This window comes from Mycobacterium sp. Root135 (assembly GCF_001426545.1).
Classification (GTDB): Bacteria; Actinomycetota; Actinomycetes; order Mycobacteriales; family Mycobacteriaceae; genus Mycobacterium.
Genome location: NZ_LMEZ01000005.1, coordinates 800,329 through 1,026,427 on the forward strand (window position 1 = coordinate 800,329; position 226,099 = coordinate 1,026,427).

Sequence of the window (226,099 nt, forward strand, 5' to 3'; positions counted from 1 at the left end):
CCCGATTCGCCGCCGAGCGCGACGCCGCCGACGGCTCAACCGTCCCCGGGAATTCCGACGACGCCGGGTTCCAAGCCGCGGCCGGAGTCTCAGGACGCCAGCTGCGCGGATGTGATGGTGCTGTCCATTCCCGGGACCTGGGAGTCGTCGCCGCAGCTCGATCCGGCCAACCCGACACAGTTCCCTATCGCGCTGCTGCTCAACGTCACCAACCCCATTCGGGAGGCGTTCGGCGCGGATCGGGTGGAGACGTACACGGTTCCGTACACCGCCCAGTTCCACAATCCGTTCGCGGCCGACAAGCAGATGTCCTACAACGACAGCCGTGCCGAGGGCACGAAGGCCGCGATCAAGGCGCTGACGGACATGAACAACCGGTGCCCTCTGACGAGTTACGTCATCGTCGGATTCTCGCAGGGTGCGGTGATCGCCGGTGACCTCGCCAGCGACATTGGCAACGGCCGCGGCCCGGTCGACGCCGATCTGGTGCTCGGCGTGACGCTGATCGCGGACGGGCGCCGGGAGCCGGGAGTCGGGCAGGACATCGGCCCCAACCCGCCCGGCCAGGGCGCGGAGATCACGCTGCAGGAAGTGCCGACCCTGTCGGCCCTCGGTCTGACGATGTCGGGTCCGCGGCCAGGCGGATTCGGATCCCTGAACGATCGCACGAACCAGATCTGCGGCACCGGCGACCTGATCTGCTCGGCTCCCGAGGGCGCGTTCTCGATCGTCAACCTGCCCAAGACGCTCGAGGTCCTCAGCGGTGGGGCCGCCGGCCCAGTCCACGCGATGTACAACACGCCGGACTTCTGGGTGCTGGACGGGCAAACCGCGACGCAGTGGACTCAGTCGTGGGCGCGGGGTCTGGTCGACAGCGCACCCCACCCGAAACACGGGTGAGCTGCGCAGGGGGATTTGGCCTCCGCCGCAAGCTCACCTAACATTAAGAGAAAAGTAAGACCACCCGTCCCCTGAAACCCGGCGGGTCGGCTTCAGAGTGGGTCCCAAGGCAAACGCCTACCCACCGATATGATCTTGAGGTTTGGCCTCGGCCGGTTCGCTTCGGCAGGGCAGCGTCGACAGAGGAGTGACATGGGATTCCACAACCCGTTCTTGAAGAACGGCCTGATCAGGTTTCCCGACAGCGGCAACCTGGTCAAGCACGTCGAGAAGTGGGCCAAGGTGCGTGGCGACAACCTCGCCTACCAGTTCATCGACTTCTCCACCGAGCGCGACGGGGTGGCACGCAACCTGGGCTGGCGCGACTTCAGCGCCCGCAACAAGGCGGTCGGGGCCCGGCTTCAGCAGGTAACCCAGCCCGGTGACCGCGTCGCCATCCTCTGCCCGCAGAACCTGGACTACCTCGTCGGCTTCTTCGGCGTCCTCTACGCCGGCCGCATCGCCGTCCCCCTGTTCGACCCGTCCGAGCCCGGCCACGTCGGCCGCTTGCATGCCGTCCTCGACGACTGCCAACCCACCGCGATCCTCACCACCACCGACTCGGCCGAGGGCGTGCGCAAGTTCTTCCGCACCCGGCCCGCCAAGGAGCGGCCCCGCGTCATCGCCGTGGACGCCGTGCCCGACGAGGTCGGCGCCACCTGGGTGCAAGAGGACGTCACCCACGACACCATCGCCTACCTGCAGTACACGTCTGGATCGACCCGCATCCCGACCGGCGTACAGATCACCCACCTCAACCTGGCGACCAACATCGTCCAGGTCATCGAGGGCATCGGCGGCGACGAAGGTGACCGCGGCGTCACCTGGCTGCCGTTCTTCCACGACATGGGTCTGATCACCGCGATGATCCCGCCCGTCGTCGGTCACTACATCACCTTCATGACGCCGGCCGCGTTCGTCCGCAGGCCCGGTCGCTGGATCCGCGAGATGGCCCGCAAGGACGACGACACCGGCAGCGTCATCTCGGTCGCGCCGAACTTCGCCTTCGATCACGCGGCCGCCCGTGGAGTCCCCAAGGACGGCGAACCGCCCCTGGACCTGTCCAACGTCAAGGCGGTCCTCAACGGAAGCGAACCGATCTCCGCGGCCACCGTGCACCGGTTCAACGAGGCGTTCGCGCCGTACGGCTTCAACCCGAAGGCGCTCAAGCCTTCCTACGGGCTGGCCGAGGCCACGCTGTTCGTGTCGACCACCGCCACCGACGAGCCGCCGAAGATCGTCTACGTCGACCGTGAGCAGCTCAACTCCTACCGCTTCGTCGAGGTCGCCGAGGACGCTCCGTCGGCCGTCGCGCAGGCATCCGCCGGCAAGGTGGGCGTGTCCGAGTGGGCCGTCATCGTCGACGCCGAGAGCGCCACCGAACTGCCCGACGGGCAGATCGGCGAGATCTGGATCAGCGGTCAGAACATGGGCACGGGTTACTGGAACAAGCCGGAGGAGACGGCCGCGACGTTCCAGAACACGCTCAAGTCCAGGACCAGCCCCTCGCATGCCGAGGGCGCGGCCGACGACGCCACCTGGGTGCGCACCGGCGACTACGGCGCCTTCTACGAGGGCGACCTCTACATCACCGGTCGCGTCAAGGACCTGGTAATCGTGGACGGACGCAACCACTACCCGCAGGATCTCGAGTACTCGGCGCAGGAGGCCAGCAAGGCGCTGCGCACCGGTTTCGTCGCGGCGTTCTCGGTGCCCGCCAACCAACTGCCCGACGTCGTGTTCGAAAACGCGCACGCCGGCCTGAAGCGCGATCCCAGCGACTCCTCCGAGCAACTCGTCATCGTCGCCGAGCGCGCCGCAGGCGCCAACAAGATGGACTTGGAGCCGGTCGCCGACGAGATCCGGGCCGCCATCGCGGTCCGGCACGGCGTGACGGTGCGTGACGTGCTGCTGACGCCCGCCGGTGCGATTCCCCGTACCTCGAGCGGCAAGATCGGGCGGCGGGCCTGCCGGGCCGGCTACCTCGACGGCAGCCTGCGCAACGGCAAGATCGCCAACGACTTCCCCGATCAGACGGATTAACGCGCTCCGTCGGTCAACCCAGGCCGCACCTCGGCGAAAGTGACTGTGAATATGACTGAATCCGAAGACAATTCGCCATCGCCCGCCGGGGACGGTTCGTCGGCGAAGCCGGCTCGTACCGACAAGACGGTCGCCGAACTGCGCGAGTTCCTGCGCAACTGGATCGCCGACGCCACCGGGCAGTCCGCCGACGGCATCGACGAGGCCGCGCCGATGGTCGAACTGGGCCTGTCGTCGCGCGACGCGGTGTCGCTGGCCAGTGACATCGAAGACCTGACCGGTGTGACGTTGACGGCTACCGTGCTGTTCCGGAACCCCACGATCGAGTCGCTGGCTACGGTCATCGTCGAGGGTGATCCCGAGGACGAAGCTCTCGTCGACGAGGACTACGACTGGTCGCGGACCAAAGAGCTGGACGACATTGCGATCGTCGGCATCGGCACCCGGTTCCCCGGTGACCTGAACACCCCCGACGAGATGTGGTCGGCGCTGCTCGAGGGCAAGGATTCCAGCTCCGAACTGCCTGCTGGCCGGTGGGAGGAGTTCCTCTCCGAACCGAGGATCGCCGAGCGTGTCGCCAAGGCGCACACCCGCGGTGGCTACCTGTCCGACATCAAGGGCTTCGACTCCGAATTCTTCGCGCTGTCGAAGATGGAGGCCGACAACATCGATCCGCAGCAGCGGATGGCCCTCGAGCTCACCTGGGAAGCGTTGGAGCACGCCAGGATTCCGGCGTCCAGCCTGCGCGGTGAGAGCGTCGGCGTCTACGTCGGCAGCTCGAACAACGACTACACGTTCCTGAGCATCGCCGATCCCACCGCCGCTCACCCGTACGCCATCACCGGTACCGCCAGCTCGATCGTCGCGAACCGGGTGTCGTACTTCTACGACTTCCGTGGTCCGTCGATGTCCATCGACACCGCGTGCTCGTCGTCGTTGGTCGCCGTGCACGAGGGTGTCAAGGCCCTGCGCGCCGGTGACGTCGACGTGGTGGTCGCAGGTGGCGTCAACGCGATGATCACCCCGATGGTCACCCTCGGCTTCGACGAGGTCGGCGGTGTGCTCGCGCCGGACGGTCGATGCAAGTCGTTCTCGCAGGACGCCAACGGTTACGCCCGCTCCGAGGGCGGCGGCATGCTGGTGCTCAAGCGCGTCGCCGACGCCCGCCGCGACGGTGACGACATCATCGCGGTGATCGCCGGCAGCGCGGTCAACCACGACGGCCGGTCCAACGGACTGTTGGCGCCGAACCCGGACGCCCAGGCCGACGTGCTGCGCAAGGCTTACAAGGACGCGGGCATCGACCCCCGCACGGTCGACTACGTCGAAGCGCACGGGACGGGCACCATCCTCGGTGACCCAATCGAGGCGGACGCGCTGGGCCGCGTGGTCGGCAAGGGCCGCGTCGCCGACAAGCCCGCCCTGCTGGGTGCGGTGAAATCGAATCTGGGACACCTGGAGTCGGCCGCGGGCGCAGCGAGCCTGGCCAAGGTGGCGCTGTCGCTGCGCAATGACAAGCTGCCGCCGTCGATCAACTACGCCGGCCCCAACCCGTACATCGACTTCGACAAGATCAACATCAAGGTCAACGACACCGTGACCGACTGGCCGCGGTACAGCGGTCACGCGATCGCCGGCGTCTCGGGCTTCGGCTTCGGTGGCGCCAACGCGCACCTGGTGCTGCGCGAAGTGCTGCCGTCCGACCTCGTCGAGCCCGAGCCCGCGGCGGAACCCGTTGCGGCGCAGCCGAAGGCAGACGCCAACGCGGTGTTCGTCGGCGGTGTGCGGGTCGACGAGTACGGCGACATCCTGGACGACGACGACGACGGACTCGACGTTCCTGCTGCCGCCGCTGATGCCGAGCCAGAACTCCCCGGCCTCACCGACGAGGCGCTTCGGTTGATCGAAGCCGCCCGCGAGGAGCTCGACGCCGCTGAACCAACGGCACCGATCGTGCCGCTTGCGGTTTCGGGATTCCTGACGTCACGCAAGCGGTCCACCGCCGCCGAGCTGGCCGACTGGATTGACGGTGCGGAAGGTCGCGCGTCGTCGCTCGAATCGATCGGCCGGTCGCTGTCGCGCCGCAACCACGGGCGTTCGCGCGCAGTGGTTCTCGCCCACGACCACGATGAGGCAGTCAAGGGACTGCGCGCGCTGGCCGAGGGCAAGCAATCGCCGCTGGTGCTCGCCGCCGACGGCCCCGCCACCAGCGGGCCCGTCTGGGTGCTCGCCGGATTCGGCGCTCAGCACCGCAAGATGGGCAAGAGCCTCTACCTCCGCGACGAGATCTTCGCCGAGTGGATCAACAAGGTCGACGCGCTGATCCAGGACGAGCGCGGCTACTCGATCGTCGAGCTAATCCTCGACGACGCGATCGATTACACCGACGAGACCTGCGATTACCCCATCGAAGTGGTTCAGACGGTCATCTTCGCCATCCAGGTCGCTCTGGGCGAGCTGCTGAAGGCGCACGGCGCGAAACCCGGTGCGCTGGTGGGGCAGTCGCTCGGTGAGGCGGCCGCGGCCTACTTCTCCGGTGGTCTGTCGCTGCAGGACGCCACCCGCACCATCTGCTCGCGCGCCCACCTGATGGGCGAGGGCGAGTCGATGCTGTTCGGCGAGTACATCCGCCTGATGGCGCTCGTCGAGTACTCCGCCGACGAGATCAAGACGGTGTTCTCCGATTACCCCGACCTCGAGGTGTGCGTGTACGCGGCGCCGACGCAGACCGTGATCGGCGGACCGCCCGAGCAGATCGACGCGATCATTGCCAGGGCGGAGTCCGAGGGCAAGTTCGCCCGAAAGTTCCAGACCAAGGGCGCCAGCCACACCCAACAGATGGACCCGCTGCTTGGTGAGCTCTCGGCGGAGATCACGGGCATCGAGCCGCATCCGCTGGAGACGGCGTACTACTCCACCGTCCACGAGGGTCAGCTGATCCGTGCCGGTGCAGAGCCCATCCACGACGTCGACTACTGGAAGAAGGGGCTGCGGCACAGCGTCTACTTCACCCACGGCATCCGCAACGCCGTCGACAACGGGCACACCACGTTCCTCGAGCTAGCGCCAAACCCGGTGGCGCTCATGCAGGTTGGGCTGACGACGGCGTCGGCCGGCCTGCATGACGGGCAGCTGATCGCGACGCTCGCCCGCAAGCAGGACGAGGTCGACTCCATGACCTCGGCCATGGCGCAGCTGTTTACCTACGGCCATGATCTGGACTTCCGCACTTTGTTCTCTCGGGGTTCCACCCCGGCCGACTATGCCGACATCCCGCCGACGCGGTTCAAGCGCAAGCCGCATTGGCTCGACGTCCGGTTCACCGGCGACAGCTCCAACCTGATGCCGGGCAACCACGTCGCCATGCCCGACGGTCGCCACGTGTGGGAGTACTCCCCGCGGGCGACTACCGACCTTGCTGCATTGGTGAAATCTGCTGCAGCGCAGGTGCTTCCGGATGCCAAGCTGACGGCCTACGAGCAGCGCGCGGTACCCGCGGATGACGCGCGGCTGGTGACGACCCTGACCCGTCATCCCGGTGGTGCGACCGTGCAGGTGCACGCTCGCTTCGACAACGGGACCGAGTCGTCGTTCGCCCTCGTCTACGACGCGATCGTGACGCGCGCCGGTCAGGCGACCGCGTTGCCGACCGCCGTCGGCGCCGCGGTGTCCGAGGTGGCCGTGTCCGCGCAAGTCCCGGTCGAGGACGAGCCCGAGGACGACGCCGCGATCCTGCAGGACAACCTCACTGCCGGAGCAGGTTTGGCGGCCGGCTTCGCCAAGTGGTCACCCGAGTCGGGGGAGTCGATCTCCGAGCGGTTGGGCACCATCGTCGGCAGCGCCATGGGCTACGAGCCCGAGGACCTGCCGTGGGAGGTCCCGCTCATCGAGCTGGGTCTCGACTCGTTGATGGCGGTTCGGATCAAGAACCGCGTCGAGTATGACTTCGACCTGCCGCCAATCCAGTTGACCGCGGTGCGCGACGCCAACCTGTATGCCGTCGAGAAGCTCATCGAATACGCGATCGAGCACCGGGACGAGGTGGGTCAGCTCGCCGAAGTGCAGAAGACTCAGACCGACGAGGAGATCGCCGCCGCGCAGGCCGAGCTGATGGGTGGAGCCACCACGGTGGCCGAGCTGGAGGAGATGCTCACCAAGAAGGCCGCCGAGGCCGAAGCGGTGACCGTCACTCCCGAGGCGCCCATCGAAACCGCTGGCATCGTCCCGCCCCCGCCGCCACCACCGACCAATCCGGCCGGACCGGAAAAGTCGCCAAACCTGGCAGGTGCGGCGCAGGTGCTCAACCAGCAGGCGATCTCGGAGGCGTTGAACTCCGACGTGCCACCGCGTGACGCCGCCGAGCGCGTGACGTTCGCGACGTGGGCGATCGTCACCGGCAAGTCGCCCGGCGGCATCTTCAACTCGCTGCGCGACCTGACCGACGAGGAAGCGCAGAAGATGGCGCAACGTCTTTCGGAGCGGGCCGAGGGAACGATCACCGCTGAAGACGTCAAGAAGGCGCAGACCATCGAGGAGTTGTCGTCCACGGTGCGGGAGTTCCTCGAAGCCGGTGAGTTGGACGGTTTCGTCAGGACCATCCGCAAGGCCGAGCACGAGAGCGACGTTCCGGTCTTCGTGTTCCACGCGGCCGGTGGCTCGACGGTGGTCTACGAGCCGCTGCTGAAGCGGCTGCCCGCGGGCGTACCGATGATTGGGCTGGAACGGGTCGAGGGCACCATCGAGGAGCGGGCCGCCCAGTACGTTCCAAAGCTGTTGGAGCTCAACGGCTGGACCGACGGAAAGACCGGCAAGCCGTTCATCCTGGCGGGCTGGTCGCTGGGCGGGGCACTGTCCTACGCCTGCGCGATCGGGCTGAAGGAAGCCGGCGCCGACGTACGGTTCGTCGGCCTGATTGACTGCGTGCGACCGGGTGAACCGATCGACACCTCGACCGAAGGGACCAGGGCCCGCTGGGACCGCTACGCGAAGTTCGCCGAGAAGACGTTCAACGTGCAGATTCCGGCGATCCCCTACGAGGAGCTCGAGAAGCTTGACGACGCCGGTCAGGTGGAGTTCATCCTCAACGCGGTTAAGGACTCCGGCGTGCAGATTCCCGGGGGCATCATCGAGCACCAGCGGACGTCGTACCTGGATCAGCGTGCGCTGGACGTCGCCGACGTCAAGTCGTACGACGGTCACGTCACGCTGTACATGGCCGACCGCTATCACGACGACGCCATCACCTTCGAGCCCGCGTACTCCACGCGCCAGCCCGACGGCGGGTGGGGTGAGTTTGCTTCCGATCTGGAGGTCGTGCACATCGGGGGCGAGCACATTCAGGCGATCGACGAGCCGTACATTGCGAAGGTCGGCGCGCACATGAGTGAGGCGATCAACCGCATCGAGAGCGAGCAGAAGTGACCCAGGAAGCGGCCCCCGTCGCCAGCAGAGCCCACACCACTGCCGAGAAGTTGGCCGAGCTCCGTGAGCGGTTGGAGCTCGCCAAGGATCCGGGTGACGAGAAGGCGAAGGCCCGTCGCGACAAGAAGGGCATTCCAAGCGCCCGCGCGCGGATCTACGAACTGCTCGACCCGGGAAGCTTCCTGGAGATCGGCGCGTTGGCTCGTACCCCCGGTGATCCCAACGCCTTCTACGGCGACGGCGTGGTGACCGGCCACGGCACCATCGACGGTCGCCCGGTTGGAGTGTTCAGCCACGACCAGACGGTGTTCCAGGGCTCGGTCGGTGAGATGTTCGGCCGCAAGGTGGCCAGGCTGATGGAGTGGGTGGCCATGGTCGGCTGCCCGATCATCGGCATCAACGACTCCGGTGGCGCCCGCATCCAGGACGCCGCGACGTCGTTGGCGTGGTACGCCGAGCTGGGCCGGCGGCACGAGATGCTGCGTGGCCTGGTTCCCGAGATTTCGCTCATCTTCGGCAAATGTGCTGGCGGAGCGGTCTATTCGCCGATTCAGACCGATTTGATCGTCGCCGTCCGCGACCAGGGCTACATGTTCATCACCGGGCCCGACGTGATCAAGGACGTCACCGGTGAGGACGTCACCTTCGACGAGCTGGGTGGCGCCGACGTCCAGGCGCAGCGCGGCAACATCCACAAGGTGGTCGAGTCCGAGAGCGCGGCGTACCAGTACGTGCGCGACTACCTCAGCTTCCTGCCGCCCAACCACTTCGACAACGTGCCGATCGTGAACCCCGGGCTGGAGCCCGAGATCACGCCGTCGGACCTGGAACTCGACACGATCGTCCCCGATTCGGACAACCAGGCCTACGACATGCACGAGATCCTGCTGCGAATCTTCGACGACGGCGACGTCTTCGAGATCGCCGAGCAGCGAAGCCCGTCCATGATCACGGCGTTCGCGCGAGTCGACGGCCACCCGGTCGGGGTCATCGCCAACCAGCCGATGGTCAACGCCGGCGCCGTCGGCAACGAAGCCTCCGACAAGGCCGCAGGCTTCATCCGGTTCTGCGACTCGTTCAACCTGCCGCTGGTCTTCGTCGTCGACACCCCGGGCGCCATGCCTGGGCTCGAGGAGGAGAAGGGCGGCATCATCAAGCGCGGTGGCCGGTTCTTCAACGCCATCGTGGAAGCCGACGTGCCGAAGGTGACGTTCGTCATCCGCAAGGCCTACGGCGGCGGGTATGCGGTGATGGGCTCCAAGCAGTTGTCCGCCGACCTGAACTTCGCCTGGCCCACCGCGCGCATTGCGGTGATCGGTGCCGAGGGTGCGGCGCAGTTGCTGGTGAAGCGCTTCCCCGATCCGACCTCGCCCGAGGTGCAGAAGATCCGCGCGGACTTCATCGAGGGTTACAACCTCAACCTCGCGACGCCGTGGATCGCCGCCGAGCGTGGCTACATCGACGGTGTCATCGAGCCGCACGAGACGCGGTTGCTGCTGCGCAAGTCGATGAAGTTGTTGCGGGACAAGCAGAACCGCAACAAGACGCTGCGCAAGCATGGGCTGACGCCGCTCTAATCCGTCGGATTAGCCTGCGCCACTGACGCTTTCAGAGTTATCCACAGGCTGTTCGTTGGGTCTGTTGCGGGTCGGTGTACCCGAGTAGATTCGAATGCATGTTCGAGTCATTGGCCACCATCGCCGCCGGTACTTCGGGTGCCGGTGGGGTGGAGTCGTGGTTGCGGGTGGAGTCCGCTGCCTGCGCCCGTCGTGTCGCGGCGATGGCCGCCATGTTCCAGGTCGCCCATGCCGCCGACGACTCCGCCGAGCGGGATCTGTGGTGCACCGACACCTGGGACGCCGTCGCCGCGCACATCGGTGCCGCCCAGCGCATCACTCATGGCGCCGCGTCCAACCAACTCCTCATCGCCGTCGCGCTGCATGAACGGTTCCCACTGGTCGCCGCGGTATTCGCCGAGGGACTGATCACCTACCAACTGGTCCGGATCGTGGTGCAGCGCGGCGCCCTGGTCGTCGACCCCGACGCCTTGCACGAACTCGACCGCCTGCTGGCCGAGGCGCTGAGCACCCGCGAACCCATGTCGACGGCAACACTCGAGAAGACCGTCGACGCGTTCGTCGCTCAGGTCGACCCGCAGGCTGTGCACCGCACCGAGACTCAGGCGCGGGGGCGGTCGGTGGACGTCGGGGAGGACGACGGGAGCGGAATGGCCACGGTGTTTGCGACTTTGTTCGCCACTGATGCCACGGCCTTCGACGCCCGCGTGGACGCACTGGCCCGCACCGTCTGCCCCGCCGACCCACGCACACTGGACCAACGTCGCGCCGACGCCATCGGAGCACTGGCCCACGGCGCGGATCGGCTGGCCTGCCTCTGCGAGACCGGCGACTGCCCCGCCGGTGAGAACCCACCCTCCACCGGGGTGGTGGTCTACGTGATCGCGAGCGCGGACACCCTCCGCGAGCCCTTGGCACAAGCGCCATCCCCGCCGCCGCCTGCGCCCGCCGACGACGACTCTGCGCCAGACAGCGCCGACCGCTCGAGCGATGAGGCGCCACGGGCGGAGTCGCGCGATGGCATCCCCGCCGGCCCCGCCGACGAGCGCGCGTCCCTCGACGGCGAACCGCCGGCCATGTTCACAAAGCCTTTGCGCGAACTGACCCTGACCGAAGCCCTCACCCCCACCCCGGGACGCCTGGCCCAGCTGCGGCCCGCCGCGATGATGGGTGGACAGTTCCTGCCCGGCGCCATCGCCTGCCGCGCCACCGTCGGGGCCACGATCACCTCAATCGTGCACCCCGGACAGGCACCACCGGAACCCCGATACCGACCCTCCAAGAAGCTGGCCGACTTCGTCCGCTGCCGCGACATGACCTGCCGCTTCCCCGGCTGCAAAGTGCCGGCCACCCATTGCGACGTCGACCACAGCGTCCCGTGGCCCTACGGGCCGACGGCCGCATCCAACCTGAAATGTCTATGCCGTAGACATCATTTGCTGAAAACGTTCTGGGGTGGCCAAAGTGGTTGGCGCGACGAGCAACTCGACGACGGCACCATAGTGTGGACCGCACCCGACGGCCGGCAGCACATCACGACACCGGGCAGCCGCCTGCTGTTCCCCGAACTCAGCGAGCCCACCGCATCGGTGGTCGTCAACGGCGTGCCCACGGCGCATACCGGCGGGCTGACCATGCCACGCCGCAAGACCACCCGCGCCCAAGACCGCGCCAACCGAATCCGACGCGAACGTGAGTATCCCTAAATGCCCGGCAGTTCCAGCCAGTCGTCAACCTCGAACCGGTCGCCGCGGGCCACCAGCGTCGCACCGCCGTGGCCCGGGTAGTGCGCGGGAATCACGGCCGCCCGCGAACGCGAGGCCTCGGTGAAGACCCGCTTGCGCGTCACCGCCGCGGCGGCTGCGTCCACGTCGAACCCGCACGGGTCGTCGGGCCGGGCGATCTGGATCGGGCAGTGCGTCATGTCGCCGACGAACACCGCAGGCTGGCCCGCGTCGAGCCACAGCACCGACGAGCCGGGGGTGTGCCCGGCGGCGGGGCGCAGTCGCAGCGACTCGCTGATCTGGAGGTCGTCACTCCACAGCTCCATCTGGTCGGCCACTGGAAAGACGCTGTCCTGGAACACGATTTGCGAGCCGTCGGAGGCCCCGGGTCCGTCCGGAGCGAAGAAGCGGTAGTCCGCCTCGGGCATCAGATAGCGGGCGTTGGGAAACGTCGACACCCACTCGCCGTCGAGCAGTCGGGTGTTCCAGCCGACGTGATCGGTGTGCAGATGCGTGTTGACCACCACGTCGACCTCGTCGGCAGCCACCTCGGCCCGCTCCAGCGCGCCGAGGTAGTCGGTGTCGAGTCCCGACAGGGCCGGAATGTGCGGACGATCGCGGTGGTTGCCAACACCGGTGTCGACCACGACGGTCAGTCCGTCGACCTCGAGCACCCAACTTTGCAACGCCACGCGCCAGCGCCCGGTCTGGGGGTTGTAGAACGTCGGCACCAAGAGTTCGGCCTCGTCCATCCATGCCTGCGCGGGCGTATCGGCGAATAGCCCGGTCCCCACGTCGAATTCCCACTCGGGCACGCGGATGATCGTCGCCTTGCCAAGCGTGGTGCGGTCGTTCATGCGTCGACCCTACGCAGGTCTTAGGGCTTGATCCGGATCTTGCCCGGCGAGTACAACCCGCTGTGGGTCGCGGAGCCCAGCTCGACCTGAGCCGGCTGTGCTTCCACGACGGTGTCGAACTTGCGCAGCGATCCCCAGTCCCGACCCCAGTCGTGGTTCAGGTAGGTCGACATCAGGTTCTGCCGCAACAGCAGGTCGGTGATTCCGAGCAGGCCACCGTTGAGGCCGTCCTGCCAGGTGTCGGTGTCCTTGCGTTTGGCGTTGTAGTCCGGCGTGATGCGGAACTTCGGGATCTCGGTGACCCCGTTGGCGTGCAGCATCGGCTGCTGGCACGGGAACGCCAAGCCGACGGCCCAGTCCATCAGCACCGGCTGGGTCGAACCGACGTATTGCTGCACGGTCTTCAGCTCCGGAACACGCGGCGGGGTGACGGCAATCCAGTCACCGGGCGTCAGCGACAGGTCCTCGGCCACGATCCGCACCGACGTCGCGTCGGCCGGGATCTGCGAGCGGTCGAAGCGCAGGTTGCGCCACGACGGGATGGGGCCGATGTCGTACGGAGTCACGCGACCCGCGGCCTGCGGTGCGCCGTCGGAACCCGTTCTGGCGTACTCCAATTCGATGCGCTGACCCTCGGTGCGACCGTTGAAGATGCTGTTGCCGGTGATGCTGCCCGCGGCCGTGACCACGACCAGCGGGTGCGCGTCGTCCACGGCCGGCAACTGGTACCACGCCGACGTCAGCCGACTCTGTTGTTGCGCAGGCCCGTTGACGTACGTGCCAGCCAGCGGGACGCGCCGGGGGTCAAGACCGTACGGCAGCGGAACCGTCGACCCGTTCACCCCTGGGCTCGACAGCTTGACCGGTGCGTCCCAGTCGTAGTCGGTACCCGGGGTCGGCAGGTCGTTGCGGATCGCCTCGGCGACGATGTGCTGGGGCACGCCATTTGGGGTGAACCCCACGGCGCCAACACCACCCAGCGGGCCGAGGGGGCCGTAACTGCCCGGCAGGGCCGCCAGGAAACCGGCGTTGGAGTCCGGCTCGACTAGCACGTCGTCGGCCAGGCCACAGCCCCCGGTCAGGGCCTTGAGGTTCGAGGACGCATTCGAATACGTCGGGTACTGCCGCACCACGCCGACCAGCATCGAGCCGACGAACACGACGACCATCAGCCCCGCCGTGACCGGAATCGGTGCCGCGGTCACGACCCGCACCAGCTTGCTCTCGGTGCGATCGCGCGCCAGGTGCAACCAGAAGGCCCACAGTGCGGCAATTCCGAAGAGCGCGAAGAAGATCGAGCTGACCGTCACCCCGCCGATCTTCGGCAGCGCGTTGTTGAACGGCACGCCGTAGCTGGAGACGTACCACCAGCCGTTGGTGCTGGAGAAGGTCAATGCGATGAGGAACAGCACCGCGGCGGTGAACGCCATCCGGTTGCGTGCCGAGCGCAGCACCGCGCGGGACACCAGCACCGTCGCGACCGCTGCCATGGCCGCGCCGACGGCGGCGAACAGGCCGAAGTGGTGCACCCACTTGGTGGGGGTGAACATCAGGAAGAACATGGTGCCGAAGATGATGCCGACGAGCCGCCACACGGGACCGCGCGCGACACCGGGGACCCGGCCGCGGCGCAGCATGATGAACAGCGAGGCGAACAAGCTCAGCGCGGTGATGAAGAACCCGAACCGGCGCGACAGCGACCCGTCGACCGTCGGCAAGAACAGGTAGTAGTAGCGCAGGTTTTCGGTGTACCACGCCTGGCTTGGGCCGATTGCCGTGCGAATCTTGGTGGCCTCCAACACGGTTGCCAACGTCTGGTCGGCGAAGACGACCGCGAGGATGACGGTGCCGGCGGCCAGCAGTGGCAACACCAGCGGCCACGTGCCGACGACGCGGTGACGGCGCACCAGGATGCGCAGCAGTGGGCGACCACCTGCCAAGAGCGCGGCGACGGCGATCAGGCCGGTCGGCTGGATGCCGAGGGTGAACGCGGCCGACACGATGGCCAGCGCGGCAGGGGTGAGCCGGCCGGAGATGATGGCTCGCTCGATCAGCACGTAGGTGATCAGCGCGCCGGTGGCGATCTGTCCCTCGGGCCGCAGCCCGTTGTTGAACGGCATCCACGCGGCCATCAGCACCAGGCCTGCGGCCCACGTCGCCGAACGGCTCGAGGCCACCGACGGGCCGAGCCGGGGCAGTACCTCGCGGGACAACAGCAGCCAGCACAGCAGCGCACAGATCAAGTCGGGCAAGCGCATCCAGATGCTGGCGTCGCTGACGTGCGTCATCAACGCGAGCACGTTGTAGAACCACCCGAAGGGATCCTCGGGGCTGCCGAACCACCGGAAGTAGTTGGACATGTAGCCGGCCCGGTCGGCGACGCGGGCCATCTGCAGGATGTAGCCGTCGTCGGAGGAGTTGGCGCCGATGACGTGCCACATCAGGAATCCGAGTACCACCGCGACGTCGGTCGCCGTGAAGGTGCGCCACCGCGACGGGATGATGCGTTGCATGCGGCGGCCGTCGAGCTGGTCGAGACGCCACAGGGCGACGAGTGAGACGACGGTGGCCACGATGGCGAGCAGCATCGCCGCGAGCTTCACGGCGGTCGGCTTGGTGGTGAACCGGGTGTCGACCGTCGCCGTCACCGAGAGTCCTTGCGGCGCAGGTCCGGTGAGGTCGGTGAAGATGCCGACGAAGTTGGGCCGCAGGTTGGGGTCGACGAATCCGGAGCGGAACTCCTTCTGCGGGTCGGTCGGATCGGTCATCCCGGGGAACGTGGCGAACGTGCCCGCCTCCGACGAGGTGATCTCCATGCGGGTGCATTCGCGGCCGAGGGCCCGGTACATCGGCATGGTCGCGACGACGACGTTGCGGTCGGTGACGGTGATGCGCTGGCCGTTGATCTTGCTGCTGACGTTGACGAACAGCGAGTTGAGCGCGGCGTCCTTGGTGTTGGGCGGGGCGGTGCCGAGCACTGTGCCGCCGCCGCGATTCGCCATGTCGCGGAACACGTCACACGGCACGGTGGCCGTCAGGGTGACCGGTGTGAGCGTGATGAGCGGGGCGGTCACGTTGCCGACCTGCCCGCCCTGCGGCCAGTTCACCGTCGCGGTGGTCTGCACCACCGGCAGCAGGGGGGTCAGCACTGACAGCACGAAGCCGATCAGCCCCGAGATCATCGCCACCCAGCGGGTAGTCCTCACTTGTCCGTCTCCAGTGGCAGGGCTCTGATGGGTCCGCGGCGGGTCCAGCCCAGAACGGTTTCGGCACCCTGGTCGACGGTCACGTCGGGAGCGGTCTGCGCGGGCACGATCCGGTCGTAGCGCTCGATCGTCCCCCAGTCGCGGTACCAGTCGCCGCTGAGGTAGGTCGGAACCGTCGACGTGCGCAGCAGCGCCTGGATGTAGAGGAAGGGTCCGCCGTCGTCGGCGGACTGCCACTGGTTGGACGACACCACGACCTGCTTGGCGTTGGGCAGGATTCGGTAGTCCGGCAGCTCGGCGATGCCGAGGTGCTGCGACGCCGGTCGCTGGCACGGGAAGTTGGCTGCGGTGGCGATGTCCATCAGCACCGGCGTCGTCGACCCGAGGAACCGTTGCGCGGACTCCAGGGTCGGGACGCGCGGCGGGGTGAACGCGAACCACTGGTCGGTGGACAGGTTCGGGTCGTCGGCGACGATGCGGGCGACGTTGGCCTCCGGTGGCGCCGACGCCAACGGGAAGCGCAGGTTGCGCCACGCCCGCTGCGGCACCAACGGGTCGATCGGCTCGACGGCGGCGAGCGCACGGAAGCTGCCGTCCGGATTGCGAACCCCCCATTGGAGTTTCAGCGACTGGCCGTAGTTGAAGTCGCCCTCTTCGTCGACCGACCAGATCGCGCCTGCGGCGGCGACGGTGACCAGCGGCCGGTCGGGCGTGCGGGGCGGCAGCTCGTACCAGGCCGACGTCGCCTTGGCGGCCGCGGTGTTCTCGTCGTAGCTGCCCATCACGGGGGTGCGTGCGGGGTCGAGCCCGAAGGGCAGGAACACGCGGGAGCCGTTGACGCCCTCGGGTCCGTAGCCACCACCGGTGCCCGCGGAGAATCCGATGCCGACGTTGGGCTTGTCGGCCGACCCCGGTGAGTTGACGGTGCCGGGGTTGGCGGTGACGGGCTCGGGCGGCAACAGGCTGTCGCCGACGCCGTTCGGCGTGAAGCCCTGGGGGTCGGTGCCGCCGAGAGGGCCGTCTGGGCCGAACTGCTGACCCGAAACGGGTTGCAGCAGGCCGGCGTTGGGGTCGGTCTCGACCAACACGGCGTCGGCCATCGCGCAGCTGGTTGCGCTGAGGCCGGAGGCCAACGCGTCGACGTCCGCCTTGGCGGTGGTGTAGTTCGGGTAGCGGGCCGCGGCGCCCTTGACCATCGAGCCGACCTCGAGCAGCACCATCAGCGTCGCGACCACCAGCAGCGGGGTGGAGGCCAGCACTCGGTTGCGCCGGGTGTTCTCGACCTCGACGTGCCCGGTGTAGTCCATGCGGAAGTGCAGCCAGCCGGCCAGCAGACCGGTCAGGATCGCCAACCCGAGGAACATCGACGTCACGGGCTGACCCACGATCACCGGCTGCTTGTCGAACCACGGCACGCCGTAGTTGCCGACGTAGAACCAGCCGTTGATGCCCGAGGTGGCCCACGCCAGGACGAACAGCAGGGCCGTCACGTAGAGCGCGAGGTTGCGGCGACTGTGCAGCCCGACGCGGGAGAAGGTGAAGGCGGTGACGGCGCCCAACGCGCCGGCCAGCCCGGCGAACGCGCCGAACTGGACGGCCCACTTCGTCGGGGTGAACGTCAGCAGCAGCAGGCCGACCGCCGTGGTGCCGAGCAGTCGCCAGACCGGTGCGGTCGCCATGCCGGGCAGGGTGCCGCGGCGCAGGATGACCGCCAGCAGGCCGAAGAGGCACAGCAGCAGAATCAGCACCGAGAAACGGCGGGTCAGCGAGCCGTCCACGCTGTCCTCGACGGTGAGGAAGTAGTAGCGCAGGAACTCCTGGTACCAGGAGATGGTGGGGCCGACGGTGTACTTGATCCTCGCGGACTCGGCGACGGTGGCCAACGTCTGGTCGCGGAACACGATGACGAAGACCACCGACAGGGATGCGGCGAAGGCGGCGATCGGGGCGAGCGCTCCGGTGCGCCTGGCGCGGACGTTCCTGGCGATGGCGCGGGAGCCGACCAACAGCGGGGCGATCGCGATCAGGCCCTGCGGGGCCAGCGTGACGCTGAACATCGCGACGACGATCGCGACTGCCGCGGGCCAGGACCGGCGGACGCCAATCGCGTATTCGACGAGGACCCACGTCAGCAGCGCGCCGAAGGCGATCAACGGTTCGGGTCGCAGGCCGTTGTTGAACGGCAGCCACGCGGCGAGGAACACCGCGGCGCCGGTCCAGACGGCCACCCGGTTGTCGGCCAGTCGCCTGCCGAGCCGGGGCAGTACCCAGCGGCTCAGCAGCATCCAGGTGGCGAGTGCGGCCAGCGTGGCTGGCAGTCGCATCCACACCCCGGCGGTGCTGATCGTCGCGAGGTGCGCGAGGACGGACTGATACCAGTCGAACGGCGCCTCGGTAGCGCCGAAGTATCGGTAGTAGTTGGCGACGTAGCCGGCGTCGCCGGACACCCGCGCCATGGTCAGGTTGTAGCCGTCGTCCGACGAGATCGCCCCGACGACGTGCCAGAGCAGCAGGGTGCCGACGACGGCAGCATCGGCGAGCCAGGTGGCCACGCCTGCGCGCCAGAACCGGCGCCAGGCGCCCGTGGCGCGACGGCTGACGCCAATGTCGCCGCCAGCGCGGCTCCGGAAATCCAGCAGGGCCAGCGCCACGATCGAGGCGATGGTGGCCAGCACGCCGAGGACCATCAGCGCGGTCTTCAGTGCGGTCGGTGAGGTGATGAAGCGGGTGTCGACGTCGACCCGGGCGGACAGGCCGGGCTGGGGAGCGGCCTTCAGGTCGGTGAAGACGCCGGCCACCTGAGGCTTCTTCTCCGGTGCGAGGGTGCCGGTCGCACCGGGGATGCCGACGAAGTCCGCGCCGACGCCGCCGACGTTGGCCCAGACGTGCAGCGAGCTGCAGGCGCCGGAGGTGACGGCCTGCCGTGGCGCGACGGCGGCCACCGAGTCACGGAACGCGACGATGACGCTGTCGGCGGTGGCCCTGACGAACAGGCCGTTGCGGCCTGCGTCGATGCCCCCGTCGGGGATGGTCGACAGGACGATGCCGCCCGCGGCGGGCAGCGTGGAAATCGCCTGGCAGGGGATGGTCGCGTCGAGCGCCAGCGGGGCGCCGGAGACCAACGGAGCGGTGACGTCGGTGATCAAACCGTCGGCTCCGACGCCTTGCGGCCACAGGATCGCGGCCGTCGTCTGCTTGACGGGAAGGAGGGGAGTCAGAGCGCACAGCAGGAGTCCCAGGGCCCCCGCGATGATCGCGATGAGTCGTAGGGTCCTGGCGGGCACGAGGTTCGATGCTAGGCGACGTACTCGTGTGCGCTGCGTCGCCATGCGGGCCTCAGCTCAAACGAAGAGGCCCGGGGCTCCACAATCCGCTGCGTGTGGCGGTGCCAAGATCCAGCCGCGCGGGCTGGGCGTTGGGGTACCACGGGGTCAACTTCTGCAGGGCGCCCCAGTCGCGGAACCAGTCGTCCTTCAGATACGTCGGGACGGGCACGGCACGCACCAGGAGTTCGGTGATGCCCAACGGGCCGCCGCCGAGGTAGTCCATGACGGGCGAGTTCGCCTCGGCGCCGAAGCGGTCCGGCAAGATGCGCCACTTGGGTACTTCGGTGACGCCGTTCTGGTGCCCGAACGGTCGCTGACACGGGAACGCCAGCCCGACGAGCCAGTCGAGCAGCACCGGGTCGGTGGAGCCGACGACCTCTTGAAGCGTCTTCAGTAGCGGGATCCGCGGCGGGGTCACCGCGATCCAGTGCTGGGGTGCGAGGTCCTGGTCGGAGGCAACGAGCCGGACCTGGGTGGCCTGCGACGGGATCGCGCTCAGCGGGACGCGAAGGTTGCGCCACGCCGGGACGGCGCCGACGTCGCCGAAGCCGACGCTGCCGCCGGGCTGGCCGCTGGCCGCCTGCTCGTCGGTCGCCCACTGGACCGTCACCTCGCCCGGGTCGAACCGGCCGGCGGCCGCGACCACCAACACTGGGCCCGCCTGATCGCGCGGCGGCAAGCGGTACCAAGCCGACCGCAGTTGGGCCGGCTGCTGCGTGCCCGAGCGCCAGCTGCCCATCACCGGCGTCGTGGCGGGGTTGAGGTTGTAGGGGAGTCGCGCCCGCGAGCCGTTGACGCCCGCGGCGGCCGTGGTGCCGCCCTCGGTGCCCGGCTCGCTTCCGCTGGCGCCCGATCCGTCGGAGTCGGCGAAGTTGTCGCTGCCCTCTGGTTCGGAGACGGGGTCGGCCGAGAGGTCAGCAGGAATTCCGTTGGGGCCGAAGCCTTGTGACGACGGACCGAGAGCGACGCCCACCGGCGAGCTGACCGGCGTCAGCATGCCCGCGTTGGGGTCCTGCTCGACGAGGACGTCGGTGGCCAGCCCGCAGGTCTTGCCCGTGAGCGCCTCGAGGTTGGACCGGCCGACGGTCCAGGCGGGGTACTGCTCGACCATCGCGACGGTCAGCGACATCACCTCGAAGACCACCAGCGCCCACACCACGATGGTCAGCGGCACCCCGGCCACCCCGGACCAGCGCCGTGGCTTGCTCGGCGGCGACGCGTCGCGGCCGGTGAAGTGCAGCCACGCCGCCACCAGAAGGGCGACGACGGACAGGCCAAGCAGGATGGTGGTGAAGCCGAACTTGTACTGCGGGAACTGATTCGACCACGGAACGCCGAAGTTCGACACGTACCACCAGCCGTTGACACTGGCGAACGAGAACGCCGTCATGAACAGGACGATGGCGGCGAAGATGGTGCGGTTGCGGCGCGACCTCATCGCCGTGGCGGCGACCGCGACGGCCGCCAGCGCCCCGAGTGACCCGGCGAGTCCGGCGAAGACACCGAAGTGGTGGGTCCACTTCGTCGGCGTGAACATCATCATGAGGAACGAGATGATCGTGATGCCGATGATGCGTCTGGCCGGTCCCGCGGCGGTCCCGGGAATTCGGCCCTTGCGCAACGACATTGCGACCGACACGGCCAGTGCGAGCAGCAGCGCGAGGACGGCGAAGCGGCGGGCCACCGAGCCGTCGGGGCTGGCCATGAACAGGCGTTCGTATCGGATGTGCTCGTCGAACCAGGCGAGGCTGGGGCCGACGTCCGACTTGAAGCTGCTGGCCTGGAGTTCGGCGACAAGGGTCTGGTCGCGGAAGATCAGGAAGATGGTGACGGTGCCCGCCGCGGCGATCGGCGCCAGCAGCGCCCAGTAACCGAACCGTGACACATGAGCGGCCACAATGGTTTTCAGCGGACCGATGGCGACGAGCAGCGCGCCGACCGCGGCGATGCCGGTGGGCCCGGAGAACAGGGTGAGCGCACCGATGATGATAGCGATCGCGACCGGGAGAAGCCTGCTGGTGGCGACGCCACGTTCCACCGAACACCAGGTGAGCAAGATTCCCAGGGCGATGATCGGTTCGGGTCGCAGGCCGTTGTTGAGCGGCAACCAGAACGCCAGGAACATGCCTGCCGCGGTCCACGCCGCCGCGCGGCTGGTCTTGACCGCGTGACCAAGGCGCGGGATGACCTCGCGGCTGATCACCCACCAGCTCGCCAGGGCCATCAGCAGCGTGGGCAGCCGCACCCACACGCTCGCGGTGCTGACGTGCGCCCACAGCGCGAGCAGGTCGTAGTACCACCCGAACGGCGCTTCCGGCGTACCGAACCAGCGGTAGTAGTTGGCCATGTAGCCGGCGTGCTCCGACACCCGCGCCATCGTCAGGATGTAGCCGTCGTCGGAGGTGTTGGCGCCGACGAAGTGCCACCACAGCAGGACCGCGGTGACGAGGCCGTCCAGCGGCGTCAGAGACCACCAGCGGGGCGGGAGGAACCTGCGGTGCCGCACACCGTCGGCGCTGTCGAGGACGTGCAGGGCGCCGAGGGAGACGACGGTCATCGCGATGCCGACGATCATCGCCAGCAGCTTGAGCAGCGTGGGGGAGGTGCTGTAGCGGGAGTCGACGGTGGCCGAGAACTGAAGGCCTGGCGGAGCGGGCCCGGTGAGGTCGGTGAAGACGCCGACGACCTGGGGTCGGAAGTCGTACCCGCTGCGTTCGCCTCGAAGCGGGTCGCCGGGCTTGGCCTGGCCGTCGGCGTCCGGTCCCTCGACGAGTCCGACGAACTCGGCGGTGACCTTGTCGGCGTGGGCGGTGAACGTCAACTGCTGGCAGGCGGGGCTGAGCACCTCGGTCAGCGGCGCGCTGACCACGGGAGTGTTGCGCACGATGACGAGCAGGTCACCCCCGACCCGCTCGACAAGCAGGCCGCGGTCGACGGCCTTGGGCGCCTGCTTCGGGACGGTGGACAGCAGTACGGTCCGATTGGCGTTCTCGGCGCCCATCAGACCCGCCACGGCGCGGCAGGGGATGGTCACGTTCATGTCGGTCGGCACGTAACCGATCAGCGGAGCGTCGACGCTCTGCATCACGCCGTTCTGCGGCCAGTTGATCGTGGCGGTGGTCTGGGTGACCGGCAGGAATGGCGTCGCGATCGCCAGCAGTGACCCCAGCAAACCGGCGACGATGGCGACGAGGCGGGCGGTTCTGTGGTTGGCCCCGGCACCTGTCACGGGGCTAGATGATAGTTCCCCGTTCGCGGGGACCTCACCGGTCATGATCATTTACCGCCGGATCGCCAGGACGAACGGCCCGATGTCGGACACGGCCCACCGCGGATCGTCGAAGAGCGCGGCGTCGAGTGCCACCTGGTAGCGGCGCACGTTGGGCTGATTCGGGTAGACGTCGCTGGCCAGCCGCAGCGTGTAGGTGTCGTTGGCCCCGTGCCGCATCAGGAAGACGGTCGGCGCCTGCCAGGGCAGGGTGTCGAGGGCGGTGACGAACTTGTCGGGCGAGGTGATCGTCGCCCAGTTCTCGATGGCCGCCGACCGCTCCTTGAACTGGGCGAGGGGGTTGGCGTAGTGCGACGTCAGGCCCTGGAAGCCGTAGTACGGGTAGTAGGCCAGGAAGCTGTAGTCGGCGGTCAGCACCACGGTTTCGTTGCGGGGTCTACCGGTGACTTCGGCGATCTTCGCGTCGACCGCGCGGTAGTACTGTTCGGCGCCCGGGGGGCGACGGTCGGCGCGTTGACCGCTGCCGTCGGTGTCGGTGTAGGCCACGACGATGTCGGGTCGCAGCACGTCGGGGATGTCCTGAGTGAACGTGATGGCACCGAGCGCGCCGACCGCCGCGCCGGCGGCGACGACCCGTTGCCGGGTTCGTGGGGTGTACCGAGAGGCGATGGCGACGGTGGCTTCGACGAACCCGAACGCGCCCGCCGCCGTCAGCAGCACCGTCAGGGTGGGCTGCAGCCGGAAGGACAGCAGCGTGGTGCCCAGCAGCGTGGTGACCATCGACAACAGCGACCACGCGTAGACGGCGAGGACGCCGACGGCGAGTGCGCCCGCACGCGTTGAGCTGCGCGCATAGACCACCATCCACAGCGTGCCGACCATGCACAGCGCGCCCAACAGGGTGAAGTCGAGCATCGGGAACGTCAGCTGGGCGCCGTCGGCGGGCAGGTAGTGCAGGGCGGTGCCGGTGTCGGCGGGCACGCCCTTGGACGCGGCCAGGAAGTACGGCGCCCAGTGGATCAGCGCGATGACGCCCGCGATGACGGCGATGACGGCGAGCCGCAGCACGGGCCCCCAGCTGCGCCGGGTGACGGCGGCGAGCAGAGCCATGATCGTCACGGTGAACGCGGCGTATCCGAGGAGAAGCGTGTAGAACAGCGCCGCCAGCCCGAGGAAGAGCCCGACGCCGACGACGGCCGCCCAGCCGTTGCCCTTGTCGCGGTCGGCCCGCAACCCCGACCACGCCAGCACGAACACCGGCGGCAACAGCACGGTGATGATGGCGGCGTACGGCTCGGCGGTGGCGTAGGCGAGCGTGGCCGCGGCGGTCGCCGTCGAGACCACCAGGGCGAGCTCGAAGCGGATCATCGCCGTCCACAGCACCAGCGCGACGGCGATCGCCGCGGTGATCGACACGATCGACCACGGCTTGAACATCTCCCAGGCGGGTGTGCCGGTCAGGTCGGCGAGCCGGCCGCCCAGCCAGAACCAGCCGCTCGGGTAGTACGGCGGCAGACCGATGTAGGTCATGTCGTGCGGCGCCGCGGTGTCGGTGAAGCGGGTCAGGTACTCGGTGCGGAACTGCTGGTCGACGGAGACGCCGAAGAGGTACAGCTTGGTGGCGCCCAACGGCATTGCCAGCGTGACTGCCGACAACGCGGAGAGGAACACCACCGAGACGGCCCTGGCGATCAGCCGTCGGTTGGCGCGCCACAGCCAGCCCGCGGCGAAAATCCCTGCCAGGCAAGTGAACTGACCAACGGTGGTGAGTGCGTGCAGCTGGTTCGACGAGTTGAACGCGGGCCACTCGACCCGGGCGATCGCCACCAGCGAGATGCCGGCGACGACGACTGCCACGACGACGGCGGCCGCCATGTGGGCGGCCGTCCGCAGCGCCTGAGACACGAGGATCAGATCGGCAGCTTGCGGAAGATCGGCCGCGGCACGTGCCGCAGCACCATCATCACGTACCGGAACGCGCCCGGCGCCCACACCAGGTCCTTGCCCTTGGCGGATGCGGTGACGGCCAGTTCGGCGACGTACTCCTTGTCAACGGTCATCGGGGCTTCCTTCGCGCCGGTGGCCGCCAGGTAGTCGACTGTGGTCTTGGTACGAACCTGTCCCGGCCGGATGACGAGCACGCGAACGCCGAACTCGCGCAGCGCTTCTCCCAGTCCGAGGTAGAAGCCGTCGAGCCCGGCCTTGGTGCTGCCGTAGACGAAGTTGGAGCGTCGTACCCGTTCGCCTGCCGCGCTGCTCATGGCGATGATGCGACCGGAACCCTGGGCGCGCATCTTCTCGCCGAGCAGGACGCCGACGGAAACGGCTGCGGTGTAGTTGATTCCGGCGATCTGGACGGCCTTGCGCTGGTTCTGCCACAGCTCCTCGGCGTCACCGAGCAAGCCGAAGGCCACGACGGCGACATCGACGTCACCGTTCGCCCAGGCCTGGTCGATCACGGCCGGGTGGCCGTCGGTGTCGACGCCGTCGAAGTCGACCCACTCGACCGACTTGGCTCCCGCGGAGGTCATCGCGGCGATGGCGTCGGCCTTGCGGGGGTGGTCGGGCAGGTCGGCGAGGATCACGCGTGCCGAGGCGTCGCGCAGGAAGCGTTCGGCGATGGCCAGCCCGATCTCGGACGTGCCGCCGAGGACGAGGATGGCCTGGGGGTTGCCCACGGCGTCAAACACCATTTAGAGAAGCTCCAAACGTCGGGCCATGTCGGAGGCGAAGACTCCGGCGGGGTCGACCCTGCGGCGGACCTCGATCCATTCGTCGATTCGCGGATACATGGCGTGGAAGGTCTCCGCGGTGGTCCGCGAGTCCTTGGCGGTGTAGAGGCGGCCGCCGAATTCGAGCACCCGCCTGTCGAGTTCGGTGACGAATTCGTTGAGTCCGGCCTTGATGGGGAAGTCGACGCAGACGTTCCAACCCGGAATCGGAAAGCTCAGTGGCGCTTGGTTTCCCGCGCCGAACAGCTTGAAGACGTTGAGGAACGAGTAGTGCCCCGAGCGCTGGACGTCGACGATGATGCGCTTGAACTCCTCGACGGCTTCGGTTGGCACCACGAACTGATACTGCAGGAAGCCGGCCGAACCGTAGCCCCGGTTCCACTCGCCGAACATGTCGAGTGGGTGGTAGAACTGCGTCAGGTTTTGCACCTTGCCGCGGTAGGTACCGGACTTGCGGTACCAGAGTTCGCCGATCGGGCCGAACGTGTACTTGTTGGCCAACCCGTTCGGGAACACGTCCGGGAACGTAAGCAGTTGCGGCGCATCGAATTTCAGCGGGTTCTTCTGCAGCTTGTCGGGCAGCTGGTCAAGCCTCGCCAGCGAGCCGCGCGAGATGGCCGCCCGGCCCAGCTTCGGGGGCGCGCTGATGGCGTCGAACCAGGCGCTGGAGTACGTGTAGTCGTCCTCGCTGCCGTCGCTGTGGAAGGCGATGGTGTCGTCGAGAGTGGGCGTCACGTCACCGTCGGCGATGAAGTAGGCGGTCTCCGTCGGAGTCATCGCGATGGTGGCCCGCAGGATGATGCCCGTCAGGCCGTTGCCGCCGACCGTCGCCCAGAAGAGCGCGGCGTCCTCGCCGTCCGGGGTGAGGCGACGCACCTGGCCGTCGGCGGTCAGCAGGTCCATCGAGCGGACGTGGTTGCCGAAGCTGCCCGCGCTGTGGTGGTTCTTGCCGTGGATGTCACAGGCGATCGCGCCGCCGATGGTGACCTGGCGCGTGCCGGGCAGGACCGGTACCCACAGCCCGAGCGGGAGCGCCGCGCGCATCAGTTGGTCGAGGTTCACCCCGCCGTCCACGTCGACGAGGTGGGTGTCGCGGTCCATCGAGTGGATCTGGTGCAACGCCGACATGTCGACGACCAAGCCGCCGCCGTTCTGGGCGTTGTCGCCGTAGGAGCGTCCCAGCCCGCGCGCGATGATGCCTCGCCCGTCGGCACTGGTGACGGCTTCGACGATGGTCTCGGCATCTGGCGTCGACAGCACCCGGGCGACGGTAGGCGCAGTGCGCCCCCAGCCCATCAGCTGCTTGGTGGTCGTTTCGAACATCGTGACGAGGGTACCGCTCTCACTTCAGCTTGAAGATAACCGCGCGCTGCACCACGAAGTTGATCACCGTCGCGGTGCCCTGCGCGACGACGAACGCCAGCGGCACGCCCCACCACTGGTTGGCCCACACCGTGTACAGGACGTGGTTGATGCCGACCTGAACGGCGAATGTGACGGCGTACAGCGCGACGACCGCGATGAAACGGGCTCGGCTGGGCGGCGCCTGGAACGTCCACCTGCGGTTGATCAGGTAGGCGGTGGTGGTGCCTGCGATGAAGCTGAGCACCTTTGCCAGGTCGCGTTGCAGTCCCAGCGCGTGCAATCCCACGTAGAGCCCGTAGTCGACGACGGCCGACAGCCCGCCGGTGACGACGAAGCGCCAGGCCTGGGTCGCCAGGGACAGATTCGGCGACATCGGGGGCTCGGCCACGGGGGCAGCTTAGTCAGCGCGGCTGCGAGTGGTGACCGCGGCAACGGCGCCTGAGATCGCGACCAGCGCGGCCGCGATTACGACCGGTATGAGCGCTCCAATCGAGAACTGGGCGTCCACCAGCGGGAGCAGGACGATCGCCACCAGTACGACGGGCATGACGATGCGTAGCCACCAGGTCACCACGCTGTCCCCTGGGATGCGGGCGAATGCTGTGAGCACGATGGCGTAGAGGGTGACGAGCAACAGCCCGCCGACGTAGCCGAATTGCACGCGGAGTTGGGTGACGGCAACGGTCAGTATCACCATCGCCGCCAGCACGCCGGCGTAGACGGTTTCAGGTGAGAACGCGGTGCCCAGCCGGCCGACGATCTGGATGATGCCCCAGAGCAGGGCCAGCATGCCTGCCACGACGATCATCGTCGACGCGGCGGTGATCAGATTCGTGCCCGTCGACCCGTACAACTGCTCGGCGATCAGCGAGGTGTCGCCACGATCGAAGGGGCCAAGACCGTTGGCACCCAGCTGGCCGGCCCACGACACGATGGCTGCGCACACCGCGACGATCCCGAGTGCCAGCCCCATGGACCAACCCGACGAGGTGCCCCGCCGGCGGCGGGTGGTGATGACCTCGAAACCGGCGATCCCGACGGCGAGTACGACCAGCGCAGTGGCGGCGTCAACGCCCGTGGTCGGGGGTGCCGCGTTGTGGGGCTCGTCCGGGGCGCCGCCCGACAGGATGGTCGCAACGATGGCCAGCCCGAGATAGAAGTGGATGAGCAGTCCGCCCGCCGCGAGGGCAGTGGCGAGCCCGATGGTCACCCGCTCGGGCAGGGCGAACACCAGAACCCCGGCGATGACGAGTGCCGTCACCGCGTACAGCGACCACAGCGAGTTGCTGAACACCAGCTCGCCGAACGGATCGCTCGGCGCCTCGACCGGCAGCCACACCAGGGCGATCCCCTGTGCGGAGGTGACGACCAGTGCCGAGTACGCCAGGATCTGCACTCCACCGGCCAATGCCGCAGCCCGGCGGCCGAGTGTCGAGCCGACCAGACCTGCCGTGGACACGGCGGCGGGCGCATGTCTGCGCAGGCGGACCAGGGCGTAGATCACCGGGGCGAAGAGCACGGCCCCAAGCAACCCCCCGAGGCCGCCCGAGGCACCCGTCAAGGCGACGGCGGCGACGCACAAGCCCGTGGCCTGCCAGCCGGCGAGGCTCGGGGTCGGGGCTGATTCGTCGAGGGCGAGGGAGTCCGTCAGCTGCTTCTTGGGCACGTGAGCCGATTTTGCCAGCAACCGAAGGCCCCTGCGCGCACCAATTTCTTGGCTACTTCTAGGCCGGGTTGGCATCCTCGGTGTCGCTCGGGTCGGGCCCGGCGGCCGGCTCATCCGCTTCCGGCTCCGCCTTCGGTGTCGGGTCAACTGTCGGCGCCGGGGCGTCGTTCCCGGGCTTCTCGTCCTTCTGGTGCTTGACCTCGTGGGTGGCGTCGGACGCCTGCACGTTTCGGCGCGGCTTCTTCGGCTCGTCCTCGGACTTGCTATCTTTCGCAACGGTATTCGTGACGGCCAAGGGTGTCGGTTGGACGTCGTTGCGCGAGTACCCGGCGTCCACCATCGGCTTCAGGACGGCCTCGAGACCGTTGACGTTGATGCCGAGGTTCCGCAGCGGCTGCAACATGGGGAGGTGGGCGGTCGGGATCAGCACGTCGGTCACCTTGCCGCCCGCGCCGTTGACCGTCGTCGTGACGTTCTCCTCGGGGAGGTTGGCGGGTAGCTTGCCGTAATACGGGTGCACGTAGATGATTCCGGCCGCCGCGTTGGCAATCGCAAGGACGTTGAACCGGTCGGGTAGATCGGCGAAGCCGTCGTATTCGCGGGTGAAGTAGACGGTGTCGTACGGGGTGTCTTCGGTCCGGTAGCCCGTCTGAGCCAACGCACCGTGACCGGGACGCGTCGGGTCGCCGATGGCGACGAACGTCAGGGTGCCGGGGGCCGGCCGCTGATCGTCGGGCAGCGCCATCAGGCGACGTTTGGCCTCGGAGACGGCGATGGCTCCCTGGCTCATGCCAAGGGCGCGCTTCTCCCCTGGGGTCGACTGAATAAGTGCGACAAGGCGATCCGCCCCAATGGCGACGGACTTGTCCATGTCGACGACGGTCGCCGGGAACGGCACCGGGACGGCGGGGCCGTCGTCGTACTTGCCGCCGAGGACGCCGGACAGGCCGACGGGCGGGATGGGTTGACCGCTGTCGATCAACTGTGCCGTTCCCCCGAGGGTGAACGTGGTGGGTGCCGCGATCGCGACACCTGGGACGGCGACGATCGCCGCCACCGCAACGGAACTGACCAACTGTCGTAGCATGACGACTGCCCTTCTTTGCGAACCGCAGGTGATGGGTAGGCGGAAGCGGATGACTGTTTGGCGACGGAAGTCCGCTTCCGTTCTCAGGTCAAAGCTAAGAGGATTCGACGCCGGCGAAAATGACCGCAACTAGCGACGTCAGTGACCGAAATGCGCACGCCTGCGGTGGTAATTTCACACTGTGGCGGCCCGCACTGTCGCAATCCAGCTCATCCGTGCGGCGATCGCCCCGGCGTCGGCCCGGGGCCTCGACGTCGATGGCGTTCTGCGCGAAGCGGGAATCCCGGCGGGTTTGATCGGCGAGGACGCCGCCAGGGTGACCGAGGCCCAGGCCGCGCGCCTGATCCAGGTTCTATGGGTCGTGACCGGTGACGAGATGGTCGGGCTGGGCGCAATGGCCATCCCGCGCGGAACGTTCCGCATGGTCACGTTGGGCCTGATCCATACCCCCGATCTCCGGACGGCATTGCGGCGTTTGATCGAATTCGTCGGTATCGGAATCGGTTTCGAGGTGACGGAGCTCGCGGGCGACGCCAAGACCACCCGGATGGTCATCGCTCCGGGGGCCAGGACCCGGGCCAGTCAGGTCGTCGGGGCCATTGGGATCGTGGTGGGCCACCGGTTCGCCAGCTGGCTTATCGGTCAAGCGATCCCGTTGACGTCTGTTGAACTACCAGAACCCCCGCCGCCCCACGCGGACTACCCGCCGATCTTCGGCGTCGTCCCGAACTTCGACGCACCCGCGGCGGCGTTCACCTTCGACAGCGGATTTCTCAACGCGCCGGTGGTGCGCGACGAGGACGAGTTGACGGAATTCCTGCGAAACCTACCGGACGCCTTGCTGTTCCGGCAGGACTACCACCCGACCGTGTCCAGTCGCGTGCGCAGGATGGTGGAGCGCCGCCACGCCCCCGATCTGCTCACAGTGGAGGAGATCGCCAAGCCGTTGAACGTCAGCGCCCAGCATCTGCGGCGCTTGCTCCGCGACGAGGGCACGACGTTCCGTGGGATCAAGGAGGACGTCATGAGGGACGCGGCGATCGCCGCCCTGGCGAGCGGGCGCGAGTCGACCGAGGAGCTGTCCGATCGGCTCGGATTCTCGGAGCCAAGCGCGTTCCGGCGCGCGTTCCGCCGGTGGACGGGAAGCCCGCCTGGCGCGTACCGAATTGCCAGGGGTCAGTGACGGAGGCTGGCCAACACCCCGCAGAGGGCGTCGACTGCCGCGGCGAACGCACTCTCCGCGGGGGTGCCGAAGCTGATCACCACGCCGTCGGGGGCGGGAACGTCCGGGCTTGCGTCCGGGTGTCGCAGCAGGCTCAGCCCGGAGAGCGCGATGCCAGCCTCACCCGCTCGCCTGATGACCTCGGGCTCCGTCCCGGCGGGCAGTGTCAGCAGCAGGTGCAGGCCCGCCGACAGGCCGCTGATGCCGACGTCGAACGGGCGCAATGCCTCGACGAGGCGGTCGCGGCGGTGTCGGTAATTTAGCCGCATTCGTCGAATGTGCTTGTCGTAGCTGCCGTTCGAGATGAAGTCGGCCATCGTCAGCTGGGTGATGGCGTTGACGTAGAACTGTTGACCGCCCGAGGCGGCCACCACCCGGTCGACCAAGCGGTCGGGCAGCGCCATCCATCCCAGCCGCAGGGCAGGTGAGAGGCTCTTGCTCGCCGATCCGAGGTAGACGACGCGATCCGGGTCGAGCCCCTGGACGGCCCCGACGGGCTGGCGGTCGTAGCGGAACTCGCCGTCGTAGTCGTCCTCCAGCAGATAGCCGCCGCTTTGGTCGGCCCACTCGACGACTGCCTTGCGTCGTGCCGGATGCAGCGGGCCGCCGTGCGGAAAGTGGTGCGCGGGGGTCAGCAGTACCGCGGTCGCGGCGGTCGCGGCCAGGTCGTCGACCACCGCCCCGTGCTCGTCGACGCCGATCGGGGTGGACGGCACCCCCATCCCGGCGAGCGCCTCCCGAAACAGGTACAGCCCGTATGCCTCGACCGCGATGGGTCCGCCGAGTGCCCTGGCGAGGATCTCGACGCCGTGCCGGGTGCCCGCGCAGATCACTATCGACTCCGGTGAGGTGCGGACGCCGCGAACCCGGCCGAGGTACTCCGCGAGGGCTTCTCGCAGTTCCACCCGGCCGCGGGGGTCGCCCATCCGCAGTGCCTCGTGGGGCGCGGCTGACAGTGCGCGACGAGTGGAGGCCAGCCACGCAGTGCGGGGAAAGGCGCTGACGTCGGGCGAGCCGGGCATGAAGTTGTGAGTGGGCACGACGGGTGTGCCGCGCGAGCGGGTTGGCAGGGGCGTGGCCGCTGCGTCGACCACCCAGGTGCCCGCGCCTTGCCGTGAGTCCAGCCAACCCTCGGCGACCAGTTCGGCGTAGGCCTCGGCGACGGTGTTGCGGGCCAGTCCGAGATCGGATGCGAGCGTGCGCGACGGCGGAAGCGTCGTCCCCGAGGTGAGCCGGCCGGACCGTACGGCGTCTCGCAACGCGGTGGTCAGGAGTTCGCGCGCGCCGCGGGCGCCGGGAACGATGGCCTGGCGGAGGTCGAGGTGGAGGTCCCTCGAACCCGAATTGGCCCATGAAGTCACTCACGAATTGAACCATGCGGATGGTTCTTTCGCCGCTAGCGTGGTGGTCATGACACAGACACTGGAACACCCCACCGCCATGGACCGCCTCTCGATTTACCAGGTCTCGCCCGAGCTGTACGACGCGATGATGCGGCTCTCGACCGCGTCGGCCAAGGACGTCGACCCGACCATCGGCGAGCTGATCAAGATTCGCGCCAGCCAGATCAACCACTGCGCGTTCTGCCTCGACATGCACGTCGCCGATGCCCGCAAGCGCGGGGAGACCGAGCAGCGGCTGGCGCTCGTCGCGGCGTGGGACGAGGCGGGCACGTTGTTCACCGATCGAGAGCGGGCGGCGCTGGAGCTGACCGAGGCGATCACCGAGCTACACCACGGGCACGTCTCCGACGACGTCTACGCCAAGGCTGCCGCGGTGTTCACCGACAAGGAGCTGGCCCAGGTGATCGCGATGGCCGTCACCATCAACGCGTGGAACCGCTTCAACGTCGCGACCCGACTGAAGGCCCCGCGCCGCTGAGGTCTCACCCCCGTCGATTTGTGGAGTTTTGGCGGTGCTCACCGCCGCCCAGACTCCACAAATCGCGCGGGTTACACCCAGTACGGCACGCGGGAGCGGTACTGCCGCATGGCGAAGGCCGTGATGGTCCAGCCGACGATGGTCAGCACGATGACCACCACCCAGTGCCGCGGCTCCTGGTCGGCGCCCAGCAGCGGCGCACGCACGATGTCGACGTAGTGCAACAGCGGGTTGAACTCGATGACCTTGGCCCACGTGCCTGCACCCTGCTGGCGCAGCGTCTCGTCGTTCCAGATGATCGGCGTGACGTAGAAGAGCAGCTGCACCAGGCTGAACAGCAGCGGGCTGATGTCGCGGTAACGGGTGGCCAGGATGCCGAAGCACAGCGCCACCCACACGCAGTTCAGCGCGATCAGCATCAGCGCGGGGATGAACGACAGATCCGTCCACTTCCACGGCTGCGGGAAGATGATCGCGATGATCACGAAGATGATGATGTTGTGCCCGAACAGGATGATCTGGCGCCACACCAGCCGGTAGACGTGCACTGACAGCGGCGTCGGAAGTTGTTTGATGAGGCCCTCGTTGGCGACGAAGACGTCGGCGCCTTCGAGGATCGAGGCGTTGATCAGGTTCCAGATGATCAGCCCGAGCGTGACGTAGGGCAGATGCTCGGCCAGCGGCAGATGGAACAGCGTCGAGTACAACCCGCCAAGGGCGACGGCCATGGTGCCGGTGGCGATGGTGATCCAGATCGGTCCGAGTACCGAGCGGCGGTAGCGCTGCTTGATGTCCTGCCACCCGAGGTGCAACCACAGCTCACGCTTGCCGAAGCCGTCCGTCAGATCGCCCCAGGCCCGGCCGAAGGTCTTCGACTGCACAGCCGCGTCGATGAAGGTCATTGCTTGCTGAACCTCTCTCGTCTGCCCAACCGCCGCAACCGAATCCACTCCCGCAACCCGGCCGGATCGCGCTTGGTCACCAGGAAGAACCAGCCGAACCGCACCCACTCCTGGGGGATCAGCCGACGCATGCCGGGTTGGGACTGGACGTAACCGCGGTTGCGATAGGTGAAGTAGCGCTTGGTGGCGTCGTCCGGATATTGGGTGTGCATCCGGCCGCCGAGGATCGGCTTGAACTCGTCGGAACCCTGCGGGTGCAGATAAATCGCTTCGAGGCAGGTTCCGAACGGCAGCCCGGAGCGCACCAGTCGACGGTGAACCTCGACCTCGTCGCCGCGGATGAACAACCGAATGTCCGGCACGCCAACGGCTTCCAGCGTGGTCGCGCGAAAGAGCGCACCGTTGAACAGCGAGGCGATGCCAGGCAGCAGGTCTCCGGCAGGGTCAGATTGTCGGCTCGCCGACGCGTCGACGCGCAGTTCCTCGACCCACCTTCGCCACACCAACCCGCGGCGCAACGGGAACGCGAGCCGGGTCGGATCGGCGAGATCGCACACCATGGGCGAGACTTCGGCCAGCGAGTGTCTGGTTGCACAGTCGAGCAGCGTGCCGAGGACGTCGGCGTCCGCGGGCCGTCCGTCGTCGTCGGCCAGCCAGACCCAGTCGGCGCCAAGCGACAGTGCCTTGAGCACCCCGAGCGCGAAGCCGCCCGCCCCGCCGAGGTTGCGACGAGACCCGACGTAGGTGGTCGGAATGGGTTGGGCCGCAACCAGTTCCCTGACGCGGTCGTCGTCGTCGTTGTCGACGACGATCAGGTGGTCGGGGGCCCGGGTCTGCCCGGACACGACATCCAATGACAGGGTCAGCTCCGTCACGCGCCGGTGGGTGACCACGACGGCGATTACCACATCACTCACGCCGGACGTCCGAGCGCTTGTTCTCCTCGATGACTTCGCGGACGTGATGGGCTGCGTCGTCGCCCTCGTAGGCGCGCACGACGTCCTCGATGCCGCCGGTCAACCTGATGGTGCCGTGGTCCACCCACATTGCGGTGTCACAGAGCTGGGCCAGGAATTCGTTGGAATGGCTTGCGAACACCAAGATCCCAGACCGGGCCACCAGATCCTGCAGCCGCGTGCGGGCCTTCTTCATGAATTCGGCGTCCACCGCGCCGATGCCCTCGTCGAGCAGCAGGATCTCCGGGTCGATGCTGGTGACGACGCCCATCGCCAGGCGCACCCGCATGCCCGTCGAGTACGTGCGCAGCGGCATCGACAGATAGTCGCCGAGTTCGGTGAATTCGGCGATCTCGTCGACCTTGGCAGCCATTTGTTTGCGGGTTTGCCCCAGAAACATGCCGCGGATGACGATGTTCTCGAATCCGGATATCTCCGGGTCCATGCCGACGCCGAGGTCGAACACCGGGGCCACCCGGCCCCGGACGGTTGCCGAGCCGCGGGTCGGCTCGTAGATGCCCGACAGCAAGCGCAGCAGCGTGGATTTGCCTGCGCCGTTGTGGCCGACGAGGCCGACGCGGTCGCCCATCTTCAGCGAGAGGGTGATGTCGCGGAGGGCCTCGATGACGACGACGTTGGACTCGTTGCGGCCGATCGTGCCGCCCGCCTTGCCGAGGAACGCCTTCTTCAGCGATCGCGACTTGGCGTCGAAGATCGGAAACTCGACCCACGCGTTCTGGGTCTCGATGTGAGGATCGACCACTGCTAGAGGTACTGCCCGGTTCCCGAGCTGCCCGGTCCACGCGGACCTGCAGCGCCCCCGGCGCCCGGCGGTAGCTGGCGCATCTGCTCGAGCTGCGCGCGCGCCGCCATCTGCTGGGCGAACAGCGCCGTCTGGATGCCGTGGAACAGTCCCTCGAGCCAGCCCACGAGCTGGGCCTGCGCGATTCGCAGCTCGGCGTCCGAGGGCAGGGTGTCTTCACCGAAGGGCAGGGCGAGCCGCTCGAGTTCTTCGCGGAGTTCGGGTGCGAGACCCTCTTCGAGCTCGCGGACGCTGCGGGAGTGGATGTCGCGGAGCCGGCTCCGGCTGGCGTCGTCGAGCGGTGCCGCCCGGACTTCCTCGAGCAGCTGCTTGATCATGGTGCCGATCCGCATGACCTTGGCCGGTTGTTCGACCAGATCGCTCAGGGACTTGCCGTCGGCGTCGTCGCCCATCGCGGAGACGTCTCCGATGATCTCGATGTCGTTCTCGTCGGCGTTACTCGTCACGTCTGACACTCCCTTGGATCTAACGTCCCTGCCACTCATAGATGTGGTCCTCGCCGTTGTCGTAGATCAGCCTCCACGACTTCGACTTGCCTAGCGAGACTAGTCCGTCGGGCATGACGAACCCGCGTACCACCGGTGTGCTCGTGATGACGTACCTGATGTCGAGTGCGCGCACGGCCTTGGCGACCCTTGGATCGGTGTCGGCGTCGTCGGCGTAGGCCCAGAAGATGAAGCGGTTGTACCCCGGGCCCTGCTGCTGCGGGTAGTCGTAGTGCGTCCACAGTGGGTGGAGCCCGGCGACGGCGTACATCCAGGCCGTGCCGTCGGTGTTGGCGTTTCCGATGAGGGTGTCGCGGGCCCCTGGGAGGGTCGAGAGGTAGGCGAAGGCCTCGATGTCCTTGTCGTCGATGATCACCTGGTCGTACTTCTCCCCGATCAGGTGCCGGTGCCGGGGGAAGTAGTGCCAGGCCAGGCCGACGGGGACGGCGACGAGGACGACCGCGGTGACGGCGTGGACGACGCGGGTGTTCAGCCGGGGGACGACTCGGCGCAGCCCGGCCAGTGCCGCCGAGGTGATCGTGAACAGCGCGATGCCCGCCATGGGCGCGAGCAGCATCGTCACCACCGCCGAGAGCCGACGCGGATCGCTGTAGAAGAGGTCGGTGAACAGCGCGGTGACCTTGCCGACCGCACCGCCGAACGGCGCCGACGAGTGGATGATCGAGTACACCAGCACCAGCCAGATCGCGGCAGGCCACCAGATGCGCCGGATCAGCAGGATGACGAAGCCGATCGCCGCCAGCGCGATGAGCGCGTTCTGGATCGGATAGTCGTTGAGGTGTCTGGTGTGCTGGACGACGGCGTCGAACAACGCCTTCTTCTTGCCCTCGTGGGTGTCGAACTCGTGTCCGGCGATGATCTCGGCCTGCTGAAGTACGCCGACGAATTGGGGCAGTAGGAGCACGACGGCCGGCGCGGCGACCGCGACCAGCGTGCCGAAGTCGGCGAGCCGACCACGGACCGGCCGCCAGAGCCCCTCGGCCAGCCACCACCCCGTGATGAAGAGCACCGTCACCACGCCGCCGGTGATGTGCACCGAGAACACGCCGAGCAGCGCCAGCACGGCCAGCGGTATCCGGTCGCGGTGTCGCAACGCCGAGATGGTCAGCAGTGCGGTCGGTACGGCCAACCCGTACGCCGCCAGGTTGGGCATCGACGCGGTGTCGAACTCGACGTAGGGGACCGCGGTGAACGAGGCGGCCAACGCAGCGGCTGCAGCCGCCGAGCCCGCCGCTTGCCACTGCCCGAGGTCGCGGCTGCGCAGCAGGTGCCACGTCAGCGCCGCAGCACTGGCCGGGAACAACCACACCGCGACGGCCAGCGAGTTCAACGTGTACGCGGTCGTTGCGGCGGCCCCGGTGAGCTGGCACTGGATGGCGGCCAGGGCATGGAACGTCGACGGGTAGTAGAGCGCGTCGTGGGTTTCGACGTTGCGCAGCTCGCCCATGTGGGTGGGTGACGCCTGCCCGGTCTCGAGGATGAAGCGGACCGTGTTGGCGTGCCAGACCGAATCCCAGGTGCTGGGGATCGATTGCCAGTTCGGCATGCCGCGGATAGCTGCAAGTGTGATCAACGTCGCACCGAGGACGACGCCTGCGGCGACGACGAGCGCGGGGCCGACGGCGATCGGCTCGCCGTCGGACGTGGTGTCGCGCCACCGCAATCGCGCAGCCTGCAAACCCGCGACGATGGCCACGACGAGGAGTAGGGCGAGAAGTGCGGTCCAAAGATCCCACGGGACGCCGACCGCGCCCATGGGAAGAATCGCCAGCGCCACGGTGCCGTAGGTCAGCGCCGGCGCCACCGCGACAGCGGTCGGCCACGTTAGCTGCGCGGCCCGGGCGACGGTTGCTCCTGGGACGATGAGCAACGTCCACGCGACTAGCACTCCGGACGCCAAGCTCACTGCACTAGTATGACCACGCAGGTGAAGTTGGTCCGTCACGGCGTACTCGGCGGGCACCATCGGCAATCTGTTCGGTCAGGTATTCACAGGGCTCGAAGGTGGCAGGCATGGCATACGACGTCGCCCGGGTGCGTGGTTTGCACCCGTCTCTGGGCGACGGCTGGGTGCACTTCGACGCGCAGAACGGCATGCTGCTGCCCGACTCGGTGGCGACCACCGTCTCGACGGCCTTCCGCGGCTCGATGACCACTGGGCAGGGCCCCCATCCCGCTGCGCTGCGCAGCGCCGCGGTGCTGCAGGCCGCCCGGCAGGCGGTGGCCGACCTCGTCGGAGCCGACCCGCGCGGAGTCGTGCTCGGCGCCGACCGAGCCATCCTTCTCACGTCGCTCGCCGACGCCTCGGCGTCGCGGGTCGGGCTGGGCCACGAACTGGTCGTCACGCGTCTCGACGACGAGGCCAACATCGCACCCTGGTTGCGTGCCGCGAATCGCTATGGCGCCAAGGTCAAGTGGGCCGAAGTCGACATCGAGACGGGTGAGCTGCCGGCCTATCAGTGGGAATCGCTGATCGACAAGCCGACCAAGTTGGTCGCCATCACGTCGGCCTCCTCGGCCATCGGAGCGGTCACCGATCTGCGTCCGGTCACCAAGCTGCTCCACGAGAACGGCGGCACGATGGTCGTCGACCACTCGGCGGCGGCGCCGTACCGGTTGGTCGACGTCAACGAGATCGAGGCCGACATCCTCGCGCTGAACACCGTGGCGTGGGGTGGCCCGCCCATCGGGGCGCTGGTGTTCCGCGACCCGTCGACGATCGAATCGTTCAGCTCGGTGTCGCTGGACCCGCTGGCGGCCGGCGTCGAGCGGCTCGAGATGGGCACTCACCAGTTCGGCATGCTCGCCGGTGTGGTCGCCAGCGTCGAATACCTGGCGAACCTCGACGAGTCGGCGACCGGTACCCGGCGCGAAAGACTCACGGTTTCAATGCAATCGGCGGCGGCCTACATGGACCGGCTGTTCGAGTACCTGCTGACGTCGTTGCGGTCGCTGCCGCTGGTGATGGTGATCGGCCAGCCCGAGGAGCGCATCCCCGTGCTGAGCTTCGCCCTCCACGGGGTGCCCGCCGCACGGGTCGTGCAAAGGCTCGCCGACAACGGGGTGCTGGCGTCGCTGAACACCACGTCCAGAGTTCTCGACCTGATCGGGGTCAATGACATCGGCGGCGCCGTCACGATCGGTCTGGCGCACTACACGACGCTGGCGGAGGTCGACCAGTTGGTCCGCGCGCTCGCCTCGCTCGGCTAGCTCAATCCCGCACGCGCAGAAGCACTTTGCCGTGGGCGTCACCGGACTCCAGTAGCCGGTGAGCGTCGGACGCCTGCTCGACGGGAAGCTCGGCGCCGATGATGGGCCGCACCCGACCGTCGGCCACCATCGGCCACACGTTCTCCACCACCGAGGCGACAATGGCGCTCTTGCCGGAAGGCCCGTCGAGGGGACGCGAGCGCAGTGCCGTGGAGATGACGCCTGCCCGCTTGGCCATCAGCTTGCCGAAGTTCAGCTCCGCCTTCAGGCCGCCCTGGAATCCGATGACGATGATTCGGCCGTCCGGTGCCACGGCGTCGATGTTGCGGTCCAGGTATGACGCGCCGAGGAGGTCGAGGATGACGTCGGCGCCCACGCCGTCCGTCTCCGCCTTGATGCGCTCGACGAAGTCCTCGTCGCGGTAGTTGACGGTGATGTCGGCACCGAGGGCGCGGCACACCTCCAGCTTCTTGGCCGAGCCCGCCGTGACGGCGACGCGGCATCCGAGCGCGTGCGCCACCTGGATGCCGTGGGTGCCGATACCGCTTGCGCCGCCGTGGAAGAGGACCGTCTGCCCGGCGGTCAGATGCGCCGTCATGCCAAGGTTGGACCACACCGTGCACGCGACCTCGGGCAGCGCGGCGGCTTCGTGGAGTCCCACGCCGTCGGGGATCGGCATCACCTGACCGGCTGGCACCGCGACGCGTTCGGCGTAGCCGCCACCGGCGAGCAGGGCGCACACGGGCTGACCGACCGTCCACGCGGCGACCCCGGCGCCCATCTCCGAGATTCGGCCGGAGACTTCGAGGCCGATCGTCGTGCTGGCCCCGGGTGGGGGTGAGTAGTGCCCTGCGGCCTGCAGCAGGTCGGCGCGGTTGACCCCCGCGGTGACGACGTCGATGACGACTTCGCCGTCGGCCGCGGTGACGTCCGGGACTTCCCGCCAGTCGAGGTCCTTGCCCGGTTCGGCGACGATGGCACGCATGGCCTCAACGCTACTACCGCGCGCGTCGCCTAGAGTTGTCGGCGGTGGCGTGGCAGAGCGGCCTAATGCACTCGCCTTGAAAGCGAGAGACGGCTAACACCGTCCGGGGGTTCAAATCCCTCCGCCACCGCTCTTGGGAGCGCTTCGCCTTGGCGAAGGTGAGGACCCCGATCGCGCCCGCGCCGCGGTGAGTCCTCCGGCTCCGGCCCGGCTCGAACGGGCAGCCACCCTCACCGATCGCGGGTAGGCCGCGCCCTTACCGGGTAGACGCGGCTTGGGCGGAGTCGAGGCTGGACGCTACCCATGCGGGTGGGGTAGGGCAATGGGATTGTCGGGCCCTACTCGCCGGTGAACTCCGGCGGCCGCTTGGCGAACATGGCTGTGATGCCCTCGGTCAGGTCCTTCGAGGCCAGGAACGCCGAGTTCCACGCCGCGACGTAGCGCAGGCTCGCCGACACCTGTGCGGTGCGCTGCTCGTCGAGGACGTCCTTGATGCCCCGGACCACCAGCGGCGGGTTGGCGGCGATTTCCCGGGCGGTCTCGTGCGCGGCGGCCAGCGAGGCCTCGGCGTCGGGGAACACGTCGTTGACCAAGCCGATCTTCTCGGCGCGCGCGGCGTCGACGTCCTTGCCCGTCAACGCGAGTTCACGAAGATGGCCGTCGGACAGGATCAGCGGCAGCCGGGCCAGGCTGCCAACGTCGGCGACCATCGCGAGCTTGACCTCGCGCACGGAGAACTTGGCGTCGGCGCTGGCGTAGCGGATGTCGACCGCCGAGATCAGGTCGACGCCGCCACCGATGCACCAGCCGTGGATCGACGCGATCACCGGTGTGCGGCAGTCCGCGACCGCCGTGATGGTGCCCTGCATGGCCTTCAGCTCGGTGTGGAACTCGGTGCGGGGCTTGGCCATCGCGCCCTCGGCCAGGACTGGCGCCAGGGTGCCTCCCATGCTGGCCAGGTCCAGGCCGTAGCTGAAGTTCTTGCCCGACCCGGTGAGCACGATCGCGCGGACGTCCGGATCGGCGTCGAGCTTGGTGAACGCCACGGGGAGTTCGGCCCAGAACGCCGGACCCATCGAGTTGCCCTTGCCGGGACCCGTCAGCGTGACCGTGGCGACGTGATCGTCGACGTCGACTGTGAGGGATTCGTATGCATCGCCCATGGCACGAAGGCTACGTCCAGGCGGAGCAGGTCTCAGGGCGGGGTCTCGCCGAGCAGGATCTGGGCCACCGTGCTGTCGGGCAGAAAGGTACACACGGCGTCGGCGAGGGTCTTCGCGATCTCGGAGTCACCGGGGCTGAGAACCGCCGTCTCGTCCTTGAGGATCTCGTCGACCACGGCGGTCCGGTTCGCCTCGTCGAGGTCGACGTACTCCTGGCACGTCACTGCGAGCGGGTCGCCCGGTGGCGGAGTGTTGGACGACGTCCGCGGAGTCGAGGTTCGCGGTGAGGAGGGGGTGGGTCGCGCCGAGGTCGAGCTGCGCAGCGGGGGACCGGCCTCGGTGGTCATCGCCACCGTGCCCTCGGTGGTGCGATCACAGCCGGCAAGTGCAGCTGCGACTGCGAACACCGCGGCGGCGCCCAGAACGCGCGTCCTCATCTGACTGACGATAGGGGCTAGACGCGTTCCAGGTAGAAGTACAGGTGTCGCGGTGAGCCGGCGCTGTCGTCCAGCGCGCCCTTGCCGTTCATGATGCCCACGACGGCATTGTCGTCGACCTTCTTGAAGTGGTCGTGGACCGGCGCACCGTCGTAGACCATGGACGCCGTCACCTCGCCGCGGAACTCCTCGAGCCACAGGCTCGCCTCGCCCTTCATGGCCTCGGTGTTGGAGAACTTGTTGCCCTCGGCGTCCAGGCACACCAACGGCTTGGCGTCGGAGGCGGAGACGAAGGTCTTGCCGAACCAGTTGAGCCGCTTCATGAATCCGTTGGCGCGGTGGCCGGTGTCGAATTCTCCGCCCTTCCACTCCCCGATCATGAAGTCGATGGTGGCAGGTTGCAGGGTGTCCCAGAACGCGTCCAACTCGGCGTCGGGAATCTGGTCGGCGCGTTCGGTCAACGCGGCGAACGTCTTTCGCGCGGTACTCATCTGTGTCCCATCCAGGCGGTGGCGAACTCGAGGAAGGCGTCGTTCTCGTGCGGCGCGGCGACGGTGACGCGCACACCGTCTTGACCATAGGGCCGCACCAGAATCCGGTTGTCGGCGGCACCGTTGACGAAGGCGTTGGTGTCCTCCGCCAGTGGCAGCCAGACGAAGTTGGCCTGCGACGGCGGCACGGTGAATCCGGCGTCGCGCAGCGTCGCGGTGACGCGAGCCCGCTCCTCGACGACGGCGTCGGTGCGGGCGAGGAGTTCGTCGGCGGCGTCGATGGAGGCGATGGCGGCGGCCTGGGAGACGCTGGTCGCCGTGAACGGCACGTAGACCTTGCTCAGCGCCGAGATGACGTCCGGGTCGCCGACGGCGTAGCCGATGCGCAGGCCGGCCAGTCCGTAGGCCTTCGAAAACGTCCGCAGGACAACGACGTTGCGGTGGTTGCGGACCAGGCCGAAGCTGTCGGGCAGCATGCCGTCGCGGATGTACTCGACGTACGCCTCGTCGAGGACGATGAGGATGTCGCTGGGCACTGCGGCGACGAAGCGGGCGAGCGCGTCGGGGTCGACGACGGTCGACGTCGGGTTGTTGGGGTTGCAGATGAAGATCAGCCGGGTGCGATCGGTGATCGCGGCGAGCATGGCGTCCAGGTCGAAGGTGTGGTCGGTCAGCGGAACTTGAACCGGAGTGGCGCCCGCAGTGCGGACCTGCAGCGGGTAGATCTCGAAGCTGCGCCAGCCGTAGAGCACCTCGTCGCCGACGGTCGAGGTGATTTGGATGAGCTGCTGGCACAGGCTCACCGATCCGCAGCCCACCGAGATGTGTTCGGGGGCGAACGCGCCGCCGTCCAGATGCTTGGCGAGGCGTTCCTTGAGCTCGACGTACCCGTTGTCCGGGTAGCGGTTGATGCCGTCGGTCGCGGCCAGGATCGCGGCCCGCACGCTGGGCAGCGGCCCGTCGACGGTCTCGTTGCTGGCGATCTTGATTGCACCGGGCACCGTCTTGCCGGGCGTGTAGGCGGGAAGGTCGGCCAGTTCGGGGCGGAGACGGGCGGTCACGCGATCAGTCTAGGGGTGTCCGAGTGGGCGCTTTGCCTTCCACCGTCACCCCTGTGTACGCTTCCTCCTCGGCGGTTCTGGGGATTGCTTTTACGTCCGGTACCCTCGGGATCGGTCAGGAGGCGTGCCAGAGCGGCCGAATGGGACTCACTGCTAATGAGTTGTCCGTCTTAAAGCGGACCGGAGGTTCAAATCCTCTCGCCTCCGCCGCGGCTGACTCGCGTCAGCCGTACAACTGAATAGCACGCGCCCGTAGCTCAACGGATAGAGCACCTGACTACGGATCAGGAGGTTGGGGGTTCGAGTCCCTTCGGGCGCACATTTAGCAACACGAGCAACTCCCGTGGCACGAGCAACACGCCGCGGGAGTTGTTTCTTTTGGCCCGCCGCCATCCCTGCCGGTGCACCCGTCGAAGCGGAGGCAGCTTCTCAGCGCCGGTGCCGACGCAGGTGCGGGAACACCCTCATCCGCAGCAGCCAGAACGCGGCCAGGACCACCGGGTTGGCGAGCCAGAAGCCGAAAAGTAGCCACGCGTCCCCGAGGACTATGGCCACGACCACCGCAATGGCCCAGTAGGCCACCGTGAACGGCAGCCAGTGGAACCTGAGGTCGACAGTCGATTCGTCCTCGGTCGACAGGCCCATCCGTAACTCCCCGCCCTTGTCGAACCAATTCACCTTGCTGGTAAAACTTCAGGTGGGCGACATTACAGCAAATTTTGGACGTGGCCCAGTGTGTATGGGTCGTCCGCCAGGCCGGGCGCCCATGTGCATGGGTCAGTACGGTCGGGGTGGCTTCGGGTGGTGGAGGGGTGTGGGCATGCGGTTGGTGTTCATTGCGGTGGCGGCTCTCGTCGTCGTCTGGCCGAGCCCTCGGCTCGCACACGCAGACCCCGGCCCCCCTCCTTTCGACGTCGCCGACCCGGCAATTGGCCGCCTTGACCCGGCCTTGCTGAGTGCGATCCAGAGCGCCGCGGTCGCCGCTGCGGCCGACGGTGTGACCATGACGATCACCTCCGGTTGGCGTTCGCCCGAGTTCCAGCAACAGCTCCTCGACGACGCCATCCAGACCTACGGCAGCCTCGCGGCGGCCCGGCGATTCGTGCAGACCCCTGAGCTGTCCAAGCACGTCGTCGGGCAGGCCGTCGACGTCGGGGGCGTGGGGGCGGATCAGTGGCTCGCCGCCAACGGGTCTCGCTATGGGCTGTGTCGCATCTACGCCAACGAGGTCTGGCACTTCGAGCTCGCCGCCGACGCTCTTGGCGTGTGTCCGCCGTTGCTGCCCGACGCCGCCAGCCCGCCTGCGAAGATGGCGCCATGACGCCGTCTGTGATCGAGCGCTGGCACCAGTTCATCGGCGGCGGCCACGACCCCGCCCTGCTCGACGCCCTTCTCGACGACGCCGCGGTGTTCTACTCACCGGCGGTGTTCACCCCGCAGGAGGGCCGCCAGAAGACGACGGCCTACCTGATGGCGGCGGCAAAGATGTTCGGTGGCACGGACTTCCACTACGTGGAGGAGTGGGTGGGCGACCGTTCGGCGGTTCTCGAGTTCGCCGCCACGGTCGACGGCGTCTACGTCAACGGCATCGACCTGATCACGTGGAACGACGACGGCCGCATCGTGTCGTTCAAGGTGATGATGCGGCCGTTCAAGGGTCTTCAGGCGATCATGCCCAAGATGGCCGAGCTGCTTCAGCAGAACTGAGGGTCACGTCGGTGGGCGCACAGCAGTGCCTGATGGACTCTGCGGTCACGGCCTTGCTGAAGTAATGGCCCTGGGCGAGTTCGCAGCCGTAGGTCTTCAGCAAGTCCGCGGTGGCCTTGTCTTCGACGCCCTCCGCTACGCAGGTCAGTCCGAACTCGTTCGCCAGGTTGACCACCGAGAGAACGATGGAGGCGGCGCGCTCGTCGCGCACGATCGGACCGATGAACTGCCGGTCGAGTTTCAGTTCGTCGACCGGGAACTCGTGCAGGTACGTCATTGCGGCGTAACCACTTCCGAAGTCGTCGATGGCCACGCGCACGCCGGAGGACCGTAGCTCGTCGAGCACGGACCTGGCGCGTTCGACGCTGGAAATCAACACGTCTTCGGTGATCTCGACGGTGAGGATGGCCGGTGGCAGGCCGTGTTTGGCGAGCGCCGCCAGCACCATGGTGGGCAGCGCCTCATCGTTCAGCGAGGGCGCCGAGAGGTTGATCGCGACCGGCATGTCGAAACCCGCAGCACGCCAACTGGCGGCGTCTTGCAGGGCGCGATCGAGAACGAAGTCGGTGAGCGCCTCCATCAGCCCGTTCTCGCGGGCAAGTGAGAGGAAGTCGGCGGGTTCGAGCAGCCCGAATTGTGGGTGCGGCCAACGGATCAGCGCTTCGACCCCGACGGCCTTCGACGTTCGCAGGCTCACCTTCGGCTGGTAGACCAAATCGAGCTCGTGTTCGTCGATGGCCCGTCGCAGATCGCCGAGGAATTCGATGCGCGCGACACCGCCGCGGTCGCCCGTTCGGTCCTGCTGACTGGACAGGTTCAGTTCCGTGGCATTTCGCCGCATTTCGGGGGTGAAGCTGCGAGAGCCGGCATGCGCCCGCTTGGCCGAGTACATCGCCAGGTCCGCGCGTGTGAACAGCTCCTCGGCCGAGACCTCCGCATCGCCGACGGCGGTCGCCAACCCGATGCTCAGCCGCACGTCGACCGAGCGGCCGTCGACGGTGAACGGTTCTTCGAAGGCCTGGACCACGCGGTCGGCGATCTGCTCGGCGATCTCGGGCGCGTCCTCGACGAGGATGGCGAACTCGTCCCCGCCGAGCCGGGCAACGGTGTCACCGGGGCGCATGGCGGACTTGATGCGGTCGCCCACGCTGCGCAGCAGTTCGTCGCCGATCGGGTGGCCGAGGCTGTCGTTGACGAGCTTGAAGTCGTCGAGGTCGGCGACGAGCACGCCGACCGGGGCCCCCGTGCGGGCCCGCAATTCGATTGCGTGGGCCAGTCTGTCGTTGAACAGTGCCCGGTTGGCGAGATCGGTCAACGGGTCGCGCAGGGCCATGTCGGCGACGGCGGCGAGCAGTCGTCGATTCTCGTCGAGCAGCACGAACTGGCGGGCAAGGGCGACGAAGATCAGGATGAGTCCGGCGGTCAGAATCGGGGCGCTCTCCCCGGCGTAGAGCTCGCGCGCGCCGAGGACCAGTGCGAAGGGCAGCGGTACGTAGGGCACCCAGAAGATTGCGCGGGGCGTCGCACGGATCGACATGGCGGGTACGCGCCGGACGGTGAGGCCGCCCAGCCCGATCACGTAAAGGCCTGTGATCCAACCTATTGCGATGGTGCTGCTCGGCGCGGAGCCGTGGGCAGCGCTGAACACGTAGGCGCTGTCGGAGATCGCCAAGAGCGTTGCTCCAACGGTCAGCAGGGCCGGCGACAGTCGGAGGCCCGGCGGGGTTTGCGCGACGACCACCAGTCCGAAGGTCATCATCGCGACGTCGCCGACCGGATAGGCGACCGACACGGTGGACGCTACGCTCGAGACGTTTCCGAGTTCGAAGAGTTCACGCAGGAACAAGGTCCAGGCGATGGCGAACAGCGCGGTGGCGACGAGCGCGCCGTCGAGGACGATGCGAATGGACGAGCGCAGGCCGCCGAACGGGACGAAGAGAGCCGCTACGCACGCGCTGACGGGAAGCAGCAGGTAGCCGAGGTCGACAAGGCCAGGCGACGGCGGCGCATGGTCGACGACGTGGTTGAAGTAGGACCACAGGACGTTGCTGGTCACCCAGCCGAACAGGCCCACCGACAGGCAAATCCACGCCAACCGTTGGCGCCCTCGAGTAACGCGGGCGGCGACGACGGCGCAACACGCGGCGAATGCGCTGGCCACGATGGAGCCCAGCTCGCCGACCATCATCACGAGTGCCGGCCTACCCCAACCTGAGGCGAGCCAGCTGGCAAAGGCGGCGAGGACCACTGTCGCGGCCACGATCGTTCCGTTGCGAGCCCGTGCCGTCATCGACCCCCCCGAGGTCGCCGATATGAGGCGGCAAGTGTCTTCTGGGCCACCTCTTGGGCCAGCCTACGTCGTCAGGTAAACGAAATCCCAGCAACGGAGTGGATGCGCCCGCCGTATTGCGGCTACCGTGGACGGCGTGGACCTGCTGTTGATGGCCGACACCCACCTGCCGAAGCGCGCCAAGGACCTACCGGGGTCGGTGTGGGATCACGTGAGCAGTGCAGACGTCGTGTTCCACGCCGGCGACTGGGTCGTGCCGGGCCTTCTAGACGAGCTGGAGGCCAAGGCCAATCGCATGGTGGGCTGCTGGGGCAACAACGACGGTGACGAGTTGCGGCAACGGTTGCCGGAGCGGGCCGACGTCGAACTCGAGGGCGTCCGCTTCGCCGTGGTGCACGAGACGGGCGCGTCGACCGGTCGGGAGGAACGCATGTCGAAGCTCTATCCCGACGTCGACGTGCTGGTGTTTGGACACAGTCACATCCCGTGGGACACCACCACCAAAACCGGCCTTCGGCTGCTCAATCCCGGCTCGCCGACGGATCGGCGCAGACAGCCCTTCTGCACGTACATGACCGCAACCGTTCACGATTCCGTGCTGTCGAACGTCACCCTGCACCGCGTGTGACATTTCGCCCCCGCCGCCATTCGGTGATGGCAGGGTCAAGGGAATGGATCAGAAGCCGCCCACAGCCGTCATCGAATCAGCCCATGCCGAGCATCTGAGCGGTCTTCCGTTCGAGGACACCCGCGACTTCGACGACGCCGACCGCGGCTTCATCGCCGCGCTCGAACCGTGCGTCGTCAAGGCCGCCGACGGACGCGTGGTGTGGGACAACGACGTCTACGCCTTCCTCACCGGTGATGCGCCGACCTCCGTGCATCCCAGCCTGTGGCGTCAGTCGACGCTGTCCGCCAAGCAGGGGCTCTACGAGGTGGTTCAGGGCGTCTACCAGGTCCGCGGTCTCGACCTGTCCAACATCAGCTTCATCGAGGGCGACGCCGGCGTCATCGTGATCGACCCACTGGTCTCCACCGAGACGGCCGCCGCCGCGCTGGGTCTCTACCGCGCGCACCGGGGTGATCGGCCGGTCACCGCCGTCATCTACACCCACAGCCACGTCGACCACTTCGGCGGCGTCCTCGGGGTTACGACCCAAGCCGACGTCGACGCGGGTCGGGTGGTGGTCATCGCGCCGGAGGGATTCATCGAGCACGCGGTGCAGGAGAACGTCTACGCGGGCACGGCGATGACGCGCCGAGCGTCGTACATGTACGGCACCGTGCTGGCCAGGGGGCCGCAGGGTCAGGTCGGGTGCGGGCTCGGACAGACGCCGTCCACCGGCGAGGTGGCGATCATCGTGCCGACGGTCGACGTCAGCTCCACGGGGGAGACGCTCGTCATCGACGGTCTGGAGATCGAATTCCAGATGGCGCCAGGCACCGAGGCGCCGGCCGAGATGCACTTCTACTTTCCGCGCTACCGCGCGTTGTGCATGGCCGAGAACGCAACTCACAACCTCCACAACCTGCTGACGTTGCGCGGGGCCCTGGTGCGCGACCCCCACGCGTGGTCGGGCTACCTGACCGAGGCGATCGACGCGTTCGCCGGTCGAACCGACGTCGTGTTCGCCTCGCATCACTGGCCGACCTGGGGGGAGGAGCGGATCGTCGAATTCCTGTCATTGCAAAGGGATTTGTACGCCTACCTCCACGATCAGACGTTGCGGCTGATCAACCAGGGTTACACGGGAATCGAGATCGCCGAGACCTTCCAGATGCCACCCGCGTTGCACGAGGCGTGGCACACCCACGGCTATTACGGGTCGGTGAGCCACAACGTGAAGGCGGTCTACCAGCGCTACATGGGCTGGTTCGACGGCAACCCGGCGCGGCTGTGGCAGCACCCGCCCGAGTCGATCGCGCCGCGGTACGTGGCGGCGATGGGTGGCGTCGACCGGGTGGTGGAGATCGCCAGAACCGCGTTCGACGATGGTGACTTCCGTTGGGCGGCAACGCTGCTCGACCACGCGATCTTCACCGACGAGAACCACGAGGCAGCAAGGGCGTTGTACGCCGACACGCTGGAGCAGCTGGCCTACGGTGCCGAGAACGCGACGTGGCGCAACTTCTTCCTGGCCGGCGCCACCGAGCTGCGGGACGGCAACTTCGGCACGCCGACGCAGACGACGTCGTTGTCACTGGTGTCGCAGCTGACGCCGGAGCAGATGTTCGACAGCTTCGCGATCAGCGTCAACGGGCCGAAGGCGTGGGGGCTGAACCTTGCACTCGACGTGACCTTCGAGGATCTGGCGGCCAACTACCGCTTGACGCTGCGCAACGGGGTGCTGGTGTACCGCAAGGCATCCGCCGATCCGCAGACCGCCACGGCGACGGTCACGGTGGCAAACAAGCTGCGGCTGTTGACCTTCGCCACCGGTGACACCGCCTCGCCCGGGGTGCAGATGACGGGTGACGCGGGCGCGTTGGCTTCGCTCCTCGGCGTGCTGGACCGGCCGGATCCGAACTTCGCGATCGTCACGCCCTAGTCTGCGTGATTTGTGGAGTCTTTTCGGCGGTGGGGCGCCGCTAAAACTCCACAAGCGCCGGGGTGGGTCAGGCGAGGCCGCCGTCGACCCGCAGAATCGACCCGGTCGTGAAGCTCGACGCGTCAGAGGCGAGAAACAAAGCGGCGCCGACGATCTCGCTTGGCTGACCGGCGCGCCGCAGAGCGTCGGGATCCCAGGCCTTGCTCACGTCGGTGAGGAACGGCCCCGCCATCAACGTGTTGACGCGCACGGTCGGACCGAAGGCCTTCGCGAGCCCCTCGGTCATGGCGTTCAAGCCCGCCTTGGCCGCGGCGTAGGGAATCAGGTCGGGCGTCGGTCGGATGGAGGCCACCGAGCTGACGTTGACGATCGAGCCTCCGCCCGCGGCGACCATCCGCTCGCCGATCAACGCAGAGAGTCGAAACGGGCCCTTGAGGTTCAGGTTGAGCACCGCGTCGAACAGCTTCTCGCTCACCGACGTCAGCGAGTCGTAGAGCGGCGACATGCCCGCGTTGTTGACCAGGACGTCGACCTTCCCGAATCGGTCGTAGACGGCGTCGACCAGTCCGTCGAGCTGATCCCACCGCCCGACGTGCACCTGGTACGGGAAGGCGGTCCGGCCGGTCGACGCCGAAATCTCCTCGGCCGTCACGACGCACGATTCGAGGTTCCGGCTGGCGATGACGACGTCGGCGCCGCATTGGGCTGCGCCGAAGGCCATCTCGCGTCCTAGTCCGCGGCTGCCTCCGGTGACGAGCACCACCTTGTCGGTCAGGTCGAACAACTCGTCGGCATACCCCATGGCGCGTCTCCCCCCGTTCGGCAGCCATATGGTGTCACGGTGCAACTGCTACTGGTCCGACATGCGCTCCCCCTCCGCAGCGAAGCCGGTCAGGGTTCGGACCCCGACCTGTCCCCGGAGGGCGTCGAACAGGCCAAGCGGCTGCCCGACGCGCTTAAGCGGTTCCCCATCACCCGGCTGGTGAGCAGCCCGCAGCGGCGCGCCCTGCAGACCGGCCAACCGGTGGCCGACGCGTTGGGTCTTCCGATCGAGGTGGACGAGCGCCTCGCCGAATACGACTACGGCTTGTCGCACTACACGCCGATCGAGCAGGCCTCCGAGGAGGATCTCAAGCGCCTGATGAGCGGGCAGTTGCCCGGTGACGTCGACCAAGATGCGTTCATCGCCAGGGTCAGAGCCGGGATCGAGGACGTCGTCGCAGGCGCCGGGCACGACGAGACGGTGGCGGTGTTCAGCCACGGCGGCGTGGTCAACGCGATGGTGCACACCGTCATGAAGACCGAGCGGCTGCTGTGCGTCCAGGTGGACTACGCGGGCGTGACGCGACTGCTGTCGTCACGCACCGCCGGCCTGAACGTCGCGTCGATCAACGGGACCGAACACGTCTGGGACCTGCTGCCTCGAAACCTTCGGTGGTGAGTGCTCGCGCACATCGCCCAACCGGTCGGATGGTAGACAAGTCCGGTGACAACGGATGCTTCCCCACTGGACGGCCTCGACCTCGGCGCGCTCGACGTGCACCTGCGCGAGATCGGCGTCCCGCGCCACGGTGAGCTGCGCGGCGAGCTCATCGCCGGCGGCCGGTCGAACCTGACCTTCCTGGTGTTCGACGACGCCGCCAAGTGGGTGCTGAGACGCCCGCCGCTGCACGGGCTGACGCCGTCGGCGCACGACATGGCGCGCGAATACAAGGTGGTGGCCGCGCTGGAGAACACCGCGGTGCCCGTCGCCCACGCCGTCACGATGCGCAACGACGACTCGGTGCTCGGGGCGCCCTTCCAGATGGTCGACTTCGTTCCCGGACGGGTGGTGCGCTACTCCGAGGAGCTGACCGCACTCGGCGATCAGAGTGCCATCGACGCCTGCGTCGACGCGCTGATCAAGGTGCTGGCCGATCTGCACGCCCTCGACCCGGACGCCGTCGGCCTCGGCGACTTCGGAAAGCCCACCGGCTACCTGGAGCGCCAGGTGCGGCGCTGGGGTGGGCAGTGGGACCTGGTGCGAGTCGACGACGATCCGCGCGACGCCGACGTGAAGCGTCTGCACGCCGCGCTCGGCGAGGCGCTGCCGCCGCAGACCAGAAGCTCGATCGTGCACGGGGACTACCGCATCGACAACACGATGCTCGACGCCGAGGACGCCACGAAGGTGCGCGCCGTGCTCGACTGGGAGATGTCGACGCTCGGCGATCCCCTCAGCGATGCCGCGCTGATGTGCGTGTACCGCCATCCGATGTTCGACATGGTGCACGCGAACGCGGCGTGGTCGTCACCGCAGATTCCCTCGGCAGATCAACTGGCGCAGAAGTATTCGGTCGCGGCCGGCCTGCCGTTGGACCACTGGGAGTTCTACATGGCGCTGGCGTACTTCAAGCTGGCGATCATCGCCGCGGGCATTCAATTTCGCGATCGGATGGGTGGCGGCACCGAATACGGGGACAAGGTGGGGGAGGCCGTCGCACCGTTGGTGGCGGCCGGTCTCTCAGAGCTCGCCGCTACCTGAGCGCGGCCTTGTAGTTCTTCTTCGCCGCACGTCGTAGCTGCACGATGCGGACGATCCCGGCCAGGGTCGTCACCAGGCCGCCGAGCACGGCTGCGGCCAGCAGGGCGACGCCCAACGGCAGGCTCCACGACCATCCGAGGAAGTGGAACGTCCCGGGATCGGTGTTCTGCGCGATGAAGATCAGCAGCACGATCAGGACGAGGAAGCCCACGATCAGCGCCGACCACAGCGCGGCGGCCCTGGTGAAGTGGACCGCGTTCTCCGGCACGGGCCGGTGCGCCGTGGTGTCGACCGGTTCGGGCTCGACCGGATCCAGCGGGCCGGGGCGGCTCGAATCGGCGGGCTGAAACTGCGGGTCGATGCTCATGGCCCCATCTTTGCCCCTTTCCGGCGAGTTGGAAACCGGCGGTACTGGGTAATCCCCAGATCGTCACCAGCGATTCGTGCCGAGCCAAACCCGAGCAACATGCTCGTCGGGTCGTTATGGTCGCTCCAGGCAGGTGACGCCGAAAGGACTTCTCACGTGAACCCCGTACGACGATCCACGCGCAGACGCACTCTCGCCGTCCTGGCGGCGACGCTCGCTTTGGTAACCGCCGCGTGCGGTAGCTCGAACCCCTTGGGCGGGGGTGAGATATCGGGTGACCTGAAGTCGATCGCGGTGGGATCTGCCGACTTCACGGAGTCCAAGATCATCGCCGAAATCTACGCACAATCGTTGGAGGCCAACGGTTTCGACATCCGGCGCCAGTTCGGCATCGGCAGCCGCGAAACCTATGTGCCCGCGGTCAAGGACCACTCGATCGACCTGATTCCGGAGTACACGGGCAACCTGCTGCAGTACTTCGACAAGAACACCAAGGCCACCGATCCGCAGTCGGTCGAGCTGGCGCTGTACCGCGCTCTGCCTGGCGATCTCTCCATCCTGACGCCGTCGCCGGCCAACGATCAGGACACCGTCGCGGTCACCGCGGCCACCGCGCAGAAGTGGAATCTGAAGACCATCGGCGATCTGGCCGCCCACTCCGCGGAGGTGAAATTCGGTGGGCCGTCGGAGTTCCAGACCCGCGCCGAGGGGTTGCCGGGGCTCAAGGCCAAGTACGGGCTCGACGTCGCGCCCGCCAACTTCGTGTCGATCAGCGACGGCGGCGGTCCTGCGACGGTGCGGGCGCTGGTCGACGGCACCGTGACCGCGGCGGACATCTTCAGTACGTCGCAGGCGATCCCGCAGAACAATCTGGTGGTCCTCGAGGATCAGAAGAACAACTTCCTGGCCGCCAACGTCGTCCCGCTGGTGGCGTCGCAGAAGATGTCCGACCAGCTCAAGTCGGTGTTGGACGCCGTGTCGGCGAAGCTGACGACCAAGGCCCTCATCGAGATGAACACCGCAACGTCGGGCAACGGCGGCATCGATCCGGACGAAGCGGCGCGCAAGTGGGTACAGGACAACGGGTTCGACAAGCCGGTTACCGGATAGACAGCGAGGACTCGAATGATCACCTTTGACGGCGTCACCAAGAGGTACCCGGACGGCACGGTTGCCGTCGACGATCTGACACTCGACGTCCCCGACGGCACGCTCGCGGTGTTCGTCGGACCGTCCGGCTGTGGCAAGACCACCTCGATGCGCATGATCAACCGGATGATCGATCCGACGTCGGGAACCTTGACCGTCGACGGCAAGGACGTCACCAAGGTCGACGCGGTGAAACTGCGGTTGGGCATCGGCTACGTCATCCAGAGTGCCGGTCTCATGCCACATCTGAAGGTGGTCGACAACGTCGCGACCGTGCCCGTGTTGATGGGGGAGTCGCGGCGGTCCGCGCGCAAGGCGGCCCTCGGAGTTCTCGAGCGCGTCGGACTCGACCCGAAACTCGCCGATCGGTATCCGGCGCAGCTGTCAGGTGGTCAGCAGCAGCGCGTCGGGGTGGCCCGCGCCCTTGCGGCGGACCCGCCAATCCTGCTGATGGACGAGCCGTTCAGCGCCGTCGACCCGGTCGTACGAGAAGAGTTGCAGGTCGAAATCCTGCGCCTGCAAAGCGAATTGCGCAAGACCATCGTCTTCGTGACCCACGACATCGACGAGGCGCTCAAGCTCGGCGAGAAGGTCGCGGTGTTCGGCCGCGGCGGGGTCCTCGAACAGTACGACGCGCCGCGACGGCTGCTGTCCAACCCGGCCAACGACTTCGTCGCCGGGTTCATCGGCGCCGACCGGGGTTACCGAGGGTTGCAGTTCACGCCGGGAACCGGACTGCCGCTGCACGATCTGAGAACGGTCAGTGAATCCGGCGTCGGCGCGCTCGACCTCGGTCCGGACGAGTGGGCGCTGGTCACCAGGGCCGACGGTTCGCCGTATGCCTGGATCGACGTCAACGGGGTGGGGCTTCACCGGCAAGGAAAGTCGTTGTACGACAGCACCATTGCCGGCGGGTCACTGCTCGTCCCGGACGGCACGATGCGCCTGGCGCTCGACGCCGCACTGTCGTCCCCGTCCGGCCTAGGAGTCGTGGTCGACGACCGGCAGCAGGTCATCGGCGGGGTCAAGGCCGACGACGTCATCGCGGCGATCAAGGGCAAGAAGGGATTCGGCTAAGTGCGGTATCTCTTCACACACCTCGACGACGCCTGGGATCTGACGCTGATCCACCTGTGGCTGTCGTTGTTGCCATTGGTGCTCGGATTGATCATCGCGGTGCCGTTGGGCGCGCTGGTGCAGCGGACGCGGTTGCTTCGGCGGCTCACGACGGTGGTGGCCAGCATCATCTTCACGATCCCGTCGCTCGCGCTGTTCGTGGTCCTCCCGTTGGTCATCCCGACCCGGATCCTGGACGAGGCCAACGTGATCGTCGCCCTGACGCTGTACACGGTGGCGTTGTTGGTGCGTGCCGTCCCCGAGGCGCTCGACGCCGTCCCGCCCGCGGTGCTGGACGCCGCGACGGCCGTCGGCTACAAACCGCTCACCCGCATTCTGAAAGTGGAACTGCCGCTTGCCATCCCGGTCCTCGTTGCCAGCCTGCGCGTCGTCGCCGTCACGAACATCTCGATGGTGTCAGTGGGCTCGGTGATCGGCATCGGCGGTCTCGGCACGTGGTTCACCGAGGGGTATCAGGCTGACAAGAGCGACCAGATCATCGCCGGCATCATCGCGATCTTCGTCCTGGCGATCGTCGTCGACACGCTCATCATGTTCGCGGGAAAGTTCGCGACGCCGTGGGTGCGTTCGGCCAAGAAGACGAAGGCGGGCGCCCGATGAACTTCCTCCAGCAGGCCCTGTCCTTCATCTTCACCGCCGCCAACTGGGGTGGACCCGCGGGCCTGACGGTCCGCATCCTGGAACATCTTCAGTACACCGCGGTGGCGCTGCTCTTCTCGGCGCTCATCGCGATCCCGCTCGGCATGCTCATCGGGCACACCGGCCGCGGCACCTTCGTCGTCGTGGGTGGCGTGAACGCACTTCGGGCCCTTCCGACGCTCGGCGTGCTGCTGCTGGGCGTGCTGCTGTGGGGTCTCGGCCTCATCCCGCCGACGGTGGCACTGATGCTGCTCGGCATCCCGCCGATGCTGGCCGGCACCTACTCGGGCATCGCCAACGTCGACCGGGCGGTGGTGGACGCCGCGCGCTCGATGGGGATGACCGAGTCGAGGGTGTTGCTTCGGGTGGAGGTGCCCAACGCCTTGCCCTTGATTCTCGGCGGAGTTCGTACCGCGACGCTGCAGATCGTCGCCACCGCCACCGTCGCCGCCTACGCCAGCCTCGGCGGGCTGGGTCGCTACCTGATCGACGGCATCAAGGTCCGCGAGTTCTACCTGGCCCTGGTGGGTGCTCTCGTCGTCACCGCCCTGGCGCTGATCCTCGACGCCGCGCTGGCGTTCGCGGTCTGGCTGTCGGAGCCGGGAACCGACCGATTCCGGAAGATGCCGCAGCCGTTCCTCGGTGACGAGGTCGCGCTGGAAAGCGCGTCGACGTCACGATCTGGGGGGCTTTCGTCAGGAAACCACGAAGCACGGGGACCGTCGCCTACGGTGTAGGCATGAGTGAAGTAGTCCGCTCTGAGTCAGAGGACAATTGGCCGGCAGTACTGACGTGGCGTGCCCACGACGTGCCCCGAATGGAATCCGTTCGGGTGCAGCTGTCGGGCAATCGCATCAAGGCATACGGCCGCATCGTGGCCGCCGCGACGGAGGTGCACCCGGCCTTCAGCGCGTCCTATGACCTGGTCACCGACGACAGCGGCGCCACCAAGCGACTGTCGCTGACGGTGACGATGGCCGAGCGCGAGCGTCAGCTGAACATCGCCCGCGACGAAGAGAACATGTGGCTGGTGCAGGACAAGCAGAACCAAGCCACGCGTGAGCCGCACGACGGCGCCCTCGACGTCGACGTGGTCTACAGCCCGTTCTTCAACGCGCTGCCGATCCGCCGCACCGGCATCCACCAGCGGGCCGAGTCCCTCTCCCTGCCGGTGGTCTACGTCCGCATCCCGGAACTGACCGTGGAGACGGTGGTCGTCGACTATGCGAGCGAAGGGCCGAACGCCGGCATCAAGCTGAAGTCACCCGTCGCCGAGACCACGATCACCGTGGACGACGAGGGATTCATCCGCGACTACCCAGGACTGGCAGAGCGGATCTGATCACGCCGCCGGCGCGACCGGCGGCGGCGAGTTCGTCACGCCAACCGTCCCCGCCGACGGAGATCCCCGAGATCTGAGGGCGGTCGAAGGCGTCGTATCGCGTCCTTGCCGCGTGCCCCGACTCGACCAGTTCGGCGACCGAGCCGTGCTCGGCCAATTGGGCGCGGGCGCGGGTCAACAGGTCGACGGCGCGGTCCAGTGCCGAGAGCAGCGGACCGGAGTTCGCCTCGCACATGGCGCGCACCAGATCGGGGGCGGTGGCGGCGACCCTGGTGCCGTCCCGGAACGAGCCCGCGGCCAGCGAGAAGGCCAGGGGGACGTCGGCTGCCGTGGCGGCGAGCGCCTCGGCCAGCAGGTGCGGCAGGTGTGAGATGGCCGCGGCCGCCGCGTCGTGCTGGTCGGATTTGGCCGGGACGACGACGCTTCCGCAGTCCAGCGCCAGGTGCATGACCTCGGCCCAGACCTGTGGGTCGACGTGGTCGTCGACGGTGACGACCCACGGTGCGCCCGTGAAGAGGCCGACGTCGCCTGCCGTCCAGCCGGAGTGGGCGGTGCCGGTCATCGGGTGTCCGCCGACGAAGCGGTCGATTAGTCCGTGCTCTCGAACTGCTTGCAGGACGGGAACTTTCACGCTGGTGACGTCGGTGAGTGGGCAGTCGGGGGCCGTCGTGCGGACGTGGTCGAGCATGCTGGGCAAGGCGGGCATCGGAACGGCGAGGACGACGAGGGCGTGGGCTGCCGCGGCCCGCTCCAGCGTCTCGACGACACTGGTGGAGGCGTCGAAACCGTCCGCTTGAGCGGCCCGAACGCCGTCGGCGGAGCGGTTGTATCCGAACACTTCGCGGCCGGCGGCGGTGGCTGCCCGCATCAGCGATCCGCCGATCAGTCCGAGGCCCAACACGCACACCGCAGGTCTGCTCACCTTGCAAGGTTGACATTGATCGTGATGGCTGGTCAAAAAGCCTGAGCTGGGACTAGCGTTGCCTTCCATGGGAGTCCAGCGAGCGCAGGCGCAGAACCAAGCCGCAGATCTCCCGGACGGATTCGGCGTCGCGGTGGTCCGCGAGGACGGCAAGTGGCGTTGTTCGGCGTTGCGCAGCAGTGCGCTGACGAGCCTGACCGACGCCGAAACCGAACTGCGGGAACTGCGATGCGCGGGGGCGGTCTTCGGGCTGCTCGACGTGGACGACGAGTTCTTCGTCATCGTGCGACCCGCACCGGGTGGTGCTCGGTTGTTCCTGTCCGACGCCACCGCGGCGGTGGACTACGACATCGCCAGGCAGGTGCTCGAGAAGCTCGATTCGGAGACCGACCCCGACGATCTCGAGGACGAGGATCCCTTCGAAGAGGGTGACCTCGGGGTGCTCTCCGACATCGGCTTGTCCGAGGGCGTGCTGAGCATCATCATCTCCGACGACGACTACGCCGACGAACAGCTCTCGCGGATCGCCCAGGAAATGGGCTTCGGCGACGAAATGTCGGCATTCCTGGACAAACTCGATCGCTGAACCGTTGACCGATGCCGATCTGATCAGGGCGGCGCTCGACGCCGCATCGGCCGTCGGCCCCCGCGACGTTCCGATTGGTGCGGTGGTGTTCGGCCCCGACGGAGTCGAGCTGGCTCGAGCGGCGAACGCCCGCGAAGCGCTGGGTGACCCCACGGCGCACGCCGAGATCCTGGCGCTGCGTGCGGCGGCTTCAGCGCTCGGTGACGGCTGGCGGTTGGAGGGTGCGACGCTCGCGGTCACGGTCGAGCCGTGCACGATGTGCGCTGGTGCGCTGGTGATGGCGCGCGTCGCACGGGTGGTGTTCGGGGCGTGGGAGCCGAAGACGGGTGCCGTCGGTTCCCTGTGGGACGTGGTCCGCGACCGGCGGTTGACGCACCGGCCCGAGGTGCGGGGCGGCGTGCTCGCCGAGGAGTGCGCGGCGCCGCTGACGGCGTTCTTCGCCAGGCAGCGGTGAGCTTCGGCGCTGCTCGCCGAGTGTGAGTCCCATGGCGGAAGTCGGCCCGAAATTCGCCAAGAGGCCCACGCTCGGCGGCGATTAGGGGCCGCGCCGCCTTCCCGGTAAGCTGCCCCACGGTGGCGTGTCCGAGCGGCCTAAGGAGCACGCCTCGAAAGCGTGTGACGGGTAACCCCCGTCCGAGGGTTCAAATCCCTCCGCCACCGCCATGAACCGCCCTCCTGTTCACGCAGGTAAGGGCGGTTTTTGCGTTGGCGGTGCCGCCAGGCTGCGGGCCACGCTCTTGGCAACGTCGGCGGAGAACTCGGCGACGGGGACGTCGCGCGCGGTGGAGAACAGCATCATCGCCGTGCCTCGCAACTGCCCGATCAGAGTCACGGCGGCGAACTGCGGGTCGACGTGCGGACCGATGGACCCGTCGTCCAGTCCCTCCCGGATCTGCTGTGCCAGGAAGTCCCGGAACCACGCGTCGCGTTCGGCGAACAGCGGGGCGAGTGTCGGTTCGGCACCGGCAGATTCGGCCCACAGCTTCAGGAACGCCTCCGAGCGGGCCGGCCGCTGGTGCATCCCGTTCAGGTACGCCTCGACGAACTGAGTGAGGCGGCCCAGTCCGGTGGGGGCGTCGGTCGGCACGTCGAACTGCTGGGTGTGCTTGATGAGCTCCTCGAGGAGGCGTGCCTTGCTGCCGAAGTGGTGGTTGACGATGCCTCGGCTGTAGCCCGCGGCCTCGCCGACGGCGGCCAACGACACGGCCCGTGATCCGTGCGTGGCTACCAGGGACGTCGCGGCGTCGAGGACTCGGCGCATGGTCTCCGTGCGTCGTTCGGCTTGCGTGCGCCGAACGGAGCGCGCTTCGGTCATCGGGTCATCATCCCCTGTGCGTGTCGCGGTTGTCGGAGGACGCATGTATGTTGCGTGATGTATAGCAAGTATCTACGAAGGGACTCCCGCATGTCCGTATTGGATGCATCCGCTCTCGACGAATTCCTGGCCGCCGACCCGAACGGCCCCGTCGTCATGCTGAACCTGATCCGGTTCGCGCCGGGCGGGCACGAGAAGTACATGCAGTACATCGAGCGGTTCAGCAGCTCCGGGGTGAACGAGCGCTACGGGGTGACCATCGTCTACGCGGGGGTGGGGCATCCGTCCCTGGCCGCGGACGGCGGCGACTGGGACATGGTCGCCCTGGTGAGTTATCCCAGCCGGCAGCACTTCGTCGACATGGTCAACGATCCTGACTACCTGGAGTTCGAACACCTCCGCTCCGAGGCCGTCGCGACCGCCGTCCTGCAGCCGACCACCGCCGCGTTGTGACGGCCACGTCGCCAAATTGACGTTCTCGCACAAAAGGCGCGGCGTACATGCTTGGCTGGTGCGATGAGCGAATTTGCCACTCGGTATCAGACGGTGACGATTGACGGGGTGGAGGTGTTCTACCGGGAGGCCGGCGATCCGGCGAAGCCGACATTACTTCTGCTGCATGGCTTTCCGTCCAGTTCGCACATGTTTCGCAACCTGATCAACTCGTTGGCCGACGAGTACCACCTGGTCGCCCCCGATCACATCGGGTTCGGCCGCTCGGCGATGCCCACCACCACGCAGTTCACCTACAGCTTCGACCGTTTGACCGAGATCACCGAAGGCCTGATCGAGCACCTCGGGCTGGAGCGGTTCGCGCTCTACATCCACGACTACGGTGCCCCGATCGGGTTGCGGATCGCCAGCCGCCGCCCCGAGCGGGTCACCGCGCTGATCTCCCAGAGCGGCAATGCGTACCTGGAGGGGTTCACCCCGTTCTGGGACATCCTGTTCGCCCACGCCAAGGACCGCGCCGCCAACGAGGAAGGGGTCCGGGAGAAGTTCACCCTGGAGACCACGAAGTGGCAGTACACCCACGGGGTGCCCGAAGACCGGCTGGACCGCATCGCCCCGGAGGCGTGGCTGTTGGATCAGTTCGGCCTGGACCGCAAGGACAACGACGCGATTCAGTTGCAGTTGTTCTGGGATTACCAGTTCAACTTGGACGGGTATCCAGGGTTTCAGGAGTACTTCCGGACCCATCAGCCGCCGTTGTTGGTGACGTGGGGCAAGAACGACGAGATCTTCGGTGTTGCCGGGGCGGAGGCGTTTCGCCGGGACTTCCCCGACGGCGAGTTCCATCTCCTCGACACCGGCCACTTCGCGTTGGAGACCCACGGCGAGGAGATCAGCGGCTACATCCGCGACTTCATGCCCCGCGCACTGGGCACGGCCTGACGGTCACCGCCACGGGCGAATCGTCATGCGCCGCAACAACCCGTCGCGCAGGCCGACGGTGTGGAACGCGACCGCACAGATGTGCGCGGTGAACGACGCGAACAGCAGGTACGCCAGCACGGTGTGCGCGGTACGCAGCACGGCGTAGACGGCGATGCCGTGCGGCGCGATGCCGGGCAGGTGCAGCGGGCCCACCAGGGTGACGGGCGCGTCCGACGCCGAGACCAGCGCCCAGCCAACCAGCGGTTGAAGCACCAGCAGGGCGTACATCATGCGTTCCGACCACGTCGCCACCTTCCGTTCCAGCGGACCCATCGTCGTCAGGAACGCCGGCGGGTGGTGGCGTAGCCGGTTGACCAACCGCACGACCGCGAAGACCAGGATGAGGATGCCGAGCACCCGGTGAATCGCGAGCAGCAGCGGGTAGTAGGCCAGCGCGGCGACCATCGTGGCGCCGAGGAAGAACTGACCGATCACCATCGCGGCCATCGACCAGTGCAGCAGCCGGGACGTCAGCGTGAACTTCGGTGGCGCGGCGGCGGGAGCCTCAGTGGTCACTGTTTACCTTTTCGACGTCGACTTCGCTGGGGGACTTGGGTTCTCGGGTGCGCCGTTCGAACGAGCGGGCGTAGACGGCCGACCGCGCCGGCGGCAGCGGGTCGTCCGACGGGCTCAGTCCTTCTGGCAGCACCATGGGGTCGAAGTTGACGTCGCGGGCGTTGCCTGCGGCCTCGGTGAGGACGGCGTCGACGGTGATCACCCCGGCGTCGACGGTGCGTCGTCCAGGCGGCCACGGAAGCGTGGCGTCGTGCGTGGGGTCGCCAGGGTCGGCCACCGTCAGCACCAGGCGCCAGCTCACCGGGCGGCGGTGCATGCGATCGACGAGGCCGTCGAACAGGTAGTCGTGTCCACCGGGGGAGGGCACCCCGGACGCATCCATCGGCACGGCGGACCACCGGATGGGCACCGACGTCCCGGCACTGTTGGTCGCGATGAAGGCGTTGAGTCCGTGAAAGGTGCTGTCCGCGAGCCCAGAACTGGGCGGAGACGCCTTGATGATCTTCATCGCCGCGGCGGTCTCGGGATGCTCCGCCAGGAAGGCCTTCATCACGCTGGGGACGGGCTGGCCGGTGGCGGGGTCGGGCTTGCCGGCCAGCAGGCGGTCGAAGAAGCCCTGCGGCGTGCTGTCCGGGAAGACCGGGAGGTTGATCATCGCGGTGCGCCACTGCTCGCCGCTCGGCAGCTGGAACATCAGCCCGAGGCCGCGCACCGCTCCCGGTTGGTCGGCGGCGTCGGGCACGGTTCCGCCGAGGGAGAAGCGCGCGGTCACGGGGAAGTTTCCCGGGGCGAAGACCGACGCCGACGACACCGCGGCACCCGCCCCACTGCTGGTGAAGGTGCCGGTCGCGGCGAGCCCCTTGGCGTGGTTACGCCGAAAACCGTTGTGCCGCCCGTAGACCTGTTCGAACCGGTCGGCGAATCGCGACGAGGTCAACCGCCGCGTGTTGAACCAGCCCGACGCCTCCGCCAGGCCGCCCGCGCCGACCGCCAGCACGGTGCCTGCGGCGGCGAGTCCGACGAGGGCGTCGCGACGGTTGAGTCGTGGAGTACCCATCAGAACGGCAGGTCGAGCGAACCGTCGGTGGTGTCGATCTCGTCGTGGTTCGAAATCTGCAGGTTCAGCGACGTCTTCACCTGCGGGGTGGTTCCGAAGGGCAGCAGCGGGCTGGTGTCGGCGCCGGCGACCGGCGCCAGGGCCATCGCGGCGGCGATGACGCCCACGGCCAGTCCGGGAACGATGCGCTTGGCGGTGATTCTCATGTCGGCTCGCTTCGTGAGTGGGCCCGGTCTCGCCGGGATGTCTCCACCCTCGGGCACCCAGACGACGGTTCCCTGGTTCCATTCTGAAGATTCGTTAACGATCGCGGTCCGCCCATTTCGCGCGGTGCATCATGGAGACGTGAACGACCCCACCGGAGCACCGACTCGTCGCGCCTTGATCGTCGACGACGAGGTGGCCCTCACCGAGGTGGTCGGCAGCTATCTCAAACGCGAGGGCTTCGAGGTGCACGCCGCCCATGACGGCGGCCAGGCGCTGTCCCTGGCGCGCAGCGTCGACCCCGACGTGGTGGTCCTCGACGTCGGGCTCCCCGGCATCGACGGTTTCGAGGTGTGCCGCCGCCTGCGGATCTTCTCCGACGCCTACGTCCTCATGCTGACGGCCCGCGATACCGAGGTCGACACGGTCGTCGGGCTGTCCGTCGGCGCCGACGACTACATCACCAAGCCCTTCAGCCCGCGAGAGTTGGTGGCCCGCATCCAGGCGATGCTGCGACGGCCCCGCCGAACCGCCCGCGAGGGTTCGGAATTCGCCGAGGCGGGCCAGCCGCCCCGCCAGATCGGTGACCTGAGCATCGACGTCGAGGGTCGGGAAGTGCGCATCGACGACGCCGAGATCGTCTTGACGCGAACTGAATTCGATCTCCTCGAGGCGCTCTCGTCGCGACCGGGGAAGGTTCTCGGCAGACGGCAGCTCATCGAAATCGTCTGGGGTGACACCTGGGTGGGCAGCGACAACATCGTGGACGTCCACGTCGGACATCTGCGTCGCAAACTTGGTGACGACCCGACCCGGTACGTCACGACGGTGCGCGGAGTGGGCTATCGAATGGGCAGGGGCTGACCATGGCGCCAGAGTCGTTTCCGCACAACGCGTCCCGCTTCGGCATCAGGACGCGGCTGCTGGCGGTCAACTCGGTGGTGATCGTGGCGAGCTTCGTCACCGCCACGCTGGTCGCCGCCCTGGTCGGCCCGCCAATGTTCCGGCGTCTGATGGATCAGGCGGTCCGACCGGGCGCCTCGGGTGACCACCCCTACCAGCGGGCCTTCGAGAAGGCGACCGCCGCGTCGCTGGGGATGGCGCTGCTGGTGTCGGTCGTCGCAGCCCTCGCGCTGAGCTGGTACCTCAGTCGACGGGTCTACCACTCCGCCACCGAGCTTGCGCACGCCGCCACCGTCATCGCTCAGGGCCACTACGACTTTCGGGTCAGCGCACCGCGATTGGGTAGGGAGTTCGACGAAATCGCCCTCGCCTTCAACACCATGGCGGACAGTCTCGGGCGCGTCGAGCACAGCCGCCGTCAGATGCTCGCGGACCTGGCCCACGAGATGCGAACTCCGGTCGCGATCGTCGAGGCCTATCTGGAGGCACTCGAAGACGGCGTGAAGCTGCTCGACGACGACGCCATCGCGGTTCTGCGTGACCAGTCGCGGCGACTGACGCGGCTCAGCAAGGACGTCGCCGCGCTGTCCGACGCCGAGCACCGGGCCCGCACGATCGACGCGCGATGGACCTCGATTGCGCAGCTCGTCGCCACGGCGACGACGGTGTGGGAACCGCGCTACCGCGCCAAGGGCGTCACCCTCACGTCGACGGCGGCAGCCGACCTTCCCGACGTGTGGGCGGACCCGGAACGCCTCGGGCAGGTGCTAGCCAACCTGCTGGAGAACGGTCTTCGACACACGCCCGGCGGGGGCTCAGTCGTGATCGGCGCCCGGGCGACCCACGACGGGGTGACGGTCGTGGTGTCAGACACCGGCGACGGCGTCTCATCCGAGCACCTGCCCCACCTCTTCGACCGCTTCTACCGGGTGGACGCCGCACGCGACCGGGTGCACGGGGGCGCGGGCATCGGCCTGGCCATCGCCAAGGCACTCGTCGACGGTCACGGCGGCAGCATCAAGGCCGACAGCCAGGGGTTGGGCCAGGGGACCACCTTCACCGTGTCCCTGCCGCGGGGCGTCGAGTCCGGGCCGTCACCCGTTGCCTCACTGCAGGATTCGACGTACCTCGTCGGCTAACGCGGCGCCAAGGTCGCGGTTGTTTTCCTCGGTGAAGTGCACGCCGTCGCTGCCGTCGGTACTGATCACCGAACCCGCGTCGAAGAACGGGATCTTCATGAACGCGCACAGCGCGCGGTAGGCCTCGGCCAACTGTGCTGACTTCTCGTGCCCGCCCTCGAAGGTCATCTGGAACCACGGGTCGGGTATTGGGCCCAGCGGCGGCGGAGCGACGACCAGGACCTTCGGCGCCGGGTAGACGGTGCCGACCCCGCCCGCGGAGCCGAGCACCTGCGCGGCGAGCACCGACATGCCGGTCGCGATGTCGAACGGCGTGCGGTGGAAGTACGCCTTGGTGTCGTTGGTGCCGAGCATCAGGATGACCAGATCCAGCGGCAGGTGGCTGGCGAGCGTAATGGGAAGGTGCGCAGCGCCGTTGAGTCGCGGGTCGGTCGGGTCGTCGACGTTGGTGGTGCGCGCACTGAGGCCCTCCTCGATCACCGCGTAGTCGTCGCCGAGGATCTCGGCGAGCACGCCCGTCCAGCGCACGTCGCGGGGGAACCGCGTGGTGGGCGCGGTCTCGTCCGCGGGCACCCAGCCCCATGTCAGAGAATCGCCGAAACACAACACCGTCTTGACCGTCATACTTCGAACCTAGCGACCGAACTCCTCGCGGATGGCGGTAACGAACCCGTCGACGTCGGCCTCGGTGGTGTCCCAGGCGCACATCCACCGCACCTGCCCGGCCGCGCGATCCCAGTCGTAGAACCGCACGCGCTCACGGATGCGGTCGGCGGTGTCGTTGGGCAACACCGCGAAGACGGCGTTCGCCTCGGTCGGCTGGCTGAAGGACAGGCCGGCGACGGGCTGGTCGTCGAGCGCCCGTCGCAGCCGGTTCGCCATGGCGTTGGCATGCGCAGCCGACCGCAGCCCAAGCTCGTCGTCGAACAGTGCGAGTAACTGCGCACTGGTGAAACGCATCTTGCTGGCCAACTGCATGCTGAGCTTGCGCAGATACGGCATGCCCTCGACGCGGGCCGGGTCGACGACGACGATCGCCTCCGCTCCGAGCAGTCCGTTCTTGGTGCCCCCGAAGCTGACGACGTCGACGCCGGCGTCGGTGGTGAACTCCCGGAACGGCAAGCCGAGCGCGGCCGCCGCATTCCAGATGCGGGCCCCGTCCACGTGCAGGGCCATGCCGTGCTCGTGCGCGAATTCGGCGATGGCGTGCACCTCGTCAGGCGTGTACAGCGTTCCCAGCTCGGTGGTTTGGGTGATGCTGACGGTCAGTGGTTGGGCGCGATGTTCGTCGCCCCAGCCCCAGGCTTGGGTGGCGATCAGGTCGGGCGTCAGCTTGCCGTCGGGCGTCGGGACGGTGAGCAGCTTGAGGCCGCTGACGCGTTCTGGTGCGCCGCCCTCGTCGGTGTTGATGTGCGCGGTGGCGCTCGAGATGACGGCACCCCAGCGCGGCATCATGGCCGTGAGTCCGACGACGTTTGCGCCGGTGCCGTTGAAGACGGGGAAGACTTCGGCGGCGTCGCCGAACTCCGCTCGCACCACCTCTTGCAAACGCTGCGTGTACGCGTCCCCGCCGTAGGCGACCTGATGGCCGCCGTTGGCCTTGGTGAGGGCGTCGAGTACCTCGGGATGAACGCCGGCGTAGTTGTCGCTTGCGAAGCCCCGGTAGCCGGTGTCGTGAAGGGTGTCGACCATTGCCTCAGTCTCCCAGTCCGTGGTCGCGGCCGGCGATCAGGAGGAGCGACGACCACAGCCCGGTGTTGCGGAGTCCGACCAACTGCCAGGCCCGGGAGATTCCATAGGCGAGGTCGCCGATGACGACGTAGTTGAGGGTCTGCACTGCATTGAGGTCGAGGCCGGTGACGAGTCGGGTGCCGGCGTAGACCTCGAACCCTCCGATCACCAGCAGCCCGAGGACGAGCCAGATCGCGTCGCCGCGAGCCTCCCGCCGTCGCGCCGCCGCCGCGACGGACCGCGCGGTGCCGAGCGCGAACAGGATCACGGTGCCACCGGCGATCACGGCCCACCAGCCCAGGCTGACCCCGGGTACCAACGCGGCGAGCGAGATGACGAGGGCGTTGGTGAAGACCAGCAGCGCCGCCGAGGCCCTGGAGTGGAACTGCACCCGTGTCGTGGCCCGCCGCGCGTGCTCGGGGAACACCGACACCGCCACGAACAGCAGGCCGATCAGCGCGCCGGCCGCTCCTGTCGCCGCGACGAAGAACTCGCGGTACTCCTCGGGCATCACCGGCCCAGGCTAGAGCGTGAGTCTGGGCGTTCGCCGCCAACGCCGAACGGGAGGACGATGGACCGATGTGGAGGCAACGATGACCGCGGTGTCGGTCAACGGCAAGCTCGAGCACGTCACGACCGAGCCCGACACCGCGCTGCTCTACGTCCTGCGGAACCACTTGGGATTGAAGGGAACCCGATTCGGCTGCGGTCTGGCGCTGTGCGGGTCGTGCATGGTCCTCGTCGACGGCCGGCCCAGCTACTCGTGTGACGTCCCCGTCGGGAGCCTCGAGGGTCGCGAGATCACCACCGTCGAGGGACTGAGCACACCCGAGCATCCGCACCCGGTGGTCACGGCGATGATCGACGGACAGGCCGCGCAGTGCGGCTATTGCATCTCCGGGATCGTGATCTCCGCCGTCGCCCTCCTCGAGGGCAACGCCGACCCGACGGTCGACGAGGTGCGCCGAGCGCTGGACGGCAACCTGTGCCGGTGCGGCGCCCACAACCGGATCGTGCGCGCGGTGCTGTCCGCCGCCGCCGAACTGCGCCGCCGGGACGGAAACCGATGACGACGGTCGACGTCGACGGCCTCCCGGCGTCGATCCTGGCCAACCCCATGGTCGACGACTGGGTGCGCCTTCTGCCCGACGAAATCGTCGAGGTGCGTTCCGGCAAGGTCGAACTGGGGCAGGGAGTGCTGACCGCGCTGGCGCAGATCGTGGCCGAGGAGTTGGACGTCGACGTCGCGCGGGTGCGCATGACGGCGGCGGCGACGGGGGTCAGCCCCAACGAGGGGTACACCGCAGGCAGCCTGTCCATCCAGCACTCGGGTGCCGCGCTGAGGATGGCCGCCGCCGAGGCCAGAGCCGTCCATCTCGACGCGGCGGCGCAGCGGTGGCAGGTGTCCGCCGATCTGCTGACGGTGACCGACGGCGTCGTCATCGCCCCCGACGGTCGGACGGCCACCTACTGGGAGCTCACGCACGAGGGCTTGCTGCACCGCCGCGTGACCGGCGCGGCGCCGACCAAGGCGGCGGCCGACCGCCGGATCGTCGGGACTCGGGTCTCCCGGCTCGACCTGCCCGACAAGCTGGCCGGGCAACCGCGGTTTGCCCACGACCTCTCGCTGTCGGGCATGGTCTACGGCCGCGTCGTCAGACCGCCCTCACGGGACGCCGAGCTTCGATCGGTCGACGCCGCAAGGACGTTGGCGTTGCCGGGCGTGGTGACCGTCGTCCGTGACGGCGACTTCCTCGGTGTGGTCGCCGAACGGGAGGAGGTCGCGCTGGCGGCGGCGGACCGGCTCCGCGCCGCCGCGACGTGGGAGGAACGGGCGACGCTGCCCGACGAATCGGATCTGCCCACGTTCCTGACGGCGGCCCCCGCGGTCAGCACGGTCGTCGCCGACACCGGCGGAGCAGAGCCGGACCCGTGTCGGGGCACCGGCTTTCACGAAGCCCGCTACGACCGGCCCTACCTGGCCCATGCGTCGATGGGGCCGTCCACCGCCACCGCACGGGTCTCCGCCGACGGTGACGAGCAGATCCTCGAGGTGTGGACGCACAGTCAGGGTGTCTACCTTTTGCGGCGGGAACTCGCCAGGGCGCTGGGCCTGGCGGAGGAGCAGGTCCGGGTGCAGCACGTCGCGGGGTCGGGGTGTTACGGGCACAACGGCGCCGACGACGTCGCGCTGGACGCGGCACTGCTGGCGCTCGCCGTGCCCGGTCGTCCCGTCCAGGTGGTGTGGTCGCGTCCCGACGAACTCGGATGGGCGCCCTTCGGGCCGGCCGCGGTGGTGCGGATCGCCGCCGAGGTCGACGCCGACGGGGCCGTGCGGACGTGGCGCCACGACGTCTGGGGCAACGGTCACGTCACCCGGCCGGGCTTCGTTCGAACCGTCGGTCTGCTCGCGGCGAGTCATCGCCAGGGTGGTGAGCCGATTGGACCAGCCGGCGAACCGCCGCTGGAGAACGGCGGTGGCGCTGCCCGAAACGCCGTGCCCGGCTACGACTTTCCTGATCAGCGGGTGGTGAACCATCTGCTGTCGGTGATGCCGTTGCGCACCTCGGCGCTGCGCTCGCTGGGCGCGTTCGTGAACGTCTTCGCGATCGAGTCGTTCATGGACGAGCTGGCCATGGCCGCCGGGCGCGACCCCGTCGAATACCGGCTGGCCCAGCTGGCCGATCCGCGCGGCCGCGCGGTGATCGAGGCGGTCGTCCGACGGTCGGGCTGGGCAGACTGGACACCTACGGAGTCGCTCGGTCACGGCATCGCCTATGCCCGGTACAAGAACACCAGCGCCTACTGCGCGGTGGTCGCCGAGGTGGAGGCCACCAGCGAGGTGCGGGTCCGTCGACTGACGTTGGCCGTGGACGCGGGGCTGGTGGTCAACCCCGACGGGGCGGAGAACCAGATCGAGGGCGGCGCGATCCAGGCGACCAGTTGGGCGTTGCGGGAGCGGGTCCGCTTCGACGACCGGTCCGTCACCAGCGACACATGGGATACCTACCCGATCCTGACGTTCTCGGAGGTTCCCGCGGTCGACGTGGAGTTGTTGCCCGACAACGGCAATCCGTCGTTGGGGGTCGGCGAGACCGCGCAGGGTCCCACCGGAGCCGCCATCGCCAATGCGATCCATGACGCGATCGGTGTTCGGGTGCGCAGCATGCCGTTCACCGTGGAGCGGATCGTCGCGGCCATGCCGGACTAACGGCGGTTCACTCGCTGCTTCGCAGTTTGTCGAGGAGCTCGCGGGCGTCGTCGATCCGAGACCGGTCGTCGCCGAGTGCGGCGGCGAGCAAGCCCGCCCGCCGGGATCGGATGACGTCGATGTTGCGTTTGGCGAGGGCCGTGACGGCGAGGTTGGCGGTGCGGCCGTCGGACGGGTCGTCGCTCCGCTCGACGAACTTCTGTTTCTCCAGGACGCGCAGCGCCGCGCTGAAGTTGCTGGTGCGCATCCGGAGTTCACGAGCCACGTCGCTGGGTCGGCAGCCGGGATGGCGGTCGACGTACTCGAGGACCGCCGCTTCGACGGTCGACAACGGGACGACGGTCTCGGCGGACTGATCCCAGGACCGGATGAGGCGGGCCGCGTGCATGATCGCGTCGGCGAGATCGGCCAGGGCCGACTCGTGCTCGACGGTGCGGCTCATGTGGCCGACTTTACCGGAATTGGCTATGTATGTATAGTTACCAAAACATAGCTACCTGAGGACGTGGGATGAGCACCAAGGCTGACGACGCCGAAACGATGGAACGACTGCACGCACCCGAGAAGTCCCGCCCGATACCCGGACGGCTTCTCCTCGTGCTGGCGTTGCTGTCGGCGGTGGCCCCGTTCGCCACCGACCTTTACCTCTCGGCGTTTCCGACGATGACGACCGACCTGGGCACCACCGCGACGTCGGTCCAGTTGACCCTGACCGCATTCCTCACCGGAATTGCCCTGGGCCAGTTGATCTTCGGTCCCCTGTCGGACCGATTCGGCCGGATGACGCCCCTCGTCGTCGGGTCGCTGCTGTGCCTCGCTGCCAGTGCCGCGACGGCGTTGGCGCCGACCGTGGAGGCGCTGGTGGCGGCCAGGTTCGCCCAAGGCATCACCGGCGCGGCAGGCATGGTGATCGGCAGGGCCATCATCTCCGACCTCGCCGTCGGGGCGGCCGCCGCGAGGGCCTTCAGCCTGATGATGCTCGTCGGGGGCATCGCGCCCGTGGTGGCGCCGGTGCTGGGCAGCGTCCTCGTCGACCCCCTCGGATGGCGAGGGGTGCTGTGGGTGGTCTTCGCCATCGTCGCGGCCATGTTCGTCGGCGTCGTCGCCGTGGTCAGGGAAACCCACACCGCCGAGCGTCGCGCCGAGGTCCGGGCCGACCGTGTCGGATCGCCTTCGGCACTGCGCGCGTTGGGCTCTCGCGTCTACCTCGGCAACGCCGTGGCCTTCGCCTTTGCCTTCGCGACCATGATGGCTTACATCTCGGCGTCGCCGTTCGTCTACCAGGTGATGATCGGCTTCAGTGAAGTGCAGTACGGAATCGCCTTCGGCACCAACGCGATCGGCCTCGCGGCGGTCAGCGCCGTGTCGGCGCGACTGGTCGCGACCCGCCCCGTCCGCGGACTGGCCGGAACCGGTCTCGGCCTGTGCCTGGCCGCCGTGATCGCCATCGTCGTCATCGTGGCCAGTGGAGCGCCGGCGTGGTTGCTGGTCTTCCCGCTGTGGGTTGCGGTGGCGAGCCTCGGCCTGGTGTTCGGCAATGCCACCGCGCTGGCCCTTGGTGGAGTCAGCGGCGTCGCCGGATCGGCCTCCGCGGTGCTGGGGGCGCTGCAATTCGGCCTCGGCGCGCTGGTGTCGCCGTTGGTCGGGATCGGCGGTGAACACACCGCAGCGCCGTTGGCCGCGGTGATGCTGGTGTCCGTCTCGATCGCGTGCGTCGCATTCCTGTTGGGGCGGGAACGGCGTCGGCCAGACGCGGTTGGCGGATCCCAGGGCACCGCACTGCCGCGGTGACTAGATTGGTGGAGTTACTCACGACCAAGGGAGTTCCCACCATGACCGCGACAGTTTCGACTCAACCCACCTACCGGGTGGTCAATCCCGCCACCGGCGACGTCGGTGAGTCGTTCGACTTCGCCTCCGACGCCGAGATCGAGTCGGCACTCGCCGCCTCCGATGCGGCCTTCCGCTCCTGGCGCGAGCTGCCGATTAGCGAGCGGGCCCGCATCGTGACCCGGGTTGCAGAGCTGTTCAAGGAGCACTCCGCACGCCTCGGCGCCATCGCGACCGAGGAGATGGGCAAGCCACTGCAGGAATCGGTCGACGAGGCCGACTTCTGCGGCGACATCTTCGAGTACTTCGCCTCCGAGGGCCCGCGGCTGGCCGCCGATCAGGAGATCAAGACCTTCGCCAAGGGCAAGGCATTCGTCCAGCGGTTGCCCATCGGGCCGTTGCTCGGCATCATGCCGTGGAACTACCCGTTCTATCAGATCGCCCGCTTTGCGGCCCCAAATCTGATGCTGGGCAACACGATCATCCTCAAGCACGCCGAGTCGGTGCCCAAGTCGGCGCTCGCCGTGCAGGAGCTCATGGATGAAGCTGGCATCCCGAAGGGCGTGTACACCAACATCTTCGCGTCCTACGACCAGATCGAGAAGATCATCGGCGACCGTCGCGTCGTCGGCGTCTCACTCACCGGGTCGGAGCGCGCCGGCTCGGTCGTCGCGGCGATCGCCGGCAAGAACCTGAAGAAGTGCGTCCTCGAGCTCGGTGGCTCCGACGCCTACGTCGTGCTGGACTCCGACGACGTCAAGGCGTCGGCAGACCTGGCATGGGACACCAGGATTGGCAACACCGGTCAGGCCTGCAACTCCAACAAGCGAATGATCGTCACCGAGGACATCTTCGAGCCCTTCGTCGCGCAACTCGTCGAGCGGGCGAAGGACCTGAAGCCAGGCGATCCGGCCGAGTCGGCAGAGGGCACGTTCGCACCACTGTCCTCGCGCAAGGCCGCCGAGATCCTCGACGAGCAGGTGCAGGACGCCGTCTCCAAGGGTGCGACGCTGCATGCCGGTGGCGTGCTCGGCGACGGACCCGCGGCCTACTACTCGCCTGCGGTGCTGACGGGCATCACCAAGGAGATGCGCGCCTACCGCGAGGAACTGTTCGGCCCCGTGGCCGTCGTCTACGCGGTTTCTAGTGACGAAGAGGCGCTGGAGCTGGCCAACGATTCCGACTACGGACTCGGCGGCGCGGTGTTCAGCACCGACACCAAGCGTGCGGAGAAGATCGCCCAGCGTCTCGAGTCGGGGATGTCCAACGTCAACACACCCGCCAACGAGGGCCAAGAGGTTCCGTTCGGTGGGGTGAAGCGCAGTGGTTTCGGGCGTGAGCTCGGCCCGCTCGGCATGGACGAGTTCGTCAACAAGCGGATGTACTTCGTAGCGGAATGACGGTGCGCGTGCCCAGGCACGCGTAGTCGCCCCCGCCAATCGAGTAGTCCACCACTCTAGTAAGCGGTCGGTGCCCGTTCGACGATCGTCGTGACCCAATCACGGCGATCGTCGAACAGAGGCAGTGACATGAGCATTCGGCACCAGAGCACCCACGGTGGCAAGGTCACCCGGCGTCACCTAGAGGCCCGTGGCCACGACGGGAAACACGCCGCCGCCCCCTCGAAGACGATGCGAACCCTGCTGGCGGCCGCGGTCGCCGCGAGCGCGATCATCGCCAGTGCGGCAGGCGGCACCGGGATCGAGACCGAAATCGTCGGTGAACGAGACTCGGTCGCGTTCGACGGCGTGCCCCCGGCTCTGGTTTCCAAGGCCGTCGCGGACCGCGGTACCGTCCTGACCGCCGTGGTGTCGCCATTGCCGGGTCGTCGGAATCCGCCCGCGCCGGGGATGCGAGGTTCGATCGCACCGTCCCGGGTTCCCGTCGGCTCCACGCGCACCCAGATCACGGTCGTCCGCACGGCATCCGGTCGCATCGGCACGGTCTCCAAGACGGTGGGCGACGAGGGCGCCGCGTCAGTGCCGCGGTCGAGGTCGCTCGTCGGACCCGCCGTGGCGGCGATGCCAGCCGGCCTGTCCCCATTCGACCCGATCCTGTCCATCATCGGCATCTTCATCAGCAACGGCGCCGACGCGGCGGCCGATTGCCTCGGTGAGGCGTGCAACGGCGGCAACGGCGGCATCCTCTTCGGCAGCGGTGGCGACGGTGCGAACGGCGGCCGCGGCGGCCACGCAGGCCTGTGGGGTGACGGCGGAAGGGGCGGTGACTCAACCACTTTGGGGGTCGTCGGCGGTAACGGCGGGAATGCGGGCCTGTTCTTCGGCACCGGTGGTGCGGGTGGTACCGGCGGCGCGGGCGCCAACGGAGGCGACGGCGGAACCGCGGGGACGTTCGCGTTGGTCGGCAACGGTGGCGCGGGTGGCAACGGCGGCAACGGGATCCGCGGCGTGGACGGCGACGACGGCACGGACGGCGTGCAGGGGCCGGACGGCGTGGGAGGAACCGACGGCCAGAACGGGCCGAGCGGCAACGCCGGCCGCAACGGCGACGACGGCGGTCGGGGTGGTCCCGGCGGCAACGGTCCCGATGGTCCCAACGGCGTGAACGAGGGCGGGGATTCGGGCTGGGACGGCCTACCCGGCTTCCCGACGCCGCCGGGCGTCGTGATTTCCGGGCACCTCAACGGGCAGGACGGCTTCGACGGAAACCCCGGCGGCGACGGCGGTGACGGGTTCCTCGACATCAGCTTCGGCAACGGAAACGCCCACGGCGGCAATGGTGGTCGCGGTGGCATCGGTACCGGTGGCGGCAACGGGGGAAATGGCGGTGACGGCGGTGACGCCACGGCGCCAGGGGTCGCGTTCCGCGCCACCGGAGGTGACGGCGGTGACGGCGGTCGCGGTAGCACCGGTGCGTCGGGTGGGCCTGGCGGTGCCGGGCTCGCGGGTGGCCCCGGCGGGAGGGGCGGCGACGGAAGGGCCGCGACGCCCGCAGGTTCGGGCACCGACGGCACGCCGGGGACCGCGGGACAGGCGGGCACCGCGGGTACGGCCGGCGTCGCGGGCACGCCCGCGATCGCCGCGGGAGCAGGCGGACGGGGCGGCGCGGCCAGCTGGCTGGGCTTCGGGGTCGGAGGGCTCGGCGGCAGCGGCGGAGTGGGTGCCAACGGAGGTACCGGCGGAAACGGCGGCGTCGGTGGGGCCGGCGGGACCGGCGGCGCTGGTGGCAACGCTGGTAATGGCGGCAACGGAGCCAACGGTGGAGACGCAGGCGACGGCGGCGCAGGCGGGGCGGGTGGCAACGGCGGTATGGGCGGTACCGGGGCCGCCGGCGGCAATGGCGGAAACGGTGGCGCGGGAGGTGACGGCCGTGACCTCGCCATCACCGACGGCCACGGCGGCCACGGCGGAGCGGCCGGGCTGGCGGGTGCAGGAGGTGCAGGTGGATCCGGCGGACTGGCCGGGCCGGGCGGGTCCGGTGGTGCGGCGGGCAACGCAGGCGTCGGCAGCCACGGCGGGGCGGCGGGCCAACCGGGCGGTGGCGGTGCAGGTGGCGCTGGCGGCCAGGGTGGGGCGGCCGGTAGTGGCGGTGCGGCGGGCGACGGTGGCGCGGCAGGCGCCGGAGGAGCCGGCGGACTGTTGAGCGTCCCTGGTCACACGGGAACCCATGGGACCAACGGCACTGTCGGCGACAACGGTTCGGCGGGCGCCGACGGGAAGACCGGCGCCAACGGGACGACGGGGAACGCCGGTTCGGCGGGCGCGAACGGATCGAACGGCAAGACCGGAACGCGGGGTCTCGACGGGCCCTCTGGCAACCCGGGTCAGACGGGCGACGCCGGAGCGGCCGGTCAGCCCGGTGCCACGGGTGCCAACGGCAAGGGGCTGTAGGCGGCGCGGTCGACTCCTAGTCGTCCGCGGTGCGGCGGGCCTTCGCGCGGCGTTTGCCCTCGTGCATGGCGGCGACCCGCGCGACGGGGATGGTTCGACCCTGCTCGACGAGATCGGTTGGAAGTCGTTGCGGCGCAGGCATCGAATCGGCCCACGGGTCGTGGCCGTCGAGGGCGGCCAGCGCGGTGTGGACCGTGAAGTCGGCCGGGGAGACGCGGTCCAGATCGGACCAGGCCAGCGGGAACGACACCGGCGTCCCCGGCCGCAGTCGCGGACTGTAGGCCGCCGCGACGGTCGCGCCGCCGGCCCGCGTCGAGTCGACGAACACCTTGCCTGCACGGTCCTCGACGATGAACGCCGTGGTGGCGATGGCCGGGTCGAGGGCCTCGGCACGGGCGGCCAGGGCGCGGGTCGCGGCGGCGACGTCCTCGACCGGGGCGGTGTCGTCGACCGGGACGAAGACGTGAATGCCCTTGGCGCCGCTGGTCTTCACCGATCCGGAGAGCCCGCTGTCGGCCAGCGCCTGGCGAACCAGATGCGCCACCGCGACGACCGCCGAGAAGTCGTCGTCACCCGGCGGATCGAGGTCGAGGATCAAATGCGTTGGGCGGTAGATGTTCTCGGCCAGGCCCAGGGTGGGGTGATACTCCACGGCGCGTTGGTTGGCCAGCCACAACAGGGTTCGGCGGTCGTTGCACAAGGCGTAGTGCACCTCGCGGTGGGACGCCTCCGCCCAGATCGACGTGGTGCGGACCCAGTCCGGGGTGTACTTGGGCACGTTCTTCTGCATGAACGGTGCGCGGCCGCGGAGCACCCGCAACACGGTGAGCGGCCGGTCGACCAGCCCGGGCAGCAGCCGGTCGGCGACCGCGTCGAGGTAGTCGACCAGGTCGCGCTTGGTGGCGTTGGCCTCGGGGGTCAGCGGCTGGTCGAGGTTGGTCAGGTCGACGCCGTCGCGCTGCTCGCTGGTTCCCACCTCTCCCATGCTGCCCGACGGTTAGCGTCGGTGTCGTGGAGTTCATCGAGAGCGTCGAACTGGTCGGCAAGGTCATCGACGGTGTCGGGGTGGCGATCATCGCCGTCGGCGCGGTGGTGGCGGGCGGCATCGCCGTCGGCCGGCTTGTCCGCAGGTCGCCGGACACCTACCGCTTCTTCCGCGAGACGCTGGGGCGGACGATCCTGCTTGGCCTTGAATTCCTGGTGGCCGCCGACATCATCCGCACGGTCGCGGTCACGCCCGACGCGCAGAGCGTCGCCGTGCTCGCGGGCATCGTGGCGATTCGGACGTTCCTCAGCTTCTCGCTGGAACTCGAGATCACCGGTCGGTGGCCGTGGCAGAAGAAGCCGCGCGACTCGTCGACTGCACGCATGTCGAACACGAATCGCGAGTAACCCCGCAAACAAGCGGGCAGTCGGCGAAGAAGTGTCTAGGCCGTCGTCGCGATTCCGCCGTCGACCGGGATGACCGCCCCCGTCAGATACGACCCGGCCCGGCTGGCCAGGAACACCGCGACGCCGGCCATGTCGTCGGCCCGGCCGATGCGGCGCAGTGGGGCCGACGCCGCGATCGCGTCGCCGAACGCGTCGAGCGTGGCCGCCATCATCTTGGACGGAAACGGCCCTGGCGCCACGGCGTTGACGGTGACGTGTTGCGGCCCGAGTTCGCGGGCGAGCACGCGGGTCAGCTGGTGCAGCGCGGCCTTGCTGCTGGCGTAGGAGTACACGGGCAGTGGGCTGACGCGGATGCCGTCGATGCTTCCGATGTTGACGATGCGCGCGGGATCGTCGGCGGTCCCGGCCTCCCGGAGTGCCGGCAACAGGGCTTGGACGAGCCAGAAGGGGGACTTGAGGTTGAGGTCGAGCACCTTGTCCCACGCGGCATCCGGGAACGTCTCCAGCGGCTCGCCCCACGTCGCCCCCGCGTTGTTGACGAGGATGTCGAGGCCGCCGAGTTTCGCGGTGGCCAGGCCAGCGAGGCGTCGACATTCGTCGTGCGTGGAGAGGTCGGCGGGAATGGCCTCGACGTCCCCGAACGTCGAGAGTTCCTCGCGCGCCTGGTCGCAGGCGTCGGCCTTGCGTGAGCTGACGACGACGCGGGCTCCGGCCTGCAGAAGGCCGCGGGCGATCATCAGCCCGATACCCCTGGTGCCGCCGGTCACCAGGGCTCGCTTGCCGGTGAGGTCGAAAAGCTGTGCATGCGTAGTGGTTTGACCGTCGGTCATCGGTCGTCCTTCCCTAGTGCGTCGACGCCGTTGACAGCGCCAGGAGATCGGTCCAGGCTAAACCCATGGCTGACGCATACATCCTCGGTGGCGTGCGGACGCCCTTCGCGCGCTACGGAAGTTCGTTGTCGCACATCCGCACCGACGACCTTCTCGGGATGACGATGAAGGGCGCCTGCGAGCGGGTAGGCGTCGAACTGGGGGCGATCGAGGACGTCGTCGCCGGTTGTGTGAACCCGGCCCACGAGGGGATGGGCGACGTCGGCCGGTGGGCGGCGCTGGCGGCAGGCTTTCCCGACAGCGTGGCCGGCGCGACGATCAACCGCTTCTGCGGGTCGTCGCTGAGCGCCACGATCAACGTCAGTCACGCGATCAAGGCGGGCGATCTCGGCGTCGGCATGGCGTGCGGCGTCGAGTCGATGTCGCGCTCCGGGTGGGCGATGATGAAGGGGGACGCGGCCTTCAGTCCGAGGGGACCGGTCTTCATGCTGGACACCATGTGGGCCGGTGCAGGCGGTCCACCCAACCCGGCGCTGCTCGCGCGCAACGCCTACATCTCGATGATCGAGACCGCCCAGAACGTCGCCGACCGGTACGGATTGACCCGTGAGGAGATCGACGCATTCGCGTTGCGATCGCAGCGAAATGCCAAGGCGGCCCGCGACTCCGGTCGGCTTGCCAAGGAGATCATGCCGGTGACCATCGCGGCGACCCGCAAGACGCCGGAAGTCGTCTTCTCCCATGACGAGTTCATCCGCGACGACACGACGGCCGAGTCGTTGGCGAAGCTGCCGGCCCAGCCCGGCACCACCCAGATGACGGCAGCCAATTCGACGCCGCTGACCGACGGCGCCAGCGCCATCGTGATCGCCTCCGGGGAGCGCGCTGCCGAACTCGGCGTGGAACCCCTTGCGCGCGTGGTCTCCTCGGCCGTGTACGGCATCGACCCCCTCGTCATGGGGCTGGCACCCGCCTGGGCGATTCCGCTGGCCATCAAGAGGGCCGGGCTGACGCCGGATCAGATCGACGTGTGGGAGGTGCACGAGGCGTTCAGCGCCCAGGCGCTCGGCGTGTTGCGTGAACTGCCAAACCAGTTGGGCGGCTTCGTCGTTCCCGACGAGAAGTTGACCCCCAACGGGGGAGCGGTCGCCATCGGGCATCCGTTCGGGGCGACCGGGACGCGGTACGTCCTGACGTTGGCCACCGAACTGCGGGAGCGCAACGCACGATACGGCGTCGTCGGCGTCTGCATCGGGTCCGGCCAGGGTGTCGCACTGGTGCTGGAGAACCCAAGCGCGGCCTAGAGGAAGTCGATCTTCGCGGAGTTCTCGCCCTGCTGGCCCATCAGCGTGGTGTAGGCCTCCATCACGATCTCGCCGTCGTCGTGGATGCAGGTGTTCTTGCTGACGACGATGTCGGCGCCGAACCGCTCCTGCACGGACACGATGTCGAAGTGGCACCACAGTCGGTCACCGGCGACCACCGGCCGCTTGTAGACGAACTTCTGGTCGACCTGCACGATCTGCATCGACTCCAGGCCCACGTCGACGGTCCTGAAGAAGCCCTTCTGGGCGAGGATGGCGAACAACGTCATGAACGTCGCCGGAGCCACCAGTCCGGGATACCCCAGTTCGGCGGCGGCCTTCTCGTCGAGACTGGCGGGGTCGTCGCACTTGATGGCGGCGGCGAACTCGCGCACCTTCTCGCGGCCCACCTCGAAGTAGTCGGGGTATTCGTAATGCATCCCGCGGATGTCGGTCTTCAATGCCATGAAACTGCGAATCTGCCTCTCGCGACGGGGTTCTGGATCGTCCGGGGTGGTCAGTACTTGCCGAAGGCGAGCGCCACGTTGTGTCCGCCGAAGCCGAACGAGTTGCTGATGGCGTACTCGTAGTTGCCGGGGCGGGGTTCGCCCGCGACGACGTCCAGGTCAACCTCGGGGTCGAGGTTGTGAAGGTTCAGGGTGGGCGGGACGACGCCGTCGCGCAGGGCCATCACGGTGAGGACCGACTCGACCGCACCCGCGGCGCCGACCGAATGGCCCAACGCCGACTTGGGCGCGTAGACCGCCGCGGAGTTGCCGATGGCGCGGTTGATGGCCGCCGCCTCGGCCACGTCGCCGACCTTGGTGCCGGTGGCGTGGGCGTTGACGTGGTCGATGTCGCCCGGTGTGAGTCCGGCCAGCTGGACGGCGCGGGTCATCGCGTGGGCGGCGCGTTCGCCGTTGGGGTCCGGCGCCACGATGTGGAAGCCGTCGGAGGTGATGCTGGCGCCCATCAACCGGCCGATGATGTTGGCACCGCGGGCCTTTGCGTGCTCCTCGGTCTCGATGACCATCAGGGCGCCGCCCTCGCCGAAGACGAAGCCGTTGCGGTCTCGGTCGAAGGGGCGGCAGGCGCCTGGTGGGTCGTCGTTGGTGTTCGACAGGACGATGCGCATCTGCGCGAAGGCGGCGATCGGCACCGCTTCGATCCGGTTCTCGACGCCACCGCAGATCGCGACGTCGGCCTCGCCGAGGACGATCTGTCGCCACGCCTGGGCAATGCCCTCGGACCCGGACGCACACGCCGAGACGGGGGTGATGACGCCGGCCTTGGCGTGCCGGTCAAGACCGACGGCGGCGGCCGGCCCGTTGGGCATGTACATCTGGACCGCCAGCGGCGAGACCGCGGCCATGCCGCGCTCGCGCATGTCGTCCCAGGCGAAGACCAGCGCCTCGGTGGCACCCATGCCCGTTCCGATGGACACCGCCAAGCGGTTGGTGTCGACCTCGGGGTTGCCGGCGTTCTCCCACACCCGGCGGCCCAGCACGGTGGACATTCTCTGGACGTAGCCGAGGCGCCGCTTCTCGATGCGGTTCAGATCCGCCTCGAAGTCCTCGTGGAGGTGACCGCCGATGCGGACCGGCAGCTTGAACTCCTCGACGTACGGATCGTCGAGCAGGCGGATGCCGCTCTGCCCGTCGAGCAGGGCCTTCCAGGTGTCGTCGGCGCCTGCGGCGACCGAGGTCGTCATGGCGATGCCGGTGACGACGACGTTCGGAAGACCATTTCCGGTGCTCAGACCGGCGACTTGGGACGAGTTGACCGATGTCGTCACGAGAGACCCCCACGATGAAGTACACGAGTGGCTGGCCCTCTGCTGGACCTGCGGAATGCTCCGCGGCGCGCTGGGCTGGGATCGAATCCAACAGCGCCACGCGGCTCTTAGGAATCTTATACAACTCGTCTTGTCAGCGCACCTGGATGTTTGAGCTGCGCGTATCCAGGCGCGCGGCGTACCGTCGAAACATGGTCGACATGCCGCGGTACGGGGTGTGGGCGGCCTTTGCTGTGGCCGGGGCGCTCTGCTGGGCGCCTGCCGCGGCCGCCGATCCGTCGGCGTTCGGTGGACGGCCCGCCGACACCGTCGTCGCCGACTTGCAGGCACAGGGGTACAACGTGTCGATCAACTGGGTCACCGGCTACGACACCAAGCCGCTGTCGGACTGCCGGGTGACGGGGATCAACAACCCCGGGGACATCGCGCCGACCGAGGGCACGTTCACCACCGTGTACGTCGACGTCGCCTGCCCCAACGGGGACGACGGCGGATTCCGGTTCGGGGCGGGGCTCGGCTAGGCGCCTACCTGGGCAGCTTGTCCGCAATCTGGTCGGCCACGGTGGCGGCCTTGGTGCCGGTGGAAGCGTCCCTGGTGCACGCCTGGACGTCGACGATCACGTTGTTCTCGACCTTCAGCACGCGCTGGCACGAGGCGACCCCGACGGCGTCACCCCTGGTGAACGGGATGGCGAGTTCGGTGTCGGTCCTGGTGAGCGCACCGCTTCGCCACTTGGGCAACGGCTGGTCGTTGAGGGTGATGTTGACGTTGTGGTCGGTGCACTTCGACCAGCGGTCCGCCGACTGGGCGAAGAAGTCGCGGGCGGCGTCGGTGGACGGATAGTTGACGACCGACTGCACGACGAGGTTCTGCCAGGCGTCGGTGTCGGGCGATCGCAACAGCTCCTGGCGCAGGCCGATCCAGCCGTCCTTGCCGTAGACACCGGCCTCGTTGACCTGCCAGATGCCAAGGCAATTCAGGTTGGGCAGCAGATTGCGGTGGTCGCTCATCACGTCGACGCGTGGGTGCGCGGCCATTCCGGTGGTGCCCATCGCGGAGTCGACCTCGCCGACGCTGAGCAACGCCGCGTCGAGTGCCTTGGCGGGGACCAGGTCCGGCGGCTTGGGTGGCTGGGCTGTCTGGTTCGCGCATGCCGCGAGGGTCAATGTCGAGACGAGTACGAAAACCGTTGCGATGAAACGCATCACCAGATGTCAGGCATGCGTGCCAGCCGCCGCGCAGGCCTCCTGGGCGTTGGTGGCGTCGGTGTTCATCTCGGTCGCCGTGTTGTTCAGACTGTCGCCCGGAATGCGCAGTGCCATCTTGAGGAGGAGCTTGGTGGCGTCGGCCGACCATGCCCGCATCGGATTGGCCACGCTGGGGTCGAGTCCTGGCGTGCCCGCTGAGTCCATCGCGACACCGGCGGCTTGGCGAAGGGCGGTCCTGCCGACTTCGTTGCTGCTCTGCACGGCCGGGTCGTTGTAGTTCGAGCCCTCGAACGAGTCGGAGAACTCGCCGTAGTAGGTCGCGGCGCCGTCAAGCGCCTGAGCGAAGTTCCCGCATGCCACGACGGCGGCCGGGGCGGCGTCGTCCGACATCGGGACGGCGTCAACCTGCACTCCCGGGTCCGGAGGCGCGGTGTCGTCGGCGAAAGCGGTTGGGGCAAGGGAGAATCCCATGCCGAGGCAGATCGCCGAGGCCGCTGCGGCTCGCGTCCATGCGCTGGATGACGTCAAGGCTTCCTCCAAGGTGGTCGGTGTCGCAGTCGAACCAGGGAAGGCCGACGATCCCGTCTTTCGGGTGCCAACGGCCACCGTGGGCCAGTTGAACGTCCAGCTGGTGAACGGCTGGCCAACACGTGCCGTCCAACGCCGATCCATCCGGCCAACCCGGGCTGTGAGCTTGCAGGGAGCGTAATTACTTTGTGAGTCAACACTTTCCGGGTATTCGTCGCGGCGCGCGATCGACGGGAACGTGGCGGCAACCGTTGGCCTTCCGTTCACCGCGCGGCAACCCGACCATTGGATGCTTCGCCGCGGCAGACCCGTTATCTGCCCGAGATTTCGACCACGAGAGGCGCCGATTCGCTCATGTTGAACCGTTTTGCGACGCTGGCAGCTATTTGCATTGCCATCCCGGTCGGGACGGCGCCCGTAGCGCTCGCCGACCCGCCACCCCCGGACCCGGCCGTGCAGCCCGTCGGCGTGCCCGGTCCGCCCGTGGACACCGGTGCCGTCCCCTCGGCCGCCCCGGGAACCCTGACCACCCCCGACGGCTGGACGCTCAACGTCGTCGGAAGCAACGAGACGCAGCTGCCGGTGGCGCCGCTGACCACCGCGATCTCGTCCCGCGAGTACCTCATCTCGGGAACGTTCACCGGAACGATCACCGGCGGCGGCAAGACGAAGCTGAGCGGCGGCACGATGGAAGCCGGCGAGCAGATCGGCTGCGGCATCATCTCCGACGAGACCGAGATCAATCCGGGCGCGAGCATCACACCCGGGTTCGGAGCATTGGGTGCCCCCTCGTTCAGCGCGGGAATCAGCCTGCAGGGCAAGGTGTATCTGAAGCCGGGCACCGTCACCACCGTGGCGCTGGACAAGAAGTCCTTCAAGGGAACCTCGACCCGCATCACCCTCACCGGGGTGCGCGTCAAGACCGACCAGTGCGCGGGACAGTCGTTCATCCGCTCCTACGCCACGCTGACCAGCTCGACCGACAACACCGACGACGTCATCACCTACCTCGGCGTCACCAAGTCCGTCTAGCAGCCAGCCGCCCTCCCCGAACTCGAAAGGCTTTGCCATGTTGAATCGTGTTGCCCTGCTGGCTACGGCTTGCATGCTGTTCTCGATGGGCGCCGCGCCCGTCGCCCTGGCCGACCCGCCACCGCCGGACCCCGCCGTCGCCCCGGTCGGTGACCCAGGTCCGTTGCCGGACAACGGGATCGTCGGCTCGTCCGAGCCTGGTGTCGTCACCACCCCGGACGGCTGGACCCTGACCGTCGCCGCGACCAACGAATCCGAACTTCCCGTCGCACCGCTGACCACCGCGCTGTCGTCCCGTGAATACCTGGTTGGCGGCACGTTCACCGGCACCGTGACCGGCAAGGGCAAGACCACCCTGGCCGGTGGCACGCTGGAGGCGGGCTACCAGATCGGCTGCGGCATCGAGCTGGGCCAGGTCCGCCTCATCGGCCAGGCCGGCATCAACGTCGGCGTGGGACTCAACACCGCAGGCGGCGCCCTCAACGGCGTCGGCCTCGGTAGCGTGTCGTTCCCGCTGTCGGGCACCATCGAGATCCACCCGAAGCCGGGCACGGTGTCGACGGTGGCCGTGGACAAGAAGACGTTCAAGGCAGCCCCGGTGCGCGTGACGCTGAAGGACACCCACGTCAAGGTCGACGGGTGTGTCGGACAGTCGTTCCTGCGGTCCTACGCCACGCTGACGAGCTCGACGACGGACACCGACGACGTGGTGGCCTACTACGGCATCACGAAGTCCGTCTGACGCAACACCTTCCGGCTACCACACCAAGGACGAGGCACATGGCAATGATTGACCGACATCGCATCGTCGCGACGGTGTGTGGCCTGGCTGCCGTCGGAGCGGCGGTCGCCTTCCCGGCGACCGCCGTGGCCGACGACCTTCCCCCCGAACCGCTTCCGGTTCCCGGGGACCCCGCCCTCCCACCGCCTCCTGGGCCAACGGTGCCAGGGCTGGGGGCGCTGGGTCCGACGGGGCTCGACGTGCTGGCGCAGAACAACGCGCCTGCGGTGCCCGGTGCACTCGGCGCCCCGTCGGTCGTGGGCCTCGACCAGAACAGCCTGCTGGGCCAGAACCCGGTCCCCGAGGCACCCAACGGCGGCACGGGCGCCGTGCCGAACCTCAACGTGTTCAACAACGGCTACGGTGCTCAGCAACTCAACGACGTGCCGTCGGCGCCGGGGCAGGGGACTCAGTTTGGGGTCGCGCCGGGCGACGAGAACGCTGACGTCCGCAAGGGCATCTGGTTTGGCCGGTGGATCGACTTGCAGCGCGACGGCAGAACCTACGGCGGGCTCGGTCAGGCGCCACAGCAGCAGCTCGGTGAGCCGCTGCCGGGTACCGCACCCCCGCCAGGGACCGTCATCCCACCGGGATTGGTGCAGTTCCTGCCGGACCCGGCGGACGGTCCGACGCCGCCTCCCGGCCTCATCCTGCCGCCTCCGCCCCCGCCGCCTGCGGGTTAGGGCAGCGGCTCGGGGACGGGCATGTCGATCAGACCGTTGAGGTCGGCGTCGGCCTGATCGTCGGGAAGGGCTCGCGACGGGAGCACGATCAGCGGCCGCTCGTCCGGGCCGGCGTCGGCTCGCATCGGTGCGGCGCAGCCCATTCCGAACCTGGTGGGGGCTGGGACGCCCGCATACTGGACGCAGCACGCGCTGATGAAACCGTCGACGTCCTGGTCGGGAGCGGGCGCCGTCGTGGTGCACTGGGCGTAGGCGTCCACGTCGAAGACGGGCGCGGCCTGCGCGACACCGCTCGGGCCGGCCAGGCACGCGACGGCGACGGCGGGCAGGACGAGCAAGTGACGTCTCTTGCCGGACCTGCTGGTGACTGCCATCTCTGCTTTCTATCAGAGGTGCGTGGACTGCGGCGCCCATAGGGACATCAGGGCGTCGATGAGTGGTCGGGCGTAGTCGGTGTGGTCGTCGGGGTCGGCGGCCTCGAACTCGGCGATCTCGACGCCGACGACGTCGTTTTGGCCAAGGCGTCGGGCGACGGCCGCCAGGTCGTCGAGGTCAAGCCCGCCCGGCACCCGGTAGTCGGTGGGCACCGTGCCCGGTTCGAGGACGTCGCAGTCGAGGTGGAAGTAGACGGGTGCGTCGCCGACGTAGCGGTCGAGGTGATCCAACAGGTGCGGGCCGGCGGCGAGCTTGACGGTTCCCTCGTCGACGAGCGCCTGCTCGGGTGGGTCCAAGTCGCGGGTCCCGCCAAGCACGATGCGGTCGGGCACCAGCCCCGACCCGAGGCCGGACTCCCACCAGCCGACGGCCGCGCTGAGGACCAGCCCGCCGAGGTAGCCGGTCGTCGAGCCGGCCGGGGTGTTGAGATCGGCGTGGGCGTCGAACCACACGACGACGGCATCCGGGCGCAGCGCCGCGACGTTCGGCAACGTCGCCAGGGACGCGGCACAACGCGACGCCGCCAGTATGGGTACCTCGCCCTGAGACATCATGTGGCCGTGAGCATCTCGTAGTTCGGCGAGCCCGGGAACGGCCGCGGGCAGGGCCAGCTCCCACGGTGCCGACGTCGCCGGTCGTGGTTCGCCGATCACGGTCGGTTCGAGACCGAGGCGTCGGCTCAGCTCTCGGCCGACGATCGGTGCGCCCGCCATGCCGCGGTCGTTGTGGTCACCGGTAGGTCCGACGAACACCAAGAGCCCGAGATCGCGTGCCGACATGTCGGGAATGCTAGTGACCGCGTCGGGCCCGGCGCCACGCAATAAACGCCCGCCGATTGTGGACTTGCGGGTCCATTTTTGGATGGGCAGGCTGACACCATGGCACTCGATCAGTACTACCTTCTCGGCACCTCGGGCCTTCGCGTGAGCCGCCTGGCGTTGGGCACCATGAACTTCGGCACCGGCGGCTATCACGCCGCCTACGGCAAGACGCTCGACGAGAGTCGCCCCATCTTCCGTCGCTACCTCGAAGAGGGCGGAAACTTCGTCGACACCGCGGACTTCTACACCGCCGGGGAGAGCGAGACGATTCTGGGCACGCTCATCGCCGAGGCCAAGGTGCGTGACCGGGTGGTGCTGACCACCAAGTTCACCAACAGCGTGGCCCATGGCGACCCGAATGCGGGTGGCAACGGCCGCAAGCACATGATCCGCGCGCTCGAGGACTCGTTGCGCCGCTTGGGAACCGACTACGTCGACCTGTTCCTGCTGCACACCTGGGACCGGCTGACTCCGGTCGAGGAGGTCCTGCGCACGTTCGACGATCTGGTGAGGGCGGGCAAGATTCGCTACGCCGGCTTGTCGGATGTGCCGAGTTGGTATGCGGCACAAGCGCAGACGTTGGCGAGGGCGCATTCGTCGACGCCGATGATCAACCTGCAATTGCCGTACTCGTTGGTGGAACGTCAGATCGAGGTGGAACACGTCCCGATGGCGCACACGCTCGGCTTGGGGCTCACGGCGTGGAGCCCGCTGGGCGGCGGCTTCCTCAGCGGCAAGTACCGCCACGACTCCGAGCACGGACTCACCGGCGACGGGCGGCTGAGTACCCCCGGCGGGTCGGGTCTGCCACTGACCGAACGGGATTGGCGACTGCTCGAGCCGCTGGAGTCGGTTGCCGACGAATTGGGTGTGACGATGGCTCAGGTCGCCGTCAACTGGGTGGCCACCCAGCCCGGCATCTCCTCGGCGATCGTCGGGGCGAGCAGTGCCGATCAACTCGGGTCCACCATGGCGGCACTCGACTTCGAACTGCCGGCCGAGCTGAGGGCGAAACTCGACGAGGCCAGCGCCGTGCCGCCCGAGTCGGTGTACCGGATGTTCACTCCCGAATACCAGGCTCAGCTGATCAGTCCGGGGGTCAAGGTCGGCGACCAGCCGGCAGGCTATCGACCTGCCGTCCGAAACTGGTTGCCGGACAACACATGACCACGTACGACGAAGCCCCGCGATCCGACGGACCGCGGGGCTTCGTACGTGCCTGGGTCAGCTGATGCCGACGACTTCCTGGGCGATGGCGGCAATGCGGGTCTGTGCTGCCGACACCACACCCTGACGCGCCTTGTGGGCCTCCTCGTAGGCGAGGATCGCACGGACGTCGGCCGGGTTGGTCAGCGCCTTGATGCCGCTCACGGCCTCGGAGACGTTGAGCTCGTCGTAGCCGTCGATCGGCAGTTCGTCGGCGTCGAGCGCACCAGTGGCGGCACGCGCGGAGTGCAGGACGTCGGCCGCACGCTCCGCGCCGCCCTCACGGATGACGGCTTCCGCGGTCTCGAGTGCAGCGTCCCGCGACGCCGACACCGTCTTGCTGGCCACGTCGCCAACACGCTTGCCGCGGTTGATCAATTCACTGACGGCCAGCGGCGTGGCGCGCACGGTGTCCACGGCCTTGTCCAAGCTGCGGACCGACCAGTTCACCGGCAGGTTGACCAGTTGGATGGCGGTTCCGGCGGCAGCCTGCAGCGGGGTCCGGCGCAGAGCGGCCGGCCCTCCGAGGGCGTCCTCGGCGAGGACGGTGGTCAGCCAGTCGACGGTCGCGGCATGGGCGGTGATCAGACGTGAGGCGAGCGCCTCGACGTCGGACTCCTGGGCGGCAACGGCGAGAGCCTTGACGTAGCGCGCGCGGTCGAACAGCTGGTGCTCAAGCGCGAGGTCGCCAAGCAGCGCCTCGTCGAACGGCTGCGCCTGCTCGGTGAGTGCCTTGACCGCGGCGGCGGCACGGCCCAGGAACGGGCCGATGACGTCGGGACGGCCGCCGAGCTGGCGGATGGCCTTTTCGATGGCCTCGGCGCGGTCGCGGCCATTCTGCGCGTTTTGCGTCAGTTCGCGTCGGACGGCCTCGGTGCGGGCCTGGGCGACGCGGGTCTCGGCGACCTGAATCTCGGTGTTGGTCAGGTCGAGCACCGCACGCAACTGTGCGATCAAGGTATTGGTGGTGATACTCATATTGGGTTCGCCCCTTCGGCGTTGATGTGGCTCGGCGCGGGGTGCACCTACCCAAGTTGCGTACCCGTCGCACGATCTGGTAACCGCCTCGGCGCCGCATTGTGGGCCAGGTCTCAGGGGGTCGGGCGGCGTTTCTTGCGGTGACTGGTGTCGCACAGCGGGTAGGTCTTGCTGCGTCGACAGGTGCAGATCGCCACCATGAACCGGTCGGATTCGATCGTCGACCCGTCGGGCGTCTCGACCCGCACCGGACCCTGCACCATCATCGGACCGCCTGCCGTCAGGCGTACGAGCCTGACGTCCTTGTCGGTGGTGGCGGGTTCCTCGTCGGTCGGCACTGCTCGAAGATGCCCCAATGCGATGCACGTGAAACGGTCGGACAGGTTTCGAACAGACGTGCGACGGATATTCCTGGCGTGGAGGTGATGTCAGTGAGCGAAGATGCGCAACAGGCGCCGAACGAAACCGCTGAGAAGGACACGTCGGAGTGGGTTACCGGTGACGAGCCGATGACCGGTCCGCAACGCAGTTATCTGAACACGTTGGCTCAGGAAGCCGGGCGTGAGGTTCCCGAGGACCTGACGAAGGCGGCGGCGTCGGACATGATCGACGAACTGCAACAGCAGACCGGCCGAGGCGCCAGCAGTTAGTGACACGATTGGCAACGTGCCGGAATCGTTGCCCGAGGGATTCGCCGTCACCGCTCCCGCCTTGCCGCGCCCGGTGTTCACGCGGCAGTTCTGGGGCGACCTGACCTTCGTGCACTGGCCAGTCGACCCGGGCGCCGTCGCGCACATGTTTCCCGACGGCGCCCGGCCCGACGTCTTCGGCGACGGTCAGACGTACGTGGGTTTGGTGCCGTTCGCGATGAGCCAACTGTCGCTGGGCATTCCGCGTGCCGTTCCGTACTTCGGCCGCTTCCTCGAGACCAACGTGCGGCTGTACTCGGTCGACGACGACGGCAGGCACGGTGTGCTCTTCCGCTCGCTGGAGACCGCGCGGTTGGCCGTCGTGCCGGTGACCCGCACGGCACTTGGCACGCCGTACACGTGGGCGAAGATGCGGTTGACCCGTGACGGCCGCCGCATCACCTACGACAGCGTGCGACGTCTGCCGCACCGCGGACTCCGCTGCAGGGTCGGCGTCGAGGTGGGTCCCGTCGTCGAGCCGACGCCGCTGGAAACATGGCTGACCGCCAGGTGGGGAGCGCACACCCGCAAGGGTGGCCGTACCTGGTGGGTGCCCAATGAGCACGTGCCGTTTCCGCTTCACTCGGCCAGAATCGTCGAGTTGGCCGACGACTTGGTCACCGCCGCAGGCGTGGAGCCGACGGGGGAACGTCTGCGCGGGTTGTATTCGCCGGGGGTGCTGGCGAGCTTCGGCAGGCCGACGATGCTCTGATTCAGGTCGCCAGCGCCGCGATCGCCGGGCCGTACATCGTCTGCTTGATGGCGCCGAGGGTGCCGGCGTCCTTGCCGCCAAGCGGCGCGACCAACCCGACCGCGTCGTCCACGACGGAACCCTCGGCGGCGGTCGCGTCGACGATGCCGAAGTGCAGTGCCTCGCCGCCACCGAACCGGCGCCCGGTGGTCATCGACGCCACGGCGGCCGCTGGGGTGAGCTTGGCCTGGATCAACGCGGCCATGCCCGGGGTGAACGGGATGCGGATGTCGACCTCGGGGAAGCAGAAGAAGCCTCGATCGGCACGCATGACGCGAAAGTCGTGGGCCATCGCGAGCATGGCGCCTGCGCCGAAGGCGTGCCCGTTGAGCGCCGCGGCGGTCGGCATCGGGCACGTCAGCAGGCGGGCGAAGAGGGCGTGCACGCGTCCGACGTAGGACTGCATCTGGTCGCCGTGCGACAGCAGCCAGTCGAGGTCGAGGCCGTTGGAGTAGAACTTGCCGGTGCCGGTCGTGACCAGGCCGCCTGCTCCCGAGGAGACGACGTCGTCGAGCAGGCCCTCGATGTCGTCGAGGGCGCCGAGGGAGAACCGGTTCTCATCGTCGCCGAGGTTCAGGACGGCGACCGCGTCGGTGTAGGTCACGGTGATGGGCATGGGTTACTCCTCGGTGGTGGGTGGCGGTGGGCCGTCGGCGAGCACGGCGCGTACCGCCGACGTGAGTTGCCTTCGGGCCCATGGATCTTGAATTCGGTTACGAGACAGCAGAATCGCCGTGGGTAGGTCGACGATGCACAGCGTTATCGCGTCGACGGCCTTGGCGTCCTTGCGGTTCCACAGGTGCGTCGACAGGCGGATCATCAACCCGATCAGCGCGCGGTCCAATTCGGCGAGGTCGGCGACGACGTCGTCGGGCAGGTCGTCGCCGAGCAGTTGGCCGCGGTCGACGCGCAAAAGCAGGCGCGAGGACTGTGGATGCAGGCCGAAGAACACCGCGGGTGCGTCGGCCGCGGCGACGACGGCCGACACCGGATCGGTGCGGTCGTCGGCGAGAGCCGACTCGACCAACTGGTTTTGGACGTCGAGGAAGGCGCGGGCGGCGCGGAGCCAGGTCTGCGCGAGCAGGTCGCTCCTGGACCGAAAGCTGTGGTAGATCGCGCCGTTGGACGTTCCCGCGGTGGCGGCGACCGCTCGGGTGGTGACACCCGCCGGGCCGGTCTCGACAGCGAGGCGCTCGGCCGCGTCCAAGACCGTGTCGCGGTCGTGGATCCGGGGACGAGGCACATCGGAAAGATAACAGAGCATTTGCTCTGTTATCAACGTGCCTAGGCGGGTCGACCACGGGAGGCGCCGATGCCGGACGACCAGCACGTGAAGAGCGACCTGACGCTGGAGGAGGCCCAGCTCGCCAAAGTACCCGGCCACCGCAGGCGGATTCCGGGTAACACGCGTGCAGTCGCAAGAGGTGTACGACCGCAACACGAGGTACCTCATCGGGTGTGCGGACATTTACCGCGCCGGCTACGTCGACGTCAACCAGTTCACCTGCGAGAAGTAGGCCCGGTGGCGGTGACGGCCTTGGCGAAGAACACCCGGTGGTACCCGTCTTGGACGCCACGACCCGTCTCGTGGAAACCGCGTCGGGGATAGAACTCGAGGTTCTCGGTCATCGCCTCGTTGGTGCACAACCGAACTTCCGGCAGCCCCTGTTCGCGCGCGTCCTGATCGGCCCGCTCCAGCAGGGCCCGCCCGTGGCCGCCGCCCTGGGCCGTCGGCGCGACGGCGACGCTGTCGAGCAGCAGGTGGTCGGCCTGGGCCTGCGTGACGAGGACGCCGACGACGTCGCTCCCCTGTTCGATCACCCAAACCCGGGACGTGTCAATCAGTTCCGCGTAGTCCGCGGTCATCGGTGCGGGCGGCTTGCCGATCCGGTCGACGTACTTTCCGAACGCGTCCGCAACCAATCGACGAATGCCATCGACGTCGTCGTAGGTGGCCCTCCTCGGCTGTGGCTCAGTCACGAGGTGGACACTAGTCGGGTGAGCATCCGCTTCGTGCGTCGTGGCGACGGCGTGACCTACCAGTTCCGGAGTGACCAGGAGCCACCTGACGGCGAATTGGTCTACCGGCGGGTCGACTTGGACCTGTCCTGCCGGCGCCTGCCCGACTTCGGCCTCACCATGGAGTCGGACGCGACCTAGGCGGCGGCGTCGGTGCTGGCGTTGGTGTTGGCCGAAGGCTCTTGTGCGGCAGGGCTATTCGTGGTGTCCGGGGTTGCGGTGGGAGTCACCTTGGTAGGCGGCGTGGCGGGCGAGGTGGGAGTGCCCGTAGTGCCGGTCGTGTCCGTCGTGCCCGTCGCGGTGGAGGTCCCGGCCCCCGGAGTGAACTTGTTGCCGCCCGACGTCACCGTCGGCCGCAGACCGTCGGTGGTTGTCGCCGCCAACTTGGTCACCGCGGGAATCGGCTTGATCGGTTTGACCGACTTCCCGTCGAGTTCGACCTTGGGAACGTCCTTGGCGGGCGCGATCGGTGCCGGACTCTCCAGGAGTTGGGGTTTCGGCGACGGAGCCGCCGGCTTCGGCGTGAGGTTTCCAAGGGGGTTCGGTGGCGTCACCGTGGAGTGGCCCCCGGAGGCGAGATTCGCCGCGCCCTGCGCCAGCGCATTGGGGATCGCGCCGAGTGCCTCGATGACCTTGGCTGGCGGTGTGAAGAGCGAAAAGGGCGTCGTCGTAGCGGGCTTCGCGTTCACGCGGTCGGTATAGCCCATGTCGACGAGCACCCGAAGGAGGGGTTCGACGGAGCTGATGACCGGCTCGGCGAACTTCGTGGTGTTCGTCATCGCCGCCAACTCGCGCAGCGGACCCAGCAGCGGCAGGTGGGGGTTGTAGTACAGGACGTACTTGTCGGTGCTCCCGGTGCCGGGGTTGTGGACGGTCGTCTCGTAGGCGTAGGACGAGGCCGGATCGAGCGGGTCGTAGTACGCGGGGGAGTGGCCGTAGCGGATCGACAGCGCGGTGTTCAGCAGTGAGACCGGGTTGAAGTAGGCGGGGAAGTCGGCGTACGGGTCGTACATGTTGGCGACGTAGGTGGTGTCGTACCGAGATGGCTGCGCGGGGCCCATACCGGTTGTGATGAAGGGGATTCCGACACCGGGCAGGCGGCCGAAGACGCCACCGTTGCCGCCGAAGGGCGACGCAATCATCACGAAGGACAGCTGCTCGTCTGAGGGTGCGTCGGACTCGGCGAGCAACTGCAGATTTCGCTTCTCCTGCTCGGCGGCCAAGGCGCCAAGGGAGTAGCCGGCGACGATCAGGTGGGCCTCGTCCTTGCCCGTGTTCGTCAGATAGTCGTGGATGACTGGAACGGCCGCGTCGCGACTCTTGTCCAACTCGAACGTCGCGGGGTAGGGCACGCCGAAGTAGCCGAAGTTGCCTGTCTTGGGGATCACCGTGCCCGACAACTTGGTGGGGATGCCGGAGCTCGTCGCGTCGTCCTTGCCGCCGATGCCGATCACGGTGTTGGTGAGTTGGACCATCGCGGTGGTGCTGGTCGCGTGCCCGAGCACCAGCGACCCCGACAACCCGAAGGCGGCCATCGCGCCGAGCGCGACCTTGCGGGCAGTGCGTCTGGTCGACGTCCGGTGCTTTGCCACTTCTCCCCCTGGTGTGCCGCGCCGCCTTGCGCGGCTCGACGCTACCGTATGCCAGCGCCGTCTCGGGCGAAACCCCGTTCGGCCATTCGGGATGAGAAAGAAGTCGACGAACGACGGCGACGTCCCATGTCGGGACGTCGCCGCCGGGTCGCTGCCGATTACTGCCTAGGGGCAGGTGAACTCGAGTTCGAAGGGCTTCTTCGCCGGCTGCAGCGGGTTGGCCATGTCGATGCCGAATGCGTTGCCAGTGATCTTGTAGGTCTTGCCGTCCTTGGTTGCCGTGGCATCGCCCTGGCCGCCGCCCACCGCAAGGGTGATTCCATCGACGTTGCCCAGTCCCACGGACGTGACCGTTGGCGGGTCGGATTCGCTGATCACGGCGGCAATCCCGGTCATCGACTCGCCGATGGCGACGTTCATGTTGCCGCCCATCGGGGCGCACACGACGGTGCCGCCGACGTCCTTGGGCTGTCCGTCGATGGTGACCTTGGTAGCCGCGGCTGCCTCCGCGCTGGTCGAGGCCGCGCTCGAGCTGCTCGAGGACGACTCACTCGAGCTCGAGCTGGAACTGGAGCTCGACGAACCCGTCGTCGACTTGTCGCCCGACGAACAGCCCGCCAGGCCGGCGACGACGAGCGCGGCGCCTCCCACGGCAATCAGCAAACCCTGCTTCACGTCTGTTCTCCTCGTTGTCGGTGCGATCCATCAAGATCAGCGGATCATCCCCCGCATTATCGGGCGATACTGTCCGGTGGACAGGAGATTGCCAGAATTGCCCGGCCCCGGCGTGTCCGCTCGGCCGCGGTGTGCGGCGTAGGTTCACCAGCATGGAGTCGCTGCGTACCCCCGATGACCGTTTCGCCGCCCTGGCGGATTTCCCCTACCCTCCGCGCTATTGCGACGTCGCCGACCAAGAGGGCGGACGCCTTCGGATGGCGTGGGTCGAGGACGGTCCCGCCGACGCCGATCCGGTGCTGTTGTTGCACGGTGAACCGTCCTGGTCCTATCTCTACCGCCGGATGATTCCGATTCTGGCGGCGGCCGGCCACCGCGTCATCTGCCCCGATCTGGTCGGGTTTGGCCGCTCCGACAAGCCAACCCGCATCGAAGACCACAGTTATGCCAGGCACGTCGAGTGGATTCGGGCGCTCGTCGTCGACGAACTGGGCTTGGATCGCGTGACGGTCGTCGGCCAGGATTGGGGCGGCCTCATCGGCCTGCGCCTGGCGGCCGAGAACCCTGATCGCGTCGCCCGCATCGTCGTCGCCAACACGGGTCTGCCCACCGGTGATCTGCCCATGCCGGAGATCTGGTGGCAGTTTCGGAAGGCGATCGAGGAGATGCCCGAGATCGAGGTCGGACGGTTCGTCCAGTCGGGCTGCCTGAGGCGGATGAGCGATGAGGTCCGCGCGGGTTACGACGCGCCGTTCCCCGACGATTCGTATTGTGCGGGTCCGCGCGCGATGCCGGGCCTGGTGCCGACGTCGCCTGCCGACCCCGCGAGCCCTGCCAATCTGCATGCGTGGGAGGCGTTGCGCGACAGTCCCACTCCGATGCTGGTGGCCTTCAGTGACGGCGATCCGATCACCGGAGCCATGGCGCCGATCTTCATCAGCGAGATGCGGGGCGCCCAGGGCGTCGAACACCCCGTGATCCACGGGGCCGGGCACTTCCTTCAGGAGGACGCCGGCGAGGAACTCGCCGAGGCGATCGTGTGTTTCCTGGGTTAGGAGCGGCGCCCGAGCGCGCCGATTCCGGCGAGGATGAGGTCGATGCCGTCGAGGAACTGGGTGCGGTCGTCGTGCTCGCGCATCTGCTCGGCGACGTCCCGGAGGAACGGATATTCCTCCGCGTCGAGATTCGCCCACGCCGCCGAGACGGTGACGAGCACATCGGTGCGGTTGGTGTTCTCCACGGCGCGAGCGTTCGCGGCGTTGAGCCCGCCGACGCCGAGGATGTAGTTCGTCAACGCCGACGTCGACGAGAACAAGGCGGCCTCGGGGACGCCGAGTGCCCGAACCTGGCGTCCGATGCTTTCGAAGAGGCGAACCATCGCAGGCTGCAGGGGATTGGCGAGCTGCGCACCGACCCACGGGTGTGCGTCGATCGCGTCGAACACCGCGAGCGCGACCGTCCTGACGGCGTCCTCCTCGCGCAGGCCGTCGACGCTTGCCGCGGTGGTCGCCGACGCCAGGATGGTTTCGGTGGCGGCGACGAGCAGCTCGCCCTTGTTCGTCACGTGGTGGTAGATCGCGCCTGGCCCGGTGACGAGGAGGTCGGCGAGCCGGCGGAACGTCAGACCGTCCTCCCCCTCGGCGTCGAGAATCGCCACGGCGGCGTCGACGATGCGCTCGGGAGACAATCCGTCGGCGCGTCGCCGGGGGTGACGCGTCCTGGGCGGCATGTCCTCATCCTGACATGACCGGATACTCATGGGTCGGCCGATCGCCGGGGTGTGAGAATGTACAGCGGTGAGCACCCCGCCGTACTTCGAAGTCAAGGCCCAACTGGCAGGACGAGCCGGCCGGGTAGGCGTCATCCACACCCCGCACGGCGACGTTCACACCCCGGCATTCGTGGCGGTTGGGACGGCGGCGACGGTCAAGGCCGTGCTGCCCGAGTCGATGAAGGACGTTGGCGCTCAAGCGGTTCTGTCCAACGCCTACCACCTCTACCTGCAACCGGGACCCGACGTCGTCGACGAGGCGGGCGGCCTTGGCGCCTTCATGAACTGGCCGGGTCCGACGTTCACCGACAGCGGCGGCTTTCAGGTGCTCTCGCTCGGCGTCGGCTTCAAGAAGGTGCTCTCCATGGACACCGACCGGGTCCAAGCCGACGACGTCATCGCCGAGGGCAAGGAACGGCTGGCGCACGTCGACGACGACGGCGTGAACTTCCGCTCGCACAAGGACGGGTCGATCCACCGGTTCACCCCGGAGGTGTCCATCGGCATTCAGCATCAGCTCGGCGCCGACATCATCTTCGCCTTCGACGAGCTGACCACCCTGATGAATACTCGCGGCTACCAAGAGAGTTCGGTTCAGCGCACCCACGACTGGGCGGTGCGCTGCCTCGCCGAACACCGTCGGCTCGGCATCGCGCGGGCGCACAAGCCGGCCCAAGCCCTGTTCGGCGTCGTGCAGGGCGCTCAGTACGAGGACCTCCGCAGGCAGGCGGCGAAGGGCCTGACCGAGATTCGCGACGAGGACGGCAGGGGCTTCGACGGGTACGGCATCGGTGGGGCGTTGGAGAAGCAGAATCTCGCGACCATCGTCGGCTGGGTCACCGACGAGCTGCCCGACGACAAACCTCGCCACCTGCTGGGCATCAGCGAGCCCGACGACCTGTTCGCCGCCGTCGCCGCGGGCGCGGACACGTTCGACTGCGTGTCGCCGTCGCGGGTCGCGCGCAACGCCGCGGTGTACTCCGCGGACGGGCGTTACAACATCACCGGTGCCCGCTACAAGCGCGACTTCACCCCCATCGACGCCGAGTGCGACTGCTACACCTGCGCCAACTACACCCGGGCCTACATCCACCACTTGTTCAAGGCCAAGGAAATGCTGTCCTCGACGCTGTGCACCATCCACAACGAGCGGTTCGTCATCCGCATGGTCGACCAGATCAGGGCGGCGATCACCGCCGGTGAGTTCGACGAGCTGCGCGAGCACGTCCTGGGTCGCTACTACTCGGCGCGCGCACAATAGAACGATGACGACCACCGCGGGGCCGCAGGCGCTGCTGATGCAGCTGCTCGACCCGTCGAACCGGGCCGACCCGTACCCCGTGCACCGGCAGATCCTCGACGGCGGACCGATCCTGATGCCGGAGAGCAATCTGGTCGTCTTCTCGTCGTTCCAGGACTGCGGCGACGTGCTGCGGCACCCGTCGTCGGCAAGCGACCGGCTCAAGTCGACCGTCGCGCAGCGCGAGATCGCCAACGGCGCCGAGCCGCGGCCGTTCGGGCAACCCGGGTTCCTCTTCCAGGACCCGCCCGACCACACCCGGTTGCGCAGGCTCGCGCAGCAGGCGTTCGCGCCGAAGCGGGTCAGGGCGCTGGAGGCCGACGTGGTGGCGATGGTCGACGGCCTGCTCGACCGGGTGAGCGGTGACTCCCTGGACGCTGTCGCCGACCTGGCGTACCCACTGCCGGTCGCCGTGATCTGCCGGATGCTCGGCGTGCCGATCGAGGACGAGCCGCAGTTCAGTCGGGCTTCGGCGCTGCTGGCGCAGGGTCTCGACCCGTTCATCACCTTCACCGGCGAGCTTCCCGACAACTTCGCTGACCGGATGAACGCCGGGCACTGGATGCGGGGTTACATCGCCGGCCTCGTCGAGGAGCGCCGGGCGGCCCCGCGCGAGGACCTGATCTCGGCGCTGATCGCGGCCGAGGAGGACGGCGACCAGCTGACCACCGACGAGATCGTCGCGACGTGCAACCTGCTGCTGGTCGCGGGCCACGAGACGACCGTCAACCTGATCGGCAACGCGATCCTGGCGATGCAGCGCGAGCCGGGGCAGTGGGCGGCGCTGGCCGAGGACCCCGGCCGCGCGGCCACGATCATCGAGGAGACCCTGCGGTACGACCCGCCGGTTCAGCTGGCCGGGCGGACGGCGGCTGAGGAGATGACGATCGGTGGCGTGACGGTGCCGAAGGGCGACACGATGATGTTGCTGCTGGCCGCCGCGCAGCGTGACCCGGCGGCGTTCGACGCACCGGACGCGTTCGATCCAGGACGAGAAGACCTGCGGCACTTGGCCTTCGGTCACGGCGTTCACTTCTGCCTCGGCGCACCCCTGGCCCGGCTCGAGGCCAGGGTGGCGTTGACGGCAGTGACCAGGCGGTTCCCGCGTGCCACGCTTGCCGGCGAGCCGCCGTACAGGCCGAACGTCACGCTGCGCGGGATGGCGTCGCTCCCCCTCGCCCTCTAACCCCCTGCGATTTCGGCGCGTTCAGCCGCGCCTACCGCGGATTTCCGCGCCCAAATCGCGGCGGGGGATAGGGTCGCGCCATGCCCACCGAGCTCACCGCCGAGCAGGCCGCCGCCCGACTCAACCCCCGCGACACCCTTGGCATCCCCCTCGGACCCGGCCAGCCGCCCGCGTTCCTGCGGGCGCTCGGCGAGCGGGAGGACTGGACCGACCTCCGGGTCTACGGCGCGTTGCTCGCGGTCCTCACGGAGTTGTTCTCACGGCCCGGCGTGCACTACCTGTCCGGTTTCTTCGGACCGTTGGAGCGGGCGTTGCTAGGCGGTGGCGCCGACATCCAGTTCACGCCGGCAGACTTCCGCCGCTTCGGGCCGCTGCTCGAACGCCAAGCGCCGCGGGTGATGACGACGGTGGCCACGCCGCCGGACGCCGACGGCTGGTGCTCACTGTCGCTGCACGCCGGCGGCACGATCGACGAATTACGAAGGGCGGGAGCAGATCCCGACCGAATTTTGATCGTCGAGGCGTCGGAGTCGTACCCGCGGACCTTTGGGCTTGGTGAGCATCGCCACGCCCTGCACGTCGACGAGATCGACGTCCTGATCCACTCGACCGACGAACCGTTCGCGCTGCCCGAGGGCGAACCCACCGACGTCGACGACGCGATCGCGCGCCACGCCGTCGGCTTCATCCGGCCCGGCGCGACCCTGCAGGTGGGCATCGGCTCGATCCCCAACCAGATCGCGACCCTGCTCGCCGAGGGCGACGGCGGGGACTACGGGTTGCACACCGAGATGTTCACCGACGGCTGCATGAAGCTGCACCGCGCCGGCAAGGTCGCCAACGACCGCAAGGGGCAGTACGAGGGGGTGAGCGTGACGACGTTCGCGTTCGGCTCACCGGCGCTCTACGCCTGGCTCGACGGCAACTCCGACGTGGCGTTCCTCCCGGTCGAGATCGTCAACTCACCGGAGATAATCGGCGCCAACGCCGACATGATCTCGGTCAACGGGGCATTGGCGGTCGACGCCCAGGGGCAGGTGGTCGCAGACACCCTCGACGGCAAGCAGTTCAGCGGGATCGGAGGCGCCGAGGACTTCGTTGCGGGCGCCGGGCTCGAGTTGGCGGACCGTTCGCTGATCTGCCTGCCGTCCACGTTCACCAAGGACGGTGAGCTGCGGTCGCGGATCGTGCCGTCGTTCGGTCCCGGTGCGGTGATCACCACGCCGCGCCACCAGGTCGACGTAATCGTCACCGAATACGGCGTCGCCGAGCTGGAGGGCAGGACCGTCCGCGAGCGTGCCGAGGCGTTGGCGGCGATCGCGCATCCCCGGTTCCGCGCTGAGCTCCTTGCGTGAGTGATTTCGGCGCGTTCACCCGCGGTGAGCGCGGATGAACGCGCCGAAATCGCCCTAGGTGAGGGAGTCGACGACCGCCAGCGCCGCGCGCTCGCCCGCCTCGACGGCGCCCTCCATGTAGGCGCTCCAGTGGGTGGCCGTGTCGGTGGACGCCCAGTGGATCACGCCGATCGGAGCCGCCAGCGCTTCCCCGTAGGTCGTCCACACGTGCGGGCCGTGGTTGGCGTTGTAGCAGCCGCGCGTCCATTGTCGATCCGACCATTCACCGTCGACGTAGAACTCGGGCGACGCCGCCTTGGCGCCGTAGTGGCGCACCAACTCCGCGGTCAGCGCGGTGCGCCGCTCGTCGAGGGGCAGGCGTCCGAAGGTGCGGGCCTGGTCACCCTCCAGGAACAGCAGGATCACCCCGTGGTCGTCGCCGGGAATGCAGGTGTCGTTGGACATCCGCGCCGGGCCGACGTCGGAGATGAGCTGTCCGTTGAAACCGTCTGCGCGCCAGAAGGGTTCGTCGTAGACGAAGAACGCCTTCATCGCCGAGCCGTTGGGGAGCCGCTGGGTCAGCTGGTCGCGGATCCCCGACAGTGGCGGGTCGTAGAGAATTCGACCGGCCAACGTCGGCGAGATGGCCACGATGACGCGGCGGCCGCGGGCCACCAGCCCACCGCGGCAGTGCACGACGACGCCGTCCGTCGAGTGCTCGATCGTCTGCACCGGGGAATCGAGCACGATGTGGTCGGTGATCAGCGCGGCCAGTCGGCGCGGAATCTCGCTGGTGCCGCCGACGAAGCGGGTGGTCTGGGCGCCGCCCTCGGATTCGGCGAAGAGTTCGGCCGTCACGCCGCAGGTCTGAATGGTGAAGAGCAGGTGCAGGAACGACACCTCGACGGTCGGCACCGCAAGTATCCCGACGGTGCAGATCTCCAACAGCGTCCGCGCGACCGGCGAGAGACCCTGGTTGTCGTACCACGTGCCCGCGCTGATGACGTCCCACTCGTCGGCCCGCGGCGCCAGCCACGGTGCCTCGACGGGAACGTCGGCGGCGAGCTCGTCGAGACGGCGAAGGACGCGCTCCAGCTCGGCCAGCTCGTCGGCGAAGCGGGTGTGAAATTCGTTCTCCCGCAATACTCCTGAGCCGCCGAGGTCGTATGACGTCTCGCCCTCGTCGTACTGCGGGAACGTCTCGACGCCGAGCTCGTCGGCGAGCCGGAACATCCGTTCGTGCGTGTCGCCGATCCACTGCGCACCCAGGTCGACGCTCACCCCCGGCATCACGTCCTCGGTGAGGATGCGTCCACCGACGCGGTCGTCGGCTTCCATGACGACGGGCGTCAATCCCGCGGCGAGCACCGTCCGGGCGGCGATCATTCCCGAGAGCCCGGCTCCGACGATGACGACGTCCGCGTCGACGCTTCGTGGTTGTGACATCCCACAGTTTCCCGCGTCCCTGCCGCGAGCAGACGCAAACGTGCGTGAAATCTCGGCGTGTCGCGCACATTTGCGACTGCTCGCGGGCCGACGGCGGGGGACGTCCACGGCGTACGTTGGACGAATGGGCGGACGCTACGTGGTCATCGGCGGCGGGCTGGCCGGCCTGGCCTCGGCGGTTTGGCTGGCCGAGGCGGGCATGGACGTCACGCTGCTGGAGCGACGCGGACGGCTCGGAGGCCGGACGCATGCGATGCGGGCCGAGCAGGTCGACGATTTGCCCGACAACGGCCAGCACGTCATCGCCAGCGGGTATGAGCACCTCTTTCGCTACCTGACCAGCGTCGGCACCCGCGAGCTCGTCGTCTTCCCCAAGCGGTCGACGCTGCGCTGGCCCGACGGACGCAAGAAGGTCGTGCAGACGACGGGCCTGGGTGCGGTGCGCACGCTGTTCGGCGTGCATCCCGACGCCGGGATGCTCGACCGTCTGCGGGCGGCGCGCGCCACGCTGCGGCTCGGGTGGCAGGCCCTGCATCCACCCGCCGATCTGGGCGACCTGAGCACCGACCAGTGGTTCGACCGGGTCGGCATGCCCGCACCGGCGCGAGAAGCGTTGTGGGACTGGCTCGCTCTGGGGATCGCGGCCGAACCGGTGACGCGTGGCTCGGCCGCGGTGTTCGCCAAGGTCATGGCCACCGGCTTCCGGATGGGAGTGCGACACCGGACGCCGGTCACCATCGGCTATCCCACGGTCGACCTCGACACCCTCTTCGTCACCGGTGCGCTCCGGGTCTTCGAGGAGCGTGGCGTCGACGTCCGCTACCGGGCGGTGGCACGGCGGATCGAGATCGAGGACGGTGTGGTCACCGGGGTGCTGCTGGCCGACGGATCCCGCGTGCCCGCCGACGGCGTGGTGTGCGCCGTCCCCAACTCCAACGTCGCCGGGTTGCTGGACGAGCTTCCCGAGCACGCCGAGATATGTGCGGCCGCAGACAAACTGGGCTACACCCCGATCGTCAGCACGAACCTGTACCTCGACCGGCCGCTGGGAACCGAGTCGGCGTTCGAGGGCCTGATCGGGGGAACGGGTGTGATCGACGAGGTCTTCGACCGGCAGATCATGCACGGCAGGAGCACCGACCGCGGGTGGCTGTACTGCCTGACGACCAGCGGCGCCTACGAGCAGATCGAGAAGGCAGGCGACGAGATCGTCGCCGAGCAGATGGCGCTGCTGCGGCGGTACTACCCGTCCGCCGTCGCCGCCGAGGTGCTCGAGGCGCAGGTGGTCAAGATGCCACGGGCTACGTTCTCTCAGGTGGTCGGCATGGATTCGCTGCGGCCACCGCAGCGGACGTCGGTGCCGTCGCTGGTGTTGGCGGGTGACTGGACGGACACCGACTGGTCGGCGACCATGGAGAGCGCAGCCCAAAGTGCCGCCGTCGCAGTCGATTTGCTGCTCGACCACGCGCGCGAGCGTGCGTGAACTCCGACAATGGATCGGCGTGTCGCCCGCAGACACGCACGCTCGCGGGGAGCACGAAAAGCGCTACAGCGGGTTGAGGATGCGGTCCAGGAACTGGCGGGTGCGCTCTTCCTTCGGATCGCCGATCACCTCGGCGGGGGTGCCCTGCTCCAGGATGACGCCCTGATCGGTGAACAGCACCTGGCTGGACACCTGACGCGCGAACTGGATCTCGTGGGTGACGATCACCAACGTCCAGCCCTCGACCGCCAAATCCTTGATCACCGAGAGCACTTCGCCGACCAGCTCGGGATCGAGCGCGGAGGTGGGCTCGTCGAACAGCACCAGCTTGGGCTTCAGCGCCAGCGCGCGGGCGATGCCGACGCGCTGCTGCTGACCGCCGGAGAGCTGGAACGGGTACTGGTCCTGCTTCTCGGCCAGGCCGACCTGCTCGAGCAGGACGACCGCGTCGGCGACGGCTTCGTCCTTGGGCCGCTTCTGGACGATCACCGGTCCCTCGATGATGTTCTGCAGCACCGTCTTGTGGGGGAACAGGTTGTGCCCCTGGAACACGAAGCCGCTGCGCGACTGGAACTTTCGGATCTCGGGCTTGGGTGTCGGGGTGGCGAAGTCGATCTCGACGTCGTCGACCCGGATCACCCCGGCGTCGGCCCGGTCGAGTGCGTTCAGCGTGCGAAGCAGCGTCGTCTTGCCCGATCCGGACGGTCCGATGATGGCGGTCGCGGTGCCGCGCTCGACCTTGAACGACACACCCTTGAGCACCTTGTTGTCGCCGAACGCCTTCTCGACACCCTCGGCGACGACGCGATAGTCGGTCTCGGTCTCGTCAGTGCTGTCGGTCATCGCGCCACGTACCTTTCCAGTCGGTGTTCCAGGCGGCCCTGGCCGAACGACAGCACCAGGCAGATCACCCAGTAGTACGCCGCCGCGGTGCCGTAGAGGGCGAAGAACTCGAACGTCGGCGCCGCGACTATCTGGGCCTGCCGCAACAGTTCGGTGACCAGGATCGTCGACGCCAACGAGGTGTCCTTCACCAGCGAGATCAGCGTGTTCGACAGCGGCGGCACCGCCACCCGCGCGGCCTGCGGCAGGATGATGCGCTTCAGCGCACCAACGTAATTGAAGCCGATCGTCTCGGCGGCCTCCCACTGGCCCTTCGGGATGCTCTGAATCGCCGAGCGGATGATCTCCGCCCCGTAGCCGCCGACGTTGAGGCTGAACGCGATCACCGCCGCGGGGAACGGGTCGATCTTCACCCCGAGCTGCGGGAGCGCGTAGAACACGATGAACAACTGCACCAGCAGGGGAGTGCCGCGAATGATCGAGATGAAGAACCGCGCGACGTTGGTCAGGATGACGTTCGGCGACAGTCGGGCCAAGGCCACCGCGAGGGCGATGACCAGGCCGACGACGAAGCTGATGATGGTCAGCGGAATGGTCGCGGTGATGGCGGCCTTCGCGAGCGGCCACAGGTTGTCGAGGATCAGCTGCCACGCCGAGCGCACCGGCGGCGCGTTCTGCTGCGCCCCACCGGCCTGCGGAGCCTGACCCGCCTGCCCGGCACCGGTCGCGTCGGCCTTGAGGTACTTCTGGGAGATTTCGGCGAGCTTGCCCGAGGACCGCAGCGCGTCGATGGCGCCGTTGAGCTCGGGCAGGTAGCCGCTGTCCTTGCGGGCGGCGAGCGCCTGTTCGCTCTTCTCGTCGGTCTTCGCCGCGATCTTGATCGTCTTGTCGCCGGTCTCGGCGAGGTAGGCGTAGACCGCGATGCTGTCGTTCACGGTGGCGTCGATGCGGCCCTGGTTCAGCAGGGTGATCGCCTGGCTGAAGCCCTCCACCGACTCCACGTTGGCGCCGGCGTCGCGGGCGACCTGCGCCCAGTTGCTGGTGATCGACTGCGCGGTGGTCTTGCCCTTCAGGTCGGCCAGACTCTTGATCGAGTCGTCGTCGGCCTTGGTGACGATGACGCCCTCACCGACCGAGTAGGGCTCCGACAGGTCGTACTTGGCCTGGCGTTCCGGGGTGACGGTGACTTCGTTGGCGACGACGTCGAAGCGGTTGGCCTCCAGCGCGGCGAAGATCGAATCCCACGGAGTCTCGACGAATTCGACCTTGACGCCGAGGTTCTCGGCGATGGCCTTCGCCACGTCGACGTCGTAGCCGGCCAGTTCGCCGGTGGCCTGGTCGTGGTAGCTGAACGGGGAGTACGTGCCCTCGGTCCCGACCCGCAGGACTCCCGAGGAGCGGATCGGCGTCGACGCGGGTGTTCCGGTCGAGTCGGCCTTGAGGTACTTCTGCGAGATCGTGGCCAACGTCCCGTCGGCGCGCAGCTCTCCGAGTGCCTTGTCGAGTTCGGGGAGCATGCCGCTGTCCTTGCGCGCGGCGAACCCCTGCTCGCTCTTCTCGCCGACGGTGCCTGCGATCTTGACCGACTTGTCGCCGGTCTCGGCGAGGTAGGCGTAGACGGCGATGCTGTCGTTGATCACGACGTCGACGCGGCCCTGGTTCAACAGCGTGATGGCCTGGGTGAAGCCCTCCACCGACTCGACGGTGGCACCCGCCTTGCGCGCGACCTCCGACCAGTTGCTGGTGGCGTTCTCGGCGGCCGTCTTGCCCTTGATGTCTGCGAGCGTCTTGATCGAATCGTCGTTTGCCCGCGTGACGATGACGCCTTCGCCGACGGTGTAGGGCTGCGACAGGTCGTACTTGGCCTGACGTTCGGGGTTGATGGTGACCTGGTTGGCCACGATGTCGAAGCGGTCGGCCTCGAGTGCGGCGAAGATGGAATCCCAGGGCGTCTCGACGAATTCGACCTTCACGCCAAGCTTTTGGCCGACGGCCTTGGCGACGTCGACGTCGTAGCCGACGAGTTCACCGGTGGCTGGGTCGTGGTAGCTGAAGGGTGAGTAGACGCCCTCGGTGCCGACCCGCAGCACCCCGGACGACTTGATCGGGTCGGCGCTCTGCTCCGACGACCCGCAGGCCGCCGAGCCGAGGATCACCGCAGCGACGATGAGGACGGCGAGCATCGCCCGCCGGAAGTATCCGAACACCGGCGGAAGTTACCAACCCGACGGCGACCCGCATAGGGTTTTCCTCACTCGGGCTGGTAAACCCAGGGTTCGCGGGGTAGCGCGGTTGGGTCGAACTCGGTCAGCATGTCGGCGACGGCCCTGGTCGAGAACCCAAGTGATCCCGCGATCAACGCCCGTGCGCGCGACGTCCCGAGTTCGGCGAGGGTGACCGCGCCGTCGCGTTTGGCCAGTCGCTTGCCCTCGGTGTTGAGCACCAGGGGCACGTGGGCGTAGGTCGGGGTGGGATGCCCCAGCAGTGCGCCGAGATAGGCCTGCCGGGGTGACGACGACAGCAGGTCGTCGCCGCGAACCACCTGGTCGACGCCCTGGGCGGCGTCATCGACGACGACGGCGAGGTTGTAGGCGGGGACGCCGTCACCTCGGCGCAGCACGAAGTCGTCGACCATCCCGGTGTAGCTGCCGTGCAGCAGGTCGGTGACGGTGAACTGCGTGACCTCCGACCGCAGCCGCACCGCGGGTGGTCGGCCCGAGGCCGCGCGTTCGGCCCGTTCGGCGTCGGTCAGGTCGCGGCAGGTTCCGGGATATGCCCCCTCGGGGGCGTGGGGCGCACGCGGGGCCTGCAGGATGTCCTTTCTGCTGCAATGGCATTGGTAGGTCATCCCCCGATCGGTGAGCTCCTCGACCACCGCGTCGTACCGCGCTCCGTGGGCACTTTGGTACTCGGGCGGTGCGTCCCACGTCAGTCCGAGCGCGGTCAGGTCGTCGAGTTGACGCCCGGCGACGTCGTCCCTGGCACGATCGTCGAGGTCCTCGACGCGGACCAGGAATCGGCGTCCCGTCGACCGCGCGAACAGCCATGCCAGCACCGCGGTGCGCAGGTTTCCGATGTGCAGATCGGCCGACGGGCTCGGCGCGAACCGTCCTGCGGGGCTCATGCCCGTAAATCTAGTGGTCTACGCGCACGCTGCCGCCTCCGCCAAACCCGCCAGCGCCTGGGCCGTGGCCGCCCGCCACTGCCGTCCCGGTGCGTGCACGGCGGTCTCGCCGGGGAAGGCACTCGAGATGACCAGGTCCGGTGCCAGGGTGCCGAGCAACCGCAGGCTGTCTGCCAGGGGCTGAGACTCGCTGATCGGCGGGATGTAACCCGCGAACCAATTGCCCTCGGCTCCAAGCATTATGGTGTCGCCGGTGAGCAGGTAGCTCTGTCCGTTCACGCCGGGCACGAGGTAGCAGGTGCTGCCGGGGGTGTGCCCCGGCGTCGGGATCACCTCGATGCCGTTGCCGTCCACGTGCCGACCGGCGAGTGGCACGTCGACGTGCGCATGTTGGCCGATCTCGAGCAGTTCGATTGCGGGGGCATGCAACCGGGCGCCGAAGTGGCTTCGAACGCGAGCCAGCATGGGGCCCGCCTCGTCACGGTGTGACAGGTAGTGGTGGGCTACCCCGCCCAGTCGGTCGACGTCGCCGAAGTCGGCGTCGGTCTGGGTGCCGTAGAACAACACGTTGCCGTCCGGGCCGCCGGTCCAGAGGTAGGCGTGGGTCGTCAGCCCGGGAAAGGGACTGTCGGCGCGGGTTTCCCAGAGATCGGCGCGGATGGGTCGCATGTATCCTCCTCGAGTCGTGGTGATGTCATCGTCGAACATCAACAGGACTTGAGGTCAAGCGTTAACTGTGGAGCGCCACCGTCGCCGCGGCGACCGGCGACTGAACGCCGATCCCCCTGCCCTGCACGGTGACGCCCAATCGGGTGCGGTCGCCGCGGAACAGGTCGCGGGAGAACTCAATTGCCACGTCGTTCTGGTCGTAGGTGACGCGGGTGATGAGCAGCAGCGCCGACCGGGGCCTGATTGCCAGCAGCGAGGCTTCGTCGGGGGTGGCGTTGACCGCTTCGATCCGCTCGTCCGCACGGGAGGTGACGAGGCCGTAGTCGTTCTCGAGAATCTCGTAAATCGAACCGCCGAGCTGTTTTTCGAGTAACCCGGGAAAGGACTCGGCGGGGAACTGCGCCAACTCGAGCGAGATGGGGGAGCCGTCCGCCAGGCGGACGCGCTGGATCTCGACGACGAAGTCCGTCGCGCCGATCTGCAACGCCGTCTGCGTGCTGCGGTCGGGTGCGGTGATCTTGGTCGAGAGCACCCTGGTGCCCGCGACATAGCCCTGGTTCGCGAGGAAGGCCGGCACCCCCACCACGTCGGACAGGCTGCGTTGCACCTGGGCGTGGCTGATGAAGATGCCGCCCGCGCGGCCGATCACGCGATGGACCAGACCCGCCTCCTCCAACGCCGCGAGCATCTGGCGCAGGCTGGAGCGACTCGTCGAATAGTGTTCGGCCAGGTCGCGTTCGCTTCCCAGCTTCGCGCCGGGAGTGCCGGCGTTGATGTCGGCGACGATGCGCCGCCGCAGTTCCTCGGTCGACTTCGACATCACCGGCCCCCTCTCGCCATTCGGTTGGACCAATTCTAGGCGAGGTCGAGCTACTGCTCGGCGATCGCCGCCTGCGACTCGGGAAGAATCTGGCCACCGTCGACGACCAGGGATTGCCCGGTGACGTATCCGGCCTCCTCGGTGGCGAAGAACAGCGCGGCGTTTCCGATGTCCGCCACGGTGCCGAGTCGCCCGGCTGGCACGGATGCGGTCATTTGGTCCATGTAGTCCTGGCCCATTTCGACGAGGCCTTCGGTCATGATGTTGCCGGGGAGGACGGCGTTGATGGTGATGTTCTTGGGTGCCAACTCCATTGCCGCGGTCCGGATGAAACCGATTTGAGCGGCCTTGCTGGCGCCGTAGTGGGACCACCCCGGGTACCCGGTGAAGGGCCCCGTGATCGACGAGGTCACGACGATGCGGCCGTGACCGCTGGCGGTCAGTGCCGACAATGCTGCCTGGATGATGTAGACGGTGCCCTTGAAGTTGATGCCGAGCACCTCCTCGAGGTCCTCGGGGGTGAGGTCCTCGAGCCGCGCCGACGGGAAGATGCCCGCATTCGCGCACACGATGTCCAGCCCGCCGTGGCGCTCTACCGCCGCGGCGACCACCTTCTTGCAGTCGTCGGGGCTGGTGACGTCGGCGGACACCCCGGTCACCGTCCCGGGCTTGTCTGCCAGTGAGGCCACGGTGGCGTCGACGTCGACCTGGCTTCGGCCGGTGATGACCACGTTGATTCCCGCACCCGCGAACGTCTCGGCGATACCGCGGCCGATGCCGCGGCTGGCTCCGGTGACGATGGCCGTGCGGCCCTCCAACGATGTGAACATGTTTCGCCTTTCAGAGCGCTTCGGGGGCTATCACTGGGTGGGACTCAGGCCAGCCGTCGGCCGTCGAAGCCGAGATAGCGTTCGGCGAGTTCGCAACTGCCCTTGGCGTAGGTGATCGACATCGCCTGGGACTCCTTGGAATGGCTGTGCGAGCCCATCCAGGCCAACAGCAGCAGTCTGCGTAGCAACACGAACGACGGCAACATCGCCTCGTCGGCTGCCGACATCGGGCGCCGGGTCCGATACCCCGTTGCCCACGCGTCCTGCCACTCGGGTACCGCGGGGTCGTCCTCGAAGAAGGACACCGCCGTCCCGAAATCGTAGAAGTGCCAACCGAACCCGCAGTCGTCGAAGTCGATGACCGTGATCTTGGAGTTTGGACCGGCACCGTCGACGAGAAGGTTCGCCAGGCGGAGGTCGGCGTGGACCAAGCCGAAGACCTCGGGTCCGGTGCCGTACTCCTCGAGCCGACGTCGCAGGAGGTCGCGAGCCGGTTCGAGCACCCGCCGCTCCGCTTCGCCCACCCCGGTCGCGTCCTGCCACCGGCCCCACCGCGGCCGGTCGCCGAGGCTGTGCCGCCAGTCCCACGCGAACCGGTCGAAGCCGTTCGGTCTGGCCCATGTCGTCGAATGTTCGTGCAGCGCAGCGGTTATCTGGCCGAGGGTGTGAAAGTCCGAGGCGGCCAACATCTTCTCGTCGGGCTCGACACCGGCCACCATCTCGAAGTGCACGACGTAGCGGGCGATCCCGTCTTGGTCCACGGTCACCACTCGGCGACCGTCGCGGGCCGGACGTACGACGGGGACGGTGACGTTGCCGTCGCGGCGCAGCGCGTCGAGCCAGTCGAGTTCGGATTCGATCTGGGGGCGGCTGTGATATCCCTTGCGGTGCACGCGCAGGATCGACCGCACCCCGGTGTCGGAGTCGACGACTTCGTAGGTGGCGTTCTCCGACAGGTTCAGCAGGCGCAGCGTGGCGCGGGCGGGATGGTCGTAGTCGGCAAGGGCTGCCGTTGCGATTTCGACGTCGTCTGAGACGAAGCCCTCGTCGGTGCCAATCTGCTCTTCGCGCAAGCGCTCATCGCCCATCCGCTACCCCGCCTTCGCTGCTACGGCGGCCTTGCCCACCGCCACGTCCAAGCGTTCTAGCACGTCGTCGCACAGCTCGCGACTCAGAAGCAAGCCCGGCTTGAATTGCAGGACACTGGGATCCAGTGTGGAGAAGATTGCCCACACGCCGTTCTCATACAGCTCGCGCATCACGAACTTGGCACCCTCGGGGTGGTTGAACTCCAGCCCGATGATCACGCCGTTCTGGCGGATGCCGATGAACCAGTCCGCGTTGTCGGCTTGAATCCGGGCCAGGCCGGCGGCGAACACGTCGGTGATGGCGTGCACGTTCTCCCGAACCTCGGGGCGGCTGGTGATCTCGAGGGTCTTGATGGCGGCGACGCAGCCGAGTTCGGCGCCACCGAAGGTCGAGATGTGGGCGAAGCCGTCTTCGTCGAGCCACTGTGCGGCGCGCTCGCCGAGCATCGCGGCGGCGATGGGGTACATGCCGCCGGAGAGGCCCTTGCCGGACACCATGATGTCGGGTTCGATGGCGTGCTTGGTGATGCCCCACATCTCGCCGGTGCGCATCAGTCCGGTCTGCACCTCGTCGGCGATGTATAGAGTGTCGTGGCGTTCGGTGAGTTCCTTGACGGCCTCGAGGTAACCCGTTGGGGGGAGCGGGAATCCGTAGGTTGCGGGGATGGTCTCCATGATCACGGCCGCGACGTCGCCGCCGGACAGTGCCTGGTCCATCGCGTCGACGTCGCCGAAGGGCACCTGGATGAACTCGTCGGGCCGGTCGGAGAGGAACAGTTTGGAGAACCGGTCGTCACCGGTGGCGACGGCCAGGCCGGTATGTCCGTGGTACGCCTTGATGATCGAGACGATCTTGCGACGCTTGGTGGCGTGCCTGGCGCTCTTGAGCGCGATGTCGATGGCCTCGCCGCCACCAGATCCGAAGGCCACCTTGGTGATCGACGCCGGCGCCGAGTCGACCAGACGTTGCGCCAGCGCGGTGCGCGCCACGGAGGGGAAGTGGTGGTTGCCGACGTCGAAGTGCTGCATGCCCTCGACGAGGGCGGCCATGATCTCGGCGTTGCGGTGGCCGAGGTTGTAGGTGCCGCCGTTGAGGTGCATGTCGATCAAGCGGCGACCGTCCATGTCCCACAGGAAGTAACCCTCCCTGCGGTCGATGACCAGGTCGACCCCGGCGTCGGTCCAGAACTGGGTCTTGTCGGGGTTCCAGTACTTCTTGGCCTGCTCGAGCACCTGGGCCTTGGACTCGAACGAGAACGTGCCGTAGTCGAACAACTGGACTCCTGACTGAGGTGTCTCGCGCTTTGGTCTGGATGTAGATCTGTCTGGCTGCGAGTCGTCTAGATACGAGTACGTCTAGATGCGAGCGGGTCCACCCTAAAAAGGTGGGACCATTTATGTCAATGGACGGCCGTAACGGTTGCGCGATCTATTTGGTGGTGCCAATATACGGAAGTTCGACTGTGAGCCGCAGCACACGGCCATCGCCGGACCCCCATCGCTCGCCTGGAAGGTGACCACACAGATGACCGATCAAGTCGTTTCTCGCGACGAGAACACAGGTGACTCCGTCCAGCGGCTGAAACGAAACGCCGTCGGAACGGTCGGCGTCATCTTCATGGCGGTGGCCACGGCCGCGCCGATCACCGCGATGGTGGGCAACGTGCCGATCGCCGTCGGCTTCGGCAACGGGTCGCACGCGCCTGCGGGCTACATCGTCGCCACCATCGTGCTGGGCCTCTTCGCCATCGGGTACGCCACCATGGCCAAGCACATCACCGCCACCGGCGCGTTCTACGGCTACATCTCGCACGGGCTTGGGCGGGTCGTCGGCATGGCCAGCGGACTGCTGATCACCATGGCCTACATCGTGTTCGAGGCCTCGTTGATCGGCATCTTCTCGTTCTTCTTCCAGAACCTGTTCAAGACCCAATTCGACATGACCGTGCCATGGTTGGCGCCCGCGATTCTGATGCTGGTGCTCAACTGCATCCTCACCTACTTCGACGTCAACCTGACCGCGAAGGTGCTCGGGGTGTTCCTGGTGACCGAGATCGTGATGCTGTCCCTCGGCGCATTGGCCGTGCTGTTCAAGGGTGGCGGCCCCGACGGGTTCGCCGTGGCCGAGACGCTCAATCCGATCGGCGCGTTCACGCCGGCGGCCGTCGCGGGCGCCAGCGCCGGGCTTGGATTGTTCTTCGCCTTCTGGTCGTGGGTCGGCTTCGAGTCGACGGCGATGTACGGCGAAGAGTCCAAGGACCCCAAGCGGATCATTCCGCGCGCCACCATGATCAGCGTGCTGGGCGTCGGCATCTTCTACGTGTTCGTGTCGTGGATGGCCATCGCGGGCACCGGTCCGGCGAAGTCGGTGGAGCTGGCTCAGAGCGCGGACACGTCATCGGAGATCTTCTTCGGCAACGTGCGCACCACGTATGGCGAGTGGGCCATCACGCTGTTCAACATCCTGCTGGTGACCGGATCGTTCGCCTGCGGCATGGCATTCCACAACTGTGCGTCGCGCTACCTGTATGCCCTTGGGCGAGAGGGTCTGTCGAAGGGGCTGCAGAAGACGATCGGCGCCACCCATCCCTCGCACGGATCGCCGCACATCGCGTCGTTCGTCCAGACGGGCATCACGCTGGTGCTGATCCTGGCGTTCTACCTCGCCGGCATGGACCCCTACATCCACATGTACACACTGCTGGCAATTCTCGGGACGATGGCGATCCTGGTGGTGCAGGCGCTGTGTGCCTTCGCCGTGATCGCCTACTTCCACTTCCACAAGAACCACCCCTCCAGTGCACACTGGTTCAAGACGTTCCTGGCACCGCTGCTGGGCGGGCTCGGCATGCTGTACGTCGTCTACCTTTTGTGGGAGCACAAGGACGCGGCGGCCGGTGCGGCGTCCGGAACACTGTTGTTCCAGCTGACTCCGTGGATCGTGGTCGGGTTGTTCGTCTTCGGTGCCGGAATGGCGCTGTACTTCAAACTCCGTGACCCGCGGCGTTACGATTTGATCGGGCGAATCGTCTACGAGGACAACGCCGTCCGGGATTAGGCCGCAGTAGTCGTCCACGGTTTGCCAGCGAATGAGCACAGGAGGCCAGGCCGTGGACGACACCCCGGACCGCACGGCGGACCTCGACCAGGGCCGGATGCGCATCCTCGACGCCAAACCGGTCAACCTGGACGGCTTCAGCGTCGCCAACCCCGATCTCGGGTTGGTTGCGATGCACAGTCCGTTCGACCCCGAGCCGTCGTTGGTGGTGACGGACGGGGTGGTGGTCGAACTCGACGGCAAGTCGGTCGACGACTTCGACGTGATCGACGAGTTCATCGCCCTGTACGGGTTGGACCTCGACGTGGCCGAGGAGGCCATGGCGATGGACGATCAGGCGCTGGCCCGGCTGATCGTCGACTTCAACGTCTCGCGTGCCGAGGTGGTCCGCCTCGTCGGGGGCATCACTCCAGCCAAGCTGGCCCGGGTCGTCGCGCTGCTCTCACCGGTGGAGATGCAGATGGCGATGACCCGCATGCGGGCTAGGCGGACGCCCAGCAATCAGGCGCACGTCACCAACCAGCTCGACGACCCGCTGCTGATCGCGGCCGACGCGGCGAGTGCGGTCGCCTACGGTTTCCGCGAGGTCGAGACCACGGTTCCGGTGCTGGGCGACGCACCGTCCAACGCCGTCGCGCTGCTGATCGGCAGCCAGGTCGGCGTTCCCGGCGCGATGGCGCAGTGCTCGATCGAGGAGGCGTTGGAGCTACGGCTCGGCCTTCGCGGGCTGACCAGCTACGCCGAGACGATCTCGCTGTACGGCACCGAGCAGGTCTTCGTCGACGGGGACGACACCCCGTTCTCGAAGGCAATCCTGACCTCCGCGTACGCCTCTCGCGGGCTGAAGATGCGGGTGACCAGCGGTGGCGGCGCCGAGGTGCTGATGGGCGCCGCGGAGAAGTGCTCCATCCTGTACCTGGAGTCGCGGTGCGTCTCGCTGGCCAGGGCGGTGGGATCTCAGGGCGTGCAGAACGGCGGCATCGACGGCGTCGGCGTGGTCGCCTCGGTGCCCGACGGGATGAAGGAACTGCTCGCCGAGAACCTGATGGTGATGCTCCGCGACCTCGAATCATGTGCGGGCAACGACAATCTCATCTCCGAGTCCGACGTCCGGCGCAGCGCGCACACCCTGCCCGTGCTGCTGGCGGGGGCCGACTTCATCTTTTCCGGCTTCGGGTCGATCCCGCGCTACGACAACGCCTTTGCGCTGTCCAACTTCAACTCCGACGACATGGACGACTTCCTGGTGCTGCAACGCGACTGGGGAGTCGACGGCGGGCTACGCACCGTCCCCGTCGAGCTTCTGGCGCGGGTGCGCCGCCGCGCCGCGACCGCCGTCCAGGCGGTGTACCGCGACCTCGGCCTTGCCGACTTCGACGACGAACGAGTCGACGCAGTGGTGGTGGCCAATGGTTCTCGCGATCTGTCGCCCGGCGATCCGAAGGCGGTCGCGGAGGCGGCCACTGCGATAGAGGCCAAGCAGTTGACGGTGTTCGACGTCGTCGCCTCGCTCAAGCGCACGGGCTACGACGAGGAGGCCGACGCCATCATGGCGCTCACCAGGGAGCGGCTGCGTGGAGACCAATTGCAAACCTCGGCGATCTTCGACGGGGAGTTCCGCGTGCTGTCGAAGATCACCGACCCGAACGACTATCGGGGTCCGGGAACCGGTTACGCGCTGACCGCGGAGCGCCGCGCCGAGATCGACGCCATCCGACAGGCACGGACGGCGGACGAGTTGACGGCCGACCAGGCCGAGCATCACGGCCACCTGACGTTCACCGACGTCGAAACCGCCAGGCAGGGAAGCGATCCCCGCGAGGTGTGCATCGGTCTTTCGCCTGCCTTTGGCAAGACGGTGTGGTTGTCGCTGTGCGGTCTCACCATCGGCGAGGTGCTGCGGCAGATCTCGGCGGGGCTGGAGGAGGAGGGCTGCGTCCCGAGACTGGTCCGCGTCCGTTCGACCATCGACGTCGGCATGATCGGGCTGACCGCAGCGCGGCTGTCCGGGTCGGGGATAGGAATAGGTTTGCAGGGCAAGGGAACCGCGCTCATCCACCGTCGTGACCTCTCACCACTGGCGAATCTGGAACTGTTCAGTGTCGCGCCGCTGCTGACCGACCGGATGTACCGGGAGTTGGGCAAGAACGCCGCCAGGCACGCCAAGGGCATGGCCCCGATTCCGATCTTCACCGGCGGCACCGACGAGTCGATCTCCGCGCGCTACCACGCGCGTGCCGTCGCGCTGGTGGCGCTGGAGCGCGATGCCAGTGAACCGGGCCAGCCGCCGATGACGGTGGAGCTAACCCGATGAAGCCCGAGGACTTCACCGTCGAGGCTGCCGTCAACGGCAATCTGAGCCTGGCGGACCTGCGGATGGACCCGGCGACCCTGGCTCACCAGGCCGTCGTCGCCGAAGAGGGCGGAAACCCGCAACTGGCCGAGAACTTCCTGCGCGCAGCAGAATTGGCGCTCATCGACGACGAGGACGTCATGCAGCTCTACGAAGCGCTGCGCCCGCACCGCTCCACCGCCGCGGAGTTGGAGGCACTGCACACGTCCCTCGAGACCCGTGGTGCCTCGCGCTGCGCCGAACTGGTGCGCCAAGCCGCCGCCGTCTACGCCCGACGAGGTTTGTTGCGGTGACGGTCGTGGTGGCCGGGGTGGACGTCGGCAACCACACCACCGAGATCGTCGTGGCACGCGTCAGTGGCAGCGCCGTCGAACAGGTCGTGCATGGCCAAGCCCCCACCCGCGGACGCAAGGGGTCGCGCGAATCGTTGGAAGGCGCTGCGGCACTGCTGCACAAGCTGGGGGTCGAGGCGGGCGTCGAGGTCGACGAAGTCCTGCTGGCCGCACTACGACCGGTCGACACGGCCACCGCGCCGCTGCCGCCACCGTCCTCGCCGCGATCGCCGGTGCGAAGCCTGCGCGCCGTCCACGCCAGTACCCCGGCCGGAACCGGATTCGGGGTCGGCAGGCACCGCCCACTGCACGGCCTCGACGGGGACGTGATCCCCGGTCCCGCAATTGTTTCCGTGGACTCGGCGACCGACTTCGAGGTGGCTGCCGAGAAGATCTCGGAGGCGGTGGCCCGCGGATGGGACGTCGTCGGGGTGATCGCCGCCCAGGATGACGCGGTGCTGATCCGCAATCGCATCTCCGTCGACGTGCCCGTCGTCGACGAGGTGGTCCTCGACGGTGTCGAACCAGGGGCGTTGATCGCCGTCGAGGTCGTCGCCGAGGGCCGCGCCTACCGTGCCATGGCCGATCCGATCGCGCTGTGCGTCGCACTCGACATCGGGCCCGACGACATCGCCGACGTCGCCGAGTTCACCAGGGAACTGGCCGACTCCCCGGCCATCGCCGTCACCCGGCGAACCGGTCCTCCCGATCCGCCGCCGGTCGACGACGACTACGTCGACTGCACCGTCGACGGTGAGGTGGTGCGCTACTCACCCGCCCAGGCGCACGTCGTCCTGCGGCTTGCACCGCCGGGCAACGTCGTCGAGGTGCGGCTGAAGTCGGTCCGCTCGGCGAGGGACGGCCTCGCCGTCGACGACGCGTTCTTCACTGATCTGTCGTCGATCGACAACGGGGCCTGGCTGCGGCGCGGCGTCGCAGACACCCGCGGCACGGTCGTCGCGCTGCTGGCCGCCGACCTGGTCGCCGACGCGGCGTCGACCCTGCAGGAGCTCACCGGACGCCCGACCCGCACCGTCGCCGGCGAACCGGAGGCCGCGGCCGTGGGCGCCCGCACCACACCGGGATTGCCCCCTGGCACCGTCGTGTGCGACATCGGCGGCGGGACAATCGATCTCATCGGCGACGACCGGGAGGTGACCGCGGCCGGCGCCGGCGAGGCGATCACCACCGCGGTCGCCAGGGTGCTCGGCATCCCCCGCGCCTTGGCCGAACGGGTCAAGCGCACTCCCGCCCTGCGGGTGGAGGGTCCGCACGTCGCGCACGAGGAAGACGGCCGCCGCTTGTTTCTCGACAGTCCGGCGCCCGCGGATGCGATCGGCCGGTTGTGCACCCGCGGAAGTGCTGGGCTGGTGCCGTTTTCGAACAAGTTGGCCGCCGAGGAGTGGCGGAGCCTGCGGCTGGCGGTCAAGCAAGAGACCGTGGCCGCGAACATCGTCCGGTGTCTACGGGCCTTCGACGCCCCGCCGCCCGCGTTGGTGTTGGCCGGGGGCGGAGCGCTGGACGACGAACTGCTGCGCACTGTCGCCGAGGCCCTACGTTCGGCGTCGATCGTGGTGGGACGGGCGAACGTCGACGCGCAGCACGGGCCGCGCTTCGCGGTGGCGTCCGGCCTGGTGCACCTCTACGCGAGGACTGAGTTGCCGGCCTAGTTACCCCGGTACCCCGAGCCGAGGTCGACGATGTTGCAGTACGCGCCGACACCCGCAGGCTTCGGCGCGTTGTTGGTGTGGCTGACGATCGTCTTGCCGCCGATGGACACCTTGCACGTCACCGAGCCGGGGTCGCCGCCCGGGTGGATACCGGTGAAGGTCAGCGAGCGGGCGCTGCCGTTGTAGTCGTAGGCGGCCGACCACGGAAGTCCGGCCACCTGGACGATCGGCTCGTCGTTCGCGCCGAAGTAGGACACCTGGACCCCGTCGGCGAACGTGCCCGTCAACTCGAAGACGACGGGTACTGCGGCCGACGCCGTTCCGGGAGTCGCCACCAGCAACCCGGCGCCGAGCATGACCGCAGCTGTCAGGGACGTCATTCGCATTGGTCGATCATCCCACCGATTCGCGGCGTCGCGGGCGGCAACTTCAGAGACCGCCCAGCCCCGGGATGATGTCGTGGAGGTCGAACGTGGCCGGAACCTCGAGCTGGGCGTAGGTGCACGACCGCGGATCGCGATCCGGGCGCCACCGGTTGAACTGGGGGAGATGGCGAAAACGTTCGCCCTCCATGTGGTCGTAGCGCACTTCGACGACCCGCTCCGGTCGCAGCGGCACGAACGACAGGCTCTTGCCGGCGTTCCACCGCGAGCCCGCGCCGCGCACCGACGCGGGCTGCGACTCGGCCTGGCCACCCCAGTTCCACGGATGGCCCTCGAAAGTGGTTATCAGTGACTGCAATTCGGTGAAGAGTTCGCGCCGCGTCGCCATCGGGAACGCGCCGACCACCCCGACCGAGGCCAGCGCGCCGTCGTCGCGGTACAGCCCCAGCATCAGCGAGCCGATCGCGTCGTCCCCGGACTTGTGCAGGCGGTACCCCGCGACGACGCAGTCCGCCGTGCGTTGATGCTTGACCTTGAACATCACTCGCTTGTCCGGTTGGTACGTCCCGTCGAGTGGCTTGGCGACGACCCCGTCGAGGCCCGCACCCTCGAAGTCGTCGAACCAGCGTCGGGCGACGGTGACGTCGGTGGTCGCAGGGGTGAGGTGGATCGGCGGGCGGCAGTCGGCCAGCGCGGCGACCAGTGCCGCGCGACGTTCGGCGAACGGCCGCCCCGTGTAGTCGTCGTCGCCGAGGGCGAGCAGGTCGAAGGCGATGAACGAGGCGGGCGTCTGCTCGGCCAAAAGGCGCACCCGGGAGGCGGCCGGGTGCATGCGCAGCTGGAGTGCGTCGAAGTCCAGGCCGTCGTCGGTCGCGATGACGATCTCGCCGTCGACCACGCAGCGGTCGGGCAGCTCGGCGATCGCCGCCTGGACCAGCTCGGGGAAGTAGCGCGTCAGGGGTCGTTCGTTGCGGCTGCCGAACTGGACGTCGTCGCCGTCCTTGAACCAGATGGACCGAAAGCCGTCCCACTTCGGCTCGTAGGACGCGCCCTCGGGAATGGTCGTCACCGATTTCGAGAGCATCGGCCGGACCGGCGGCGTCACGGGTAGCTGCACGGGCTCATTCTCGCACCGCCAGTCGGACGGCAGCCTCGAAGCCGTTGTCCGTCAGCGAGATGGCGGTGATCGACGGCACGGCTGACGTGAGCAGCAGGGTCAGGACGTGACCGGGAGGTGCCTCCACGGCGCAGGTGACGCCGAGTTCGCCAAGCAGGCGGGTGCCGTCGTACCACTGCACGGGGCGTGCCACCGACTGCGCCAGATCGTCGAGGATGACCTCGGCGGACGCGGTGACCCGCCCCCTGGTGTTGGTGAGGTAGCGGCACGTCGGTCGGCGGCGCGGCAGCTGCGTCAGGTGCTCTGCCATCAGCCGTGCGGTGTCCTGCTGGATCGGGCAGTGCGACGCCACCGCGACGTCGAGTCGTTCGCAGCTCTGGGCGCCGGCGGGGCCGGCGGCGTCGGCGGCCCGCCGGAGCGAGCGACCGGTGCCGCTCACCACCGTCTGGGTGGCGGCGTTGACGTTGGCCACCCAGAGGGGATCGTCGTCGGTCCCGACGTCGGCGACGAGCCGGGCGACCGCTGTGGTGGGCAGCCCGGTCACGGCGGCCATGCCCCAATCGCCTTGTGCGCAAGCCCGTTCCATCGACCGCCCGCGTATCTCGACGGCGGTAAGTGCCTCGGCGAGAGTGAGGACACCGGCGGTGACCGCCGCGGCGAAGGCGCCCACCGAGTGTCCCGCGACGAACTCGGGGACCAGGCCATGGTCGTCGACGAGTGCCCGGGCGCCGGCCACGCCGGCGATTAGCAGCGCGATCTGCACGTTGACCGTGCTGGCCAGGGCGGCGGGAGAGTCGAGGTCGTCGATTTGCCAACCCGATTCGTCGAGCACCGCGGTGACTGCGGGGCTGGGTGGCAGGTCGCGCAGCAGGTGGGGGCGTTGGGCGCCCTGGCCGGGGAACAGGAGGGCCAGGCTCATGGCATCGCGGTGCGGTCGACGAGGCGGGGACCCTCAGCGGTGCGCACCATCACCTCGGGACGGCCGTCGACCAATTCGGCGAGTGTCGCTGCACCGCAGAGTGTTTCGACCTGGCAGTCCACCCGACACGCGGCCGAGCCGAACGCGTGGTTCAACGAGACCAGGGCCGGCAGTGCGCGTCGAAGCTCGCAGAGGCGGATCAACAGGTCGAGGTCGCTGGTGGCGGTGGCGGCCGGGTGGCCGGTAGCCAATTCGAAACCGACGCTGCCGGTCGGGCCCCACGCCAGCCCGGTGTCGTCGAGGAGCGGTCGGAGGCTGCGCAGGGCCCGGATCGCCGGCAGGTCGCGGCCGACGACGTCGGTGAGGGTTTCGGGAGCCGTCGTTTCGAGGACGTCCGGAGCGGCGACGACCGTGCCGTAACGCTGGGACCGGTCGGCGCCGCGCACTCCGACGGGGAGGCAGCCGTCGGGAGCCCGGTCGCGGCGGACCACCACCCAGGGTGAGTCACTCAGCGCGTGCACGGCCCAGGCCGGCGCATCTGGGGGCAATGCGGCGGGCCCGGTGACCCGCAGCAGGTCGTGCGGGCGAGCGGAGGGCACCTCAGGTGGCCGAATTCCATTGCTGCGCAAGCACTGCCCGGATCCGACGGGAGGCCGTCCTGGTCGAGACTGCTGCATCGGAGTCCAGTCGGTTGGACAGGTCGCGCGGACCGACGCGCGCGCGCTGTATGGCGCCTTCGATTGCGGCGCTGAGTGTTTCGACGTCCTCTCGCGTGGGGTCGTCGGCGTTGGCGACCGTCAGAAGCCCGTCGCAGAAGCCGAGGTTGGCCCAGTCCTTCACGTCATAGCTCATGGGGATGATGGTCTTCGCCAGCTCGTTGAGCTCGTCGATCGTGCGCAGGGTGATGCGGGCGGCGGCCGCCTGGTGCATGGCGTGGATTTCGACGCCGGGGTCGTCCAGAGCGAGGATCTGGTTGGCCTGCAGACCGTGGGTGAGGAAGCCGCCGGACAGGGCCTTGCCGACCACGACGGCGACGACGGGATGACCGGCGACGCGCGCCGCGTGGTACGCGTCGGTGGTGACGGCCATCGCCTGGTGCAGGCCCGCCATCTCCTCGTAACGACCATACGCCTGACTGGGGAGGTCGACGACGGCGACGATCGCCCGTTTGTGCTCTGCCCCTTCGTCGGCCGTAACCAGGTCGCGGACGGCCTTGGCCAGCGCAAGCGATTCGGTGAGACCGACCTGGCCCTCGCGGGCACGGTAGAACCGGTTGTCCGGATCGGGCACCACGGCCAGGTAGCGTGCGTCCGCCGTCGTCGCCGACAGGACGGAAGGGATGATCGATTCTACTGCGGCAGAACCACTCAGCGCGTGCATCCACGTCCGACCTCGCGTCGTCGGAGGGTCCGCGGCCTGGGCGGCGGCCGGTTGAACCGACGCGGGAACGGGTTCGTACGAGCCGCCCCACAGGGCGGGGAGATCGCTCGGACTGGGTGTGTCGGCGGGATCGTAGACAGCCAGCCGCGATGCCAGGACGTCGAGACGCTCGCTGCGATGCCGGCCGGGTTCGGGAACTCCGGCGTCAATCGCGTCGACCACCGCGGCGCGCAACAGGTTCGAGTCGTCGGGGACGAGCGAGTCGGCCAGCCCGGTGGCATGGCGTTGTCCACCCCCGTCGACCGCCCAGATGAGAGTGTGGTCCCGAGAGTCGAATTCGTCGACGCCGCCTTCCTGCTCGATGACGGCGGGTCCGTTGAGCCCGATGCGGGCCTGCGGCGTGACGATCAGCCGGGTGCACAAACCCGCGGCGATGCTCATGCCGCCGAACGATCCGACCGTGCCGGCCACCACCCCGATCACCGGGGCGTGGGGACGCAAATCCAATACGGCCGAGCAAATCTCGGCCACGGCGTTGAGCCCCAGGTTGGCTTCCTGCAGCCGGACCCCGCCGGTCTCGAACAGGATGACCGCGACGGTCGGGGTGCCCGCCCGCGAGTCCGCAGCCGCGAGCAGCAGCGCCTGGGAGATCTTGGCGCCCGACACCTCACCTGTTCCGCCGCCCAGGAAGCCCTGTTCGATGGCCGCGACGACGACGGGATGCCCGTCGACGGTGCCCCTGGCGACGACAGTGCCGTCGTCGGCTTGCGGTGTGATGCCCTGTGGCTCCAGCCACGGCGATTCGAGGCGGTCGAACGGCCCCGTCAGCACCCTAATTGACCCGGCATCCAACAGGGCGCCCGCGCGCCCCAGCGCGTCGAGTTCGATGAAGCTGTGGCGCGCGAGCAGCTCCTGCCAGCTTTGGCCCGCAAGCAATTCGGTCACGATGCCGCCGCCTCGGACGCCTGACGCAGCCGAAGGTTGACCACGCCCGGGGTGGCCCCGAAGTCGTTGAGCTCCCACCGGCCGGCCAGCGGTGTGCGGGTGAAGAACCGCTCGAGCACGTCGTGCCAGACGGTGTCGAAACCGTTGACGCTGGTGCGCACCCGGACCACGACGCCGTCGTCGTCGCCTGCCGCTAGTGGTTCGAGGAGGATCTCCAAGTCTCCCGACGCCACCACACCGACGTGTATCGGGCGGGTCGCGGCTTCTCGGGCCGGGAACCGGTAGGTCAGGGTCTGCATGACTGGGAGTACCTCTCGTCCAGGGCATCGAGAAACAACGTGACCGACAACAGATCTCCGCTGCCGCCGGGTGACAAGCGTCGGGTCAGACACAGCTCGTCGAGCTCGCCAAGGCGTCGACGTCCATGCACCGTGCCGATCCCATCGGCGTCAAGGACTGCCTTGGCGCCCGACTGCAGCGCGCGCAGTCCGTCCGTACCGCCGCGATGCAGCACGCACGTGTCGTCCACGGTCGCCATCAAGGCGAGAAGCGCCGTCAGGCGGGCAGTGCCCTCGTCGGCACCCGCCTCTCTGGCCGCCTGCAACGCGGGCAGCGCATGCAGGCGAACATGAGGGAACCCGGCCTGGGCCTCACCCGCCGCGCCGCCCACCCCGTAACGCCGACGGGCCTGCGCCCCATGCGATGTCGCGGCGGTGACGTGGGGGTCGGGGATAGCCGCCAGCCGCGCCGTGACGTCGACGGCTCCGTCGAGCGTGCCGGCCCGCGCGGCGCCGGCGCTGAGAAGTCCCATCGCCCAGAGCGCACCGCGGTGGGTGTTCACCCCGCCCGTCGCCGCCAGCATGGTCCGCTCACCGGCCCTGCCGATCACGCCGAGCTGTGCGCGTAGCTCGGGGTCGGCATCGAACGAGGTTGCCGCCGAGGCACATTCGACGAAGGCGGAGTGCAGCGCATCCGCCGACGCGTGCAGCATGGCCAGGTTCATGTCGGAATGGGCGCCGGAGCCCCGCTGGTCGACCAGCCCGGGTTTCGGGGTGAGGTCGGCTTCGGCCCGGATGGCCTCGACGGCCAGGTCGGCGATCTGGACGGTACTCAGCGCCGTTGCAGTCGACATCGGCGTCACCAATCCCGGAATTGCGAAGGGGGGTCGTACAACCCGCCGGACCAGGCCACCAGGTCCTCGATGCTGCGGGCGGCGAGCAGGGAACGGTCGGCCAACCGGGTCTCGACCTGGAGGTCCTCCGGGAAGGCCACCAGGCCGTCGCGGCGCAGGCTCTCCACTCGTCGCGCATCCGAGGTGCGGCCCACCGGCGTGACACCGGCGACCGCTGCCAGCGCGGCCCGGCGATCGTCCAACGAGTGCGCCTTGTAGAGGTAGGCGACGCCCTCCTCGGTGACGACGTGCGAGACGTCGTCGCCGTAGATCATCACCGGCGGCAGCGGCATCCCGGCCTGCTTGCCGACCTCGACGGCGTCGAGCGTCTCGACGAATGTGGGAACGCCACCGGCCCGGAACGTCTGGGCCATCTGCACCACCAACTTTCGGCCCCGGCGGCTGGCACCGTCGCCGTGCGCGAGGTCCAGCCACGCGGCCGACGAATGGCGGCGTCCGTGCGGATCGTGCCCCATGTTGGGCGCCCCGCCGAAGCCGGACAGCCGCCCGTCGGTCACCGTCGACGAGTTGGCGTCCTTGTCGATCTGCAGCGACGAACCGATGAACATGTCGATCGCATATTGGCCGGCCAGTTGGGCCAGCACCCGGTTGGACCGCAAGGACCCGTCGGCCCCGGTGAAGAACACGTCGGGGCGGGCTGCGGCGTAACGGTTCATGCCCGATTCCCCGCCGAAGCTGTGGATCGATTCGACCCAACCGGATTCGATCGCGGGGATCAGGGTGGGGTGCGGGTTGAGCACCCAGTGCTTGGCGATCGTGCCCTTGAGTCCGAGCTGCTCACCGTAGGTTGGCAGCAGCAATTCGATTGCGGCGGTGTCGAATCCGACGCCGTGGTTGAGCGAGACCACCTGGTGGCGCTCGTACACCCCGCGGATGGCGATCATGGCCTTGAGGATTTCGACGGGACCGATGTGGCGGGGATCCCTGGTGAACAGCGGCTCCAGGAAGAACGGCCGGTCGGCCTGCACCACGAAGTCCACCCAGCTGCCAGGGATGTCGACCCGTGGCAGGGTTGCGGTGTCCACGATCTCGTTGGCCTGCACGATCACCACGCCGTCGTGGAAGGCGGCGGCCTCGGCGATCGTCGGGGTGTCCTCGGTGTTGGCGCCTGTGTAGAGGTTGCCGTCGCGGTCGGCCTGCTCGGCGCACAGCAGCACGACGTCGGGGGCGAGGTCGACGAACATCCGGGCGTACAACTCGACGTAGGTGTGGATCGCGCCGATGTGGACCGTGCCGTCCTCGACCATCTGCGCGATGCGCACGCTCTGCGGCCCGGCGTAGGCCAAGTCGAGCTTGTCGGCGATGCCGCGCTCGAACAGGTCGAGGTGCTCGGACCGCGACACCGAGGAGATCAGCATGTGCAGCTTGTTGAGGCGCTTCGGGTCGCAGTCGGCCAGCGTCCTGGACAGGAAGTCGGCCTGCTTCTGGTTGTCGCCCTCCAGTGCCACCCGGTCCCCGGGGCGGATGACGTCCTGCAGCAGGTCCCCGAGCTTCGCCGGGTCGACGACCTTGCCGGTGCTGAACGCGCCGCCGGCCTGCATGCGCTCGGCCTTGGCGGTGCGACGGGTGTCCCACCTGGTCATGTCCCGTACCTCGTCATGTCACGCACCACCAAGGAATCGTCTCCCATTTCGCGACCTCAGACGGCGTTTCGAACGCACTGCGCCGCGCTAGTGCAATCTCACGTCGTGGATGGGCTGGGCGTACCCGGGTAAACCACGGGTCCCGTGCCAGAAGCCAGGTGGAGCTGCCTCAGGACGCTGCAGTCCAAAGCAACCCGTCCGCTGCCTCCGTGACGACCCAGTCGGCGACCGACCGCGGGTCGTGGCGGGCGATGTAGGCGTCCTCGTGGGCGGCCCACCGATCCCAATGCGGTCGGTAGGTGTCACCGTCGCGGAGCATCGCGCGCCGCTTGCGTTCGGCGTCGGGGGTGTCGACCCAGATCCCGAGATCGGCAAGGGCGCGACTTCCGGCGTTCAGCGCTCCGACGCCCTCGACGATCAGCCGCTGCGCGGGGTCGACGGCATGCCAGCGGCCGGGGACGTCCCGCACCCAATTCCAGCTGCGCCACCGGCCAGGGCGCCCGTCGCGGCGGGGCGCCAGCAGTTCGGCGGCGACGTGGTCGGCGGCCCAGGCCAGGCCGTCCCAGCCGGGGTAGACGTCGTCGAGTCGCAGGATCTGGCTGTCGTCCCACAGGCGCCGAAGGTGTTTGGCAAGCGTCGTCTTGCCCGACCCGGACCGGCCGTCGATCAAAACCGTGCGCGCACCGGTCTCGGACAGCTCGCGGGCGACGTCATCGAGTCGCAATGAGGTTCCAATGCCCGGTCGCGACCGACGTCGCGATCGCCACCGCGACGATGACGAACGCCGCACAGATCAACGCAACTTCGCGACGGCCGAACGGTGACGGCCGGGCCCAGGTGCGCGTCGGGTGCGCGCCGAAGCCCCGTGCCTCCATCGCGGTGGCCAGCGTCGACCCGCGTCGGATCGCGGACACCAGCAGTGCGAAGGCTTGTCCGGCAGCACGTTTGACGCGGCCCTGGTCGGCGACTCCGCGGGCCCGGCGCGCGTATCCGAGGTAACGCCAGTCCTGGCCGAGCAGTCCGACCAGGCGCACGCCGGCCAGGGAGCCGAGGACGAACCGTGCGGGTAGCCGCAGCACCTGCCCAAGCCCGTCGGCGAGCTCGGTGGGTTCGGTGTCGACGAACAGCAGCACCGACGGCAGGGCGATGGCGAGGACTCGCAGGAAGGTGGCCACCGCCAATGAGATCGAGCCGTCGCTGACGGTGATGAGCAGGAAGTGCCAGTGCACAGTGCCGCGCGATTCGCCGTAGAGCAGGATGGTGACGGCGGTCAGCGCGGCGGCCAACGCCACCATCGATGCGCGAGTGAACAAGGTACGCAACGGGACTCGCAACACCAGCAGCAGGGCCATCTCGAGAATCAGCGCGGTCAACGCCGACACCCAGTCGATGCTCAACACCAGGCCGATCGCGATGACCAACGCGGCCGCGAGCTTTGCGACCGGGTTGACCCCCGTGAGCCGAGTCGGGGCGGCGCCGACGGCGGTGCTCAGCACGGGGCGTCCGCCGAGGTCTCGACATGCCACGATCCCAGCTCGACCCGACGGTCGGCGAGCAGGGTGGCGAAGTCGAGGTCGTGGGTGATCGCCACGACCGCGGCTCCGTCGTCGGCGATCTCGGCGAGCAGGCGCACCAGTTCTTCCCAGGTGTTGCGGTCCTGACCGAAGGTGGGCTCGTCGAGGATGATCAGCCCGGGTGCAGTGGCCAGGACCGTCGCCACCGAGAGTCGTCGCTGCTCACCGCCGGAGAGGGTGTACGGGTTGACGTCGGCAATGTGGTTGAGCCGCAACCTCTCCAGCAGGGAATCACAGATGTCGGCGACCGCGGTCTCGTCCTTCTTCAGCGCGCGTGGGCCGAGCGCGAGCTCGTCGCGGACGGTGGCGGTGAGGAATTGGTGTTCGGGATTCTGAAACACGCTGCCGATGCGGGTGAGCAGTTCCCGCGACTTCCACTCGACGGGTGCCCTGCGACGCGGTGCCGGTGCGAACGTCTCGTCGGCGGTGAGCGTCCCGTCGCGCTGGGGCAGCAGTCCGCCGAGGGTCAGCGCCAAGGCGGACTTGCCCGCGCCGTTCGGACCGGTGACGACGGTGATTGCGCCACGGTCTATTTCGAAGGTGAGGTCGTGGGCGCCGTCGCCCGGGCGGTAGCCGACTGCGAGGTTGGCGGCGTCCAGCAGCGGGGCACCAGGAGCGTGGTGGCGGGTGATCGCGGGCAACTCCGTGCCGGGCACCCAGACGCCGGCCCGCCGCAGCATGTCCCGCTGTCTGCCGAGGGTGTCCTCCGGAGGCCCGTCGGCCACCACCCGCCCGTCGTCGCCCAGTACGATCACGCGGTCGACCACGGGAAGCCATACCGCCGTGCGGTGTTCGATGACGACGAGCGTCGCGCCGGTCTCCGCGGCAGCCGTTGCGACGGCGTCCCTGACCTCGACGACGCCGGCCGGGTCGAGGTTGGCGGTCGGCTCGTCCAGCAGGATGAGACCGGGGTTCATGGCGAGCACGCCGGCGAGAGCGAGCCGTTGCTGCTGACCACCCGAGAGTGCCGACGTCTCTCGCGTCAGCGGAAGGTCGAGGCCGACGGCGGCCAACGCCCGGCGCACCCGCGGCCAGATGGCGGCGCGCTCGACGTTGAAGTTCTCCATGCCGAACGCCACGTCGTCACCGACGCGCGACAGGATCACCTGGGAGTCGGGATTTTGCAGCACCATCCCGATCCGACTGCGGCGGCTAGCCGGTGGCGCCCCGTCGACGAGGAGTCGACCGGTCTCGTCACCGTCCTCGTTGCTGTCGAGAAGGCCCGCAAGACCCTGCAGCAGAGTCGATTTCCCGGAACCGCTGGCGCCGAGTAGCAGCACCCGCTCGCCCGGTTCGATCGTCAGGTCGAGGCCGTTGAGTGCCCACCGCGCGCGACCGGCGTGACGCCAGTGCCAGTCCTGCGCGATGACCGAGACACCGCCGGACTGCGGCGGCGGGACGCTCATCGCGTCAGGTTGGGCTGTGACCCCACTCTGCCGGACGGGAAGCGTGACAGGGCACCGGTCTTCGCCAGGCCGCGGACCACGAACCAGGACAGGGCGCCGGCGATCAGCGCACCCGAGACGATTGCCGACACCACGTAGATCGCCGAGAAGGTCGCCGCCGAACCGGGATACCAGAGAATCAAGTCGTTGATCGCAAGCGCCAGGCCGGCGGCCGCACCGGACAGCACCGCGACCGGCAGGTTCCACGCGCGGTAGAGGAACACCGCGAACACGAGCTCGGCGGCCAGACCCTGCACCAAGCCCGATTCCAATGTCAGCACGCCCCATTGGTTGCCGACGAGGGCCGAGACGGTGGCGGCGACCATCTCCCCGTACAGCGCCGCGCCCGGCTTGCGGATTACGAGGGCGGTGAGGACGCCGGCGAACAACCAGCCTCCGCCAAGCAGTGCCTGAAGGCCGGGCAGCACCGCGCCGAGGGGAGCGCCGATCGGGTTGGAGGCGATGTTCCACAACACGAACACCAGCCCGGCCGCGACGGCCAGCACGCTGGCCACGACGATGTCGACCACACGCCACCTGTAGCTCCGCGGCTTGCTGGTGGGTCGATCGGAAACGATGTCGGTACTCATCTATTTCACTCCCTACGCCGGCATGATCCGGTCAGGTTCGTACGGTCGACGGCGCCAGCCGTCCTCTCAGCGCACTTGGCGTGCACTCCCGTGTGGGTCGCCTTCAATCTAGCTCAGTGCTGGCGGTATGCGAAGTTCCGTTCGTGCAGGGACCGTGGGGTCAGGCCTTGACGGAGATCTTGAAGATCAGGGCGACGAGTGCGCCGAAGGCGCCGTGGGCGCTGACGTAGAGCCGTTTGGTGTCGTATCCGGCGACGTCCTTCATCGTCTCGGCACCGAAACGGGCGGGGCGGTTGCCGTCGACGACGGTGACGTCGGCGCCGAGCAGGGCGTGTCGGATGCGGTCCCGTTCGACGCCGGTGGCGGTGGCCACTACTTCGCCGATCGTTCGCGCCGTGCCCGTGGTGGGGACCGCGGCGCAGGTGACGCCGTGGGCGTCGAGATAGCGGTTGACCGCCTCGACGGTGGCTTCGGCGCCGACGACCAGGCTGAGGTTGCCGAGGTTGACTGCGACGTCGGTGTTGCCGCCGGCGGTCAATGGGGCGTCGGGGTCGTGGACCAGTGCGCCGCTGAGCGCGGCACGGACCGCAGCACCGAATCCGGCGGTGTCGGGCTCGTCGGGGGACGGGTCGGGCAGCATGATCCCTGGGTTGAGCAGCCCCTCGGGGTCGAACGCCTTCTTGATCGATCGTTGGGCGGCGATCTCGACCGGTGTGAAGCGCTTCGTCATGAATTGGATCTTCTCGGTGCCGACGCCGTGCTCACCGGTGATGGTGCCACCCAATCCCAGTGCGGCTTCTATGATTTCGTTGTTCGCCGCTTCCAGCGACGCTGCCGCCAGCGGGTTCTCCTTGTCAAAGAACGTGGTGGGGTGCAGGTCGCCGTCACCGGCGTGGCCGCACACCGCGATGAACAGCAGACCGTCGGAATGGCGCGCCGCGGTGGCTTGGATGGCTTCCTGCATGTCGGGTATCCGGTCGCGGGGCACGGTGACGTCGCCGATGAAGAAGCCCTTGCCGCTCTGGACCACCGAGTTGGGCGCGTTGAGGCGGCCGTACCAGAGGGCGGCGCGATCGTCGTCGGTCTCGGCGACCCGAACCTCGGTGGCCCGTTCGCGCAGCACCCCTTCCACGATCTCCTGTTCGTGGGGCACCTCCGCTGCCGTGCCGTCGACGTCGACGAGGACGATCGAGTCGGCGTCCAATGGGTAGCCGGTGTCGTAGAACTGCTGCAGCCCGGCGATTCCCGCGCGGTCGAGCCACTCCACGGCGGCGGGCACCACGCCGCTGGCGATCACCGCGGCGATGGTGTCGGCCGCTTCTCGGGCAGAGGCGAACGCGCCCATCAGGCTGTGGGTGACGGCGGCGACCGGGCGAAGCGCGACCGTCACCTCGGTCACGATCGCCAGCGTGCCCTCGGATCCGATCACGACCCCGAGGAGGTCGGGTCCCTCGTCATCGGCGGCGAAGGTGCGCGTCGAGCCGTCGGGCAGGACGACGTCGGCGGACAGGATGTGGTTGAAGGTGACGCCGTACTTCAACGCGTGTGGGCCGCCGGCATTTTCGATGAGGTTGCCGCCGACGGTGGCCAGATGCGCCGAGACGGGGTCAGGTGAGAAACACAGCCCATGTGGTGCGAGCGCCGCCTGTAGGTCGGAGTTCACGACGCCGGGTTCGACGCGAGCGCTCCGATTCTCGACGTCGACGTCGAGAATGCGATCGAGACCGGACAGGTCGAGCAAGACGCGGGTCGTGGTGGGCATCATTCCGCCCGAGCAGTTCGACGCCCCGCCGCGCGGCACGATCGACACGTGGTTTTCGGCCGCAAGCCGCACGATCGGTGCGATGTCGTCGCGTCCATGGGGACGTACGAGAAGGCCCGCGAGTCCTCCAACGCCCCAGTAGTCGTGGCCGCGTTCGGTCAGCACGCCGTCGTCTGTGGTCAGCTCGCCATGTCCGGCGACCGCCGCCGCGAACCGCTCGATGGCGGGATCGGTTGTGGCCATGCGGTTCTGCGGACTCTGAGTCGTCATGGTCAACCTGGGTCCTTCTGGTCTCGGAGCCACGCTTCTTCATCCCCCGGATCTGGCAGGACTCGGCCACCCTCGATGGCGAGGTGCGCCGGACTGTTCTGGATGACGACGAGGACCTGCTTGGCCGGGATGCCGGTCACTCGAGTGGCGGCGGCGGCAATCTCGGCCACCAGCTGGCTACTCTGCGCTTCGGGGTGTCCCGTGCGCACCCATCCGTTGATCAAGAGTGGTTGCGCGGGTTCACCGTTGGTGTACAGGTCTTCTGGCGGCAGCTCGTGGAAGACCACGTTGACGTAGGTACCGGGGACGTGGTTGATCATCGAGTGAATCCTCGTCACCTCACCGGCAAGGCTGGCCTTCGTCTCGGCGCTCAACACCGATTGCACTGTCGTGCAGGTGTATACGGGCATGGTCAGCCCAGCACCGGCAGGTGCGGTTGGGTGGGCACCACCAAGACGGTGGGTCCGTCGGCCGTCAGGGCGGCCTTGAATTCGTGGATGAGTTCTTCGGTGCTACCCACCGTTGCCGTCCGGCACCCGAATCCCGTAGCGAGCGACCCGATGTCGAGGCCAGGTAGGTCAAGGCCGGGAACGTTGGGGGTCTCTTCGAGAAGTGCGAAGGACTTCAGCACGCAGTATTCGCCGTTGCGCTGGACCACGAAAACGATCGGAAGTCGATGCTGCGCGGCGGTCCAGATGGCCTGGATCGAGTATTGGAAGGAGCCGTCGCCGATCGAGGCGACGACGGTCCGCTTCACGCCGCGGGCGCGGTCTCCGAGTGCGATGCCAACCGCCGCGGGCACACCCCAGCCGATGCCACCGCTGCCGGTCGCGAAGAAACTGCCGGTGCGTCGGGTGGGCCACCACTTGAGCAGATCCGCCAGCGTGGAGGTCGACTCCATGACGACTGCCGCGTCCTCGGGCTTGACCGCACTGAGCACCGCGTAGACGTCGTCGGGCATCAGCGGCGCGGACCTGACGGGGAGGTCGCCGCTGAAGTCTCTGGTCAGTCCCGGCGGAGCCTGCCGGTCGGCCGGTACCTCCACCAGCTCCAGGAGCTCTTCCAGGACGGTGTTCATGTCGCCAACCAGGCTGTCACCCACCGGCGCGACCGCGGCGAGGTGAGGATCGCAGGTGATCTGGAGCAGTTCGGTTCCTTCTGGCAGATACTCGCCGGCAACGTAGGGGTAGTAGCTGAACACCTGTGCCCCGATCACGACGACCAGGTCGAAGCCGGTCACGGCCTCGTTGACACCGGCGATGGTCAACGGAAGCGGGCCCGCGTACAGCGGATGGTCCTCGGGGAACGAGCACCTTGGCGACAGCGGGCCGCCACGGACCGGCGCGCGCAGCTTCTCCGCGAAGGCGACTCCGGCATCCCAGGCGCCGGCACGGTCGACCTCTGGGCCGAGGACCAACAGCGGTCGCTTGGCCTGGCTGATCCGCGACGCGAACTCCCGCAGGCGTGCGCTGTCCGGCTGGACGCGCTGGCTGACCGTCCTGACCACCGCAGGCCCCAACGCCGGCTTGTTCCAGTCGTCGAGGGGGATCGACAGGAACACCGGACCCGCGGGTGGCTGGATAGCCACCGCGTACGCCCGCATGAACGCCGCTGGCACGTCCTCGGCACGCGCCGGTTCGAAGGCCCACTTGACCCACGGTTGGGGCAGCGTGGTCGCGTCGGGACTGTTCAAATACGGGTCGCACAATGACATTTCGCGGGTTTGCTGGCCGGCGGTGACGATCATCGGGGTATTCGCCCGGTAGGCGGCGATGAGACTGCCCATCGCGTTGCCTGTGCCCGCCGCAGTGTGAAGATTCACCACGGCAGGCTTGCCGGTCACCTGGGCGAAACCGTCGGCCATCGCCAGGACGGATGCCTCCTGCAACCCCAGTACGTAGGTGAAGTCGTCCGGGAAGTTCTGCAGGAACGTCTGCTCCGTGGAGCCCGGATTACCGAATATCGTTGTCAGCCCCAGGGTTCGGAGCAGGTCGTAGGTGACGTCGTGGACGGTTTTGGTGTCGGCCATCGTGGAAAGCCCTTCATAGCCCGGGTGACGAAAGTTCGACTGCTGAAATCACACACCCGAAGACGAGTGGCCGACCCCGTAGAAACCACGGGTCGACGGACTGCCCGGGGCCGGTGAACTCCGTTGAGCCGCTGCCGTTGTGCCTACTTCGAGATATTGCCAACCCGCTGACGTGGGAAGATGGCGAGCATGGGCCGGGACACTCCGCGCGTGGCGCTGTTGGGGCGCCGACGCGAGCGAGACGTTCTTGCCGGAGTGCTCGCGCGGGCCAGGGAGGGACGCAGCGGCGTCCTGGTTCTGCGGGGTGACGCAGGCATCGGAAAGACCGCTCTGCTGGCCGACGCCACCGCCACCGCGCCCGCCGACCTTCACACCATCACCATCAGCGGTGCTGAATCGGAGATGGAGCTTGCCTACGCCGGCGTGCAACAGTTGTGCGCCCCTCTGGTGGGGCGTGTCGACCGGCTACCCGCGCCCCAAGGCAAGGCGTTGCGGGTCGCCCTGGGCTTGCGGGAAGGTGCCGTGCCCGACCGCCTTCTGGTGGGCCTCGCCGTTTTGACTCTGCTCGGAGACGCCGCTGGCGAACGCCCCGTCGTCTGCATCGTCGACGATGCCCAGTGGGTGGACCGAGCGTCCCTGCAAGCGTTGACGTTTGCCGCGCGACGGTTGCTCGCCGACCCCGTCGTGATGATCTTCGCCGCGCGCACACCGGTCCTCGATCCGGAGCTGGCTGGGCTCCCCGAGCTGAACGTGACAGGTCTCGCTCATGCCGATGCCAGCGAGCTGCTCGCCGCGGTGTTGCCCGGCCCGATGGACGAGAACGTCAGGCAGAACATCCTCGCTGAAGCTGCCGGCAATCCACTGGCGTTGCTCGAGCTCCGAACTGCACTTGCCCCAGCGCAATTGGCGGGTGGATACGGTCTCGCCGCGGCAAAGCCGCTGGCGACACGGATCGAGCAGTCGTTCAGCAGCCGGTTGCGCGAACTGCCGCCGCAGACACGCACGCTCCTCCTGCTCGCCGCCGCCGAGCCCACCGGTGAGCCGGCGTGGTTGTGGGCGGCCGCAGCGACGTTGAGACTCGGGGTGGACGCCAGTGTTCCCGCAGAGCGGAGCGGGCTGGTCACCGTCGACACGGGCGTCCACTTCCGGCACCCGTTGGTGCGATCGGCCGTCTACCGCGACGCCCTTCCGTCCGAGCGACGCCAGGCGCACGCCGCGCTGGCCGACGTCGTCTCGGGGACTGGCTCAGACGAGCACGGCGCGTGGCACCGTGCGCACGCGGCAAGCGCACCCGACGAGGCGGTCGCCGCCGAGCTAGTGCGGTCAGCCGAGCGGGCCCGCTCACGCGGCGGTGCCACCGCGTCGGCAGCGTTTCTCGCCTACGCCGTCGACCTGACTCCCGACCCGCTACGGCGGTCCGAGCGCGCACTTCACGCGGCCCAGGCCAAGCTGGACGCGGCAGACCCGGACGCCGCCGCCGGGCTGTTGGCGTCCGTTGTGCGTGTGCGCAGTGACCTGATGGATGCGCGCGCCGACCTGTTGCGCGCGAAGATCGCCTTCGCCGCCCGGCGCGGTCGCGACGCCCCGCCCCTGCTGCTCGCGGCAGCCGAGCGACTGCGGACGTCCAATCCGGCGCTCTCGCGCGAGACCTACCTCGAGGCGCTGATGGCGGCGATGATCGTCGGCCGACTCTCCGTCGGTGCGCACGCGTCGACGGCCGCGATCGCCACTGCGGCGCAGCACGCGCCACCACCATCGGATCCTCCGTCGGCGGTCGACCTCTTTCTGGAGGGGCTGATCGTGCGGCTCACCCGCGGGCACACCTTGGCGGTCCCGCTGCTGCAACGAGCCGTCCGTCAGTACCTGGCGGACATCGACGCGGGTGCGGCCGACCCGCGGTGGCACGACATCACCAACCGGGTCCTCCTCGACCTCTTCGACCAAGACACCTATGACGCCCTCAACGCCCGCCAAGCGGACATGCTGCTGGCGGCGGGGGAGTTGACGGTTCTCCCCTCTGCGCTCACCACGTACGCGGGCGCCTGCGTCACCTCCGGCGACTTCACCAAGGCGGCACAACTGCTCGACCAGTCCGACGCCATCTCCTCGGCAACCGGGGCGCCGCCGCACCGCTCGATCCAGACCTACCTTGCCGCGTGCCGAGGGCAGGACGAACTCGGAAACCAACTGGCACGGAACACGATTCGGGAAGCCACGTCGCGTGGGGAGGGCAGCGAGGTCACCGTCGTACTCTTCTCGTTGGCCGTTCTGCACAACGGGCTCGCCCAGTACGACCAGGCGTTGGCGGCGTGCACGTCTGCTTTGGACTACGACGACGTCGGCATGCATGGCCATCTGCTGAACGAGATGGTGGAGGCTGCCGCCCGGTCCCGCAACATGACACTCGCCGAAACCACTGCCGCACAGCTGACCGAAATCGCCGAGGCATCCGGAACGCCGACTGCACTCGGCTATTCAGCGCGTGCCAGGGCGCTGGTGAACCCGGGCGCCGGTGCCGACGATGAATATCACACTGCCATAACGGAATTGGAGCGTTCACCGCTGAAGGTGCTGACCGCGCGCACCCGACTTCTTTACGGGGAATGGCTCCGCCGCGCCAACCGGCGAGCCGACGCGTGCAGCCAACTGCGGATTGCCCACGAGATGTTCCTGCACATGGGGGCCGACGGCTTCGCCGAACGGACGCGCCGCGAGCTCCACGCAGCCGGCGAGCCTCAACGACGCGACAGGAGTGCCACGTCGGCGGCCGACCTGACCAGTCAAGAGCGCTACATTGCCCGGCTCGCAGGAGACGGCTACACCAACTCCGAGATCGCCAGTCACCTCTTCATCAGTCCGCGCACGGTGGAGTGGCACCTGAGCAAGATCTACCCGAAGCTCGGAGTGACGTCACGGCGCGAGTTGAGGCGCCTGCAGTTCTAGTCGTGGTGAGGTTGATTGGGCCCCCGCTCGGGCGCACGGCGAGTGGTTCGCGTCATCGATGGTCATTCAGGTGGTCCGCCTGAGTGGTCAGTCCGGCGTGCGCAGCGTCGCCATCAAAGCGTCCAGTGCGTATTCGAACACCGCGTCGTAGTCGGTGGGAGCCTGGAGGGCTTCGGCGAGGGCCCGGTCGGCCAAGGCGTCCGACCACAGTGACGGATCCTTCTCGACGTGCTTGGCCCCGCGTACTGCCGAGAACTGCATCACCGCCGACGAGATGACGTGCACCTGCACCGCGCGAAGGACGAGCGCTGCATCGTTTCCGGTCACTCCCAGTTCAGCCAGCTGCCCCGCCAAAGCCCGCTCGATGGGCAGGAACAGTTGCGGCGTGCGGTCGCGTTCATGAGCGATGCTGAGAAGGTGCTGACGCTCGATCAGTACACGGCGTTGCGAACGGGCCAGTGACGCAATGCGTTCTTTCGCGTTGTCACCTTGGGCAGGCAGGTTGGCCAGTTCGCCGAGCAATCGCTCGACGAGGCTGTCCAACAGTTGGTCCCGGCCGCCGATGTGCCAGTAGATGGACGTGACGGCCACACCGAGTCGATCGGCGAGTCCGCGCATGGTGAGTGCCTTCACCCCGTCGACCTCGATCAGCTCCGCCGCGGTCTTCAGGATCAGTTCCGGGTTGACGCCCGGATCGCCAGCGGGTTTACGGAGCGGCGGCGTCATCGGTGTCACCCCCGTCGTCGGAAAGTCGCGACCCCGACGTTCGGGCGAAATGGTCCGGGCGATTCGCAACGCTATTACATTCGGCCCTGTAACGGCGTTACAGGAACGAAGAATCGGCCGACGCCGTCCACGAGGAGGAAACGTGTTCGACCTGAAGATCACCGGCGGAACCGTGGTGGACGGCACGGGAGCCGACCGATTCACGGCGGACGTGGCGGTCAAGGACGGCAAGATCGTCGAGATCCGTCGTCGCGGACCCTCCGATCCACCGCTGGAGGGCAACGCCACCGAGACGATCGACGCCACGGGCAGGATCGTAGCGCCGGGTTTCGTCGACATCCACACCCACTACGACGGTCAGGTCACCTGGGACAGCGTGTTGGAACCGTCGAGCAATCACGGTGTCACCACGGTCGTGGCGGGCAACTGCGGCGTCGGCTTCGCACCGGTGCGGCCTGGCAGCGAGGAATGGCTGATCGCGCTGATGGAGGGTGTCGAGGACATCCCCGGAACGGCGCTTACCGAGGGAATGACGTGGGGCTGGGAGAGCTACGCGGAGTACCTCGACGTGATCGGCAAACAAGAACTCGCCGTCGACTTTGGCAGCCAGATCGCGCACGGCACGGTGCGGGCATATGCGATGGGGGAGCGCGGGGCCCGCAACGAAGCGGCCACCCCGGACGACATCGCCGCGATGAGCCGGTTGGTCCGCGAAGCCGCGGAGGCCGGCGCACTGGGCTTCTCGTCGTCGCGCACGATCGCGCACCGCGCGATGGACGGCGAGCCCGTCCCGGGGACGTATGCGGCCGAGGATGAACTGTTCGCCCTCGGCCACGCCATGGCTGCCGGCGGGGCGGGCGTGTTCGAACTCGCCCCGCAGGGCGCGGCGGGGGAGGACATCGTCGCACCGAAGAAGGAACTGGAATGGATGCGACGGCTCGGCTCCGAGATCGACTGCGCGCTCAGCTTCGCGTTGATCCAGGTCGACGCCGACCCGAACCTGTGGCGCGAACAACTCGACATCTCGGCAGCCGCGCACGAGGCGGGCAGCCGGCTGCACCCGCAGATCGCCGCCCGCCCGTTCGGCATGCTGCTCGGTTTCCCCGGGCATCACGCCTTCACCCACCGCCCCACCTATCGGCGGTTGAAGGCCGAGTGCACCCGCGAAGAGCTCGCCGCCCGATTGGCTGAACCCGCTGTGCGACAGGCGATCCTGTCCGAAGACGACTTGCCGATCGATCCGACGAAGCTGTTCGACGGCATGTTCGCGCTGGCGCAGAACGTGACCGAGCGGCTGTATTACCTCGGGGAGCCGCCCAACTACGAACCTACCGACGAAGACACGGTGGCCACCATCGCGCGACAGCGGGGACAGGATCCGCTGGCGGCGATGTACGACCTCATGTTGGAGGCCGACGCCGGCAACATGTTGATGTTCCCGATGTTCAACTACTCCAACGGAAATCACGATGCGATCCGCGAGATGATGACCCACCCCGCGGGCGTGATGGGACTGTCCGACGGAGGAGCGCACTGCAGCATGATCTGCGACGCGTCGTATCCGACGTTCCTGTTGACGCACTGGGCGCGGGATCGCCATCGGGGCGACACGCTGCCGCTGGAGTACGTCATCCGCAAGCAGGCGCACGACACCGCGGCGCTGTTCGGTCTGAACGACCGCGGGGTCATCGGCGTCGGAAAGAAGGCCGACATGAACGTCATCGACATGAAGGCCCTCACGTTGCACGCTCCGCGGATGGCCTACGACCTGCCCGCGGGTGGTCACCGGTTGGTCCAGGGGGCATCCGGCTACGACGCGACGATCGTCAGCGGGGTCGTGACGCGTCGCCATGGCACCGACACCGGTGCGCGTCCGGGTCGGCTGGTGCGCGGAGCGCGCTGAACCATGCCCACCACCGTCACCGTCATGCCTTACCCCATCGCCGTTGCCCAAGAGCACCTCGACGATCTGCAGCGCAGGCTCGAATCCGCCCGCTGGCCTGCCGAGATCGACGGGGCAGGCGGGGACTACGGAACCGACCAGGCCTTCTTGCGCACGGTGATCGACAGATGGGCCAACGGATATGACTGGCGGCGAACCGAATCCGAACTGAATGGGTGGGGCTCGTTCACCACCGTCGCCGCCGGGCAGCGGGTGCATTTTCTTCACACTCGGTCAGCCGACCCCGACGCCATCCCGCTGGTTCTCACCCACGGCTGGCCCGGGTCGATCGTCGAGTTCCTCGACGCGCTTCCCATGCTCACCGAGCGCTTTCACCTCGTCGTCGTGTCGATGCCTGGCTACGGATTCTCCGGCCCGACCAGTGAGCGGGGGATCGACGTGGCCAGGGTGGCCGCCGCGGTCGCCGACGTCATGGCTCAGCTCGGGTACGACCGCTATGTCGCTCAGGGCGGTGACTGGGGCGCGTTGGTCACGCGATACCTCGGCGAGCACTTCACGCCGAATGTCGTTGCCATTCATACCAACATGTTGTTCGCGTTGCCGTTGGAAGGCGCCGCTGACGCGATGGACGGCGTCACCGAGGACGAGATCGCCGCGATCGTCCGGACATCCGCCCAAGTCGTCGACGGCACCGCGTACATGGACGTGCAGTCGACGCGGCCTCACTCGGTCGGCTTCGGCCTGGACGACTCGCCGATCGGGCTGGCCGGGTGGATCCTGGAGAAGTTCGCCGCGTGGTGCGATACCCGCGAGGGTATGCCGGTCGGCACCGACCGGCTGATCGACAACCTGATGATGTACTGGCTCACGCGCACTGCGACGTCGGCCGCGCGCCTCTACTGCGAATCGGCCCGGGCAGGCACCGGTGCCCTGAGTCCGTGGCAAGGGCGGGTCGACGTCCCGACCGGTTATGCGGTGTACCCGTGCGAGATCCTTCAGACGCCCCGAGTCTGGGCGGAGAAGCACTACAACCTGGTGCACTACACACATCAGGACCGCGGCGGTCACTTCGCCGCCTTCGAGCAACCCCAGCTCTTCGCCGCCGATCTCAAGGCGTACGGAGAAAGCCTGCGCGGGTCAGGCCTGTTCGGGTGAGCTGGACTTCGCGATGACATTGTTTGGGTACAGGGGTCTAGGTGAGTATGAAGACCATGAACCTTCCGGTCGTCCCGCCACTCGAGCCGATGCTGGCCAAGGCGGCCGTCAACGTGCCCGACGATGCCGGTGTCTGGTCCTACGAGCCCAAGTGGGACGGCTTCCGCGCGCTGGTGTTCCGCGACGGCGACGACGTGGTGCTGCAATCGCGCAGCGGCAAGGAACTCGGACGGTACTTCCCCGAACTCGTCCAGTCGCTGCGTGACGAGCTGGCGCCCCGCTGCGTCCTCGACGGCGAGGTCGTCGTGCCCCGGGAGATCGACGGCCGCATCCGCCTTGACTGGGAGTCGCTGAGCCAGCGCATCCATCCCGCCGAGAGCCGCGTAACCATGTTGGCCGAGCAGACGCCCGCGCACTTCATCGGATTCGACGCGCTGGCCACCGCCGACCGGTCGCTGCTCGACCAACCGTTTCGCCTCCGCCGGGAGGCGCTGCTAGAGCTGGTCAATGAGAAGACGTGGTGCCACGTCACCCGCACCACCGAGGACCCTCAGCTCGGCACGCAGTGGCTGACCACCTTCGAGGGGGCCGGACTGGACGGGGTGATCGCCAAGCGGCTCGACGGTCGCTACCTCCCCGGCAAGCGCGACATGGTCAAGGTCAAGCACAAGCGCGACGCCGACTGCGTCGCCATCGGATACCGCGTGCACAAGAGCGGCGAGGGTGTCGGGTCGATTCTGCTCGGGCTGTACGACGAGGGCGGCGAGCTGCAGATGATCGGCGGCGCAGCATCGTTCAGCGTCAAGGACCGCATCAAGCTACTGGCCGAGCTGGAGCCGCTACGCGACGGCGACGCGCGTGACGGCGACCCCAGCCGGTGGAACTCCGCGGCCGACAAGCGGTGGATTCCCGTGCGCCCGGAGCGGGTCGCCGAGGTGGCCTACGACCAGATGGAGGGCAACGGCCACAGCGGTCGGCGCTTTCGGCACGCGGTGAAGTTCATGCGCTGGCGGCCCGACCGCGAGCCCGCAAGCTGCACCTTCGCTCAGCTCGACGTCCCGCTGAACTACGACCTGTCCGACGTATTGGAGAGCTGAATGGCAAGTCCTGCAACCGAAGTCGACGTGGACGGCGTGGCCGTCCGGTTGACCAGCCCGGACAAGGTGTACTTCCCCAAGCTTGGCGCCGGTGGCACCAAGCGGGTGCTCTTCGACTACTACCTCGCGGTCGCGCAGCCGATGGTTGCGGCGCTGCGGGACCGTCCCACGCATCTGCAGCGCTTCCCCGACGGTATCGAAGGCGAGGAGATCTACCAGAAGCGTGTTCCCGCAAAGCATCCCGATTACCTGGAGACGTGCCAGGTGACCTTCCCGTCAGGCCGGACCGCCGATGCCCTCAAGGTGGCGCACCCCTCGGCGATCGCGTGGGCCGCGCAGATGGGCACCGTCACGTTCCACCCGTGGCAGGTGCGGTGCCCCGACGTCGAACACCCCGACGAACTGCGCGTCGACCTGGACCCGCAGCCGGGCACCGACTTCACGGACGCGGCCGAGATCGCCGTCGAGGTGCTCAAACCCGTGCTCGACGAACTCGGCCTCGTCGGCTACCCGAAGACCTCCGGTGGCCGCGGCGTGCACGTGTTCATTCGCATCAGGCCGGACTGGGACTTCATTGCCGTCCGGCGGGCGGGTATAGCGCTGGCCCGCGAGGTGGAGCGGCGCGCGCCGGACCGGGTGACGACGTCGTGGTGGAAGGAGGAGCGGGGCGAGCGGCTCTTCATCGACTACAACCAGAATGCGCGCGACCGCACCTTCGCGTCGGCGTACTCGGCGCGGCGCACTCAGATCGCCACGGTGTCCACGCCGCTGTCGTGGGCAGACCTGTCCGGGGCCGACCCCGACGACTACACGATCGCCACCGTGCCGAAACTCGTTGCCAGCCGGACGGATCCGTGGGCTGACATCGAGAAGGTGGCGCACTCCATCGAGCCGCTGCTGGAGATGGTGGCCGCCGACGAGGAGCGTGGCCTCGCCGACCTGCCCTACCCGCCGAGCTATCCCAAGATGCCTGGCGAGCCGCCGCGCGTGCAGCCGAGTAAGAAGGTAGCGGAGCATTGGGACGCGGACGGCAACCCGGCAGGCCAGGACCGCCACTAGAGGCGGAATCAAACAGGACTGAAGTCCGTTTGGTGTGGTGTCGGTGTCGTGAAGGTCGACACCCTTGGGTTGAGGGGCGGACCATGACTGCTACCGAACGAACACTTGAACTGCTCGCCCGGAATCTTCAGGAGGTCTTCGGAGAGGGCGATATGCGGCGTCGGCGCGCCGCGATCGAGGACTTCTACACCGACGACTGCGTGGTCGTCACACCAGACGGAACATATGTCGGGCACGACGCCCTGAACGATTTCGCCGGTGATCTGCGCGCGACGCATCCGGATTACGTCTACACCCATAGCGGAGAGCCCCAGGTGGTGCAGGACGCGGGAATCGTCGCGTGGGGCTCGGGCCTCAAAGACGAAGACCCGGAGTACACCGGGTTGGACGTTCTCTTGGTCCGCGACGGCAAGATCGCCACGCTGTACGTCTTTCTGAATCCCACGCTGTCGTAGTCACTGCAACGCGCCGACGGGAACGTCCTCACCGCCGTCGTCCGCACGGACGGGCTCGACCTCCTCGGCGCGTGCCCGGCGGCGAACGGCGAGAACGGCTTCCACCCCCAGCACCATGAGCAGTGACACGCCGAACGCCGGATAGAGCACCCCCAACGCGACCGCCGCGATCGACACCGCCTTGACCACGTGCTTGGGAGTGGCGGCTCGGGTGGCGTCGCTGGCCGGACCGGGCAGCCCCGTGCCTCCTGCGGGCCGGCGCTTCCACCACATCAGGAATCCGGTCAGCACGCTGACCAGAACCCCGAGGCACGCGAGGGTGGCAGAGATACGGGTCAGCACCCCGAGCTGATTGCCCATGTGCATCGCGATGCCGAAACTTGTGAGCCGCGACAACGCGCCATCCTGGGCGGCGGTCGCGTTGGTGATGGTCGCCCCGGTGAACTGGTCGAGGTAGAGCGTCCTCTGCTCGGACAGTTTCTGCGGCCACCGGTTCACGACCGTGTAACTGCCGTAGACGGTTTCGCCGCCCTCGGTGGAATCCGACGGCGGGATGATCGCGTATCCGGGAATCATGTTCTCGCTCTTGGCGATCCGGTCGACGCCGGCGAACGAGATTCGAGCCGACGTCGGGCCGCCGGGTTGCGAGGCGTACACCGGGTCGTCGGTGGCCGCCCACGCGATGCGCCGACCCAACCTGTCGTAGTCGCCCATCTTCGCGGGCGTTGACGGTGCGGCGACGGAGACGGACGGGGCGACGGTGGCGGAGAACGCCCGCCAGTTCTCACCCCAGTACCGCGACCACGTCAGCCCGGACAGGACGTAACAGATCAGGACGACGGAGAGCACCACCCCGGTGAGCGAATGCAGATCGCGCCAGCGGATCCGGCCGCCCTTGCCCCAGCGGAGCTTCAGCAGCGGCTTGGCGCTCTGAATGGCCCTCGGCCACCACAGGTAGAGGCCGCTGGCGAGCAACACCAAGATCCATCCCGCGGTGAGTTCCATCCAAAGATTGCCCACACCAACGGGAATGGTGGCGTTCGGATACGACACCGGGTCGACGAGGTGCCCCAACGACGGCAGCTGCACCTTCGGCCCGTCGTTGCCGAACATCCGGTGCAGTTGGTTGGCGTATCCGACCAGCCCGGACAGTTCGCTCCGTCGACCCAGATACCGCCCGGTGTAGGGGTCGACGAAGACCTGCGTGGCGTTGGCTTCGCCGATCGGGGGACCGTCCGGGGGCAGGAAGTCGACCCGCGTCGAATGGTCGGGGGCATCGGGCGGGGTGACGGCGTCCAGCGTGTAGCCCGCGCCGACCTGTCGCTGCGCGGTGGCCACCTGCTCGTCCAGCGGCACCGTGGTCGACCCCTGGGCGACGGTGAACAGGTCGCCATTGAGCCAGTGGTCAAGCGGTTGGCTGTACAGGATCACCAAGCCCGTGCAGGCAAGGACCACCAGCACTGGCGCTGCGAACAGGCCGACCCAAAAGTGCAGTCGAAAGATCCGGCGCAGGACGGCGGCGTCACCGTGGCGAGTCGAGGCGGCTGTCGTGCTCAAAACGTCCCCTTGGGGCTGGGCGCCCTGGCTGGCCAGCGACGCGATTCATGACACTCACCGCATTAGTCGCGCCGTCGGCCGCCCTAGTTCCCGGAAGGTTGGGGAGCGGCCCGTCGGACGAACCCGACGGCCACGTCCACGGCGACGAACGCCACGAGGCTGAGCCCGAACAGCGGAACGAACCAGCCAACCGCCGCGGCGATCATCACCACCGCCACCGCGGCACCCGGCGGAAGCTGCGTGAGCGCCCCACGTCGGGGTGGTCGTCCGCCCGGGCCGGCTCCACGAGTGGGTCTGCGCCGCCACCACATCAGATAGCCGCGGACGACGACGGTGGCCAGCGCGGCCGCCAGGGCGACCAACACGAGCTGATTGGCCACCCCGAACAGCGTTCCCATGTGCAGTTGAATGCCCCACGCGGACAACTTCGCGGCAAGCGGCCAGTCGGCGAACCACGTTGCGTCGGTGATCTTTCCGGTCGTACCGTCGACCGCAACGGTGCTGTTCGAGAGAACCCACGGCTGGCGGGTCTGCGTCACCGTGAACGCCGTGTCAGGCAGGGAGGGAATGCTCACCTCGACCTTGCCGTCGATCCCCGCGGCCCGCGCCGCCTGCAACACCCGGTCGACCTCTCCGATGCGAGGCTCGGAAGGCGCTGCAGCCGAATCCGGTTCGGTGGTCGCGCCGTGCCCGGCGTGCTCCGGATCCCCGGCGGTCGCGACGGTGGGCGTGGTCCACGACATCGCCGCGCGCAACGCGTCGACGTTCGCACCGGCGTACGTCGACCACGTGAGGCCGGTCGCCGCCAGGAAGAACAGTCCCGCGGCAATCCAAAGACCCACCGCACCATGCCAGTTCATGGTCAGCGCGCGTCCCCGTGCGCTTCGGTCGACGGTGAGCAGACGCGCCTCTGCGGGGCGCTGGCGCCTGGTCCGACGGTAACGGCCGACCCACAGGATGACTCCGCCGAGGGCGATGATCCACAGCCACGACGCGGCAAGTTCGCTGTACAGGCGACCGGGCTCACCCAGGTGGAGGTTCCGATGCAAGTTGCTGATCCAGGTGCGGACGGGCAACGAGCCGCTGCTGCCGTAGACGGTCAGCTGGCCCAGCGATTGCCCCGTCACCGGGTCGACGAACACGCCGAGCCGTTCGGACGGTCCCAGCGTCGGATCGCCGAACATCACCCGCGTCGTGTCCCCGGGTGCAGTGGCCGGCCGCACGGCAGTCACGTCGAGGTCCGGACGAACCTCCTGCGCCACCCGAATCTGGTCGGAGACCGGCAACGCGGGACCGGTCGAGTCGACGTGCAGATAGTGGCGGTAGACCAGTTGCTCGATGCTCGGGGCGACGGCGTACAGCCCGCCGCTGAGGGCCGCGATCAGAAGGAATGGGCCGACGAAGAGGCCGGCGTAGAAGTGCAGCCGCAGGAAGAACGCGCGATGCGCACCCTTGGTCGACGCCGGGGCCGAGGCGTGTGTTGCGGTTTCCGTGACGGCCATTGCGGGTGTGGACCTCCAGTGGGATTCGCGAGCCGTGGGACTGTTCCCGGCGGGCAGGCGGCGTCTGCCGGGACACCGTCCCATACCCGCTCCAACTGGGCAAACGAAAGTTTCATCGGGAACTTTTTGGTCGTGGAGTGCGACTAATGCCGCCATCGAGGCGATCGGGCGTCCGACGAATCGCGGGGTGCCGGGAACAATCCGGCTCGATTCCGCGACTATAGAGCCGTGGAATGCGAGGTGGCCCGCGAGGCGTTGTCGGCGCGGATCGACGGCGAGCACGAGCCGGTGCCTGCTGCCCGCGTCGACGAGCACCTCGACCAATGTGCCGATTGCCGGGTCTGGTTCGACCGTGCGACCGGTCAGGCCGCGAGCCTTCACCGGATGGCCCATCGGCCGGTGGCCCTCGCGGGTGCCGCCGAGGACCCGGTCAAGAGACTGCCGCGGATGCGGGCGTCCTGGCAACGTTGGGCGCTGCTGGGGGTCGGCCTGGTGCAGCTCGTCGTCGGCGCCGTGCAGGCTCTCGGCGTGAGCGTCGGGTTGAGCCACGACCACGGCATGGGATCCGGCGGCCACCTCCTCAACGAATCCACGGCGTGGTCGATCACCCTCGGCGTCGTCATGGTCGGCGCGGCGACGTGGCCCGCCGCCGCCGCGGGACTGGCGGGGGTGCTCGGCGTGTTCGTCGCAGTGTTGACGGCATACGTCGTCGCCGACGCGATGTCCGGGGAGGTCACCGCGATGCGGGTTTTGACGCACCTTCCCGTCGTCCTCGGTGCGGTTCTGGCGATCCTGGTGTGGCGCAGCACCGTCGGCCCGCGCCCCGAAGCAGCTGCCGCGCCGGAGCCCGAGATCGTGTTGCCGGACAACGCGTCCCGGGGTAGAAGGCGCGGACACCTGTGGCCCACCGACGGTTCGGCCGCCTGACGCCGCTAGAGCATGACGGCGAACATGATCGCCATACCCGCGGCCATCATGACCTGGGATGCGGTGCCCAGGAACCGGTGTGAGGGCTGCGTCGGCTCGGCCTTGCGCGCCACGAAGTATCGGTAGAGCCACCACCCCACCGCGACGGTGAATCCGATGGCGCACAACCAGTTCAACCCGGTGATGAACGGCGGCTCTCCTACGCCGTCGGGGGCTGACGGCGCGCCAGGCATGTCCATACCGGGCATGCTCGACGCCGACGAGCCGTGATGGGCGGCCGGTTCCCCGCCGGATGCCGTGCCCTCGGCCGGCGTCGGCAGCAGACCGCCGCTCATCACGGCATACATCCAGGCCATCGCCAACATCATCGCCGCGTGATAGGCGTTGATACCGCGATGCCCGGACTGAACGAGGGTCACGACGACGAACCACACCGTCGCGAGCAGGAAGAAGATCATCGCGCCGGAGGTCGGCAACGCGGCGCCGCGTGGCCACGCCATGATCACCATCGCGACGGCCATCGCGAGGTGCAACGAGTGGCCGACGATGTGCGTCCACACCCGTCGGCCGGTGGCCATCGCGTAGACGGATTCGGCCGCGCTCAACGCGAACAGCACCGTGACGACCCAGCGCAGCAGCAGGTCCTGAATCATCGCGTCGTCTACGTCCTTCGTCGGGCGGTCAGCATGGCGTTCGTCTCAATGGTCGGAGCCGACCGGCGAAAAGTTCCGACGCCCGCCGATCACTACGACGGACAGTCGTAGTCTGGACCCAATCAGTGGAAGGACGGAAAAGTGTCGGTTCGGCCAGTTCTCGTGCTCGCCGCCGGCTACGCCGTCGCGGTGGCGGGGCTGACGTGGTACGCCCTCGTCGCCGGAGCGCGGATATACGCGTCGACCGGCGACGCCTACCCCGGCGTCCTCACCGCCGTCGCCGAACCGCTGGGGTACTTCACGGCGACGTTGGCGGGCGCCCTGTGCTTGGGCGGGCTGCTGTTCGTGGTCGTCACGTCGCGCCCTGATGCGCGCGGCGTCATCGACGAACACGCCTTCCGTGCGCACCTCGTCGTCGAGCGCGCTTCGGCGGCTTGGGCTTTCGCCGCCGCCGCGATGGTCGTGGTGCAAGCCGCCGCCGACGCGGGCGCGCCGGTGCTGCAGTTGTTCGGCAGCGGGATGCTCACCGACGCCGTCCTGGCCTCCGAGATGGCCAGGGCGTGGGTCGCGGTAGCCGTGGTGGCGGTGATCGTGGCCGTTGCCGCGCGAATGTCCGTGCGGTGGATCACCCACGTGGTTCTGCTACTGCCAGCCCTGGTGGGCGTCGTGGCCCTGCCGGTCAGCGGAAACGCCGGCCAGGGGCCTGATCACGACTACGCGACCAGCGCCGCGATCGTGTTCGCCGTCGCTCTGGCGGCGCTCGTCGGCGTCAAGGTCGCCGCGGCCTTGAAGCGGCCCGACGAGCAACTGACGAACCGTCTGCTGATCGTCGAGATTGCGAGTGGTGCACTCGTTCTGGGGTACGGGGCCTCGATGCTGGCGGTGCTTCTCGGCCCCGCCGGGTTGACCGGATCGGGGTACGGCCGCGCCGGAGCCGTCGCGGCAGCCACGTTGACGGCGGTGTTTGTCGGCGACGTCGCGTCCTACGTCTCACGGCGTCGCGGCGGGACCGCACCCGGCACCTGGCTGCGTGTCGTGGGGGCCACCGCCGTCGTCGTGGTGGTGGCGCTGATCGCCGCGATGTCGACCCAGCCCGCCCCGAGGTTCCTGACCCATGCGTTCACCACGTGGGACGTCTTCCTGGGCTACACCCTGCCCGATCCGCCCAGCGTGACGACGATCCTGACGACGTGGCGCTTCGACACCTTCATCGGGATCGGCGCCGTCGTGCTCGGGGCCGCATATCTGTTTGGCTACCTCCGGTTGCGCCGCCGCGGTGACGGCTGGCCTGCAGGTCGGCTGGTCGCCTGGCTCGCGGGCTGCCTGATGCTGCTCTTCACCAGCAGTTCGGGAGTGAAGGCCTACGGGTCGGCGATGTTCAGCGTGCACATGGCCGAACACATGACGCTGAACATGTTCGTCCCCGTACTTCTGGTGCTGGGCGGACCGGTCACCTTGGCGCTGCGCACGCTGCCCGCCGCAGGGGACGGGCAGCCGCCCGGTCCGCGCGAATGGATCCTGTGGCTGGTCCACTCCAAGGTGACGGCGTTCCTCGCCAACCCGATCGTGGCGTTCGTCCTGTTCGTCGCCTCCCTGTACGCCGTCTACTTCACCCCGATCTTCGACACGCTTGTCCGCTACCACTGGGGCCACGAGCTGATGAGCGTGCACTTCCTGCTCGTCGGCTACCTGTTCTTCTGGGGCATCATCGGCATCGACCCCGGCCCCCGGCGGCTGCCGTTCCTCGGCCGGCTCGGACTTCTGTTCGCCGTCATGCCCTTTCACGCATTCTTCGGCATCGCGACGATGACGATGGACACGGCGATGGGGGACCAGTTCTACCGTTTCGTCGGCCTGCCGTGGCTGTCGAGCATCCAGGACGACCAACACCTCGGCGGCGCGATCGCCTGGGGGTCGAGCGAGCTGCCGGTGATCCTGGTAGTGGTTGCGCTCGTCGCGCAATGGGCGCGTCAGGACCGGCGCGACTCCTCACGCTTCGATCGTCACGCCGAATCCGACTACGCCGACGACGAACTCGACGCGTACAACGCGATGCTGCGGGATCTGGCCCGCGACCGCCGCTGACACCGTCACCGACGCGTGCCGGCCGCCTCGTCGCGGCCAGGCCCAAAGTTGCGCAGCCGCAAGCTGTTCGACACCACGAAGAACGACGAGAACGCCATCGCGGCCCCGGCGATCAGCGGGTTGAGAAGTCCGAGCGCCGCGATCGGGATGGCGGCGACGTTGTAGCCGAACGCCCACACCAGGTTGACCTTGATCGTCCGCATCGTGGCCGCCGCGAGGTCGAGCGCCTGCGGCACGACGGCCAAGTCGTCACGAACGAGGATGATGTCGGCGGCACCGATGGCGACGTCGGTGCCGCGGCCGATGGCCATGCCGAGGTCGGCGCAGGCCAACGCCGGCCCGTCGTTGATGCCGTCGCCGACCATCGCCACCACCCGACCGTGGCCGCGGAGCTGCTCGACCACGTCGACCTTGCCGTCGGGTAGCACGTCGGCGATCACCTCGTCGATCCCGACGCGGGCGGCCACGGCTGCTGCGGACTCCGGGTTGTCGCCGGTCAGCAGAATGGTGCGCAACCCACGTGCGTGCAGGGCGGCGACGGCGTCGGCCGCCGAGTCCTTGACCGTGTCGGACACCGCGACGACACCGCACGGCTCGCCGTCGACCTCGACGAAAACCACTGTCTCGCCCCGGGTCTCGGCGGATCGACGGGCCGCCACCAGCACCGGCGACTCGCACGACGGGGCGATCCAGGACGGCTTGCCCACCCGCACCGCCCGGCCCGCCACGGTGCCCGCCACACCACGGCCTGCCAACGCCCGAAAGTCGTCGACCCCGTCGCGCTCGGCAACGGCCGCCGCAATGGCGATCGCGACGGCGTGTTCGGAGGCCGACTCGACCGCGGCCGCGAGCGCGAGGACGTCCTCGCCGGTCCAGCCGTCGGCGGCGACCACGGCGCTCACCGTCAGTCGACCCGTCGTCAAGGTGCCGGTCTTGTCGAAGACCACGGTGTCCACGGCGCGCGTCGCCTCGAGGGATCGGTGCCCCTTGAGGAAGATCCCGAGCTGAGCTCCCCGACCCGTCGCCACCATCATCGCCGTCGGAGTGGCCAGCCCGAGCGCACACGGGCACGCGATGACCAACACCGCCAACGCCGCGGAGAAGGCGCGGTCGGGACCGCCGCCGGCGATCAGCCACGCGATCGCCGTCAGCGCCGAGATGGCGAACACGCACGGCACGAACACCGCCGAGATCCGGTCGGCCAGTCGTTGCGCGTCGGCCTTCTGGGTTTGAGCCTCCTCGACGAGGCGGACCATCCCGGCGAACTGCGTGTCCGCGCCGACGGCGGCGGCCTCCACGATCAACCTGCCGTCCAAGACGACCGTTCCGCCGACGACACTGCCGCCCGGCGCCGCCCGGAGCGGCTTGGCCTCACCCGTCATCGCGCTCACGTCGACGGCGGCCGACCCCTCCATCACCAGGCCATCCGCGGCGATCGTCTGACCGGGTCGCACCACGAAGCGGTGCTGTTCCTTGAGCTCGTCGGCCGGGATCACCATCTCCGAGCCGTCGTCCAAGAGGATGACGACGTCCTTGGCGCTCAACGCGGCCAGCGCGCGCAACGCTCCGCCCGCCTTGGACTTGGCGCGGGCCTCGAAGTATCGCCCGGCGAGGACGAACACCGTCACACCCGCCGCGACCTCGAAGTAGATGGCGTCGCTGCCGATCAGCGCCTGCCAGATGCCCCGGCCCGCACCGCCGGAATGGTGGTTCCCGAAGACCGTGTACAGCGACCAGACCGTCGCCGCGGTGATGCCGACCGAGATGAGCGTCTCCATCGACGCGGTGCCGTGGCGAGCCTGGCGCAGCGCGACCCGGTGGAACGGCCACGCCGCCCACGTCACGACGGGCACGGCCAGCGCCGTCAACACCCACTCCCAGCCGGTGAAGCGGGTACTGGGGACGACGGCGAACATCACCGACAGGTCAGCCAGCGGGACGAACAGGACGGCCGCGACTGCCAGCCTGATCATCAGGTGCCGCGCGTGATCGGAGTCGGGGTCGACGTCGGGGGTGCCGCCCGCCGTCCGTGGCCGTGCCTCGTAGCCGGCCCGACGAACGGCGTCGCACAACTCCGGGGTGGGCAGGTCCGAGCCCGCGTCGATCGTGGCGACGCGGGTGGCGAAGTTCACCGACGCCCTGACCCCGGGGAGCTTGTTGAGCACCGACTCGACACGCCCCGCGCACGCGGCGCACGACATGCCGTCCACGTCGAGCTGTACGCGGTGTGCGCCGGCCGTGTCGTCGCCTGCCTCCGCGGTCGTGGTCGACATCGTCGACTCCACCTCCTGTTCACCGTCGTGCCCAACAACTTGGTCGTCTCCGTCCGGCGAAGAGTTCCCGGCGTTCATGGCCTACGCTCCGTAGCCGTGGCGACAAGCGACAACGACGATCGAGTGACCCAGCTCGCCAAGGCTGCGGGCCGAGGCGATCGAGCGGCACTCACGATGTTCATCGAAGCCACTCAGCGCGACGTCTGGCGAACCGTCGCCTACCTGGCCGATCCCGGCAGTGCCGACGATCTGACGCAGGAAACCTTCCTACGGGCGATCAAGTCCCTGCCCCGTTTCAGCGGCCGTTCGACCGCGAAGACCTGGTTGATGTCGATCGCCCGACGCGTGGTCGTCGACCAGATTCGGTACAACACCAGCCGACCGCGGCCAGCCTACGTGCTCGACCTGGACGACGTGGTGGGCGCTCGGCGCGGTGGCGACCGGATCGAGGGGATGGTCGAAATCCGGATGCTGCTCGACGGTCTCGACGCCGAACGCCGCGAGGCGCTGGTGCTTACGCAGGTCCTCGGCCTGACCTACGCCGAAGCCGCCGAGGTCTGCGGATGTCCCATCGGCACCATTCGTTCGCGGGTGGCCCGGGCGCGCGACGACCTGCAAGAGGCCGCCAGGGAAGAGGGCTACGCCGGATAGTCCGGAACGGTCAGCCGGCGATGTACTGCTTGACTCCGCCGTTCTCCGCGCAGGTCGCCCCACGTTTCGGGCTCTGGGTGAACGTGTACGAGTCGTCCTTGCACAAGTACACCTTCACGCCCGGCGGCGGCGGGGCCGGGGTAGGGGGCGCCTCCCACCCGCATCGGTTGATCACCGGGGGATCGGTCACCGGGCAGCCAGGCTCCGGGCTCGACGGGTCGGCGCTGGCCGACCACGGGCTCATTGCGGTCGCCGCCGCGGCAAGCGCGGACGCGAGGAGCAATCGAAGTGCCATGCGCGCCAATCTACTCAGTCCTCAGGACGCGAGGGTTGCCTTGCCGGTGAGCTGCTGGCCCGACCGGTCGATCCACACCAGGTCGACGACGTCGCCGGAGTAGTGGCGGTCCAAGACGTTGGTCAACTCCGTCGCCGAGCCGAGCTGCTCGCCGTCGATGCTGAGCAGGACGTCACCGTCGTGCAGACCCGCCTGCTGAGCCGGACCGCCGCGGAGCACCTCGAAGATGATCACGCCCGGCAGGTCGTCCGGCTGATTGCGAGAATTCACGCCGACCCCGAGCAGCGTCGGGGGTCCGATGTGCACCGTGTTCGACGGCGATCCCGACCGAATCTGATTGGCCGTCGCCAGGGCGTCGTTGATGGGGATGGCAAAACCGGAGCCGCCCGGATCCATCCGGAAGTTGACCGTCGCCGCGGTGGTGACGCCCATGACCTGGCCTGCCGCGTTGACCATCGGCCCCCCGGAGTCACCGGCGCGTACCGGTGCCGCGAACTCGATCAGCCCGGTGGCCTGGTTCGAACTGCCGGTCAACTCGTCCTTGGCGTTGATGGTGCGTCCGAAGCCGACCACCTCGCCCGCCTCTTGTGTCAGCGGACTTCCCGAGCCCCTGGCGTTGCCGAGCGCGACGACGGGATCTCCCACCGCGAGCTGCGACGAATCGCCCAGCACTGCGACCGGCAGGCCGCCGGCGCCGCGCAGCTGCAACACGGCGATGTCTCTGTTCCGGTCGTAACCGACCAGATCGGCCGGGTAGCCCCGGCCTGCGACCGTCGCGGTGATGCTGTCCGCACCCTGCACGACGTGGAAGTTCGTCAGCAGGGTTCCGCCCTGGTCCAAGACGATGCCCGTACCTGCGCCGATTGCGTGCTGGTAGTTGATGGTCGTGTCGATGCGCGCCACGGTCGGCTCCACCTGCGCGGCGACGCTCGACAGATCGGCGGGTGCGGCGGACGCCACTGCAGGTGCGACGATCGACGTCGAGACGACCGTGGCCACGACCGCGACGACCAATCGCCATCTGGTGTGGAACCTGCGCATGGGGCACCTTCCGCCGTGTGTAGCTGGAGTTCTACCCACGATTCTGACGTTGACACCGTGGGCTGTCGACGCAACGGCCACGTGAGGTCAGTCGTCGAATGCCACTCAGAGGCGCGAGCGTCCGAACAGCCGCGAATTCGACTTGCCGCTCGGACGTCGGTTGCGCAACTTGCTATCGGACTCATCGGCGGTGGACTCGTCGGCGTTACCGGTGTCTTCCGGGGTATTGGTGGGCTCAGCGGTTTCAGCGGTATCGGTGGGCTCAGCGGTATCGACGGGCTCAGCGGTTTCGGCAGCCACAACGGGCTCACTGGCCTCGGCAGCCTCGGCAGCCTCGGCAGCCTCAGTGGTCTCCGGCGTCTCGGCGACTGCGGCGGGTTCCGGGACGTCTTCGACCTCGGTGTCCGTTACGGGCTCGCCGACAGGTGCTGCCTCTGGAGTCTCGTCGACGACCTCGGCTTCGGTGTTCTCGACGTCGTCCGTGTCGTTGACGTCGTCGACTTCGTCCTGTTCACCGTCCCCGGCACCCCGACCACGGCGGCGCGTCTGGGCCTTCGGGCGCAGCGGCTTCGGCGGGGGAGGAGGCAGTTCGGCGGCGTAGGCCAGGTAGAAGCTCAGCGCGCCGAGAACCGCGATCGCCGCCGCCGCGCCGTAGATGCCGAACAACGTCGGACCAGCGGCGTCCAGGCTTACCCAGATCTCGCTGACGGCGGCGCCGATGATCAGCGCACCGGCGAGAACCTGCAGGACGATCGACCAAAACCTCAACGTGAGTGCCAGCTGCGGCGTCCCGAACTCAGGTCGCCGGGACTTCAGGAACGTCAGCACGACGGGAAGGGCTGCCAGCCCGATCAGCGCACCGCATACGACGCGCATCGGCAGGCCGAGGCCAGCCGGCCATGCGCCGGTCAGCTCGAACCAGCGGGGCAGGACGAAGAAGAAGTAGAGAGCTCCGGCGATGACGAAGAAAGATGCGTGCCACAGGACCGCGATCCAGCGCCGCATACTCCTCCTCGAGTCGGTGGGGCCGTGCAAAGGGTCAAGGTACGACCAGGCTCAAAGAGCCTGGTCGTACCCGGACCAGTGCGGAGGATAGGGGATTTGAACCCCTGAGGGCTATTAACCCAACCCGCGTTCCAGGCGAGCGCCATAGGCCACTAGGCGAATCCTCCGCGGGCCATGTTAGCCGACCGAACCGCCCGCTCTTCACGAGCGGCATGCGTCGTGCCCGACGCCGGGGTATTACACTCGCTGTCGGACCCCGCGCGGCGTCCATCCTGTGAACTCCCCCAGGGCCGGAAGGCAGCAAGGGTCAATGGGCTCTGGCGGGTGCGCGGGGTCCCCTTTCAATTCACGGCCCAGCGGAAGGCCTGCCTTGTCGTTTCTGTCCCTCGGTCGTGACGAACTGGACGCGCAGCACGAGCTGCAGCGCCGCAACTACGCCGATCTGCAGGCCAAGAAGCTCAGCCTGGATCTCACCAGGGGTAAGCCGTCGGCCGCGCAGCTCGACCTCGCCAACGGCTTGTTGACGCTGCCCGGCACCGATTTTCGCGACGGTGAGGGCACCGACACCCGCAACTACGGCGGCCTGCACGGGTTGCCGGAGCTGCGCGCCATCTTCGGTGAACTGCTCGGCATCCCGGTCCAGAACCTGATTGCGGGCAACAACGCGAGCCTCGAGATCATGCACGACCTGGTGGTGTTCTCCCTGCTCCACGGCGCCGTCGACTCGCCGCGGCCGTGGATCGAAGAACCCGTGGTCAAGTTCCTCTGCCCGTCGCCCGGCTACGACCGCCACTTCGCCATCACCGAGGCCTTCGGCATCGAGATGATCCCGGTGCCGATGCTCGAGGACGGCCCCGACGTCGACCTCATCGAGGAACTCGTCGCCGGCGACCCCGCCATCAAGGGCATGTGGTGCGTCCCGGTGTTCTCCAACCCCACGGGCGTCACCTACTCCTGGGAGAACGTGCGACGCCTGGTCCAAATGCGCACCGCCGCAAGCGATTTCCGCCTGTTCTGGGACAACGCCTACGTCGTGCACACGCTGACCCACGACTTCGTCAAGCAGGTCGACGTGCTGGGACTGGCCGCCAAGGCGGGCAACCCGAACCGTCCCTACGTCTTCGCGTCGACCTCGAAGATCACGTTCGCCGGAGCCGGCGTCAGCTTCTTCGGTGGTTCGCTCGGCAACATCGCCTGGTACCTGCAGCACGCCGGTAAGAAGTCGATCGGGCCCGACAAGGTCAACCAGCTACGTCACCTTCGCTTCTTCGGCGACGCCGACGGGGTGCGACTGCAGATGCAGAAGCATCAGGAGCTTTTGGCGCCCAAGTTCGCGCTCGTCGGCCAAATCCTCGAGGACCGTCTCGGCGAGTCCAAGATTGCCTCGTGGACCGATCCGAAGGGCGGCTACTTCGTCAGCCTCGACGTGTGGCCCGGCACGGCGCGGCGGACGATCGCCCTCGCCAAGGACGCCGGCATCGCGGTGACCGAGGCGGGAGCCGCGTTCCCCTACCGAAAAGACCCCGAAGACAAGAACGTTCGGATCGCGCCGTCCTTTCCGTCGGTACCCGATCTCAACGAGGCGGTCGACGGTTTGGCGACCTGCGCGCTGCTTGCCGCGACCGAGTCGCTGCTCGCGGGTGACTAGGGCGCCACGCGTCGGACAGCCTGAGTAACCTGCTTCCGTGGCTCTCTACCGCAAGTACCGACCAGCGACCTTCGCCGAGGTGGTCGGTCAGGAGCACGTCACCGAGCCGCTGTCGACCGCACTGACGTCTGGCCGCATCAACCACGCCTACCTCTTCTCGGGTCCGCGCGGCTGTGGCAAGACGTCGTCGGCCCGCATCATGGCCAGATCGTTGAACTGCGAGCAGGGGCCCACCCCTACTCCGTGCGGTGTCTGTGACTCCTGCGTCGCGCTGGCACCCAACGGACCGGGCAGCGTCGACGTCGTCGAACTCGACGCGGCCAGCCACGGCGGCGTCGACGACACCCGGGAACTGCGGGACCGCGCGTTCTACGCGCCCGCCCAGTCGCGCTACCGCATCTTCATCATCGACGAGGCGCACATGGTCACCACGGCAGGCTTCAACGCCCTGCTGAAGATCGTGGAGGAGCCGCCGGACCACCTGATCTTCGTGTTCGCTACCACCGAACCCGAGAAGGTGCTGCCGACGATCCGCTCGCGCACCCACCACTACCCGTTCCGGCTGCTGGCCCCCAAGACCATGCGCGGCTTGCTCGAGCGCATCTGTGCCCAGGAAAACGTCGGCGTCGACGACGCGGTCTACCCGCTGGTGATCCGCGCCGGCGGCGGCTCGCCACGCGACACCCTGTCGGTGCTGGACCAGCTGCTGGCCGGCTCCGACGGCAAGCAGGTGGCCTACTCGCGAGCGCTGTCGCTCCTCGGCGCCACCGACCTGGCGCTCATCGACGCCTCGGTCGACGCGCTCGCCGCCGGAGACGCGGCGGCGCTGTTCGGTGCCGTCGAGGCGCTCATCGATGCGGGCCACGACCCTCGTCGGTTCGCCGTCGACCTGCTCGAACGGTTCCGGGACCTCATCGTTCTCCAAGCCGTTCCCGACGCCGCGGCGCGCGGTGTCGTCGACGCACCGGACGACGTCGTGGAGCGGATGCGGGAACAGTCCGCGACGCTCGGCTCCGCAACTCTGACCCGCTACGCCGAGGTGGTCCACGCGGGGCTGGGCGAAATGCGAGGGGCCACCGCACCGCGGCTGCTGCTCGAAGTCGTCTGCGCCCGTCTGCTGCTGCCTTCGGCCAGCGACACGGAAGCTGCTCTGCTGCAACGCATCGAGCGACTCGAAACCCGCATGAACGTCTCCATCCCGGCAGGGGAGGCGGCTCAGGCTGCCGCTGTCGTCGCAGAGGCGGAGGCGGCGGCACCTGCCAAACGATTCGTGCGCAGGAGCAACGCCGGCCCTGAGGCGTCGGAACCGCCCCCGCAGGAGGAGCGGTCCGCGCCGCCGCAGCAGACACCCCCGCCGGTGACGCCGCCGCCGGTCGCACCACCGGCCGTCACACCACCGCCCGTCACGTCGCCGCCCGCGCGGCCCGAGCCCGCGGCGCCGCCGCCACCCGTGGCACCCACGCCGCCTCCGGTGGCCCCGCAGCCCGTTGCGCCGCCAACCCCACCGGCGCCTACGGCCGCCGCGCCCGCGGCTCCAGGCCAGCCGGATGCCGCCACCGTCCGCACCATGTGGTCGACCGTTCGGGACAAGGTGCGCGAACGCCGCCGCCCCACCGACGTCATGCTCGACGGCGCCGTCGTGCTCGCGGTTGAGGGCGACACTCTCGTCCTCAGTCACGTGTCGGCACCGCTCGCGGCCCGACTCAACGAGCTGCGCAACGTCGAGATCATCAGGGACGCATTGAAGGACGCGCTCGGCGTGGACTGGAACATCCGGTGTGAAGCTGGCTCTCCGACCGCGCCGGCCCCCGTCGCCCGCCCTCGTCAGGTGGAGGAGGCACCGCCACCGGTCGAGGAGGACGACGAGGAGAGCATGCTCGCCCAAGCCGTCCACGAAGAGGCAGTGCCACGGCGCGACCCGGAAGAGGTCGCGCTGGAACTACTGCAAAGCGAACTGGGCGCCCGGCGGATCGAAGGAGTCTGACCACTCCCCGGGTCGCTCCGGCTGCTGCACGCCGCTAAGCGTTCCACCACGGACGCAAGGGCAGCCCGCCGTCGCCGCCCTTGTTGTCCAGCTTGACAGCCAGAACCTGGTGCAGCTGAACGACATTTGTCTCGAATCCGAGACGCGATCCCGCCATGTAGAGGCCCCACACCTTGGCGGTCGGGAGGCCGACCTCGGCAACCGCCTCGTCCCAGTGCTCGACCAGGTTGGCGCACCAGTCGCGCAGCGTCAGCGCGTAGTGGTGGCGCAGGTTCTCCTCGTGCACCACCTCCAGGCCGACGTCTTGGGCCTCGGTGATGATTCGGCCGGACCCGGTGAGTTCGCCGTCGGGGAAGACGTACCGGTCGATGAAGCCGCCGCCGCCCGCCCCGGATCGGTTGTCCGGACGGGTGATGCAGTGGTTCAGCAACAGAGCGCCGGTGCGCATCTTCGACTTGAGGAACCGGAAGTACGACGCGTAGTTCTGCACGCCGATGTGCTCGGTCAGCCCGATCGAGGACACGGCGTCGAACCCGGACTCGCGCACGTCGCGGTAGTCGCCGTGACGGACCTCGGCGAGATCGGAGAGGCCCTCCTCGGCGATCGCCTTCTGCGCCCAAGCCGCCTGCTCCTTGGACAGCGTCACGCCGACGGCCTTGACGCCGTGGCGTGCTGCGTAGCGCACCATGCTGCCCCAGCCGCAGCCCACGTCCAGCAGTCGATCGCCGGGCTGAAGGCGGAGCTTTTCGAACACCAAGCGGTACTTGTTGTCCTGGGCCTCCTCCAGGGTCACGTCGGCGTCCGGGTAGGCCGCGCAGGTGTAGGTCATGGACGGCCCGAGCACCCACTCGTAGAACGTGTTCGACACGTCGTAGTGATGGTGGATTGCTTCGGCGTCGCGAGTCTTGCTGTGCCGCAATCCCTCTGCGACGCGACGCCAGCGGGGCAGCGCCTCCTGCGGCGGCGGGGCGATCGGTCGCAGATGCTCGAAGCCGATCGACCTGACGATGTTGGCGAGCACCCGTGCCGACGGGCGCTTGAAGTCCATCTTGTCGCCGAGTGCGCGCAGCAACTCGTAGGGATCGCCGGGATGAACGCCGGTGGGCACCACGTCGCCCGAGACGTACGCGCGTGCCAGCCCCAGCTCGCCGGGGGCGGTCGCCAAGTAGGTGGTGCCGCGGGGGGTGCGCAGATCGAGGCCGACCTCGGCGTCGGCGGGACCCGCCGAGCTGCCGTCGTAGGCGGTGAACTTCAGGTCGTCACCGGCCGTGAGCACCTCGAGGATCTCGGCCAATGTCAGCTTGCCGGTCGTCACCGAATCGTCTTTGTACGTCGTCATGCCGGTCCTTCACTGTTCGTGCAAGCGCTCATCGGAGTTCTCTGCTCATCGGTGAGCTCTCATCGCCTCTGCACGGCTTTCGAATACAAATCGAGCAGACGCGAGTCTGGGTCGTAAGTCTTCTTGACCGTGGCATAGGTTTCGCCGCCGTAGAGTTCGTCGAATTCCTCCGGCGAGTAATAGGCGTCGGAGTACAAGGATTTGTGGCCGTCGAGCTCGCTGACCTTCTCCTCGATCAGGCGGTTCGTCTGTCCCTCTACCGAGCCGGCGGGCACCGACGACCAGAAGCCTATGTTGACGTAAGTGTGATGCCCCGCAATTGGGTACAGCGGCCAGCCCACGTCGTCGCGCAACCTCAGCGGACACAGCCAGATCGGTTCGATCGGCACGTTGTCGAGGAACCAGTCGACGAACTCTCCCGTGCGCCCGATCGGCACCTCGATGTCCTGCACGACCCGCTCCAGTGGCGGCCTACCGTTGCGCTTCTCGATGCGGTCCGCGATGTCGAACCGGCGGTCGTAACCGATCAACTTCCAGTAGAAGCTGCTGCGCCGCAGCCGACGGGGCCAAAATTTCCGGATGGTCGGGTTCTGGGCGCCGAACGCCCGCGAGCACCAGAACCAGTCGGTGTCCCACCGCCACAGATAGTCGTGAATCGTCAGCCGGTCGTGCTTCTCGCCGTCGGCGTGCTGGATGGAGCGGTAGTAGACGTCCTGGCCGGTGTAGTCGCTGACCGGGCCGGACGCTGCGGTCCGCACGCCGATGCAGAGATAGGACTCGTCGGCGCTGAACACCACGCCGTCGAGGTAGTCGACCGGCGAGCCGTCGTAGGTCTGCGTCTCGACGATCTGATCCATGGTGGCGACGAGCTCGGCCACCGAATGGAAGCGCACGTGCGTCAACGCCACGAACGGCTTGACCGGCTCCAGCTCGATCTTCAGACGCACCGAATAGCCAAGCGTCCCATAGGAATTCGGGAAGGCATGAAAGAGATCGGGGTAGTGGTCACGGCTTGCCGTCACCACCTCGCCCGCGCCGGTGAGGATGTCCATCTCCAGCACCGACTCGTGCGGCAGGCCGTTGCGGAAGGACGCCGACTCGATGCCGAGGCCCGTCACCGCGCCCCCGAGGGTGATGGTCTTCAACTGCGGCACCACCAGCGGCGACAACCCGTACGGCAGCGTGGCGGCGACGAGATCCTCGTAGGTGCACATCCCCGCGACGTCCGCGGTGCGCGCCTCCGGGTCGACGGAGATGACACCCGTCAGACCGGAGACGTCGAGACCCTTGACTGTCGACTTCTCACGGGCCCGAAACAGGTTCGAGGTGGGCTTCGCCAGGCGGACCGTCGCGCTGGGCGGAATCGCGCGGTAGCTCGCCAGCAGTCTCTCCACGCCTACTGCGTGGGCCGACTGCGCTTCGTTCACTGCAACAGTCACACACGTACGCTAGACCCCGGTCGCACCCGATGCGACTGGACCGACCCGGGATTACCCCCGTTCACCCTCAGATCTAGGAGTCTTCACCGATGGGACAGGTCAGCGCCTCCAGCACTGTCTTGATCAACGCCGAACCCGACGCCGTGCTCGCAGCCGTCGCCGACTACCAGACGGTTCGCCCGAAGATCCTTTCCTCGCACTACCGCGACTACCAGGTCCTGGAGGGCGGGCAGGGCGCAGGCACCGTCGTCACCTGGAAGCTTCAGGCCACCGAGAAGCGGGTCCGCGACGTCAAGGCCACCGTCGACGTGGCAGGTCACGCCGTCATCGAGAAAGACGCCAACTCCACGATGGTGACCAACTACACAGTCGCCCCGGCCGGACCGGGCGCGTCCGTGACGGTCAAGACGTCGTGGCAGGGCGCCGGCGGCGTCAAGGGCTTCTTCGAGAAGACATTCGCGCCGTTAGGCCTTCGCAAGATCCAGGCCGAGGTGCTGGCGAACCTGAAGAATCAGGTCGAGTCGAACTAGCGGCGGGCAGGAGCGCAGCGACCCAGGGAAACTAGCGCCTAGGCGACGGCCCGCGGCGGGCGTGTCCCCAGGAAGCTGACGATGCCGCGCACCACGGCGTCGGCGTACTTCTGCCGACCGTCGGGGCTCTCGATCAAGGCGCAGTCGGCGGGGTTCTTCATGTTGCCCATCTCGACGAGGATCGACGGGTACTGGGCCAGGTTGAGCCCGGTCAGGTCAGAGCGCCCGTAGAGCCCGCCCTGTCCGATGTAGTTGGCGGGCATCAGGCCAGATGCCTGCAGTTGGGCGTTCATCGCCTGGGCGAGCTGGACCGACGGGCCGGCCTGCACCTGGTTGAGCGGCGGTGACGAATAGTTCACGTGATAGCCCCGCCCCGTCGCAGGCCCGCCGTCGGCGTGGATCGAGACGATGGCGTCCGGCTTGAGGGCATTGGCCATGGCGGCCCGCTCGTCGACGCAGGCGGCCACGCCGCTGTCGTCGCCGCGGGACATCGCGGTGCGCACGCCAAGCTGCGTCAGCTCCGCCCGGATGCGCAGCACCGTCTCCCAGTTGAAGGTGTGCTCGGGATAGCCGTCGTCGGTCGTCGTCCCACTGGTCTGGCAGTCCTTGGTACCGCCGCGCCCCGTCGGGACCTGCTTGGTCAGGGACGCGTCGTTGGCACCGTTGTGACCTGGGTCGAGGAACACGATCATCCCGGCGATGTTGGACGGGGCGGCGGCGGCGCTCGGCGCGACGAGCGCGGCGACGAGGAGGCCGACGGCGAGAGCTGCGCCGACACGCAGGCAGGCAGGGAAGTGCACGGAGCACAACGTAGCTCGCAGGACGACTAGTCTTGAAGGACGAATCGCCACGTGCTGGGGACAGCAATCAGTTCGAGACCAATACGCAAGGGGACCGTCATGCAACCCGGCCAACCGCCCGACATGTCGGCGCTCCTCGCGCAGGCTCAGCAGGTTCAGCAGCAGCTGATGGAGGCTCAGGAAGCCCTCGCCGTCGCCGAGGTGCACGGGCAGGCCGGCGGCGGTCTGGTGCAGGTGACGATGAAGGGGAGCGGCGAAGTGGTCGGCGTCGCGATCGACCCGAAGGTCGTCGACCCCGAGGACGTCGAGACGCTGCAAGACCTCGTCATCGGCGCGATCAGGGACGCCGCCCAGCAGGTCACGATGATGGCGCAGAGCAAGCTTGGCCCGCTCGCCGGTGGCCTCGGCGGCTTAGACATTCCGGGGCTCTGACTTGTTTGAAGGTCCCGTCCAGGATCTGATCGACGAACTGGGCAAGCTGCCGGGCATCGGGCCGAAGAGCGCACAGCGCATCGCCTTTCATCTGCTGTCGGTCGAGCCGCCGGACATCGACCGGTTGACCGCCGTGCTGGCCAAGGTGCGCGACGGCGTGCAGTTCTGTTCGGTGTGCGGCAACGTCTCCGACGCCGACCGCTGCCGCATCTGCTCGGATTCGCGGCGCGACGCGTCGCTGGTGTGCGTGGTGGAGGAACCCAAGGACGTTGCGGCCGTCGAACGCACGCGTGAGTTCCGTGGCCGCTACCACGTGCTGGGTGGCGCGCTGGATCCGCTGTCGGGCGTCGGGCCGGAGCAACTGCGAATCCGCGAGCTGCTCAACCGAATTGGTGAGCGGGTCGACGGCGTGGACGTCGCCGAGGTCATCATCGCGACCGACCCCAACACCGAGGGCGAGGCCACGGCCACCTACCTGGTACGCATGCTGCGAGACATTCCCGGGCTGTCGGTCACCCGCATCGCCTCCGGGCTGCCGATGGGCGGCGATCTGGAGTTCGCCGACGAGCTGACGCTGGGACGCGCTCTGACCGGCCGCCGGGCGATGGCTTAAGTTGTCGACCATGCGTGACGATGAGTTCAAGGTCGAGGTCGAACTCGGCGACGAGGCGCACCACCTGTCGTTCTGGGATCGCCTGCGGTCCCTCGACGTGGACGACGTGGCCCGCCAACGGCTGGGCAGCCGGGTGACGGTGACCCGCGACGGCAATCGGATTCAGCTGTACACGTGCAGTTTGCGCGATGCCAAGGAAGCCGAACGTTCTGTCCGCGAACTCGTGCTCGCCGACGACCTCACCGCGGAGTACACGACGAGCCGGTGGGACGAATCCGCACAGCAGTGGGTCGACGTCGACGGGCACGCGGTCGACGACGACGCCCCCGACGTGCCGGTGCCGGACCCGAGCTACGTGATCCTCGAGGCCTACAAGCCGGAGTTTCTGCGCGACCTGGGCTTGTAGGCCTGCGCTTCTCCGGTTTCCCGCGAGACATAAACCTCGGCGACGACACGCCGGTTTGAGCCGCCATGGCTTATGTCTCGCTGGCCTGTCGGTGGGCGATGCCAGGGTTCGGGAATGGCAGCGGTCTTCTCGGGGAGTGGTGCGGTAAGCGGTGGACGGCTGACCCGCCATCGGCTTCGCACCCGTTTCGAGGCCATTCATCCCGACGTCTACGTCGCGGAGTTCGCGGAGCTGACGACCGCGGACCGAGCACGTGCCGCGGTGCTGTGGTCGAAGGGCCGCGGCGTCGTGGCAGGAGTCACGGCGTCTGCCTTGCACGGTGCAAAGTGGGTAGACGGCGGCCAACCCGTCGAGCTGATCTGGCGCAACCAACACGCCCCCCGCGGAGTGATCACTCGCAACGAACGTCTCGACGGCGACGAGTTCGCCGTCGTCGACGGCATCTCGGTGACCACGGTGGCTCGCACTGCACTGGACCTCGGTCGTCATCTCGACCGCGATGCTGCGGTGACCCGACTGGACGCGCTGGCCCACGCGACGGGCATCTCGGCGGTCGACGTCGAACCGCTGCTGACTCGGCACCGTGGCAGTCGAGGCGTGCAGAAGGCCCGCGAAGCGATCGCGCTGATGGATGCCGGCGGCACGTCGCCGACGGAGACCTGGTTACGGCTACTCATCGTGGACGCCGGTCTGCCAAAGCCGCAGTCTCAGTTGATGGTTCACAACGGTGACCACTATCCCCTTGCCTACCTCGATCTCGGATGGGAGAAGTTCATGGTCGCCGTGGAGTATGACGGCGACCAACATCGAACGGACCGGCAGCAATATCGGAAGGACGTCAGCAGACTGCAGATGCTCGAGCGGATGGGGTGGATCGTCATCCGAGTGCTCGCGGGTGAGCACCCGTTGGACGTGCTCCAGCGCATTCGGCACGCGCTGGCTCGTCGCGGCTGCCGCGAGGTATAAACCTCGGCGACGACACGCCGGGGGATGACGCCGACGCTTATGCCTCGCGCTCGATCTCGACGGGCGCGGGCCCTTAAGCGCGGCGCGGAGCCGCCAGGCGTTCGCGACGCAACTGCTCCACCTCGGCCAGCTGGATCGGCGCGAGTTCGCCGACCACTCGGGACAGCAGGTGGTCGGCCAACTGCGGATTGCGAGCCAGGCACGGGCCATGCAGATAGGTCGCGACGATGCTGCCCTGCACCGCGCCGTCGAAGCCGTCACCGTCCCGGTTGCCGGCCCCGCTGATCACCTTGGCTAGCGGTTCGGCCGCAGGACCCAAAAGTGTTCCGCCCCGGTGGTTTTCGAAACCCGTCAGGCGTTGGTCGAGGCCCGGCACCAGCGGCTGCGAGACGACTTCGCCGATGGTCCGCGCAGGCTGCGGCGAGGTCGTCACGTCGAGCACGCCGACGCCCTCGACCCGCTCGCCCGACGACGTCTCATACCAGTGCCCGAGCACCTGGATCGCCGCGCAGATCGCCAGCACGGGGGCGCCCCGTTCGGCAGCCCGCTGCAGCCCGGGGTACTGGATCAGATGCTTGGTGGCCAACCGTTGGGCGTAGTCCTCCGCGCCGCCGAGGGTGTAGAGATCGAGGGAGTCGGGCACCGGGTCGGCCAGCGTGATTTCGACGACTTCGGCGTCGATCCCCCTCAGCCGCAACCTCTCTCGCAGCACGACCGCGTTGCCGCCGTCGCCGTAGGTTCCCATGACGTCGGGCAGCACCAGCCCGATCCGAACGGTGGATTCACTCACGGGGCAGCCGCCGGTTGAGTTGGAGGAATGCGGTGTAGTTGGCGACCACCTCGACGTGACCGGGTGGGCACGACGCGATGGCCTTCACGGTGTCGTGCTCCAGGGTGTGGTCGACGCCGGCGTACCCCAGACGCACCGCCAGATCGGTGCCGCGCTCGCCCGCCGCGACGACCGTCGTATCGCCAAAGTGTTCGAACCGGACGTCCCACAGCCACGACAGGTCCTCGCCGTCCGGGACCTGTCCGTTGACCGCGATGACGACGCCCGCACCGTGCTTGTCGACCATCGACAGCGCCTCGTGCCAGCCCGCCGGGTTCTTGGCCAGCAGCACCCGCACGGTGTGCTCACCCAGCTGCACGGTGCGGTAACGCCCAGCGACCTCATCGACGCCGGACACCGCGGCGACCGCCGCCGCGGGATCGGCGCCGAGGGTGACCGCCGCCGCGATCGCCTGCGTGGCGTTGCCGCGGTTGACGTCGCCGGGCAGTGCCAACGTCATCGGCAGGGTCAGTCCGTCGGGTCCGTGGACGTGGGTGTCGTCGTACCACCAGTGCGGCGTGGGCCGCTTGAAGTCGCTGCCCGTGGAGTACCAGTGCGACTCCTCGCGCACGATGACCTCGCCGCTGCGAGGACAGCTGACCGAGTCGTTGGCCCACGTTCCGCCGGCGGCCACCCACACCACGTTCGGGCTGTCGTAGGCGGCCGACGTCATGAGCACGTCGTCGCAGTTGGCCACCACGACGGCCCCACCGTGCCGGGCGAGTCCACCGCGCAGCGTCCGCTCGATGTGGTTGATCTCACCAACGCGGTCGAGCTGATCGCGGGACAAATTGAGGAGGACGACCACCGCGGCGGGCACGGCGTCGAGGACGTGTGGCACGTGCATCTCGTCGACTTCGAGCGCCGCGAGCTTGGCCGTGCGGTCGCCGGCCAGCGCCGCGATCAGCCCGGCGTCCATGTTCGCGCCTTCGGCGTTGGTCGCGACGGGACCCATGGTGGCGAGCGCGGCGGCCGTCATCCTGGTGGTCGTCGACTTGCCGTTCGTGCCGGTCACGACGACGGAGCTGCGTCCGGTGCCGAGTTGACCGAGGATCGACTTGTCCAGGGCCATCGACACCAGGCCGCCGATCATCGCGCCGGCGCCACGCCCGGTGACCCGCGACGCCCAGCGCGCGGCAGACCCGGCACCCAGCGCGATTCGACCCCGAGTGGTGACCATCCCCGGCAGTCTAAAAGGGCCAAAGTCGGCTGGCGACACGCGGCGTCTCGGTCGGGCCTTGTCGGGGACCCGTGCCATCCTCGAATCGTGAGCCAAACGTTCGGCCGACCGGCCTCCGAGCCCGGTGCGGGCTGGGCCGTCGTCGACGTCGAGACGACGGGCTTCCATCCGCGTCAGGCTCGCGTCGTCAGCGTGGCCGCGCTGGCCCTCGGTGACGACGGCAACGTCGAGGGCAGCTTCGCCAGCCTGCTCAATCCGGGCGTCGACCCAGGCCCCACCCACGTCCACGGGCTGACCACCGAGATGCTGCAGGGCCAGCCGACCTTCGCCGACATCGTCGGCGAGCTCAACGCGGTCCTCGAGGGCCGCACGCTGGTGGCGCACAACGTCGGCTTCGACTACTCCTTCCTGGCCAACGAGGCCGAGCTGGTGGGTGCCGAGCTGCCGGTCGACACCGTGATGTGCACCGTCGAGCTGGCCCGCCGGCTCAACCTCGGCGTCGAGAACCTGAGGTTGGAGACGCTGGCCGCGCACTGGGGCGTCACCCAGATGCGCCCCCACGACGCCCTCGACGACGCCATGGTGCTGGCTCAAATCCTCAAGCCGTCATTGGCGGGCGCCCACGACCGCAACGCGTGGCTGCCGGTCCGGCCGGTGGCGCGCCGCACGTGGCCCAACGGTCAGGTCACCCACGACGAGCTGCTGCCGCTGCGGACGTTGGCGGCCCGGATGCCCAGCGACTTCCAGCACCCCGGCCGCTTCGTCGCGGGCAGGCCACTGGTGCAGGGCATGCGGGTGGCCTTGTCGGCCGAGGTCACCCACACCTACGAGGAACTCATCGAACGGATGCTGCACGTCGGACTGTCGTACGCCGACATCGTCGACCAGCAGACGTCGTTGGTGGTGTGCAACGACGCCGACCCCGATCAGGGCCGGGGCTACCAGGCCCGCGAGATGGGCATTCCGCTGGTCGACGACGCGACGTTCATCGCGCTGATCGAACACGTCGTCGGTGGCACGGGGATCGAGCAGTTCACCGACCCCACGCTCCGGGGCGATCAGTTCACCCTGTTCTGAGGCCGGGCGGACCTACGCCAGAGCCTTGGCCTTGAGTGACTCGTATTCACCCTGGTTGATCGTGCCGGCGTCCAGCAACTCCTTGGCGTGCGCGATCTCCTCGGCAGGCGAACGTCCGGCGGCCTGCTTGATGTAGTCGTCGGTCTGTCGCTTGGCCGCCACCGCCGCTTCGTGGGCCCGCACCGACATGCCCTGGCCACGCGCGATCAGGTAGATCAACGCTGCGAACCACGGAATGACGAAAAGGAAGACGACCCAGAGCGCCTTGACGAAGCCGGACGTCTCGTGGTCACGCCAGAACAGGTCCGTGAGGATCTGGAAGAGCACCAGCAGGTAGGCGATCCACGCGAAGATGATCAGGAAGTGCCACAGGAAATCCCACGTCGAACCCCAGTCCATGACGGCTCCTCACGTCGTCGACGCCACGTCTTGACGCCGACGTCAGTTTAGCCGCGCGCAGCCCTGTTCACGGCGGATACGACCGCACGCAAGGACGCCGTGGTGATGGACGTCGCGATGCCGACCCCCCACACGGTCTTGCCGCCGACCGACGCCTCGACGTACGCGGCGGCCTGAGCCTCCACGTCGGCTGACAGCGTGTGCTCCGAGTAGTCCAGCAGGTTGACGTCGTATCCGACCGTCGACAGCGCGTCCACGAACGCCGCGAGCGGGCCGTTGCCCGCGCCGACGATCTCGCGCTCGACGCCGTCGACCTTCACCGTCGCGGTGATGGTGTCGGTGCCGCCGTCTTCCTCTGCCGCGTCGACCTTCTGCCGGATGCGCTCCAACGGCGTGACGGGGGCCAGGTACTCGTCGGCGAAGACGTCCCACATCTCCTTGGGCGACACTTCGCCGCCCTCGCCGTCGGTGATCTTCTGGATGGCCTGGCTGAACTCGATCTGCAGCCGTCGTGGCAGCGCCAGCCCGTGGTCGGCCTTCATGATGTAGGCCACGCCGCCCTTGCCGGACTGGGAGTTCACCCGGATGACGGCTTCGTAGGTGCGCCCGACGTCCTTGGGGTCGATGGGCAGATACGGCACCTGCCACAGGATGTCGCCGATGTCGGAACCGGCCGCGTCGGCGTCGACCTTCATCGCGTCCAGACCCTTGTTGATGGCGTCCTGGTGGCTGCCGGAGAACGCCGTATAGACCAGATCGCCGCCGTAGGGGTGGCGTTCGTGCACCGGCAGTTGGTTGCAATATTCGACCGTGCGGCGGATCTCGTCGATGTTGGAGAAGTCGACCTGCGGGTCGACGCCGCGGCTGAACAGGTTCAGGCCCAGCGTCACCAGGCAGACGTTGCCGGTGCGTTCACCGTTGCCGAACAGGCAGCCCTCGATGCGGTCTGCGCCGGCTTGGTAGCCCAATTCGGCTGCGGCGACGGCAGTTCCGCGGTCGTTGTGCGGGTGCAGGCTCAGGATGATGGAGTCGCGGCGGGCCAGGTTGCGGCTCATCCACTCGATCGAGTCGGCGTAGACGTTGGGGGTGGCCATCTCGACGGTGGCTGGCAGGTTGACGATCAGCGGGGCCTCTGGCGTGGCTTCGACGATCTCCGACACCGCGTCGCACACCTCCTTGGCGTACTCCAGTTCGGTGCCCGTGTAGGACTCGGGGGAGTATTCGAAACGCCATTGTGTGCCAGGGTGTTTCGCGGCTTCCGCGACGCACATCTTGGCGCCGTCGGTGGCGATCTTCTTGACGGCCTCACGATCGGCGCGGAACACCACCCGTCGCTGCAGGATCGACGTCGAGTTGTAGAAGTGCACGATCGCCTTGGGGGCGCCCGCGCAGGCCTCGAACGTCCGCTCGATCAATTCGGCCCGGCACTGCGTCAGCACCTGGATGGTCACGTCGTCGGGAATCGCACCGTCGGTGATGATTTCGCGGACGAAGTCGAAGTCGGTCTGGCTGGCTGACGGGAAGCCGACCTCGATCTCCTTGTAGCCCATGCGGACCAGCAGGTCGAACATGCGCCGCTTGCGTTCCGGGCTCATCGGGTCGATCAAGGCTTGGTTGCCGTCACGCAGGTCGACCGCGCACCACATGGGTGCGGTCTCGACGACCTTGTCCGGCCACGTGCGGTCGGGCAGGGTTACCCGCTCTACTTCGTCCGCGAAGGGCCGGTACCGGCTCACCGGCATCGACGTCCCGCGCTGGGTGTTCCAGGCGGGCTGACCGGGATTGCGGTCGCCGGCGGGGGTGCTGATGGTGCGCGCCGAGACGTAGGCGTCGATCGAATGGGGGTTGGGATTGTTCACGGTTCTCGCTCCGGTTGGTGTCTGGAAGAAATTTCAGACCGGCGCATCAAGACGACCCGCGACGGGAAGCCAGTCTGGTTCAGACCCCGCCGCGGCGTCCGAGAAGGAGCGACCGCTGCACGACGGTCACTCTACTCCGCGAGGCCACTTCTCCAAAACACCAAAGAGGCCCCGGTCGGCGCGGGGCGAATCGCGCCGACCGGGGCCAGTCTCTAGAGGGTTTGCAACTCGTACGCCGCGTCGCGGTGCAACTTGGCGTCGATGCCGCTTTCCTCGTCCTCGGGCGAGATGCGGATGCCCATCGTCTTCTTGATCACGAACGCGATCGCGAAGGCGACCACGAACGAGTAGGCCATCACCGCACCTGCGGCGATGATCTGCTTCCACAGCTGGCTGAAGCCGCCGCCGTAGAAGACGCCGTCGGTGGCGTTGGGCATGCTCGCGCTGGCGAAGAAGCCGATCAGCACGGTGCCGATGACGCCGCCGACGAGGTGCACGCCGACCACGTCGAGCGAGTCGTCGTAGCCGAAGCGCTCCTTGAGGCCGACGGCGTAGACGCAGACCGCGCCGGCGATGGCGCCGACCGCGATCGCGCCGATCGGGGTGACCGCACCACAGGCGGGGGTGATGGCGACCAGGCCGGTGATCGCGCCGGACGCCGCGCCGACGCCGGTGACGTGGCCGTCCTTGATCTTCTCGACGGCCAGCCAGGCCAGGGTGGCGGCGCAGGTGGCGACGAACGTGGTGACCATGACGATCGCGGCCGAGTTGCCAGCGGCAAGGGCCGAACCGCCGTTGAACGCATACCAGCCGGCCCACAGCAGGCCCGCGCCCAGCAGCGTCAGGGGCACGTTGTGGGGCTTGCGCAGCTGACCGAACATCGCGGACTTGCCGAGCACGATTGCGACGGCCAACGCCGCGGCGCCTGCGTTGATGTGCACGGCGGTACCGCCGGCGAAGTCAATTGCTTTGAGGCTGTTGGCAATCCAGCCACCGACCGAGCCCTCGGTGACCACGCCGTCGAAGGCGAACACCCAGTGTGCGACGGGGAAGTACACCAGCACGGCCCAGAACACGGCGAACACCATCCACGCGCCGAACTTCATCCGGTCGGCGACCGCACCCGAGATCAGGGCGACGGTGATCGCCGCGAAGAGCGCCTGGAACAGTGCGAACAGGCTGACCTGCAACCCGGAGATGGTCGTCTGGGATTCGAGCAGATCCGTCATCCCGGCGAACTCGGTGAAGCTGCCGACGAAGCCGCCGTAGCTGGTGCCGAAGACCATGGAGAAGCCGAACAGCACCCAGAGGACGCCGACGACGGCGACGGCGCCGAAGGTCATCATCATCATGTTGGTCGAGCTCTTCACCGAGACCATGCCGCCGTAGAACAGCGCCAGCCCGGGGATCATCAGCGTGAGGCCGATGATGCAACACAGCATGAATGCCGTGGTGCCGGTGTCAACTACATCCATCGGTACTCTCCATCAGTGGTGCGGCCCCCTCGAGGCCGATCACTGGCAGTGAACGAGGTTTCTGTTACGTGGACTTACCTGTGAGGTTTCGCGCACGTTAAACGTCCTCGGCGATGCGACGCCTTGCACCTGTGTCAGCATCAAGAGGTGAAACGCGTGAGGCCGCTGACGACGGTCGTGGTGGTGGTAGCCATGCTGATCGGCGGCGGCATCTGGTGGCTGTTCTTCCGTGGTCCGTCCTCGTCGGACTGCGCTCCGGTGCGAGAAATGTTGGCGTTCAACAAGTCCGAGATCGACACCCTCAACGCCAAGACCCACGTCCCCGAACCCGGATCGTCGGAAGCGGCAACCGACCCGAGTGAACTCGACTACCGGGCGTGGGTCGACGGGCTCACCGACCGGGCTGCGAAGGTCACCGCCCCCGAGCTGGCAGGGCCGGCCAAGGAGACCGCAGAGACCGCCGATCGGCTGGTTCGGGCCCGTCTCGACTACGACGCCCAGAGCGCGCGCACCGCGCCGGGTGCCATGGCCCCCGCGTCGGCCATGATCGTCGCCGCGTTCAACGACCAGTTCGAAGCCCAGGTCGGCCAGCTGTCTAAGACGTGCCCGTCGTGAACGCGGCGCCCCATCTGACGGCGTAGGCCACCTGCTCCAGCGGCAGCCGCTCCCGGGGCCTCGAGTCCCGCTCGACGACGGCCTGATCCGCCGTTGAGTAGTCGCCGAGCGTCCCCAGTGCCAGCACCGCGACCGGTCTGACCTCGTCGGGAACGCCGAAGGCGGCGCGCGCGGCGTCGGCGTCGAACCCGGCCATGGGATGCGCGACCAGCCCACGGGCGACCGCCTCGACGCTGGCGTTGGCGATCGCGGCCCCGGCGTCGACCGCGGAGTAGAACGCCGTGTTCTCGTCGGGCCCCTCGTCGGCGCAGATCAAAAGCAGCGCGCCCGCGGCCGTCGCATACGAGTTGCCGCGTTTGAGGGTCGCGACCAGTGCGTCGAACGTCTCGTCGCCGCGCAGCCCCACCACGAACCGGACCGGCTGTCGACCGCCCCAGGTCGCCGCCCAGCGGGCGGCCTCGAGGACGGCGGTCACCTGCTCGCCGGTGACGGTCGCATCGGGATCGAAGGCTCGCGGACTCCAGCGTGCGGCGATGGGCTCGTGGATCGGTACGCGGGTGTCGGCACGTCTGTTGGTCACGCGTCCGAACGCTACCGCCGGACGGGACGGAAAAACCGGTGGGCAGACCCCTTATCCTGTATGCGACTCACGCGTGAAGGGAAAGGTCAACAGTGGCGCTCGTCGTACAGAAGTACGGCGGATCCTCGGTGTCAGACGCCGATCGGATTCGCCGGGTCGCCGAGCGCATCGTCGAGACCAAGAAGGCGGGTAACGACGTCGTCGTCGTGGTCTCGGCCATGGGCGACACCACCGACGATCTGCTCGACTTGGCGCGCCAGGTTAACCCCGCGCCGCCCCCGCGTGAAATGGACATGCTGCTGACCTCGGGGGAGCGGATCTCCAACGCCCTGGTCGCGATGGCCATCTCCTCGCTCGGCGCCGAGGCGCGGTCCTTCACCGGATCGCAGGCCGGCGTCATCACGACTGGCACGCACGGCAACGCCAAGATCATCGACGTCACGCCGGGCAGGCTCCGCAGCGCCCTCGACGAGGGGTTGATCGTGTTGGTCGCCGGCTTCCAGGGCGTCAGCCAGGACAGCAAGGACGTGACCACGCTCGGCCGTGGCGGTTCCGACACCACCGCCGTCGCACTGGCCGCCGCGTTGCACGCCGACGTGTGCGAGATCTACACCGACGTGGACGGCATCTTCACCGCCGACCCACGCATCGTGCCCAACGCCAGGCACCTGTCCACCGTCAGCTTCGAGGAGATGCTCGAGATGGCGGCCTGTGGGGCGAAGGTGCTCATGTTGAGGTGCGTGGAATATGCCCGGCGCTACGACGTTCCGATACACGTCAGGTCGTCGTACTCAGACAAGGCGGGCACGCTCGTCAAAGGATCGATGGAGGACATCCCGATGGAAGACGCGATCCTGACCGGAGTTGCCCACGATCGTGGTGAGGCGAAGGTGACCGTCGTCGGGTTGCCCGACGTTCCTGGCTACGCGGCCAAGGTGTTCCGCGCCGTCGCCGACGCCGACGTGAACATCGACATGGTGCTGCAGAACATCAGCAAGATCGAAGACGGCAAGACCGACATCACCTTTACCTGCGCGCGGGACAACGGGCCGGCGGCCGTCGAGAAGCTTGCGTCGCTGCAGGGTGAAATCGGTTTCACCTCAGTGCTTTACGACGACCACATCGGCAAGGTGTCGCTGATCGGCGCCGGCATGCGCAGCCACCCGGGCGTCACCGCGACGTTCTGTGAGGCGCTCGCCGCCGTCGGCGTCAACATCGACCTCATCTCGACCTCGGAAATTCGAATTTCGGTGCTGGTCAAGGACACCGAGTTGGACAAGGCCGTGATGGCGTTGCACGAGGCGTTCAATCTGGGCGGCGACGAAGAGGCCGTCGTATATGCGGGAAGCGGGATCTAGATGGTCAACATCGGAGTCGTCGGCGCGACCGGGCAGGTCGGCCAGGTCATGCGAAAGCTGCTCGAGGAGCGCGACTTTCCGGCCACGTCGGTGCGGTTCTTCGCCTCGTCGCGCTCGCAGGGCAAGAAGCTGACGTTCCGCGGTCAGGAGATCGAGGTCGAGGACGCCGAAACGGCCGACCCGTCGGGTCTCGACATCGCGCTGTTCTCCGCGGGTGCCACCATGTCTCGGGTTCAGGCGCCGCGGTTCGCGGCCGCCGGCGCCGTCGTCGTCGACAACTCGTCGGCGTGGCGCAAGGACCCCGAGGTTCCGCTGGTGGTCAGCGAGGTCAACTTCGCCCGCGACGCCGGTAACCGACCCAAGGGCATCATCGCCAACCCCAACTGCACCACCATGGCCGCGATGCCGGTACTGAAGGTGCTGCACGACGAGGCCGGGCTGGTGCGGATGATCGCCTCGACGTACCAGGCGGTGTCCGGTAGCGGGCTGGCCGGCGTCGAGGAGCTGTTCAGCCAGGCCAAGGCCGTCGTCGAGGACAGCGAGCAGCTGGTTCACGACGGATCCGCGCTGACGTTCCCGGCCCCGAACAAGTACGTGGCACCGATCGCCTTCAACGTCCTACCGCTGGCGGGGTCGCTGGTCGACGACGGTTCCGGGGAGACCGACGAGGATCAGAAGCTGCGATTCGAGAGCCGCAAGATCCTCGGCATCCCCGACTTGCTCGTCAGCGGCACCTGCGTGCGGGTGCCGGTGTACACCGGGCACTCCTTGTCCATCAACGTCGAGTTCGAGCGACCGTTGTCTCCGGAGCGGGCCAAGGAATTGCTGGCATCCGCGCCGGGGGTGAAGCTGGTGGACGTGCCGACCCCGCTGGCCGCCGCCGGTGCCGACGACTCCCTCGTCGGGCGCATTCGGCAGGATCCCGGTGCCCCCGACGGGCGCGGCCTCGCATTGTTCGTCTCCGGAGACAATCTCCGAAAGGGTGCTGCGCTCAACACCATTCAGATCGCCGAGCTGCTCGCCGCCGAACTCTGACCCACCGGCCGCCCAGTGTGGACTTCCGTCGCGGCGTGGCGCCGACTGGCGTGCGTCAACTCCACGTTCGGCGTGCTGGTGGTGACGGTCGGGTTGCTCGCCGCTCCGGCGCACGCCGATCCGCCGTCACCCGCGCCTGGGCCGGTACTGGCGCCGCTGGCGCCCGGGCAGGTGGTCCGCATCGGACCGACGGCCGGAACGGGTACGCCGACAAGCGATTACGGCATCGGGGCGACGGACCTCTGTGAGTTCATGGAGTTTCCCAGCGGAGTGTTGCAGGTCTGCGGGGACAGCTTCGCGGGCCAGGGTGTCGCCTTCGGTCAACACTTCTCGCCGATTGCGCTGCACGTCGACCTGGACTCGGTGGACGACCCGACCGGCGTTCGCTACTACGGCGTCACCGGTACGGACAAGCCCCTGCTCGCCGACCCCACCCCGTCGGGATCGTCGCAGCTGCCCGCCGGAATCGTGCAGGTGAACCGCGAGAACTACATGTTGGTGACCACCACCAAGGATCTCGTGCCCGCCACCTCGAGACTGGTCAAAGCTAGTCCTTATCAAGGCAATTGGGCTACGGTGCCGGGATCGCAGCGGTCGGCGAACTTCGCAGGCGGCAGGCAGTCGCAGATCAGCGGTTACTACGACCCGATCCCCACGCCGGACTCCCCGAGCGGCTGGGTGTACGTCGTGGCCAACGACTTCGACCGAAGTGAACCGGTGGAGCTCTACCGGGCGACGCCGCAGTCGTTCACCGACCGGTCGAGCTGGCAGGCGTGGTCGGGTGGCGGGACGTGGGGTAGGTCGCCCGTGGCGTTGTGGGGAGACCGGGTGGGAGAGATGAGCATTCGGCAGGTCGACGGCAAGACGGTGCTGTCGTACTTCAACGCGAGCACCGGCAACATGGAGGTTCGCGTCGCCAACGACCCGACCGGACTCGGTACTGCCCCGGTGACGACGGTGGTGTTGGCCGGAGCCTGGCCGGACGAGGCCGACGACCTGCCGTCTCCCGAGGACAACAGGCTGGCCCAACCCTATGGCGGCTACCTGTCACCCGGGTCGACGCTCGACGAACTACGTGTGTTCGTCAGTCAGTGGAACACGTTGCCGCAGGCCGACAATGCGCCGTATCGGGTGATTCAGTACGCGGTGAACCCGTTCAAGCCGTAGGTGTCCTTTGATGACGGTGTCGACGACGAGCCCTTCGCTTGGCGATCCGCCAAGCGAAGAGCTCCGCATCCGGCGACGGCTACCGGCCCTTGGAACTCTGACCTGGCGGGTGCACCGGTGGCGCGGTGGGAGGGCACGGCTGAGCCGCATCTGCAGCACAGCTCTCGCCGGGCGGAGGGGGCGCGGGGGTCTCGGCGCCGGCGACGCCACCGCCGAACCCCAGCATCGCCACCGCCAGGCCGCCACCCATGGCAATCCCGCCGAGCACTCGCGTCATCTTCGTTCTCATCGAACCCCCCTTGATATGTGAATGGATCGAGATTGTTATATACCAAGGGAGTTAGCTGTGCAGCCGAATTCTGTCGGCCCTGTCAATTATTTGCGCGACCGTTTGCCTCGGGCTCCGGTCTGCCCAGTGACTTCCACGCGGCGAGAGTGTCGGAGACGTGGGTCGACAACGAGGTCTCGTCGGCCGCGCCGAGCCACCGGTCAAGTGCCACGCTGAACACCGTGACGGCGGTGTGCGCGGCGAGCGTCGCCCCGAGGTCGTCCAGCCCGCGTTCGCGGAACCCGTGGCTGATCGCCTCCGTCAGAATCGACATCTTGCGCAGCCCGCGCTCCCGGAGCCCGGCGTCGGCGTCGATGACCGCCTGGTGTGCCAGCAGGTAGTCGCGGCGGCCGTCGAACTTGGTTTCCGCGATCGTCCGCAGGCTGGTCGCGATCACCTCCAGGGCACCCGCCGACTGCGGCGCGGCAGCCATGACCTGCCGGACCACGTCGGGCAGTTCGGCCTGGTAGGCGAAGAGGACCTCGCGTTTGTCCGCGAAGTGGCGGAAGAAGGTGCGCGTCGTCAAGCCCGCGCGCGCGGCGATCTGCGGGACGGTGGTTTCGGCGAAGCCCTGCTCGATGAACAGGGCCAACGCCGCGGCCTCCAGACGTGTGCGCGCTCCCTCTGGCCATCGACCCATGGACGACATCCTAGAAGGTGATGACACGTGATGTCATTATGGTCTAGTGTGATGACACTCGATGCCATCACTCGGATGGCGCAGTCATGAAGGCGGTACGCAATGAACGTGAACACAGTCGAAGCCGCCCGTCGCGCGATTGGGCCGGTCGGGGCCTTCCTGCCGGTCTCGTTCACCGAGGCGCCTTCCGTACACACGCAGCGGGACGCCGTCGAGCGGTTCGAACGCGCCGGCTACCCGTGCACCTGGACCAATGAGGTCTTCGGCAAGGACGCGCTGGTCCAGCTGGCGCTTCTGCTCGGCGCCACTCGACGCATGACCTTCGGCACCGGCGTTGCCAACGTCTGGGTGCGGGAGCCGCAGACCCTGGCCGCCGCGGCCGCGCAGCTGGCCCAGGCCCATCCGGGCCGCTTCGTCCTCGGGCTCGGCGTGGGACATCCGCAACAGGCCGAGACCGCGGGCCGCGACTACGGCCGGCCGCTGGACACCATGCGCGAATACCAACGCCGGATGGGCGAGGCCACCTGGCCGCCGGTGCCCGACGCCGACTATCCACGAATCATCGCCGCAAACGGTCCCAAGATGCTCGAGCTGGCCGCCGAGACGGCCGACGGTGCGTTGCCTGCGGGACTGCCCGCCGACCACACGGCGAAGGCCAGGCAGGTCCTCGGTCCGGACAAGCTGCTCGTCGTCGGGCTGTCCGTCGTCGTCGACTCAGACCTCGACCGCGCCAGAGAGACGGCCCGGGCCACGGTCAGCGCGTCGCTCAGCAGTCCGGCCTACGCCAAAATCGTTGTCGGACTCGGGTATTCCGCGAACGCCGACGACCGGTTGGTCGACGCCGTCGTCGGTCACGGCCGTCCCGATGCCGTCGCGAACCTGGTGCGGGCGCACCTGCAGGCCGGCGCCGACCATGTCATGGTGATGATGCCGGGCGGCGACTTCGACGGCGGGGTTGCCGGTCTCGAAGAGCTGGCTCCGACGCTGATGTCGATCGGGGCCGTGGGCCGCTAGGTCTCGTCGGCGACCTGGTGATGATCCTGATGCCCGGCCGGCGCCTCCGGATCGGACGTCGGGTCGTCCAACTGATCCTGCATTTCGCGCTGCTCCTCGGTGGTCTCGGTGGCGTCCCGGGGCGTCGACGGCGGGTCGTTCTGCGGCTGTCCCATGCGGTAGGTGGTTGCCCATCGGGCACTCGGCAAACCTCCACAGTGGATTCACGAGGGAACACGACGGAAATTTGTCGACCCAGCCTCGAACCGACGACGATCATGGACGCCATGAGCCAACCAGTCGACTATCCCGGCGACGCCGCGACGGGTCCGCAGACCGCAGTCCTTCCCGAAGGGCACTACCAGCAGCCGCCCCAGGGATACGCCTACCCGCCGCCCGGGCCGGGACCGCAGCAGATGCCCCCGCCGGGCAAGCCCAGCCGCCTGAACAAGGTGGCGGCGTGGGTGGGCATCGTCGCCGGCTCACTCGTCATCGTCGCCGTGTTGTTCGGCTCCGGGTTCTACTTCGGTCGCGAAACGGCCCCCGTGCCGCCGGACCGAAGCGCGGCAGGCACCGAGCAGGGCCCGATGATCATGCCGATGCCACGTGGCCAGTTCGAGCGGCCGGGCCCCGGCATCGTCATCCCAAATGGGCCGACGTTCACGCTGCCGAACATCTTCCCGCAATTCCCGATGCCGCCGCAGGGGCCGACGACCCAGGTGCCGGGGCAACCGCCGCGCTGACCCGCTCATAGCGCTTTCATAGCCGGTTCATCATTGGCGCATCACCATCGCGGCCAAGATCGGAACCATGAGCGAAACAGCGTCGTCACCAGAATCGGCAACGGGTCCCATCGAGACCCCGGCCACCACCGCCCCCGTCGTCGTCCAAGAGCGGGACGTCGAGCCGCGCCGCCGCGGCGGCAGGCTCAACGTCGTCTTGGCGTGGGTCGGCATCGTCGCGGGGACGGTCTTCGTCGTCGCCGTCATCTTCTTCTCCGGGTTCGTGCTCGGGGCCAGCGTCGGCGGTGGTCACCACCACGGCGGTCATCACGGACACGGCAACGGTCAGATGGAGCACGACGGCGGTGGGCCTCGGCACGGCTGGCAGGGCGGTCCGGGAGGCCCCGGTTTCCCAGGCGGTCCCGGTTTCGGTCAAGGCCCGGGTCAAGGTCCCGGTTCACCTCCGCCCACGCCTCCCGGTCGATAGCCTCGAATCGGGGTGACGAGTGCGTGCGACGCTTCGTGGGTATGCCACGGGGAGCGGTGCGTCAGACGAGATGCGGCCCAGCCCCGAGTGGCCGCGACGCCACCCGGAGATGGATGGGTTCATGACTGAAAAGATCGCAACCACGGACGGCGGCGCGCCGATCCCAAGCGTCGAACACTCACTCACGGTCGGTCCCGACGGGCCGATTCTGCTGCAGGACCACTACCTGATCGAGCAGATGGCGAACTTCAACCGGGAGCGGATTCCGGAGCGGCAGCCCCACGCCAAGGGCGGCGGAGCGTTCGGCACCTTCGAGGTCACCAACGACGTCAGCCGGTACACCAAGGCGGCGTTCCTGCAGCCGGGCGTCAAGACGGAGATGGTGGCGAGGTTCTCGACCGTGGCGGGGGAGCGAGGCAGCCCAGACACGTGGCGTGACCCGCGGGGCTTCTCGCTGAAGTTCTACACGTCCGAGGGCAACTGGGACATGGTCGGCAACAACACGCCGGTGTTCTTCATCCGCGACCCGATGAAGTTCCAGAACTTCATCCGCAGCCAGAAACGGATGGCCGCCAACAACCTTCGCGACCACAACATGCAGTGGGACTTCTGGACCCTGGTGCCGGAGTCGGCGCATCAGGTCACCTATCTGATGGGTGACCGCGGCATCCCCAAAACCTGGCGAAACATGAACGGCTACTCCAGTCACACCTACAGCCTGGTCAACGCGAACGACGAGTTGTCGTGGGTGAAGTACCACTTCATCTCCGACCAGGGCATCGACTACCTCACCCAGGAGGACGCCGATCGCATTGCCGGCGAGGACGGCGACTACCACCAGCGGGACCTGTTCGACTCCATCGAGGCAGGCAACCACCCAAGCTGGACGCTAAAGATCCAGGTCATGCCGTTCGAGGACGCCAAGACCTACCGGATCAACCCGTTCGACCTGACCAAGGTGTGGCCGCACTCGGACTACCCATTGATCGACGTCGGCACGATGACGCTCAACCGCAACGTCGTGGACTATCACGCGCAGATCGAGCAGGCGGCGTTCGAGCCGAACAACCTCGTGCCCGGCACCGGCCTGTCCCCGGACAAGATGTTGCTGGCCCGGGGGTTCTCCTACTCCGACGCCCACCGCGCCCGCCTTGGCGTGAACTACAAGCAGATCCCGGTCAACGAGCCGAAGTCGGAGGTCAACGCGTACTCCAAGGACGGGGCGATGCGGATCAAGCTCGCCACCGACCCGGTCTATGCGCCGAATTCGATGGGCGGTCCCGTGGCCGACCCGGCCCGCGCCTCCGAGGTGCACTGGATGGCCGACGGCGACATGGTCCGTACGGCGTATGCGTTGCGGGCCGAGGACGACGACTGGGGCCAGGCTGGTGCGCTGGTCCGGGAGGTCATGGACGACGATCAGCGCGAACGCCTCGTGGGCAACATCGTCGGCCACGTGCTCGACGGCGTGAAGGAGCCGGTGTTGTCGAGGGTCTTCGAGTACTGGACCAACGTCGACCCGGAGATCGGCAAGAAGGTCGAGGAAGGCGTACGCGCCGGCAACGGCTGACGCTTCTCCTTCGGTAGTGAATCTGGCGATGCACCACGCGGGTGGTGCGTCGCCAGCTTCACGTTTGGGGCGGGAATGGCGGCGCGACACGCCGGGGTGAATGCCATCCTTGTGATTCGCGTGGGGTCTGTGAGACTATTGAGAACTTTGGGGAACATGTGGCGACGGTTCCCAATTCGTGACAATGTCGTCACCCATGACACGCATGCGAGTGAGGCTCATCGCGGCGGTCGGCGCGGCATTGGTCCTCCTGACGAGCGGTTGCTCGATGCAGGCCGAGGCGCCGCAGCGCGGCTTGGCGAAGGTGTTCTCCGTCGGCGACTGCGTCGCCATCCCGTCGGAGGCGCCGGACTCGCCGACCACGTTGACCGCCGACAAGGCATCCTGCGCGGCCGACCCGAGCTACACCGTCGGGGCGCTCGCCGACAAATCCGGGGCCTGCCCGAGCGTCGAATATCAGCATGTGCCAACGCAATTCGCCGATCCGTCGACGACGCGACTGTGCCTGGTACCCAACCTCGTCGCCAACCACTGCTACGTCATGGACATGCCGATCGGCATGCTGCAGCTCGCCGACTGTGCCGAGCGCGGCCAGGACGGCCTGCTGGTCCAGGTCACCCAGCGCCTCGACGTCCGCGATCAACGCGCTTGCCCCGCGGCGGTCGGTCAATACGCCTGGCCCTACCCGTCCCCGCCCCGGACGTACTGCACCCTGACGATCTTCTAAGGGATTCTCGCCCGCCGTCGCAGCTGGCATGATCGAACGCATGAGCATCGAAGTCGTCTACACCGCAGAATCCACGTCCACCGGTGGGGGCCGCGACGGCCACGTGACGTCCGCCGACGGGAAGATCGACCTCGACACCCGTCCGCCCAAGGAGATGGGTGGCAGTGGCGAGGGCGTCAACCCCGAACTGCTCTTCTCGGCCGGCTACTCCGCCTGTTTCCTCGGCGCACTGCGCCTGGTCGCCAAGAACGAGAAGATCTCCATCGACGACGCCAGCGCGATCACCGCTCAGATTGGCTTCGGCAAGGACTCCGAGGGTGGCTTCGGCCTGAACGCGCACCTCATCGGATACCTCCCCGGCCTCGAGCAGGGCGTCGCCGACGACCTGATGGAGAAGGCCCACGGCTTCTGCCCGTACTCCAAGGCCACTCGCGGAAACATCGACGTCAAGCTGACTGCCAAGGTCGTCTAGCCGATGCGCACGACCGCCGGTGTGGCGGTGGCCGTGATGGCGGCGGCGGTCGCACTGGCGCCGGTCGCCGACGCGCGACCCTCCGACCCGGGGGTGGTGTCCTACGCCGTGCTCGGCAAGGGCTCGGTCGGCAACGTCGTGGGCGCCCCGATGCGGTGGGAGTCGACCTTCACCGCGCCCTTCCAGGCCTATTACGTCGACCTGCCCGCCTGCAACAACTGGGCCGACATCGGCCTGCCCGAGGTCTACACCGATCCCGACCTGGCGTCGTTCAACGGTGCCGTCGCCCAGCGCGCCGCAGACGACGACACAAACCTGGTGAAACAGGCCGTCGGAGTGTTCGCGACCGGCGAGGCCGCCACCCGCGCCTTCCATCGCGTGACCGACAGGACCGTCGGCTGCGCCGGCCAAACCACGGCCATGCACCTGGACGACTTCACCACGCAGGTCTGGTCGTTCTCCGGCGACGGACCAAGGGGCAACGACGCGGTGTGGGTGAAGCAGGAGGCGGGTACTGATCGTCGGTGCTTCATTCAAACCAGGCTGCGCGAGAACGTTCTGCTACAAGCGAAAGTGTGCCAGCCTGGCAACGGCGGGCCTGCGGTGAACGTGCTGGCCGGCGCGATGCAGAACACACTGGGCCAATAGCGGCTGCGCCCGTACGGCAGTCCGGAATGAATTGTTTTGGCCGTTTTGTCGGTTACCTCTCAGAAGATGGTGAAGGCGATCTTGTACGCGAACGAGCCGCGCCTTGCCCCCGCGCGGTGATCCGGAGGGGATGGTTGGCGTGACCACCACCACAGACCTGTGCGGAGCCGAGCTGACGGACTCCGCCGACGCGGCCCGCCGGATCGGCGCCGAGTGTTTGACCGACGGCCCGATTGGCCGCATCGGGCTCGAGATCGAGGCGCACTGCTTCGACCTCGACGACCCCATGCGACGCCCGGGGTGGGCCGAGCTCACCGAGGTGATCGCCAAGGTCCCGCCGATGCCCGGCGGCAGCCCCATCACCGTCGAGCCGGGCGGTGCGGTGGAGCTGTCCGGCCCGCCCGCGGATTCGGTGGTGCCCGCCATCGCGGCGATGCGATCCGATCGGGCGGTGCTGACGAGGGCGTTCGCCGAACACGGACTGGGCCTGGTGTTGCTCGGCGCCGATCCCCTTCGCCCACCGAAACGGGTCAACCCGGGGGATCGCTACCGCGCCATGGAGCAGTTCTTCGCCGCCAGCGGCACGGTCGACGCCGGCGCGGCAATGATGACGTCGACGGCGTCGGTGCAGGTCAACCTCGACGCCGGTCCACGTGCGGGCTGGGCCGAGCGGGTTCGGCTCGCCCACGCGCTTGGCCCGACGATGATCGCGATCTCCGCCAATTCACCGCTCCTCGGCGGTGAACCCTCCGGCTGGCGCAGCACCCGGCAGCGGGTGTGGAGCCGGCTGGACTCTGCCCGCACCGGTCCGGTGTTGGGTGCCAGCGGCGGTGACCCGGCCGACGACTGGGTCAGCTACGCGCTGAAGGCCCCGGTGATGTTGGTGCAAGGCATAGGGACTGCCCCCGCGACTCCCCTCACACAGGTCGTCCCGTTTGCCGACTGGGCCGACGGCCGCGCGCTGCTCGGGGGCCGACGTCCGACGGCGGCCGACCTGGACTACCACCTCACGACGTTGTTTCCGCCCGTGCGGCCGCGCGGCTTCCTGGAGATCCGGTACCTCGACAGCACGCCGGACGACGTGTGGCCGGCCGTGGTCTTCACCCTGGCCACCCTCCTGGACGACCCGTCGGCCGTCGACGTCGCCGCGGAGGCGACGGAACCCGTTGCCACCGAATGGGACCTGGCCGCCAGGGTCGGACTCGGCGACGAGCGGCTACGCGCGGCGGCCCTGCGGTGCGTGCAAACCGTCGCCGATCTGGCGCCGCCGGAGTTGCGTGCCCCGATGCAGCGGTTGTTGCGCCGCGTGGAACTTGGCCGGAGCTCGGCCGACGACTTCACCGACCTCGTCGCCGGAAGCACGGTCCCGGCGGCCGTGAGCCGATTGGCGGGTATGACCGCGTGATTACCCGAGAGGAACTGGCGAGGGAGCTCACCTCGGCAAGGGAGCGCACGCTGCGGCTCGTCGAACTCGACGACGCCGAGCTGCTGCGACAGTACGACCCGCTGATGAGTCCGCTGGTGTGGGACCTGGCGCACATCGGCTGGCAAGAGGAGATGTGGCTGCTCCGCGGTAACGACCCACGTCGGCCGGGGCTGCTCGAGCCGGCGGTGGAACGGCTCTACGACGCCTTCGAACACTCGCGGGCCAGTCGCGTCAACCTGCCGCTGCTGCCGCCGACGGACGCGCGCTCATTCGTTCGCACCGTCCGGGACAAGTCGCTCGACGCGCTCGAGGCTCTGCCCGCCGACGACGGCAGCGGCGCCTTCGTGTTCGGCTTGGTGGTCAGCCACGAGAACCAGCACGACGAAACCATGTTGCAGGCCTTGAGCATTCGCACGGGTCCGCCGATCCTGGGCCGCGGCGCGCCGCTGCCGCCGGGGCGCCCTGGCGTCGCAGGGACGTCTGTATTGGTCCCGGGCGGGCCGTTCGTCCTCGGTGTCACCGCCGCCGAGGAGCCGATGTCGCTGGACAACGAACGCGACGCGCACGTCGTCGACGTGGCGTCGTTCCGGATCGGACGGGTTCCCGTCACCAACGGCGAGTGGCGCGAATTCGTCGACGACGGCGGCTATCTCGAACCGCGGTGGTGGTCGGACGCCGGGTGGGCGCACCGTCAGCAGGCCGGGCTGACCTCGCCGAAGTTCTGGAGTGTCGAGGCAGGCACGCGAACGCGGTTCGGATACCTGGAGGACATTCCCGCCGACGAACCCGTGCAGCACGTGACGTACTTCGAAGCCGAGGCGTACGCCGCGTGGGCCGGTGCCCGGTTGCCCACCGAGGTGGAGTGGGAGAAGGCTTGCGCCTGGGACCCGGAACGGGGTGTTCGCCGCAGGTTCCCTTGGGGTGCAACGGAACCCAGCACGGCCCTGGTCAACATGGGTGGCGAGGCGTTGCGGCCCGCGCCCGTCGGGGCCTACCCGGCCGGGGCGTCGGCCTACGGCGCGGAGCAGATGCTCGGTGACGTGTGGGAGTGGACGACGTCCTCGCTGCGGCCGTGGCCGGGGTTCACCCCGATGCTCTACGAGCAGTATTCGAGCCCCTTCTTCGAGGGCTCCGGGGCCGGTGACTACCGGGTGCTGCGCGGTGGCGCGTGGTCGGTGGCCCCCAACATCGTGCGGCCGAGCTTCCGCAACTGGGACCATCCGATCCGCCGGCAGATCTTCTCCGGCGTCCGACTCGCGTGGGACGCCTAGGGTGTGCCGCCACCTGGGCTGGCTCGGCGAGCCGGTGTCCGTCGCGTCCCTGGTCCTCGAACCGCCGGATGCCCTTCTGGTGCAGTCGTATTCGCCCCGGTTGCAGAAGCACGGCACGATGAACGCCGACGGTTGGGGCGCCGGTTTCTTCGACGCCGGGACGCCGCGGCGGTGGCGCAGTGCCGCACCGCTGTGGGGTGACGCGTCCTTCGCCTCGGTGGCGCCCGCGCTGCGCAGTGGATGCGTCGTCGCGGCCGTCCGGTCGGCCACCGTCGGCATGCCGATCGAGCCGTCGGCGTCGGCGCCGTTCACCGACGGCCAATGGTTGCTGTCCCACAACGGCGTCGTCGACCGGTCGGTGCTACCGCTGTCGTCGGCCGCCGAATCCACCGTCGACAGCGCGCTGCTGGCCGCCCTGATCTTCGATCGCGGCCTCGACGTGCTGGGTGACACCGTCGTCGAGGTTGGCAACGCCGATCCGAACGCCCGCCTGAACATCATCGCCGCCAACGGATCTCGACTGCTTGGCACGACGTGGGGAGACACCCTGTCGATCCTGCGAAGGGACGACGGCGTCGTGCTGGCGAGCGAACCCTACGACGACGACCCCCGCTGGGAGGAAGTTCCCGACCGCCATCTGGTGGACGTCTCGGGAACCTCCGTCGAACTGATTGCTCTGAAAGGCTCGTCATGACCATGTCCCTGTCCAACTACCTCGCCGCCGACGCCGCAGCCCACGCGCTGCGGCGCGACGTCCGCGACGGCTTGACGTCCTCACCGAAGTCGTTGCCGCCCAAGTGGTTCTACGACGCCACGGGTAGTGATCTGTTCGATCAGATCACCCGACTGCCCGAGTACTACCCGACGCGCGCCGAAGCCGAGATCCTTCGCGCCCATGGTGCCGACGTCGCGGCCACCTCGGGTGCGGACACCCTGGTGGAGCTCGGCAGCGGAACGTCGGAGAAGACGCGCATCCTGCTCGACGCCATGGACCAGGCCGGTTCCCTGCGGCGGTTCATCCCCTTCGACGTCGACGCGACGATCCTCGAGTCGGCGGGCGCCGCCATCGGAGCCGAGTACCCCGGCGTCGAGATCGACGCCGTCTGTGGCGACTTCGAGGAGCACCTCGGCAAGATTCCATTGGTCGGCCGTCGGCTGGTGGTCTTCCTCGGCTCGACGATCGGCAACCTCACCGCCGGTCCGCGCGCCGAATTCCTTGCGGCGCTGGCCGACAGCCTGCAGCCGGGGGACACCCTCTTGCTCGGCACCGACCTCGTGAAGGACGTCGACCGCCTGGTTCGGGCCTACGACGATTCGGCTGGTGTCACCGCGGCCTTCAACAAGAACGTGCTCGCCGTGGTGAACCGCGAGCTGGACGCCGACTTCGACGTCGACGCGTTCGAGCACGTCGCCCGGTGGAACCCCGACGAGCTGCGCATCGAGATGCGGTTGCGTGCCACCGGTCCGCAGCGGGTGCGAATCGAGGGCCTCGACCTGACCGTCGACTTCGCCGAGGGCGAGGAGATGCTGACCGAGGTGTCCTGCAAGTTCCAGCCGGACGGCGTCGCCGAGGAGCTCGCGGCGGCCGGTCTGCGGCGGATCGAGTGGTGGACCGATGCCGCAGGCGACTTCGGGCTCTCGCTCGCCGTCAAGTGAGCCTCGCCGAGGACTGGAGGGCGGCCCGTCCGTCGACCGCGGGGGTGCACCTGGACAGCGCTGCCTGCTCACGACAGTCCTTCGCCGCGGTGGACGCCGCGGCGGCGCACGCCCGTCACGAAGCCGAGGTCGGCGGGTACGTCGCCGCCGAGGCGGCCGCGCCTGCGCTGCACGCGGGTCGAGCCGCCGCCGGAGCCCTGACCGGGTTCACCGGCGACGACGTCGTCTTCACCACGGGCGCCACCCACGCCCTCGGCGTGCTGCTGGGCGATTGGCGGGGCGGCAAGAAGATCGCCTGCCTGCCCGGTGAGTACGGGCCGAACCTCGTCGTCATGGCGCGACACGGTTTCCTGACCGTGCCGCTCCCGGCCGACGGCGAAGGGCGGCTCGACCCCGATGCCGCGGCCCGCGCCCTTGCCGACGACCCGCCGGCGTTGGTGCACGTCACGATGTTGGGCAGTCACCGCGGCGTCGTGCAGCCCGTTGCGGCGATCGCCGCGGCGTGCCGCGAACACGGCATCCCCCTGATCGTCGACGCCGCGCAGGCATTCGCGCACCTCGACTGCGCCGACACCGGTGCCGACGCGGTGTACACGTCGTCGCGCAAGTGGACGGCCGGACCACGCGGCGTCGGACTGCTGGCGACGAGGGCTGGACTGCTGACCGACGAGGCCAGGGCCGCCCTGGCCGACGCCGAGGTGAACGTCGCTGCCCACCTTGGTCTTTCGGTGGCACTCGGCGAACACGTCGCGGCGGGACCAAAGCGCACCCAGGCGCGGCTCGCGGAGGTGGGTGCGCAGACGCGCGCGGTGCTCGCCGACGTGCCCGGCTGGCAGGTGGTTGAATCGGTCGACGAGCCAAGCGCCATCACGACGCTGACCCCGCCCGACGGCGTCGACCCGCTCGAGGTGCGGGCGCGTCTCATCGCCGAACACCGGATCCTCACCACCGGCGCGCTGATCGGACGGGCGCCCGGCGAGATGACGCGTCCCGTCCTTCGGGTGTCGCCGCACGTCGACGTGACCACCGAGGAGCTCGAGCTGCTCGCGGCGGCGCTGACCGCGGTGGCTTAGCACCAGCCCAGGCCTACCCGATCGGGCAGGCGGGCACTGCCCGGTCGTCCCGACTCGTGCTGCCCGAGCATTCGGACTTGCCGTCGATGTGTTCCCCACGTCTCGGCTGCGTGCCTACCTTGATGGTCACGCGCAGCTCGCGTCGCTGACGAGAGGAACAGTCATGAAGGTCGAAGACCTGCTAAAGCCCTTTCCCATCAAGGAGTTTCACCCCTTCCCCCGTGCCATGATGGGCCCCGGCGCCCACGAGATGGTCGGGCCGGAAGCCCTCAAGATGGGGTTCAAGAAGACGCTTCTGATGTCGTCGGGCCTGCGCGGCACCGACATCGTGCACAACATGGCGGAGTCCCTGAAGTGGCACGGCCTCGAGGTCGTCGTGTACGACCAGGTGGAGTCGAATCCCAAGGACTACAACGTCATGGACTCGGTGAAGCTGTACCAGGAGAACGAATGTGACAGCTTCGTCTCCATCGGCGGTGGCTCCACCCACGACGCCTGCAAGGGTGCCCGCATCTCGGTCGCGCACGACGGTCGCAACGTCAACGACTTCGAGGGCTTCAACATGTCGGAGAACCCGAAGAACCCTCCGCACATTGCGATTTCGACCACGGCGGGCACCGGGTCGGAGACGTCCTGGGCGTACGTCATCACCGACACCACCACCGATCCCGACAACCCGCACAAGTACGTCGCCTTCGACGACGCGTCCGTGGCGACGCTGGCCATCGACGACCCGGTGCTCTACTACAGCTGCCCCGTCGACTACACCGCCCAGTGCGGGTTCGACGTGCTCGCCCACGCCTCGGAGCCCTACGTGTCCCGGCTGAACTTCGAGCCGTCACTCGGCAACGCCATCCGGGCGATCAAGCTCACCGCCGAGAACCTGCGCGAGGCCACCTGGAACGGTCAGGACCTGAAGGGCCGCGAAGGCATGATGTACGCGCAATATGTTGCGGCCCAAGCATTCAACTCGGGTGGTCTCGGCATCATCCACTCCATCTCGCACGCCGTCAGCGCGTTCTATGACACCCATCACGGCTTGAACAACGCGATCGCCCTTCCGCGAGTGTGGGCGTTCAACATGTCCGCCGCCTACAAGCGGTTCGCCGACATCGCCCAGGCGATGGGCGTCGACACCTACGGCATGACCGACGTGCAGGCCGCCGATGCCGCTCTCGCCGCCGCGATCCGGCTCCTGCGCGACGTGAACATCATCGAGAAGTTCACGGCCGTCAAGCAGGACAGCTACTCCAAGAACCGACTCGGCTCGGGCCCGACCAAGTTCTACGAGAATGCGCCGGTGATCAAGGGCGACAAGGCCGACGTCGACCGCATCACCAACCACGTCCTCGGTGACGCCTGCACTCCCGGCAATGCCAAGGAGTGCACGTTCGACCTCGTCCGCCCGGTCGTCGAGCACTGCATGAACGGTGACCTCGACGAGCTCCTACCCTGATGTCGTCCTCCGTCGCGCACGCTGAATCGTTCGACTCCGTCGAGGCTGTGCGCGAGGCGCTCGCCGGTGAGGGTTACATCGCCGACGAGCGCCTTGCGACAACGGTTTTCCTGCAGACCAAGCTCGACAAACCCCTGCTGATCGAGGGGCCTGCCGGCGTCGGCAAGACAGAGCTGGCCAAGGCGCTGGCCGCAGCCACCGGCCGCCGTCTGCTACGGCTGCAGTGCTACGAAGGTCAGGACGAGACGAAGGCGCTCTACGAGTGGGACTACGGCAAGCAGCTGCTGTACACCCAGATCCTCCGGGAGAAGATCGGTCAGTTGGTGGCCGATGCCGCCGACTTGGACGAAGCCGTCGACCGGATCGGCGCCCAGGAGAGCGTGTTCTTCTCCGACCGGTTCCTGGCGTCACGACCACTGCTGGAGGCGGTGCGCTCGGACGAGCCGGTTGTCCTCCTGATCGACGAAATCGACCGCGCCGACGAGGCGCTCGAAGCCGTGCTGCTGGAATTGCTTGGCGAGTACCAGGTGTCGGTTCCGGAGATCGGGACGTTTACGGCCAAGCATGCGCCCTACGTGATCCTGACGTCGAACAACACCCGAGACTTGGCGGCGGCGCTGAAGCGGCGATGCCTCCATCTCTTCCTCGACTATCCCTCTGCGGAAAGGGAACTGGAGATCGTCCGGTCCAAGAACACCGGTCTGACCGAGGCGGTGGCCGCGCAACTGGTCGACGTGGTCCGCGGCCTGCGCGATCTCGACCTGCGCAAGGCGCCGAGCATCTCCGAGACCATCGACTGGGCCCGCACCCTGGCGGTGCTCGGGGTGGGCGAGCTCTCCGCGAAGGTGCTGTCGGACACGGTGTCGGTGGTTGTCAAGTACGACAAGGACATTCGCAAGGCGCTCGAGGCGCTCCCGCGGCTCGTCGACCCCAACGCGACGGTGCCCACCTCGGTGCACAACGGTCACGGCCATGATCACGCGCACGGCCACTCGCATGACCATGGCGAGCACACCCACACCCACGCGGCGGCGGACACCGAACCCGACGGGGCGGCCGTGCGGGTGGCCAAGGACACACCGGGCCGATTCGCCGACGGGTACTACGGAACACCCAAGAAGAACGCCTCGCTCGGCCGGCGTCGGCCCTTCTAGGAACGACGTGGAAGCGACCCTGCACCGTTTCGTCCGGCTCCTCAGACTCGGAGGTTTGCGCGTCTCGATCCCCGAGGCGCTGGACGCGATGCGGTGCGCCGGCCAACCCGGTGTGCTGTCCTCGCGAACCATCCTGCGCACTGCGCTGCGGGTGGCACTCGTCAAGGACCAGCGCGACGAACCGGTGTTCGACGAGATATTCGACGCGTTCTTCTCCTTGGTGCGCGTCGGTGGTGACGGCGGAGCTGGAGGCCACGGTCACGCTCACGACGACCTCGTCGACGCCGGCGAGCTCGAGTCGTTCACGCTGTCCGACGAACCCAGCGACAAGCCGGAGGAAGGCCACGAGCACGGCAAGCCGGCCAGCATCCGGGAGTACTTCAAACAGGAGGATCTGGCGCAGCAGTACAACCTGCACCAGGAGGCGAACAAGATCGACATCGCCGCGCTGACCGACCAGATCGTGCTGTCCAAGGAGAGCGCGGGCCCCGACGAGAACAAATACCGGGTGCAGCTCTCCGCGGACCGACTCCACGGAGGTGGGCCGCCGGGCACGCTGGCGACGTCGACCGGCACCAGCGTCGAGGCGTCGCTCACCATCGCCGAACAGGACGCCCTGCTCGGCTGGCTCGACGAACTGACCGACGCGGACGACGGAGACGAGGCCGACGCCGCGGCGTTGCGCCGCAGGCTGACCGGTGTTCTTGAGAATCTGCCGCAGGCCTTGAAGAAGCACCTCGAGGCGTTGTTGGCACTGGAGAACAAGGTCGTGGAGACGCGGACACACCGCGAGGCCGCGCTGGCGGGGTCGGCCCGGCTCCCGGAGACCGAGCGGGCCGAGCTCGAGGAGTCGCTGCGCAGGCTGGCGCGCAGCCTGCACGGCGCGCTGACCCACCGTCGGCGGACCGCGGCGGCCGGGCGAGTCGACTCCGGGCGGACGATGCGCCGCAACATGCGGTTCGACGGCATCCCGTTCGTCCCCGTCACCGTGAAGCGCGCGGAGGACCGGCCGCGGTTGGTGGTGCTCGCCGACGTGAGCCTCTCGGTGCGGGCCACGTCGCGGTTCACTCTGAACCTGGTGCACGGTCTGCAAGACCTGTTCACCCAGGTGCGCACCTTCGCGTTCGTCGCGGACGTCGCCGAGACCACCGACCTGTTCAGGGACTACTCCGGCGACCGTGCGCTGGGAATGCTGTTCGGCGGAGACGTCATCGACGTCGACGCGAATTCCGACTACGGCAACGCCTTCGGGGACTTCCTAGCCGAACACGCCTCCGCCGTGACGCGACGGACGACCGTGGTGGTGCTCGGCGACGGCCGAAACAACGCCAACGACCCCAACCTGGAGGCGTTCGAGGAGATCACCCGACGGGCTCGCGAGACGGTATGGCTGACGCCGGAACCGCGGTACTCGTGGGGGCTTGGCAGCTGCGACCTTCCCGCCTATGCCGAATACTGCAGCCGGGTGCGGGTGGTGCGCGACCTCAGTGGACTCGAGCGGACGGCGCACGAGTTCACGACTGACGTGATGTACCGATGAGCGCCCGGCCAGCTCGATTGGCCGAGCCCGGTACAGGTCGTACTGTGGATCACACGGTGTTGTCTGGGTCACACTCGGTGGCCCAGACGAGCGGTGGTCGAGGCGGGACTGTGGCGAACGTGGAACGGGTGCGGTACCCGGCGGCGGTGCCGCTGCCGCACCCCGAGCATCCGCATGACTCGGGCGGGTTCGCGCCGGGCCGGGTGCTGAAGTTTCATGCGCCCGAGATCGTCTTCGGCGTCGACTCGATGGTGGAGGCGGCTCATGCGGCGCTGCGACTGGGTGCGCTCCGGCCCATGCTCGTCACCGACTCAGGGCTGATCGAGGCCGGCTGGGTCGACGAGATGATCGGGCACCTCCGCGAACAGGGGGTGGAGGCGAGGGTGTGGAGCGACCTCACGCCCAACCCGAAGGACCACGAGATCGCCGCCGGCTACGAGGTGTACCGGTCCAACCGCTGCGACGTCCTGGTCGCCGTCGGAGGCGGGTCGGTGATCGACGCCGCGAAGGGCGTCGCAATCCTGGCCGCCAACGGTGGGAACATCCTGGACTACGAGGGCGTGGACAAGGCGTTGATGCCGATCCCGCCGTTGGTCGTGGTGCCGTCGACGTCGGGGACGGGCGCCGACGTCTCCCAGTTCTGCATTGTCACCGACACCACTCGCAACACCAAGATCACCATCCTCGGTCGGTCGCTGGTGCCGGACATCACGGTGATCGACCCGCGGCTGCTCACCACGATGCCAGAATGGCTAAACGCTGCAACGGGTTTGGATGCCCTCACGCACGGCATCGAGGCGTTCGTGTCGCTCGGGCACAATCAGCTCACCGATCATCACGCGCTGCGGGCGGTGCAGATGGTGACCGACAACCTGGTCGCCACCATCGACCGGCCCACGGACATGTCGGCACGAATACTGATGGCCCAGGCCGCGTTGGAGGCCGGGCTGGCCTTCACCAACGCGATCCTCGGGGCCGCGCACGCGATGAGCCACCAGGTCGGCGGGCTGCTCGACCTTCCGCACGGCGTCATCAACGGGGTGCTGCTGCCCCACGTCATCCGGTTCAACGCCGAGGACGACCCGGAGCCCTTCCGGGCGATCGCCGCCTACCTCGGGATCGTCGACCCCCGGGCTCCCGCGGCGGAAGCCGCTCTGGCCCTTGCCGATCGGATCGAGCAGCTGGCCGTCCGGGTCGGGGTGCCGCGTGGCCTGGCGCAGCTCGGCGTCAACGAAACCGATCTGCCACGACTGGCGGCGGCCGCCCTGCAGGACGCCTGCATGACCACAAATCCGCGGCAGGCCGACGCCGTCCAGATTCAGGCACTGTTCCGGACTGCGATGTGACGTCGGAACTTTCGCACACCCCCGACCGCCGCCCGGACCTCGAGCGGCTGACCGGAGTGCGGTCCGGCAAGGGCACGTTCTACCCGGAACTGCGCGTCGCCGCTCAGCGGCTCGACCGGGTGGTGGCGGCCTTTGACATCATCTCCCGCGCTCTCGTGCAGACGACCGAGGGGCCGGAGAACCTGGTCCGGGCCGTCGCCGAAGCGGCCCGCATCCATCTCGACGCCGAATGGATCCTGATCGCCCTCGCCGACGGCGCACTGCCAGAGGCGAGCCCGCGCCACCTGATCCTGGATTCGGCAGGGGTCGCCTACGCCTTCGAAGGTCTTTCCGGGGCAACCGATCCCGGCAGGCACCTACCCGACGCCGTGCTCAACCGGCTCAACGACATCCTGCGCGGACAGCTGGCGCAGTTCCGGCTTCCGGTGATCGAGCGGCAACACGCCCACGTGCCCATCGAGCTCGACGGCGTCGTCATCGGGGCCTTCGCGGCGTGGACTCCGCGCAGCCGCGCCCTGGACACCTCCGACGAGGTGGTGATGCGCATCCTGTCGAGTCAGACCGCGGTCGCGCTGCAGAACTGTTCGCTGTTCAGCAAGTCCCAGGCGCTGCTCGCCGAGTCCGAGGCGCGCAACGCCGAACTGCTCGCCACCCAGCGTGAGCTGGGCGCCGCCCAACGCCATCAGGTGCTCGACTCGGAACGGCACCGCATCGCGCGGGAATTGCACGACAGCGTCGCCCAGACCGTGTTGTCCGCAGGCATGCAGATCGAGGTGTGCCGCGGCGAATTGGAGTCACAGTCGGCGTCGAGCGACCTGATCGACCGGCTCGATCTGGCGAAGGACCTGAGCCGCTCAGCCGTCGAGCAGCTGCGCTCGGCGATATACGCCCTGAACCATCCGGGCGACGCGCAGCGATCCAGCTTGCCGGAGATGCTCGACCAGTTGGCCACCGTGCACATGCCAGAAGACCTCCGGGTGACGCTGAAGGTCGTCGGCAGTCCCGTCGAAATGCCAAGCGACGTCGAACATGCGCTGCTGCGGATCGCCGGCGAGGCGCTGTTCAACACCGCGATGCACGGCCACGCGACGCGGGCGATCGTCCGGTTGAACTACACGCCTACCGCGGTGACGCTGTCCATCGCCGACGACGGCAACGGCGAGCCCGAGAAGCTACGGATGATGTTGCGACTATCCGAAGCCGCCGACGTCGACGGACACCACCGCGGATTGGCCAACATGCTGGCCCGCGCCCGAGAACACGGCGGCACCCTCGAGGTGCTGCGGTCGCGAATCGGTGGCGTGCGCGTCGTCGCCACCGTGCCGGCGCCCAACGAGAAGAGGACCGGCCATGACGACTGACGTCACCACGGGAACGATCAGGCTGGTGCTCGTCGACGACCACGCCATCCTGCGCGAGGGGCTGCGCTCGGTGCTGGAGCGACAGCGAGGACTCGTCGTCGTCGGTGAGGCGTCGTCGGAGGCCGAGGCGGTGGCCGTCGTCCTGGCGACGACCCCGGACGTGGTGCTGCTGGACCTCAAGCTGTCCGCGGGCTCGGAGTACGAGGGTCTTTCGTTGTGCACCAAGCTCTCTGCGGCTCACCCCGGCATCGGCCTGCTGGTGCTCACCACGTTCCTCGACGAGGACCTGGTGGTGCGGGCGATGCACGCCGGAGCGAGGGGATACGTGGTCAAGGACGTCGACACCACCGAGTTGGTGCGGGCGATCCGGGCCATCTCGGCAGGCGACAGTGCCTTCGACTCGCGAAGTGCCGCCGCCGTCGTCCGCTCGATGTCCGGGCGGGCTGACGTTCACCAGCAGCTCACCGCCCGCGAGCTCGAGGTGCTCCGACTGCTCGCAACGGGGTTGTCCAACAACCAGATCGGCGAGCAGCTCTACATCTCCGCCACCACCGCGAAGTTCCACGTGAGCAACATCATGCGCAAGCTCGAGGTCAGTAGGCGCGCCGAAGCGGTCTACGCGGCGAGCAAGCGTGGGCTGATCTAGCGCGCTTTCCCCCTTGCTTGCCGCCCCCTTGCCGCGAGCGTGCGTGTCTGCGGGCAACACGCCGCGCAAGGATCGGAGTTCGTGCACGCTCGCCGATCGTCAACTGTCGAGAATCAGCCACCCGCCGTGGAATTCGTGCACCCCGGCGTCGACACCCGAGCCCCGCCACGCGTCGGCGATCGCATCGAGGACGTCCAAGTCGAACCGCTGGACGTGCCCGTAGCAAGCCCGCGGTACCTCCTCGAACGGCACCGCGACCACCACCCGGCGGCGGGCCAGCCGCATTGCCTCGCGGAGTACCGCAGCCGCGGCTTCCGCGTCGAGGTGTTCGAGAAGGTGCAGCACCGTGACGGTGTCGGCCGCACCGTCCGGCAGGGGAACGCTGGCGGCGTCGCAGACCACGGTGCGCAGGGGGCGCCGCAATCGCGGGCTGGTGCGGTCGAGTAGTTCCATCGTTGGTCTGCTCAGATCGGTCGCGGTGACGTCGAACCCGGCGGCCGCCATGCGGAGCGGAAAGAACCCGAAACAGGAACCCAGGTCGACGATTTGGCGGCCCACCACCAGGGACGCCGCGTGCTGATGGATCGGAGCGAATGCCGCGGACCCGTGCTCGAGACGGGCCAGCGAATTGCGGTAGAACCGAAGCCACGCGACGTCGGACTCGCCGTCGTCATCGGTGACGGACTGCACGACGCCGGTGAACACGGCCTCGAACTCGGACTGGCCGCGCAGCACACCGGCGTCGTCGAGTTCGGTGGCCAGCAGGACGGCGAGTTCGTCGGAGATCTCATCGGACGCCAGGTCGTGTTCGACGGAGAGCACCCCGTCGGCGCGGCTTGTGCAGAACCGCATCGTGCACAGCGTTTGGTGGGGATGCGCGACGTGTGGGCCGATGCGGCGGGTGACGCGCACCCGGGTAAGCGTCGACGCACTGGTCATGGACTCACCTTTGATCGAAGAATGTTGTCGATCAACGGTATTCGGGCGGTAGGCAGCTACGCGCGACCCGAGGGGGTGGCATTGGTGACCCGTCCGGATGGGTAGGTGACTGCCCGTTCGGCGAGTGTCGGCGACGCGTGGGGTGCCATAGCGTGATGGTGTCCGCAATCCCGACCAGGAGGCCACGATGAACCGCTCTGACGAACCCGAAAACAGCTCCGCTGCAGAGACGCTCGTCGACGAGGTCTTGGTCGAAGAAGTGTCGATCGACGGCATGTGCGGGGTCTACTGACCATGTTCGACCTCGACGCCCGTTGGCAGCTGCACCCTCAGGTGGCATTGCGTCCCGAACCGTTCGGGGCATTGCTGTATCACTTCGGCACCAGAAAGCTGTCCTTCCTGAAGAACCTCGTGGTGGTGGACGTGGTCAAGGCAATCGGCGAGCATTCCACCGCGCGGGCGGCGCTGCAGGCGGTCGGCGTCGAGGACGTCGCGGTCTACGCGAAAGCCCTTGACACCCTGGTTAACTCGAACATGCTGGTGCGTGCCTCGTGACCGCCGTGCTGCCCGGACGTCTGATCGACCAGTTCGAACTCGGTCTTGACGCTCCGATCTGCCTGACGTGGGAACTGACCTACGCGTGCAACCTGTCCTGCGTGCACTGCCTGTCCTCTTCTGGCAAGCGCGATTCGCGCGAGCTGAGCACCCAACAGTGCAAGGACGTCATCGACGAGCTCGAACGCATGCAGGTGTTCTATGTGAACATCGGCGGCGGCGAACCGACGGTGCGGTCGGACTTCTGGGAGCTCGTGGACTACGCCACCGAGCACCACGTCGGTGTCAAGTTCTCCACCAACGGCGTCCGAATCAACCATGCGGTCGCCGAAAGGCTGGCCGCCAGTGACTACATCGACGTCCAGATCTCGCTGGACGGCGCGACCGCCGAGGTCAACGACGCGGTGCGTGGTCCCGGGTCCTTCGCCATGGCGATCCGGGCGCTGGAGAACCTGTCGGAGGCCGGATTTCGCGCCGCGAAGATCTCGGTGGTGATGACGCGGCACAACGTCGGGCAGCTCGACGAGTTCAAGGCGTTGGCCGACGGCTACGGCGCCACTCTGCGCATCACCCGGCTGCGGCCGTCGGGCCGCGGCGCCGACGTGTGGGACGAGCTGCATCCGACGGCAGTCCAACAGCGGGAGCTCTACGACTGGCTGGTGGCGCACGGTGACGGCGTCCTCACGGGTGATTCCTTCTTTCACCTGTCGGCCTATGGGGAGGCGCTGCCCGGGTTGAACCTGTGTGGCGCCGGACGGGTGGTGTGCCTGATCGACCCCGTCGGCGACGTCTACGCCTGCCCGTTCGCGATCCACGATTCCTTCCTCGCGGGAAACATCCTGCGCGACGGTGGATTCCGCACCGTCTGGCGGGATTCCGACCTGTTCGAGGAGCTGCGGTCGCCGACCACCGGTGGCGCGTGTGCGAAGTGTTCGTTCTTCGACACCTGCCGCGGAGGGTGCATGGCCGCCAAGTTCTTCACCGGCTTGCCGCTGGACGGCCCAGACCCCGAATGCGTGCAGGGCTACGGGGAGACGGCGCTGGCGGCCGAACGGTCGGTACCCAAGTCGGCGGTGGACCATTCCCGGGCGATACCGCTGACCGTGATCGCGCGTCAACCCCAGCGCGTGTGCGACGAGAACCCGGTGACGACCCGAGGAGTTCGATGATGGCCAAGACCGGATGGTTCGAGACGGTGGCCGAGGCGCAGCGGCGCGCGGCCAAACGCCTGCCCAAGAGTGTCTACAGCGCGCTGGTCGCGGGGTCCGAGCGCGGTATCTCCGCCGACGACAACACCGCGGCGTTCGCCGAACTGGGCTTCGCGCCGCACGTCGCCGGCCTCTCGGCCAAGCGTGACACCTCGACGACCGTTATGGGACAGGCGATCTCGCTTCCGGTGTTCATCTCGCCGACCGGCGTGCAGGCCGTCCATCCCGACGGGGAGGTGGCCGTCGCCAGGGCAGCGGCCGCCCGCGGCACCGTCATGAGCTTGTCGTCGTTCGCGAGCAAGCCGGTCGAGGACGTCACCGCCGCCAACCCGCAAACCTTCTTCCAGATGTACTGGACGGGTAGCCGGGACAAGCTGGTGGCTCGCATGGAACGAGCCCGCGCCGCGGGTGCGGTCGGTCTGATCGTCACCTCGGACTGGTCGTTCTCGAACGGGCGCGACTGGGGCAGCCCGTCCATCCCGGAGCGGATGGACCTGCGGGCCATGGTCCGGTTCGCGCCGGAGGGGATCGCTCGCCCCCGCTGGCTGCTCGACTTCGCCAAGACCGGACGGGTGCCCGACCTGACCGCACCGAACCTTTCCCAGGACGGCGGACCCGCCCCGACCTTCTTCGGGGCCTACGGCGAGTGGATGCAGACCCCGCTGCCAACGTGGGACGACATCGCGTGGCTGCGGGAGCAGTGGGGCGGACCGTTCATGCTCAAGGGCGTGATGCGGGTCGACGACGCCAGGCGTGCAGTCGATTCCGGTGTCACCGCCATCTCGGTGTCCAACCACGGCGGCAACAATCTCGACGGAACGCCAGCGCCGATCCGCGCCTTGCCTGCGATCGTCGACGCGGTGGGCGGCGAGGTCGAGGTGGTGCTCGACGGTGGAATTCGGCGGGGCAGCGACGTCGTCAAGGCGATGGCGCTCGGGGCGCGCGCCGTGATGTTGGGCCGGGCCTACCTCTGGGGTCTGGCGGCAGGCGGACAGACCGGCGTGGAGAACGTCCTCGACATCATGCGTGGCGGTATCGATTCGGCGCTGCTGGGTCTTGGCCACTCGTCGGTGCACGACCTCAGCCCGGCCGACCTGATCATCCCGAGCGGATTCCGGCGCGACCTGGGAACCGGCGACTGACCGTCAGCCCGCCTTGTGCGCCGTCAGAAGGAACGCGGGCATCTTCGTCCGGCCCTTGTCGTCCTTGTCGTGCGGTGGCAGGTGGAACGGTGCGTCCGGCCCCGACGGCATGTTCGCGTGGATGAACGCCGGCCGGATCTCGTCGACCTCCCAGTACTTGCCAACGGCCGCACGCAGTTCGGGCTCGTCGACCTCGTTGGGCTTCTCCTGCAACTCGGCGGGGAACGCGCCCTTGGCGAAGACCAGAACGTAGTAGACGGCGCCCGGTGCGGCCGCTCGGTACACCGACCGCTGATAGCCGTCGCGTCCCTCGACCGGCAGGGAATGGAACAACGTCGAATCGATGACGGTGCCGAAACGGCCGTCGAAGCCGGTGAACGTGGTGATGTCGTCCTGCACGAAGGTCGCGTTGGGCAGGTTGCGCTCCTGGGCGGCCTTCGTCGCGGCCGCGACGGCGGTCGGCGTCAGCTCGATGCCCACCACGGTGTAGCCCCGAGCGGCCAGCGCCAGCGACAGTTCGGCGTATCCGCTGCCCGCGTCGAGGACTTCGCCACGAACCTTTCCCGCGGCGATGAGCGCGGCCAGCTCCGGCTGCGGTTCGCCGATGTTCCACGGGGGTGCACCGCCGAATCCGCCCTCGCCGCGGTAGGCGTCGTCCCAGTCGACGACGTTGGAGTCAGAGGAGTCGGTCACGAAATCCAACGTACGCCCCCGAGCCCGGTGGGGCTCAGCCCTTCGCGACCGACAGTGTGAGCCGATAGTCCTCGAGTGGCGTCGCGTCCTCGGGTGTCTGCGGGTAGGGCTCCAGCGAGCGCATGGTGACCGTGTAGTCGCCGACCCGGCCGGACGAAACACCTTGGCCAGGGGCGGGATTGGTGTTGAATTCCACCGTCGTCGGCGGGGCGCCCTCGGCCTGTGCGACGACCGTCAACCGGGCCTGTCCGCTCCAGAAGCAGGCGACACTGGCTGGGCAGCGGGAATCCTCGAGCACGTCGGTGAACTGCACGCGAAGACCGTCGACCGAGGCCTCTTGCCCGCCGCCGAGCGTGAACTCCCGGTCGAGGCCGGGATCGGCGGAGGCGACCTGGCACCCTGCGGCCAAGAGGCCCGCCGCCGTCACCGCCGGTACCCACGCCGTGATCACGACGGCCCGTCCCAGGTGTGCACGGGCTGGTTGCCGTGCATGCGCTCGCAGTACAGGTGCAGCATCTCCGCCAGCGCCTGCGGACGGGCCAAGCCGCGGTTCTGAAGCGTCCGGACGGTGTCGACCTGCCAGGTCGCGCCGTTGCGGCCGGACTTGGCGCGGCCTTCGATGACGCCGAGATAGCGGTCCCTGACCTCCGCGGCGACACCCCACCGCTCGAGGCCCTCGTGGGCAAGGGGGAGGAGTTCGCGGAGCACCAACTCGTCTGGTGTCACCTCGCCGAGCCCGGGCCAATACAGCCGTGCCGCCATGCCGCTGCGCGCCGCAGAGGTGAAATTGCGTTCTGCCGCAGCGAAACTCAGCTGCGTCCAGATCGGGCGGTCGTCGTCGGACAGCGCCCGCAACGCGCCGTAGTAGAAGGCCGCGTTGGCGAGCATGTCCGCCACCGTCGGCCCGGCGGGCAGCACCCGGTTCTCGACCCGCAGGTGTGGCCGTCCGTCGACGACGTCGTACACGGGCCGGTTCCATCGGTAGACGGTGCCGTTGTGCAGGCGCAGCTCGGGAAGCGTCGGCGTCCGGCCCGCCGCCAGCTCGGCAACCGGATCCTCGTCGGACATCTCCGGCAGCAGCGACGGGAAGTACCTGACGTTCTCCTCGAACAGGTCGAAGATCGACGTGATCCACCGCTCCCCGAACCACACTCGGGGCCGCACGCCCTGGGTCTTGAGTTCCTCGGGTCGGGTGTCGGTGGCCTGGGCGAACAGCTCGATGCGGGTCTCGGACCACAGCTCGTGGCCGAAGAAGTAGGGGGAGTTGGCGCCAAGGGCCAGCTGTGGGGCGGCCAGCACCTGCGCGGCGTTCCAGTTCTGGGCGAATTCCGCTGGCGACACCTGAAGGTGCAATTGCATGCTGGTGCAAGCTGATTCGGGGGCGATGGACGCCGCCTGCATGGTCAGCCGCTCGGCCCCGCCGATGTCGATCATGATGTCCTCGCCGCGAGCGGTGAAGATGGAGTCGTTGAGCGCCTGGTACCGCGTCGACTCGCTCATCCAGTCCGCCGCGAGATGCTCGGGCATGAGCGTGGGCAGAATGCCGATCATCACGATGTGCGAACCGTCGGCGTTGGCCTTGGACTCCGCGGCGTTGAGGCTGGCGCGCACCTCGCCCTCGAGCTCGAGGCTAGAGCTACCCCCGAGCGGACGCGGCGGCACGTTGAATTCGATGTTGTAGGCGCCCAACTCGGTTTGGAACGCCGGATCGGCGATTGCGGCGAGCACCTCGCGGTTGGTCATCGCGGGCTGATAAGCGGCGTCGACGAGGTTGCACTCGATTTCCATGCCGGTCAGCGGACGTTCGCACTCGAAGCTCGCCTGGGCGAGCATCGTCTCGAACACGTCCAGGCTGAGTTGGACCTTCCGCCGGTACTGAAGCCGATGCTCGCGGCTGTACTCGGTCTGCCGGACCTCGTCACCCATGCAACGAGCCTATCGACGCGAGGCCACTGCCACCTGCGGACTGAGAAGACCGCCGCGAAGTTCTAGGGTGACGGCTGGGTCGGCCGTCGCCGCGAGGGTGCGCAGCGCCGACGGGCTGTAGCTGCGCAGCGAACTGATGACGCCGTCGTGGACGAACGGGATGAACGGCGCGAGCGGCAGCATGGTCGCCAATCGGATGAGGTGCAGCGGCGCAGGCGGTCTTGGCAGGTCGATGATCAGCAGCTTGGCGGCGACGCGGGTGCCCTCGGCGATCACCCGGACCGCCTGAGCGGGCGGCAGGTGATGAAACGACAACGCGAACACGGCGAGGTCGAAAGAGCCGTCCGGAGCGTCGATTTCGGTGGCGTCGACGAGGCGGACCGTGGCGCGCTCGTCGGAGCCCAGCGGCCCCGCCTCGATCGCCGCGACCGAGTCTGGTTCCACGTCGGTGACCGTGACGTGCGCGGTGGGGTGCATCTCCAACAGCTTCGCCGACAGGCCGCCGTGTCCCGCACCGAGTTCGAGGATGCGGGCGTCGGGCACCTCGGCAACCTCGTCGAGGGCGATGTGGGCGAACTTCTCGTGATTGCCGAACCATTCGCCGGTCAGCTCGAGCGCCCGGACCACGCTGCGTTTCACCCCCGGGTCGACGTCTTCTCGGTCGAGGTACTCGAGCCGGTCGGTCTCCAGGAGCCGGTCCAGGCATGACGCGGTAGGGCCACCCCGTGGCATGTCGGATACGTCGACGTTCGACTGTCCCGTGCGCTCCATGACGGTTGGCAGCGAGTCAGAACTGCCCGGGGAACGGGATGAGGGGCGAGTGCCCGCCCGGAACCTGCAACATCTCTGGCATCACCGGGCGCTCGGTGGGCACCCTCGCGCCGTCGCGGTAGACGAGCGTGTCGGTGTAGGTGCCGTTGTCGTAGTTGTCGTAATAGAAGTGACCCGAGACGATGTACTGGCACTGATCGTGCGTCGTCCCGTCTTGCGAAACGGGCCCGGTGACGAACACGCCGCCGAAGTCGGGCGCCTCGCACGCCGCCCGCGCGTCGGGCGCCGGTGCGACGGGATCGGCGCTGGCAATCCCGCACAGAAGTAGCGGGCCGACGGCACACGCGGCGGCCAGCGCTGCGACCCAGCGGCCGCGCCCAATCGCAGAAGCGTTGATGAACGACACCTTCCGGTCTCGGTGATGACCCGACGACGTCACTGTAGCGGTGGCCCGGTGCGACGTCGTCGGGTTCGGGGTCAGGGGGTGAAGTCGTCAGGCAGTTCGATGTCGGCGACGGCCAGGTTCTCCTCGAGGTGCCCCACCGACGAGGTGCCGGGGATCAGCAACACGTTGGGGGCGACGGACAGGGTCCACGCCAGTGCGATCTGGGCGGGGGTGCGGCCCAAGTCGGCGGCAGCCTTCTTGACCGCCGGGTTGCCGAGCACGGGGTTCTCGTCGTTGAACGCCGAGCCCAGGGGGAAGAACGGGACGAACGAGATGCCGCGTTCGGTGCACAGGTCGAGGACGGCTTGCGACGTGCGGTCGACCAGGTTGTAGGCGTTCTGCACGGTGACGATCTCGGTCCGGTCGAGCGCGCGACGCAGATCGTCCTCGTTCACGCTGGACAGGCCGATGCCGCCGATCAGGCCCTCGTCGCGGGCGGCGATCATCGCGGTCAGCTGCCGGTCGAACAGCTCGTGGTCGACGACGCCGGGAGTGTTCGGGTCCCCGGAGTGGATGCGCAGGTTGACCGCGGCCAGCTGGTCGACGCCGAGCTCGCGGAGGTTGAGTTCGATGTCGGCGCGAAGGTCCTCGGGTTCCGATGCGGGGATCCAGTTGCCCTCGCCGTCGCGGCGGGCGCCGACCTTGCTGACCAATGCCAGTTGGTCTGAGTAGGGGTGCAATGCCTCGCGGATCAGCTGGTTCGCCACGTCCGGGCCGTAGAACTGCGCGGTGTCGACGTGGTTGACGCCGAGCTCAACGGCGCGCCGGAGCACGGCGATCGCCTGATCGTGGTCACGCGGTGGCCCGAATACGCCGGGCCCGGGCAGTTGCATCGCTCCGAAGCCGACTCGGTTGACGGTGAAGCTGCCGAGCTGAAATGTCGTCATGTCCCCATCCAACAGCGAAGGGGGCGCATTCAGTCCGAATACGCCCCCTCAAAATCGCGTGTTACGCGGTTTCGCCGAGGATGCCGTAGATCTCGCGACGGGCATTGTTGACGACGTCGACGATGCGCTGCTGCTGTTCGGCGGACGCGGCGTGCGCGGACTGCGCGACCGCGCCCATCAGTTGGCCGACCGCTCCACGCAGGTTTGCGTGACCAGGATCGGCGCCGTCGGTGATCTCCTCCCACGGCGGCGTCTCGATCTTCTCAGCGGCTTCGCGGCCGGCGTCGGTCAGCTCGAAGAGCTTCTTGCTGCCCTCGCCGGGTGCGCTCTTGATCAGGTCTTCGTCGACCAGCAGTTGAAGGGTGGGGTAGACCGAGCCGGGGCTGGGCTTCCACAGGTCCTGGCTGCGCTCGGCGATCTCCTGGATCATTTCGTAGCCGTGCATGGGCCGTTCGACGAGCAGCGACAGGATGGCCGCGCGAACGTCGCCGCGCTTGCCACGACCGCGACCGCGGCCGCCGCCACGTGCGCCGCCGAAGCCGGGTCCGAATCCGGGACCACCGAAGCCAGGTCCGAATCCGGGGCCGAATCCGGGGCCGCGTCCGAAACCACGGCCGAATCCGGGGCCGAATCCGGGGCCGAAGCCGCCGTCGGCGCCTGCATCGTGCTCGGCGATCGCTTCGCGGAAGCCGCGCCGGGCGGCATGACGACGTTCGTGCATGGCGCGGCGGTCGACGGGTGAGAACCCGAAGCCGAAGGCGCCGTTGGGGGGTGTGAATGGGGTGTTCATGGTGTGTGTCTCCTTGGCCGGGAAACGCCGAATGCGCTTCCGATACGTTGACGATATATCGAAAACTATCGCGATGCAACCAATTGTGCTGATTTAAATGGCGGTCCGCCCGTCGATGGCCTTGACCTGGGCCCGCGCCCAATCGCCCTCCATGGCCGCCACCCGCAGGCCGTATTCAAGAGCCGCACCGCCGTAGAACTCGGCGTCGCTGTCGCCCCACGGCGCGAGTCCGTCGCGTAGCGCAGTCAGTCGGGCCAGCTCGGAATCGGCATGGCCGGCCGCGCTCACCATGTACTCGCGGGCATGCTCGGGCGGGACTTCGCTCAGCAGGAACACGCGCAGCAGGGACGCGCTGCGTGGTGGCGAATCGTCGCGCGGGTTGGTCACCCACCGGACCAGTTCGTGCCGTCCGGCGTCGGTGACTCGGTACTCCTTGCGGCCGCGGGGACCGACGTCGGAGACCTCGATGAGCCCGTCGGCGGCCAGTTTGTTCAGCTCCCCGTAGAGCTGGCTCTGCGTGGCGGGCCACACGTTGGCCATCGACTGCTCGAAGCGGCGGAGGAGGTCGTAGCCGCTGCCCGGGTGTTGGGCAAGAAGGCCGAGGGCGGCGAAGCGGAGGCTCACATAACGAGCGTACGGCCCGACGTTCCAGTTGTGGAATGTCGGGCCGTACGGTGTGTCGGGTCTGCCGAACGTGACCCCAGTGCGAAATCCGGGCCGGATCTTCGCAGTGGCGTCACGCTCGGTGCAGTTCGGCGCTTAGGCGGTGCCCTCCGCGTCGACGAGCGTGGCACCTTCTGGCAGTCGCAGCGCCGGCGAGCGCCACGGGCCGCGGGTGGCCAGCAGGTAGTACAGGACGAAGGCCACGCCACAGCCGATGAACCAGCTGTACTGCGCCGCACCCGCCATCCCAAACACGATGCCGCCGAGCAACACTGGTGCCATCGCCAGGACCGCGCCGACGACGGTCGCCGTGACCGCGGCCAGGTTGTAGCCCTTCGAGTACCAGTAGTTCGCCGACTTGGACATGGTGAACAGGTCGTCGACGACGATCTTTTGCTTGCGAATCAGGTAGAAGTCGGCAATCAGCACACCGAACAGCGGGCCGATGAACGCGCCGAGGGTCTCGAGCGTGTAGTGGATGACTTCGGGGTTGTTGTAGAGGTTCCACGGCGTGAGCAGCACCGAACCGACGGCGGCGATCATTCCGCCCATCCGCCAGCTGATCTTCTGCGGGCTGACGTTGGAGAAGTCGAATGCGGGCGAGATGAAGTTGGCCACGATGTTGATGCCGATGGTGGCGATGGTGAACGTCAACGCGCCCAACACGATTGCGGTCACGCTGTCGATGCGGGCGACGGTGGCGACCGGATCGGTGAGCAACTCGCCGAACACCGGCACCGTCGCGGCCGCCGTCACGACGACGAGCAACGAGAACACCAGGAAGTTGACCGGCAGGCCGAGGAAGTTGCCCTTCTTAACCGCCGCATAGCTCTTGCCGTAACGGGCGAAGTCGCCGAAGTTCAGCATCGGGCCGGAGAAGTAGGACACCACCAGCGCGATCGCGCCGAGCATGACGACGAGCGTGTTGCCCTTCTTCTCGCCACCGAGGTTGAGGCTGACGTGCCACCCCGACTTCCACAACAGGTAGCCGCAGAGGATGAACATCACCACGTAGACGGCGGGGCCGCAGAAGTCGATGAACTTGCGGATGGACTCCATGCCGCGCCAGAACACGGCCGCCTGCAGAATCCACAGCAGCGTGAAGCTGCCCCACCCGAGCAACGACAGCCCGGTGAAGCCGTACTGGTCGACGTCGGCGTACGGCGCGAGGCCGGGGAACAGCTTGAGCAGCACGACGTCCAGCGCCGCGGAGGCCAGATAGGTCTGAATTCCGTACCACGCCACCGCGATCAGCCCACGGATGATGGCCGGGATGTTGGCCCCGAGCACGCCGAACGAGCTGCGGCACACCACCGGATACGGCACGCCGGCCTGCTGGCTCGGCTTGGCGACCAGGTTGCACAGGAAGTAGACGATCACGATGCCGACCAACAGGGCGATCAGCACCTGCCAGCTGGCCAGGCCGAGGGCGAACAGGCTGCCCGCGGTGACGTATCCGCCGACGCTGTGCACGTCGGACATCCAGAACGCGAAGATGTTGTACGACGACCAGGTCTGCTTGCCGAGTGGCGCGAGATCCTCGTTGGTCAGCTGAGGGTCGTAGCCGTCCTTGATCACCCCGCCGCCGACCGGATGGCCTGCGGCCTCGACGATGTCGCCGACGGCGATCACCGCGCTTGCCGGTGGTTCCTTTACCTCTGTCATTGCCAGCTCCTGATCGTGTGCACGTGTTGCGATGCGATTGGGAAAAGCTAGCGGCGAGTTGTTGCGGTGCCGTTGCGGCGAAAATATATTCTGGTCAGCCCTCGTCGGCGACGAGACCGGTGTCGACCGGCAGCGTCGCGACCACCTCGTTGAGTCGTCGGTGATGGGCGGCGCTGGTGGTCAACAACCGGTCGACGTCGCGGTCGAGGAAGGCCTCTAGCATCTCGCCGTGGTCTTCGTGCAGGCGCGCGCGTTGGGAATGTTCGACGTGCACCATCACCTGGACGGGTTCGGTGATGTTCCAAGCTGATTCGAGCATGTGGATGAGGCGGAGCATCCCCGACGGTCGGGTCAGGCCCATGTGGAAGATGCGGCTCTGTCGGTGGTAGGCCTGTGGATCGTCGACGGTCACGGCATCTTCGAGAAGTTGATTGGCGTGAGTGACGTGCGCGCGCTCGGCGTCGGTCGCGCGGACGACGGCAGCGGCCAACGCTGCGGACTCCAATGTCTCACGGACGATGTACATTTCGGCGAGCTCGCTGGCGGTCAGCTGCGCGACGGCGTAGCCGACGTTGGTCTGATGCGCGACGAGTCCTTCTCCCGTCAGCGTCTTCAGGCTCTCCCTGATGGGGATGGGACTGACGCCGAAGAGCTCGGCGACCTCGCTGACGGGGATCGGGGTGCCCGGGGGCACCGCGCCGTCGAGGATGACGCGGCGCAGCTCGTCGACGATGCCCTGTTGGGAGAACCCGGCCCGGTTGACCGCGAGTGGCAGCGTCCAAGCGGAGTGGCGGCGGGCCGACATCGCTTCATCCTGCCCCGGTTTCGGGTCGGTGGCGAGACAGCCACATTCCACCATTGACATGTCACTGGTGGAGTGTCATCGTGGACGGGACCACCCTCAGCCCAGGGAGCACTTGACATGACTGACACTCACACCGAGACGACCGACGCCCAGCAGGCCGACGTGCGCGAAGACGGCGGCTTCTTTCAGCGCGGGAACTACGCGCCGGTGGCCGACGAACTCACCGAATTCGACCTGACGGTCGAGGGTTCCATTCCACCCGAACTCGACGGCTGGTACCTCCGCAACGGCCCCAACCCGCGCAAGTCCACCGGGCACTGGTTCACCGGCGACGGCATGATCCACGGCATTCGCGTCGAAAATGGACGCGCCGCCTGGTACCGCAACCGCTGGGTTCGCACCGAAAGCTTCGACGACGACGTCCCGCTCTACAACGCCGACGGCACCCGCAATCTGCGTTCGGCGGTGTCCAACACCCACGTCGTCAACCACGCGGGCAAGACGCTGGCGCTGGTGGAGTCGTCCCTGCCGTACGAGGTCACCAACGACCTCCAGACGGTCGGCGCCTACGACTTCGGCGGCCAGCTGGTCGACTCGATGACCGCCCACCCCAAGATCTGCCCCACCACCGGCGAGATGCACTTCTTCGGATACGGAAACCTCTTCGAGCCCTACGTCACCTACCACCGCGTCGACGCCAACGGGACACTGACCGTCAACCGGCCGGTCGACGTCCCGGCGTTGACGATGATGCACGACTTCGCGCTCACCGCCGAGCACGTCATCTTCATGGACCTGCCCATCGTGTTCAACGTCGAGGCGGCCGGTGCAGGCAAGATGCCCTTCCGCTGGGACGACGGGTACGGCGCTCGCCTCGGCGTCATGCGACGAGACGACCCGTTCGGTCCGATCCGCTGGTTCGACGTCGACCCGTGTTACGTGTTCCACGTCGCGAACTCCTACGACGTGGGCAATTCGATTGTGCTGCAGGCGGTTCGGTACCCCGAGCTGTGGCGTGAGAACGCCGGATTCGAGCAGGATGCGTGGATGTGGACCTGGACGATCGATCTGACCACCGGCACCGTCAGCGAGCAGCAACTCGACGACCGTTCAGTGGAGTTCCCCCGCATCGACGACCGGCTGGCAGGCCTTCAGGCCCGCTACGCCGTGTCGGTGGGTGAGGACAGGCTGGTGCGCCACGACCTGACCACCGGCAGCGCGATCGAGCATCCGTTCGGCACGGCCGCCTCACCCGGTGTTCCCGGCGAAGCGGTCTTCGTCCCGGGCAGCGGGCCGGCCGACGAGTCCAACGGCTACTACCTGGGCTACGTCTACGACGCCGCGCGCGACGGCAGCGACCTGGTGATCCTCGACGCGTCCGACTTCGCCGGAGCCCCGGTCGCGACGATCAAACTGCCGCAGCGCGTGCCGTTCGGCTTCCACGGCAACTGGATAGGTGCCTAGCGTCAAACGGCGGGGGCGGCCAGCGGCGGGCGGCCGTGGCACGACCGGAAACGGCTGCCGCTGCCGCAGAAGCACGGGTCGCTGCGCGGGATCGGCAGCATGTACACGTGGTCCTCGCGAACGCGGGCCATCGCATCCTGCAGTCGGTGGGCCGGGGCAGGCACGTGCCGATGCGTCATCCAGGCGATCGCAACGGCGAGCGCCCCGAGCAGCATGACGATCTTGACGGCCTCGCCCGTGGATTGGCGAAAGCGAAACCAGGCCGCGACCTCGACGCTTTGACGTTCGAGGGCCTTCGCGATCTGCTCGCTGGACGGCATGCCGGTCCGGAGTTCCTCGAGCAGGGCGTCCTGGAGGTGGCTCAGCTCGCCGAGGGTCATGCCGACGAGCACGGCCTCGACGTGCGCGTCGGCCGACAACACGTCTACTGATGTGTACATAGGTCCCCCCGAACACTTGCGTCTCCCCAGACGCATCCATCCTCACGCTAGCGGGGGACGGCGTCCGGCGAATCGGGGAAAACCCTCGCAACCCCGGCGATCTTCGCCCGGTCTAGGGTGTCCCGATGGCTGTCAAGTGGCTCGACGATCCCGAGGATCACGACTACGCCGCGGCAGCGGACTACCTGAGCCTCATCAGCGAAGCCGACCAGTGTGCGGCGACGGTCGACGCGCTCCGGGCCGCGGACACCACACCGCGCAAGGCCAAGGACGTGCTTCGGGCCGCCCGCCTCGAATTGCTGCCCGCCACGAATCCGCGCGTCACGACCGATCTCGCGAAGATCGATGCGGGGAAGAAGCTTTCACCGGTGCTGCTGGTTCGCGGACGGGTTCTCGACGGCGTGGCGTTGCAGATCGCCGACGGGTACCACCGCGTCTGCGCAAGCTATCTGACAGACGAGAACACCCCCATTCCGTGTCGTCTGGTGTCCTGGCAAGCCACGAACTGAGATGAGGCACATGGGGTTCGGCACGCTGGCCCTTCTCGTCGTCGCCGGTCTGGCGGGTCCGCTGCTGGCCTCGGTGCCACGGCTGCGTCTCCCCGTGGTGATCGGTGAGCTCGTAGTGGGAATCATCTTGGGGAAGAGCGGCTTTGGGGTCCTCGACCACACCGACCCCACGCTCGAACTGCTGGCCAACGTCGGCTTCGCCCTGGTGATGTTCGTGGTCGGAACGCACGTGCCCATCCGCGATCGCGAGCAACGCTCGGCGGTGCCGGCGGCGCTGCTCCGCGCCATCCTGGTGGGCGCGGTCGCCGCCTGCCTCGGCGTCGGCCTCGCAGAGATCTTCGGCACCGGCCACGCTGCGCTCTACGCCGTGTTGATGGCCTCGTCGTCCGCGGCGCTCGCGCTCCCCATCATCGGCGACCTCAAGCTGACGGGGCCACCCGTTCTGTCCCTCACCGCCCAGATTGCGATGGCCGACACCGCATGCATCGTGTTGCTGCCCTTGGTCATCGACCCGGCCAGGGCGCCGCGGGCGGCGCTCGGTGCGCTGGCGATAGCGGCGTGCGCGGCGGTTCTGTACGTAGTGCTGAGGTGGGCCAACGCCAAGGGGTTTCGCAAGCGGCTGCACAAGTACTCGGAGAAACAGAAGTTCGCCCTCGAGCTACGCGTGAACCTCGCAATCCTGTTCGGGCTGGCGGCGCTGGCCATCAGCACGCACGTCTCGATCATGCTGGCCGGCTTCGCCCTTGGGCTGGTGGTCGCGTCGATCGGCCAACCACGCCGGTTGGCGCGGCAGCTGTTCGGCATCACCGAGGGGTTCTTCGGGCCGCTGTTCTTCGTCTGGCTGGGTGCCTCGCTGCAGGTCCGCGACCTCGTCGACGACCCGCAGTTCATCCTGCTCGGCGTGGCCCTGGGGGTCGGGGCGATCCTCGCTCACTCCGTCGGGCGGATCCTCAAACAGCCCATGACGCTGGCGGTGTTGTCGGCAGCGCAGCTCGGCGTCCCCGTCGCGGCGGCGACGGTCGGCACCGAGGAGCACCTGCTGCTCCCCGGAGAGCCGGCGGCTCTGGTGTTGGGGGCGCTCATCACCATCGCGGCCGCCTCCGCCGCCGGGGTGATCGCCGCCCGAACTAACCGGTCGACGCCCCAGCCCGGTGTGCATTCGGACTGACGCCGTATGCGCGTTTGAACGCGCTGCTCAACGCGAACGGCGTGCCGTACCCGACGTGGCGCGCGACCGACGCGATCGTCGCACCGTCGGCCCGCAGCAGGTCCGCCGCCAGCGCCAGACGCCATCCCGTCAGGAACGCTATCGGTGGTTCGCCGACCTGCTCGGCGAACCTACGGGCGAAGGCCGCACGCGAGGAGCCAACGGCCGCAGCGAGATTGGCGACCGTCCACGGATGCGCCGGGTTGTCGTACATCAGCCGCAATGCGGGACCGACGACGGGATCGTGCTCGGCATGCCACCAGGTGGGTGCCCGCTCGTCATGGTCGAACCAGGTGCGCAGCACGTCCATCAGCAGCAGGTCGAGCAGTCGGTCGAGATAGGCAGCCTGGCCGGGGCCGTCGCGACCCGACTCATTGGCGAGCAGCCCCACCAGCGGGGTGTGCCACTCGTCGTGTCGAAGCACCAGCACGGTCGGAAGTGCTTGCAGTAGGCGGGAACTCACCTCGCTGCGACCCTCGTAGGCGCATACGACGGCGCGGTCGGCGCCGGATGCGGTGTTTCCCCACGTGCGCACCCCGACCGACATCTCGAAGCGCAGATCCTCCCCGCGCAGCGTCGTGCAGCGGTTTCCTGGGTGGACGACGACCTGCGGTGTGGTGAGCGCGCGGTCGGCGAACAGGTAGTGCTCCACGCCGCGCGCGACGGCGACGTCACCGGGCCCAAGCTCGAACGACCCGCCGGAATCCGTCACGATCACCGCGTCGCCCTGCGTCATGCAGATCAGGGTCAGCGGAGCCTCGTCCTGGATGCGCATCGACCACGGCGGATCCAGGGAGAGTCGGAGCACGAACGCTCCCCGGGCCCGCACCCCGTCGAGTAGTCCGCCGAGCGCATCCATGCTCCGAATGTAGACGCCTGCGTATGTATTCGGGAGTCCTGGCGATGGATCGTCTCGGCGCTGACCGTTTGACTGAGCTCATGTCAACCAGCCCGTACCTGATCGCCACCGCCGCAGCCGCCGTGACGAGCGCCGTCGTCGGCGGCATCTTCTACGCGTTCTCCACCTTCGTGATGTCGGGACTCGACAGCGCCGAACCTGTCGAGGCGATCGCGGCGATGCGCGGAATCAACGCCGAGGCGCAAGCCAACGCCCCGTTCCTGGTGATGTTCCTCGGATCGGCGGTGCTTGCCCTCGTCGTCGGCGTCGCCGCGGCGTTCCGGCTGTCGCAACCGGGCGCCGGCTACGTGCTGGCTGGTGCCGTACTCGCGCTGGCGGCCTTCGTCGTGACGATGGCGTTCAACGTTCCGCTCAACGATCGTCTGGACGCGGTGGATTCAGCGGGTCTGTCCGTAGCGGACGCGACGAGGGAATGGCGCGCGTATCTGGGTCCGTGGACGGCGTGGAATCACGTGCGGACCGCGGCTCCACTCCTGGGCTCGGTACTGATGCTGGTCGGGCTACGCGGCCGCTGACCCCGCGAAAGGCGAGGGCGACCACGCCCGCGGCGATCAGCACCAGTACCGCGGCGATGGTCGCCGTCGGCGCGATCCCGGCGTCGAACGCCACCCGCGCGGAGTCCATCAGCCTGGTACTCAGCGCCGGTGGCAGGGTCTGCGCCACCGAGGCGGCGCCGGCGATGCTCTCCCTGGCGTCGGCGGTCTGCAACTCGGTGAGACCGCCCGGCAGTTCGACACTGCCGCGGTAGTAGGCCGTGAAGATGGTGCCGAGCGTCGCGGTGCCGACGACGGCACCCAACTCGTAGGCCGTCTCCGACACTGCCGACGCGGCACCGGACTTGGCGGGCTCGACCGACGCCACGATGGTGTCGTTGGAGATGGTCTGGGACATCCCGACACCGATCTCCAGGATGATGAACGAGACGATGACGGCGACCACGGTGAGGTCGTGCCGGAACATCAGGATGGCCAGGAAACCAGCCGCCACCAAGATCAGTCCGACGATCATCAAGACGTGCGGCGCAATGCGTTTCGCGATCGGCACCACCGCGACGCCCGCAATCATCGACAGGACGGCACCGGGCAGGGTGACCAGTCCGGCGGCCAGCGGGCTCAACCCGAGCACCAGCTGAAGGTGCTGCGAGATGAAGAAGATGAACCCGATTAGGCCGACGATCGACAGGAAGTTGGCCAAGATCGAGGACGTGAACGCCCGGTTGGCGAACAGTCCGACGTCGAGCATCGGGGTGGTGGTGCGGCGCTGACGGCGGACGAACACCATGCCGGAGCCGACGCCGATCACCAGTGCGGCGACGGCCAGCCCCGACACCCCGTCGTGGGCAGCTGACTTGATGGCCCAGACGATCGGAAGCATCGTGGTCAGCGTCAGCAGCACGCTGAACGGATCCAGCGGGCCCGGGTTCGGATCCTGCGATTCCGGCACCAGTCGCGGCGCCAGGATCAGAAGCGGCAGGAGGATCGGCACGGCGACCAAGAACACTGCGCCCCAGTGGAAGTGCTGCAGCAGCGCACCGCCGACGATGGGGCCGAGGGCTGATCCGGCGGTGAAGCACGAGGCCCACAGGGCGATGGCGAGCCGCCGGGCGGACGCGTCGATGAAGATGTTGCGGATCAGCGACAGCGTCGACGGCATCAGCATCGCGCCGAAGACACCGAGAAGTGCGCGCGCGGCCACCAGGTACTCCGCGCTTGGCGCGAATGCCGCGGCGGCCGACACGACCGCGAAGCCTGCGGCGCCGATCATCAGCAGCCGTCGCCGGCCAACGCGGTCGCCGAGGCTGCCCATCGTCACCAGGAGGGCGGCAAGCACCAGGGAGTAGACGTCGACGATCCACAGCTGGGTGGTGGCGGGCGGCCGGAAGTCTTGGGCGATGCTGGGCAGCGCGAAGGCGAGCACGGTGTTGTCGACGGCGATGAGGAGCACCGGCAGCATGAGAACCGCGAGCGCGAACCAGGCGCGCCGCGGTGTGGGGGTGGACGTCGGGGTGGCGTCCATTCGGATGGACATTTCTTCTGCTCCTGAGAACTGCTGAAACTTGGTCGGGGGTGAGAACCCCTGAGGCTAAGACTGATTCGGGTTGATGGTGCCCTGGGTCAGGCTGGCCATGATGGCGTCGACCACTTGCACGCGGGGGGCGCCCTGACGCGCGGCGTCGTGGCCGGCATCCAGGAGCGCCCAGAAGACGAGGCGGGGCCACCCCGGCGGTCCGGCGGTGCCCTTGGTGGCCACCCGGTCGAGCACCTCGACGATCAGTTCGTCGCCGGTGTCGAGTTCGGCGGTCAGCTCGTCGTCACGAACGATCGAGGAGTCGCAGTAGATGAACGACGCGATCGGGCCGAGGTCCAACTGACACTCGACAACCCGGCGCAACGCCTCGACCGGTGGCCCACAGTTGGGCTCGGCGCGCTCGATGGCCGACTTGCTCAGCTCGTGGACGTGCAGGGCGAGGGCGCGCAACAGGTCGGTGCGCTCGGCGAAATACCTGTGCAAGGTGCTGCGACCGACGTCGGCCGCACTGGCGACGTCACCGAGTGAGGCGTTCGGATTGGTGCCGAGCACGTCCATCGCCGCGTCGAGAATCGCCTTGCGCGTCCTCGAACGTGGGCCACCAATGGCCGACAGCGATGCAGTCATGTGTACTAAATTAGCACACCTGACCCATAGTGGGACACTGATGTCCCACTAGTCGGGGTTTGTAAATCCTCCCGGCGGGTTCGCGTAGACGGTCGGGGGTGGTGCCGCCGGTCCAGTGGGAGGGGCCGGCGACGCGGCGGGGGCCGACGGACGCAGCCTGGCAAGCTCCCGGCGATGGCGCTCGGCCAGCACGGCCGCCAGCACCAGCGGCGGGGGCGCCGACGCCGGTGGTGGCGGCGAAATGTGGGCAACCACCTCGGCGTAGATGCGATGCGCCATCTGATCGCGCATCGCGGGCTCGAGCTGACTCGCCCGCGCCAGGAACTGGCGGGCCAGCTCCGCCTGCTCGGGCCGCAACCCGGACAGCTGCAGCGACGACGCCCACCACGCCAGGGCCGGGGGCATCGGAACGGGAGGCGGCATCTTCGGCCCACGCTCGCTGACCACCATGGTGCCCGCGAACACGTCGCCGATCCGCTTGCCCTTCGTCGACAGCATGCTGCAGACGACCGCGGGTGCCCCCGCGAACATCCATATCTCGATGAACCCCGACAACCCCCGAAAGAGCGCCTGGCGGAAGCGTTCCGGGCCGCCGTCGTCGGAGACGACGCGCAGGCCGAGCGCCATCTTGCCCAACGAGCGACCCCTCGTGGCAACCTCGAAGATGACGGGATAGCCGACGATGGTCAGCACCGTGAAGATGATGAGAACCGCCGCGGACAACGCGTCGTCGAGATCGGAGACTGCGACCGCCCAGAGCGTGAACCCCATGATGTAGGCGATGAAGACCACCGTCAGGTCGATCAACACGGCAAGGGCACGCACCGGCAATTGGGCGATCTGAACGTCGAGGACGACGGCGTCACCCGTGACCATCGGCTCGGGCTTGGCCACCATGCCGCCCCACGCTACTAGGCTCGCTCGAGTGGACGTCGACGCATTCGTGCTGGCCCACCGGCCTACGTGGGACAGGCTGGAAACTCTGGTCAAGCGTCGCCGCAAACTGACCGGTGCCGAAGTCGACGAGTTGGTGGATCTCTATCAGCTCGTCTCGACCCATCTGTCGATGGTGCGCAGCGCATCGACGGACTCGGTGCTCGTCGGCAGGCTGTCGGGACTGGTCGCCTCGGCGCGGTCGGCCGTCACCGGCGCGCACGCCCCGGTGTGGAGTGAGTTCGCCCGCTTCTGGACGGTGTCGTTTCCCGTCGTGGCGTACCGCGCGTGGCGATGGTGGCTCGGAGCGGCGGTCGCGTCCGTCGTCGTGGCCGTTCTGATGGGCAGCTGGGTGGCGGGCAACCCGGAAGTGCAGGCCGCCGTCGGAACTCCCTCCGACGTCGCGGAACTGGTCAACCACGACTTCGCCTCCTACTACAGCGAGAACCCTGCGGGTTCGTTCGCCCTGCGGGTGTGGATCAACAACTCGTGGGTGGCGGCGCAGTGCATCGGCTACGCCGTGGTCCTTGGCCTGCCGATCCCATACGTGCTGTTCGAGAACGCCGCGAACGTCGGAGTCACCGGCGGGCTGATGTTCGACGCGGGCAAGGGCGACGTGTTCCTCGGCCTGCTGACCCCGCACGGGCTGCTCGAGTTGACGGCGGTATTCCTCGCCGCGGCGGTGGGGATGCGGCTGGGGTGGTCTGTGGTGTCCCCCGGAGACCGGCCGCGCGGGCAGGTGCTCGCCGAGCAGGGGCGTGCGGTCGTCTCGGTGGCCGTCGGGCTGGTCGTCGTGTTGCTGGTGTCGGGTCTGATCGAGGCGTTGGTGACGCCGTCCCCGCTGCCGACGTTCGCGCGCATCGCAATCGGCGTGGCCGCCGAGCTCGCCTTCCTGTCGTACGTGGTCCACTTCGGCCGCAAGGCCGCGCGGGCTGGCGAGACCGGTGACGTCGACGACGCCCCGGATCTGCTGCCGACGTCCTGACGTCCCCCCGCGAGCAGTCGCAAAGATGCACGACACGCCGACCGGAAGCGCAGGTTTGCGACTGCTCGCGGGGAGGTGGGGGCGGGCTAGAGCTTGCCGGAGGCCTTCATCGCCAGATAGCGGTCCGCCAGCGCGGGTGCCAACTCCTCGGGCATCGCGTCCACGACGTCGACGCCGTGTCGCCGGAGCCGCACCGCCAACGCGCCGCGGTCGTTGCGGGACCGCTCGGCAGAGGCTGCGTCGTACACCTGGGCTGCGTCGGCCCGCCCTGCGGCCAGGCGGTCGACGCGCGGATCGCCGACCGCGGCGAGCACCACCTGGTGTCGGGTGGCGAGCTGCGGCAACACCCCCATCAAACCCTCGTCGAGTGCCGAGGAGTTCAGGTCGGTCAACAGCACCACCAGCGCCCGACGCCGGACTCGCCGCTGCACCGTCGAGACCATCGCCGCGGCGTCCGACTCGACCAGCGCGGGCTGAAGCGGCGCCATCGCCTCGACGAGCTGAGGTAACAGCTGGGATCGCGTCGCGCCGTACACCCCGGCCCGCGGCACCCGATCGTGGGCGATGAAGTCGACGTGATCGCCGGCCCGGGATGCCAAGGCCGCCAACAGCAACGCCGCGTCCATCGACCAGTCCAGGCGCGGCCAGCCGCTCGGGTCCCCCGAGGTGGGGTCGACGCCGACTCGCCCCGCGGAGGTCCGACCGGTGTCCAACACGATGACCACCCGGCGGTCCCGCTCCGGACGCCACGTGCGGACCACGACGTCGGCCCGTCGTGCCGTGGCGCGCCAGTCGATGGATCGGACGTCGTCACCGACGACGTATTCGCGCAGCGAGTCGAATTCGGTGCCCTGGCCGCGGATCAGAACCGGGATGGCACCGTCGAGCTCGCGGAGCTTCGCCAACCGCGACGGCAGATGCTTGCGCGAGAGGAACGGCGGCAGGATCCGCACCTGGGAGGGCACCCGATGCGAGCTCTGCCTGCCCGCCAAGCCCATGGGGCCGACGGACCGCGCCGTGACCAATGCCGACTGCTGGTCGCCACGGCGGATCGGACGCAACGTCGTCTCGACCCGAAGTCGTTGCCCGCCGGCAATCTTCGCGACGTGCGTGCGTGGCTCGGCGCGCGCCGACGGCGGCCACGCGTCGCGAATCCAGCCACGAAGGTCGCGGCCGCCGGGGTTCTCGACGATCAGCGCCGCGTCGACTGGTTCGCCCAAGCGGGCGGAGCCGTCGCCGAGCCTGGTGAAGCGCAGTCGCCTGGTGTTCGCCGCCAACGCCGCGTCGACCACGATCGCGGCAGCCAGCAGGACGAGCAGGACCACGAAGGTCTGCGCGGGCCAGGGTGAAAGGCCAACGGGCAGAACGCAGATCAGGGCTACCAGTCCGGCCCGGCCGGTGAGCACCACTAGCGGGGTACCGGCACCGCGGACAGGATGCCGTCGAGGACGCCGTCGGGAGTGGCTCCTTCGAGTTCTGCCTCGGGCCGCAGCGCGATCCGGTGCCGCAGCGTCGGCCGCGCCATTGCCTTGACGTCGTCGGGGGCGACGTAGTTGCGTCCCGACAACCACGCCCACGACCGCGCGGTCGCGAGCAGCGCCGTCGCGCCGCGGGGTGAGACGCCAAGCTGAAGGGCTGGGGACACCCGCGTCGCCCCGGCGATGTCCACGATGTAGCCCATCACTTCGTCGGCAACCAGCACCTGACGCACCGCTTCACGCCCTGCGGCGAGCTCGGCGGGGCCTGCGACGGGGCGGATTCCGGAGAGGTCGCGGGGGTCGAAACCCCGTGCATGCCTTGACAGTATCGCGATCTCCTGGTCGCGCGGCGGCAGCGGGACGTTGAGCTTGAGTAGGAAGCGGTCGAGTTGCGCCTCCGGCAGTTGGTAGGTGCCCTCGTACTCGATGGGGTTCATCGTCGCCGCGACGATGAAGGGGTCGGGCAGTGGGCGGGCGTCGCCGTCGACGGTGACCTGACGCTCCTCCATGGCTTCCAGGAGGGCGGCCTGGGTCTTGGGTGGCGTGCGGTTGATCTCGTCGGCGAGAAGGAGATTGGTGAACACCGGCCCGGCGCGGAACTCGAACTCAGCGGTACGGGCGTCGTACACCAGCGATCCCGTGACGTCACCAGGCATCAGATCCGGCGTGAACTGAACGCGCTTGAAGTCGAGTTGAAGCGCCGCGGCCAACGTACGCACCAACAACGTCTTGGCGACACCCGGGACGCCCTCCAGCAGAACGTGTCCCCGGCACAGCAGCGCGATCACCAGGCCGCTGATCACGGCGTCCTGTCCGACCACCGCCTTGGCGATCTCGGAACGCAGTGCAAGCAAGGCGTTTCGAGCGCCGTCGGCGTCCGTGATGGAAGTCGTTGGGTGATTCACGAGGTGGCGACCTGCCTTTCGATGTCGTCGAGTAGCCGCGAGAGGCTTACGAGTTGTGCGTCGTCGGAGGGATCGGGCCCGAACAGTGCGTATTCGACGGCGGCCGGGTCGTACCGAATGCGGTGGGCGACGGTCTCGACGACGGATGCGGGATCGGACTGAGAACCGAGGCCGAGCCGGGGGAGGATGCGCAACAGAACCGCGGTTCGCAGTGCCGCCGCGGCGCGGTCGCGGGCCCGCCGTGACCGATACAGCCTGCCGCGACCCTCGACGGTCTCCGAGGCCCGCACGACGACTGGAAGGTCTTCGGCAACCAGCGGGCCGATCCGACGGCCCCGCCACAACGCGACGAATCCCACTGCGAGACAAAGCTGTAGGACGATCCAGCCGACTCGGCCGGGGATGAGGTCCGTCACCGAGGTGGCGCCGTCTGATTCACCCTCGATCCGGTCGGGGGTGTACCAGATGAGTCTCGGCCGGGCGCCGGCCAGGTTCATCGCCAGGGCGGCGTTGCCCTCCTGCAACAGTCCCGCGTTGGTCATGAAGTCCGCGGTGCCGACGACGGTGACCGTGCGGCCACCTTCGGGGTAGCGGACCAGTGCGCCGTCGTAGCAGCGGGTCAGCGCGGCGCCGTCGACCGGCTCGTAGGTGTCGCTGAGGGTGAACTGCACCTGACCCGCATGGGTGGCTTCGGCCATGTCGCAGCGGGGTTGGCCGCCAAAGCTGGTGTCGTCCGCCCGCTTGATCTTGGGCGCCAACGCCTCCCTGGTCCACGACGTCGGTTCGACGAGCAGCACGTCTCCCGGCAGTCTCGAGATTCGTTGCAGGGCAGCGTCGTCGACGAGATAGGGCGTCGGTGCCATCAGCAGCAGGGAATCGGGCTGCGCCGCCCGTTCGACCCCGGCGAGGTCCTTCGCGGTGACCACGTCGACGCCACGATCACGAAGAAGTGTGACCAGTGCGTGGGCGCCGTCGGGCGACGTGGCGTCGGGATCCATCCGGCCACCTTGACGCGGAGCGGTCAGATAGGCGGAGGCGGCCGAAACGCCGACGATGAGCACCAGGGCCAGCAGCACCCACCGCGCGGTCCGCCACCGCTGGACGACGGTGGCGCCGACCGCGGACGTGGTGTCGGTCATCGCACCTCGACCCAGCCGTCCGCGGCGCCGGACGCGCTCTGGTCTGCAGCGCCGCCTGCGACGTGGTCGAGGAGATGACCGTCCAGATCGGCGATCATCCGGTACGCACTCTCGGTGCCGGGCAGCTCACCATAGGTGACGTCGTTGAACGCCGTTGCAGCACTACGCAATTCCCCGGATAGCCCCGGGACGGCCTGACCAGCGTCGCGGGCCAGCTCGGTCGCCGTGCGACCGGGGACGTGCAGCAGGACCGCGGTCTCCTCGAGATGGCGGGCGACTGCGCGAAGGCGATGCCGGATCGCCGAGGCCCAATCCGCCCGCGCCGCAGCCGATTCGGCGGCCGACCGATGTTCGGCCGAGCTCATCTCGACGGATCCGAACAAGGCGCTCTGGCGGCCACGGTTGGTTCGCATGGTGCGTCGCGCCACTCGAACGGCCACGACGACGGCCACCGCCACCAGGATGAGCAGAACGGTGATCGTGAGCCAGCCGCCGGGTATCGACGCGCCGCCGGACATGATCTTGTACAGCAGGTCGTCCAGCAGTCGGGCCAGTTGGTCGGTGAGCGAGCCGCGCGGATAGATGGGCTTGCTCAGCTCGCGCTGAGCGGCGTCGTGCGCCGCGTCGCGGTCGATGTCGATGGTGGACACGTCAGCGGCGCTGGGTGAGCCACAGGTCGTCGGTGGAGCCGACCGCCCCCGTCGCCCCGGTCTGCAGCACCAGGTCGAAGGCCTCGGCCCTGATCCGCCGGTCGGCGTACAGGAGGACGACGACGCCGGCGCTGAAGGGCGCCGTGATGATCTGGCCGATCGCGCCGCCGACGCTGATCAGCACCATGGCGATCACGATCGTGCCGGTCGACTCGCCGACGGCGAGCATGACCTGGCCGACCAGGCTGAATGGCACCGTGACCGCACCGGACACCATGCCGGCGACCACGACCGCCAGCAGTTGGATGCCGAACACCCTCCAGAAGTCACCTCTGACCAGGCGAAATGAGCGGGTGATCGCGGCACCGACGCCGATGCGCTCCAACACGATCAGCGTGGGAGCGAAACTCAGCACCGTGTAGAGGTAGGCGATCGCGGCGAGTACCGCCAGGCCGAGGAGCGCGCCGACGACGAACGCCGCTGCACCACCGACGAGTTCGACGACGGCGAACACCACGCCAACCACGACGGCGATCAGCACCGCGGCGCCGACCATCTCGAGTGCGGTGATGCCGAGCAGCGGGAGGAGTCGGCCCCGCGCCCGTCGCCACGCCTCACCGACGTCGATCGTCGCACCGAACACGGCCCGGCCCACCACGACCGTGAGCAGACCGCTGAGCACGATTGCGGCGAAGACGGTGGTGACGCCGCCCGCGGCGGTGGACAACAGCAGCCCGACGATGGATCCCTCGGACATCTCCGTGGGATCGGACTGGCCGTACTCGCCGAGGCCGGGTGACAGCAGGCCGCTTGTCGCCAGCGGCCCGATCTGCAGGAGCAGCGCGATGACCTGGGCCACCACGACGACGACGGTGGTCAGGCCGAGCGTCGCCTTGGGGTTGGCTCGGATGTAGGACACCGCGGCGTTGAAGATGTCGCCCATCCCGAGTGGACGCAGCGGAATGATGCCGGGTTTGAGTGCCGGGGGCGGCCCCATCGGCGGGTAACCCGGCGGCGGATACCCCGAGTACCCCGGCGGCGGGTAGTAGCCGGAGGGCGGTGGGTATCCCGGCGGCGCGTACCCGGGCGGCGGGTAGTAACCCGGTGGGACCTGCGCGTAGCCGGGCGGCGGATATGCGGGCGGCGGTGGGGCGGTTGGGCCGCCGGCGTCGCTGCTCATGTTTCCCATCCTGTCGATGCCGGTGATTATTCACAACGTGCACGGGGTGCCCGAGCGTAGCGTCTACGCCATGGCGGAACTCAAGGAGCGGCTGCGCGCCGACCTCACGGTGGCGATGAAGGCACGGGACAAGCTCACCACGGCGACGATCAGGATGCTGCTGGCGGCGATCCAGGCCGAGGAGGTGTCTGGCAAGCAGGTGCGCGAGCTGTCCGACGACGAGGTCCTCAAGGTGTTGGCCCGCGAGTCGCGCAAGCGCGGCGAGGCCGCCGAGATCTACGTGACCAACGGCCGCGGTGAGCTCGCCGCGACCGAGCGCGCCGAGGCTCAGGTGATCGACGACTATCTGCCACGGCAGCTCAACGAGGACGAGCTGGCCAACGTCGTGGACACCGCCCTGGCCCAGGTGGCCGAGGAGATCGGCCAGCGGCCGGGCGCCAAGCAGATGGGGCAGGTGATGAAGGCGGCCATGGCCATCGCCGAGGGCAAGGCGGATTCGTCGCGTCTTTCGGCTGCGGTGAAGGACCGCCTCTAACCGGTTTTCCGCCGCGGTTCCGGGGTAGCCGTTCACGTATGACGCGATTTGGCTACACCCTGATGACAGAGCAAAGCGGCCCGAAACAGCTTGTGGAGTATGCGGTTTCGGCTGAACGTCTGGGCTTCGACTTCGAAGTCTCCAGCGACCACTATTCGCCGTGGCTGGCGGCGCAGGGCCATGCGCCCAACGCGTGGACGCTGCTCGGGGCGGTGGCACAGGCCACCGAGCGGGTCGAGCTCTTCACCTATGTGACGTGTCCGACCGTTCGGTACCACCCGGCGATCGTCGCGCAGCAGGCCGCGACGCTGCAGATCCTGGCCGACGGCAGGTTCACCCTCGGCGTGGGCAGCGGCGAGAACCTCAACGAGCACGTCGTCGGCCAAGGCTGGCCGACGATCAAACGGCGCCAGGACATGCTGCGCGAGGCCGTCCAAATCATTCGCGAGCTGTTCACCGGCGAGCTGGTCGACTGGAAGGGCGACTACTTCGAGGTCGACTCCGCGCGGCTGTGGGACGTGCCAGAGGTGCCCGTTGCGATCGCCGCCGCGGTGTCCGGGGAGCGGTCGGTGGAGACGTTCTCGCCGCTGGTGGATCACCTCATCGCGGTCGAACCCGACAAGGAGCTCGTCGACGGCTGGCACGCGGCCCGCAAGGGCACCGGTCTGCCCGGCGACTCCCGGGTGGTCGGCCAGATACCCATCTGCTGGGACCCCGACGAGGCCGCCGCCGTCGCCCGGGCTCACGAGCAGTTCCGGTGGTTCGCCGGCGGTTGGTCGGTGAACGCCGACCTTCCGACGACGGCGGGTTTCGCGGGGGCCACCCAATTCGTCCGCGAGGAGGACGTGGCGTCGTCCATCCCGTGTGGCCCCGACCTCGACGCCATCGTCGAGGCGGTGCGTGAGTATTGGGAAGCGGGCTTCACCGACATCGCCCTCGTGCAGGTCGGTGACGAGGGACAGGACCGGTTCCTTGATCAGGCCGCCGCCCCACTGCTCGACAAACTACGTAAAGCCGCTGGTTAGGGGCCTCCGGTTTGGTTTCTGGCATTCTGGGAAGTCCATTTGCCAATAGCAAACCTACGAGGGAGACATCGTGGTCGTGACACTGCTCGTCGGGTACACCGTGGTGGCGTTGGTCGCCGCAGTCGTGGTGTTCGTCGCCAGCGCCCGTCTCGGCGACGAGCCTCGGCCCGGGCCGCAACGCCTTGGTCTGAGCCTCGCCGCAGGCGCGGTATGGCCGGTTCTGCTGCTCGGCTTGGCCGAATATGGCTCGTTCGCGATGTACGCAAAGGCGCACGAGCACGACGAAGACGCCGATCGGGTGCTCGTCAAAGTCTAGGTAACACGGCTGCGGTGACGATTCGGTACGAAATCGTGACCGTTTTGATATAACCTCATGTGGCGGGTCGGGGAGGACCATCGCGCGAGAGGTTTAACATGTTCGATTTTGAATCGCATGCACACCACAGCACCACCAAGCAGCAGTCGAGGTCGTTCGGGGCAATCGTCCGGCGTGGGCTCGCCGCACTAGCGGTCGCAGCCTTTGCGACCGGAATGGGCGCACAGGCCGTCGTCGTCGCGGCCCCGGCATCTGCCGACACCGTCGACCAACTCGCCATCCGCACGGTCGGGCGCACCCAGTCGGTCAACCCAGGGGCGCCCGGACAGTGCACCTGGGGCGTCGCGGAGAAGTGGCACGAGGCAACCGGCGCCTACCCGGCGATGCGCGGAAATGCCCTCGAGTGGACGAACACGGCCGCGGCCGCCGGGTACACCGTGGTCGACACCCCGCAGAACCGGTCGGTCGTCGTCTTCCAGCCGGGTGTCGCCGGTGCGGGCGGGTACGGCCACGTCGCCTGGGTGGACTCCGTGTCCGCGGGTGGGCAATACATCCACGTGACGGAGATGAACGGCGTCGCAGGCGAAGGACTCTGGAACGACCGCGACATCCAGAACGTCGCGGGGATGACGTACATCCTGCTGCCCTGACGGCGGCCCCGAACAGCAGAAAGCCCCGGCCGGTGGAACCGGCTGGGGCTTCTGTTCTGCCATTACGCGGTCGGGGTAGCGGGATTCGAACCCACGACCTCTTCGTCCCGAACGAAGCGCGCTACCAAGCTGCGCCATACCCCGCGTAGAGCGTCGATAGCTTAACGCACCATGCCAGTCGGACGCGAAACGCCCTGGGCCACCGCGCTCTCTGGTTAGCCCCGAGGCGAATGGGTAGACAGTGTCGAACCACGGCATCGGCGCCGGCGTGCGGAATGGAATCCCCGCGCGGCAGCGTTGTAACCACTACGTTCGACGATTTCTCGGGAGAGGCGTTCACATGACCGGCTTGGGAGCCACGATGTACTTCGGGTTGTTCGCCATCGCCGCATTGTGGCTGTTCGCGACTTCCGACCGTTTCAGCTTCAGCGCCTTCCAGGGCGGCGATCAGGCCCAGCGTCCCGAACGCTCGAATTCGTGGAGCACCGACGCCGACTCCGAGGGGTCCAACCCCTGGCTGGCGAGCCACTCCGAGTCGAAGTAGGTATCGCCGTAGCGCTCGCCGGCGTCGCATAGCAGCGTCACCACCGACCCGCTACGGCCCGCTGAGATCATCTCGGCGAGCAGAGTGAACGCCCCCCACACGTTGGTGCCAGTCGAGGGTCCGACCTTGCGATTGAGAACCGCACTGACGTGATGTGCCGCCGCCACGGACGCGGCGTCCGGAACCACCAGCATGCGGTCGATCACTCCGGGTAGGAACGACGGCTCGACGCGTGGTCGACCGATGCCCTCGATCCGCGACGACGACCCCACCACGTCACGACTGCCTTGGGCGTAGGACGGGAAGAACGCCGAGTTCTGCGGGTCCACTACGCACAACTGCGTGGCGTGGCGGCGGTAGCGCAGATAGCGGCCGATCGTCGCGCTGGTGCCGCCGGTACCCGCGCCGACGACGATCCAGTCCGGAATCGGGAACCGTTCCTCGTGCATCTGGTCGAAGATCGACTCGGCGATGTTGTTGTTCCCGCGCCAGTCGGTGGCCCGCTCGGCGTTGGTGAACTGGTCGAGGTAGTGGCCGCCGGTCTCCTTGGCCAGACGCTCCGCCTCGGCGTAGACCTCGCCGGACTGGGCGACGAAATGGCAACGGCCACCCTGTGATTCGATCAATCGAATCTTCGCGGCACTGGTCGACGACGGCATGACCGCGATGAACGGCAACCGCAGCATCGCCGCGAAGTAAGCCTCGGAGACCGCCGTCGAACCCGACGACGCCTCGATGATCGTCGTGCCCTCGCCGACCCAGCCGTTGCACAGCGCGTACAGAAACAGCGACCGCGCCAATCGGTGCTTGAGGCTGCCGGTGATGTGGGTCGTCTCGTCCTTCAAGTACAGCTGGACGTTCACGCCGTCCACCCCGTCGCACCACGCCGACGGCAGCGGGTACCGCAACAGATGAGTGTCGGCGCTTCGCCTGGCGTCGGCCTCGATCAGCCGTATCGCGTTGTCCACCCACTCGCGCTGGTGGCGGCGAACGGCGATGGAGTCGTGGTCTGTCAACGCGCCGATACTGTCGGGTGCGACATGCCCACCCGGCTGCCGAGGCTGCCGCCGC

217 protein-coding genes, 6 tRNA genes, 1 other RNA gene, 2 pseudogenes and 1 riboswitch (2 of these 227 running past the window's edge) are annotated in these 226,099 nt (G+C 68.1%); of the genes and pseudogenes, 107 read left to right on the plus strand and 119 right to left on the minus strand.

What is annotated here, in order from left to right; all coding sequences use genetic code 11:
• The 5 genes from ASD37_RS14960 to ASD37_RS14980 form a co-directional block, all read left to right on the plus strand.
• Nucleotides 1-900 carry the 3' portion of a cutinase family protein gene (locus ASD37_RS14960; RefSeq protein WP_056552157.1) on the plus strand. 114 nt of this gene lie to the left of the window's left edge, so the window shows 900 of its 1,014 coding nt (coding positions 115-1,014); the start codon falls outside the window, past its left edge; it ends in the stop codon at nucleotides 898-900.
• Between the two features lie 192 nt (nucleotides 901-1,092).
• Nucleotides 1,093-2,982 carry a long-chain-fatty-acid--AMP ligase FadD32 gene (fadD32, locus tag ASD37_RS14965; RefSeq protein WP_056552161.1) on the plus strand — a complete coding sequence of 630 codons (1,890 nt, stop codon included), beginning with the start codon at nucleotides 1,093-1,095 and terminating at the stop codon, nucleotides 2,980-2,982.
• A gap of 51 nt (nucleotides 2,983-3,033) precedes the next feature.
• On the plus strand, nucleotides 3,034-8,403 hold the full coding sequence (gene pks13, locus ASD37_RS14970; protein WP_156720885.1) for a polyketide synthase Pks13: 5,370 nt from the start codon (nucleotides 3,034-3,036) through the stop codon (nucleotides 8,401-8,403).
• Nucleotides 8,400-9,980: an acyl-CoA carboxylase subunit beta gene (locus tag ASD37_RS14975; RefSeq protein WP_056552167.1), complete on the plus strand. Its 1,581-nt coding sequence runs from the start codon at nucleotides 8,400-8,402 to the stop codon at nucleotides 9,978-9,980. Before pks13 ends, ASD37_RS14975 begins: the two co-directional genes overlap by 4 nt.
• Before the next feature lie 98 nt (nucleotides 9,981-10,078).
• Nucleotides 10,079-11,686, plus strand: coding sequence for an HNH endonuclease signature motif containing protein (locus ASD37_RS14980; RefSeq protein WP_056552170.1), 1,608 nt, complete (start codon nucleotides 10,079-10,081; stop codon nucleotides 11,684-11,686).
• On the opposite strand, the gene ASD37_RS14985 is transcribed toward ASD37_RS14980, so the two are convergent.
• Genes ASD37_RS14985 through ASD37_RS15030 form a run of 10 tightly spaced genes read right to left on the minus strand, consistent with a single transcriptional unit; the run spans nucleotide 11,683 to nucleotide 29,160 of the window.
• Nucleotides 11,683-12,561, minus strand: a complete 879-nt coding sequence (locus ASD37_RS14985; RefSeq protein ID WP_056552173.1) for an MBL fold metallo-hydrolase — start codon at nucleotides 12,559-12,561, stop codon at nucleotides 11,683-11,685. The two genes, ASD37_RS14980 and ASD37_RS14985, sit on opposite strands and share 4 nt — an antisense overlap.
• Before the next feature lie 20 nt (nucleotides 12,562-12,581).
• Entirely contained in the window at nucleotides 12,582-15,743 is a 3,162-nt protein-coding gene (locus ASD37_RS14990; RefSeq protein ID WP_056553384.1) for an arabinosyltransferase domain-containing protein, read from the minus strand.
• A 20-nt stretch (nucleotides 15,744-15,763) separates the two neighbouring features.
• A complete protein-coding gene (locus ASD37_RS14995) occupies nucleotides 15,764-19,051 on the minus strand; it encodes an arabinosyltransferase domain-containing protein (protein ID WP_056552177.1) in 3,288 nt (1,095 codons plus the stop codon).
• A 52-nt stretch (nucleotides 19,052-19,103) separates the two neighbouring features.
• Nucleotides 19,104-22,367: an arabinosyltransferase domain-containing protein gene (locus tag ASD37_RS15000; RefSeq protein ID WP_056553387.1), complete on the minus strand. Its 3,264-nt coding sequence runs from the start codon at nucleotides 22,365-22,367 to the stop codon at nucleotides 19,104-19,106.
• A gap of 6 nt (nucleotides 22,368-22,373) precedes the next feature.
• Entirely contained in the window at nucleotides 22,374-24,197 is a 1,824-nt protein-coding gene (locus ASD37_RS15005) for a galactan 5-O-arabinofuranosyltransferase (RefSeq protein WP_056553390.1), read from the minus strand.
• A gap of 35 nt (nucleotides 24,198-24,232) precedes the next feature.
• Nucleotides 24,233-25,015, minus strand: a complete 783-nt coding sequence (locus ASD37_RS15010) for a decaprenylphospho-beta-D-erythro-pentofuranosid-2-ulose 2-reductase (protein WP_056552181.1) — start codon at nucleotides 25,013-25,015, stop codon at nucleotides 24,233-24,235.
• On the minus strand, nucleotides 25,016-26,377 hold the full coding sequence (locus ASD37_RS15015) for an FAD-binding oxidoreductase (protein WP_056552184.1): 1,362 nt from the start codon (nucleotides 26,375-26,377) through the stop codon (nucleotides 25,016-25,018).
• 19 nt (nucleotides 26,378-26,396) lie between these two features.
• Nucleotides 26,397-26,792 carry a GtrA family protein gene (locus ASD37_RS15020; protein WP_056553393.1) on the minus strand — a complete coding sequence of 132 codons (396 nt, stop codon included), beginning with the start codon at nucleotides 26,790-26,792 and terminating at the stop codon, nucleotides 26,397-26,399.
• Nucleotides 26,793-26,816: 24 nt separating this feature from the next.
• Nucleotides 26,817-28,085, minus strand: coding sequence for a hypothetical protein (locus ASD37_RS15025; RefSeq protein WP_056552187.1), 1,269 nt, complete (start codon nucleotides 28,083-28,085; stop codon nucleotides 26,817-26,819).
• Nucleotides 28,086-28,143: 58 nt separating this feature from the next.
• Nucleotides 28,144-29,160: a PE-PPE domain-containing protein gene (locus ASD37_RS15030; protein ID WP_162253263.1), complete on the minus strand. Its 1,017-nt coding sequence runs from the start codon at nucleotides 29,158-29,160 to the stop codon at nucleotides 28,144-28,146.
• Nucleotides 29,161-29,353: 193 nt separating this feature from the next.
• Between ASD37_RS15030 and ASD37_RS15035 the strand changes: the two genes are divergently transcribed.
• Complete coding sequence (locus ASD37_RS15035; protein WP_056552193.1) at nucleotides 29,354-30,355, plus strand: AraC family transcriptional regulator; 1,002 nt, start codon at nucleotides 29,354-29,356, stop codon at nucleotides 30,353-30,355.
• Here the strand turns inward: ASD37_RS15035 and ASD37_RS15040 are convergent.
• Nucleotides 30,349-31,755 carry a PLP-dependent aminotransferase family protein gene (locus ASD37_RS15040; protein ID WP_056552196.1) on the minus strand — a complete coding sequence of 469 codons (1,407 nt, stop codon included), beginning with the start codon at nucleotides 31,753-31,755 and terminating at the stop codon, nucleotides 30,349-30,351. The genes ASD37_RS15035 and ASD37_RS15040 overlap by 7 nt on opposite strands.
• Nucleotides 31,756-31,804: 49 nt before the next feature.
• Between ASD37_RS15040 and ASD37_RS15045 the strand changes: the two genes are divergently transcribed.
• Nucleotides 31,805-32,275: a carboxymuconolactone decarboxylase family protein gene (locus tag ASD37_RS15045; protein ID WP_056553396.1), complete on the plus strand. Its 471-nt coding sequence runs from the start codon at nucleotides 31,805-31,807 to the stop codon at nucleotides 32,273-32,275.
• 71 nt (nucleotides 32,276-32,346) lie between these two features.
• Here ASD37_RS15045 and ASD37_RS15050 read toward each other — a convergent pair whose 3' ends face one another.
• The 5 genes from ASD37_RS15050 to ASD37_RS15070 are packed head-to-tail and all read right to left on the minus strand — an operon-like array spanning nucleotide 32,347 to nucleotide 37,368.
• The gene (locus tag ASD37_RS15050) at nucleotides 32,347-33,177 is read right to left on the minus strand and encodes an ABC transporter permease (protein ID WP_056552199.1); all 831 of its coding nucleotides are present in this window, start codon (nucleotides 33,175-33,177) and stop codon (nucleotides 32,347-32,349) included.
• Nucleotides 33,174-34,094, minus strand: coding sequence for a glycosyltransferase (locus ASD37_RS15055; RefSeq protein WP_056552202.1), 921 nt, complete (start codon nucleotides 34,092-34,094; stop codon nucleotides 33,174-33,176). The genes ASD37_RS15050 and ASD37_RS15055 overlap by 4 nt, the downstream gene beginning before the upstream one ends.
• A complete protein-coding gene (locus ASD37_RS15060; protein ID WP_056552205.1) occupies nucleotides 34,087-34,896 on the minus strand; it encodes an ABC transporter ATP-binding protein in 810 nt (269 codons plus the stop codon). Before ASD37_RS15060 ends, ASD37_RS15055 begins: the two co-directional genes overlap by 8 nt.
• A 2-nt stretch (nucleotides 34,897-34,898) precedes the next feature.
• Nucleotides 34,899-35,441 (minus strand): bacterial proteasome activator family protein, encoded by a 543-nt coding sequence (locus ASD37_RS15065; RefSeq protein WP_200959903.1) that lies wholly within the window; start codon nucleotides 35,439-35,441, stop codon nucleotides 34,899-34,901.
• Nucleotides 35,422-37,368, minus strand: a complete 1,947-nt coding sequence (locus ASD37_RS15070; protein ID WP_056553401.1) for a DUF6541 family protein — start codon at nucleotides 37,366-37,368, stop codon at nucleotides 35,422-35,424. Before ASD37_RS15070 ends, ASD37_RS15065 begins: the two co-directional genes overlap by 20 nt.
• 107 nt (nucleotides 37,369-37,475) lie before the next feature.
• On the opposite strand from ASD37_RS15070, the gene ASD37_RS15075 reads away from it, so the two are divergent.
• Nucleotides 37,476-38,672: a cysteine desulfurase-like protein gene (locus ASD37_RS15075; RefSeq protein ID WP_056552208.1), complete on the plus strand. Its 1,197-nt coding sequence runs from the start codon at nucleotides 37,476-37,478 to the stop codon at nucleotides 38,670-38,672.
• Nucleotide 38,673: 1 nt separating this feature from the next.
• On the opposite strand, the gene ASD37_RS15080 is transcribed toward ASD37_RS15075, so the two are convergent.
• Complete coding sequence (locus ASD37_RS15080; RefSeq protein ID WP_056552211.1) at nucleotides 38,674-39,657, minus strand: NAD(P)H-quinone oxidoreductase; 984 nt, start codon at nucleotides 39,655-39,657, stop codon at nucleotides 38,674-38,676.
• Nucleotides 39,658-39,700: 43 nt separating this feature from the next.
• Here ASD37_RS15080 and ASD37_RS15085 point away from each other — a divergent pair.
• Nucleotides 39,701-39,787: transfer RNA gene (locus tag ASD37_RS15085), tRNA-Ser, on the plus strand.
• Between the two features lie 208 nt (nucleotides 39,788-39,995).
• Here the strand turns inward: ASD37_RS15085 and ASD37_RS15090 are convergent.
• The 4 genes from ASD37_RS15090 to ASD37_RS15105 are packed head-to-tail and all read right to left on the minus strand — an operon-like array spanning nucleotide 39,996 to nucleotide 42,809.
• Entirely contained in the window at nucleotides 39,996-40,820 is an 825-nt protein-coding gene (locus tag ASD37_RS15090; RefSeq protein ID WP_056552214.1) for a crotonase/enoyl-CoA hydratase family protein, read from the minus strand.
• A 32-nt stretch (nucleotides 40,821-40,852) separates the two neighbouring features.
• A complete protein-coding gene (locus tag ASD37_RS15095; RefSeq protein ID WP_056552217.1) occupies nucleotides 40,853-41,257 on the minus strand; it encodes a hypothetical protein in 405 nt (134 codons plus the stop codon).
• Between the two features lie 17 nt (nucleotides 41,258-41,274).
• The gene (locus tag ASD37_RS15100) at nucleotides 41,275-41,748 is read right to left on the minus strand and encodes a DUF4334 domain-containing protein (RefSeq protein ID WP_056552220.1); all 474 of its coding nucleotides are present in this window, start codon (nucleotides 41,746-41,748) and stop codon (nucleotides 41,275-41,277) included.
• Complete coding sequence (locus ASD37_RS15105; RefSeq protein ID WP_056552224.1) at nucleotides 41,745-42,809, minus strand: pyridoxal phosphate-dependent aminotransferase; 1,065 nt, start codon at nucleotides 42,807-42,809, stop codon at nucleotides 41,745-41,747. Before ASD37_RS15105 ends, ASD37_RS15100 begins: the two co-directional genes overlap by 4 nt.
• Before the next feature lie 118 nt (nucleotides 42,810-42,927).
• Here ASD37_RS15105 and ASD37_RS15110 point away from each other — a divergent pair.
• Both ASD37_RS15110 and ASD37_RS15115 read left to right on the plus strand, forming a co-directional pair.
• Nucleotides 42,928-43,016, plus strand: a tRNA-Ser gene (locus ASD37_RS15110).
• 39 nt (nucleotides 43,017-43,055) lie between these two features.
• Nucleotides 43,056-43,128, plus strand: a tRNA-Arg gene (locus tag ASD37_RS15115).
• A gap of 110 nt (nucleotides 43,129-43,238) precedes the next feature.
• Here ASD37_RS15115 and ASD37_RS15120 read toward each other — a convergent pair.
• Nucleotides 43,239-43,454, minus strand: a complete 216-nt coding sequence (locus ASD37_RS15120; RefSeq protein ID WP_056552227.1) for a hypothetical protein — start codon at nucleotides 43,452-43,454, stop codon at nucleotides 43,239-43,241.
• A gap of 175 nt (nucleotides 43,455-43,629) precedes the next feature.
• On the opposite strand from ASD37_RS15120, the gene ASD37_RS15125 reads away from it, so the two are divergent.
• Together ASD37_RS15125 and ASD37_RS15130 are read left to right on the plus strand one after the other, a co-directional pair.
• Complete coding sequence (locus tag ASD37_RS15125) at nucleotides 43,630-44,130, plus strand: M15 family metallopeptidase (protein ID WP_156720886.1); 501 nt, start codon at nucleotides 43,630-43,632, stop codon at nucleotides 44,128-44,130.
• A complete protein-coding gene (locus ASD37_RS15130) occupies nucleotides 44,127-44,516 on the plus strand; it encodes a nuclear transport factor 2 family protein (protein WP_056552230.1) in 390 nt (129 codons plus the stop codon). The genes ASD37_RS15125 and ASD37_RS15130 overlap by 4 nt, the downstream gene beginning before the upstream one ends.
• On the opposite strand, the gene ASD37_RS15135 is transcribed toward ASD37_RS15130, so the two are convergent.
• Nucleotides 44,479-46,806, minus strand: coding sequence for a bifunctional diguanylate cyclase/phosphodiesterase (locus ASD37_RS15135; RefSeq protein WP_056552234.1), 2,328 nt, complete (start codon nucleotides 46,804-46,806; stop codon nucleotides 44,479-44,481). The genes ASD37_RS15130 and ASD37_RS15135 overlap by 38 nt on opposite strands.
• 136 nt (nucleotides 46,807-46,942) lie before the next feature.
• On the opposite strand from ASD37_RS15135, the gene ASD37_RS15140 reads away from it, so the two are divergent.
• Nucleotides 46,943-47,434, plus strand: a complete 492-nt coding sequence (locus tag ASD37_RS15140) for a metallophosphoesterase (protein ID WP_056553404.1) — start codon at nucleotides 46,943-46,945, stop codon at nucleotides 47,432-47,434.
• Between the two features lie 43 nt (nucleotides 47,435-47,477).
• Nucleotides 47,478-49,355 (plus strand): alkyl/aryl-sulfatase, encoded by a 1,878-nt coding sequence (locus ASD37_RS15145; protein WP_056552235.1) that lies wholly within the window; start codon nucleotides 47,478-47,480, stop codon nucleotides 49,353-49,355.
• Nucleotides 49,356-49,422: 67 nt separating this feature from the next.
• Here ASD37_RS15145 and ASD37_RS15150 read toward each other — a convergent pair whose 3' ends face one another.
• A complete protein-coding gene (locus tag ASD37_RS15150) occupies nucleotides 49,423-50,157 on the minus strand; it encodes an SDR family NAD(P)-dependent oxidoreductase (protein WP_056552241.1) in 735 nt (244 codons plus the stop codon).
• A gap of 39 nt (nucleotides 50,158-50,196) precedes the next feature.
• Between ASD37_RS15150 and ASD37_RS15155 the strand changes: the two genes are divergently transcribed.
• On the plus strand, nucleotides 50,197-50,796 hold the full coding sequence (locus ASD37_RS15155) for a histidine phosphatase family protein (protein WP_056552244.1): 600 nt from the start codon (nucleotides 50,197-50,199) through the stop codon (nucleotides 50,794-50,796).
• Nucleotides 50,797-50,841: 45 nt separating this feature from the next.
• A complete protein-coding gene (locus ASD37_RS15160; protein WP_056552246.1) occupies nucleotides 50,842-51,879 on the plus strand; it encodes a phosphotransferase family protein in 1,038 nt (345 codons plus the stop codon).
• Here ASD37_RS15160 and ASD37_RS15165 read toward each other — a convergent pair.
• Nucleotides 51,872-52,246: a lipopolysaccharide assembly LapA domain-containing protein gene (locus ASD37_RS15165; RefSeq protein ID WP_056552249.1), complete on the minus strand. Its 375-nt coding sequence runs from the start codon at nucleotides 52,244-52,246 to the stop codon at nucleotides 51,872-51,874. The genes ASD37_RS15160 and ASD37_RS15165 overlap by 8 nt on opposite strands.
• Before the next feature lie 156 nt (nucleotides 52,247-52,402).
• Between ASD37_RS15165 and ASD37_RS15170 the strand changes: the two genes are divergently transcribed.
• From ASD37_RS15170 to ASD37_RS15190, 5 genes are read left to right on the plus strand one after another with little or no spacing between them, the layout of a single operon-like run.
• On the plus strand, nucleotides 52,403-53,356 hold the full coding sequence (locus ASD37_RS15170) for an ABC transporter substrate-binding protein (protein WP_056552253.1): 954 nt from the start codon (nucleotides 52,403-52,405) through the stop codon (nucleotides 53,354-53,356).
• Between the two features lie 15 nt (nucleotides 53,357-53,371).
• Complete coding sequence (locus ASD37_RS15175; RefSeq protein WP_056552256.1) at nucleotides 53,372-54,472, plus strand: ABC transporter ATP-binding protein; 1,101 nt, start codon at nucleotides 53,372-53,374, stop codon at nucleotides 54,470-54,472.
• Nucleotides 54,473-55,132, plus strand: coding sequence for an ABC transporter permease (locus tag ASD37_RS15180; RefSeq protein ID WP_056552261.1), 660 nt, complete (start codon nucleotides 54,473-54,475; stop codon nucleotides 55,130-55,132). It begins immediately after the preceding gene.
• Nucleotides 55,129-55,908 (plus strand): ABC transporter permease, encoded by a 780-nt coding sequence (locus ASD37_RS15185; protein ID WP_056552264.1) that lies wholly within the window; start codon nucleotides 55,129-55,131, stop codon nucleotides 55,906-55,908. The genes ASD37_RS15180 and ASD37_RS15185 overlap by 4 nt, the downstream gene beginning before the upstream one ends.
• A gap of 2 nt (nucleotides 55,909-55,910) precedes the next feature.
• Nucleotides 55,911-56,513 (plus strand): putative glycolipid-binding domain-containing protein, encoded by a 603-nt coding sequence (locus ASD37_RS15190; protein ID WP_082570151.1) that lies wholly within the window; start codon nucleotides 55,911-55,913, stop codon nucleotides 56,511-56,513.
• On the opposite strand, the gene ASD37_RS15195 is transcribed toward ASD37_RS15190, so the two are convergent.
• Entirely contained in the window at nucleotides 56,476-57,420 is a 945-nt protein-coding gene (locus ASD37_RS15195) for a prephenate dehydrogenase (protein ID WP_056552270.1), read from the minus strand. The genes ASD37_RS15190 and ASD37_RS15195 overlap by 38 nt on opposite strands.
• An 82-nt stretch (nucleotides 57,421-57,502) precedes the next feature.
• Between ASD37_RS15195 and ASD37_RS15200 the strand changes: the two genes are divergently transcribed.
• The 3 genes from ASD37_RS15200 (at nucleotide 57,503) to ASD37_RS15210 (ending at nucleotide 58,684) form a co-directional block, all read left to right on the plus strand.
• A complete protein-coding gene (locus ASD37_RS15200; protein ID WP_056552272.1) occupies nucleotides 57,503-58,021 on the plus strand; it encodes a tRNA adenosine deaminase-associated protein in 519 nt (172 codons plus the stop codon).
• Nucleotides 58,014-58,475, plus strand: a complete 462-nt coding sequence (locus ASD37_RS15205; protein WP_370073059.1) for a nucleoside deaminase — start codon at nucleotides 58,014-58,016, stop codon at nucleotides 58,473-58,475. Before ASD37_RS15200 ends, ASD37_RS15205 begins: the two co-directional genes overlap by 8 nt.
• A 118-nt stretch (nucleotides 58,476-58,593) precedes the next feature.
• Nucleotides 58,594-58,684: transfer RNA gene (locus ASD37_RS15210), tRNA-Ser, on the plus strand.
• Nucleotides 58,685-58,700: 16 nt separating this feature from the next.
• On the opposite strand, the gene ASD37_RS15215 is transcribed toward ASD37_RS15210, so the two are convergent.
• Nucleotides 58,701-59,336 (minus strand): TetR/AcrR family transcriptional regulator, encoded by a 636-nt coding sequence (locus tag ASD37_RS15215; RefSeq protein ID WP_056552282.1) that lies wholly within the window; start codon nucleotides 59,334-59,336, stop codon nucleotides 58,701-58,703.
• A 90-nt stretch (nucleotides 59,337-59,426) separates the two neighbouring features.
• On the opposite strand from ASD37_RS15215, the gene ASD37_RS15220 reads away from it, so the two are divergent.
• The gene (locus ASD37_RS15220; RefSeq protein ID WP_056552286.1) at nucleotides 59,427-59,789 is read left to right on the plus strand and encodes a hypothetical protein; all 363 of its coding nucleotides are present in this window, start codon (nucleotides 59,427-59,429) and stop codon (nucleotides 59,787-59,789) included.
• Between the two features lie 63 nt (nucleotides 59,790-59,852).
• Nucleotides 59,853-60,731 (plus strand): alpha/beta fold hydrolase, encoded by an 879-nt coding sequence (locus ASD37_RS15225; RefSeq protein WP_056553407.1) that lies wholly within the window; start codon nucleotides 59,853-59,855, stop codon nucleotides 60,729-60,731.
• A 3-nt stretch (nucleotides 60,732-60,734) separates the two neighbouring features.
• Here ASD37_RS15225 and ASD37_RS15230 read toward each other — a convergent pair whose 3' ends face one another.
• Genes ASD37_RS15230 through ASD37_RS15240 form a run of 3 tightly spaced genes read right to left on the minus strand, consistent with a single transcriptional unit; the run spans nucleotide 60,735 to nucleotide 62,552 of the window.
• Nucleotides 60,735-61,289 carry a cytochrome b gene (locus tag ASD37_RS15230; RefSeq protein WP_082570153.1) on the minus strand — a complete coding sequence of 185 codons (555 nt, stop codon included), beginning with the start codon at nucleotides 61,287-61,289 and terminating at the stop codon, nucleotides 60,735-60,737.
• Entirely contained in the window at nucleotides 61,279-62,346 is a 1,068-nt protein-coding gene (locus tag ASD37_RS15235; RefSeq protein WP_082570154.1) for a catalase family peroxidase, read from the minus strand. The genes ASD37_RS15230 and ASD37_RS15235 overlap by 11 nt, the downstream gene beginning before the upstream one ends.
• Nucleotides 62,346-62,552 (minus strand): hypothetical protein, encoded by a 207-nt coding sequence (locus ASD37_RS15240; protein WP_082570155.1) that lies wholly within the window; start codon nucleotides 62,550-62,552, stop codon nucleotides 62,346-62,348. The genes ASD37_RS15235 and ASD37_RS15240 overlap by 1 nt, the downstream gene beginning before the upstream one ends.
• 124 nt (nucleotides 62,553-62,676) lie before the next feature.
• Here ASD37_RS15240 and ASD37_RS15245 point away from each other — a divergent pair, with 124 nt between their 5' ends.
• A complete protein-coding gene (locus ASD37_RS15245; protein WP_056552292.1) occupies nucleotides 62,677-63,414 on the plus strand; it encodes a response regulator transcription factor in 738 nt (245 codons plus the stop codon).
• Nucleotides 63,415-63,416: 2 nt separating this feature from the next.
• On the plus strand, nucleotides 63,417-64,592 hold the full coding sequence (locus ASD37_RS15250) for a cell wall metabolism sensor histidine kinase WalK (RefSeq protein ID WP_056552295.1): 1,176 nt from the start codon (nucleotides 63,417-63,419) through the stop codon (nucleotides 64,590-64,592).
• Here the strand turns inward: ASD37_RS15250 and ASD37_RS15255 are convergent.
• The 3 genes from ASD37_RS15255 to ASD37_RS15265 are packed head-to-tail and all read right to left on the minus strand — an operon-like array spanning nucleotide 64,560 to nucleotide 66,837.
• A complete protein-coding gene (locus ASD37_RS15255) occupies nucleotides 64,560-65,216 on the minus strand; it encodes an SGNH/GDSL hydrolase family protein (RefSeq protein ID WP_056552298.1) in 657 nt (218 codons plus the stop codon). The genes ASD37_RS15250 and ASD37_RS15255 overlap by 33 nt on opposite strands.
• Before the next feature lie 9 nt (nucleotides 65,217-65,225).
• Nucleotides 65,226-66,284 (minus strand): low specificity L-threonine aldolase, encoded by a 1,059-nt coding sequence (locus ASD37_RS15260; RefSeq protein WP_056552301.1) that lies wholly within the window; start codon nucleotides 66,282-66,284, stop codon nucleotides 65,226-65,228.
• Between the two features lie 4 nt (nucleotides 66,285-66,288).
• Nucleotides 66,289-66,837, minus strand: coding sequence for a hypothetical protein (locus tag ASD37_RS15265; protein ID WP_156720887.1), 549 nt, complete (start codon nucleotides 66,835-66,837; stop codon nucleotides 66,289-66,291).
• A gap of 79 nt (nucleotides 66,838-66,916) precedes the next feature.
• Here ASD37_RS15265 and ASD37_RS15270 point away from each other — a divergent pair, with 79 nt between their 5' ends.
• Entirely contained in the window at nucleotides 66,917-67,393 is a 477-nt protein-coding gene (locus tag ASD37_RS15270) for a (2Fe-2S)-binding protein (protein WP_082570196.1), read from the plus strand.
• Complete coding sequence (locus tag ASD37_RS15275) at nucleotides 67,390-69,534, plus strand: xanthine dehydrogenase family protein molybdopterin-binding subunit (RefSeq protein ID WP_056552310.1); 2,145 nt, start codon at nucleotides 67,390-67,392, stop codon at nucleotides 69,532-69,534. Before ASD37_RS15270 ends, ASD37_RS15275 begins: the two co-directional genes overlap by 4 nt.
• 7 nt (nucleotides 69,535-69,541) lie before the next feature.
• Here ASD37_RS15275 and ASD37_RS15280 read toward each other — a convergent pair whose 3' ends face one another.
• Nucleotides 69,542-69,976 (minus strand): MarR family winged helix-turn-helix transcriptional regulator, encoded by a 435-nt coding sequence (locus ASD37_RS15280; RefSeq protein WP_056552313.1) that lies wholly within the window; start codon nucleotides 69,974-69,976, stop codon nucleotides 69,542-69,544.
• 68 nt (nucleotides 69,977-70,044) lie between these two features.
• Between ASD37_RS15280 and ASD37_RS15285 the strand changes: the two genes are divergently transcribed.
• The 3 genes from ASD37_RS15285 (at nucleotide 70,045) to ASD37_RS32540 (ending at nucleotide 75,215) form a co-directional block, all read left to right on the plus strand.
• The gene (locus ASD37_RS15285; protein ID WP_082570156.1) at nucleotides 70,045-71,325 is read left to right on the plus strand and encodes a multidrug effflux MFS transporter; all 1,281 of its coding nucleotides are present in this window, start codon (nucleotides 70,045-70,047) and stop codon (nucleotides 71,323-71,325) included.
• 41 nt (nucleotides 71,326-71,366) lie between these two features.
• Nucleotides 71,367-72,764, plus strand: a complete 1,398-nt coding sequence (locus ASD37_RS15290) for an NAD-dependent succinate-semialdehyde dehydrogenase (RefSeq protein ID WP_056552315.1) — start codon at nucleotides 71,367-71,369, stop codon at nucleotides 72,762-72,764.
• Between the two features lie 129 nt (nucleotides 72,765-72,893).
• A complete protein-coding gene (locus ASD37_RS32540; protein WP_056552316.1) occupies nucleotides 72,894-75,215 on the plus strand; it encodes a PGRS repeat-containing protein in 2,322 nt (773 codons plus the stop codon).
• A 16-nt stretch (nucleotides 75,216-75,231) separates the two neighbouring features.
• On the opposite strand, the gene ASD37_RS15300 is transcribed toward ASD37_RS32540, so the two are convergent.
• On the minus strand, nucleotides 75,232-76,191 hold the full coding sequence (locus ASD37_RS15300) for a DNA polymerase domain-containing protein (RefSeq protein WP_082570197.1): 960 nt from the start codon (nucleotides 76,189-76,191) through the stop codon (nucleotides 75,232-75,234).
• Between the two features lie 35 nt (nucleotides 76,192-76,226).
• Here ASD37_RS15300 and ASD37_RS15305 point away from each other — a divergent pair, with 35 nt between their 5' ends.
• Nucleotides 76,227-76,607 carry a DUF1622 domain-containing protein gene (locus tag ASD37_RS15305; protein ID WP_056552318.1) on the plus strand — a complete coding sequence of 127 codons (381 nt, stop codon included), beginning with the start codon at nucleotides 76,227-76,229 and terminating at the stop codon, nucleotides 76,605-76,607.
• A 35-nt stretch (nucleotides 76,608-76,642) separates the two neighbouring features.
• On the opposite strand, the gene ASD37_RS15310 is transcribed toward ASD37_RS15305, so the two are convergent.
• Nucleotides 76,643-77,437 carry an SDR family oxidoreductase gene (locus tag ASD37_RS15310; protein ID WP_056552322.1) on the minus strand — a complete coding sequence of 265 codons (795 nt, stop codon included), beginning with the start codon at nucleotides 77,435-77,437 and terminating at the stop codon, nucleotides 76,643-76,645.
• Nucleotides 77,438-77,502: 65 nt separating this feature from the next.
• Here ASD37_RS15310 and ASD37_RS15315 point away from each other — a divergent pair, with 65 nt between their 5' ends.
• Nucleotides 77,503-78,741 (plus strand): thiolase family protein, encoded by a 1,239-nt coding sequence (locus ASD37_RS15315; protein WP_056552325.1) that lies wholly within the window; start codon nucleotides 77,503-77,505, stop codon nucleotides 78,739-78,741.
• Here the strand turns inward: ASD37_RS15315 and hadC are convergent.
• A complete protein-coding gene (gene hadC / locus ASD37_RS15320) occupies nucleotides 78,738-79,208 on the minus strand; it encodes a (3R)-hydroxyacyl-ACP dehydratase subunit HadC (protein WP_056552327.1) in 471 nt (156 codons plus the stop codon). The genes ASD37_RS15315 and hadC overlap by 4 nt on opposite strands.
• A gap of 50 nt (nucleotides 79,209-79,258) precedes the next feature.
• Nucleotides 79,259-80,536: a 3-oxoacyl-ACP synthase KasB gene (gene kasB / locus ASD37_RS15325; protein WP_082570157.1), complete on the minus strand. Its 1,278-nt coding sequence runs from the start codon at nucleotides 80,534-80,536 to the stop codon at nucleotides 79,259-79,261.
• A 191-nt stretch (nucleotides 80,537-80,727) separates the two neighbouring features.
• On the opposite strand from kasB, the gene ASD37_RS15330 reads away from it, so the two are divergent.
• Nucleotides 80,728-81,057, plus strand: coding sequence for a hypothetical protein (locus tag ASD37_RS15330; RefSeq protein ID WP_056552329.1), 330 nt, complete (start codon nucleotides 80,728-80,730; stop codon nucleotides 81,055-81,057).
• A 4-nt stretch (nucleotides 81,058-81,061) separates the two neighbouring features.
• On the opposite strand, the gene ASD37_RS15335 is transcribed toward ASD37_RS15330, so the two are convergent.
• Nucleotides 81,062-81,742, minus strand: coding sequence for a sensor domain-containing protein (locus ASD37_RS15335; protein WP_156720888.1), 681 nt, complete (start codon nucleotides 81,740-81,742; stop codon nucleotides 81,062-81,064).
• A gap of 9 nt (nucleotides 81,743-81,751) precedes the next feature.
• A complete protein-coding gene (locus ASD37_RS15340) occupies nucleotides 81,752-82,417 on the minus strand; it encodes a hypothetical protein (protein ID WP_370072970.1) in 666 nt (221 codons plus the stop codon).
• Between the two features lie 210 nt (nucleotides 82,418-82,627).
• Between ASD37_RS15340 and ASD37_RS15350 the strand changes: the two genes are divergently transcribed.
• From ASD37_RS15350 to ASD37_RS15360, 3 genes are read left to right on the plus strand one after another with little or no spacing between them, the layout of a single operon-like run.
• Complete coding sequence (locus ASD37_RS15350; RefSeq protein WP_056552339.1) at nucleotides 82,628-83,305, plus strand: MspA family porin; 678 nt, start codon at nucleotides 82,628-82,630, stop codon at nucleotides 83,303-83,305.
• Between the two features lie 37 nt (nucleotides 83,306-83,342).
• On the plus strand, nucleotides 83,343-84,047 hold the full coding sequence (locus ASD37_RS15355) for an MspA family porin (RefSeq protein WP_056552341.1): 705 nt from the start codon (nucleotides 83,343-83,345) through the stop codon (nucleotides 84,045-84,047).
• Nucleotides 84,048-84,085: 38 nt separating this feature from the next.
• Nucleotides 84,086-84,769: a hypothetical protein gene (locus tag ASD37_RS15360; RefSeq protein ID WP_056552344.1), complete on the plus strand. Its 684-nt coding sequence runs from the start codon at nucleotides 84,086-84,088 to the stop codon at nucleotides 84,767-84,769.
• Here ASD37_RS15360 and ASD37_RS15365 read toward each other — a convergent pair.
• Together ASD37_RS15365 and ASD37_RS15370 are read right to left on the minus strand one after the other, a co-directional pair.
• Nucleotides 84,766-85,143 carry a hypothetical protein gene (locus ASD37_RS15365; RefSeq protein WP_056552346.1) on the minus strand — a complete coding sequence of 126 codons (378 nt, stop codon included), beginning with the start codon at nucleotides 85,141-85,143 and terminating at the stop codon, nucleotides 84,766-84,768. The genes ASD37_RS15360 and ASD37_RS15365 overlap by 4 nt on opposite strands.
• A gap of 12 nt (nucleotides 85,144-85,155) precedes the next feature.
• Complete coding sequence (locus tag ASD37_RS15370; RefSeq protein WP_056552352.1) at nucleotides 85,156-85,983, minus strand: arginase family protein; 828 nt, start codon at nucleotides 85,981-85,983, stop codon at nucleotides 85,156-85,158.
• A 99-nt stretch (nucleotides 85,984-86,082) separates the two neighbouring features.
• Between ASD37_RS15370 and ASD37_RS15375 the strand changes: the two genes are divergently transcribed.
• Nucleotides 86,083-87,192: an aldo/keto reductase gene (locus ASD37_RS15375; RefSeq protein WP_056552354.1), complete on the plus strand. Its 1,110-nt coding sequence runs from the start codon at nucleotides 86,083-86,085 to the stop codon at nucleotides 87,190-87,192.
• 57 nt (nucleotides 87,193-87,249) lie between these two features.
• Here the strand turns inward: ASD37_RS15375 and ASD37_RS15380 are convergent, their stop codons facing one another.
• Nucleotides 87,250-88,209: a ferritin-like domain-containing protein gene (locus ASD37_RS15380; RefSeq protein WP_056552356.1), complete on the minus strand. Its 960-nt coding sequence runs from the start codon at nucleotides 88,207-88,209 to the stop codon at nucleotides 87,250-87,252.
• Between the two features lie 113 nt (nucleotides 88,210-88,322).
• Nucleotides 88,323-88,475 (minus strand): CDGSH iron-sulfur domain-containing protein, encoded by a 153-nt coding sequence (locus ASD37_RS15385; RefSeq protein WP_082570199.1) that lies wholly within the window; start codon nucleotides 88,473-88,475, stop codon nucleotides 88,323-88,325.
• A 159-nt stretch (nucleotides 88,476-88,634) separates the two neighbouring features.
• On the opposite strand from ASD37_RS15385, the gene ASD37_RS15390 reads away from it, so the two are divergent.
• Nucleotides 88,635-88,859, plus strand: coding sequence for a DUF3072 domain-containing protein (locus ASD37_RS15390; protein ID WP_370072974.1), 225 nt, complete (start codon nucleotides 88,635-88,637; stop codon nucleotides 88,857-88,859).
• A gap of 16 nt (nucleotides 88,860-88,875) precedes the next feature.
• Nucleotides 88,876-89,610 carry a YqjF family protein gene (locus ASD37_RS15395; RefSeq protein WP_056552360.1) on the plus strand — a complete coding sequence of 245 codons (735 nt, stop codon included), beginning with the start codon at nucleotides 88,876-88,878 and terminating at the stop codon, nucleotides 89,608-89,610.
• A 1-nt stretch (nucleotide 89,611) separates the two neighbouring features.
• Here ASD37_RS15395 and ASD37_RS15400 read toward each other — a convergent pair whose 3' ends face one another.
• On the minus strand, nucleotides 89,612-90,265 hold the full coding sequence (locus tag ASD37_RS15400; protein WP_056552363.1) for an enoyl-CoA hydratase-related protein: 654 nt from the start codon (nucleotides 90,263-90,265) through the stop codon (nucleotides 89,612-89,614).
• Nucleotides 90,266-90,268: 3 nt separating this feature from the next.
• The gene (locus tag ASD37_RS15405) at nucleotides 90,269-90,892 is read right to left on the minus strand and encodes a TetR/AcrR family transcriptional regulator (RefSeq protein WP_056552366.1); all 624 of its coding nucleotides are present in this window, start codon (nucleotides 90,890-90,892) and stop codon (nucleotides 90,269-90,271) included.
• Between the two features lie 166 nt (nucleotides 90,893-91,058).
• On the opposite strand from ASD37_RS15405, the pseudogene ASD37_RS31495 reads away from it, so the two are divergent.
• Nucleotides 91,059-91,166 (plus strand): annotated as a pseudogene (locus ASD37_RS31495) (SAM-dependent methyltransferase); the annotation flags it as partial.
• Here the strand turns inward: ASD37_RS31495 and ASD37_RS15410 are convergent.
• Nucleotides 91,150-91,629 carry a GNAT family N-acetyltransferase gene (locus ASD37_RS15410; RefSeq protein ID WP_056552369.1) on the minus strand — a complete coding sequence of 160 codons (480 nt, stop codon included), beginning with the start codon at nucleotides 91,627-91,629 and terminating at the stop codon, nucleotides 91,150-91,152. The pseudogene ASD37_RS31495 and the gene ASD37_RS15410 overlap by 17 nt on opposite strands.
• Nucleotides 91,630-91,647: 18 nt before the next feature.
• Between ASD37_RS15410 and ASD37_RS31500 the strand changes: the two genes are divergently transcribed.
• A complete protein-coding gene (locus ASD37_RS31500) occupies nucleotides 91,648-91,809 on the plus strand; it encodes a hypothetical protein (RefSeq protein ID WP_156720891.1) in 162 nt (53 codons plus the stop codon).
• Here the strand turns inward: ASD37_RS31500 and ASD37_RS15415 are convergent.
• Together ASD37_RS15415 and ASD37_RS15420 are read right to left on the minus strand one after the other, a co-directional pair.
• Nucleotides 91,806-93,260 carry a PE-PPE domain-containing protein gene (locus ASD37_RS15415; protein WP_056552372.1) on the minus strand — a complete coding sequence of 485 codons (1,455 nt, stop codon included), beginning with the start codon at nucleotides 93,258-93,260 and terminating at the stop codon, nucleotides 91,806-91,808. The genes ASD37_RS31500 and ASD37_RS15415 overlap by 4 nt on opposite strands.
• Before the next feature lie 165 nt (nucleotides 93,261-93,425).
• Nucleotides 93,426-93,935, minus strand: coding sequence for a lipoprotein LpqH (locus tag ASD37_RS15420; protein ID WP_056552374.1), 510 nt, complete (start codon nucleotides 93,933-93,935; stop codon nucleotides 93,426-93,428).
• A 152-nt stretch (nucleotides 93,936-94,087) separates the two neighbouring features.
• On the opposite strand from ASD37_RS15420, the gene ASD37_RS15425 reads away from it, so the two are divergent.
• Nucleotides 94,088-94,990: a haloalkane dehalogenase gene (locus ASD37_RS15425; protein WP_056552376.1), complete on the plus strand. Its 903-nt coding sequence runs from the start codon at nucleotides 94,088-94,090 to the stop codon at nucleotides 94,988-94,990.
• Here ASD37_RS15425 and ASD37_RS15430 read toward each other — a convergent pair.
• Nucleotides 94,987-95,664, minus strand: coding sequence for a TetR/AcrR family transcriptional regulator (locus ASD37_RS15430; RefSeq protein ID WP_056552378.1), 678 nt, complete (start codon nucleotides 95,662-95,664; stop codon nucleotides 94,987-94,989). The genes ASD37_RS15425 and ASD37_RS15430 overlap by 4 nt on opposite strands.
• Before the next feature lie 67 nt (nucleotides 95,665-95,731).
• Between ASD37_RS15430 and tgt the strand changes: the two genes are divergently transcribed.
• From tgt to ASD37_RS15445, 3 genes are all read left to right on the plus strand, one after another.
• The gene (gene tgt / locus ASD37_RS15435) at nucleotides 95,732-96,967 is read left to right on the plus strand and encodes a tRNA guanosine(34) transglycosylase Tgt (protein ID WP_056552381.1); all 1,236 of its coding nucleotides are present in this window, start codon (nucleotides 95,732-95,734) and stop codon (nucleotides 96,965-96,967) included.
• 4 nt (nucleotides 96,968-96,971) lie between these two features.
• Complete coding sequence (locus tag ASD37_RS15440) at nucleotides 96,972-98,192, plus strand: cytochrome P450 (RefSeq protein ID WP_056552384.1); 1,221 nt, start codon at nucleotides 96,972-96,974, stop codon at nucleotides 98,190-98,192.
• A gap of 80 nt (nucleotides 98,193-98,272) precedes the next feature.
• A complete protein-coding gene (locus ASD37_RS15445) occupies nucleotides 98,273-99,547 on the plus strand; it encodes an acetyl-CoA hydrolase/transferase family protein (RefSeq protein WP_056552387.1) in 1,275 nt (424 codons plus the stop codon).
• A gap of 54 nt (nucleotides 99,548-99,601) precedes the next feature.
• Here ASD37_RS15445 and ASD37_RS15450 read toward each other — a convergent pair whose 3' ends face one another.
• Nucleotides 99,602-100,972: an FAD-dependent oxidoreductase gene (locus tag ASD37_RS15450; RefSeq protein WP_056552390.1), complete on the minus strand. Its 1,371-nt coding sequence runs from the start codon at nucleotides 100,970-100,972 to the stop codon at nucleotides 99,602-99,604.
• A 124-nt stretch (nucleotides 100,973-101,096) separates the two neighbouring features.
• On the opposite strand from ASD37_RS15450, the gene hpnE reads away from it, so the two are divergent.
• Nucleotides 101,097-102,455 (plus strand): hydroxysqualene dehydroxylase HpnE, encoded by a 1,359-nt coding sequence (gene hpnE, locus ASD37_RS15455; RefSeq protein ID WP_056552393.1) that lies wholly within the window; start codon nucleotides 101,097-101,099, stop codon nucleotides 102,453-102,455.
• A gap of 63 nt (nucleotides 102,456-102,518) precedes the next feature.
• Here hpnE and ASD37_RS15460 read toward each other — a convergent pair whose 3' ends face one another.
• From ASD37_RS15460 to ASD37_RS15500, 8 genes are all read right to left on the minus strand, one after another.
• Nucleotides 102,519-103,298, minus strand: a complete 780-nt coding sequence (locus tag ASD37_RS15460; RefSeq protein ID WP_056552396.1) for an amino acid ABC transporter ATP-binding protein — start codon at nucleotides 103,296-103,298, stop codon at nucleotides 102,519-102,521.
• Nucleotides 103,295-105,481, minus strand: a complete 2,187-nt coding sequence (locus ASD37_RS30980) for an ABC transporter permease subunit (RefSeq protein WP_082570201.1) — start codon at nucleotides 105,479-105,481, stop codon at nucleotides 103,295-103,297. Before ASD37_RS30980 ends, ASD37_RS15460 begins: the two co-directional genes overlap by 4 nt.
• Before the next feature lie 68 nt (nucleotides 105,482-105,549).
• Nucleotides 105,550-106,422 (minus strand): tRNA glutamyl-Q(34) synthetase GluQRS, encoded by an 873-nt coding sequence (gene gluQRS / locus ASD37_RS15475; RefSeq protein WP_056552399.1) that lies wholly within the window; start codon nucleotides 106,420-106,422, stop codon nucleotides 105,550-105,552.
• An 18-nt stretch (nucleotides 106,423-106,440) separates the two neighbouring features.
• A complete protein-coding gene (locus ASD37_RS15480; protein WP_056553431.1) occupies nucleotides 106,441-107,091 on the minus strand; it encodes an MBL fold metallo-hydrolase in 651 nt (216 codons plus the stop codon).
• A 61-nt stretch (nucleotides 107,092-107,152) separates the two neighbouring features.
• A complete protein-coding gene (locus ASD37_RS15485; protein WP_056553434.1) occupies nucleotides 107,153-107,911 on the minus strand; it encodes a GntR family transcriptional regulator in 759 nt (252 codons plus the stop codon).
• A gap of 50 nt (nucleotides 107,912-107,961) precedes the next feature.
• Nucleotides 107,962-108,741, minus strand: a complete 780-nt coding sequence (gene fabG / locus ASD37_RS15490; protein ID WP_056552406.1) for a 3-oxoacyl-ACP reductase FabG — start codon at nucleotides 108,739-108,741, stop codon at nucleotides 107,962-107,964.
• 44 nt (nucleotides 108,742-108,785) lie between these two features.
• Nucleotides 108,786-109,829 (minus strand): phosphotransferase enzyme family protein, encoded by a 1,044-nt coding sequence (locus tag ASD37_RS15495; protein WP_056552409.1) that lies wholly within the window; start codon nucleotides 109,827-109,829, stop codon nucleotides 108,786-108,788.
• 3 nt (nucleotides 109,830-109,832) lie between these two features.
• Nucleotides 109,833-111,104, minus strand: coding sequence for an aspartate aminotransferase family protein (locus ASD37_RS15500; protein WP_056552412.1), 1,272 nt, complete (start codon nucleotides 111,102-111,104; stop codon nucleotides 109,833-109,835).
• A gap of 250 nt (nucleotides 111,105-111,354) precedes the next feature.
• Between ASD37_RS15500 and ASD37_RS15505 the strand changes: the two genes are divergently transcribed.
• The 4 genes from ASD37_RS15505 (at nucleotide 111,355) to ASD37_RS15520 (ending at nucleotide 117,242) form a co-directional block, all read left to right on the plus strand.
• Nucleotides 111,355-112,887, plus strand: coding sequence for an APC family permease (locus ASD37_RS15505; RefSeq protein ID WP_056552417.1), 1,533 nt, complete (start codon nucleotides 111,355-111,357; stop codon nucleotides 112,885-112,887).
• 97 nt (nucleotides 112,888-112,984) lie between these two features.
• Nucleotides 112,985-115,201, plus strand: coding sequence for a propanediol/glycerol family dehydratase large subunit (locus tag ASD37_RS15510; RefSeq protein WP_056553437.1), 2,217 nt, complete (start codon nucleotides 112,985-112,987; stop codon nucleotides 115,199-115,201).
• Nucleotides 115,198-115,533, plus strand: coding sequence for a diol dehydratase small subunit (locus ASD37_RS15515; protein WP_056552419.1), 336 nt, complete (start codon nucleotides 115,198-115,200; stop codon nucleotides 115,531-115,533). The genes ASD37_RS15510 and ASD37_RS15515 overlap by 4 nt, the downstream gene beginning before the upstream one ends.
• Before the next feature lie 5 nt (nucleotides 115,534-115,538).
• Nucleotides 115,539-117,242: a diol dehydratase reactivase ATPase-like domain-containing protein gene (locus tag ASD37_RS15520; RefSeq protein WP_082570202.1), complete on the plus strand. Its 1,704-nt coding sequence runs from the start codon at nucleotides 115,539-115,541 to the stop codon at nucleotides 117,240-117,242.
• Here the strand turns inward: ASD37_RS15520 and ASD37_RS15525 are convergent.
• The 15 genes from ASD37_RS15525 to mdlC all read right to left on the minus strand — a co-directional run bounded on the left by ASD37_RS15525 (nucleotide 117,239) and on the right by mdlC (nucleotide 132,431).
• Complete coding sequence (locus tag ASD37_RS15525) at nucleotides 117,239-117,628, minus strand: hypothetical protein (RefSeq protein ID WP_156720892.1); 390 nt, start codon at nucleotides 117,626-117,628, stop codon at nucleotides 117,239-117,241. The two genes, ASD37_RS15520 and ASD37_RS15525, sit on opposite strands and share 4 nt — an antisense overlap.
• Nucleotides 117,629-117,671: 43 nt before the next feature.
• Nucleotides 117,672-118,742, minus strand: a complete 1,071-nt coding sequence (locus ASD37_RS15530; protein WP_056552427.1) for an ATP-dependent DNA ligase — start codon at nucleotides 118,740-118,742, stop codon at nucleotides 117,672-117,674.
• A gap of 4 nt (nucleotides 118,743-118,746) precedes the next feature.
• Nucleotides 118,747-119,661 (minus strand): ACP S-malonyltransferase, encoded by a 915-nt coding sequence (locus ASD37_RS15535; RefSeq protein ID WP_056552431.1) that lies wholly within the window; start codon nucleotides 119,659-119,661, stop codon nucleotides 118,747-118,749.
• Nucleotides 119,658-120,260: a malonate decarboxylase holo-ACP synthase gene (locus tag ASD37_RS15540; RefSeq protein WP_056552433.1), complete on the minus strand. Its 603-nt coding sequence runs from the start codon at nucleotides 120,258-120,260 to the stop codon at nucleotides 119,658-119,660. Before ASD37_RS15540 ends, ASD37_RS15535 begins: the two co-directional genes overlap by 4 nt.
• 1 nt (nucleotide 120,261) lies before the next feature.
• Nucleotides 120,262-121,986 (minus strand): biotin-independent malonate decarboxylase subunit beta, encoded by a 1,725-nt coding sequence (mdcD, locus tag ASD37_RS15545; RefSeq protein WP_235568330.1) that lies wholly within the window; start codon nucleotides 121,984-121,986, stop codon nucleotides 120,262-120,264.
• The gene (gene mdcC, locus ASD37_RS32295) at nucleotides 121,983-122,285 is read right to left on the minus strand and encodes a malonate decarboxylase acyl carrier protein (RefSeq protein WP_056552435.1); all 303 of its coding nucleotides are present in this window, start codon (nucleotides 122,283-122,285) and stop codon (nucleotides 121,983-121,985) included. Before mdcC ends, mdcD begins: the two co-directional genes overlap by 4 nt.
• Nucleotides 122,273-123,118, minus strand: a complete 846-nt coding sequence (locus ASD37_RS15555) for a triphosphoribosyl-dephospho-CoA synthase (protein WP_056553442.1) — start codon at nucleotides 123,116-123,118, stop codon at nucleotides 122,273-122,275. Before ASD37_RS15555 ends, mdcC begins: the two co-directional genes overlap by 13 nt.
• 5 nt (nucleotides 123,119-123,123) lie before the next feature.
• Nucleotides 123,124-124,761 carry a malonate decarboxylase subunit alpha gene (gene mdcA, locus ASD37_RS15560; RefSeq protein ID WP_056552438.1) on the minus strand — a complete coding sequence of 546 codons (1,638 nt, stop codon included), beginning with the start codon at nucleotides 124,759-124,761 and terminating at the stop codon, nucleotides 123,124-123,126.
• 169 nt (nucleotides 124,762-124,930) lie between these two features.
• The gene (locus ASD37_RS15565) at nucleotides 124,931-125,485 is read right to left on the minus strand and encodes an aminobenzoate synthetase (protein WP_056552441.1); all 555 of its coding nucleotides are present in this window, start codon (nucleotides 125,483-125,485) and stop codon (nucleotides 124,931-124,933) included.
• On the minus strand, nucleotides 125,472-126,254 hold the full coding sequence (locus ASD37_RS15570) for an energy-coupling factor transporter transmembrane protein EcfT (RefSeq protein WP_056553447.1): 783 nt from the start codon (nucleotides 126,252-126,254) through the stop codon (nucleotides 125,472-125,474). Before ASD37_RS15570 ends, ASD37_RS15565 begins: the two co-directional genes overlap by 14 nt.
• Nucleotides 126,251-127,741 (minus strand): ABC transporter ATP-binding protein, encoded by a 1,491-nt coding sequence (locus tag ASD37_RS15575; protein ID WP_056552444.1) that lies wholly within the window; start codon nucleotides 127,739-127,741, stop codon nucleotides 126,251-126,253. The genes ASD37_RS15570 and ASD37_RS15575 overlap by 4 nt, the downstream gene beginning before the upstream one ends.
• Complete coding sequence (locus tag ASD37_RS15580) at nucleotides 127,738-128,370, minus strand: ECF transporter S component (protein WP_056552447.1); 633 nt, start codon at nucleotides 128,368-128,370, stop codon at nucleotides 127,738-127,740. Before ASD37_RS15580 ends, ASD37_RS15575 begins: the two co-directional genes overlap by 4 nt.
• Nucleotides 128,363-128,472: riboswitch (TPP riboswitch) on the minus strand. (Overlaps the previous gene by 8 nt.)
• 58 nt (nucleotides 128,473-128,530) lie before the next feature.
• Nucleotides 128,531-130,402 carry an FAD-linked oxidase C-terminal domain-containing protein gene (locus ASD37_RS15585; RefSeq protein WP_056552451.1) on the minus strand — a complete coding sequence of 624 codons (1,872 nt, stop codon included), beginning with the start codon at nucleotides 130,400-130,402 and terminating at the stop codon, nucleotides 128,531-128,533.
• Between the two features lie 2 nt (nucleotides 130,403-130,404).
• Nucleotides 130,405-130,812: a tautomerase family protein gene (locus ASD37_RS15590; RefSeq protein ID WP_056552453.1), complete on the minus strand. Its 408-nt coding sequence runs from the start codon at nucleotides 130,810-130,812 to the stop codon at nucleotides 130,405-130,407.
• Between the two features lie 2 nt (nucleotides 130,813-130,814).
• Nucleotides 130,815-132,431 (minus strand): benzoylformate decarboxylase, encoded by a 1,617-nt coding sequence (gene mdlC, locus ASD37_RS15595; RefSeq protein WP_056552459.1) that lies wholly within the window; start codon nucleotides 132,429-132,431, stop codon nucleotides 130,815-130,817.
• 189 nt (nucleotides 132,432-132,620) lie between these two features.
• On the opposite strand from mdlC, the gene ASD37_RS15600 reads away from it, so the two are divergent.
• Nucleotides 132,621-135,374, plus strand: coding sequence for a LuxR family transcriptional regulator (locus ASD37_RS15600; protein WP_056553450.1), 2,754 nt, complete (start codon nucleotides 132,621-132,623; stop codon nucleotides 135,372-135,374).
• 87 nt (nucleotides 135,375-135,461) lie between these two features.
• Here the strand turns inward: ASD37_RS15600 and ASD37_RS15605 are convergent, their stop codons facing one another.
• Nucleotides 135,462-136,100 carry a TetR/AcrR family transcriptional regulator gene (locus ASD37_RS15605; protein ID WP_056552462.1) on the minus strand — a complete coding sequence of 213 codons (639 nt, stop codon included), beginning with the start codon at nucleotides 136,098-136,100 and terminating at the stop codon, nucleotides 135,462-135,464.
• A gap of 142 nt (nucleotides 136,101-136,242) precedes the next feature.
• Here ASD37_RS15605 and ASD37_RS15610 point away from each other — a divergent pair, with 142 nt between their 5' ends.
• The 5 genes from ASD37_RS15610 (at nucleotide 136,243) to ASD37_RS15630 (ending at nucleotide 141,769) form a co-directional block, all read left to right on the plus strand.
• Complete coding sequence (locus ASD37_RS15610; RefSeq protein WP_056552476.1) at nucleotides 136,243-138,003, plus strand: amidohydrolase family protein; 1,761 nt, start codon at nucleotides 136,243-136,245, stop codon at nucleotides 138,001-138,003.
• 3 nt (nucleotides 138,004-138,006) lie between these two features.
• Nucleotides 138,007-139,158 (plus strand): epoxide hydrolase family protein, encoded by a 1,152-nt coding sequence (locus ASD37_RS15615; RefSeq protein ID WP_082570160.1) that lies wholly within the window; start codon nucleotides 138,007-138,009, stop codon nucleotides 139,156-139,158.
• A gap of 47 nt (nucleotides 139,159-139,205) precedes the next feature.
• Nucleotides 139,206-140,255, plus strand: coding sequence for an ATP-dependent DNA ligase (locus tag ASD37_RS15620; protein WP_056552478.1), 1,050 nt, complete (start codon nucleotides 139,206-139,208; stop codon nucleotides 140,253-140,255).
• Nucleotides 140,256-141,314, plus strand: a complete 1,059-nt coding sequence (gene ligD, locus ASD37_RS15625) for a non-homologous end-joining DNA ligase (protein WP_056552479.1) — start codon at nucleotides 140,256-140,258, stop codon at nucleotides 141,312-141,314.
• 83 nt (nucleotides 141,315-141,397) lie between these two features.
• A complete protein-coding gene (locus ASD37_RS15630) occupies nucleotides 141,398-141,769 on the plus strand; it encodes a nuclear transport factor 2 family protein (protein WP_056552482.1) in 372 nt (123 codons plus the stop codon).
• Here the strand turns inward: ASD37_RS15630 and ASD37_RS15635 are convergent, their stop codons facing one another.
• Together ASD37_RS15635 and ASD37_RS15640 are read right to left on the minus strand one after the other, a co-directional pair.
• On the minus strand, nucleotides 141,770-143,326 hold the full coding sequence (locus tag ASD37_RS15635; RefSeq protein WP_082570161.1) for a PepSY domain-containing protein: 1,557 nt from the start codon (nucleotides 143,324-143,326) through the stop codon (nucleotides 141,770-141,772).
• An 83-nt stretch (nucleotides 143,327-143,409) separates the two neighbouring features.
• Entirely contained in the window at nucleotides 143,410-144,828 is a 1,419-nt protein-coding gene (locus tag ASD37_RS15640) for a PepSY domain-containing protein (protein ID WP_056552484.1), read from the minus strand.
• Between the two features lie 228 nt (nucleotides 144,829-145,056).
• Between ASD37_RS15640 and ASD37_RS15645 the strand changes: the two genes are divergently transcribed.
• Nucleotides 145,057-145,755 carry a zf-HC2 domain-containing protein gene (locus ASD37_RS15645; protein ID WP_056552486.1) on the plus strand — a complete coding sequence of 233 codons (699 nt, stop codon included), beginning with the start codon at nucleotides 145,057-145,059 and terminating at the stop codon, nucleotides 145,753-145,755.
• Nucleotides 145,756-145,760: 5 nt separating this feature from the next.
• Here the strand turns inward: ASD37_RS15645 and ASD37_RS15650 are convergent, their stop codons facing one another.
• Nucleotides 145,761-146,408 (minus strand): DUF5134 domain-containing protein, encoded by a 648-nt coding sequence (locus ASD37_RS15650; protein ID WP_056552488.1) that lies wholly within the window; start codon nucleotides 146,406-146,408, stop codon nucleotides 145,761-145,763.
• A 141-nt stretch (nucleotides 146,409-146,549) separates the two neighbouring features.
• Between ASD37_RS15650 and ASD37_RS15655 the strand changes: the two genes are divergently transcribed.
• Complete coding sequence (locus ASD37_RS15655) at nucleotides 146,550-148,493, plus strand: cytochrome c oxidase assembly protein (protein WP_056552489.1); 1,944 nt, start codon at nucleotides 146,550-146,552, stop codon at nucleotides 148,491-148,493.
• Nucleotides 148,494-148,498: 5 nt separating this feature from the next.
• Here the strand turns inward: ASD37_RS15655 and ASD37_RS15660 are convergent, their stop codons facing one another.
• Nucleotides 148,499-150,766 (minus strand): cation-translocating P-type ATPase, encoded by a 2,268-nt coding sequence (locus tag ASD37_RS15660; protein ID WP_056553456.1) that lies wholly within the window; start codon nucleotides 150,764-150,766, stop codon nucleotides 148,499-148,501.
• Nucleotides 150,767-150,862: 96 nt separating this feature from the next.
• Here ASD37_RS15660 and sigC point away from each other — a divergent pair, with 96 nt between their 5' ends.
• Entirely contained in the window at nucleotides 150,863-151,417 is a 555-nt protein-coding gene (gene sigC / locus ASD37_RS15665; RefSeq protein WP_056552492.1) for an RNA polymerase sigma factor SigC, read from the plus strand.
• Between the two features lie 10 nt (nucleotides 151,418-151,427).
• Here the strand turns inward: sigC and ASD37_RS15670 are convergent, their stop codons facing one another.
• From ASD37_RS15670 to ASD37_RS15685, 4 genes are all read right to left on the minus strand, one after another.
• Nucleotides 151,428-151,712, minus strand: a complete 285-nt coding sequence (locus ASD37_RS15670; RefSeq protein ID WP_056552494.1) for a hypothetical protein — start codon at nucleotides 151,710-151,712, stop codon at nucleotides 151,428-151,430.
• 21 nt (nucleotides 151,713-151,733) lie between these two features.
• A complete protein-coding gene (locus tag ASD37_RS15675; protein ID WP_056552496.1) occupies nucleotides 151,734-152,753 on the minus strand; it encodes a S1C family serine protease in 1,020 nt (339 codons plus the stop codon).
• Between the two features lie 105 nt (nucleotides 152,754-152,858).
• On the minus strand, nucleotides 152,859-153,758 hold the full coding sequence (locus tag ASD37_RS15680) for a hypothetical protein (protein ID WP_056552499.1): 900 nt from the start codon (nucleotides 153,756-153,758) through the stop codon (nucleotides 152,859-152,861).
• Between the two features lie 81 nt (nucleotides 153,759-153,839).
• A tRNA-Ser gene (locus tag ASD37_RS15685) sits at nucleotides 153,840-153,925 on the minus strand.
• Nucleotides 153,926-154,005: 80 nt separating this feature from the next.
• On the opposite strand from ASD37_RS15685, the gene ffs reads away from it, so the two are divergent.
• The 3 genes from ffs (at nucleotide 154,006) to ASD37_RS15695 (ending at nucleotide 157,390) form a co-directional block, all read left to right on the plus strand.
• Nucleotides 154,006-154,102: signal recognition particle sRNA small type (gene ffs / locus ASD37_RS30985), an RNA gene on the plus strand.
• A 26-nt stretch (nucleotides 154,103-154,128) separates the two neighbouring features.
• Nucleotides 154,129-155,406, plus strand: a complete 1,278-nt coding sequence (locus ASD37_RS15690; protein ID WP_056552501.1) for an aminotransferase class I/II-fold pyridoxal phosphate-dependent enzyme — start codon at nucleotides 154,129-154,131, stop codon at nucleotides 155,404-155,406.
• Between the two features lie 37 nt (nucleotides 155,407-155,443).
• Nucleotides 155,444-157,390 (plus strand): DNA polymerase III subunits gamma/tau, encoded by a 1,947-nt coding sequence (locus ASD37_RS15695; protein WP_056552504.1) that lies wholly within the window; start codon nucleotides 155,444-155,446, stop codon nucleotides 157,388-157,390.
• 34 nt (nucleotides 157,391-157,424) lie between these two features.
• Here the strand turns inward: ASD37_RS15695 and ASD37_RS15700 are convergent, their stop codons facing one another.
• Both ASD37_RS15700 and ASD37_RS15705 read right to left on the minus strand, forming a co-directional pair.
• Nucleotides 157,425-158,729, minus strand: coding sequence for a class I SAM-dependent methyltransferase (locus ASD37_RS15700; protein ID WP_056552506.1), 1,305 nt, complete (start codon nucleotides 158,727-158,729; stop codon nucleotides 157,425-157,427).
• 59 nt (nucleotides 158,730-158,788) lie between these two features.
• Entirely contained in the window at nucleotides 158,789-160,168 is a 1,380-nt protein-coding gene (locus tag ASD37_RS15705; protein ID WP_056552509.1) for an FAD-binding oxidoreductase, read from the minus strand.
• A gap of 89 nt (nucleotides 160,169-160,257) precedes the next feature.
• Between ASD37_RS15705 and ASD37_RS15710 the strand changes: the two genes are divergently transcribed.
• Nucleotides 160,258-160,698, plus strand: a complete 441-nt coding sequence (locus tag ASD37_RS15710; protein ID WP_056552512.1) for an SRPBCC family protein — start codon at nucleotides 160,258-160,260, stop codon at nucleotides 160,696-160,698.
• 38 nt (nucleotides 160,699-160,736) lie between these two features.
• On the opposite strand, the gene ASD37_RS15715 is transcribed toward ASD37_RS15710, so the two are convergent.
• Entirely contained in the window at nucleotides 160,737-161,507 is a 771-nt protein-coding gene (locus tag ASD37_RS15715; protein ID WP_056552515.1) for an Rv3717 family N-acetylmuramoyl-L-alanine amidase, read from the minus strand.
• Between the two features lie 90 nt (nucleotides 161,508-161,597).
• Here ASD37_RS15715 and ASD37_RS15720 point away from each other — a divergent pair, with 90 nt between their 5' ends.
• The 4 genes from ASD37_RS15720 (at nucleotide 161,598) to ASD37_RS15735 (ending at nucleotide 163,915) form a co-directional block, all read left to right on the plus strand.
• Nucleotides 161,598-161,930 (plus strand): YbaB/EbfC family nucleoid-associated protein, encoded by a 333-nt coding sequence (locus ASD37_RS15720; RefSeq protein ID WP_056552518.1) that lies wholly within the window; start codon nucleotides 161,598-161,600, stop codon nucleotides 161,928-161,930.
• 1 nt (nucleotide 161,931) lies between these two features.
• Nucleotides 161,932-162,543 carry a recombination mediator RecR gene (recR, locus tag ASD37_RS15725; RefSeq protein ID WP_056552522.1) on the plus strand — a complete coding sequence of 204 codons (612 nt, stop codon included), beginning with the start codon at nucleotides 161,932-161,934 and terminating at the stop codon, nucleotides 162,541-162,543.
• Nucleotides 162,544-162,553: 10 nt separating this feature from the next.
• Nucleotides 162,554-162,949: a hypothetical protein gene (locus ASD37_RS15730; protein ID WP_056552525.1), complete on the plus strand. Its 396-nt coding sequence runs from the start codon at nucleotides 162,554-162,556 to the stop codon at nucleotides 162,947-162,949.
• Nucleotides 162,950-163,063: 114 nt separating this feature from the next.
• Nucleotides 163,064-163,915, plus strand: a complete 852-nt coding sequence (locus tag ASD37_RS15735) for an endonuclease domain-containing protein (RefSeq protein ID WP_056552529.1) — start codon at nucleotides 163,064-163,066, stop codon at nucleotides 163,913-163,915.
• 73 nt (nucleotides 163,916-163,988) lie between these two features.
• On the opposite strand, the gene ASD37_RS15740 is transcribed toward ASD37_RS15735, so the two are convergent.
• Both ASD37_RS15740 and ASD37_RS31835 read right to left on the minus strand, forming a co-directional pair.
• Nucleotides 163,989-164,705 carry a type 1 glutamine amidotransferase gene (locus ASD37_RS15740; protein WP_056552533.1) on the minus strand — a complete coding sequence of 239 codons (717 nt, stop codon included), beginning with the start codon at nucleotides 164,703-164,705 and terminating at the stop codon, nucleotides 163,989-163,991.
• The gene (locus ASD37_RS31835; RefSeq protein WP_056552536.1) at nucleotides 164,698-165,924 is read right to left on the minus strand and encodes a Mur ligase family protein; all 1,227 of its coding nucleotides are present in this window, start codon (nucleotides 165,922-165,924) and stop codon (nucleotides 164,698-164,700) included. Before ASD37_RS31835 ends, ASD37_RS15740 begins: the two co-directional genes overlap by 8 nt.
• A gap of 84 nt (nucleotides 165,925-166,008) precedes the next feature.
• Here ASD37_RS31835 and ASD37_RS31840 point away from each other — a divergent pair, with 84 nt between their 5' ends.
• Complete coding sequence (locus ASD37_RS31840; RefSeq protein WP_056553459.1) at nucleotides 166,009-167,001, plus strand: DEDDh family exonuclease; 993 nt, start codon at nucleotides 166,009-166,011, stop codon at nucleotides 166,999-167,001.
• Between the two features lie 12 nt (nucleotides 167,002-167,013).
• Here ASD37_RS31840 and ASD37_RS15755 read toward each other — a convergent pair whose 3' ends face one another.
• The 3 genes from ASD37_RS15755 to ASD37_RS15765 form a co-directional block, all read right to left on the minus strand.
• On the minus strand, nucleotides 167,014-167,400 hold the full coding sequence (locus ASD37_RS15755; protein WP_056552538.1) for an SHOCT domain-containing protein: 387 nt from the start codon (nucleotides 167,398-167,400) through the stop codon (nucleotides 167,014-167,016).
• A 47-nt stretch (nucleotides 167,401-167,447) separates the two neighbouring features.
• The gene (gene leuA, locus ASD37_RS15760; protein ID WP_056552542.1) at nucleotides 167,448-169,259 is read right to left on the minus strand and encodes a 2-isopropylmalate synthase; all 1,812 of its coding nucleotides are present in this window, start codon (nucleotides 169,257-169,259) and stop codon (nucleotides 167,448-167,450) included.
• 212 nt (nucleotides 169,260-169,471) lie between these two features.
• Nucleotides 169,472-170,734, minus strand: coding sequence for an ammonium transporter (locus ASD37_RS15765; protein WP_056552545.1), 1,263 nt, complete (start codon nucleotides 170,732-170,734; stop codon nucleotides 169,472-169,474).
• 147 nt (nucleotides 170,735-170,881) lie between these two features.
• Between ASD37_RS15765 and ASD37_RS15770 the strand changes: the two genes are divergently transcribed.
• On the plus strand, nucleotides 170,882-171,349 hold the full coding sequence (locus tag ASD37_RS15770; protein WP_156720895.1) for a hypothetical protein: 468 nt from the start codon (nucleotides 170,882-170,884) through the stop codon (nucleotides 171,347-171,349).
• Here ASD37_RS15770 and ASD37_RS15775 read toward each other — a convergent pair.
• Entirely contained in the window at nucleotides 171,330-171,929 is a 600-nt protein-coding gene (locus tag ASD37_RS15775) for a nitroreductase family protein (RefSeq protein WP_056552552.1), read from the minus strand. The genes ASD37_RS15770 and ASD37_RS15775 overlap by 20 nt on opposite strands.
• Nucleotides 171,930-172,021: 92 nt before the next feature.
• On the opposite strand from ASD37_RS15775, the gene ASD37_RS15780 reads away from it, so the two are divergent.
• The 3 genes from ASD37_RS15780 (at nucleotide 172,022) to ASD37_RS15790 (ending at nucleotide 175,489) form a co-directional block, all read left to right on the plus strand.
• Entirely contained in the window at nucleotides 172,022-173,287 is a 1,266-nt protein-coding gene (locus ASD37_RS15780; protein WP_056552554.1) for an aspartate kinase, read from the plus strand.
• Nucleotides 173,288-174,322 carry an aspartate-semialdehyde dehydrogenase gene (locus tag ASD37_RS15785; protein ID WP_056552557.1) on the plus strand — a complete coding sequence of 345 codons (1,035 nt, stop codon included), beginning with the start codon at nucleotides 173,288-173,290 and terminating at the stop codon, nucleotides 174,320-174,322. It begins immediately after the preceding gene.
• Nucleotides 174,323-174,394: 72 nt separating this feature from the next.
• Nucleotides 174,395-175,489, plus strand: coding sequence for a DUF4185 domain-containing protein (locus ASD37_RS15790; RefSeq protein WP_056553462.1), 1,095 nt, complete (start codon nucleotides 174,395-174,397; stop codon nucleotides 175,487-175,489).
• A 79-nt stretch (nucleotides 175,490-175,568) separates the two neighbouring features.
• Here the strand turns inward: ASD37_RS15790 and ASD37_RS31510 are convergent, their stop codons facing one another.
• The gene (locus ASD37_RS31510; RefSeq protein WP_156720896.1) at nucleotides 175,569-175,778 is read right to left on the minus strand and encodes a hypothetical protein; all 210 of its coding nucleotides are present in this window, start codon (nucleotides 175,776-175,778) and stop codon (nucleotides 175,569-175,571) included.
• Nucleotides 175,779-175,860: 82 nt separating this feature from the next.
• Nucleotides 175,861-176,457: a TetR/AcrR family transcriptional regulator gene (locus ASD37_RS15795; RefSeq protein ID WP_056553465.1), complete on the minus strand. Its 597-nt coding sequence runs from the start codon at nucleotides 176,455-176,457 to the stop codon at nucleotides 175,861-175,863.
• Nucleotides 176,458-176,559: 102 nt separating this feature from the next.
• Here ASD37_RS15795 and ASD37_RS15800 point away from each other — a divergent pair, with 102 nt between their 5' ends.
• A complete protein-coding gene (locus ASD37_RS15800; RefSeq protein ID WP_056552559.1) occupies nucleotides 176,560-177,471 on the plus strand; it encodes a TIGR03620 family F420-dependent LLM class oxidoreductase in 912 nt (303 codons plus the stop codon).
• Here the strand turns inward: ASD37_RS15800 and ASD37_RS31995 are convergent.
• On the minus strand, nucleotides 177,468-177,626 hold the full coding sequence (locus ASD37_RS31995; protein ID WP_200959904.1) for a hypothetical protein: 159 nt from the start codon (nucleotides 177,624-177,626) through the stop codon (nucleotides 177,468-177,470). The two genes, ASD37_RS15800 and ASD37_RS31995, sit on opposite strands and share 4 nt — an antisense overlap.
• A gap of 111 nt (nucleotides 177,627-177,737) precedes the next feature.
• Here ASD37_RS31995 and ASD37_RS15805 point away from each other — a divergent pair, with 111 nt between their 5' ends.
• From ASD37_RS15805 to ASD37_RS15885, 17 genes are all read left to right on the plus strand, one after another.
• Nucleotides 177,738-178,193, plus strand: a complete 456-nt coding sequence (locus ASD37_RS15805) for a hypothetical protein (protein WP_156720897.1) — start codon at nucleotides 177,738-177,740, stop codon at nucleotides 178,191-178,193.
• A 67-nt stretch (nucleotides 178,194-178,260) separates the two neighbouring features.
• The gene (locus tag ASD37_RS30990; protein WP_082570162.1) at nucleotides 178,261-178,659 is read left to right on the plus strand and encodes a hypothetical protein; all 399 of its coding nucleotides are present in this window, start codon (nucleotides 178,261-178,263) and stop codon (nucleotides 178,657-178,659) included.
• A 121-nt stretch (nucleotides 178,660-178,780) separates the two neighbouring features.
• Nucleotides 178,781-180,229: a catalase gene (locus tag ASD37_RS15815; RefSeq protein ID WP_056553468.1), complete on the plus strand. Its 1,449-nt coding sequence runs from the start codon at nucleotides 178,781-178,783 to the stop codon at nucleotides 180,227-180,229.
• A 196-nt stretch (nucleotides 180,230-180,425) separates the two neighbouring features.
• Nucleotides 180,426-180,956 carry a hypothetical protein gene (locus ASD37_RS15820; RefSeq protein ID WP_056552567.1) on the plus strand — a complete coding sequence of 177 codons (531 nt, stop codon included), beginning with the start codon at nucleotides 180,426-180,428 and terminating at the stop codon, nucleotides 180,954-180,956.
• 40 nt (nucleotides 180,957-180,996) lie between these two features.
• Nucleotides 180,997-181,428 carry an organic hydroperoxide resistance protein gene (locus ASD37_RS15825; RefSeq protein ID WP_200959905.1) on the plus strand — a complete coding sequence of 144 codons (432 nt, stop codon included), beginning with the start codon at nucleotides 180,997-180,999 and terminating at the stop codon, nucleotides 181,426-181,428.
• 3 nt (nucleotides 181,429-181,431) lie between these two features.
• Nucleotides 181,432-182,076: a sensor domain-containing protein gene (locus ASD37_RS15830; protein WP_056552572.1), complete on the plus strand. Its 645-nt coding sequence runs from the start codon at nucleotides 181,432-181,434 to the stop codon at nucleotides 182,074-182,076.
• A gap of 130 nt (nucleotides 182,077-182,206) precedes the next feature.
• A complete protein-coding gene (gene egtA, locus ASD37_RS15835) occupies nucleotides 182,207-183,481 on the plus strand; it encodes an ergothioneine biosynthesis glutamate--cysteine ligase EgtA (protein WP_056552575.1) in 1,275 nt (424 codons plus the stop codon).
• Nucleotides 183,478-184,773: an ergothioneine biosynthesis protein EgtB gene (gene egtB / locus ASD37_RS15840; RefSeq protein WP_056552577.1), complete on the plus strand. Its 1,296-nt coding sequence runs from the start codon at nucleotides 183,478-183,480 to the stop codon at nucleotides 184,771-184,773. The genes egtA and egtB overlap by 4 nt, the downstream gene beginning before the upstream one ends.
• 1 nt (nucleotide 184,774) lies before the next feature.
• On the plus strand, nucleotides 184,775-185,467 hold the full coding sequence (egtC, locus tag ASD37_RS15845; protein ID WP_056552581.1) for an ergothioneine biosynthesis protein EgtC: 693 nt from the start codon (nucleotides 184,775-184,777) through the stop codon (nucleotides 185,465-185,467).
• The gene (egtD, locus tag ASD37_RS15850; RefSeq protein ID WP_056552584.1) at nucleotides 185,464-186,429 is read left to right on the plus strand and encodes an L-histidine N(alpha)-methyltransferase; all 966 of its coding nucleotides are present in this window, start codon (nucleotides 185,464-185,466) and stop codon (nucleotides 186,427-186,429) included. The genes egtC and egtD overlap by 4 nt, the downstream gene beginning before the upstream one ends.
• Complete coding sequence (gene egtE / locus ASD37_RS15855; protein ID WP_056552587.1) at nucleotides 186,426-187,502, plus strand: ergothioneine biosynthesis PLP-dependent enzyme EgtE; 1,077 nt, start codon at nucleotides 186,426-186,428, stop codon at nucleotides 187,500-187,502. Before egtD ends, egtE begins: the two co-directional genes overlap by 4 nt.
• 163 nt (nucleotides 187,503-187,665) lie before the next feature.
• Nucleotides 187,666-188,958, plus strand: coding sequence for an NDMA-dependent methanol dehydrogenase (gene mdo, locus ASD37_RS15860; protein WP_056552589.1), 1,293 nt, complete (start codon nucleotides 187,666-187,668; stop codon nucleotides 188,956-188,958).
• Nucleotides 188,958-190,112: a MoxR family ATPase gene (locus tag ASD37_RS15865; RefSeq protein WP_056552592.1), complete on the plus strand. Its 1,155-nt coding sequence runs from the start codon at nucleotides 188,958-188,960 to the stop codon at nucleotides 190,110-190,112. The genes mdo and ASD37_RS15865 overlap by 1 nt, the downstream gene beginning before the upstream one ends.
• Before the next feature lie 7 nt (nucleotides 190,113-190,119).
• Nucleotides 190,120-191,652, plus strand: a complete 1,533-nt coding sequence (locus ASD37_RS15870; protein ID WP_056552595.1) for a VWA domain-containing protein — start codon at nucleotides 190,120-190,122, stop codon at nucleotides 191,650-191,652.
• Between the two features lie 152 nt (nucleotides 191,653-191,804).
• Nucleotides 191,805-192,998 (plus strand): iron-containing alcohol dehydrogenase, encoded by a 1,194-nt coding sequence (locus ASD37_RS15875; protein ID WP_235568428.1) that lies wholly within the window; start codon nucleotides 191,805-191,807, stop codon nucleotides 192,996-192,998.
• Nucleotides 192,995-194,359, plus strand: a complete 1,365-nt coding sequence (locus tag ASD37_RS15880) for a histidine kinase (RefSeq protein WP_056552597.1) — start codon at nucleotides 192,995-192,997, stop codon at nucleotides 194,357-194,359. Before ASD37_RS15875 ends, ASD37_RS15880 begins: the two co-directional genes overlap by 4 nt.
• The gene (locus ASD37_RS15885) at nucleotides 194,349-195,005 is read left to right on the plus strand and encodes a response regulator (protein WP_056552600.1); all 657 of its coding nucleotides are present in this window, start codon (nucleotides 194,349-194,351) and stop codon (nucleotides 195,003-195,005) included. The genes ASD37_RS15880 and ASD37_RS15885 overlap by 11 nt, the downstream gene beginning before the upstream one ends.
• Nucleotides 195,006-195,104: 99 nt before the next feature.
• Here ASD37_RS15885 and mftM read toward each other — a convergent pair whose 3' ends face one another.
• On the minus strand, nucleotides 195,105-195,944 hold the full coding sequence (gene mftM / locus ASD37_RS15890; protein WP_082570164.1) for a mycofactocin oligosaccharide methyltransferase MftM: 840 nt from the start codon (nucleotides 195,942-195,944) through the stop codon (nucleotides 195,105-195,107).
• Nucleotides 195,945-196,131: 187 nt separating this feature from the next.
• Here mftM and mftA point away from each other — a divergent pair, with 187 nt between their 5' ends.
• Genes mftA through mftD form a run of 4 tightly spaced genes read left to right on the plus strand, consistent with a single transcriptional unit; the run spans nucleotide 196,132 to nucleotide 198,849 of the window.
• On the plus strand, nucleotides 196,132-196,236 hold the full coding sequence (mftA, locus tag ASD37_RS30995; RefSeq protein WP_082570165.1) for a mycofactocin precursor MftA: 105 nt from the start codon (nucleotides 196,132-196,134) through the stop codon (nucleotides 196,234-196,236).
• Between the two features lie 2 nt (nucleotides 196,237-196,238).
• On the plus strand, nucleotides 196,239-196,499 hold the full coding sequence (mftB, locus tag ASD37_RS15895) for a mycofactocin biosynthesis chaperone MftB (RefSeq protein ID WP_200959906.1): 261 nt from the start codon (nucleotides 196,239-196,241) through the stop codon (nucleotides 196,497-196,499).
• 5 nt (nucleotides 196,500-196,504) lie between these two features.
• Nucleotides 196,505-197,668 (plus strand): mycofactocin radical SAM maturase, encoded by a 1,164-nt coding sequence (mftC, locus tag ASD37_RS15900; RefSeq protein WP_370073060.1) that lies wholly within the window; start codon nucleotides 196,505-196,507, stop codon nucleotides 197,666-197,668.
• Nucleotides 197,668-198,849, plus strand: a complete 1,182-nt coding sequence (mftD, locus tag ASD37_RS15905; protein WP_056552609.1) for a pre-mycofactocin synthase MftD — start codon at nucleotides 197,668-197,670, stop codon at nucleotides 198,847-198,849. Before mftC ends, mftD begins: the two co-directional genes overlap by 1 nt.
• A gap of 3 nt (nucleotides 198,850-198,852) precedes the next feature.
• On the opposite strand, the gene ASD37_RS15910 is transcribed toward mftD, so the two are convergent.
• The 10 genes from ASD37_RS15910 to ASD37_RS15955 all read right to left on the minus strand — a co-directional run bounded on the left by ASD37_RS15910 (nucleotide 198,853) and on the right by ASD37_RS15955 (nucleotide 207,494).
• Complete coding sequence (locus tag ASD37_RS15910) at nucleotides 198,853-199,542, minus strand: class I SAM-dependent methyltransferase (RefSeq protein ID WP_056552613.1); 690 nt, start codon at nucleotides 199,540-199,542, stop codon at nucleotides 198,853-198,855.
• A 34-nt stretch (nucleotides 199,543-199,576) separates the two neighbouring features.
• Nucleotides 199,577-199,993, minus strand: a complete 417-nt coding sequence (locus ASD37_RS15915) for a hypothetical protein (RefSeq protein ID WP_235568342.1) — start codon at nucleotides 199,991-199,993, stop codon at nucleotides 199,577-199,579.
• Nucleotides 199,990-201,468, minus strand: coding sequence for a glutamate-cysteine ligase family protein (locus tag ASD37_RS15920; RefSeq protein WP_056552616.1), 1,479 nt, complete (start codon nucleotides 201,466-201,468; stop codon nucleotides 199,990-199,992). Before ASD37_RS15920 ends, ASD37_RS15915 begins: the two co-directional genes overlap by 4 nt.
• Nucleotides 201,469-201,477: 9 nt before the next feature.
• Nucleotides 201,478-202,239: a class I SAM-dependent methyltransferase gene (locus ASD37_RS15925; RefSeq protein WP_056552618.1), complete on the minus strand. Its 762-nt coding sequence runs from the start codon at nucleotides 202,237-202,239 to the stop codon at nucleotides 201,478-201,480.
• 16 nt (nucleotides 202,240-202,255) lie between these two features.
• Nucleotides 202,256-202,645, minus strand: coding sequence for a hypothetical protein (locus ASD37_RS15930; protein ID WP_056553482.1), 390 nt, complete (start codon nucleotides 202,643-202,645; stop codon nucleotides 202,256-202,258).
• A 71-nt stretch (nucleotides 202,646-202,716) separates the two neighbouring features.
• Nucleotides 202,717-203,571: an oxidoreductase gene (locus ASD37_RS15935; RefSeq protein ID WP_056552621.1), complete on the minus strand. Its 855-nt coding sequence runs from the start codon at nucleotides 203,569-203,571 to the stop codon at nucleotides 202,717-202,719.
• Between the two features lie 61 nt (nucleotides 203,572-203,632).
• Nucleotides 203,633-204,361: a PadR family transcriptional regulator gene (locus tag ASD37_RS15940; RefSeq protein WP_056552624.1), complete on the minus strand. Its 729-nt coding sequence runs from the start codon at nucleotides 204,359-204,361 to the stop codon at nucleotides 203,633-203,635.
• Nucleotides 204,362-204,454: 93 nt separating this feature from the next.
• Nucleotides 204,455-204,985 (minus strand): PadR family transcriptional regulator, encoded by a 531-nt coding sequence (locus ASD37_RS15945; protein WP_056552627.1) that lies wholly within the window; start codon nucleotides 204,983-204,985, stop codon nucleotides 204,455-204,457.
• Nucleotides 204,986-205,120: 135 nt separating this feature from the next.
• Nucleotides 205,121-206,689 carry an NCS1 family nucleobase:cation symporter-1 gene (locus ASD37_RS15950; RefSeq protein WP_056552628.1) on the minus strand — a complete coding sequence of 523 codons (1,569 nt, stop codon included), beginning with the start codon at nucleotides 206,687-206,689 and terminating at the stop codon, nucleotides 205,121-205,123.
• Nucleotides 206,690-206,783: 94 nt separating this feature from the next.
• Complete coding sequence (locus tag ASD37_RS15955; RefSeq protein ID WP_056552631.1) at nucleotides 206,784-207,494, minus strand: GntR family transcriptional regulator; 711 nt, start codon at nucleotides 207,492-207,494, stop codon at nucleotides 206,784-206,786.
• 117 nt (nucleotides 207,495-207,611) lie between these two features.
• Between ASD37_RS15955 and ASD37_RS15960 the strand changes: the two genes are divergently transcribed.
• The gene (locus tag ASD37_RS15960; RefSeq protein WP_056552634.1) at nucleotides 207,612-208,958 is read left to right on the plus strand and encodes a carotenoid oxygenase family protein; all 1,347 of its coding nucleotides are present in this window, start codon (nucleotides 207,612-207,614) and stop codon (nucleotides 208,956-208,958) included.
• Nucleotides 208,959-208,960: 2 nt separating this feature from the next.
• On the opposite strand, the gene ASD37_RS15965 is transcribed toward ASD37_RS15960, so the two are convergent.
• Nucleotides 208,961-209,398, minus strand: a complete 438-nt coding sequence (locus ASD37_RS15965) for an SEC-C metal-binding domain-containing protein (RefSeq protein WP_162253267.1) — start codon at nucleotides 209,396-209,398, stop codon at nucleotides 208,961-208,963.
• Nucleotides 209,399-209,523: 125 nt separating this feature from the next.
• Here ASD37_RS15965 and ASD37_RS15970 point away from each other — a divergent pair, with 125 nt between their 5' ends.
• Nucleotides 209,524-209,907 carry a hypothetical protein gene (locus ASD37_RS15970; protein WP_056552639.1) on the plus strand — a complete coding sequence of 128 codons (384 nt, stop codon included), beginning with the start codon at nucleotides 209,524-209,526 and terminating at the stop codon, nucleotides 209,905-209,907.
• Nucleotide 209,908: 1 nt separating this feature from the next.
• Nucleotides 209,909-211,075: a cation:proton antiporter gene (locus ASD37_RS15975; protein ID WP_056552643.1), complete on the plus strand. Its 1,167-nt coding sequence runs from the start codon at nucleotides 209,909-209,911 to the stop codon at nucleotides 211,073-211,075.
• Here the strand turns inward: ASD37_RS15975 and ASD37_RS15980 are convergent.
• The gene (locus ASD37_RS15980; protein WP_056552645.1) at nucleotides 211,035-211,973 is read right to left on the minus strand and encodes an AraC family transcriptional regulator; all 939 of its coding nucleotides are present in this window, start codon (nucleotides 211,971-211,973) and stop codon (nucleotides 211,035-211,037) included. The two genes, ASD37_RS15975 and ASD37_RS15980, sit on opposite strands and share 41 nt — an antisense overlap.
• A 266-nt stretch (nucleotides 211,974-212,239) precedes the next feature.
• Between ASD37_RS15980 and ASD37_RS32300 the strand changes: the two are divergent.
• Nucleotides 212,240-212,461, plus strand: a pseudogene (locus ASD37_RS32300) (anthrone oxygenase family protein); the annotation flags it as partial.
• On the opposite strand, the gene lfrA reads toward ASD37_RS32300, so the two are convergent.
• The 3 genes from lfrA to ASD37_RS16000 are packed head-to-tail and all read right to left on the minus strand — an operon-like array spanning nucleotide 212,385 to nucleotide 215,585.
• Nucleotides 212,385-214,061: an efflux MFS transporter LfrA gene (lfrA, locus tag ASD37_RS15990; RefSeq protein WP_082570168.1), complete on the minus strand. Its 1,677-nt coding sequence runs from the start codon at nucleotides 214,059-214,061 to the stop codon at nucleotides 212,385-212,387. The pseudogene ASD37_RS32300 and the gene lfrA overlap by 77 nt on opposite strands.
• Before the next feature lie 54 nt (nucleotides 214,062-214,115).
• Nucleotides 214,116-214,688, minus strand: a complete 573-nt coding sequence (locus tag ASD37_RS15995; RefSeq protein WP_056552652.1) for a TetR/AcrR family transcriptional regulator — start codon at nucleotides 214,686-214,688, stop codon at nucleotides 214,116-214,118.
• Between the two features lie 48 nt (nucleotides 214,689-214,736).
• Entirely contained in the window at nucleotides 214,737-215,585 is an 849-nt protein-coding gene (locus ASD37_RS16000) for an RDD family protein (RefSeq protein ID WP_056552655.1), read from the minus strand.
• A gap of 28 nt (nucleotides 215,586-215,613) precedes the next feature.
• On the opposite strand from ASD37_RS16000, the gene ASD37_RS16005 reads away from it, so the two are divergent.
• Nucleotides 215,614-216,606, plus strand: coding sequence for a stage II sporulation protein M (locus ASD37_RS16005; RefSeq protein WP_056552658.1), 993 nt, complete (start codon nucleotides 215,614-215,616; stop codon nucleotides 216,604-216,606).
• An 86-nt stretch (nucleotides 216,607-216,692) separates the two neighbouring features.
• Here ASD37_RS16005 and ASD37_RS16010 read toward each other — a convergent pair whose 3' ends face one another.
• Genes ASD37_RS16010 through ASD37_RS16030 form a run of 5 tightly spaced genes read right to left on the minus strand, consistent with a single transcriptional unit; the run spans nucleotide 216,693 to nucleotide 221,958 of the window.
• A complete protein-coding gene (locus ASD37_RS16010; protein WP_056552660.1) occupies nucleotides 216,693-218,015 on the minus strand; it encodes a DUF58 domain-containing protein in 1,323 nt (440 codons plus the stop codon).
• Nucleotides 218,015-218,989 carry a MoxR family ATPase gene (locus tag ASD37_RS16015; protein WP_056552664.1) on the minus strand — a complete coding sequence of 325 codons (975 nt, stop codon included), beginning with the start codon at nucleotides 218,987-218,989 and terminating at the stop codon, nucleotides 218,015-218,017. The genes ASD37_RS16010 and ASD37_RS16015 overlap by 1 nt, the downstream gene beginning before the upstream one ends.
• Nucleotides 218,986-220,128: a DUF4350 domain-containing protein gene (locus ASD37_RS16020; RefSeq protein WP_056552667.1), complete on the minus strand. Its 1,143-nt coding sequence runs from the start codon at nucleotides 220,126-220,128 to the stop codon at nucleotides 218,986-218,988. The genes ASD37_RS16015 and ASD37_RS16020 overlap by 4 nt, the downstream gene beginning before the upstream one ends.
• Entirely contained in the window at nucleotides 220,125-220,778 is a 654-nt protein-coding gene (locus ASD37_RS16025; protein WP_056552671.1) for a DUF4129 domain-containing protein, read from the minus strand. Before ASD37_RS16025 ends, ASD37_RS16020 begins: the two co-directional genes overlap by 4 nt.
• Before the next feature lies 1 nt (nucleotide 220,779).
• Nucleotides 220,780-221,958: a hypothetical protein gene (locus tag ASD37_RS16030; RefSeq protein WP_370073007.1), complete on the minus strand. Its 1,179-nt coding sequence runs from the start codon at nucleotides 221,956-221,958 to the stop codon at nucleotides 220,780-220,782.
• 70 nt (nucleotides 221,959-222,028) lie between these two features.
• On the opposite strand from ASD37_RS16030, the gene ASD37_RS16035 reads away from it, so the two are divergent.
• From ASD37_RS16035 to ASD37_RS16050, 4 genes are all read left to right on the plus strand, one after another.
• Nucleotides 222,029-222,493 carry a GatB/YqeY domain-containing protein gene (locus tag ASD37_RS16035; protein WP_056553485.1) on the plus strand — a complete coding sequence of 155 codons (465 nt, stop codon included), beginning with the start codon at nucleotides 222,029-222,031 and terminating at the stop codon, nucleotides 222,491-222,493.
• A 38-nt stretch (nucleotides 222,494-222,531) separates the two neighbouring features.
• Nucleotides 222,532-223,518: an LLM class F420-dependent oxidoreductase gene (locus tag ASD37_RS16040; protein WP_056552677.1), complete on the plus strand. Its 987-nt coding sequence runs from the start codon at nucleotides 222,532-222,534 to the stop codon at nucleotides 223,516-223,518.
• Between the two features lie 70 nt (nucleotides 223,519-223,588).
• Nucleotides 223,589-223,834, plus strand: a complete 246-nt coding sequence (locus ASD37_RS16045; RefSeq protein ID WP_056552680.1) for a hypothetical protein — start codon at nucleotides 223,589-223,591, stop codon at nucleotides 223,832-223,834.
• A gap of 98 nt (nucleotides 223,835-223,932) precedes the next feature.
• Nucleotides 223,933-224,484, plus strand: coding sequence for a CHAP domain-containing protein (locus tag ASD37_RS16050; protein WP_056552683.1), 552 nt, complete (start codon nucleotides 223,933-223,935; stop codon nucleotides 224,482-224,484).
• 70 nt (nucleotides 224,485-224,554) lie between these two features.
• Here the strand turns inward: ASD37_RS16050 and ASD37_RS16055 are convergent.
• The 3 genes from ASD37_RS16055 to ASD37_RS16065 form a co-directional block, all read right to left on the minus strand.
• Nucleotides 224,555-224,628, minus strand: a tRNA-Pro gene (locus ASD37_RS16055).
• A 303-nt stretch (nucleotides 224,629-224,931) separates the two neighbouring features.
• Nucleotides 224,932-226,044 (minus strand): PLP-dependent cysteine synthase family protein, encoded by a 1,113-nt coding sequence (locus ASD37_RS16060; protein ID WP_056552684.1) that lies wholly within the window; start codon nucleotides 226,042-226,044, stop codon nucleotides 224,932-224,934.
• Nucleotides 226,041-226,099: the 3' end of a metallophosphoesterase gene (locus ASD37_RS16065; protein ID WP_056552687.1), read on the minus strand. 901 nt of this gene lie beyond the right edge of the window; 59 of the gene's 960 nt are visible here — the last part of the coding sequence; the start codon falls outside the window, past its right edge; the stop codon is at nucleotides 226,041-226,043. Before ASD37_RS16065 ends, ASD37_RS16060 begins: the two co-directional genes overlap by 4 nt.

Bases quoted from the DNA above. Each gene is read 5' to 3' on its own strand.
- ASD37_RS15920 (WP_056552616.1), bottom strand. From the start codon at position 201,468: ATGGGTGACGAGGTCCGGCAGACCGAGTACAGCCGCGAGCATCGGCTT.
- ASD37_RS15515 (WP_056552419.1), top strand. From the start codon at position 115,198: ATGAAGCCCGAGGACTTCACCGTCGAGGCTGCCGTCAACGGCAATCTG.
- ASD37_RS15970 (WP_056552639.1), top strand. From the start codon at position 209,524: ATGGCTGTCAAGTGGCTCGACGATCCCGAGGATCACGACTACGCCGCG.
- ASD37_RS15235 (WP_082570154.1), bottom strand. From the start codon at position 62,346: ATGGGTACTCCACGACTCAACCGTCGCGACGCCCTCGTCGGACTCGCC.
- ASD37_RS15365 (WP_056552346.1), bottom strand. From the start codon at position 85,143: ATGGCAGTCACCAGCAGGTCCGGCAAGAGACGTCACTTGCTCGTCCTG.
- ASD37_RS15820 (WP_056552567.1), top strand. From the start codon at position 180,426: ATGACACGCATGCGAGTGAGGCTCATCGCGGCGGTCGGCGCGGCATTG.
- ASD37_RS15370 (WP_056552352.1), bottom strand. From the start codon at position 85,983: ATGTCGGCACGCGATCTCGGGCTCTTGGTGTTCGTCGGACCTACCGGT.
- egtD (WP_056552584.1), top strand. From the start codon at position 185,464: ATGACCATGTCCCTGTCCAACTACCTCGCCGCCGACGCCGCAGCCCAC.
- ASD37_RS15975 (WP_056552643.1), top strand. From the start codon at position 209,909: ATGAGGCACATGGGGTTCGGCACGCTGGCCCTTCTCGTCGTCGCCGGT.
- ASD37_RS15710 (WP_056552512.1), top strand. From the start codon at position 160,258: ATGGGACAGGTCAGCGCCTCCAGCACTGTCTTGATCAACGCCGAACCC.
- ASD37_RS15275 (WP_056552310.1), top strand. From the start codon at position 67,390: ATGACGACGGTCGACGTCGACGGCCTCCCGGCGTCGATCCTGGCCAAC.
- ASD37_RS15125 (WP_156720886.1), top strand. From the start codon at position 43,630: ATGCGGTTGGTGTTCATTGCGGTGGCGGCTCTCGTCGTCGTCTGGCCG.
- ASD37_RS15555 (WP_056553442.1), bottom strand. From the start codon at position 123,118: ATGTCGACTGCAACGGCGCTGAGTACCGTCCAGATCGCCGACCTGGCC.
- ASD37_RS15620 (WP_056552478.1), top strand. From the start codon at position 139,206: ATGAAGACCATGAACCTTCCGGTCGTCCCGCCACTCGAGCCGATGCTG.
- ASD37_RS15575 (WP_056552444.1), bottom strand. From the start codon at position 127,741: ATGAGCGTCCCGCCGCCGCAGTCCGGCGGTGTCTCGGTCATCGCGCAG.
- ASD37_RS15825 (WP_200959905.1), top strand. From the start codon at position 180,997: ATGAGCATCGAAGTCGTCTACACCGCAGAATCCACGTCCACCGGTGGG.
- ASD37_RS15315 (WP_056552325.1), top strand. From the start codon at position 77,503: ATGGCTGACGCATACATCCTCGGTGGCGTGCGGACGCCCTTCGCGCGC.
- ASD37_RS16020 (WP_056552667.1), bottom strand. From the start codon at position 220,128: ATGACCGACACCACGTCCGCGGTCGGCGCCACCGTCGTCCAGCGGTGG.
- ASD37_RS30990 (WP_082570162.1), top strand. From the start codon at position 178,261: ATGAGCGAAACAGCGTCGTCACCAGAATCGGCAACGGGTCCCATCGAG.
- ASD37_RS15425 (WP_056552376.1), top strand. From the start codon at position 94,088: ATGGAGTCGCTGCGTACCCCCGATGACCGTTTCGCCGCCCTGGCGGAT.
- ASD37_RS15950 (WP_056552628.1), bottom strand. From the start codon at position 206,689: ATGACAGAGGTAAAGGAACCACCGGCAAGCGCGGTGATCGCCGTCGGC.
- ASD37_RS15495 (WP_056552409.1), bottom strand. From the start codon at position 109,829: ATGGGCGATGAGCGCTTGCGCGAAGAGCAGATTGGCACCGACGAGGGC.
- ASD37_RS15360 (WP_056552344.1), top strand. From the start codon at position 84,086: ATGGCAATGATTGACCGACATCGCATCGTCGCGACGGTGTGTGGCCTG.
- ASD37_RS15260 (WP_056552301.1), bottom strand. From the start codon at position 66,284: ATGGTCGACACCCTTCACGACACCGGCTACCGGGGCTTCGCAAGCGAC.
- fabG (WP_056552406.1), bottom strand. From the start codon at position 108,741: ATGTTCACATCGTTGGAGGGCCGCACGGCCATCGTCACCGGAGCCAGC.
- ASD37_RS15755 (WP_056552538.1), bottom strand. From the start codon at position 167,400: ATGGACTGGGGTTCGACGTGGGATTTCCTGTGGCACTTCCTGATCATC.
- egtA (WP_056552575.1), top strand. From the start codon at position 182,207: ATGGTTGGCGTGACCACCACCACAGACCTGTGCGGAGCCGAGCTGACG.
- ASD37_RS15020 (WP_056553393.1), bottom strand. From the start codon at position 26,792: ATGTCGCCGAATCTGTCCCTGGCGACCCAGGCCTGGCGCTTCGTCGTC.
- ASD37_RS15430 (WP_056552378.1), bottom strand. From the start codon at position 95,664: ATGCCGCCCAGGACGCGTCACCCCCGGCGACGCGCCGACGGATTGTCT.
- ASD37_RS30980 (WP_082570201.1), bottom strand. From the start codon at position 105,481: ATGCTCGCCGTCCTCATCGTCGCTGCGGTGATCCTCGGCTCGGCGGCC.
- ASD37_RS15385 (WP_082570199.1), bottom strand. From the start codon at position 88,475: ATGATGGTGCAGGGTCCGGTGCGGGTCGAGACGCCCGACGGGTCGACG.
- ASD37_RS15795 (WP_056553465.1), bottom strand. From the start codon at position 176,457: ATGGGTCGATGGCCAGAGGGAGCGCGCACACGTCTGGAGGCCGCGGCG.
- ASD37_RS15965 (WP_162253267.1), bottom strand. From the start codon at position 209,398: ATGTACACATCAGTAGACGTGTTGTCGGCCGACGCGCACGTCGAGGCC.
- ASD37_RS15045 (WP_056553396.1), top strand. From the start codon at position 31,805: ATGACACAGACACTGGAACACCCCACCGCCATGGACCGCCTCTCGATT.
- ASD37_RS15935 (WP_056552621.1), bottom strand. From the start codon at position 203,571: ATGACGACATTTCAGCTCGGCAGCTTCACCGTCAACCGAGTCGGCTTC.
- mftB (WP_200959906.1), top strand. From the start codon at position 196,239: ATGTTCGACCTCGACGCCCGTTGGCAGCTGCACCCTCAGGTGGCATTG.
- ASD37_RS15615 (WP_082570160.1), top strand. From the start codon at position 138,007: ATGCCCACCACCGTCACCGTCATGCCTTACCCCATCGCCGTTGCCCAA.
- ASD37_RS15005 (WP_056553390.1), bottom strand. From the start codon at position 24,197: ATGGCGGCCGCCGTCGTCGTGGCAGTCGTCGTCGCCGGCATCTCGCTG.
- ASD37_RS15175 (WP_056552256.1), top strand. From the start codon at position 53,372: ATGATCACCTTTGACGGCGTCACCAAGAGGTACCCGGACGGCACGGTT.
- ligD (WP_056552479.1), top strand. From the start codon at position 140,256: ATGGCAAGTCCTGCAACCGAAGTCGACGTGGACGGCGTGGCCGTCCGG.
- ASD37_RS15080 (WP_056552211.1), bottom strand. From the start codon at position 39,657: ATGCGTGCCATCGTCGCCGAACCGGGCAAGGACCTCGACTGGCGGGAA.
- ASD37_RS15400 (WP_056552363.1), bottom strand. From the start codon at position 90,265: ATGCCCATCACCGTGACCTACACCGACGCGGTCGCCGTCCTGAACCTC.
- ASD37_RS15505 (WP_056552417.1), top strand. From the start codon at position 111,355: ATGACCGATCAAGTCGTTTCTCGCGACGAGAACACAGGTGACTCCGTC.
- ASD37_RS15285 (WP_082570156.1), top strand. From the start codon at position 70,045: ATGAGCACCAAGGCTGACGACGCCGAAACGATGGAACGACTGCACGCA.
- ASD37_RS15960 (WP_056552634.1), top strand. From the start codon at position 207,612: ATGACTGACACTCACACCGAGACGACCGACGCCCAGCAGGCCGACGTG.
- ASD37_RS15355 (WP_056552341.1), top strand. From the start codon at position 83,343: ATGTTGAATCGTGTTGCCCTGCTGGCTACGGCTTGCATGCTGTTCTCG.
- ASD37_RS15130 (WP_056552230.1), top strand. From the start codon at position 44,127: ATGACGCCGTCTGTGATCGAGCGCTGGCACCAGTTCATCGGCGGCGGC.
- ASD37_RS15865 (WP_056552592.1), top strand. From the start codon at position 188,958: ATGTCGTCCTCCGTCGCGCACGCTGAATCGTTCGACTCCGTCGAGGCT.
- fadD32 (WP_056552161.1), top strand. From the start codon at position 1,093: ATGGGATTCCACAACCCGTTCTTGAAGAACGGCCTGATCAGGTTTCCC.
- ASD37_RS15010 (WP_056552181.1), bottom strand. From the start codon at position 25,015: ATGGTGTTTGACGCCGTGGGCAACCCCCAGGCCATCCTCGTCCTCGGC.
- ASD37_RS15250 (WP_056552295.1), top strand. From the start codon at position 63,417: ATGGCGCCAGAGTCGTTTCCGCACAACGCGTCCCGCTTCGGCATCAGG.
- ASD37_RS16030 (WP_370073007.1), bottom strand. From the start codon at position 221,958: ATGAGCAGCGACGCCGGCGGCCCAACCGCCCCACCGCCGCCCGCATAT.
- pks13 (WP_156720885.1), top strand. From the start codon at position 3,034: ATGACTGAATCCGAAGACAATTCGCCATCGCCCGCCGGGGACGGTTCG.
- ASD37_RS31510 (WP_156720896.1), bottom strand. From the start codon at position 175,778: ATGAGAACGAAGATGACGCGAGTGCTCGGCGGGATTGCCATGGGTGGC.
- ASD37_RS15585 (WP_056552451.1), bottom strand. From the start codon at position 130,402: ATGACGACTCAGAGTCCGCAGAACCGCATGGCCACAACCGATCCCGCC.
- ASD37_RS15220 (WP_056552286.1), top strand. From the start codon at position 59,427: ATGTCCGTATTGGATGCATCCGCTCTCGACGAATTCCTGGCCGCCGAC.
- ASD37_RS15605 (WP_056552462.1), bottom strand. From the start codon at position 136,100: ATGACGCCGCCGCTCCGTAAACCCGCTGGCGATCCGGGCGTCAACCCG.
- ASD37_RS15450 (WP_056552390.1), bottom strand. From the start codon at position 100,972: ATGTCACAACCACGAAGCGTCGACGCGGACGTCGTCATCGTCGGAGCC.
- mdcC (WP_056552435.1), bottom strand. From the start codon at position 122,285: ATGCAGACCCTGACCTACCGGTTCCCGGCCCGAGAAGCCGCGACCCGC.
- ASD37_RS15650 (WP_056552488.1), bottom strand. From the start codon at position 146,408: ATGATTCAGGACCTGCTGCTGCGCTGGGTCGTCACGGTGCTGTTCGCG.
- ASD37_RS15065 (WP_200959903.1), bottom strand. From the start codon at position 35,441: ATGAGTGGCAGGGACGTTAGATCCAAGGGAGTGTCAGACGTGACGAGT.
- ASD37_RS15135 (WP_056552234.1), bottom strand. From the start codon at position 46,806: ATGACGGCACGGGCTCGCAACGGAACGATCGTGGCCGCGACAGTGGTC.
- ASD37_RS15390 (WP_370072974.1), top strand. From the start codon at position 88,635: ATGTCAGTGAGCGAAGATGCGCAACAGGCGCCGAACGAAACCGCTGAG.
- ASD37_RS15185 (WP_056552264.1), top strand. From the start codon at position 55,129: ATGAACTTCCTCCAGCAGGCCCTGTCCTTCATCTTCACCGCCGCCAAC.
- ASD37_RS15785 (WP_056552557.1), top strand. From the start codon at position 173,288: ATGGTCAACATCGGAGTCGTCGGCGCGACCGGGCAGGTCGGCCAGGTC.
- ASD37_RS16035 (WP_056553485.1), top strand. From the start codon at position 222,029: ATGGCGGAACTCAAGGAGCGGCTGCGCGCCGACCTCACGGTGGCGATG.
- mdo (WP_056552589.1), top strand. From the start codon at position 187,666: ATGAAGGTCGAAGACCTGCTAAAGCCCTTTCCCATCAAGGAGTTTCAC.
- ASD37_RS15335 (WP_156720888.1), bottom strand. From the start codon at position 81,742: ATGCGTTTCATCGCAACGGTTTTCGTACTCGTCTCGACATTGACCCTC.
- ASD37_RS15805 (WP_156720897.1), top strand. From the start codon at position 177,738: ATGAGCCAACCAGTCGACTATCCCGGCGACGCCGCGACGGGTCCGCAG.
- ASD37_RS15730 (WP_056552525.1), top strand. From the start codon at position 162,554: ATGCGTGACGATGAGTTCAAGGTCGAGGTCGAACTCGGCGACGAGGCG.
- ASD37_RS15680 (WP_056552499.1), bottom strand. From the start codon at position 153,758: ATGCGGCGCTGGATCGCGGTCCTGTGGCACGCATCTTTCTTCGTCATC.
- ASD37_RS15000 (WP_056553387.1), bottom strand. From the start codon at position 22,367: ATGACCGGTGAGGTCCCCGCGAACGGGGAACTATCATCTAGCCCCGTG.
- ASD37_RS15925 (WP_056552618.1), bottom strand. From the start codon at position 202,239: ATGGAGCGCACGGGACAGTCGAACGTCGACGTATCCGACATGCCACGG.
- ASD37_RS14990 (WP_056553384.1), bottom strand. From the start codon at position 15,743: ATGATCTCGGGGCTGATCGGCTTCGTGCTGTCAGTGCTGACCCCCCTG.
- hpnE (WP_056552393.1), top strand. From the start codon at position 101,097: ATGGGCGGACGCTACGTGGTCATCGGCGGCGGGCTGGCCGGCCTGGCC.
- ASD37_RS16050 (WP_056552683.1), top strand. From the start codon at position 223,933: ATGTTCGATTTTGAATCGCATGCACACCACAGCACCACCAAGCAGCAG.
- ASD37_RS15995 (WP_056552652.1), bottom strand. From the start codon at position 214,688: ATGACTGCATCGCTGTCGGCCATTGGTGGCCCACGTTCGAGGACGCGC.
- ASD37_RS15095 (WP_056552217.1), bottom strand. From the start codon at position 41,257: ATGAGGACGCGCGTTCTGGGCGCCGCCGCGGTGTTCGCAGTCGCAGCT.
- ASD37_RS15380 (WP_056552356.1), bottom strand. From the start codon at position 88,209: ATGAGTATCACCACCAATACCTTGATCGCACAGTTGCGTGCGGTGCTC.
- ASD37_RS15215 (WP_056552282.1), bottom strand. From the start codon at position 59,336: ATGACCGAAGCGCGCTCCGTTCGGCGCACGCAAGCCGAACGACGCACG.
- ASD37_RS15100 (WP_056552220.1), bottom strand. From the start codon at position 41,748: ATGAGTACCGCGCGAAAGACGTTCGCCGCGTTGACCGAACGCGCCGAC.
- ASD37_RS15015 (WP_056552184.1), bottom strand. From the start codon at position 26,377: ATGTTCGAAACGACCACCAAGCAGCTGATGGGCTGGGGGCGCACTGCG.
- gluQRS (WP_056552399.1), bottom strand. From the start codon at position 106,422: ATGAGCCCCGCAGGACGGTTCGCGCCGAGCCCGTCGGCCGATCTGCAC.
- ASD37_RS15485 (WP_056553434.1), bottom strand. From the start codon at position 107,911: ATGTCGAAGTCGACCGAGGAACTGCGGCGGCGCATCGTCGCCGACATC.
- ASD37_RS15660 (WP_056553456.1), bottom strand. From the start codon at position 150,766: ATGTCGACCACGACCGCGGAGGCAGGCGACGACACGGCCGGCGCACAC.
- ASD37_RS15885 (WP_056552600.1), top strand. From the start codon at position 194,349: ATGACGACTGACGTCACCACGGGAACGATCAGGCTGGTGCTCGTCGAC.
- ASD37_RS15165 (WP_056552249.1), bottom strand. From the start codon at position 52,246: ATGAGCATCGACCCGCAGTTTCAGCCCGCCGATTCGAGCCGCCCCGGC.
- ASD37_RS15330 (WP_056552329.1), top strand. From the start codon at position 80,728: ATGGTCGACATGCCGCGGTACGGGGTGTGGGCGGCCTTTGCTGTGGCC.
- ASD37_RS14980 (WP_056552170.1), top strand. From the start codon at position 10,079: ATGTTCGAGTCATTGGCCACCATCGCCGCCGGTACTTCGGGTGCCGGT.
- ASD37_RS31835 (WP_056552536.1), bottom strand. From the start codon at position 165,924: ATGGTCACCACTCGGGGTCGAATCGCGCTGGGTGCCGGGTCTGCCGCG.
- ASD37_RS16000 (WP_056552655.1), bottom strand. From the start codon at position 215,585: ATGGTGGCCAAGCCCGAGCCGATGGTCACGGGTGACGCCGTCGTCCTC.
- ASD37_RS15600 (WP_056553450.1), top strand. From the start codon at position 132,621: ATGGGCCGGGACACTCCGCGCGTGGCGCTGTTGGGGCGCCGACGCGAG.
- ASD37_RS15525 (WP_156720892.1), bottom strand. From the start codon at position 117,628: ATGCGAATGACGTCCCTGACAGCTGCGGTCATGCTCGGCGCCGGGTTG.
- ASD37_RS15535 (WP_056552431.1), bottom strand. From the start codon at position 119,661: ATGAGCCTGGCCCTCCTGTTCCCCGGCCAGGGCGCCCAACGCCCCCAC.
- ASD37_RS15255 (WP_056552298.1), bottom strand. From the start codon at position 65,216: ATGACGGTCAAGACGGTGTTGTGTTTCGGCGATTCTCTGACATGGGGC.
- ASD37_RS15630 (WP_056552482.1), top strand. From the start codon at position 141,398: ATGACTGCTACCGAACGAACACTTGAACTGCTCGCCCGGAATCTTCAG.
- ASD37_RS15670 (WP_056552494.1), bottom strand. From the start codon at position 151,712: ATGGCACTTCGATTGCTCCTCGCGTCCGCGCTTGCCGCGGCGGCGACC.
- mftA (WP_082570165.1), top strand. From the start codon at position 196,132: ATGAACCGCTCTGACGAACCCGAAAACAGCTCCGCTGCAGAGACGCTC.
- ASD37_RS15120 (WP_056552227.1), bottom strand. From the start codon at position 43,454: ATGGGCCTGTCGACCGAGGACGAATCGACTGTCGACCTCAGGTTCCAC.
- ASD37_RS15580 (WP_056552447.1), bottom strand. From the start codon at position 128,370: ATGAGTACCGACATCGTTTCCGATCGACCCACCAGCAAGCCGCGGAGC.
- ASD37_RS15090 (WP_056552214.1), bottom strand. From the start codon at position 40,820: ATGGGCGATGCATACGAATCCCTCACAGTCGACGTCGACGATCACGTC.
- ASD37_RS15955 (WP_056552631.1), bottom strand. From the start codon at position 207,494: ATGTCGGCCCGCCGCCACTCCGCTTGGACGCTGCCACTCGCGGTCAAC.
- ASD37_RS15440 (WP_056552384.1), top strand. From the start codon at position 96,972: ATGACGACCACCGCGGGGCCGCAGGCGCTGCTGATGCAGCTGCTCGAC.
- ASD37_RS15700 (WP_056552506.1), bottom strand. From the start codon at position 158,729: ATGACGACGTACAAAGACGATTCGGTGACGACCGGCAAGCTGACATTG.
- ASD37_RS15815 (WP_056553468.1), top strand. From the start codon at position 178,781: ATGACTGAAAAGATCGCAACCACGGACGGCGGCGCGCCGATCCCAAGC.
- ASD37_RS15270 (WP_082570196.1), top strand. From the start codon at position 66,917: ATGACCGCGGTGTCGGTCAACGGCAAGCTCGAGCACGTCACGACCGAG.
- hadC (WP_056552327.1), bottom strand. From the start codon at position 79,208: ATGGCATTGAAGACCGACATCCGCGGGATGCATTACGAATACCCCGAC.
- ASD37_RS32540 (WP_056552316.1), top strand. From the start codon at position 72,894: ATGAGCATTCGGCACCAGAGCACCCACGGTGGCAAGGTCACCCGGCGT.
- ASD37_RS15340 (WP_370072970.1), bottom strand. From the start codon at position 82,417: ATGGATCGGCGTTGGACGGCACGTGTTGGCCAGCCGTTCACCAGCTGG.
- ASD37_RS15675 (WP_056552496.1), bottom strand. From the start codon at position 152,753: ATGCGCAGGTTCCACACCAGATGGCGATTGGTCGTCGCGGTCGTGGCC.
- mdcA (WP_056552438.1), bottom strand. From the start codon at position 124,761: ATGACCAGGTGGGACACCCGTCGCACCGCCAAGGCCGAGCGCATGCAG.
- lfrA (WP_082570168.1), bottom strand. From the start codon at position 214,061: ATGTCCATCCGAATGGACGCCACCCCGACGTCCACCCCCACACCGCGG.
- ASD37_RS15445 (WP_056552387.1), top strand. From the start codon at position 98,273: ATGCCCACCGAGCTCACCGCCGAGCAGGCCGCCGCCCGACTCAACCCC.
- ASD37_RS15510 (WP_056553437.1), top strand. From the start codon at position 112,985: ATGCGCATCCTCGACGCCAAACCGGTCAACCTGGACGGCTTCAGCGTC.
- ASD37_RS15145 (WP_056552235.1), top strand. From the start codon at position 47,478: ATGGATCAGAAGCCGCCCACAGCCGTCATCGAATCAGCCCATGCCGAG.
- mftD (WP_056552609.1), top strand. From the start codon at position 197,668: ATGGCCAAGACCGGATGGTTCGAGACGGTGGCCGAGGCGCAGCGGCGC.
- ASD37_RS15150 (WP_056552241.1), bottom strand. From the start codon at position 50,157: ATGGGGTATGCCGACGAGTTGTTCGACCTGACCGACAAGGTGGTGCTC.
- ASD37_RS15765 (WP_056552545.1), bottom strand. From the start codon at position 170,734: ATGGATGTAGTTGACACCGGCACCACGGCATTCATGCTGTGTTGCATC.
- ASD37_RS15200 (WP_056552272.1), top strand. From the start codon at position 57,503: ATGGGAGTCCAGCGAGCGCAGGCGCAGAACCAAGCCGCAGATCTCCCG.
- ASD37_RS15240 (WP_082570155.1), bottom strand. From the start codon at position 62,552: ATGAGAATCACCGCCAAGCGCATCGTTCCCGGACTGGCCGTGGGCGTC.
- ASD37_RS15735 (WP_056552529.1), top strand. From the start codon at position 163,064: ATGGCAGCGGTCTTCTCGGGGAGTGGTGCGGTAAGCGGTGGACGGCTG.
- ASD37_RS15480 (WP_056553431.1), bottom strand. From the start codon at position 107,091: ATGCGACCCATCCGCGCCGATCTCTGGGAAACCCGCGCCGACAGTCCC.
- ASD37_RS15980 (WP_056552645.1), bottom strand. From the start codon at position 211,973: ATGGATGCGCTCGGCGGACTACTCGACGGGGTGCGGGCCCGGGGAGCG.
- ASD37_RS15940 (WP_056552624.1), bottom strand. From the start codon at position 204,361: ATGAACACCCCATTCACACCCCCCAACGGCGCCTTCGGCTTCGGGTTC.
- ASD37_RS15310 (WP_056552322.1), bottom strand. From the start codon at position 77,437: ATGACCGACGGTCAAACCACTACGCATGCACAGCTTTTCGACCTCACC.
- ASD37_RS31995 (WP_200959904.1), bottom strand. From the start codon at position 177,626: ATGGGACAGCCGCAGAACGACCCGCCGTCGACGCCCCGGGACGCCACC.
- ASD37_RS15460 (WP_056552396.1), bottom strand. From the start codon at position 103,298: ATGACCGACAGCACTGACGAGACCGAGACCGACTATCGCGTCGTCGCC.
- mftM (WP_082570164.1), bottom strand. From the start codon at position 195,944: ATGACCAGTGCGTCGACGCTTACCCGGGTGCGCGTCACCCGCCGCATC.
- ASD37_RS15190 (WP_082570151.1), top strand. From the start codon at position 55,911: ATGAGTGAAGTAGTCCGCTCTGAGTCAGAGGACAATTGGCCGGCAGTA.
- ASD37_RS14985 (WP_056552173.1), bottom strand. From the start codon at position 12,561: ATGAACGACCGCACCACGCTTGGCAAGGCGACGATCATCCGCGTGCCC.
- ASD37_RS15800 (WP_056552559.1), top strand. From the start codon at position 176,560: ATGAACGTGAACACAGTCGAAGCCGCCCGTCGCGCGATTGGGCCGGTC.
- mdlC (WP_056552459.1), bottom strand. From the start codon at position 132,431: ATGGCCGACACCAAAACCGTCCACGACGTCACCTACGACCTGCTCCGA.
- ASD37_RS15290 (WP_056552315.1), top strand. From the start codon at position 71,367: ATGACCGCGACAGTTTCGACTCAACCCACCTACCGGGTGGTCAATCCC.
- ASD37_RS15280 (WP_056552313.1), bottom strand. From the start codon at position 69,976: ATGAGCCGCACCGTCGAGCACGAGTCGGCCCTGGCCGATCTCGCCGAC.
- ASD37_RS15050 (WP_056552199.1), bottom strand. From the start codon at position 33,177: ATGACCTTCATCGACGCGGCTGTGCAGTCGAAGACCTTCGGCCGGGCC.
- ASD37_RS15720 (WP_056552518.1), top strand. From the start codon at position 161,598: ATGCAACCCGGCCAACCGCCCGACATGTCGGCGCTCCTCGCGCAGGCT.
- ASD37_RS15640 (WP_056552484.1), bottom strand. From the start codon at position 144,828: ATGGCCGTCACGGAAACCGCAACACACGCCTCGGCCCCGGCGTCGACC.
- ASD37_RS15225 (WP_056553407.1), top strand. From the start codon at position 59,853: ATGAGCGAATTTGCCACTCGGTATCAGACGGTGACGATTGACGGGGTG.
- ASD37_RS15075 (WP_056552208.1), top strand. From the start codon at position 37,476: ATGGCATACGACGTCGCCCGGGTGCGTGGTTTGCACCCGTCTCTGGGC.
- ASD37_RS15375 (WP_056552354.1), top strand. From the start codon at position 86,083: ATGGCACTCGATCAGTACTACCTTCTCGGCACCTCGGGCCTTCGCGTG.
- ASD37_RS15830 (WP_056552572.1), top strand. From the start codon at position 181,432: ATGCGCACGACCGCCGGTGTGGCGGTGGCCGTGATGGCGGCGGCGGTC.
- ASD37_RS16040 (WP_056552677.1), top strand. From the start codon at position 222,532: ATGACGCGATTTGGCTACACCCTGATGACAGAGCAAAGCGGCCCGAAA.
- ASD37_RS15590 (WP_056552453.1), bottom strand. From the start codon at position 130,812: ATGCCCGTATACACCTGCACGACAGTGCAATCGGTGTTGAGCGCCGAG.
- ASD37_RS15350 (WP_056552339.1), top strand. From the start codon at position 82,628: ATGTTGAACCGTTTTGCGACGCTGGCAGCTATTTGCATTGCCATCCCG.